We start from the raw sequence: 224,115 nt of genomic DNA, 5'->3' as shown, positions 1-224,115 counted from the left end.
AGAGCAGGTGCGACGCGGCTTTCAGCTCACCGTCGCGAGGTGGCGTATATTACGCTTTCCTCTTTCAGAGTCAACCCCGAATTTCAGGATTTTTCTCTTCAACCGACCGGCTGTTTGTGTGAAGTGATTCACATCCGCCGTGTCGATGGAGGCGCATTATAGGGAGTCGGTTCAGGAAGACAAGCGGAAAAATGCATTTTTGTTTTAACCGCTCATCTTTTATCCATAACGCTTATTTTTGCTGCTTTTTTATCGCCGATGGCAGATCGGCAAGGCTGTTTAACACCCAGTCCGCCGCGTTTTCTGCTTCTGCCGTGACCGGTTTGCCCGTACGCACCAGCACTTTTGTCCCGACATTTGCCGCCGCTGCCGCCTGCATATCTTCCAGCTTGTCTCCCACCATATAAGAAGCCGCCATATCGATATGCAGGAAATCACGCGCCGAGATAAGCATTCCTGGATGCGGCTTGCGACAATCACATACCTGACGGAACTCTTCTATACTGCCCTGCGGATGGTGAGGACAATAATAGATGCCGTCCAAATCAACATCGCGATCCGCCAACGACCAGTCCATCCATTCGGTTAACGTTTCAAACTGCGCCTCAGTGAATTTGCCGCGCGCGATTCCGGACTGGTTTGTCACCACCACCAACGCATAGCCCATTTTTTTTAGCTCGCGCATCGCGTCAATAACACCGTCTATAAACTCGAATGCATCGATTTCATGTACGTAGCCGTGATCCACATTAATGGTGCCGTCACGGTCGAGAAAAATTGCGGGTACAGACTTTGCCACCTTTTATAGCTCCTGAGTAAAGCAAGTGGCGCTAGTATCGCATGTTTCAGCAGGCAAGAAAGTGCTCATCGTATAAAGCCTGATTGATTTAGACGTCTGGATGCCTTAACATCCATTCTGTTGACGGCGTTGACCGTATTAGGCAGACGAAAATGCCTCCGCTCATTTCATTACGATAATAAAGAATCAATGATTAAACTTTCGAATATTACCAAAGTGTTCCAGCAGGGGGCGCGCACCATTCAGGCGCTGAACAATGTCAGCCTGCATGTCCCTGCCGGACAAATTTACGGCGTCATTGGCGCCTCCGGCGCCGGTAAAAGTACGCTTATCCGCTGCGTTAACTTACTTGAACGCCCAACCGAAGGTAGCGTTCAGGTCGGCGGTCAGGAGCTAACAACGCTTTCAGAGTCTGAGTTGACCAAAGCTCGCCGTCAAATCGGCATGATTTTCCAACATTTTAACCTGCTCTCTTCCCGTACCGTGTTTGGCAACGTCGCGTTGCCGCTGGAACTGGATAACACACCAAAGGAAGAGATCAAACGCCGTGTCACAGAGCTGCTGGATTTAGTCGGTCTTGGCGACAAGCACGACAGCTATCCGGCAAATCTTTCCGGCGGTCAGAAACAGCGTGTCGCGATTGCCCGCGCGTTAGCCAGTAATCCAAAAGTGTTGCTGTGCGATGAAGCCACCAGCGCGCTTGATCCCGCGACGACCCGTTCGATTCTGGAATTGCTGAAAGATATCAACCGTCGTCTGGGGTTGACGATTCTGCTTATCACTCATGAAATGGATGTCGTAAAACGTATCTGCGACTGCGTTGCCGTCATCAGTAATGGCGAGCTTATTGAGCAGGATACGGTCAGCGAAGTCTTCTCGCATCCTAAAACGCCGCTGGCGCAGAAGTTTATTCAGTCCACTCTGCATCTGGACATTCCGGAAGATTACCAGGCGCGTTTGAAAGCGTCGCCGGAAACTGACAGCGTGCCGATGCTGCGCATGGAATTCACCGGGCAGTCTGTGGATGCCCCGCTGCTTTCTGAAACCGCGCGTCGTTTCAACGTGAACAATAATATTATCAGCGCGCAGATGGATTACGCGGGCGGTGTGAAGTTCGGCATTATGCTAACGGAAATGCACGGCACACAAGAAGAGACGCAAGCCGCAATTGCCTGGCTGCAGGATCACCATGTGAAAGTAGAGGTACTGGGTTATGTCTGAGGCAATGATGTGGTTACTGGTTCGTGGCGTTTGGGAAACGCTGGCGATGACCTTTGTCTCCGGTTTCTTCGGTTTCGTGATTGGCCTGCCGGTCGGCGTATTGCTGTATGTTACGCGCCCGGGGCAGATTATGGAGAACGCCAGGCTGTATCGCTCCCTCTCTGCGGTGGTCAATATTTTCCGCTCAATTCCCTTTATCATCCTGCTGGTGTGGATGATTCCTTTTACCCGAATAATTGTCGGCACCTCCATTGGTTTGCAGGCCGCAATTGTACCGCTGACCGTCGGCGCCGCGCCTTTTATCGCCCGTATGGTGGAAAATGCGTTGTTAGAGATCCCTGCCGGGCTGATTGAAGCCTCGCGAGCGATGGGCGCCACGCCGCTGCAAATTGTACGTAAAATCCTTTTACCGGAAGCGCTGCCTGGTCTGGTGAATGCGGCAACCATTACACTGATCACCCTGGTCGGTTACTCCGCAATGGGCGGCGCCGTCGGCGCAGGCGGCCTCGGTCAAATCGGCTATCAGTACGGTTATATTGGATACAATGCTACCGTGATGAATACGGTGCTGGTATTACTCGTCGTTCTGGTTTATTTAATTCAGTTATCCGGCGATCGCATCGTCAGGGCTGTCACGCATAAGTAACGTTAAACACAACACAAATACTCATTAAGGAAATAAGCATGGCGTTCAAATTCAAAACCTTTGCGGCAGTGGGTGCTCTGATTGGTTCTCTGGCACTTGCGGGTTGCGGTCAGGATGAAAAAGATCCGAATCATATTAAAGTCGGCGTAATCGTTGGCGCAGAGCAGCAAGTTGCCGAAGTCGCGCAGAAAGTCGCGAAAGAAAAATACGGCCTGGACGTGGAATTGGTGACCTTTAATGATTATGTTCTGCCTAATGAAGCGCTGAGCAAAGGCGATATCGATGCCAATGCCTTCCAGCACAAACCGTATCTGGATCAGCAAATCAAAGATCGCGGCTACAAACTGGTTTCCGTTGGTAAGACTTTTGTCTATCCCATTGCAGGATATTCCAAAAAAATCAAATCTCTGGATGAGCTCAAGGACGGTTCCCAGGTCGCTGTGCCTAACGACCCGACCAACCTTGGTCGTTCCCTGTTGCTGCTGCAAAAAGTAGGGCTGATTAAACTGAAAGACGGCGTCGGTCTGCTTCCTACCTCGCTGGATATCGTGGAAAACCCGAAAAATCTGAAAATTGTTGAGCTGGAAGCGCCGCAGTTGCCGCGTTCGCTGGATGACGCGCAGATCGCGTTAGCGGTCATCAATACGACTTACGCCAGCCAGATTGGCCTGACGCCAGCGAAAGACGGTATCTTCGTTGAAGATAAAGATTCTCCGTACGTTAACCTGATCGTGACGCGTGAAGATAACAAAGACGCCGAGAATGTGAAAAAATTCGTTCAGGCTTACCAGTCTGATGAAGTGTACGAAGCCGCAAATAAAGTTTTTAATGGCGGCGCGGTGAAAGGCTGGTAAGTTTTAGGCTGATTCCACAATCTGTAATATTATTCAGGACGGGCTATTGCCCGTCTTGTCATTTATGCAAGCTCCTGATTCAATATCTGGCAATTAGAACATTCATTGAGGAAATATTATGCGTGCTTTACCGATCTGTTTATTGGCACTCATGCTGGGCGGTTGTTCCATGCTAAGCAGATCCCCTGTTGAACCCGTTCAAAGCACCGCAACCCCGCCAAAAGCGGAGCCGGAGAAACCTAAAGCGCCGCGTGCCGCTCCCGTCAGGATTTACACCAATGCTGAAGACTTAGTCGGCAAACCTTTCCGCGATCTTGGCGAGGTTAGCGGCGAATCCTGCCAGGCGACAAATCAAGACTCTCCGCCTAACATTCCAACTGCGCGCAAGCGTATGCAGATTAATGCATCTAAAATGAAAGCCAACGCCGTCCTGCTGCACAGCTGTGAAATTACCAGCGGCACGCCAGGCTGCTACCGTCAGGCGGTTTGTATCGGGTCCGCCCTGAATATTTCGGCGAAATGAGCAGCTTTCAGTTTGAACAAATCGGCGTTATTCGCTCCCCCTATAAAGAAAAATTCGCCGTTCCGCGCCAGCCTGGTCTGGTCAAAAGCGCCTGCGGCGAACTGCATCTGATAGCGCCTTACAACCAGGCCGATGCCGTTCGCGGCCTGGAAGCGTTCAGCCATTTGTGGGTACTTTTCGTTTTTCATCAGACGATGGACGGCGGCTGGCGGCCAACAGTTCGTCCGCCCCGTCTTGGCGGTAACTCCAGAATGGGCGTTTTTGCCACGCGCTCCACGTTCCGCCCCAATCCGATTGGCATGTCGCTCGTTGCGCTAAAAAGTATCGAGTGCCGGAAAGAGAGCGTAATTCTGAAATTAGGCAGTCTGGATCTGGTGGATGGCACGCCGGTGGTGGATATCAAACCGTATTTACCGTTTGCCGAGGCCTTACCGGACGCCGCCGCCAGCTATGCGCAACAGGCGCCGATAGCTGAAATGCCCGTGAGTTTTACCGCTGAAGTGGCTCAACAGCTTACGACGCTGGAAAGGCGTTATCCGCAGCTACGGACATTTATTTGCGATGTGCTGGCGCAAGATCCTCGCCCGGCTTATCGTAAGGGTGAAGAGACGGGCAAAACCTATGCCGTCTGGCTGCATGATTTTAACGTGCGCTGGCGTGTGGTTAACACCGGATTTGAAGTGTTTGCGCTGGAACCACGGTAATTTCACGCCCTTCTCTTTTGACATCTCTTGCACGCTGGTAAACTAAATCACTTTTTTTGTATCAGGCTCACATTGAGCCTGTTCGATCGTTCAACTGGAACCGTGACAACATGCGTACTAGCCAATACCTGCTCTCCACTCTGAAGGAGACACCTGCCGACGCCGAGGTTATCAGCCACCAGCTGATGCTGCGCGCCGGGATGATCCGCAAGCTCGCCTCCGGGTTATATACCTGGCTGCCGACCGGCCTGCGCGTCCTGAAAAAAGTCGAAAACATCGTGCGTGAAGAGATGAACAACGCCGGTGCTATCGAGGTGTCGATGCCAGTCGTTCAGCCAGCCGACCTGTGGCAAGAGAGTGGTCGTTGGGAACAGTACGGTCCGGAACTGCTGCGTTTTGTCGACCGTGGCGAGCGTCCGTTCGTACTCGGCCCGACCCACGAAGAAGTTATCACCGATCTGGTGCGTAATGAACTCAGCTCTTATAAGCAGTTGCCGCTGAACTTCTTCCAAATCCAGACCAAATTCCGTGATGAAGTGCGTCCGCGCTTTGGCGTGATGCGTTCGCGCGAATTCCTGATGAAAGATGCTTACTCTTTCCACACCTCTCAGGAGTCGTTGCAGGAAACCTATGACGCCATGTACGCCGCGTATAGCCGTATCTTCAGCCGTATGGGGCTGGATTTCCGCGCGGTACAGGCCGATACCGGTTCTATCGGCGGCAACGCCTCGCATGAATTCCAGGTGCTGGCGCAAAGCGGCGAAGACGATATCGTTTTCTCTGATGTTTCTGATTACGCGGCTAATATTGAACTGGCAGAAGCTATCGCGCCGCAAACGCCGCGCGCAGCGGCGACGCAGGAAATGACTCTGGTCGATACGCCAAATGCCAAAACCATCGCGGAGCTGGTGGAACAATTCAACCTGCCAATTGAAAAAACGGTAAAAACGCTGCTGGTGAAAGCGGCGAAAGACAGCAAGTCTACGCTGGTGGCTCTGCTGGTTCGCGGCGATCATGAACTGAATGAAGTTAAAGCGGAAAAACTGCCGCACGTTGCCAGCCCGCTGACCTTCGCTACCGAAGAAGAGATTCGCGCCGTAATTAATGCCGGCCCTGGCTCCCTCGGCCCGGTCAATATGCCGATTCCGGTCATCATCGATCGCACCGTTGCCGCCATGAGCGATTTTGCCGCTGGCGCCAACATCGACGGTAAACACTACTTTGGTATTAACTGGGATCGCGATGTGGCGACGCCTGTTGTTGCCGACATCCGTAACGTAGTCGCCGGCGATCCGAGTCCGGATGGTCAGGGAACGTTGCTTATCAAACGCGGTATCGAAGTGGGTCACATCTTCCAGTTAGGTACCAAGTACTCAGAAGCGCTGAAAGCCTCCGTTCAGGGTGAAGATGGCCGTAACCAGATCCTGACAATGGGCTGCTACGGTATCGGCGTAACACGTGTCGTTGCCGCGGCTATCGAGCAGAACTTTGACGAGCGCGGCATTGTATGGCCTGACGCCATTGCGCCTTTCCAGGTCGCTATTCTGCCGATGAATATGCACAAATCCTTCCGTGTGCAGGAGCTGGCGGAAAAGTTGTACAGCGAATTGCGCGCGCAGGGCATTGAAGTGCTGATGGACGACCGTAAAGAGCGCCCGGGCGTGATGTTTGCCGATATGGAGCTGATTGGTATTCCACATACTATCGTGATTGGCGATCGCAACCTGGATAACGACGATATTGAGTATAAATACCGTCGTAGCGGTAAAAAATCGCTGATTAAAACCGGCGATATCGTTGATTATCTGGTCAAGGCGATTAAAGGCTAAACGACATTTTGTTGGGGTTGCCCGGCGCCATCCGGCAGATATGTAAAGGCCTCGCACCCTGCGAGGCCTTTTATTAGTGAGTGCAATCTTTACCCGGCGCAAACTTCACATTTTTATCAGCTATTAGCGTTTTTACCGGCTCGCCCGTGTCCGGATTCGCGGCTAACACAAAATGCCCTTCTACCGTCAGCAGCACCGGTTTTTCCGCTTCACCTTTCGCCGCCAGATAGCCGCGCTCAAGCTGGGCGTTACTGGCGACCGGCAGCCGTTTTCCGGTCGCGCAATCGGTAAAGGTCGCCGCATCGGCCCTGTATACATACCACGCAACGGCATTGGCGTTACCGGCAGGCTGGCGGTAACAGGCACCAGCGTATAATTAAGCTGCGAAGCCACCGGATTGCCTTCTCTGTCGAGCATCTCCAGCGCATTGCCTTTCGCGCGATAATACGATTTCTCGCCATTGCTGTCGGTTAACACCAGTTTATCCGCCGTCCGCGCCCAGGTACCGTATGACGCAAAAGAGGAAGGTTCTTCGCGCACGCCCTGATAGCGCTCGTTCATCACCCATGTGCCGTCTTTTTCCAGAAACAGTGACGTTTCAATACCTTCACAATCCGCACAGGGCAGCACGCCGCGCCAGCTTTGCTGCATGGGTTTTAATTCCGCCGCCTGCGCAGGTTGCAGGGCGTCAACTTCCGCACGGTTATTACACCCTATCAATGCAAATAGCGTACAGGCTGCCGCTACTGACAATATTGCTGTTCTCACCATAAAATCCTTATGAAATTGCTATTCCTGCCCGTCAATCCAGTGGACGACGAACTTTGCCGCGAAGCGCCTTTACAGAAGATTTTTGCGCCTTTGAGGACAAGCGGCGCTCTTTCGAGGCACGCGTCGGACGGGTTGCGCGACGGCTTTTCTGCTCCGCGGTTAATTCTTTTATGACGGCAACCAGCCTGGCGATAGCCGCTTCCCGGTTGAGCTCCTGGCTCCGGAACTCCTGCGCCTTAATGATAATGACGCCATCATCGCTTATCAGATGATGGCTGGCCGTCAGCAAACGCTGTTTATAATACTCTGGCAGGCCAGAGGCCCGAATGTCAAAGCGCAAATGAATCGCGCTAGAGGTCTTATTTACGTGCTGACCACCCGCGCCCTGCGCGCGAATGGCCGTAATTTCCAGCTCATTATCGGCTATGGAGACCGTCCGGGAGATGGCAATCATGAGGGCTGTTGCCAGGCGGTTAGCTGTATTTCCAGATTATTCCGAGCATCAGAAAGCCAGATTGCGCCGTCCTGAATCGTCGCCTGTAACGTCATGGTACGATCGGCAAATTCACTGAGCTGCGCCAGCTGCCCGTCATCCAGATACCAGACGGACAGGTTAGCGAACTGCGCGCACTTGCTTTGATGCTGCTGCCACCAGATTTGCGCCGCCCGGGAGTTATAAGCAAAGAGCGCGACATCGCTCGCCTGAGTACAGGCTTTCTTAATACGGCGCTCATCCGGCAGCCCCAGCTCTATCCAGAGATCGATGCCCAGATGATCGTTGCGCAGCCAGGCCTCCGGCTCATCTTCCGCGCTGAGCCCACGTGTAAACTGCAACCGTTCATCAGCATATTTTATCCATGCCAACAGGCGCAGCATCATGCGCTCCTGCGTTTCAGAAGGGTGACGCGCCAGCGTCAATGCCGCATCCAGAAACCGGTTGCGATCAAGGTCAGCCACATTGACGACGGCTTTATAAATTGTCGCTTTAAGCGCCATGAGAAAACTCCTTTCGAATCAGGCGCCCATTGTAGCGAAAACCGCGCTAAAAGGCTGTTAACGAATCTTTTACCCACTCGCGTCAGGCGCTGATATTGCGCAAATGAGTATGGTATAGTCACCTTGCTAAACAAGATTTAACTTCGTAGGCTTAGACTTGCATCCACGGTTAAGTCAGAATGCTGACAGGAGGGCATGTGGAAAAATATTGTGAGTTAGTACGCAAGCGGTATGCGGAAATCGCCAGCGGAGACTTAGGGTATGTCCCGGATGCGCTGGGTTGTGTATTGAAAGTGCTTAATGAAGTGGCGGCAGATAGCGCCCTTTCAGAGTCGGTCAGGGAAAAGGCAGCTTATGCTGCCGCGAACTTACTGGTGAGCGATTATGTCAATGAATGAAACGTATCAACCCATTAATTGCGATGACTACGATAGTCTTGAGCTTGCCTGCATGCATCATTTAATACTGATGCTAACGTTAAAAGATGGCGAGGTTTTGCAGGCAAAAGCGAACGATTTGATCTTACGTAAAAACGTAGAATATCTGCTTGCCGAGGTTTCCGGCGAGTCTTGTGAGCTTCGTCTCGACAAAATCGCCAGTTTCAGCCACCCGGAAATTGGTACCGTGGTAGTTAGCGAATCCTGAGTATTTTGTTGCCGGATGGTGGTGCAAGCACCTTATCAGGCCTACGTTCCATTCGATACGCAGGCCTGATAAGCGCAGCGCCATCAGGCATGCCAAACCAGACTCACCCCTTCTTTATCTTCTGCTGCTCCCTCACGCGTCACAAAAACACCCGCAGCCGCAATCAGCGTTTCGCCGTAAAACAACAGCGGCGTGGTGTCTCGTCGCCAGGGCGGGATCCCCTGCTCCTGCCAGATTTTCTTTAATTTACGTCCACCGTTACGCCCGACAATATGTAACACGCCTGGCGCTTTAAAACGAATGCTGACGGATTCTTCCTCTCGCGGTCGGCGCAGTTCGCCGCCAGGAACGAGCTGTACCGTCCCTAAGCCGGCAGGCAGCGCCAGCGGCGTTTGCCAGGCGGGCCAGGCGACCGTCGTTTCGTGTTGTCCGGCCACGGATTTAATCCACCACAGTTGCGACTGATAACGGCGAATCTCGTGATCGCCAAAGCGTAAACAGGGAGAGGCATCGTCGCGCGCCAGCGCCACCTCCTGCCAGATACGTTCCAGCGCGTCGCGAGAGGGCATCGGCGCATTACGCATCGCCAGCCAGCGACGCAAAATCGCCGCCCGCCGTACATCGCTCATCGACATTAATGGAGAGAGCCGCAATGTTCCCTCCGTCGTGATACAGTCCGTAAGATCGCTGGCCAGAAGCTCGTCCAGCAGCCTTTCTTGCGCGGCGCAGAGCGTCGCGCTACGGGCTACCGCCGCAGGAAAATGCGGCCAGCGCTGCTGTAAGAGCGGAAGCGCGCGCAGGCGTAAAAAATTGCGATCGTAGGCGTCATCCTGATTGCTTTCATCTTCAATCCAGCATAAGCCATGACGCACAGCCCACTGTTCCAGCGTCTTCCGCGTTTCTCTCAACAGCGGGCGAAGAAGCAGAGTTCCGGCAAAAGGCGAGCGTTCTCCCATCGCGGAAAGTCCGGCCGGACCGCTGCCGCGCTTTAACGCCAGCAGAAACGTTTCACACTGATCGTCAAGGTGCTGCGCGGTTGCCAGCACTTCGCCAGGCAATAGCGTCTGTGCGAACGCCCGGTAGCGCGCTTCACGCGCATGGGCCTCGATACCCAGGCCATTATCCGCCAGCGTCACCCGCTCCACTACCAGCGGAACCTGCCAGCGTTCGCATACGGTTTCGCAATGCCGCACCCAGCTATCAGCATGAGGGCTTAAACCGTGATGAATATGGATAGCACGCAGCGTGACGTCAGGATGGCGTTCTCGCCACAACACCAGTTGATGCAACAGCACCGTAGAATCCAGGCCGCCGCTAAAGGCAGCCAGAATACGGCGAGAAGAGAGTAACGAGGTATTCAACGTGAGAGTGGTCATGATCCATGCTTATAGTGACTTAGCCCGGCAACGTTACCTGGCGAGCGTCTTAATGACAAGCCTTACTGCTCATACAGCTCAAGCGGTAAACCGTCCGGATCGTTGAAAAAAGTAAAGCGCTTCCCGGTATACGGATCGATGCGTATCGGTTCGCACTTAACCTGATGCTTTTCCAGATGCGCAACGGCGTTTTCCACATTTTCCACGCTGAAAGCCAGATGGCGCAGGCCGCAGGCTTCAGGTCGGCTTGGACGCGCCGGAGGGAAGGGAAAAGAGAAAAGCTCAATCACATACTGCCCGTTTAGCGCCAAATCGCCCTTCCATGAGTCACGCTCTTCCCGCCAGGCTTCGCTTAGCAGATCGAACCCCAGAATATCGCAATAAAACGCCTTGCTCACCGCATAGTCTGTCGCAATGATCGCGATGTGATGAACCTGTTTTAATCCCAGCATAGCGTCTCCTTTATTGATTATCAGTACGTTACTCGTCACATTCCCGTCAGGCAAGCTAACAGGCGTGTTTTAAGACTCGTACCTGGTACACCCCGTCTTCATTCCGTTTCGCGCCGTGAATATCCGTTTCAAAACCGGGATAATGCTGGCCAATCGAACAGAGCATCAGCAGAAAATCGAGCACGGCCCGACTCTGTTGCGTGATCCTCTCGCCGGGCATCAACAGCGGAACGCCTGGCGGATAAGGCAGGATCATATTCGCGGAAACGCGCCCTGGCAGTTGATCGAGCGCCACGGTTTCCACCTCACCTTTGATCTGACGCTGCCAGGCCTGGTGCGGGGTCATGATCATCTCCGGTAAAACCTCGAACGCCCGCAGCATCAGCCCCGGAAGATCGTGCTGGCGGATCAGTTTATGGATCCCCTGCGCCAGATCCTGAATGCGCATATTGCGATAAAAATCCGGATCTTCCGCATACAGATCCGGCAACATATTTTTGACGCGCAGGTTAAGATCATAGGCCCGTTTAAATTCCGTCAGTCCGCGCAGCAGCCCCATCGCACGGGTCTTATCAATCCCTATGCTGAACAAAAACAGCAGATTATACGGCCCGGTTTTTTCCACCACCACGCCTCGCTCATCGAGGAGCTTCGCCACCAGCGCGGCGGGTATCCCCTCTTCGCTCATGTTGCCCTGTTCATCCATCCCCGGCGTCAGGATTGTCACCTTAACCGGATCGAGGAACATATGATCGTCATCGGCATCGGCGAAGCCATGCCAGGTTTCTCCCGGCGTGACCGGCCAGCATTCGGCCTCATCAACCTCTTCCGGCTGCCAGATATCAAAGAACCAGCTATCGGACTCTTCACGTAGCCGCTGTACCTCTTTACGAAAATGGAGCGCCCGCTCCACCGAACGATTAATCAATCTTTTCCCTAGATTGCCGCGCAGCATCGCCGCCGCGGTCTCGATAGAGGCGACAATGGGATAGCTCGGCGATGTGGAAGTGTGCATCATAAACGCTTCGTTAAACGTCTCTTCGTCATATTCCCCTTTGATATGAATAAGCGACGCCTGCGAAAAAGCCGCCAGCATTTTATGGGTGGATTGCGTTTCGAAAATCACTTTTCCGGGCACCCGATCGCCGCTCATCCCGCTTTTCCCCTGGTAGATCGGATGGAAATGGGTATAGGGTACCCAGGCGGAATCAAAATGGATCGAGGGAACGTCCAGCATCTGCTTGATCCAGTTAGTGTTATACAGCAGACCATCGTAAGTCGAATTGGTGATAACCGCATGAACCGGCCATTGCGCCTGCGCGGTTTCCGCCACCTTACGCGCAATGCTGTCGCGGGTAAATTCACGCTTAGGAATACCGCCGAGAATACCGAGCGCATTGCGCGTCGGCTTCAACCAGAGAGGCACCACATCGCTCATCATCAGCAAATGCGCCAGCGATTTATGGCAATTACGATCAATAAGTAGCGTACTTCCCGCAGGCGCGGCATACATACCGACAATTTTATTTGAGGTCGACGTACCGTTCGTCACCATATAACTCTGCTCGGCGCCAAAAGTACGGGCGATATACTCTTCCGCTTCCAGATGCGGCCCGGTGTGATCCAGCAACGATCCTAGTTCAGTCACCGAAATCGACACATCGGCCTTTAAGGTATTGCCGCCAAAAAAGTCATAAAACAGACAGCCTGGCGGGCTTTTCTGATACGCCGTTCCCGCCATATGACCCGGCGTACAAAAGGTATATTTTCCTTCTTTGGCGTAGGTAAAAAGCGCTTTGGTAAACGGCGGCGTAATATTATCGAGATATTCGTTTGTATATTGATGAATGCGCGTCGCGATATCTTCAGCCAGCCCCAATGCATACTCAAAAAACCACAGCGCCATGCGCATATCGTGAACGCTAACGTCCAGCGTGGAGTTGGTATTGATAAAGGCGTAGAGAGGAAGGTATTCATTTAGCTGGTTGATTTCGCTACAAAGGTCGAGACTGTATTCATCCCAGTCAAAAATAACGCCGCAGATGCGCGGGTTATGTTCAATAAACTTCAACAAGTCAACGCTATTTTGCGGCCAGATAATTTGAAATCCCAGGGATTGTAATGCACGCTCAAGCTCCTTGATGGGTTCATCTTTATAGTAAACCCCGTGCGGCCCCATAATGGCGATGATGTTCATGCTTTCTCCTGAAAAAACCTGAGATAAGCATAGTAACAATCCTGCCGATGCAAAGCACCGACAGGATTTATCTTATTACAATGCGTTCCATGCATCGGCCCAGGCAACCCCTACACCGGGCTCATAGTAGGCAGGCGCAACATTACACCATGAGCCTTCCGGGAACGGTTTGCACTGGTACAATGCGCCATTACTGTTAACGATGTCGCCCGGATTCCATTTCTGGCTGCTGCTCCAGGCAGGATAGCTGGTGGTCTTATCTTCGTCATCCGCAGCGGCAGCCTTCGCTTTCACATTCAGCGTATAAACCGCTGTACTGGAGAGCGTACCGTCGCTAACGGTCAGATTCACCACATACTGGGTGTTCTGAGTGACATCCGGCGCGTTGAAAATCACAACGGCTTTATCCTGGCCGCTCAGCGTTTTGCCATCCTGCGACATCCAGGTATAGGTGAGCTTGTCGCCATTCGCGTCGGTCGATCCTTCCGCGCTGAGTGAAACCTGGCTACCGGCTTCCACCGCCCCGACCGGCCCGGCAATGCGCGCGACTGGTGCCACGTTTTCATCCGTCACTGGCGCCGGAGTTGGCGTGACATCCGGTTCAGTGGTTCCGTTATCATCGACGACATTAACGTTGAAATAATGCTGTACACATTTCGTGTAGTCGCCCTCTTTAAAGGCGGTATACGGCGTCTGATATCCCACTAACTGGCAGGAATAGGTTTTACCGTCCGCAGTATCGGCGCTCCAGCCCCAGTCTTGTTCCCAATAGATCGGTAATGCGCCAGCGCCGCCTTCATCGAACTGCTTCATCTTTTTACAGCCCAACACTTCGTCAGCCGGCACCGGCACTTTCAGGTAGTTGGCAAACTCTTTGTAGTAGGCGATACGGTTAAGCGACTGCGCATTCTCATCTGCGCCGCCGCACTCCACGCCGCCATTGATGATCTGAATGGTGACGCCGAAACCTGATACCAGGCCGTTTGCTTTATCGCGATCGTTTGGCTGCCAGGTACCGTCAATCACATGTAGCATAGACGGCTTCGGCGGCTGCGGGTACACAAAGAAGAAGACGGCGCTCGCCAGGTTCATCCAGGTATCCGCCACCAGCTCGGGTTTATCCAGCAGAGGGCGAACGTCGCCATACATCGCGTCAGAGAAAGGCCCATAGTTGTAGTTATAAGAAAGCTGTTTTGCCCCGCGACCAAAATAGCTGAGGAAATCGCCGTCCTTATCTTTACCGCACGGCCAGGTCTGGCCCTGCCATACATCCGGGTTACATTCGCCGTTGTAGCCGCCTTTCTGCCCTTCAGTCCAGCCGACTTCGCGCAGATAGACCAGCGCCTGACGCCATTCCGGAATGTCACGCCAGCTTTCGTGACCGCCCGTCTCCTGGGCAAAATGCGCAAACATAGTAGCCAGGGTTTTACGGCAGATAGCGTCGCTATCGCGTCCATCGGTGTAGGTACCACAAACCGCCGGGAATTTACCTATCGCTTTCAGGAAGTTAGAGTAAGTATATTCCGGCGCGCGCATCGGGAACAGATAATCCCAGTCGGCCTCTTTCAGAATACTTTCAACGCGTTTTACGTTTGCCGGGTTAGCGGCGCGCCCCGGTTCGATTTGTTCGACCGCGCTGTTATCCAACGTCTGAATAGAGGATTTCACGGCCTCCATTAACGGAAAATCCGTTAGCGCTTTCTCTTTCGCCGCCAGATCGCTGGCGTTAATGGTCATTGGCTCACTACTGCTAAGCAGCGGCGCGGCCTGCGCACCGGATAAGCTCAACATGATCCCTGCTGCTACGGCGCTGAGCGCCAGTGTTTTTTGCAATCCCATAATTTTCTCCTTGAAGGGTAGTTCACTGCCTGCCCTGGCCACACGCCTGGCAGTTGATACAGTGTCAGGGAGAACATGCCGTTGCGTTTAATCACATCAACTCATCGGCGTCTCATTTTTCCTCGACCAAAAAAAAGAGGCCGGATTATCCGGCCTCTTGGGGAAAAATGAGGTAAATGATTAGGCGTAACCGTAGCTCATCAAACGCTGGTAACGACGGTTTTTTAAATCATCGGTGCTTAACACATCGAGATCGGCTAAATCTTCCAGCAGCTGCGCTTTTAGCGATGCCGCCATCGCTTCCGGATTACGGTGCGCGCCGCCCAGCGGCTCCGGAATGATGGAATCGATTAGCTTCAGCTCTTTCAGACGCGGCGCGATGATGCCCATCGCTTCAGCAGCCAATGGCGCTTTGTCGGCGCTCTTCCACAAAATAGAGGCGCAACCTTCCGGGGAGATAACGGAATAGGTGCTGTATTGCAGCATATTCACTTTATCCCCCACGCCAATCGCCAATGCGCCGCCGGAGCCGCCTTCGCCAATCACGGTGCAGATGACCGGTACGTTCAGACGAGACATCTCACGCAGGTTGCGGGCGATAGCTTCAGACTGACCACGCTCTTCCGCGCCCACGCCAGGGTAAGCGCCCGGAGTGTCGATGAAGGTGATAATCGGCATGTTGAAGCGTTCAGCCATTTCCATCAGGCGCAGCGCTTTGCGGTAGCCTTCCGGCGCTGGCATGCCAAAGTTACGACGAATTTTTTCTTTGGTTTCACGACCTTTCTGATGACCAATGATCATCACCGGTCGCCCTTCCAGACGCGCGATACCGCCGACGATGGCTTTGTCATCAGCATAGGCGCGATCGCCCGCCAGCTCATCAAACTCATCAAACGCCAGACGGACATAATCCAGGGTGTACGGACGCTGCGGATGGCGCGCCAGTTGGGCTACCTGCCATGCGCCGAGATCGGCGAAGATTTTGCGCGTCAGTTCTACGCTTTTTTCGCGCAGGCGATGGACTTCTTCATCGATATTAATATCCAGTTTCTCATCCTGGCGGCTTACCGCAGTCAGAGAATCGATTTTCGCTTCCAGCTCTGCTATCGGCTGTTCAAAATCAAGGAAATTCAGACTCATAGTATTCCTGTATTAGTCAAACTCCAGTTCCACCTGCTCCGAACCAATGAGGCCACGCAGATCGTTAAGTAAACGATCGCTCGGAGAGACACGCCACGTTGCGCCAAAACGCAGCCGCGCACGCGCATCCGCCCTCTGATAGTAGAGATGTACTGGAATGGTCCCCGAGCGGTGGGGTTCCAGAGACTGACGGAGTCGGTTTAAAAGCTGGTCATCAATTTGCCTGTCCGTCAGCGAGATAGCAAGCCCGCGAGCGTATTTTTCGCGAGCTTCGTCAATATCCATCACTTCGCGGGCGGTCATTTTAAGCCCCCCGCTGAAGTCATCAAAGCTGACCTGTCCGCTGACGATAAGTATGCGGTCTTTTTCCAGCAACTGCTGGTATTTATCCAGCGCGTCGGTAAATAACATCACTTCCAGACGCCCGGAACGGTCATCCAGCGTACAGATGCCGATACGATTGCCGCGCTTGGTGACCATAACCCTTGCGGCAATCACGAGCCCCGCAGCCGTGGTGACTTTACCACGTTCTGTCGGATGCATGTCTTTGAGCCTTACCCCGCCGACATAGCGCTCAATTTCTTTTAAATACTGATTGATGGGGTGGCCCGTCAGGTACAGCCCCAACGTTTCACGTTCCCCATCTAACACCACCTGCTCCGGCCACGGCTGGCAGCTGGCATAGGATTGCTCGATTTGCTCCGGCTCTTCCGCCAGTACGCCGAACATATCCGCCTGACCGATAGCTTCCGCTTTGGCGTGCTGGTCGGCGGCTTTCAGCGCATCGCCCAATGAGTTCATCAGCGCGGCGCGGTGCGGCCCCAGGCGGTCGAACGCCCCGGACATGATCAGCTTTTCCAGCACCCGGCGGTTGAGCTTTTTGGTGTCGGTCCGCGCGCACAGATCAAACAGCTCGCGGAAATAGCCGCCCTGATTACGCGCGTCGATGATCGCTTCGATCGGCCCTTCGCCGACGCCTTTGATCGCGCCGATGCCGTAGACGATCTCGCCCTCATCATTAACGTGGAAATGGTACAACCCGGAGTTAATATCCGGCGGCAGAATTTTCAGTCCCATCCGCCAGCACTCGTCCACCAGGCCGACGACCTTCTCGGTGTTGTCCATATCGGCAGTCATCACCGCCGCCATAAACTCTGCCGGATAGTGCGCCTTTAGCCATAGCGTCTGGTAAGAAACCAGCGCATAAGCGGCGGAGTGCGATTTGTTAAACCCGTAACCGGCGAATTTCTCCACTAGGTCAAAGATTTTCATCGCCAGTTCGCCGTCGATACCGTTCTTTTTCGCGCCTTCTTCAAAAACGGAACGCTGTTTGGCCATCTCCTCCGGCTTTTTCTTACCCATCGCACGACGCAGCATATCCGCGCCGCCGAGAGTATACCCGGAAAGTACCTGGGCAATCTGCATCACCTGTTCCTGATACAGAATGATGCCGTAGGTCGGCTCCAGTACCGGCTTCAGGCTTTCATGCTGCCACTGAACGTCCGGGTAAGAGAGTTCTTCACGACCGTGCTTACGGTCGATAAAGTTATCTACCATCCCTGACTGCAACGGACCGGGACGGAACAGGGCCACCAGTGCGATCATATCTTCAAAGCAGTCCGGCTGCAGACGTTTGATCAGATCTTTCATGCCGCGCGATTCAAGCTGGAAGACCGCCGTGGTTTCCGAGCGCTGCAGCATGTCGAAGCTTTTCTTGTCGTCCAGCGGAATGGCGGCGATATCCAGCGGCGGCTCACCGTTTTTCTCGCGCCGCTTGTTGATCATCTCCAGCGCCCAGTTGATGATGGTCAGCGTACGCAAACCGAGGAAGTCGAACTTCACCAGCCCGGCATATTCCACGTCGCTTTTATCAAACTGGGTAACCGGATGCTTGCCCTCTTCATCGCAGTACAGCGGCGCAAAGTCGGTAATTTTGGTCGGCGCGATGACCACGCCGCCAGCGTGCTTACCGGCGTTACGCGTGACGCCTTCGAGCTTACGCGCCATATCGATCAGCGCTCTGACCTCTTCATCCGCCTCGTAAATTTCCGGCAGTTGCGGTTCCGCTTCAAAGGCTTTTGCCAGCGTCATGCCCGGATCGGGCGGCACCAGCTTCGAGATACGATCGACAAAACCGTACGGATGCCCCAGCACGCGGCCCACATCGCGGATAACGGCTTTCGCCGCCATCGTACCGAAGGTGATAATTTGCGATACCGCATCACGCCCGTACATATCTGCGACGTGTTCAATCACCTGGTCGCGTTTCTCCATACAGAAGTCAACGTCGAAGTCAGGCATCGAGACACGTTCCGGGTTCAGGAAACGTTCGAACAGCAGGTCAAATTCCAGCGGATCAAGGTCCGTAATTTTCAGCGCGTAGGCCACCAGCGAACCAGCCCCGGAACCACGTCCCGGCCCTACCGGCACGCCGTTATCTTTTGACCACTGGATAAACTCCATCACGATGAGGAAGTAGCCAGGGAACCCCATCTGGTTGATAACCTGTAGTTCAATATCCAGACGCTCGTCATATTCCGGGCGACGCTTTTTGCGCTCTTCTTCGTCCGGAAACAGGAAAGCCAGACGCTCTTCCAGCCCCTCTTTCGATTTTTTGACCAGATAATCTTCGGTGGTCATATCGCCGGTCGGGAACTGCGGCAGGAAATATTCACCCAGACGCACCGTTACGTTGCAGCGTTTGGCAATCTCCACCGTATTTTCCAGCGCCTCCGGAATATCGGAGAACAGCTCGCACATTTCTTCTTCACTGCGCATATACTGCTGCGGTGAATAATTGCGTGGACGTTTAGGATCGTCGAGCGTGAAACCGTCGTGAATCGCGACACGAATCTCATGGGCGTCAAAATCATCGCTTTCAAGGAAACGGACATCGTTTGTCGCGACAACCGGCAAACCACGTGCCTCAGCCAGTTCAACCGCAGCATGGAGATAGGTCTCTTCGTCCTGTCTGCCGGTACGGATCAGTTCCAGAAAGTAGCGATCGGGAAAATGCGTTTCATAGAAAGCAACGCACTCCTCCACCAGCGCCTGGTTGCCGCGTAGCAGACAGCGGCCTACGTCGCCCATGCGCCCGCCGGAAAGCAGGATCAAACCTTCTTTAAGCTCTACCAGCCAGTCGCGCTCGATAATCGGGCCTGCCGCGCCGTAGCCGCGCTGATACGCTTTCGAGATCAGCAACGTCAGGTTCTGGTATCCCGTATTATTCGCCGCCAGCACCGTCAGATGAGTCAGCTCATCTCCCAGCAGTTCGTTGTGAACGTTAAAGTCCGCCCCGACGATGGGTTTAATGCCCGCGCCATGACCCGCTCCGTAGAACTTCACCAGACCGCAGAGGTTGGTAAAATCGGTGATCGCCAGCGCAGGCATACCTAATGAGGCCGCCTTTTTCACCAGCGGCCCGGTCTTCGCCAGCCCATCGATCATAGAGTAGTCGCTGTGCACCCGCAGGTGAACGAAACGTGGTTCAGACATCTTCAGATTTCTCGATACAAGAATCAGGACACAAGTCCCAGAGCGCGTTTAACAGGCGCAAAACTGCGTCGGTGGTGCGCCGTCGCGCCATACTGGGCCAACTTTTCCAGATGAAAAGCGGTTGGATAGCCTTTGTGCTGCGCAAAGCCATACTGAGGAAAAACGATATCCAGCGCCGCCATTTCTGCATCGCGGGTGACTTTCGCCAGAATAGACGCCGCGCTAATCTCCGCCACGCGGCTGTCGCCTTTCACCACGGCCATTGACGGCACAGGCAGCGCCGGACAGCGATTGCCGTCGATCAGCACATATTCTGGCGCAATATGAAGACCAGCGACAGCGCGCTGCATGGCGAGCATGGTGGCGTGCAAAATATTCAGCTCATCAATTTCATGCGCTTCCGCGCGTCCCAGACTCCAGCTTAACGCCTTTTCTTTAATCTCGTCATACAATGACAGACGACGCTTTTCAGACAATTTTTTGGAATCATTCAGACCGACGATCGGGCGAGCCGGATCGAGGATCACGGCGGCGGTCACTACGGCGCCCACCAGCGGGCCACGGCCCACTTCATCCACACCCGCCACTAAATGGGTGTGTGGATAAACAAATTCGATCATTGTGCTAACTCCAGGACGGCATCTGCCGCCTGCTCATCGGCATTACAGCGGATCTGCTGATGCAGTTCACGGAAGGTGTCGTGCATCGCATGGCTGGTTTTACCGTTCGCCAGTAGCGGCAACAGCGCTTCGGCGAGTTTTTGCGGTTCGCACTCTTCCTGCAACAGCTCTTTGACTAATTCTCTTCCCGCCAGCAGGTTAGGCAAAGACACATACTCCGTTTTCACCAGACGTTTCGCCAGCCAGAAAGTGAAGGGCTTCATACGATATCCCACTACCATCGGGCATTTTGCCAGCATACACTCCAGTGCCGCCGTACCCGAGGCCAGCAGAGCCGCGTCGCTGGCGATCATCGCCTCGCGCGCCATGCCGTCCAGCAAATGAACGGCGAGATCCGGCGCAACCTCCGCTTTAATTTTTTCAAACTGCTCGCGGCGTTTCGCGTTCACCAGCGGCACTACCACTTCCAGATCGGGATAGCGCTGTCGCAGCAATTGTGCGGTTTTCAGGAAATCGGCGCTGAGCATTTCCACTTCCGCGCCACGGCTGCCTGGCAGTAGCGCCAGACAATGGGCGTCATGCGGGATACCCAGCACGTCGCGCGCCGCATTTTTATCCGGGTCCAGCGGCATGGCATCCGCCATGGTGTGACCGATAAAGCGGCACGGGACGTTAAATTTATCGTAAAACGCTTTTTCGAAAGGCAGAAAAGCCAACACCATATGGGTGGATCTGCCTATTTTGAAAACGCGTTTCTGTCGCCAGGCCCAAACGGACGGGCTGACATAATGAATGGTCTTAATCCCTTGTTTTTTCAGATTACCTTCGAGGGTAATATTGAAATCAGGGGCATCAATCCCGACAAAGACATCGGGCTTGAGTTCGGTAAAACGGCGGGTCAGATCGGCGCGGATATGCAACAAACGGCGTAAACGTCCGAGCACTTCAACAATGCCCATGACCGCCAGCTCTTCCATTTCGTACCAGGCTTCACACCCTTCGGCCTGCATACGCGGCCCCGCAACGCCCACAAAGCGGGCGTTGGGTACGCGCGCTTTCAGCGCACGAATTAAGCCTGCGCCAAGAATATCGCCGGACGTTTCACCGGCGACCAGGGCAATCGTTAAAGGACGCTGTGCCGCCATTAACGAATCGGACCGCGCGTTGAACGCTCAAAGAACTCGGTAAACGCCTTCACTTCCGGATGCTTTTCAGCAAGTTCAGCGATTTCCAGCTTCGCTTCGTCGAGCGTTTTACCACTGCGGTACAACAGTTTGTAGGCATTACGAATCGCCACCAGCCCTTCACGGCTAAAGCCGCGACGCTTCAGCCCTTCGATATTTACCCCGAACGGCGTCGCATGGTTACCCTGCGCAATCACATACGGAGGGACATCCTGCGCCACGCCGGAGCAGCCGCCGACCATCACATGCGCACCGATAATGCAGAATTGATGAACTGCCGTCATACCGCCGATAATCGCAAAATCATCGACTGATACGTGCCCCGCCAGCGTGGCGTTGTTGGCGAGGATACAGCGATTCCCTACCGTACAATCATGTGCGACATGCGCATTGATCATCAGCAGGTTATCGCTACCCACCTTCGTCAACCCACCGCCCTGCACTGTACCACGATGAATGGTGACGCTTTCGCGGATGCGGTTACGATCGCCAATTTCCACACGGGTCGGCTCACCCGCATATTTCAGATCCTGGTTCACTTCACCGATGGAGGCAAACTGATAAATCTCGTTGTCGCGGCCGATTTTGGTTTGACCATTCACGACCACATGAGACTTCAGTACGGTTCCCTCACCAATTTCGACCTGCGGCCCAACAATACAAAAGGGACCAATGTGGGCATTAGCGCCAATTACAGCGCCGTCTTCCACAATGGCGGTAGGATGAATAAAGGCGGATTTATCAATCACGAATCAGGCCTCCCGGCTACGAGCACACATCATGGTTGCTTCGCACACGACTTTACCGTCGACCAGCGCAACCCCTTTAAAGCGGGTCAGGCCACGGCGCGTTTTCTCGAAAGTGACTTCCATGATCATCTGATCGCCTGGCACCACCGGACGCTTAAAGCGCGCTTCATCAATACCCGCGAAATAATACAGTTCTCCAGGTTCCAGTTTACCAACGCTTTTAAACGCCAGAATACCGGTTGCCTGCGCCATCGCTTCCAGAATCAGCACGCCTGGCAAAATCGGTTTGCCCGGGAAGTGTCCCTGGAAAAACGGCTCGTTGACGGAGACATTTTTCACCGCACGCAGAAAACGACCTTCTTCAAAGTCCAGCACGCGATCGACCAGTAAAAACGGAAAACGGTGCGGCAGAAGCTCTAAAATCTCTTCAATCTGCAGAGTATGAGTGTTAGTAGTCAAAATACTCTTCCTGTCCAAATATACAAAAAGGCAATAATAACACGGCCTGCCGCAATCGTATGAATGTGACAGGCCGGAAAAGAATGGCAACTACAAGGCGGAACGTTAGTCTTGTTGATTAACCGTGCGCTCAATCGCTTTGAGACGCTTGCTCATATCATCAATGTTCATCACCAGTGCAGCAGTTTTACGCCATACTTTGTTGGGTTGCAGCGGAATGCCTGAGGAGTAGACGCCCGGTTCCGTGATGGGACGCATCACCATACCCATGCCAGTTACCGTGACTTTGTCGCATATTTCCATATGCCCATTGATCACGCTAGCGCCGCCAATCATGCAGTAACGGCCAATCTTCAGGCTACCCGCCATAATGACGCCACCGGCAACTGCCGTATTGTCGCCAATCACGACGTTATGTGCAATCTGGCACTGATTATCAATAATCACGCCATTGCCAATAACAGTATCATCCAACGCGCCACGGTCAATGGTGGTACAAGCGCCGATCTCGACACGATCGCCAATAATGACCCGGCCCAGTTGTGGGATCTTCACCCAGTTGCCACGATCGTTAGCGTAGCCAAAACCGTCCGCGCCGATCACCGTACTGGACTGGATCAGGCAATTCTCACCGATCTGAATGTCGTGGTAAATCGTTACGTTCGCCCACAAGCGTGAGCCCGCCCCGATTTTGCTATTTTTTCCGACGAAACAGCCTGCGCCGATAACCACGTTATCGCCCAGTTGTACGCCAGATTCAATCACCGCATTCGCGCCGACTGAAACATTGCTACCCAGCGTTGCCGTCGCATCAATCACGGCGCTTGGCGCGATATTCTGCGCGGGCTGCGGCGTAGTATCTAAAATTTGCGCCATGCGCGCGTAGGTCAGGTAGGGATTTTTAACTACCAGCGCCGCGCTCTTAGCAAAAGGAAGATCGTCCTGCGTCATGACAACCGCAGAAGCCTGGCATAAACCTAAGTGTTCACGGTACTTAGGATTCACCATAAACGTAATGTGGCCTGTTGTTGCAGATTGCATGGACGCAACGCCGGTGATGACGATATCGCCATCACCGTGTAATTCTGCATCCAACTGTTCTGCTAAGTCAGCCAGTCGAATTGAAGGCATTACTTATTTAACCTGTTTCAGTACGTCAGCGGTGATGTCTTTCACATCGCTGCTGTTGTAAGCAACGGTGTTTGCGTCTACCACCAGATCGATACTCTGGTCGTTAGCCACTTTTTTCACCGCAGTCTGGATACGAGTCACCAGTTTGTTGCGTTCTTCGTTGGAACGACGAGCGCGATCTTTCTCAAAAGCCTGCGCTTTTTGCGCGAAAGTCTGGCGCTGAGACATCACGTCTTTTTCCAGCTTAGTACGATCGCTACCTGCTTTCATGGATTGCAGACGCTGCATTTTAGATTGCAGATCGGTTTCCATTTTTTGCAGTTCAGCCGCACGGCCTTTAAATTCGTTTTCCAGTGTATTGGATACACCCGTCTTCTGCGCAACCTGTTGGAACAGATTACCCATGTTGACGATTGCAATTTTGTCAGCAGCCTGTGCGGACGTTACCATCGCCAAACCAAGACCTGCAGCTAATAACCACTTTTTCACAATAAACTCCTTACCATCCCATTTGCACCCGAAGGTACAGCTCTTTGCGTGGCCTGGCGATCCCTGGGGGCATCGCCAAAAGTCATCGCTACACTACCAATGCATTCCTTTGCAGTGAACAATTACCAGGTTTTACCAATGTTAAACTGGAACTGCTCGGCTTTGTCTCCATCGTACTTTTTAAACGGCTGGGCGTAGGAGAAGACCAACGGCCCCAATGGGGACATCCATTGTAATGCGATACCCGCGGACATACGGATGTTGCCTGGATCGCTGTAATCCGGTACATCTGACGGCGCAGATGACGGATCCCAGTTCGTATCCCAAACGGTACCCATATCCCAGAAGAAGGAGGTACGAACCGAGTTGGCATACTTTTCGCTGATGAACGGCGTCGGGGTAATAAATTCCAGGCTGGCGACAGCCATGGCATTACCACCTACCGCATCATCTGATTTACAGCCTGAAGACTGAGTACAGGCTTCGTAATCATCATTGTTATCATTAGGATCGGTGTGAGCACCATAGCCATAAACCGCTTTCGGGCCGATAGTATTCGACTGGAAACCACGCACGGTACTGGAACCACCGGCATAGAAGTTCTCATAGAACGGCATTTCCTTGCCGCCTAAACCATCGCCGTAACCCCAGCGAGTACGCCCCAGAACCACCCACTTGTGATCGTTATCGATAGGCACATAGGTCGCGGTATCCAGCGACACTTTGTAGTATTCGTTGTCGGAACCTGGAATCGTCACTTTCCCCGTCAGATTGACGCGCGAACCGTCCGTCGGGAAATAACCACGGTCAAGCTTGTTATAGGTCCAGCCGTAGTTAAAGGTGAAGTCATCAGCGGCAAAACTGCTGGTATCAGCAGATTGTCCCATCGACTCAAGATAACGATCCATCGCGATCTGCGGCTGCATGTTGGACAGTTTGTTATGGACATAACCCAGACCAGCACGCAACGTGTTGTACTCGTTGATGGGGAAGCCAAGCGTCACATCCGTACCGTAACTCTTGTTGGTATAGTCGGATAGATCCGCGTCGTCCGCCTGGAAGTCGTTATAGAAGATACGACCACCGAGGCTCACGCCGTCAACGGTAAAGTATGGGTTAGTAACGGACAGTTCGCTGTAGGTCTGGTAGTCGTTTTTGGTGCCGTTAATCCCCACGGAATAACCGGTACCTAACCAGTTGTCCTGCTGAACGCCGGCCTGGAAGCTCACGCCGCTTTCTGTACCGTAACCGATACCGAAGTTGAAGCTACCAGTGTTACGCTCTTTCACCTTGTACACCACATCAACCTGATCCGGGCTCCCCGGAACGCGCTGCGTGTCGGTGTCGACGGTTTCAAAGAAGCCGAGACGGTTCAGACGCTCTTTCCCCTGGTCAACCAGGTCGCTGCCCAGCCACGCCCCTTCCATCTGGCGCATTTCACGGCGCAGAACGGAATCTTTTGAGGTATCGTTGCCTTCAAAGCGGATCTTACGCACGTAGAAACGGTTGCCCGCATCGACGTTCACGCGCAGTTTTACGGTTTTGTCAGCATCGTTAATTTCAGGCTGTGACTGCACGCGCGGATAGGCGTAACCATAGCGACCCAGAAGCTTTTTGATGTCATCTTCCATTTTGGTCACTTTGGTGCCGTTATAGAGCTCGCCCGGTTCAATTTTCGTCAGTTTCTCAATTTCAGCGGAATGTCCGGCCAAGTTACCGCTCACCTGAACCCCGGAAAGCTTGTACTGATCGCCTTCGGTGATATTGACGGTGATGTAGATCCCTTTCTTATCCGGCGTCAGACTCACTTGCGTGGAGTCAATATTGAAACGCGCGTAGCCGCGATCCAGATAGTAGCTGCGCAAGGTTTCAAGGTCGCCCGCCAGCTTCTGTTTCTGGTATTTACGATCGCCGACGACGTTCCACCACGGCACTTCGTCACGCAACTGGAAATGAGAAATGAGTTCTTCGGTGCTAAAGGCATGGTTACCGACGATGTTGATCTGTTGGATCTTCGCCGATACGCCCTCCTGGAACACCAGTTTAAGATCAACACGGTTGCGCGGTAGCGGCGTGACGACCGCCTTAACGCTGGCGCTGTATTTACCTACGCTATAGTAAAAGTCTTCCAGACCTTTTTCTATATCAGACAACGTGGTGCGATCCAGAGACTCGCCAACACGTACGCCAGACGCTTCGAGGTTTTGCTTGAGCATGTCATCTTTCACCGACTTGTTCCCGGAGAAAGTGATGCTGGCAATGGTCGGACGTTCTTTTACCTGAACCAGAAGGGTATTACCATCGCGCAGGACGCGGACGTCCTCAAAGTTGCCGGTGGCGAACAGAGCGCGAATGGTGTTACTGATATCTTCATCATTAACCGTGTCGCCTGTGCGCACCGGCATACTGAGGAGAGCCGCACCAACGGCGACTCGCTGCAGGCCTTCGAAATGAATGTCCTTCACTACGAACCCTTCAGCACCGTATACGGTGGCGCTGCTGAACAGCAGCGACGCTATGAGCAACTTTTTCATCGCCATCGTTATTATGCGTTCTTCCTAACTAACTCTCTTACAACCGAGAGAAATCATTGAAAAGTGCAAGCCCCATTAACAACACCAGCAAAATCGAGCCAATGCGATAACTAAAGTCTTGAACCCGCTCGGATACCGGCCCGCCCTTAAGCTTTTCAATCGCCAGGAACAGCAGATGACCCCCGTCAAGAACGGGCAGCGGAAACAGGTTAATTATCCCTAAGTTCACGCTGATTAGCGCAAGGAACATCAGGTAATAAATCACCCCGAACTCCGCTGACATCCCAGCCCCCTGAGCGATAGAAATCGGCCCACTGAGGTTGTTCAGTTTCACATCACCGGTTATCAATTTACCCAGCATACTGACCGTCAGCTTCATCAACTGCCACGTCTTATCCGTGGCTTCGAGGATGGCGCTAAAAGGCCCATACTGGCGTATAGTCTTGTACTCTTCCGGCAGAGGAATAATTTTAGGCACCACGCCTGCAAACCCTTCCGCCTTTCCGTTAACCGATTTCGTATCCGGGGTTAACGTCAACGACAAGGCGCTCCCCTGCCTTTCAACCTCTAACGCTAACGGCTTACCGGGATTATCGCGTACAAACGTCACGAATTTCATCCACTGCGTTAACGGCTGACCATCGACTTTAACGATCCTGTCGCCCTCTTGCAAACCCGCTTTACTGGCTGCGGAATTCGCCTGCACTTCTGACAGTACCGGTTCAATCTGTGGCCCGCGGGGCCGAATCCCTAAAGAAGATACAGGATCTTGCTTATCAGGCTCAAATGCCCAGTGACGTAAATCAAGCGTTTTATCCTGCCGCTGGTCGCTACCAAACGGCGCGACGCTCACCGTCGTCTGCTGATCGCCAATTTTGGACACCAGTTGTAAACGCACGGCATCCCAATCAGGGGTTTCGATACCATCAACGGCTTTAAGTTCCGTACCAGGCGCAATTTGCGCCTGCGCAGCAATCGAGTTGGGCGTTATTTCGCCAATGACCGGACGAACGCCAGGGACGCCGATGATAAAGACCAGCCAGTAAGCAAAGATAGCAAAAATGAAGTTCGCAACCGGACCTGCGGCAATAATTGCGGCGCGCTGGCCCACCGTTTTGTTATTGAAGGCGTGACGACGCAATTCCGGCGCTACCGGTTCGGCGCGCTCATCCAGCATTTTGACGTAGCCGCCCAGCGGGATCAGGGCGATGACATACTCGGTGCCGTACCGATCGGTACGACGCCAGAGCGCTTTGCCAAAACCGATGGAAAAGCGCTCAACTCGCACACCGCAGCGCCGGGCAACCCAGAAATGACCAAATTCATGCACAGTGATCAGCACGCCCAGTGCGATGATGAATGCAGCCAGATTCCAGAGAATACTCAGCATAAAACCTTCCGTTAGAGCGTCCTGAACACCAGTAACAACAGGCAAGCAAAGACCGGTACGGCAGCCGTCAGGCTGTCAATTCGGTCCAGAATGCCGCCATGGCCTGGAATCAAGTGGCCGCTATCCTTAATTCCTGCTTCGCGCTTAAACATACTCTCGGTGAGGTCGCCCAGTACAGAAGCCAGAGCCGCCACTACAGAGCAAATCAGCAAGATAACAGGCGCAACATTCAGATTCGCCCACATACCGTAACCCCATGAGATCACGGCAGCCGTAGCAAGCCCGCCGATAAACCCTTGCCAGGTTTTACCCGGGGAAACCTTCGGCGCCAGCTTATGTTTGCCAAATAATTTACCAAACATATACGCGCCAGAGTCCGCTCCCCAGACCAGGATCATGACATAGAGTAGCCATATTGCGCCACTGTAATGATTCTCGTCATAGTGCCAGGCGCGCAGCGCCAGCATGCCCCAGAAAAATGGCACAATAGTTAACAAACCGAAAATGAGACGCAATGTTTTTGAGTTGCGCCAGATTGCCGCCGAACCGGGATAAAATAGCACCAGCAGTAGCGCGACAACCCACCATCCTAACGATGCCCAAAGCGACATCTCAACCAGCGGTTGACGAATGTTGTGATGATACTCAGGCAACAAAAATAGCATCAGCGCCAATAACAGACCACACAGCACCGCCAGCCAAACCCGCTGTGAACGCGCGGCGAAACCGCTTAACTGTCCCCATTCCCACGCGGCCAGCATACAGACAACCAGCGTAATAATGGCGAACCCCACCGGCGGCAATAAAAAAAGCGCAGCGATGACCGCGGGTATTAACACAAAAGCAGAAATCAGGCGATACTTCAGCAAAAGCAACCCCCATCAGGCTTTGTCATCACCAGGCTCGGTACCGCCGAAACGACGCTCTCGATTAGCAAAGGCATGCAGCGCACCTTCAAAGTCTTGTTCATCGAAATCGGGCCAAAGAACATCCGTAAAGTAAAGTTCGGCATAGGCAATTTGCCAAAGCAAAAAGTTACTAATGCGATGCTCTCCCCCAGTCCTAATTACTAAATCCACAGGCGCCAGCTCATGCATACAGATTTGCTGGCCTAGTCTCTCTTCATCAATCTGATCGGGGCGCAGCACTCCAGCCTGCACCTGTTCCGCCAGTTGTCGGACTCCCTGGACAATATCCCAACGTCCGCCGTAATTCGCAGCGATATTCAGCGTTAGACCCGTATTATGGGCGGTAAGCGCTTCTGATTTGCGAATACGTTCTTGTAAACGTGAGTTGAATCGACTGATATCGCCGATAATACGCAGGCGAACGTTATGGCGGTGCAGGCTTTTGACTTCGCTATCCAGCGCCCACACAAACAGCTCCATTAACGCGCTCACTTCCTGCGCCGGTCGGTTCCAGTTTTCACTACTAAAGGCATACAGCGTTAACGCATCAATACCGTTATTGGCAGCAAAAGAGACCGCTCGCCGGACGGACTTCGCTCCGGCTTTATGCCCAAAGGCCCGGATCTTCCCTTGCTTTTTCGCCCAGCGACCATTGCCATCCATAATTATTGCAACATGACGGCAGCCATGCGCTGGCAAATTTTCGCTTACTGGTTGAGTTGCAGACAACATAACGCGTTTTTTGTCCCTGAAAGGATTTAGCGGTACTCAGGAATACTGAAGCCTTTATACACATTCTCTTCGGTTCGCTTCGCGGATGACTGCGCGTCATCGCCCCTGTCGTGCGCTGTCTGCGCACGCCGGGAACGTATTCGCCTGCCGTCCCGATGCGTCCTGAATGATTTTGTGTATCCACAAAAAAGCCGTGTAAAACCACGGCTAACCTGACCGAAAAAAGCCAAAAACCTGCGATCAGGTGGCGCAGACTATATCACCGAAGCCCAACGCTAACAAATAGCACGATCTTCTGTCGCGGGATAATCGTCAGCGTGAGAGCCGTATCACTTGTTTTCTGGCTACTTCACGCGCGATGGCGTCAACCTGCAATACGTCCTCAACGCTTGCCGGTTCCTGTAAATCCATCCTCTCCAGCACCGCTAAATTGAGCCCGGCGATATCGGTAAAACGAATCTGTTGCGCCAGAAACGCGGCAACGGTGATTTCGTTTGCCGCATTGAGCGCCGTCGTTGCCGCCTGACCTTGCTCAAACGCCTCCATCGCCAGCTTCAGGCACGGATAACGCTGATAATCTGGCGCGCTAAACGTCAGCGCGCTGAGTTTGCAAAAATCAAGCGGCTGCGCGCCGGACGTGACGCGATTCGGCCATGCCATCGTATGCGCAATAGGCGTACGCATGTCAGGTTCTCCAAGCTGCGCCAGGACGCTGCCGTCCTGATAACGCACCATCGAATGAATGACCGATTGCGGATGGATCAACACTTCCATCTGACGTGCGCTGGCATTAAATAACCAACGCGCTTCAATGTATTCCAGACCTTTATTCATCATGGTGGCGGAGTCGACGGAGACTTTTCGCCCCATCGACCAGTTCGGATGACGACATGCCTGATCCGGCGTCATCGCTGCCAGATCGCACATTGGCGTTTCACGAAACGGGCCACCAGACCCGGTAAGCAAAATCGACGTTACGCCATTTTGCTCAAGGTCAGCGTATCCCAGATTATGCTGAATAGATTGCGGCAAACTCTGAAAAATCGCGTTATGTTCGCTATCGACGGGTAAAAGCCGGGCGTTGCTGCGTTTTACTTCGTCCATAAACAGCCGCCCGCAGGTCACCAGCGATTCTTTATTCGCCAGCAGAATCGTCTTCCCTGCGCGAATCGCCGCCAGGGTCGGCAGTAAACCAGCCGCGCCCACAATGGCCGCCATCACATGCCCGACCTCATCAAGCGCCGCCATCTCACAGGCAGCCTGCTGACCGCTCAGAACCTCGGTGCGGCTGCCATGCTGCTGAAGCATTATTTTGAGCTGTTCTGCGCTCGACGTATCGTCCATCACGGCATAACGCGGCGAGAACTCCAGGCACTGCTCCGCCATGCGGGCGACATTTTTACCCGCCACCAGCGCGATAACGCGGAAGCTATCAGGATTATGGCGCACCACGTCCAGTGTGCTGCAACCAATAGAGCCGGTCGAGCCCAGAATGGTTAATTGCTTCATGAAACGTCCAGAAGTGTTGAAACGGAATAAAAAGCAAAACGCCGCACAGGAGACCTGATAATGTCTTCTGCGCGGCGCTTTGTACACCACTCATCCGCCAGGTTTAGCGGTGGAATGAGTTTATATCTGCGTACAGATCAATCAGAACTGCATCAGTTCTGCTTCTTTATCTGCCAACGCCGCATCAACTTTCTTAATTGCCGCGTCGGTCATTTTCTGTACTTCTTCCTGAGAGCGACGATCGTCATCTTCACTGATCGCTTTATCTTTCAGCAGAGCTTTTACTTTATCGTTCGCATCACGGCGGACGTTACGAACGGCGACACGCGCCTGCTCCGCTTCGCCACGGACAATTTTCGTCAGATCTTTACGACGTTCTTCGGTCAGCGGCGGCAGCGGAACGCGAATATCGGTGCCCGCAGAGCTTGGATTCAAACCGAGGTCTGACGCCATGATCGCTTTTTCAACGGCTGGCCCCATAGAACGGTCAAACACGTTAATTTTTAAGGTACGGGAGTCTTCTACCGTTACGCTTGCCAACTGGCGCAGCGGGGTCGGAGTGCCATAGTATTCTACGACAATACCATCCAGCAGGCTGGGAGAAGCACGACCCGTGCGCACTTTGCTGATTTGGGTTTTGAACGCTTCAACGCATTTTTCCATGCGTACTTCAGCATCTTTTCTGATATCGCTAATCACGTTACGAATCCTTGAAAACTAGTCTCAGTCAGACCAGACGGTCACACAATATAAAGATGTGCTAAGTATAGTCTCGTTTAATTTCTGCCAGGTAATAAGACCCGTCAATAGAACAGAATCTTACCCGTATTTGGCGCTCACGGGAATTATTCCGTGATTAACGTCCCTTCTTTTTCGCCCATCACCACACGACGCAGCGCGCCCGGTTTGTTCATGTTGAAAACACGAATCGGCAGTTTGTGGTCACGAGCCAGCGTGAACGCCGCCAGATCCATCACTTTCAGCTCTTTATCCAGCACTTCGCTGTAGGTCAGCTGATCGTACATGGTCGCGGAAGGATCTTTTGCCGGATCGGCAGTGAATACACCATCCACTTTGGTCGCTTTCAGTACGACATCCGCTTCAATTTCGATCCCGCGCAGACAGGCCGCAGAGTCGGTAGTGAAGAACGGGTTACCCGTACCTGCAGACAGAATCACAACACGGTTATTACGCAGCAGGCTAATAGCCTCGGCCCAACTGTAGTTGTCGCACACGCCGTTTAAAGGAATTGCCGACATCAGGCGGGCGTTCACATAGGCGCGGTGAAGCGCATCACGCATTGCCAGGCCGTTCATGACGGTGGCCAACATGCCCATGTGGTCGCCCACAACGCGGTTCATCCCCGCGTTTGCCAGACCCGCGCCACGGAACAGGTTACCACCGCCAATCACCACACCAACCTGAATACCCAGTTCAACCAGTTCTTTGATCTCCTGAGCCATACGATCCAGTATGCTTGCATCAATACCGAAGCCTTCCGTACCCTGCAGAGCTTCGCCGCTTAATTTAAGCAGAATGCGTTTATAGACGGGTTTTGCATTGGTAGCCATGTTTCTTTCCTGAGACTGTCAACGATTGATATGAGTTAATTCCGGCGACATTGTACGTCGCATTTCAGCGCAGACGCCAGGCGTCGGCTGATTTTACAAGAGAGGCGCAAAAAGAAGCCGCCCTCAGGCGGCTCCTCAGGAAAATCAGGACTGCTTAGACATCGCAGCAACTTCTGCTGCAAAGTCAGTCTCGACTTTCTCAATGCCTTCGCCCACTTCAAAGCGGATGAAGCCAGTCACGTCAGCGTTGTGCTCTTTCAGCAGTTGGCCAACAGATTTGCTCGGTTCCATGACGAAAGGCTGACCAGTCAGAGAAACTTCGCCGGTGAATTTCTTCATGCGGCCTTCAACCATTTTCTCTGCGATTTCTTTCGGCTTACCGGACTGCATCGCGATGTCCAGCTGTACCTGGTACTCTTTCTCTACCACGTCAGCAGACACGTCTTCCGGCTTAACGAATTCCGGCTTGCTTGCCGCAACGTGCATCGCCAGCTGTTTAACCAGCTCTTCGTCAGCGCCTTTAGCGGCAACCAGAACGCCGATGCGCGCACCGTGCTGGTAAGAACCCAGAACGTCGCCTTCCAGGGAAGCGACGCGACGAATGTTGATGTTCTCGCCAATTTTCGCTACCAGAGCAACGCGCTCTTCTTCGAACTGTGCTTTCAGAACTTCTACGTCAGTGATTTTGCCAGCAACAGCGGCATCCAGCACTTTGTCAGCAAATGCCTGGAAGCCAGCATCTTTAGCCACGAAGTCAGTCTGGCAGTTAACTTCCAGAATGAAAGCGACGTTGCCGTCGATTTTGGTTTTGATTACGCCGTCAGCAGCCACGTTGCCTGCTTTTTTCGCCGCTTTGATAGCGCCGGACTTACGCATGTTTTCGATTGCCAGCTCAATGTCGCCATTCGCTTCAGTCAGCGCTTTTTTGCAATCCATCATGCCTGCGCCGGTACGCTCACGCAGCTCTTTTACCAGGGATGCGGTAATTTCAGCCATTCTAAAATCCTCGAAAGATTTGATCTGCCCGGCATCAAACCGCACAGATATAAAAGTGAAAAAGGGGGCCATATACAGGCCCCCTAACCAAACGTGATACTACCTGGTCTATAAGGGCTCTCCCCTTCATATTTCGATCCGCAGGCGCGTTGCCTTCACTCGCTCATCCCGGTCACTTACTGATGTAAGCTCCCGGGAATTCTCGAGCTTGCCGCCTTCCTGCAACTCGAACTATTTTAGGGAGTTATCAAGCCTTATTACTCGGCTTCTACGAAGCTTTCTTCCGCCTGGGAAGCCAGATCCTGAGAACGGCCTTCACGAACGGTTGCAGCGACAGCGCCCAGGTACAGGCTAACAGCACGGATTGCGTCATCGTTACCCGGGATAACGAAGTCAACGCCGTCCGGATCAGAGTTGGTATCAACGATAGCAAATACCGGGATACCCAGGTTGTTCGCTTCTTTGATAGCAATGTGCTCGTGGTCAGCATCGATAACGAACAGAGCGTCCGGCAGACCGCCCATGTCTTTGATACCGCCCAGGCTGTTTTCCAGTTTCTCAAGCTCACGAGTACGCATCAGCGCTTCTTTCTTGGTCAGCTTTTCGAAAGTACCGTCCTGAGACTGAGTTTCCAGGTCTTTCAGACGTTTGATGGACTGACGAACTGTTTTCCAGTTAGTCAGCATACCGCCCAGCCAGCGATGGTTCACGAAGAACTGGTCGCAGCTGTTAGCAGCTTCTCTCACCGCTTCGCTTGCAGCGCGTTTAGTACCAACGAAAAGGATTTTACCTTTACGAGCAGAGATCTTGTTCAGTTCAGCCAGAGCTTCGTTGAACATCGGTACAGTTTTCTCAAGGTTGATGATGTGAACTTTGTTACGCGCGCCGAAGATGAAAGGCTTCATTTTCGGGTTCCAGTAACGGGTCTGGTGACCAAAGTGAACACCAGCCTTGAGCATGTCGCGCATGGAAACAGTTGCCATGATTTAAAACCTCTATAGATTAAGTTGGGGTTATGCCTCCACGTATCCCATATTACCGACCCCAAAGGGCACCCCGGAATATGTGCCGATACGTGTGTGTTGTTACACAAAGTGAGATTTGTCGCTCCCGTCCATCGTGTGTAGTCTTCGAATGGATCGGAAGTCCGGCGCGCTTTATACCACAAATACGCCACCGACACCAATAATTGTTGGCACTCAGTGCTGAATTGAACGATGAATTTCGTGTTACAGGCAGGCGGCAAATTTTTGCATCCCCGAGAGCTTACGGCCAGTCAGTGACTGGGGTGAAAAAATGTCGCCAACGCACCTGTGGCACGAAAGGCGAAGTTCAGAATGATTCTCAATTTGGCAGGGCACACCCCTGACTGATACCATTGTCAGCACTTACACAATTATTGCCGAAATCATCGGCACTGATGGACAGAATTCATGGCTATCTCTATCAAGACATCTGAAGACATCGAAAAAATGCGCGTCGCGGGCCGTCTGGCAGCCGAAGTGCTGGAAATGATCGAACCGTATATCAAACCGGGCGTCACCACCGGCGAACTGGACCGTATCTGTAACGATTACATCGTTAACGAACAACACGCGATCTCCGCCTGCCTCGGCTACCACGGCTATCCGAAATCCGTCTGTATCTCTATTAATGAAGTGGTGTGCCACGGCATTCCGGATGACGCTAAACATCTGAAAGATGGTGATATCGTCAACATCGACGTGACCGTGATTAAAGATGAATTCCACGGCGATACCTCGAAGATGTTTATCGTCGGCAAACCGACCATTCTGGGCGAGCGTCTGTGCCGCGTCACGCAAGAGAGCCTGTATCTGGGCATCAAAATGGTGAAACCGGGCATCCGCCTGCGCACCATTGGCGCCGCCATCCAGAAATATGCCGAAGGCGAAGGTTTCTCCGTGGTACGTGAATACTGCGGACACGGTATTGGTCGCGGCTTCCATGAAGAACCGCAGGTGCTGCATTATGATGCAGACGATGGCGGCGTCGTGTTGCAGCCTGGCATGACCTTTACCATTGAACCGATGCTGAACGCCGGGGATTACCGTATCCGCACCATGAAAGACGGCTGGACGGTAAAAACCAAAGACCGCAGCTTGTCTGCTCAGTACGAGCATACTATTGTGGTAACGGAAAACGGCTGTGAAATTCTGACGCTGCGTAAAGATGACACCATCCCGGCGATCATCACACACGACGAATAATGTTTTGCCTGATGGCGATGCCTTCGCATCTTATCAGGCCTACAAATTGTACTACTTCGTAGGCCGGATAAGGCGTTCACGCCACCATCCGGCTTTTTAATGGGTGGCGCATATGAATACTCATCCTGAACAGCACGCGAATACCGCACTCCCCACCCTCCCTGACCAGCCGCAAAACCCTGGCGTCTGGCCACGCGCTGAACTGACCGTCGCCGGTATCAAAGCCCGCATCGACATCTTTCAACACTGGCTGGGAGAGGCATTTGACAGCGGCATTTGTGCTGAACAGCTTATTGAAGCCCGAACCGAATTTATCGACCAGTTGTTGCAACGCCTGTGGATTGAGGCCGGTTTCGGTCAGATTGCCGATCTGGCGCTGGTCGCTGTCGGCGGCTATGGACGCGGCGAACTGCATCCGCTTTCCGATATTGATCTGCTCATTTTAAGCCGCAAAAAGCTGCCTGATGAACAGGCGCAAAAGGTCGGCGAGCTGCTGACTTTACTTTGGGACGTCAAGCTGGATGTCGGGCATAGCGTACGTACGCTGGAAGAGTGTCTGCTGGAAGGTCTGTCTGATTTAACCGTTGCGACAAACCTCATCGAAACGCGCCTGCTGATCGGTGATGTCGCTCTGTTTCTGGCACTGCAAAAACATATTTTCAGCGAAGGTTTTTGGCCGTCCGACAAATTTTACGCCGCCAAAGTAGAAGAGCAGAACCAGCGCCACCAGCGCTATCACGGTACCAGCTATAATCTGGAGCCGGATATTAAAAGCAGCCCCGGCGGCCTGCGCGATATCCATACGTTACAGTGGGTCGCCCGACGTCACTTCGGCGCTACCTCGCTCGATGAGATGGTGGGATTCGGCTTTTTAACCCCGGCTGAGCGCGCGGAGCTCAACGAATGCCTGCATATCCTGTGGCGCATTCGCTTTGCGCTACATCTGGTGGTCAGCCGCTACGATAACCGCCTGCTGTTCGACCGCCAGTTAAGCGTCGCTCAACGCCTTAACTACAGCGGCGAGGGCAATGATCCGGTTGAGCGGATGATGAAAGACTACTTCCGGGTTACGCGCCGGGTGAGCGAACTTAATCAGATGCTGCTTCAGCTATTTGACGAGGCGATTCTGGCGCTACCTGCGGATGAAAAACCACGTCCTGTTGACGATGAGTTTCAACTGCGCGGCACGCTTATTGATCTGCGTGACGACACGCTGTTTATCCGCGAACCGCAAGCGATCCTGCGCATGTTTTATATGATGGTGCGCAATAGCGCGATCACCGGCATCTACTCTACGACGTTACGCCATTTGCGCCACGCCCGCCGCCACCTGAGCCAACCGCTGTGTTACATCCCGGAGGCGCGCACTCTGTTTCTTAGTATGCTGCGCCATCCCGGCGCGGTCAGCCGCGGCCTGCTGCCCATGCATCGCCACAGCGTACTGTGGGCTTATATGCCGCAGTGGTCACACATCGTCGGACAAATGCAGTTTGACCTGTTCCACGCATACACGGTGGATGAACACACCATCCGCGTAATGCTCAAACTGGAGAGCTTTGCGAAAGAAGAGACGCGCCAGCGCCATCCGCTATGCGTCGATCTCTGGCCGCGGCTTCCCCATCCGGAACTGATCCTGATCGCCGCGCTGTTCCACGATATTGCGAAAGGACGCGGCGGCGACCATTCGGTACTGGGCGCGCAGGATGTACTCACCTTCGCCGAACTGCACGGTTTGAACTCACGCGAAACGCAACTGGTCGCCTGGCTGGTGCGCCAACACCTGCTAATGTCAGTCACCGCCCAGCGCCGCGACATCCAGGATCCGGAAGTCATCAAGCAGTTTGCCGAAGAGGTGCAAACCGAAACACGGCTGCGTTTTCTGGTCTGCCTGACCGTCGCGGACATCTGCGCGACCAACGAAACCTTGTGGAATAGCTGGAAACAGAGCCTGCTGCGCGAGCTGTACTTCGCCACTGAAAAACAGCTCAGGCGTGGAATGCAAAATACGCCGGATATGCGTGAGCGCGTGCGTCACCATCAGCTTCAGGCGCTGGCGCTGCTGCGAATGGACAATATTGATGAAGCCGCGCTGCACAAAATCTGGACCCGCTGTCGCGCTAACTATTTTGTTCGTCATAGTCCAAATCAGCTCGCCTGGCACGCACGCCATTTATTGCAGCACGATCTGCGCCAACCGTTAGTGTTGCTCAGTCCGCAGGCCACGCGCGGTGGAACCGAAATTTTTATCTGGAGTCCGGACAGACCCTATCTGTTTGCCGCCGTCTGCGCCGAGCTGGACAGGCGTAATTTAAGCGTCCATGACGCGCAGATCTTTACCACTCGCGACGGCATGGCAATGGATACGTTTATTGTTCTGGAACCAGACGGCAGCCCGCTGGCGGCGGATCGCCATGACGTTATTCGCACCGGTCTTGAACAAACCATTACGCAGCGTAGCTGGCAGCCGCCGCAGCCGCGTCGGCAACCGGCAAAGTTACGGCACTTTACGGTCGAAACGGAAGTCAATTTTTTGCCCACCCATACCGACAGAAAATCATTCATGGAATTGATCGCGCTCGATCAGCCTGGTCTGCTGGCCAGGGTCGGACAAATTTTTGCCGATCTGGGAATTTCGCTTCATGGCGCCCGAATTACAACCATTGGTGAACGAGTAGAAGATTTATTCATAATCGCCACAGCGGATCGGCGCGCACTTAATAATGTGCTGCAACTTGAGGTGCAACAACGGTTGACAGCGGCCTTCAATCCAAACGATAAAGGGTAGTGTGTTTATTTATATGAAAGAGTTTAACAATGCAGCAGTTACAGAACGTTATTGAGACCGCTTTTGAGCGCCGCGCCGATATTACGCCGGCTAATGTAGATACCGTGACCCGAGAGGCGGTAAAACAGGTCATTTCTCTACTTGATTCCGGCGCGCTGCGTGTCGCAGAAAAAATCGACGGTCAGTGGGTCACTCACCAGTGGTTGAAGAAAGCGGTTCTGCTCTCTTTCCGTATTAACGATAACCAGGTTATCGACGGTGCGGAAAGCCGCTACTTCGATAAAGTCCCGATGAAATTCGCTGATTACGACGAAGCGCGTTTTCAGAAAGAAGGCTTCCGCGTCGTTCCGCCTGCGGCCGTTCGTCAGGGCGCATTTATCGCCCGCAACACCGTGCTGATGCCGTCTTACGTTAACATCGGCGCCTACGTTGACGAAGGCACCATGGTTGACACCTGGGCGACGGTGGGTTCCTGCGCGCAGATTGGTAAAAATGTTCACCTTTCCGGCGGCGTGGGTATCGGCGGCGTACTGGAGCCGCTGCAGGCTAACCCAACCATCATTGAAGACAACTGCTTTATTGGCGCGCGTTCTGAGGTCGTGGAAGGCGTCATTGTCGAAGAAGGTTCCGTCATTTCCATGGGCGTATACCTCGGCCAGAGCACCAAAATCTACGATCGCGAAACCGGTGAAGTTCACTATGGCCGCGTACCGGCGGGCTCCGTGGTCGTTTCCGGCAACCTGCCGTCAAAAGACGGTAAGTACAGTTTGTACTGCGCGGTGATCGTGAAAAAAGTCGACGCCAAAACGCGTGGTAAAGTGGGCATTAACGAATTATTGCGCACTATTGATTAAGCGAGTGAAAAGCGGGGGCGACAGCCCCCCTTTGCATTACGGCGAATGCGGTAACACGGTTTCCGGCGCAATCTTTGCCGCAAACGCCGAAGCCAGCGCAGTCAAAACGACATAACCGGCAACCAAAGTCCAACTGTTATCATAGACTGCGCTTAACGCTTTAGCGATAAACGGCGTGAATCCCCCTGCCACAACCGCCCCCAACTGAGCGCCAATTGATGAACCGCTGTAGCGTACAGGCGGATGAAACAGTCCGGCGAAAAAAGAAGGTTGCACGGCATTCAGTGAATTATGACCAATGTTAATAAGCAGAACGTAGCCCATTGTCATCAGTATGAGCGAACGGCTTTCCAGCAGCCAGAAAAAGGGAAAAGCCATTGCCGCGACAAAAAGCGCGCCGAAAATATACACCTGACGGCAGCCACGCCGATCCGACATGATGCCAAATAGCACGTGCATGGGATACGCCAGCAGACAGGTGAACATTACAATGTACAGAATAGTCAGGCTGGCAATCCCAAGCTGCGTCGTCGCCCAGGAAACCGCGAAGACGGTGGCAAGAAAAAAGGGAACGCTTTCCGCAAAACGCAGAATTATAATCAGCAAAATGCTGCGCCATTGTTCTCGTACTACTTTGACCACCGGCCTTTCTTCTCTTTGCTGCCTATGATTAATGGCCTGCTGCTTTTTAAACGCACGGAAGACAGGCGTCTCATCCAGACGATGACGCATATATAATCCAGGCAACACCAAAAGCGCACTGAGCAGAAAAGGAATACGCCATCCCCACGATAACAACGCCTCCTTCGGTAATTGGGTCACGACTATAAATACGCCTGTCGCCAATAATTGTCCCGTGAGTCCTCCTGTTTGCGATAGCGCGCTTAACCGCCCCCGGTGCTTTCCAGCAGCATATTCCACGACCATCAACATGGCGCCTCCCCATTCGCCTCCAACCATAAATCCCTGTAGAAAACGCAGAATAACCAGTAAAGCAGGCGCCAGCGCGCCGATACTGGCGTAAGAAGGCAGGCAACCGATGAGAAACGTGACCGCGCCCATCCCGCCTAACGTGATTAATAACGTGTTTTTACGCCCAAGCGTATCCCCCCTGTTGCCAAAAAATAGCGCGCCCAGCGGTCGGGAAATAAATCCCACGCCGAAACTGGCAAAAGAAGATAACGTTGCAGTCAATGGGCTGGCGCCAGGGAAAAAAAGCGGGCCAAATACCAGCGCGCTTGCCAGGCCATATAATAGAAAATCATAATATTCAATGGAGTTTCCTATCCAAGCGGAAATCACCACCCGGCGAATAGTGGCATTATACGTTCCGGACATAGATTCCGCCTCTCAAGGTTATCGACCACTGCCTCCGGTCAATTTCCCACACTGACCTCAAACGCTTTCTCTATAAACGGAATATCGCGTTGAATTACTTAAGCTATCAATAACCGCCGCCCTTTTGCTCATGACGTTGCCGAGACGTCTTCTGCGATCAACTACGCTTTTTTTGTATACATTGGTGGCGAAAAACCAATTTTTCGTTAATTATTCAAAAGTTATAGTGTGATGAAGGATACCGCTATGTATGACAATCTAAAAAGTCTGGGCATTACCAATCCTGAGGAAATCGATCGTTACAGCCTGCGGCAAGAAGCCAATAACGATATCCTGAAAATCTATTTTCACAAGGATAGAGGTGAATTCTTTGCTAAAAGCGTGAAGTTTAAGTATCCACGCCAGCGTAAAACGGTGGTGGCCGATGGCATCGGTCAGGGTTATAAAGAAGTACAGGAGATTAGCCCTAACCTACGCTATGTGATTGACGAGCTGGACCAAATCTGCCAGCGCGACCGCTCAGAACTCGATCTCAAACGTAAGATCCTTGACGACTTGCGCCACCTGGAAAGCGTCGTCGCGAATAAGATCAGTGAAATCGAAGCCGATCTGGACAAGCTTACCCGCAAGTAAGCTGTGTGTTGCCGGATGGCGACGTGTTACGCCTTATCCGGCCTACAGATATATCCCGGTAGGCCTGATAAGCGTAGCGCCGCCGGGCTTAACGCTGTTCATCCAATTGTAGCACCACATACAGCAACAGCCGATCGTCAAAATTTCCCAAATCCAGCCCGGTCAGTTCCGAAATACGATTTAGCCGATATTCCAGCGTGTTACGATGAATAAACAGCGCCTTAGAGGTCGCCAGCGGCTGGACATTATGGCGAAACCACGCCGTCAGCGTCCGACGTAATAACCCGTTGTTATCCATCGCTTTGAGTTTTACCAGCGGGCGCGCCAGCTCATTGGCCTGCCAGCCGCCACGCAGGCTATCTAACAGAACCGGCAGCATCAAATCCTGATAAAAATAGCTGCGGCTTTCTGGCATCCGCTGTTTGCCGACCATCATCGTAGTGCGCGCCGTGCGGTATGAACGTGCAATACTGCCCGGCCCGGTAAAGTAATTGCCCAGCGCCACGCGAAAACGTAGCTGACCATTATCTTTCATTCGCGAGATAAGCTGCTCTACGCGCTTACGATGATCTTCAGCATCCCAGCGACCAAACGAGTTTAAGGCGGGTTTGAGCACCACCATCTCGGTGAGAGAAACAATGGCTATCAGGTTGTTACGCTCCGGCGTGGTAAGCGCATTCTGCAACTGCTGAAGTTCCGCCATTGCGCTATCGACGCCAAGCTGGCCGCTGTCGACTTCCACCACCGCCGCCACACGCGGCTGGTTCAAATCGATCCCCAAACGCTGCGCCCATTCCACCAGCGCCGGCGTATTTTCTTCGGCCTGAATCAGGTTCATCACCAGCTCTTCGCGCAAACGGCTATCCTGCGCCAAAAGGTGCATTAACCGCGACTGCTCCAGCATCATTTCGGCAGTCATACACACCAGTTCGCCATATTTACGCAGATGCTCTGGTTCGCCGGTGAGGCCGATCACGCCGACAATTTCGCCCTCAAGACGTAAGGGAAGATTAATCCCCTGACGCACCCCGTGCAGGTGTCGCGCCACGGCGTTGTCAATATCCACAACCCGGCCCTGCGACAGCACTAACAGCGCGCCTTCATGCAATTCACCAATACGTTCCCGATCGCCGCTGCCGATAATACGCCCGCGGGCATCCATTACGTTGATATTGGTATCGATGATGCGCATAGTGCGCGCCACGATATCCTGCGCCATTTTGGTATCAAGATGCCAGCCAGCCATAAATCCCTCCAGTGAGCAGAGCACAAGCATAAGGAAGATAACAGGTCTCGACATTGTGCAAATGCACAAAACGGTGCAAATAAGTATGGAGTTGTGGGGGGTTTCACAGAAAAGTGTTGCCCCCTTCCATGGCGGAAGGGGGACAAAGGTGATTACTGCATCAGCAAATAAATAGAACTATCACCACGCTGAATATTCAGAGCCAGAACCGACGGCTTGCTGTCGAGAATCTTACGCAGTTCGGCGATATTTTTCACCGGCTGCTGGTTAGCGCCGATAATCACATCACCTTTTTTGAGGCCAATTTGCGCGGCGGGTGAATTCGCTTTCACGCTGCTCACCACAACGCCTTTATCCTGGCCTTTATTGCTCATTTCAGCGCCTTCAATCCCGCTGAAGATGGTGCTGGAATCAACCTGACTCTGGCTGCTCTGCTGCAGTTCCAGATTAACCGTAATCGCTTTACCTTCACGCAGCAGACCGAGGCTGATTTTGCTGCCGACCGGCATAGTGCCGACCTGAGCGCGCAGCGCCGCAAAGCTGCTGATCGGTTTACCGTTCAGCGAGGTAATGACATCCCCGGCTTTGATACCCGCTTTCGCCGCGGACGAATTCGGCATCACCTGGCTGACGAACGCGCCACGCTGGGCATCGACTTTCATCGCTTTCGCCAATTCAGAATTCAGCTCAGTCCCCATGATCCCCAGTTCGCCGCGTTTCACCTGGCCGTATTCCACCATCTGCGACGTCAGGTTTTTCACCATGTTACTGGGGATAGCGAAGCCAATACCGATGTTGCCGCCGTCCGGCGCCAGAATCGCGGTGTTAATACCGATCAGCTCACCGTTCAGGTTCACCAGCGCGCCGCCGGAGTTACCGCGGTTAATCGCGGCGTCGGTCTGAATAAAGTTCTCATAATTTTCTACGTTCAGGCCGCTACGCCCCAGCGCCGAAACGATACCTGACGTCACCGTTTCGCCCAGACCAAACGGGTTACCAATAGCGACGGTATAATCCCCCACGCGCAGCGCGTCGGAGTCCGCCAGCTTAATCGCCGTCAGGTTCTTCGGATTCTGAATTTGAATCAGCGCGATATCAGAACGCGGATCTTTGCCTACCACTTTAGCATCGAATTTACGCCCATCGCTAAGCTGTACTTTAATCACGCTGGCGTTATCAACCACGTGGTTGTTGGTGACGACGTACCCCTTCGCGGCGTCAATAATTACGCCGGAACCCAGCGCCATGAATTTCTGTTGTTGACCGCCGTTGCCGCCGTTACCGCCGCCCTGACAGAAGGGAGAATTCTGGAACGGAGAACCATCCTGGCAGAACGGGGAGTCATCGCCAAAGAACTGCTGGAAATTACGCGGCATACGCGGCGTATTCACCGTGGTGCTACCTTCTACATTAATACTGACCACCGATGGCATCACTTTTTCGAGCATCGGTGCCAGGCTTGGCATCTGCTGGGCAGTCATTGCTGAAGAGGACGTTTCAGCCGCCGTGGCAGACAGAGGCGACAATGTCAAACCTAAACTCAGAGCCAGTGCACTCATTGCTAATGTGGTTTTTTTCATGTGTTTCAATCTCGATTAACAGGTAACGCAAAATTGCTGTGTACGTCAGATTCATTTTATAACGCGAAGTTCCGGAACAAAGTTTCTGGAAAAAGTAAAAATTTATTGTCCATCTTTACAAAAGTCCATTTACTGTTCGACCGCCATTAAACGCCGATATTCATCCCATGCGTAAAGGTCAGTCATCCCGCTGATATAATCCTGAATCAACCGACAGCGATAATAATATTCCAGTACCGGGTACTCCGCCGAATCCGTGGGTAATTTACTGACGACTTCCACGTAGGCCAAACGATGGCGCGTAGAAAGTTTCTGAAATAAGCGCGATTCTATGGGGAAGCGTTTCAACCGTTCTTTTTCCACCAGCTCGCGAAAGTCGTTAAGCGACAGGCTTAATAGCGGCTGATAGATATCTAATAACCCGCTGATCACCCGGTATCCCTGTAGCTCAAGCTGTTCTACATCCGGATGGCTAAACACATGTTCAACCGCCACATTCTTATAGAGTTCAAGCAGGCGGCTAAAACCGCTGGCATCTTCCAGCAACGCCTGATTGAAGGTACCAGCAAAAATCTGCGGCAAATTATCAATAAAACGCTGAGCGGCATAGGGCACCAGTTTATTTAATGTATTTACCCGTAAATACATAAAAAACTGATCTTCGGTACTGCGGCTTAATGTATTGGCGCGTGATTTTTCCCACGCATTTCCTACCACCAGCTCAAACAGCGAATCCTTCTCATGGTGGCCCCACGCGTGATATAAATGGTGATAAAGCTGCTCAACGCTAAAGATTCTTTTCTCTACCGCGTCTTCAAGATCGGCGACACAATAAGAAATATCATCTGCGGCCTCCATAATCCACGTTAATGGAAAGCGACTGTAAGGCGCTAACTGCAGTTCTTTACGTAACCTCGCAATATACTTCTCTTCAGAAAGATAATAGCCCGGTTTCTTCATTAAATAGCGATGGGAATCCGGCACTGGCCCTCGCCACCATGCCGGACGGGTATATTTTAAAATTCCGCCAACCTGCGCCCAGGTAAGATTCATCCGCATGAGCGTATGTACCAGACGAATTCCCTGTGCATTGCCTTCAAAATGGCAGATATCCTGACGTACCTTGCGGCGAATATCGTTCAGATTTTCTTCGCCTTCCTGTAACCGTAGCGAGGAAACCACACAGCGATCATGCGTGAGCGGCTGACTTTCCGCATCTTCCGGATGCAGCCGCTGACGAAACCAGTCATTGATCGCCGCCTCGCCAAAATGACCGAACGGCGGATTACCGATGTCGTGCATCAGGCAGGCCATTTCCACAATACTTTCAAAGGGACCGGTCAGCGCATCCAGACCGTACTCCTCCAGTCGGTTTTGCTCTTTCAGGCGGCTTAAAATCTCTTTCGCGATATAACGCCCCACCTGCTGCACCTCCATCGAATGCGTCAGACGAGTACGCACCGCGGCATTGCGCTCCAGCGGGAAAACCTGCGTTTTTTGCTGCAAACGGCGTATAGCCGGAGAGTTGATAATCCGCCCGCGATCGCTTTCAAAAATCCGCAGGATCTCATGTTCCGTCTTTACGCCCTGCGGTGAACGATAACGACGATGCCAGTTAATTTTATTTCGGAAATCGATCGATGCCATATCCTCTCCCCGCCTGAGAAATGCGCTTCCCCATAAGCGCATGATAAACTATGCCCCCAAAACTGACTTATCGCGAGTAAATCTATGAAAATCGGCATCATTGGCGCAATGGAAGAAGAAGTTACGCTGCTGCGTGACAAAATTGACAACCGTCAGACGATTACGCTGGGCGGCTGCGAAATTTACACTGGCCAGTTGAACGGCACCGAAGTGGCGTTGCTGAAATCCGGTATCGGTAAAGTCGCGGCGGCGCTGGGCGCCACGTTGCTTCTGGAGCACTGCAAGCCGGACGTGATCATCAATACCGGTTCCGCAGGCGGTCTGGCGTCCACGCTGAAGGTCGGCGATATCGTCGTCTCTGACGAAACGCGTTACCACGACGCTGATGTGACCGCTTTCGGCTATGAATACGGGCAATTACCGGGCTGTCCGGCCGGATTTAAGGCCGATGATAAGCTGATCGCCGCCGCGGAATCCTGCATCAGGGAGCTGAATCTGAACGCGGTACGCGGCCTTATTGTTAGCGGCGACGCGTTTATTAACGGTTCCGTCGGGCTGGCGAAAATCCGGCATAACTTCCCCGACGCGGTCGCCGTAGAGATGGAAGCCACCGCTATCGCCCACGTCTGCCATAACTTCAACGTGCCGTTCGTGGTGGTACGCGCTATTTCTGACGTGGCCGATCAGCAATCGCACCTCAGCTTTGACGAATTCCTCGCGGTGGCGGCGAAACAGTCGACTCTGATGGTCGAAACGCTGGTACAGAAACTGGCGCATGGTTAAGCAAATGTTCAGGGCGCTGGTCACCCTGCTGCTTACGCTCCCGGTGTGGCTTTACGCTGCGCCGCGCGTAATTACCCTCTCTCCCGCCAATACGGAGCTCGCTTTTGCCGCCGGGATTACGCCCGTTGGCGTCAGCAGCTATTCCGACTACCCGCCCGAAGCGCAAAAAATAGAACAGGTCTCTACCTGGCAGGGAATGAATCTGGAACGCATTGTGGCGATGAAGCCGGATCTGGTCGTCGCCTGGCGCGGCGGTAATGCGGAACGCCAGGTAAACCAACTGACGTCATTAGGTATTAAGGTCATGTGGGTGGACGCGGTAAGCATCGAACAGATCGCCGACACGCTCCGTCAACTGGCCGCCTGGAGCCCGCAGCCGGAAAAGGCTCAGCAGGCAGCGCAGACATTGCTAAACGAGTACGCCGCGCTCAACGCCGAGTATGCCGGTAAAGCTAAAAAGCGCGTCTTTCTTCAGTTTGGCATGAATCCTCTGTTTACCAGTGGTAAAGGGTCTATTCAACATCAGGTTTTGACGACCTGCGGCGGAGAAAACGTCTTTGCTGACAGCCGCGTGCCGTGGCCGCAAGTCAGCCGTGAACAGGTGCTGGCAAGGCATCCCCAGGCCATTATCGTGGCCGGAAAAGCGGGCGAAATTCTCAAAATTGAACAATACTGGGGAAACCTGTTAAAAATTCCGGTTATTCCGCTTAACAGCGACTGGTTTGAACGCGCAAGCCCGCGTATTATCCTCGCCGCAAAACAACTCTGTAATGCGCTTTCACAGGTGAATTAGAGCCTGTCTTACCAGGCTCCCAGTGGGGATTCGACAATGCTCGTCTATTGGCTGGATATTGTAGGCACGGCTGTATTTGCTATCTCTGGCGTGTTGCTGGCCGGGAAATTACGTATGGACCCGTTCGGCGTCCTGGTGCTCGGCGTCGTTACTGCCGTCGGCGGCGGGACAATCCGCGATATGGCGCTGGATAACGGCCCGGTATTCTGGGTTAAAGATCCTACCGATCTGGTCGTCGCCATGGTCACCAGTATGCTGACCATCCTGCTGGTTCGCCAGCCAAGACGTCTGCCGAAATGGATGTTGCCGGTACTGGATGCGGTCGGGCTGGCGGTGTTTGTCGGCATTGGGGTGAATAAAGCCTTCCTCGCTGAAACGGGGCCATTAGTGGCCGTCTGTATGGGCGTGATTACCGGCGTCGGCGGCGGGATTATTCGCGATGTTCTGGCACGCGAGATCCCCATGATCCTACGCACCGAAATCTATGCCACGGCCTGTATTATCGGCGGGATTGTTCACGCCACCGCGTTTTATACGTTTTCAGTACCGCTGGAAAGCGCCAGCATGATGGGCATGGTCGTCACGCTGTTTATTCGGCTGGCGGCCATTCGCTGGCATTTGAAATTGCCGACGTTTGCCCTGGATGAAAACGGACGTTGATATTGTTTTGCCCGATGGCGCTACGCTTATCGGGCCTGGAACATCTTTCCTGTAGGCCGGATAAGACGCTCGCGTCGCCATCCGGCACAACGAACAGCAATCAAATGCTGAAGGAAGAGCCACACCCGCAGGTACTTTTCGCATTCGGGTTGGTTACAATGAAGCGGGAACCTTCCAGACCTTCGGTATAATCTACCGAACCACCCACCAGATACTGCAAACTCATCGGGTCAACCACCAGGCCAACGCCCTGTTTTTCGATGGTCATATCCCCTTCGTTAACCTGATCGTCAAAGGTAAAACCATACTGGAAGCCGCTGCAACCACCGCCGGTGATATACACGCGCAGTTTCAGATTCGGGTTATCTTCGTCAGCGATAAGACTTTTTACTTTATTCGCTGCTGCGTCGGTAAACTGCAGCGGCAGCGCTACGTCATCACTCATATTTTGCTCCAAACGACATCGGTAATTGGATAAATTTTCACCCAATATTGGCAGTCATTATCTAATACCCTGGTAATTCGTTCAAGTATTCTCGCCCGCAGACGCATTCTGGTTTTTCGCCGCCTGTTCCGCATCCTGCTTCGCCAGAGTGCGCGCCAGGATGGTTGAGTATAACGGTTTCCCGCCCAAAAACTGGGCTAATAGTGTTGCGCCAAGACAGGTGATAATCATTGGCAAAATGAGCTGGTAGTTATCGGTCATCTCCAGCACCAGCACAATCCCCGTCAGCGGGGCGCGCACCGACGCCGCCATCAGCGCCCCCATCCCGGCAATCGCAAAGGTACCGGCCTCCAGGTGATACTGCGGGAAAAGCACTGCCGCCGCCATACCGAAGGCCGTACCAAGCAGCGTTCCCAGGGCCAGCATCGGGGCGAAAATGCCCCCCGGCGCGCCGGAAGAAAAGCAAAGCAGCGTCGTGACAACCCGGGTAATAAAGATGAACAGCAGTAGCCCGACGCTAAAATTACCTGCCGCGGCGATAGGAATAAGGTTAAATCCGCCGCCTGCCGCTTCCGGCTCAATCAACCCCAGAATACCGCACAGGCCGCCGATCGCGCCGCCCATAAGCACCCATTTTTTAATTTCGCCGCCATGAAAGCGCTGAAACATATCCTGGGTACGCAGCACCAACGAATTAAATACCGGCCCGACGCAGCCAAAAATAATGCCGAGGATAAGGTATAACCACAGTGTGTTAACCGGCGCATCAGACAGTTTGCCGACTTCAATAATCGGCGCTTCGCCGTTAAATATGCGGAACACAATGCTCGACATGATGACGCCGGTAAACACCGCTTTAATCGAAATCAGGTTGTAGCGAAACTGCGGGCGCATCTCTTCAATAATAAACAGGATACCCGCCAGCGGCGCGTTAAACGCCGCAGAGAGCCCCGCCGCCGCGCCGGTCGCCAGCAACGTATGCCGCGCTTCGGCGCTGCGCATACGAAAAACATCCAGCACCATGCGCCCCAGGTTGCCCCCGATTTGCACCGTTGGCCCTTCGCGCCCTAATACCATTCCTGCGCCCAACGTTCCCATCCCGCCGATAAACTTCACCGGCAACACGCGCCACCAGCGCACCGGACGTAACTCCTCCAGCGCGCCTTCAATTTCCGGGATACCCGAGCCACCGGCTTCCGGCGCAAATTTTCGCACCAAAAAATAGCCGACCATCGCCAGTAACGCCGAAAGGATAAAGGCCAGCGGCCAAAGCAAAAACGCATGGTCCGCGACCTGAACCAGCGCGCCAATGCGCATGTTTTGTACCCAGGAAACCGCCTTTTCAAAGGCGACGCCAACCAGTCCGGTAAGCGTGCCGACAACGGCCGCCATGAACAGAATGGCCAGCGGCGTTTTATCCCGCTGCATTAACCGGCGAATCTGATCTCTGCGCCGTAAGCGCACAATTTGCTGAGCTAAAAAGGTGGAAGTGTCTGTTTTCATCAGAAGATCATTAATTGGTAATACAAATCTAAAGTCGGCATTCTACTCGCCAACGCCGTGAAAATCCCCTGCAAATCGTATTGTTTCAAATGCGTAAAACTTTCATAACCTTCTCTGAATAACTTAGAATAGCGGGTATTCACTTTTTCTACGAACCAGGAATCTTTCCATGAGTAAGTCTGAAAATCTCTATAGCGCGGCCCGCGAGCTGATCCCCGGCGGCGTGAACTCCCCTGTTCGCGCCTTCACTGGCGTGGGCGGCACCCCGCTGTTTATCGAAAAAGCGGACGGCGCGTATCTTTATGATGTCGATGGCAAAGCATATATCGACTATGTCGGTTCCTGGGGGCCAATGGTACTGGGGCATAACCATCCGGCTATCCGCAATGCGGTGATCGAAGCTGCGGAGCGTGGTTTAAGCTTCGGCGCGCCAACCGAAATGGAAGTAAAAATGGCGGAACTGGTGACCAACCTGGTGCCGACCATGGACATGGTGCGCATGGTGAACTCCGGCACCGAAGCGACGATGAGCGCTATTCGCCTGGCGCGTGGTTTTACTGGCCGCGATAAGATTATCAAATTCGAAGGCTGCTACCACGGCCACGCAGACTGTCTGCTGGTCAAAGCCGGTTCTGGCGCGCTGACGCTCGGTCAGCCGAACTCGCCGGGCGTGCCGGCGGATTTCGCGAAACATACGCTGACCTGCACTTATAACGATCTGACGTCAGTGCGCGCGGCGTTTGAACAATATCCGCAGGAAATCGCCTGTATCATCGTCGAACCCGTGGCAGGTAATATGAACTGCGTCCCGCCGCTGCCGGAATTTCTGCCAGGTCTGCGCGCCTTGTGCGATGAGTTCGGCGCGCTGCTGATTATCGACGAAGTAATGACCGGTTTTCGCGTAGCGCTGGCCGGAGCCCAGGATTACTACGGCGTCGTGCCGGACCTGACCTGTCTGGGTAAAATCATCGGTGGCGGGATGCCGGTAGGCGCGTTTGGCGGTCGTCGCGATGTAATGGATGCGCTGGCGCCGACGGGCCCGGTTTACCAGGCGGGCACCCTTTCCGGCAACCCGATTGCGATGGCGGCCGGTTTCGCCTGCCTGAATGAAGTCGCCCAGCCCGGCATTCATGAAACGCTGGATGAGCTCACCACCCGCCTGGCGGAAGGGCTGTGCGAAGCGGCGCAGGAGGTGGGGATCCCACTGGTCGTCAACCATGTCGGCGGGATGTTCGGGATTTTCTTCACCGATGCAGAAACCGTAACTTGCTATCAGGATGTGATGGCATGTGACGTTGAACGCTTTAAGCGTTTCTTCCACCTGATGCTGGAGGAAGGCGTATATCTGGCGCCGTCCGCGTTCGAAGCAGGCTTTATGTCCGTGGCGCACAGTGAAGAAGATATCAATAACACCATCGACGCCGCGCGTCGGGTGTTTGCGAAACAGTAAAAGAGAACGTCCAGAAACAACGTAGGCCGGGTAAGGCGAAGCCGCCACCCGGCTTTTTTTTGGTTCATACCAGGTTAGCGTGAATCTTCGCCAAACACCCAGCCCCCCTAAAGCTCATCAATAATATACTGGAAGCTACAGGTCGACGTGAACTGCCCGGAGCCAATGTTGCGGGTGTTCACCGCTACATTAATGTCATGAAGCTCAACATCGGTTATCGGATGATCAACGGCGCTGGTCGTGACGCTCGACTGGTCGCAGCCCAGCACATTGAGCGTAATACCCGATGAGACAAAACGGCAATAAGCGCCACGGTTGTCAAATTTGCTGCCATCGCACAGTTTCCCCCCCTCCATCAAATAGGTATGTAACGTGCGATTCACCGTGCCACCGGTGGCATCAAGCATGAGGGTTGTTTTCTGTTTCGAAACGTTCGCATCCCAGGAGATATCAAAAGTATCAACGGGAATTTTCGGGCAAACTGAGCTGCGCGTATCCGGCGCGCTATAGGTTTCCCCAGAAACCAGATCCTCAGCGGTGCTATGAGTGGCGGCCAGCCACGGGCAACCATAATTGTCGCTTTGTACGGTAATATCAACGGTATAATAACCGCAGCCATTCCAACTTGAGGGGAGGTTTTTACAGTTGGATTTCGAAATGCTGTTATCAAAATCCCGCAGAACAATAGTCGGTGCGGGGTCAGGCCCGGTCCAGGAGAGTAAGGTCGCAGTAGCTCCTTTTCTTGCCATTCCTGAGAATTTCCAGGAACCATAGTACACGCCATCAGGCGTGGTTACTGTAGAGTTCAGTATAACCGCTCTATCCGCATAACTAGGGCCAATACCATAATATAGCGTGGTGCTCCCAAACGTCGCTTTCAGCATGGGTCTGGCCGATACCGAACCACCATAAACGGCAATCAGCAGCAAAAATAAAGTCCGTATTATTTTCATTATAAATACTCAAATGTGGCTAGCGCACTTGCAGAGAACCTTCCCGGAATCAGGTCCTCGCCGGGAAGACGTTGTACCCAGGCATTCAGGCTTAGCGTATTTTTCCCCGTCACCAGCGTAAATACCGCACCGCTTTCGTTATTAATGCCCACGGGAACGCCGGATAGCGTTTCAATGCCAATCCCGATCCCGGAAGCGCCTGAATAGCTATCGATGGCCAGGATACCACGCATTCCGGTCGCTTCGGTTCCAGTGAAAATTACCTGCACTCCGTTACTCAGCGCCGAATCGCAATCCGTGAGTTCAAACACCAAAGGTTTGCGGGCAGACTGGCCGCCGGGAATAAAGTCAGAAGCATCAAGCGATGAAAAATCGACTTCAGCAATATCGGCTCCCTGCATTGTTAAGGTACACGGACTGGCGACCAGACTACCGGAAAAATGCAGATTATCTGCCGCTGAGACCGGCAATATCAGCGTCCCCCAGAGGATGAAGACCACGCCGTGTAATAACGTCTGTTTTTTAACCATTACTGATAATCCACCTGTAATGTTGCCGTCGCATCGAAGTCACCTTCTGTCAGCGAGGCTCCGCTCTTTTTAACCGGTATGGCTTTCAGAACAGGTGCCGACTGCTCATTTACAGTAATGGTGGACCCCAACGTAAACGGTTGGTCGTTCTGCCTAAGTTCAATCCCCAGCCCCGCCACACTGGTGTTTATCGCCGCCTGATTAAAATCAGTCACAGAGCCGCTTAGTGTCAGGGTCATTGTCATCGTATCGTCGCGCACCGCTGAATCACAGGTGATCTCATACGGAACATTCTGTGCGTAACGCGTACCATCTATTTTACTAATCAGCATGTTACCGAACTTAACTTCGATCGTCTGATTATGGCTAATCGTGCAATTCGGCGGTGATATTAACGTACCGTGAAACTTAAGATTCTCAGCCGACTGCGCGGCAAAACTGCTGCTTATTAACACCATCAAAGCCATTTTTTTCATTGGTAATCCACCACCAGCGTAGCGCCTGCGTTAAACGCGCCACCTGTTAACGTTACGCCATTATCTTTGACAGGAATCGCCTCGATGGCCGGACCGCTGCCACCGCTGTATTGAAATGACAACCATTGCGTATTGCCGGGTGAAACCAGCGCGCCATCCGTGGCGGTTTGCAGACGGATACCCAATCCATCGACATCGGTTTGCAATACCGACTCGCCATTGATAGTCACCGCATTCCCCTGAATCTGTAACTTCAGGTAATCGCTCACTCTGCCGTTACAGCTCAGGCGATAGCCCACCGCCTGCCGGTAATTCACCCCATCCACTTTCGTCGTCAACACATTGCCAAATTCCACCTCACCGCCGGTCACAGTACAGGGCGGCGCGGCATTAACGACTATCGTCAGCGTCATGTTGACCGTCTTACTTCCCGCTGCCAGCGGCATACTGACCGCACTCAGCATGGCCGCACACGTTACCGTGCCCAGCCGTAACCGACATTGCCTCATCTTGCGTCTCCTTGTCGGTTACGACTTTCTGCTTTTTGCTTCATCTACCGCACAACTGTTGTCAGTACAGTTAAAAATCAGCGGTAACCGCGCGCCATAATCGTTGACGTAAGTCAGCACAGGCGAGTGACCTAATTCACTGGCGTCCCCTCCCAGCGTCACGTTGCTTTTTGGTGCAATCACTAAAGGGCTAAAGCCTCTGGCTGGTGTGCCGTCCATGCGGTTGCTGGCGTTGCTTAACACCACGTAGTAACCGGTCGGATTGCTCACCTGATAGCCATTGCCCTGACGCTGAAGGGTGATCTTGTATTGCCAGGGATGCTGCATATCGATTTTCGATAGCGCCTGCGGGCGGTAAAAAACTTTGATGCGCGTTTGCAGGGCGATTTGCAGCGTATTGGGCTTGTCGCTTTGCGGCGGAATTTCGCGCACGTTGTAATAAAAAAGGGTTTCCCGATCCTTGGGGAGCGACGCCAGCGCCGGCATCCCCTGAATTTTGACCTGTCCGATTGCCGACGGCTCAATGCGCTGGGCCGGTGGGACGACGATTAAAGGCGAGGTGATTTTGACGCCCTTCTCATCTTCCACCCAGGACTGCGCCAGATAGGGCAGTTTGCTGTTGGCGTTTTTCAGATCGACGCTTATCGATTTATCTTCGCCGCGAAACACCAGGCGGGTGCGATCGGGCGCGATGGCGGCCTGGGCGCTACCGTAGCCGCCCAGCAAAAGCAGCAAAACAGCGGCCAGGTTATAACGTTTTAATGGCATCATGAATGCGGTTTCCTGAATCAATGTGTTGGATAACGAGAAGAGAGCGCTTCGGGTTGCGTCGAAGACGTCCGCCGCTGCGTATGAAGCTGGAGTAATGGTTTCTCTTCGGGCTGCGTTGCCTCAGGTGATGAAGCGTCGCCGATGCACGGCAGCAACAGGCCGCTAAACAGATCGCCCGGCAGCGGATCGGGCAACGCCGCTTCACACTGCGTTTTACCTTCCCATGTCACCTGCAACCGCTCGCCGGGGTTAATGCCGATCAGATAAACGCTGCCGTCTTCACCTACGATCCCTAACTGTTGCTGGCGACTGTTGTAAACCTCTGCGCCGAAGGGCGGCGTGCCGCCATCGCGCAGGCGGATACTGGCCATGGCTTTTTTACCGCTGAGCACCTCCATGCGGCGATAACCGATCGCCCCTTCCGTCAGGGTCGCCTGAGCGATGGAGAGAGTTGCTTCCGCGTCTTCCGGCAACTGGGTAATGTCGATTTTCACCAGGTTGCGGTAGTAGTCGTTGACGTCGACAATGACGGCTTTACCAAACGCGTTGGTATATACCGGCGTGCTGTAGCCGGAGATGGGTACGTTCGCTTCATCGCCGACATCCACCATCAGCCGCGAGCCGCCGTTGACGCTGGTGCGGTGCAGCGCCCCGCCTTTAGCAGTCAGCGTCGCGCCCCCCTGGATGTTCAGCCCGCCGGAGGTATAGTCGCCTTCCTGATAGTTCGCACTGACGTCAATGTCGGCATAGCTCGCTTGATGACGGTAGTAGCCGTCGAGAGTCGCACCGTTATCCGCGCGACCAGCGTTGATCTGGTAGTTATTGCGATCGTCAATGCGCTCGTAATAGCCGACCTGATTGCTGTTGTTGTCATCGCTAAAGGAGCCGTTGTAGCTCAGCGTGCGGTTGTTGCCCCACGGAATACTGAGCGAGACGTACACGCCGTCATCACGCTCATTGTCATATTCGTTGCGAAAACCGTTCACCGACAGACTGATCCCGCGCACCTCACCGACATCGAAATAGTGCGACAGCGTCAGGTTATAGCTGTCCTGGTTAGGTTGATTCCAGTAGGTGCGATGGGTGTAGTTGATATAGGCGTTGACGTTTATTGCCGAAAAGTTCTGGCTGTACGTCAGGGTATACATCTCTTTATCGTGGCCGGTGCGCTGACGATCGTTATCGTCATTATGCGTATCGATAAACTCGTCCATCGTCATGTAGTTTTCTTCGGAAAAGCGATAACCAGCAAACGTCAGACGGCTGTCTATATCATCAAAATCTTTAGCGTAGCTGGCACGGAACGAGTTACCCTGAATGGTGCCGTCGCCGTAGGCGCTACCCTCTGGCAACGTCGCACGGGAATGGGTGACATCGACGGAAAACGCGCCCAGCAGCGCCAGATCGCGCCCCAGTCCTAACGCCAGCGCCTGATAATCCTGCTCACCGATGGCACCGCCGTACAGCGACCAGCCGTTAGCGATCCCCCAGGAGGCTTCGGCTGAGGTGAAAAAGCCGCCTTCCATATTGTGATCCCAGTCCTGCGGTCGCCCGGCGGCCAACTTGTAGCGCACCTGGCCGGGACGGGTCAGAAACGGAATGGAGGCGGTGCTGACGTCATATTCCTGCACCTGACCGCTTTGTTCTTCAATTTTGACGTGTAGATCGCCGGATACCGTTTCATTAATATCCTGAATGCGAAACGGCCCTGCCGGGACCTGCGACTCATAAATCACCCGCCCGCGCTGGGTCACGGTGACTTTGGCGTTGGTGCGCGCCACGCCTGATATATCCGGGGCGTAGCCGCGCAGATTAGGCGGTAACATCTGATCGTCGGTGATAAGGCTGCCGCCAACATAGTTAAAGCCGTCGAAAATATCGGATTCCAGCGATCCTTCGCCCAGCGTTAGCTGCGCCCGGAGCTGCGGGATCGCCCGCCAGGCGTAATAGCGGTTCCAGTCCCAGTTCTGTTCGGAACTGGAGCCAAAGTTGTCTTTATCTTCGCTGTCATTTTCGTGACGATAGTTAGCCTGCCAGTCCGCGCGCAAACGCCACGCGCCGAGGTTGGCACCCACCGTGCCGTTGCCGCTGATGTCATATTCATCGCCGTCATCATGTTCAGCATGTCGCCACTGGCTGTTAACGTTGTAGTCAAATAACACGCCGGGAATCCCTTCATCCCAGCGGGAAGGTGGATCCCACTCTTCATCGCTGTATTCCAGATACGCCTGCGGAATAATCACCGTCAGCGTTGACTGGCTTAAATCTGTTTGGGTTTCCATCCCTTCCAGTTGATCTGGTTGCAGACACTGACCGGCATTTATCCAGATCATTTTATCTGCTATTTCAGGTTTTAACCCCAGCAGCGATACCAGCTCAGGCGATAAACAGGGATAGGTGTTATCAGGATCGTTATTATCAACGGAATACGTAATAATATTGTCCTGGGCAATTTGACTCTGATTGACCAGCACCTGGAGATGATAGCTCCCCGGCATAATGTAGCCTTTACGGGAAAAACGGGAGAGATCCAGGCTGGCATCATCTTTAACATCAAGAAATCGGGTATTAAATTGAATGGGCGCTTCCGCGTAGCTATTTTCCGGACCGACAGCCAGAACAATACCCACCACGGCCGCAAGCGTGCTCAGACGAAATTTTTTATAGTGAGCCATCAGACAATCTATCCCTGAAATATATAATCTATTTTTTTACTTTGAGCATTATCCTGCGGCAGACTGCCGCAGGATGATATTTCACTTACAGATAGCTGATCGTGAAGTTTACGGTGCTGCTGAATTCGCCGGTATCGATAGTGCTGGCAGAGGAATCGCCTTTCACCCAGGCTTTGAAGTTAAGAGTCTGTTTCGCTGCCGCAACGCTGCCGTTCATCGTCAGATTTTCGCTGTAAGCGTCGCCCAATTTGATCGCGGAACCCAGGTGGTTGCCGATGACAATGCTGGAACCCGCCATTTCGCCGCCGCCGATGCGCATCAGCGCAACGCTGCCCGGATTAGCGCTGGATTCGTTACCGATGGCAGAGAAAACGGTAGACGCTTCTTTCTCAGTGGTGAATGCGCAGTTTTCCAGACCGATATGGAAATCGACTTTTGAAGATTCTTTACCGCCCATCAGAGAACCAGTACCGATATGGCCCAGGTTAACGGTCTGGTGTTCGTCGCCAACCACGATTGAACACGGTGAATCTTCAATAGTACCGGTAAAAGTAACCGTACCAGTATTACTGCCTGCAGCATTGGCAAAGCTGGAAACACCCATAACCAGTGCGGCAGCAACCGCAGCTTTTACTGCTGTATTCATTTTTCATCCTTATTAAAAGTTGGTGAGTATTTTTACGCTATTCACACGGAGTTATACTCAATACCCCATGTTTATATTAGTAGATATATATTATATGACGAGTTATGAAATTGCCGATGCAACATTCAAAAGAAGCAAACAACACGTTAATAAATAACATCCCTTAGGCGCGGTGAAGTATTTTCCATTAAAAACCCAAAGACAAGTGTTTTTTATTTAAAGGATTATCAGAATTAAATAATAAATATTTTTACCGTTCAAAAAACAAACAAAGCAAGCAAGACGGGAGAGCCAAAAAAACAATAAACATGTCAAAATGAATAAAAAAAGATCAGAATTACAGTACTGAATATATAGCAATGACGCGTAACATTTATTTTTGGTATAAATTTCATTAAAAAAAAACAAAAAATGCTAAATTACATTTTTTTGTTTACTCGTGGCAATTAATTTATTTTAATAGAGTTGTTTTTTATTACTTCGATAAAAAAATAATATTTTATTATCGAAGTTTTATAATGAAAATTTATTATTAAATTAAAATTGATTTACGAGATGCATTAAAGATGCGGCATCCGCATCTTAATATTTAAAAAGGCTTAATACCGAAACCGGTAATTCTTATTATTGGATAGATCATGCCGCAATTTATCATCAACGTTTCGGGCCTGGATATGTTGAAATTAGTCACCCTGTTCAGGAGACAGCGGCGCGCCACTGAAATAGCACATGACTTATCGATACAGAAATAACACCTGCTTCTTGCTGAAAATAAAAGCAGAATTCCCTCGATAAAACGTGACAGGACAGCTCTCGCACCTGATAGCGTTCAGCTATTTTTAGGTCTACAAAATATTGCCACAACATATTGATATTGTGTAATTTGTAGGTCGGGTTGAGCATGGCTGCCACCCGACATAAATGTGGCACAGCCTTTTTTTACTGGCTCTGTTTACGTAGCAAATAGATAAAATACGGCGCGCCAATAAAGCTTGAAAGCAGTCCCGCCGGGATCTGATACGGAAATAGCGCCATCCTGCCGCACCAGTCGGCAAAGACCAGTAAAACGCCCCCTGCCAGCGCCGAGATGACCATATGCGGCATCGTCCGGCGAAAACCGAGCATCCGCGCAATATGCGGCGCCATCAGTCCAACGAAACTCAGCGGCCCAATGGTCATCGTCGCGGTTGCCGTCAAACAAGCCGCCAGCGCCAGCAGCGCGATACGCGACGGCGTAAGCGCCATGCCCACCGCACGCGCGGCATCGCCTCCCAGGGGCAAAATCGTTAACCAGCGGCGACACAACGGCACAAGTGCCAGCAAAATCACCATTACGATCGCGGTTCGCGTAACCTGCCCGTCAGTGGCGTTATAGGTAGATCCTGCGATCCAGGTCAATACTTCCGCCATCCGCGGATCGCCGCTCGCCTGGAGCATCATTAGCAGCATGGTAAACGCGGTGCTAAGCGCCATCCCCGCCAGCAACATCCGTTGCGGTGAGAAACCGCCGCGCCCGGCGGCTATCATAATAATCAGCAGTGTCGCCGCCGCCCCCAGGCTTCCGGCAGGCAGTAGCCAACCGAAAGCATTCCCCGGCACCAAAAACAGCATCAACACCACGCCAAACGCGGCTCCGGAACTGATCCCCAGCACTTCCGGGCTGGCCATTGCATTACCGGTCAGACGCTGAATAATGCAGCCCGCCACCGCTAGCATGACGCCCGCCATTAACGCCGCCAGTATCCGCGGCCAGCGCCACGGCATCAGTTCTTCAAGCAGCGTTCCGCTCGCCCACGTCCAGCCGTGCGCGTCGCGACCAAAAGAGAGCGCGCCCCATGTTGCCAGCAGCAGGAGCGCGCCACCGGCAACGGCAAAAGCAAGAACGTGCCGACGTTCCGCCGCCACACGATCGCTGGCGTTCATATCCGGCGCGCTCATGCTTTTAAGCCGCGGCAGCAGCCACAGGAGCAGCGGCGCGCCGATTAACGCCGTCACTGACCCGGTGGAAACCTCCATCCATACGCGGGTTAGCCAAAGGATAATCTGATCGGATAGCCACAAAATAAGCGCCCCAATGAGCGGCGCCAGCATCAGGCGCGCCAGCAGACGTCTTGCGCCAAGCATTTTCGCCAGCAGCGGCGCAAACAGGCCGATAAAACCGATAATGCCCACCGCGTTGACCAGCAGAGCGCTCAACACAATCGCCAGCGACAGCGCCGCCAGACGCGCTAACGACAGCGCCAGACCCAGATTACGCGCAACGCCGTCATCCAGCCCCATCAGCGTCATCGGGCGTAACAACAATAACGTGAGCATCACACCGCCCAGCAACTGCGGCCACAGACGCTGCACGCCGCTCCAGTCGGTTTGCGTTAGCGTTCCTGTGCTCCATAAAAACATGCTTTGCAACTGATCGTGGTGGAAAATCACCAGTAACTGGTTGATTGCGCCACAGTAAAGGCTGACCACCAGCCCGGCGAGGATCAGGGTCACTGGCGACAGGCGTTTGCCCCACGCCACGCCAAACACCAGCGCGCCGACGATGCAGGCTCCCGTCAGGGCGGCAAACTGCGTGGTCAGCGCGCCGGGAATCGCCCAAAGCGTAGTCACCGTGATCCCCAATTGCGCGCCGGTCGCCACGCCCAGCGTGGTCGGTTCCGCCAGCGGGTTACGTAATACTTGCTGGAACAGGACACCTACCAGCCCAAGCCCCGCGCCCACCAGCAGCGAAATCGCCAGTCTTGGCAGCAGGCTGTAATGAAAAATCATCTGCTCAATGATGTCGATATCTGGTGACCAGATAGCCTGTTGCCACTGACTGCGCGGTAGCGCAACGGAGAAGTTAACCCATGTCAGCCAGCAGGTGGCAACAAACAGCGCCAATAACAGCAACGCCGGATGGCGGCTTCGCCTTATCCGGCCTACAAAGCGCCCAAACCGTAGGTCGGATAAGGCGCTTTTCGCGCCGCCATCCGGCATTTCACGTTTTCTGCTCACGCTTTTCCTCCCAACACGTTATCCAGGATGCGGACAAAATGCATCGTGGAGAGGGTCGCGCCATAGAACCAAACGGCGGGCACCCGATGAAAACGCCCGGCGCGGACAAACGGCATGGCCTGCCACAGCGGCGTTGCCATCAGCGCGTTCATATCGGTGCTATTCCCGTGATCGAAGCAGATTACATCCGCTTCTTTATACATCGCCAGCCGATCGATACTGACCGCCGTACTGCCCCAAAAGTTGGTTTCACCCTGCCAGGCATTGACAATGCCATACTCGTCCAGCACCTCCTGGAACAGGCAATTCGGGCCGAGCACCAGCATATGCCGCGGATCGATAAGCGTCGTCATCAGTAACGGACGCCCCCCGCGGCGGATAAAATGCGGCTTCTGGCTGGCGATGAAGCGATCGTATTGCGCCAGATGTTTTTCTGCCGCAGCTTCCAGATTCAGCGTCTGCGCCAGTTCAACCAGCGAGCGTCGGGCCACCGCCAGCGGCTTTTTGCCGTCGCTAAAATCGAACCCGTGCCCCGGCGCGATCCGCGCCAGTTTCTCCGGCGAGGGTCCGTAGCCTGCCGACCAGACCATAAACGACGGCTTCATCTCCGTCAGCAGTTCGAGATTGGGTTCAGTGCGAAGACCCACATCAATCACCGAATCCGGCAACGGCGGTTCGCTAACCCACAGCTTATAATTTGGCACATCCGCCACGCCATACGGCGTAATACCGAGCGCCAGCAGCAGCTCAACCGGCAGCCACTCCAGCGCCACAATCCGGCGGGGATCGATAGCGGCAGCCTGCGCCGTATTCATTTGCCACAGCAGCGGCGAGAGCGCCATCGCCGTTAATAAACGGCGGCGAGTAAGAGGATATAAATCACGCATTAATACACAAAACTCACAGGTGCCGCGCCCGCCGGATGCGGAAGGATACCCATCGGGATACCGTAAATCTGTTCCAGCGTGTCACTGCGCATCAGTTCCGCAGGCGTTCCTTGCGCAATCATTTCACCGCCGCGTAGCGCGACTAAATAATCACAGTAGCGGGCCGCCATGTTGATATCGTGCAGCACCGCAACCACCGTCAGCCCGCGCTGCTGGCTTAAACGATGCACCAGCGCCAGCACGTCCACCTGATGGGCGATATCCAGCGCTGACGTCGGCTCATCCAGCAGCAGACAACGGCTATCCTGCGCGACCAGCATGGCAATCCACGCGCGCTGGCGTTCACCGCCGGACAGGCTATCGACCAGACGATGCGCCAGCGGTTTTAAGCCGACCAGCGTAATCGCCTCGTCTACTTTTTCCCGGTCCGCGACGCCAAAGCGTCCCAGCGCGCCGTGCCACGGATAGCGGCCAATCGCCACCAGTTCGCGCACAGTCATTCCTTCCGCCTGTGGCAATTGTTGAGGCAGATAGGCAACTTTGCGGGCAAACGCCTTGCTGCTCCAGCTCGCCAGCGGCTGATTGTCGAGCAGAATATCCCCTTCGGAAGGCAGCTGATGGCGGCCCAGCATTTTTAACAGCGTGGATTTACCGGAACCATTATGACCGATAAGTCCGGTGACGCGACCTGCGGGAAACGTTAACGAGAGAGGGTGTAAAAGCGTGCGGCCCGGCACACGAAAGGCGACGCTTCGCAGCGCAAAGGTGGTATCGGAATGAATGTGGTTTTCCTGCATCGCAGCCAACTTGTAAAACGGGCACGGCAAGCCGTGCCCAAAAAGAAATTAGAAACGGAAGGTTGCCGTTGCAACGACCTGACGTTCTGCGCCCCAGAAACAGCCGTAGGTCTGGAAGCAGCTGGCGACGTATTCGCGGTCGAGCAGATTATTAACGTTAACCGCAATGCTGGAGCCCGCCATACCAAAACGCGCCAGATCGTACTTGACGACCGCATCCATCACCGCTGCGCTGCCTACCTTGAAGCTATTGGCCGGATCGCCGTAACTGGAACCAATAAAACGACCGCCTGTTCCCAGGGTTAAACCTGACAACGGACCGTCGTTGAAGGTGTAATCGCCCCACAACGACGCCATGTGTTCAGGCACCTGCTCTGGCATATTCCCTTTCAGATTAGTGTCTTTCGTGTATTCAGCATCAGTATAAGTGTAAGACGCCGTCATATTGATGTTAGCCGTCAATGCTGCTTTGGCTTCCAGCTCTACACCTCGCGCACGAATTTCGCCTGCCGGCACCTGCGCTAATGGGTTGGTTGGATCAGCGGTCAGGTTATTGGTTTTGGTCAGCTGATAAACGACACCCGTAACAACAACCGGCATGTCTTTCGGTACGTATTTCACCCCGGCTTCATATTGCTCGCCTTTTGACGGCTTGTAAGAAACGCGTGGGGTGCTCCACAAATCGAAGGCGCTTGGCTCGAAAGATTGGCTATAGCTGAAGTAAGGTGAAATTCCATTATCGAATACGTAGTTTACGCCACCGCGCCAAGTGAACTGGTGGTCATTACGTTCAATATATCCTTCTGTCGGCGTAGTGGAATTCTGACGCACCGTTGCCGCTTGCTTAGACCAGTCATAGCGGCCGCCGAGAGTAAATACCCACTTATTCCATTCCGCCTGATCCTGAACATAGAGGCCTGTTTGTTTACTTTCGTTCATCTGGTACGGCTCAGCGCCGCCGAAAGCAAAGTATTCAGGATGATAATTGTTATAGAGATCGATTGACGGCGCGCTACCAAACGTCGCGTTAATATCATTACGCATACGCATGAAATCGACACCCGTCAGCAACGTATGATCAATATCGCCGGTCGCGAATTTACTTTCCAGTTGTGTATCTACGCTGAAATTCTGTAAACGCTCGCTGTCAACGATAGTACCGCGGTTAAGCGTATGGCCGTCCGCCGCAATCCCCGTGCCATAGACGCTTTTTTGCGCGGTTTTCATTTCGACAAAACGTAAATTCTGGCGCACGGTAAAAGTGTCGTTGAAGCCATGCTCGAAACTGTATCCCACCATTTTCTCGTTACGAGAATAGGTATTGTTTGACGCCCCTTCATTGAAATCTGTCGGCAAGCGTTTACCATTCGGTAACGGTTCAACCGTTCCCTCTTTCGGCAGCCAGCCGTAGTAGCCGGTCTCTGGTTCGTTCTGGAAATAAGAAAGGAACGTAAAATTCGTTTTCTCATCAGGACGCCAGGTAAAAGAGGGCGCAATCGCATAGCGCTGCGACTCAGCACTCTTTTGCTGCTCATTTGTTGAACGCGCCAGCCCCGTCAGACGATATGAGAACTCACCGTTGTCATCCAGGGAATCACTAAAATCAAAACCGGTCTGGAACAAATTGTCCGTCCCCATTTTGAATTGAATTTCTTTCAGCGGCTCAGTAGTCGGCCGCTTGCTAACCATCGAAATGATACCGCCTGGGTTGCTCTTACCGTAGAGAACGGACGTTGGGCCACGCATCAACTCAACACGCTCAAGCATGTAGGGATCAATAACCGCATCGTTGTAGAAGTTACCCTGCAATTTCAGGCCATCCAGATAGTTATTCTGGCTCAGGCCGACGGAAGAGAAGCCACGGATAATCACGAAGTCATAGGTATTGGAAGCGCCGCGACTGCTTACCGTTACGCCCGGCGTGTAACCCAACGCTTCTTTTACTGACTGGAATTGATGCATCTGCATCTCTTCGTTAGTGACCACCGAAACCGACTGTGGCGTTTTTTCGATAGGTGTATCAGTTTTGGTGGTAGTGGCGGAACGCTTCGCGGCGATGGTCGGAGCCGGTCCCCAGGCACTTTCCTGCGCGGCAGGCGCTGCGGTTACGGTAATGGTTTCTTCTTTCGGTTGAACCGCCGCCTGTGCATAGACAGACATGCCGCTAACCGCTGTGGCTACTACAACTGCGATTTTACGCAGTGAGGAGTTTGGCTGAGCAGTTTTAAGACGCGCCATTGGTATATCTCTGATGAAAGTGAATGATAACGTAAACGATAATTATTATTATAACCGCAGCATGATAGGCGAAATATCGTCGCAATGGCAAGCGATACGCGGCCCTACGAAAACTAAGGGGTTAAGAAATAACCAGATGAAAAGGAAGGGTTAATAAATTAGACTGAAATGTTATTTATCGAGGATTTGCCGAATGGCGACGTAAGCGTCTTATTCGGCCTACGTCGCACATAATGGGGTCGTAACGGCGTAGACCGGGTAAGCACAGCGCCACCCGGTACTATTACCGTGATTAATTGCCGCCGAACATCTCCTTAATCCAGCCGGCAACGCCGTCGCTCTTCTCTTCTTTCGGCGGCTGTTGCTGCGCAGGCTGCTGCGGCTGAGACGACTGATCGAACGGATTGCCTGACGGCTGCTGTTGCTGCTGCATCATCTCGCCCTGCTGGCACAGCGTATTTGGATCGTCCGTCCAGACCGGCAGAGTGCGCATACCGCCGCTACAGACGAAATTACCGTCGTAATCAACGCCCATATCCACCACATCTTCCGGCGGCGTCAGAACTAAAGGCGTCGGCGTCTGGTTCGCCAGATAGCGCTGGTAAATCGCCATCGCGCCGCTGGCGCCGTACAATTTCGTTGGCTGGTTGTTATCACGGCCTACCCAGGTGATAGTCACCTGGCTGCCGTCGATACCGGCAAACCAGGTATCGACATTGTTGTTTGTCGTCCCGGTTTTACCCGCCAGATGCAGACCCGGATATTTCGCGCCAAGCTGACGCCCCGTACCACGCTGGACGACCTGCTGCATTGTCCAGAGCGTCAGGTAAGCCGCCTGTGCCGGTACGGCGCGTTCAGCTTGCGGATAACTTTGGTACAGCACCTTACCATCTTCCTCAATAACCGAACGCAGCGCTGATAACGGCGCGCGATTTCCGCCGCTGGCGATAGTCTGGAACGCCTGCGCCACTTCGATCGGCGTCAGGTTCAGCGCCCCTAACAGCATCGCCGGAACCGGATTGAGCTGATCTTTCGGCACGCCGAGCTTCGTCCAGGTATCGGTTACCGCCGGTAAACCTAACGCCATCCCCAGATTGACCGTCGGTACGTTCATTGAGCGAGTTAACGCATCCACCAGCATCACTTTCCCGCTTTCGCTGTAGCGACGATCGTCGTTCTGCGGCGACCAGACCTGACCATTCGGCTGGCGCAGAGAAATCGGCGCATCGGCAATCCAGGTGTTCAGACGGTATAAGTTCGGCTGACTTAACGCGGTCAGATAGGTCGCCGGTTTCGCCAGCGACCCGATGGAACGGCGCGCCTGCATGGCACGGTTATAGCCGGCATACTGCGGCTCCGCCCCGCCAACCATCGCGCGCACCTCGCCGCTAAAGCGATCCACTACCACCATCGCGGTTTCCAGATCGCTCAATTTACGCTGCTTCTTCAACGCCGGAATACCTTCGACAACGGCTTTTTCTGCGGCATCCTGCGCCACGGAGTCAAAGGTGGTGAAGATCTTCACGCCGGAGAGATCTTTAATTTTATCCCCCAGCTTCGCCTGCAGTTCCTGACGAACCATCTGCATAAACGCTGGCTGCGGTGAAATAACGCCGCCGCGCGGCTGTACGCCAAGCGGACGCGCGCTCAGCATGTCATAGAGTTCCTGATCGATGATTTTCTGCTGCTGTAACAGGCGTAACACCAGGTTACGACGCTCCAACGCCAGTTTCGGGTTACGCCACGGGTTATAAATCGACGCCCCTTTTACCATCCCCACCAGTAACGCCTGCTGATCGAGGCTCAGTTCCTCTACCGGACGACCAAAGTAATACAGGCTCGCCAGCGGAAAACCGCGAATTTCATTGTCCCCGCTTTGACCGAGGTAGACCTCGTTCATGTACAGCTCAAGAATACGATCTTTACTGTAACGGGCATCCATGATCAGCGCCATGTAGGCTTCATTCGCTTTACGCCAGTATGATCTTTCGCTGGAGAGGAACAGGTTCTTCACCAGCTGCTGGGTCAGCGTACTGGCCCCCTGCACCGTGCGTCCCGCCGTCAGGTTGGCCAGCACCGCACGCCCGATAGAGTAAAGACTAATGCCATCATGCTCATAGAAATGACGGTCTTCCGTCGCCAACAGCGTATCGACCAGCAGATCCGGGAAACCGCTGCGCGGGACGAATAAACGCTGCTCGCCATTTGGCGAAGAAAGCATGGTGATAAGCCGCGGATCGAGACGGAAGAAGCCAAACTGGCGGTTGTTATCCAGATTGACGATGGTTTCCAGACGCCCGTCACTGAACGTCAGCCGCGCGCGCACCTGCCCTTCTTTGCTATCCGGGAAGTCAAACGGACGACGGATCATCTCAATGCTATTGGCCTGCACGGTAAATTCGCCGGGACGGGTCATCTTCGTCACCAGACGATACTGCGTCGCTTCCAGCAATTTCACCATCTCGTTTTTGCTGACAGGCATGTCTGGCTCAAGGTTCACCATCCGGCCATATACCGCCGCCGGAAGCTGCCAGACCTTGCCATCGATACGGCTGCGGATTTTTTGATCCAGATAGACGCCGTAAATGGCGAACAGCACCACAAAAACGATAAACAGTTTTAGCAATAGCCACAGCCAGCCACGCTTGCCACGAGGCTTACGCCCTTTGCCCTTACCTTTACGCGGCATCGGTTCTTCATCCTCATAGTCATCATCATAATCGTCGTCATGCTGCCGACGACGGCTCACCTTTTGTTTCACAGGACGTGACGGTTTCCCCTTACGTCCAATCGGCTCGCGGTCATTCCCCGCCATGCTTTTTCTCCGCAACATACAGGCGCAAAGGCCCGATTCTCTATTCTTCCGCCAGACGACAGAAGAAGAAATCTCTCAATTTACCCTTTTGCCGGATGGCGATTAACGCCTTATCTGGCCTGGAGGCAACGTATAACACGTCACGAATACTTCTTCGTGCGCCGCGTTGGGGCCGTATTCGCCGGATCGTCCGGCCAGACATGTTTGGGGTAACGGCCCTTCATCTCTTTTTGCACTTCGCGATACGCCCCCTGCCAGAAAGCGCTTAAATCGCGCGTAATCTGTAGCGGTCGCTGCGCTGGCGAAAGCAGTTCCAGCACCAGCGGCACGCGGCCCTGAGCGATGGTTGGGGTCTTCGCTTCGCCAAACATTTCCTGCATTCTGACCGCCAGCGCGGGCGGGTTATCTTCATGATAACGAATCGTTATTCGGCTTCCCGTCGGCACAGTGTAATGCCCAGGCAGTTCACTATCCAGACGTTGCAGCATGGCATAGTCAAGCAGTCCCCGTAACGCCTGAGTCACATTCAGAGATTTCAGACTCCGTAACGACTGTACGCCTGTCATGTGCGGCAGCAACCAATTTTCCAGAGTCGCCAGCAGCGACGCCTCATCCACGGCAGGCCAGTCATATTCCGGCAGCCATTTCGCCGCACAGTGCAGACGCAGACGGAACTGCTCCGCTTCCGGCGTCCAGTTAAGGACGGACAGACCTTTATCGCGGATGCCGTTCAGCATCGCCTGATGAAGCTCCTCTTCAGACGGCTTCGCCAGTGGCTGAACGCTAACCGTCAACTGTCCAATACGCATTCTGCGCCATGCTTTCAACGTTCCCTGCGCCTCGTCCCATTCAACCGTGTCGGACTGGCGCAGTAAATCAGGACACGCCTGAATCAGCGAGGCAATATCCAGCGGCTGCGCCAACAATATTCGGGCGTCCGGCGAGGAGCTACCTTGCAGTAACAGCGGCGCGATCAGCCATTCATGACGTCCCAACGCGTCATCCGCATCTAACATCGCGCCCATACCATTGGCTAACTGATAGCGCCCTTCCTGACCACGACGCCGCGCGATGCGGTCGCTAAACGCTCTGGCCAACAGCGGCATAATAAGCGCGCTATCCGGCTCGCCATTACGCACCTGCAGCCGTTTTAAAAGCTGCTGGCTACGCTGCTGCCAGCCCGGCTGTCGCCGCGAAAATACTACGCTTAAATCCGTACCGCCGCCGCGCGGCGGGTCCTCAAGGATAGCCGCGAGCATGGCGGCAGTGGCGGCGCTATCGCCCTCGCCGGCGTTGACTAACATCGCCGCCAGGCGCGGATCGTTACCTGTTGCCGCCATTTTCCGGCCCCGCGCGCTTAACCGCTCGCCCTCCAGCGCGCCTAACATCAATAATAAACGGCGGGCGGCCTGAAGATTCACCTCCGGCGGCCTGTCCAGCCAGAAAAGCGAGGCCGGATCGTGACATCCCCACTGCAACACTTCCATCAACAAACCGGAAAGGTCGCTGTGTAAGATTTCCGGATCGCTTTGCGCCCCCGCCCGCTCCGCCTGTTCTTTGGCCAGCAGATGTAAACAGATCCCCGGCGCCAGTCGTCCGGCGCGCCCCGCGCGCTGCGTCATTGACGCCTGACTGATACGCTGCGTAACCAGCCGCGTCAGTCCCGTTCGCGCGTCGAATCGCGCCACGCGCTCCTGAGCGCTATCGACGACCAGACGAATCCCTTCAATCGTCAAACTGGTTTCGGCAATGTTAGTCGCCAATACCACTTTACGCATCCCGGCGGGGGCGGGAACAATCGCTTTGCGTTGCGCCTCCAAAGACAATGCGCCATACAGAGGACAAAGCAGGACATCGCTCCCTACCCGCGACGCCAGATGTTCATGAACGCGCTGTATTTCGCCTACGCCGGGTAAAAATAGCAGCAGCGAACCGTTTTCATTGCGCAACAGTTCCGCTGTCGCCATCGCGACGGCTTCATCAAAACGCAAATGCGCCGCGAGCGGCTGATAACGTCGCTCCACCGGGAACGCGCGCCCCTCCGAGACGAGCGTCGGCGCATCAGGCAGTCGCTGACAAAGCCTGTCGTTATCCAGCGTCGCAGACATGATTAACAGCCTGAGATCGTCACGGAGCCCTTGCTGGATATCCAGCAACAGCGCCAACGCTAAATCCGCCTGTAAACTGCGCTCATGAAATTCATCCAGTATCACCAGCCCCACGCCGCGTAATTCGGGATCGCGCTGAATCATTCTGGTCAATACGCCTTCGGTCACCACTTCCAGCCGGGTACGCGGCCCCACGCAGCTTTGCGCGCGCATCCGGTAACCTACCGTTTCGCCAGGCTTTTCATTCAACGCTTCCGCCAGACGCTGTGCGACATTACGCGCCGCCAGACGACGCGGTTCAAGCAGGAGGATTTTTCCAGCAACCGGCCCCTGTTGCAGGAGTTGCAACGGCAGCCAGGTGGATTTCCCCGCCCCGGTAGGCGCGGACAACAAAACCTGCGGCGCGGTTTTTAGGGCTGTCAACAATTCAGGCAATACGGCGGCAACGGGCAATGACGTCACAAACGGCTCCACGGGGTTAACTTTCTTTGCGCCGCATTGTAGCATCGTGTTAATCCATAACCGAGTATCCCTATGTCTGAGCCAAAACGGCTGTTTTTTGCGATTGACTTACCCGACGACGCGCGCGCGCAAATTATCGCCTGGCGCGCCGCCCATTTTGCGTCTGAAGACGGACGCCCCGTGGCAGCGGCGAACCTGCACCTGACGCTGGCCTTTTTAGGCGACGTCAGTAACGATAAGCAGCGCGCGCTTGCGCAACTGGCCGGACGAATTCGCCAGCCGGGCTTTACGCTACATCTGGATGACGCCGGTCAGTGGCTGCGTTCGCGCGTGGTGTGGCTGGGGATGCGCCAGCCGCCGCGCGGGTTGTTGCAGTTGGCTAATATGCTGCGCGCGCAGGCTGCCCGCAGCGGTTGTTACCAAAGCCCGCAGCCTTTTCACCCGCATATTACGCTGCTGCGCGACGCCAGCCATACGGTGGCTATCCCGCCGCCGGGCTTTTGCTGGTCATTTCCGGTCACGTCGTTTGCGCTTTACGCCTCTTCGTATGGGCAAGGCCGTACCCGCTATGCCGAGCTGCAGCGCTGGACGCTGGGCGAATAATAATGAAGGAATGTCGATGCTATTCTCACCCCCTTTACAACGCGCTACGCTGATTCAGCGCTATAAACGTTTTTTAGCTGATGTCATCACCCCTGACGGTACGACGCTTACGCTGCACTGTCCTAATACCGGCGCGATGACCGGCTGCGCCACGCCTGGCGATACCGTCTGGTATTCGACATCAGAAAATACTAAACGCAAATATCCGCATACCTGGGAATTGACTGAAACGCAATTCGGCGCATTCATTTGCGTGAATACGCTGCGGGCGAACCAGCTAACGAAAGAAGCGATTCAGGAGAATCGCCTGCCGGCGCTGGCGGGGTACAATATTCTGAAAAGTGAAGTCAAATATGGCGCCGAGCGCAGCCGTATAGATTTTATGTTACAGGCAGATTTCCGCCCGGACTGCTATATTGAAGTGAAATCGGTCACGTTAGCGGAAAAAGAAAACGGTTATTTTCCCGACGCCATCACCGAACGAGGGCAAAAACATCTTCGGGAATTGATGGGCGTTGCGGCGGCAGGTCATCGCGCAGTGGTGGTGTTCGCGGTGCTGCACTCCGCCATTACACGTTTTTCACCCGCACGTCATATCGATATAAAATACGCGCAGCTATTGAGCGAGGCTCAGAATAAAGGCGTGGAAGTTTTAGCTTATAAAGCAGAACTTTCAGCCCAAAAAATGGAACTGAACGAACCAGTACCCATAACGTTGTAGTGGAATAACAGCCTGATTATTAAGTATTCTGGCCGCGTGCGTAAATACGCTTTTCCTCACAGGGTTGTCAAGTGTTACGTTTAGATAATTGCTATCCGGAAAAGCATCTGCTATTTATAGCGACCTGATTTTCCCCCGAACATGGGGATCGATAGTGCGTGTTAAGGAGAAGCAACATGCAAGAAGGGCAAAACCGTAAAACATCGTCCCTGAGTATTCTCGCCATCGCTGGGGTGGAGCCGTACCAGGAGAAACCGGGCGAAGAGTATATGAACGAAGCCCAGCTATCGCACTTCAAGCGTATTCTTGAAGCATGGCGTAATCAACTCCGGGATGAAGTCGATCGCACTGTGACGCACATGCAGGACGAAGCCGCCAACTTCCCCGATCCGGTCGATCGCGCCGCGCAGGAAGAGGAGTTTAGCCTGGAGTTACGTAATCGTGACCGTGAGCGCAAACTGATCAAAAAGATCGAGAAGACGCTGAAGAAAGTGGAAGATGAAGACTTCGGTTATTGCGAGTCCTGCGGGGTGGAGATTGGTATCCGCCGCCTGGAAGCGCGTCCAACAGCCGATCTGTGCATCGACTGCAAAACGCTGGCTGAAATTCGCGAAAAACAGATGGCGGGTTAATCCCGTTCGTTTCTACCCTATTTATGACAGGCGGGAGTTTTCCCGCCTTATTCTTTATTGCCCGCAGCATGACTGACTCACACTATATTGGCCGTTTCGCGCCGTCGCCATCCGGCGAACTGCATTTCGGCTCGTTAATCGCCGCCCTCGGCAGCTATCTACAAGCCCGTGCGCAACGCGGAATTTGGCGCGTTCGCATCGAGGATATCGACCCCCCACGTGAAGTTCCCGGTGCCGCAGCGACCATTCTGCGCCAGCTGGAACATTACGGCCTGCACTGGGATGGCGAGGTCTTATGGCAATCACAGCGTCATGAGGCTTATTGCGAGGCGCTGGCCTGGCTTCACGAGCAGGGACTGAGCTACTACTGCACTTGCCCCCGCTCGCGCATTCAGCGTCTGGGCGGTATTTACGACGGCCATTGCCGGACGTTATGCCACGGGCCGGAGAATGCCGCCGTCAGAATTAAACAGCAGCATCCGGTGATGCATTTCCATGATGCCTTGCGCGGCGACATCCAGGCTGACCCACAGCTGGCGAGCGAAGATTTTATTATCCACCGCCGCGACGGACTGTTTGCTTATAATCTGGCCGTGGTGGTCGACGATCATTTTCAGGGGGTGACGGAGATCGTCCGCGGCGCAGATTTAATCGAACCCACTGTCCGACAACTTTCGCTGTATAAACAGTTTGGCTGGCGTGCGCCAGGCTACGTGCACCTTCCGCTGGCGCTCAACGAACAAGGCGCTAAACTTTCCAAGCAAAATCATGCCCCTGCGCTTGCGACAGGCGATCCGCGCCCGGTACTGGTCCAGGCATTGCGCTTTTTAGGCCAACGCGACGTCGTAGCGTGGCAGGAGATGTCTGTTGAGGAGTTGCTGCGCTTTGCAGTGGCGCACTGGAGGCTTACAGCCGTACCCACATCGGCTAATGTAAATCCGGCATTCTCAAATGCGTCTCGCTGAGCTATGATTAGCCGCTATTTTTGCTCATCGTCTTTCGCATTGCTGCGGCGTTAATGATGCTTACAGCCCAGGTCGCGTTGCTCTCTTACGCCCGTCTGCCGTAATGCGAAAGACATAGAGTAAGTTGATCTTATTAATGTATGACACTACCGAGGTGCGCTATTTTTACCCGAGTCGCTAATTTTTGCCGTAAGGTGTTAAGCCGCGAGGAGAGCGAGGCAGAACAAGCCGTCGCCCGTCCACATATGACGATTATCCCGCGTGAACAGCACGCTATCTCCCGCAAAGATATCAGTGAAAATGCCCTCAAGGTACTGTACAGGCTGAACAAAGCGGGCTATGAAGCCTACCTGGTCGGCGGCGGCGTCCGCGATCTCCTGCTCGGCAAAAAGCCGAAGGATTTCGACGTGACTACCAACGCAACACCGGATCAGGTACGGAAATTATTCCGCAATTGCCGTCTGGTGGGACGTCGTTTCCGCCTGGCTCACGTGATGTTTGGCCCGGAAATTATCGAAGTGGCAACGTTTCGTGGTCATCATGAAGGCAGTGAAAGCGACCGTACGACCTCCCAGCGTGGGCAAAACGGTATGCTGCTGCGCGACAACATCTTCGGTTCTATCGAAGAAGATGCCCAGCGCCGCGATTTCACCATCAACAGCCTTTACTACAGCGTAGCGGATTTTACCGTGCGCGATTACGTCGGCGGGATGCAGGATCTGCAAGAAGGCGTGATTCGCCTGATCGGCAATCCGGAAACGCGCTACCGCGAAGATCCGGTTCGAATGCTGCGCGCCGTGCGTTTCGCTGCGAAGCTCAATATGCGTATCAGCCCTGAAACGGCTGAGCCAATCCCGCGTCTGGCAACCTTGCTAAACGACATTCCTCCCGCGCGCCTGTTCGAAGAGTCGCTGAAGCTGTTGCAGGCGGGGAACGGTTATGAAACCTATCAACAACTGCGGGAATACCACCTCTTCCAGCCGTTGTTTCCTACCATTACGCGTTATTTCACCGAAAACGGCGACAGCTCAATGGAACGCATCATTGCGCAGGTGTTGAAGAATACAGATAACCGCATCCGTAACGAGATGCGCGTTAACCCGGCATTTTTGTTTGCCGCCATGTTCTGGTATCCGCTGCTGGAGATGGCGCAAAAAATCGCTCAGGAGAGCGGTCTGGCCTATTACGATGCTTTCGCGCTGGCCATGAATGACGTGCTGGATGAAGCCTGCCGTTCACTGGCGATCCCGAAACGCCTTACCACGCTTACCCGTGATATTTGGCAGCTTCAGTTACGCATGTCCCGTCGTCAGGGCAAACGCGCCTGGAAGCTGATGGAACATCCCAAATTCCGCGCCGCGTTTGATTTGCTGGAGCTGCGCGCCCAAGTGGAAAATAATACTGAACTGCAACGTCTGGCGCAGTGGTGGGCCGAGTTTCAGGCTTCCGCGCCGCCGGAACAAAAAGGGATGCTCAACGAGCTGGACGACGATCCTGCTCCACGCCGCCGCCGTTCACGTCCGCGCAAACGCGCGCCGCGCCGCGAGGGCACCGTATGACGATCGCGTATATCGCGCTTGGCAGTAATCTGGCCTCTCCGCTGGAGCAGGTCAATGCCGCCCTGAAGGCTATCGCCGACATTCCCGATAGCCGTATCGTCACGGTGTCTTCGTTTTACCGCACGCCGCCGCTTGGCCCACAGGATCAGCCCGATTACCTGAACGCTGCGGTGGCGCTGGATACCGCTCTCGCCCCCGAAGAATTGCTTAACCATACCCAGCGCATTGAGCTGCAACAGGGCCGGGTGCGCAAAGCCGAACGCTGGGGGCCGCGCACGCTGGATCTCGACATTATGCTGTTTGGCGATGAAGTCATTAACACCGACCGTCTGACCGTGCCGCACTACGACATGAAAAACCGCGGTTTTATGCTGTGGCCGTTATTCGAAATCGCTCCTGATCTGATCTTTCCGGATGGTATCAGCCTGCATCAGCATCTCACCCATCTTGGTGCTGCAAAACCCGCCCACTGGTAAAACATCGCCTCCCCTTTAGCGTTTACTGCTTTAGCGCCAAACGATTGCTTAAATCAATTGCCCCCCTGAATATGACTGTTAGAATGCCGGGAAATATAACTTTTACCATCAGGAAACGTTATGAAACCCACCACTATTTCACTGCTGCAGAAATGCAAGCAAGAGAAAAAACGCTTCGCGACAATTACCGCCTACGACTACAGCTTCGCTAAGTTATTTGCCGACGAAGGTATCAATGTGATGCTGGTTGGCGACTCACTGGGCATGACGATTCAGGGGCACGACTCCACCCTGCCGGTCACCGTGGAAGATATCGCTTACCACACTCGTGCCGTGCGACGTGGCGCGCCCAACTGTCTATTGCTCTCCGACCTGCCGTTTATGGCTTACGCCACCCCGGAACAGGCATGTGAAAACGCGGCTATCGTGATGCGTGCGGGGGCCAATATGGTCAAAATTGAAGGCGGCGCCTGGCTGGTTGATACGGTGAAAATGCTCACCGAACGTGCCGTGCCGGTTTGTGGTCATCTGGGGTTAACGCCCCAGTCGGTGAATATCTTCGGCGGCTATAAAATTCAGGGCCGTGGAGATGCAGGACAAGTGCTGCTGGATGACGCGCTGGCTTTAGAAGCCGCTGGCGCTCAACTGCTGGTACTGGAGTGCGTGCCAGTTGAGCTGGCGAAGCGCGTCACGGAAGCGCTGTCGATTCCGGTGATCGGCATCGGCGCGGGCAACGTCACCGACGGTCAGATCCTGGTGATGCACGATGCGTTTGGCATCACCGGCGGTCATATTCCAAAATTCGCGAAAAATTTCCTCGCCGAAGCGGGCGACATGCGCGCCGCTGTACGGCAGTATATGGCTGAAGTGGAGTCCGGCGTTTATCCGGGCGAAGAACACAGCTTTCACTAATTTTTCTGACCGTGCCGGATGGCGACGCGACGCGTCTTATCCGGCCTACAGATCCTCAACGGATGTAGGCCTGATAAGCGCAGCGCCATCGGGCAGGATCATCAAGCAACTCAAGGAGTTTTGTTGTGCTAATCATTGAAACCCTGCCGCTGCTGCGCCAGCATATTCGTCGTCTGCGTCAGGAAGGTAAACGCGTCGCACTGGTTCCCACCATGGGCAACCTGCACGACGGCCATATGAAGCTGGTCGATGAGGCAAAAGCCCGGGCTGATGTGGTGATCGTCAGCATTTTCGTCAATCCGATGCAGTTTGATCGGCCGGACGATCTGGTGCGTTATCCGCGCACGCTGCAGGAAGATTGTGAAAAGCTGAACAAACGCAAAGTCGATTATGTCTTTGCGCCAGCCGTTGAGGAAATCTACCCACAGGGGCTGGAAGGCCAGACGTACGTTGATGTTCCCGGCCTCTCCACCATGCTGGAAGGCGCCAGCCGTCCGGGCCACTTCCGCGGCGTCTCGACTATCGTCAGCAAGCTGTTCAACCTGATCCAGCCGGATATCGCCTGCTTTGGCGAGAAGGATTTCCAGCAACTGGCGCTGATCCGTAAAATGGTGGCGGATATGAGTTATGACATTGAGATCGTCGGCGTGCCGATTATTCGCGCTAAAGACGGTCTGGCGCTCAGCTCACGTAACGCTTATCTGACCGCAGAGCAGCGCAAAATTGCGCCGGGTCTATACAACGTGATGAATAGCATCGCTGAAAAACTGATTGCGGGTAATCGTGAGCTGCAAGAGATTATTGCCATTGCCGAACAGGAACTGAATGAAAAAGGCCTCCGTGCCGACGACATTCAAATCCGTGATGCCGACACGCTGCAGGAGCTGACGGAAACCAGCAAACGCGCAGTGATTCTGGCCGCCGCCTGGCTGGGTCAGGCGCGTCTGATCGATAATCAAAGCGTTACATTAGCCCAGTAGACAGGGGTTAAAAATCGGGCAATACTGCCTGAGAATTTCCAAAGCAGGCCACAAGCGCCTGCTTAGCCAAGGTAAACGACAGGGTAAAGAAGTTATGATTCGCACCATGCTGCAAGGCAAGCTCCACCGCGTAAAAGTCACGCAGGCGGACCTGCACTACGAAGGTTCTTGTGCCATTGACCAGGATTTCCTTGATGCCTCCGGTATTCTGGAAAACGAAGCGATTGATATCTGGAACGTGACCAATGGGAAACGTTTCTCAACCTATGCGATTGCGGCTGAACGCGGCTCCAGAATCATCTCGGTGAACGGTGCGGCGGCGCACTGCGCTGAAGTTGGCGACATTGTGATTATCGCCAGCTTCGTCACCATGTCTGATGAAGAAGCGCGTACATGGCGTCCGAAAGTGGCCTATTTTGAAGGCGACAACGAAATGAAGCGCACCGCGAAAGCTATTCCGGTACAGGTTGCCTGATAGTCCTTATCCCTGCGGCTGGTTGCTGATCAGCCGCGACATGGTTTCCAGCGAATCCGTGCGCAGAATATACAGCCTTTTGAGCAACATTGGATTATCCCCCGGCTTCACCTTCCCTCTCACCGTGGTGACCGCCAGATGGAAACCGGCGTCTTTTGCTGCTTTGATCGCGGTCGCGTTATAACCGCCAAAGGGATAAGAAAGATAAAATACGTGCGGAGTAAACTGTGCGAGCGCCCGCCGCGAGCGTTCAAAATCAAACAGAATATTATGGTAGCTGCGGCTATATAAAATCGGGCGACGATGCCCGTCTACCCGGTGTAAAAAATGGGTATGCGACTGAAAATCAAAAACATCGCTTATCTTGCGCAATTCGGACACGCTCATAAATTGCAGCGACCTGGGATTCCATTTTTGCGGATGGCGCTTAATACGCGATGAGATAATAAATGCCGTCGCTTTCATATCGTACTGCTTTAATACCGGATACGCATAGCGACTCACCGATTTAAGGCCATCATCAAAGGTGATAGCCACCGCGCGCGCCGGGAAATTAGCGCGGTTATAGATGTAATCCTCCAGTTGGTACATCGTCAACGTGGCATAGCCGCGATCGCGAAGCCAGGTCATTTGGTTGCTGAATGCCCGAACCGAAATCGTGGTGGACGTATGGCGAAAACGAGTATTCTCTTCATCACGTAAGATGTGATGATAGGTCAAAATCGGAATGCCGTTGTCTTCCTGCGCATCCATGGCGCTGACATAAGCCAGCCTGTCGCCAATACGGATCTGATACCAGGTTTGATGTAGCCGGCCTTTCAGCTTGCTAATAATGGGGTAACGCAAATTATCCACCAATACGCCAAACGGGGCGCTACTGATGTCCGGCGCGTTATACACCGGCGTGTCCTTCCAGGTCACCAGATTCTGATTGCTGAGCGGCTTGTTAAGATCGCCCAGGCCATCTTCCACTTTTTGTTTTCCCTGCACGGATTCCAGATGGCCTTTATCGATAAAGCCCACACCGAAGCCGAATTTAAAGGCATAATAATCAGCCGCAACAGGCGTTACGGAAAGAATTTGTCCGGCGCGGATATTCCCTACGGTCACCATTTTGTCGCCAATCTGTGACCAGATGGCGGCATCTTTCGTCGTTTGCATATAACGAGCGGGCAAGGCAGCCAACACATTACCGGCGAAAAAGAACAGCAAGATAAGAACAACGCGCATAACCATATATCATAACCGAGGCGAAAAAACGCCGTCATTGTAGCAAAAGCGTCGTCAATGGTATTGATCAAAACTCATACGAATCATGCAGCAATACAAAAGGCGGATTTTTCTGCTGCTGATGCCAGAGACTGGTGACATCCGGCGCGCCAAGCGCGACAATCTGGTCGCGAAATGCTGAACTGCTCATTGACTCTCGCCAGGTAATCATTTCCTCCATCAATGAATAGCTAACACCGGAAATAACTTCACATTGAGAATGTTTATGGCTCATCAGCGACGCTACACGATAAGGCGCCGCGCCGGAAATGTCGGTTAAAAATATCACGCCTTCACCGGAGTCGGTGGCATGGAGGGCGTCACACATCATGCGGCTGAGCATATTTACGCTTAACCCACGCCAGAAATTGACCGCCCGACACTGCGCCAACGGCCCATACTTCTTTTCAAGACCTTCGAGCATTTCCTGCGCCCGATCGTCATGACAGGAAATGACCCATCCCAGCATAACTTCTCCTCCATTGAGCTCCAATCCTGCATGATGTCAGCATGTTTTTTTGGCCGACAACACACTATGACCACGATCATTTTTTATTCAAAAAAATTTGCATTATTTTTAAAATTGTTAGCAGCCTTCATAGAATCTGGCCCATTAAAGGGTAATCACGGCGATTCAATTAAACAAACACTCACCAAAATAATTGATTAAATATATATTATAAATATTTCATATTTATGTATTCTGAATTTTTCTTCGCGCCGTAAAAATCATCGGACATTATATTTACTCATTCGGGAATAAAAAGAACAATAACTTTCCACACTATAGATATTGTTACTATGTCAATATTTATAATATCTTAAAGGATCAAAGATAATGAAACTCTCCTTAAAAACACTCACTGTGGCACTGGCCGCCATCACCCTCTCCCCCGCCGCGCTGGCAGACACCGCCAAAGACGGCACCGTACATATCACCGGCCTCATTAAGCAAAACGCCTGTACGGTAAAAACGGATTCAGTAGAGGTGACATTACAGGAAGAATTTGCCTCTCTTTTCACTGCCGCAGGGCAGACGGCAGGGGATACAGACTTCACCATCGAACTCGAAAACTGCGACGCAAACATCTACAGCAGTGTACAGGCGCGCTTTGAAGGCACACTCGACGGAACCGATGCGACCATCCTGAAAAATGAGGATGATGCTGAGAATATTGGCGTGCAAATTCTTGATAAAACTAGCACCCCTATGACCTTTAACGATCTTCAGGCATGGTCTGCCGCAGTCGCGCTCCCTACAGCAGAGGGGGTGACGGAACTCTCAATGCCTTTCACCGCCCGCTATATCACCACCGCGGTTCCCGTTAAGTCGGGAACGGTCGATGCAACCGCAACATTCTATCTGCAATATAACTGATCCTGGTGGCCAGCGTCGGCTGGCCCCTTTGTTTATTGAGGTCATCAATGAATTCATTGGCTAAAGCAGGGTTGCTTTGTTGCCTGTTGTGCGGTTCGCTGGCGCATGCCGCAGGGATAAACATCGGCACAACGCGGGTTATTTTTCACGGCGATGCCAAAGATGCGTCCATATCGATAAGCAATAACGACAACGTTCCCTATTTAATTCAGTCCTGGGCGCAATCGATCAGCGAAACAGGGGCGAGCGGCGATGCGCCGTTTATGGTCACCCCGCCGCTTTTTCGCCTTAATGGCGGGCAAAAAAACGTACTGCGAATTATCCGTACCGGCGGCAATTTGCCGGAAGATCGCGAGTCGCTGTACTGGCTGGATATTAAATCGATTCCCAGCAGCAATCCGGACAATAAACACAACACACTCATGCTGGCCGTTAAAGCGGAATTTAAGCTGATTTACCGGCCAAAAGCGTTAACCCAAAAACCAGAAGAGGTTGCCGATCGGTTAACGTGGTCGCGTCAGGGTCGCACGCTCACCGTGAAGAACCCCACGCCCTATTATATGAACTTCGCCACCCTTTCCGTTGGCAGTCAAAAAGTGAAAGCCCCGCGCTATGTGGCGCCTTTCGGCAACGCGCAGTACACGCTGCCTGCCGCCGCCAGCGGCCCGATCGCCTGGTCTATCATCAACGATTTTGGCGGTACTGGCCCCGAACATAAACAAACGCCTTGAGAAGAGTGACAGGGATGAGAGTGCCGATGCGCAAAAGGCAACACCGGGTATTTTATTTATCGCGCTGCGCTGTGTGTATCGCGCTGGGCAGCACGTTCACACGCGTTGCATGGGCGCGCGACTATTTCAATCCGGCATTTATTGAAAACCATGGGCAGGCGAATCGCACAAGCGTCGATCTGTCGACATTTGATAACGACAAAAGCCAGCTGCCTGGCACCTATTACGTCACTATCAATATCAATAAAACAGAAATCGGCACACGAAACGTTGATTTTCAACTCGCGACGCTCAGTGACGGTCAACAGGCATTACAGGGCTGTTTACGGCTCCAGGAACTAAAAGATAACGGCGTCAAAACCGACCTTTTTCCAACGCTGGAGAGTGAAAAAGGCTGCGTCGATCTCAACGTTATCCTCGGCGCCAGCCAGCGGTTTGATTTTCAGCGACAGGCATTATCAGTAAGCATCCCGCAACTCTACATCGCCAACAACGCGCGCGGCTACGTACCGCCGGAAAAGTGGCAGGAGGGGATTACCGCGCTGATGCTGAACTACAGCTTCAGCGGCTATAAAGAGTACGGTTCCAGCGAGGATTCCGACGATGCGGAATCGAAGTATCTCGCTCTCCAGCCGGGTTTTAACCTCGGGCCGTGGCGTTTTCGCAACTACAGTAACTGGAGTTCAAATAACGGCGAGAGCGGTAGCTGGAACAGCGTTTATAACTATTTACAGCGCGACATTATCGCGCTGAAAAGCCAGTTCACCGCCGGAGACAGCAATACGCCATCCGACGTGTTCGACAGCGTACCTTTTCGCGGCCTCCAGCTCACCTCTGACGATCAAATGCAGCCCAACAGCCAGCGTGGTTACGCCCCGACGATTCGCGGCATTGCCCGCTCAAACGCGCAGGTTATCGTGCGGCAAAACGGCTATATCGCCTATCAGACCGCCGTTTCGCCGGGCGAATTTGAAATCAACGATATGTTTCCCACCGGCAGCAACGGCGACTATGACGTAACGGTAAAAGAAGCCGACGGCAGCGAACAGCATTTTATCGTGCCCTACTCTTCGCTGCCGATTCTGCAGCGCACCGGACGGGCAAAATACAGCGTGACCGTGGGTAAATACCGCGATTATAACAACCACACGCTGGACGACTTCGGCCAGGCGACCCTGCTGTACGGCCTGCCGTGGGGCATCACCCTGTACGGCGGCAGCCAGATTGCCGGCGATAAATACCAGTCCGTCGCCTTCGGCGTCGGGCAAAATATGCAGATGCTGGGGGCCATTTCCCTGGACAGCATCTGGTCGCACGCCAAATTTGACGATGGCCGCAAAGAAATCGGGCAATCCTGGCGCGTCCGCTACAGCAAGGGCGTCGTCAGTACGGGCACCACGTTTTCGCTGGCCGGCTATCGTTACGCCAGCGAAAACTACAATTCGCTGAGCGAGGTGATCAGCCCGGACGATGATTTTTATGATAACTACGGCAAGCGCCATAATCGTTTCGAAGCTTCGGTCAACCAGCAAATTAGCAATACGCTCGGTTCCTTAACGCTAAGTTGGGTCAAAGAAGATTACTGGCACAGCGCGCAGCAGATGGAATCCCTGAGCGCCAGCTACAACAATAGCTGGGGTCCGGTGAGCTATACGCTGAGCTACAGCTATAACAAAAACACCTACCAGTACCGTTCGGACAATGACGATGATGACAACGACGACGATCGTTATAACCAGAACGATCGGCTGTTCACGCTGTCGCTGCACGTTCCGTTTACGGTGTTCGATTCCAGGCTATACGCCAGCTATATGCTGAACACGCGTAAGCACGATGCCACGGTAAACAGCACCACCCTTAGCGGCACCGCGCTGCGTGACAGAAACCTGAACTGGTCGTTACAGCAAAGCCACAGCACACAAGACGGTGATTCCGGCGGGGTAAACGCCAGCTATAAAGGCACTTATGCCAACCTCAACGCCGGTTACAATCAGTCGCCAGATAGCCAACAAGTCAGCTACGGCATCAGCGGCGGCATTCTGGCGCACGAAAACGGTATTACCCTGAGCCAGCCGATTACCGGCGCGGCGATTTTAATTAAAGCGCCCGGCGCCAGCGGCGTTTCGGTTGAAAACCAGACCGGCGTCGCCACCGACTTCCGGGGTTATACGGTGATCCCCAACGTCACGCCGTATTATCGCTACGATATCTCGCTCGACAGCAGCACGTTTGCTGACAACGTGGATATTCCGCTCAACAACCAGACCGTCTACCCGACGCGTAATGCGGTGGTGCGCGCGGCGTATGACACGCATAAGGGCTATCGCGTGTTGTTAACGCTGACGCGCAGCAATGGCGAGCCCGTGCCCTTTGGCGCGACGGCAAGCGTCGATGGGCAGGATGCGAACCTGGCCAGTATCGTCGGCGATAAAGGCCAGGTCTTCCTCAGCGGCCTGCCGGAAGAGGGCCTGCTGCTGGTGAACTGGGGAAGCGCCTCTTGCCGCGCGGATTACCGCCTGGATATCAGCAAAAATATGAACGGCATAGTGATGGCGAACGCCGTCTGCCAGTGAGGAACACAATGAAGAATTTATGGATGCTGCTGGCGCTGTCGCTATTTTCAGGCCATGCGCTGGCAGACGGAACGATGGGCAACGGAAGCGGCTGGTGTCAACCCACCAGCGGCACGCATAATTTCTTTTTTCCCCTTGACCAGACCATTACCGATACGGATGAGAACCAGGCAGGGAAAATAGTCAAAGAGAGTTGGTCGGTCGGCGGCGAATACAGCGCCAGGTGCGACTGCGATAATAAAGATTATCAGGGCGTTAACTATTTCACCGCCACGACCGGCGATTTAACACAAAAAGGAACGTACAGCGAAGCGGGTAGCAATGGGCAACAGATGGATTTTTATGTTCTGGTCGCGGGTAAGCTGGAGATTGGTACGGAAACCTACATCGTCGGTAACCTGAAACAGTATATCCCCGTTCCCTTTTCAGCGATCAGTAATCAGGACCCCACCGCAGGCGGGTGTACGGGCGCGGACATAAACAAAATGTCCGCAGGGAATAAGGGTAACGTGCGTATTTATATTACTCACCCATTGGTAGGTGAAATCACCATTCCTGAGACGACGATTATGAATCTCTATTTGTCAAAAACGCCGGGCAGCAGCGGAGATAATATTCCCCCTTCCGTTCCACCGATGGCGCACGTCACCATGTCCGGGACCATTACCGTGCCACAGTCCTGCTCCATCAACGCCGGGCAGGTTATCGAGGTCAGGCTACCGGATATTGAGGGCAAAGATATTCGTAATCTCGGCGACAGTCCGCAGAACTCGCACGTCACCACTCAGGTAAACTTTACCTGTAGCAACGTGGCGGACGGCACCAACCTGTCAATGTCATTAAATGGCGCAACCGATCCGCACAACCCGGACTACCTGAAAACTGACAATGAGAATTTGGGGATACGGATTTCCGATAAATACGATAAGACCATCGTTCCCGGCGGTAGCGCCGAATTGCCGATTGAAGATTACACAGACGGTAAAGGCAGCACCGAGTTCACCGCCGCGCCGGTCAATACCACCGGACATGTTCCCCACACCGGAGAATACCAGGCTACCGCCACGCTGGAGATTCAGATTCGCTGAGAGAAGCGTTGGGTTTCGACAAGCCTCACCTACCGACCCGTAACCCATTGATATTACGGACCCGTAGATGAAGTGAAGCGAAGCGCAACCCAACGCCCCATCTCCCCAGTCAGCGCTTAACTGCGCAATCCGCGCCCGCGCTGGATCAGCGACCAACACAGCAGATAGAAAGCAGCGATAAAGATCACCAATACGCCAAACGTTGTCACCAGCGGCACATCATGGATACCCAGAAAACCATAACGGAAACCGCTGATCATGTAGACGATCGGGTTCAGGTGCGACAGCCCTTGCCAGAACGGCGGCAGCAGCGTCAGCGAGTAAAATACCCCGCCGAGGTAGGTCAGCGGCGTCAGCACAAAGGTCGGGATCAGACTGATATCGTCAAAGGTTTTCGCAAACACGGCGTTCAGCAGTCCGGCCAGCGAGAACAGAATCGCGGTCAGAATCAGCGTTAGCGCGACAAATACCCAGGAATGCACCTGGAAAGGCACGAAAAAGAGCGAAATCGCCGTCACCAGAATCCCCACGCACAGCCCGCGTGCTACGCCGCCGCCGACAAATCCGGCGATGATCACGTGCGTTGGTACCGGCACGACCAGCAGCTCCTCAATATTGCGCTGAAACTTGGCGCTAAAAAATGACGACGCGACATTCGCGTAGGAGTTAGTAATGACCGCCATCATAATCAGGCCCGGCACAATAAATTGCATATAGCTAAAACCATGCATTTCGCCGATGCGCGAACCAATCAGGTTGCCGAAAATAATAAAATAGAGCGTCATGGTGATGACGGGCGGCACCAGCGTTTGCACCCAGATCCGCATAAAGCGGTGGATCTCTTTCGCCCAGATGCTTTTAAGGGCAACCCAGTAAAGCTGCATCATGCGCGATCTCCTTGTTTTTCATGCACCAGCGACACAAACAGTTCTTCCAGACGGTTGGCTTTATTACGCATACTTAATACCTGAACCCCCTGCTCGCTCAGTTGACTAAAGACGCTGTTAACCCCTTGCTCGCGTAACACTTCCACCTCCAGAGTCGAGGTATCCACCAGACGATATTGATAACCCGTAAGCTTAGGTAGCGGGCTTTTTGGCGCTAAATCCAGAATAAACGTCTCCGATTTCAGCTTTGAAAGCAGATTTTTCATGGAGGTATTTTCCACCAGCTCGCCGTGCTGAATAATACCGATATTGCGGCACAGCATTTCCGCCTCTTCCAGATAGTGGGTGGTGAGAATAATGGTGGTGCCTTTGGCGTTTAAGTCTTTCAGGAATCCCCACATCGAGCGACGCAATTCGATATCGACGCCCGCCGTCGGCTCGTCGAGAATCAATAGTTTAGGTTCATGCATCAATGCGCGGGCGATCATCAGGCGGCGTTTCATCCCACCAGAGAGCATCCGCGCACGTTCATTACGTTTTTCCCACAGATCGAGCTGTTTTAAATACTTTTCGCTACGTAAAACCGCCTCTTTATGCTCCACGCCGTAATAACCGGCCTGATTCACTACGATCTGTTGCACCGTTTCAAACGGGTTAAAGTTAAACTCCTGTGGCACCAGTCCAAGCTGTCGCTTGGCGTTAACCACGTCTTTTTCCAGGTCGTAACCAAAAACGTTAACGCGCCCGGACGTTTTATTAACCAATGAGCTGATAATACCGATGGTGGTCGATTTCCCTGCTCCATTTGGCCCCAGAAGCGCGTAAAAATCCCCCGCTTCGACCTGCAAATCTATGCCGCGCAGCGCCTGAACGCCGCCGGGATAGGTTTTTTTAAGTTGTTGAAGTTCCAGCGCAATGGTCATAAATTCTCACTTACTTTACGTTCTTACACTTTATATATGGTTTAAATAATTACGGAGTTGCCCTATATTAGCCCAACGCACTTATTTGGTTACAGGTCGTTAACTTCCATGAAAGACATAGATACACTCATCAGCAACAATGCACTATGGTCAAAAATGCTGGTGGAAGAGGACCCCGGATTTTTTGAGAAACTGGCGCAAGCGCAAAAACCGCGCTTTCTATGGATTGGATGTTCCGACAGCCGCGTTCCCGCAGAGCGTTTAACCGGGCTTGAACCGGGCGAATTGTTTGTTCACCGTAATGTGGCTAACCTGGTTATTCACACCGATCTGAACTGTCTCTCCGTGGTTCAGTATGCGGTAGATGTTCTGGAAGTTGAGCATATTATCATTTGCGGCCACTCCGGTTGCGGCGGTATCAAGGCTGCGGTAGAAAACCCTGAGCTGGGCTTGATTAATAACTGGCTGCTGCATATCCGCGACATCTGGCTTAAACATAGCTCGCTGTTGGGAAAAATGCCCGAAGAGCAACGTCTGGACGCGCTCTATGAATTGAACGTCATGGAACAGGTCTATAACCTGGGGCATTCCACCATTATGCAGTCAGCGTGGAAACGCGGTCAGAATGTGACCATTCACGGCTGGGCGTACAGTATCAATGATGGCCTGCTGCGCGATCTTGACGTCACCGCCACCAACAGAGAAACGCTGGAGAACGGCTATCATAAGGGTATTTCCGCCCTAAGTCTGAAATACATTCCCCACCAATAAGCCATTAGCTATAGGCCGGATAAGTCGCTTTAGCGACGCCATCCGGCATTTCTGCGCTTACTCGTCCAGCAGCACCACTTTACCGACATACGGTAGATGGCGATAACGCTGGGCGTAGTCGATGCCGTAACCGACTACAAATTCGTCCGGAATCGAAAAGCCAACGAACTCAACCGGCACGTCCACTTCGCGGCGAGACGGTTTATCCAGCAGCGTACAAATCGCCAGCGATTTCGGCTCGCGCAGGCCCAGGATTTCACGGACCTTCGACAGCGTATTACCGGAATCAATAATGTCTTCGACAATCAGCACGTCTTTACCACGAATATCTTCATCCAGATCTTTGAGGATTTTCACGTCGCGTGTGGTGGACATGCCGCTACCATAACTGGAGGCGGTCATAAAATCGACTTCATGAGGAACCTGGACTTCACGGCACAGGTCCGCCATAAACATAAATGAGCCACGCAACAGACCTACCAGCACCATTTCACTGCCGCTGTCTTTATAACGTTCGGTAATCTGACGACCCAGCTCGGCAATACGTGCTTTGATCTCCGCTTCGGGGATCATGACTTCAACAGTATGTTTCATATTTATAACCATATGATTTAAAAACAAATCACTCAATGCCGGTGACTAATAACGCCGCATTGACGCGCAAGGCACGCAGTATAACAGCAAACGTATTCATTCGCGGCATTTGATAAGAAAGCTCATTTTGTGATGACGATCACACATGTTAATTCCTATACTTAATTGCTACTAAAAAATTAACAATTTGGGATGGTGTCTTTTTATGGCAGAAAATAACGCACGATCGCCACGATTACTCGTGACGCTGACGGCCCTCTTTGCAGCACTTTGTGGGCTGTATCTTCTTATCGGAGGTGTCTGGCTGGTTGCTATTGGCGGTTCCTGGTACTACCCCATCGCGGGCCTCGTGATGCTGGTTGTGGCCGGATTGCTATGGCGCAGTAAACGTGCCGCACTGTGGCTGTATGCCGCCCTGCTGCTGGCGACAATGATTTGGGGCGTGTGGGAAGTCGGGTTCGACTTCTGGGCGCTCACGCCGCGTAGCGATATCCTGGTGTTTTTCGGCATCTGGCTAATATTGCCGTTTGTCTGGCATCGGCTGGTGGTTCCTTCCAGCGGCGCAGTGGCGGCGCTGGTCGTGGCGCTGCTGATTAGCGGCGGCATTCTGACCTGGGCTGGCTTCAACGACCCGCAGGAGATCAACGGTACGCTTCGCGCCAACGCCACGCCCGCCGCAACAAGTTCGTCGATCGCCGACGAAGACTGGCCGGCCTATGGACGTAATCAGGAAGGCCAACGCTATTCGCCGCTGAAACAGATCACTGCGGATAACGTTCACCAACTGAAAGAAGCGTGGGTCTTCCGCACCGGCGATCTGAAACAACCCAACGATCCGGGCGAAATCACCAACGAAGTGACCCCGATTAAAGTCGGCGATACGCTTTATCTGTGTACAGCTCACCAGCGTCTGTTCGCGCTGGACGCCGCCAGCGGTAAAGAGAAGTGGCATTTTGATCCTCAGTTGAAGACCGATTCGTCTTTCCAGCATGTGACCTGCCGCGGCGTCTCTTATCATGAGGCCAAAGCGGATACCGCCTCGCCGGAGGTCATCGCCGACTGTCCGCGCCGTATTATCCTCCCGGTCAACGACGGTCGCCTTTTCGCGGTGAATGCCGAAACCGGCAAGCTGTGTGAAACCTTCGCCAACAAAGGCGTCCTGAATCTGCAAACCAATATGCCGGATACCACGCCGGGACTGTATGAACCGACGTCGCCGCCGATTATCACCGATAAAACAATTGTCATTGCCGGTTCGGTCACGGATAACTTCTCTACCCGCGAAACGTCCGGCGTTATCCGTGGTTTTGATGTTAATAGCGGTAAACTCATGTGGGCCTTCGATCCGGGGGCGAAAGATCCGAACGCGATTCCAGCCGATGAGCACGCTTTTACCTTTAACTCGCCGAACTCCTGGGCGCCTGCCGCCTATGATGCGAAACTGGATCTGGTCTATCTGCCGATGGGCGTGACCACGCCGGATATCTGGGGCGGTAACCGCACGCCGGAGCAGGAGCGTTATGCCAGCTCCATCCTGGCGCTGAATGCCACCACCGGGAAACTGGCCTGGAGTTATCAGACCGTCCATCACGATCTGTGGGATATGGACCTGCCGGCACAGCCGACGCTGGCGGATATTACCGTTGACGGTACTACCGTTCCGGTTATCTATGCGCCAGCGAAAACCGGTAATATCTTTGTGCTCGACAGACGTAATGGCGAGCTGGTCGTGCCCGCCCCGGAAAAACCGGTCCCGCAGGGCGCGGCAAAAGGCGATTACGTCGCCAAAACTCAGCCGTTCTCTGATTTAACCTTCCGCCCGAAAAAAGATCTCTCCGGCGCGGATATGTGGGGCGCGACCATGTTCGACCAACTGGTGTGCCGCGTCATGTTCCACCAGTTGCGCTATGAAGGTATCTTCACCCCGCCGTCCGAGCAGGGGACATTGGTATTCCCTGGCAACCTGGGGATGTTTGAATGGGGCGGTATTTCCGTCGATCCAGACCGTCAGGTCGCTATCGCTAACCCGATGGCGCTGCCGTTTGTCTCCAGACTTATTCCCCGCGGGCCTGGCAATCCAATGGAGCCGCCGAAAGACGCGAAAGGTACTGGTACAGAAGCGGGTATTCAGCCACAGTACGGCGTACCATTCGGCGTCACGCTGAATCCGTTCCTTTCGCCGTTTGGCCTGCCGTGTAAACAACCGGCCTGGGGCTATATTTCCGCGTTGGATCTGAAGACCAATGAAATCGTGTGGAAGAAACGTATAGGGACGCCGCGCGACAGTATGCCGTTCCCGATGCCGGTTCCGGTGCCATTCAACATGGGGATGCCCATGCTGGGCGGGCCAATCTCAACCGCCGGTAATGTGCTGTTCATTGCCGCGACCGCCGACAACTACCTGCGCGCTTATAACATGAGCAACGGGGAAAAACTGTGGCAGGGACGTTTACCCGCCGGAGGCCAGGCAACGCCGATGACCTATGAGGTAAACGGTAAGCAGTACGTGGTCGTTTCTGCCGGAGGCCACGGTTCGTTTGGTACGAAGATGGGCGACTATATCGTGGCCTATGCTTTGCCTGACGACGCGAAATAACCATTAATGCCCGGCGTATGCCGGGCATTGTGCCGGGTGGCGGTTTCGCCTTACCCGGCCTGCGTCGCAGACATCGGTCAGACCGTAAATCCTAACATCATTCCCGTATCTTCATGTTCTAACAGATGACAGTGCGCCATATAGGCATGTTCCTTCGGCGCGTCGTGATCGAACTTGACCAGCACTTCGCTGATACCGCCCTCAACGCGTACCGTATCCTTCCAGCCCGTTCTGTGCGCCGCTGGCGCTTTGCCGTTCTCTGACAAAATCGGAACTGCGTGCCGTGAATATGGAAAGGATGCAGCATCATGTCACCCACGCCGGAAATCACCCAACGTTCATGTCGGCCTTTTTGCGCCGCGAACATCGGTTTGTTCATATCGAAGACCTGGCCGTTGATAAAGTTAGCGTTATGGAAGTCGAATTTTCCGCCGTGATTCATATTGCCCATCGCGCCATGATTCATCCCGCTGTGATCCATGTTGCCATGATCCATCTCGCCATGCCCCATATTGCCGCCCTGCATATGCGCGTTCATGCTGTCATGATCCATGCCACTCATCGCCTGAGCGCCATATTTCTTCATCAGCATTTGCATCCCCATCATATCAAGACGCGGGTCCATCGACAGTTTCAGGTTGCGCACCGTCAGCCCTTCCAGCAACGGCAACGCCGGCATCGTCGTCAACGTATCCGGCAGCGTACCGGAGGCGGTAATCCGCAGCGGCTGGATACGCATCACCGGATGCGGTTTATCAAACGGAGCGATCGCCATTCCCATCTGGCTGACCGGCAGGGTCACCAGATCAAAGGCTTTCCCGTCGCTGATATCCACCAGCACTTCAAAACGCTCGCCCATTAATAACGGCAGTTCGGTGACTTTCACCGGCTCCGCCAGCAGGCCGCCGTCGCTGGCGATCACATAAAGCGGGCGATTATCGCTGGCGGCGATATTCAGCGAGCGCGCATTACAGCCATTTAGCAAGCGCAGACGTAGCCAGCCTTTCGGCGCGGAATGCTGCGGATAGATAGCGCCATTGGTCAGCAGCGTATCGCCAAACCAGCCGACGGCGGCGGTCATAATATCCAGTTGATAATCAATCTGGCCATCGGCGGAGAAGCGTTTGTCCTGAATGATCACCGGCACATCGTCGATGCCCCACTGTTTCGGCAGGCGCAATTTGCGAATCTCGTCATCTTCAATCAGCACCAGCCCGGCAAGGCCCATCGCCACCTGGCGCCCGGTTTTGCCGTGTTTGTGCGGATGAATCCAGCAGGTCGCGGCGCGTTGCTCCGGCGTAAACGTCACCGTGCGGGTTCCGCCTGCGGGAATCATCCCCTGCGGGCCGCCGTCGACGATGCCCGGAATCTCCAGACCATGCCAGTGAAGCGTCGTGTCTTCGGCCAGTTGGTTATGGATATCAACGGTCACGCTTTTTCCTTTGTGAAGCTGTACCGCTGGCCCCAGCAAATTACCGTTGTAGCCCCAGGTTGCCGCGTTCTTACCGGCGAATGTGGACTGTCCGGCTTTAACAATTAACTGCATACGGTTGCTCGCATCTGCCGTTAACAGGTCAGGAATAGGCAACGCGGGACGTTCGGCGGCAAAAGCGGCGCGGCTCCACAGCGGCAGCGCTGATGCAACCCCCAGCGCCACTGAATATTTTAAGAAATCACGGCGTAACATAATCATTTCCTTATAATGAACAGGCGGGTGTCTAAGCTTAGACCCTGCCCTAACGGGAAGGTCAAGCCAGCAACACGTCTTTACATTCCTGACAGCAATACAATAAGAATGAAAACGCCGCGACCAATCCTGATAATAAAAGTCGTCGCTACGTTCTCAGTATGCTAACGTTGACTTTCCCTGATGCCGTGGTAGAAGCAATGAAGACGTTTTTCAGACCCGTGTTGTTTGGCAGCCTGATGGCCTTATGCGCAAATAGCTATGCGCTTACTGAATCCGAAGCTGAAGATATGGCCGATTTAACGGCGGTTTTCGTTTTTCTGAAAAATGACTGTGGTTACCCAAATTTACCCAACAGTCAGATTCGGCGTGCGCTGGTCTTTTTTGCCCAGCAAAATCAGTGGGACCTGAGTAACTACGACACCTTCGATATGAAATCGTTGGGCGAAGACAGCTACCGCGATCTTAGCGGCATCGGTATTCCGGTCGCTAAAAAATGCAAAGCTCTGGCCCGCGATTCTCTGAGCCTGTTAGCCTACGTTAAATAATCCTCCGCGATCCTATTGCTGAAATAATGACCGTGCATCCACGGTCATTGTTAGCTATGATGTTGCGCCCTTTTTTTACGGGTGTTAACAATGGAGGTATCAGCCAATGGCCGAAAATACGATGTGGCATGAAACGCTACACGACCAGTTTGGTCAGTACTTTGCCGTAGACAACGTTCTGTATCATGAAAAAACCGATCACCAGGATTTAATCATCTTTGAAAACGCCGCTTTTGGCCGCGTGATGGCGCTGGACGGCGTGGTACAGACCACCGAACGCGACGAGTTTATTTATCATGAAATGATGACCCACGTCCCGCTGCTGGCGCACGGTCATGCGAAACACGTTCTGATTATCGGCGGCGGCGACGGCGCAATGCTACGTGAAGTCACCCGGCATAAAAACGTCGAAACCATCACCATGGTAGAGATAGACGCTGGCGTAGTCTCGTTTTGCCGCCAGTATTTACCCAACCACAATGCCGGCAGCTACGACGATCCGCGCTTTACGCTAGTGATCGACGACGGCGTGAATTTCGTCAATCAGACCCATCAGACCTTTGATGTGATCATTTCCGACTGTACCGATCCGATAGGCCCTGGCGAAAGCCTGTTTACCTCCGCCTTTTATGAAGGCTGTAAGCGTTGCCTGAATCCGGGCGGCATTTTTGTTGCCCAGAACGGCGTGTGCTTCCTGCAACAGGATGAAGCGCTCGACAGCCACCGAAAGCTGAGTCATTACTTCAGCGATGTCGGCTTCTACCAGGCGGCGATTCCGACCTACTACGGCGGCATCATGACCTTCGCCTGGGCGACGGACAACGACGCTCTTCGTCACCTGTCGAGCGAAATTATTCAGGCGCGTTTTCATGCCGCCGGCCTCAAATGTCGCTATTACAACCCGGCTATTCATGCCGCTGCATTTGCGCTACCGCAATATCTACATGACGCACTGTCCGCACAGTGACGTTAAGGAGGTGATAAAAATTGAAAAAGCTGAAACTGCATGGCTTTAACAATCTGACGAAAAGCCTGAGTTTTTGTATTTACGATATCTGCTACGCCAAAACCGCAGAAGAGCGCGATGGCTATATCGCCTATATCGATGAACTCTATAACGCCAACCGACTGACCGAGATCCTGTCGGAGACCTGCTCCATTATCGGCGCGAACATCCTGAACATCGCCCGACAGGATTATGAACCCCAGGGCGCCAGCGTCACGATTCTGGTGAGCGAAGAGCCAGTCGACCCGAAACTTATCGACCAAACCAAACATCCCGGCCCGCTGCCGGAAACCGTGGTGGCGCACCTCGATAAGAGCCATATCTGTGTGCATACCTATCCGGAAAGCCATCCGGAAGGCGGGCTTTGCACCTTTCGCGCCGACATCGAAGTGTCAACCTGCGGGGTGATTTCACCGCTAAAAGCGCTCAATTACCTGATCCACCAGCTAGAGTCCGATATTGTCACCATCGATTACCGCGTGCGCGGCTTTACGCGCGACGTCAACGGTATGAAGCACTTTATCGATCATGAGATTAATTCTATTCAGAATTTTATGTCGGAAGATATGAAGTCGCTGTATGACATGGTGGATGTAAACGTGTATCAGGAAAATATTTTCCATACCAAGATGCTGCTTAAAGAGTTCGATCTTAAGCACTACATGTTTCACACCAAACCGGAAGATCTCACTGAAACCGAACGCCAGGAGATCACCGCCGCGCTGTGGAAAGAGATGCGCGAGATTTACTACGGCCGCAATATTTCTGCGGTCTGATTCATCACTGACAGCGCCTGACGGCGCTGTCACTCCGGCTGCACCAGCGTTAGCGCAAAAGCGCGCCCTTTCAGTTCAACCTGCGCTGACGGCGGCAGATTGACGTCGGTAATCACGTCATTAAAGCGCTCAAGCGGCACCACATTAAAGAGCGAATGCGCGCCATACTTACTGCTGTCCGCCAGCAACACTTTGCGCTGCGCATTAGCAATAATCTCCTGTTTAAGCCCGGCCTTATCTTCCGTTGGGGTCGTCACGCCCGTTTTTACCCCCCATGAATTACAGCTCATAAACGCGATGTTCGGGTAAACGCTGCGCAACAGCTTGCGCCCATGCTCACCGATACAGGACTGACTGCTGTCATCGATACGACCGCCGACAATCGTCACTTCAATTTGCCGGAACTCAGATAAAAACAGCGCAATATGCAGATCGACGGTGATGACCCGCAGCGGAAGATGGGTTAAGCATTTCGCCAGTTCCATCATTGTCGTACCGGCATCCAGCACGACGGCATCGCCAGCATTCACCAGCGATGCGGCAACGCGTGCGATCGCCCGTTTTTCAGCGGGCGATCGCAGTTGTTTTTCATTGGTGGTGGGCTGGGCGGGTTCAAAACGCCGCAGCGCCACGCCGCCATGACTACGGCTGATCACGCCCTGCTCATCCAGCTTGATCAAATCGCGACGGATAGTGGCTGGCGATGCGTCAACCGCCTCAACCAGCTGTTCTACCGTAACCAGCGTATGGTTTTTCAGATACGCCACAATGAGATCCAGACGGTGTTGTCCTTTCATAACAGGGAATTATGCCAGTTGCATTGCCAGTTTGATCGATACGGCCATGCTCTCAGATTTTGCTTTTCCCGTCCAGGCGATATCAAATGCGGTGCCATGATCGGCAGAAGTCCGGATAAACGGCAGCCCTGCGGTGATATTCACGCCATCATAAAAGCCAAGCAATTTCAACGGGATATGCCCCTGATCATGATACATCGCCACCACCATATCATACTGTCCCTCATAAGCCTGGAGAAATACAGTATCCGGCGGGCACGGCCCATAAACGTCCATACCTTTTGCGCGGGCATCGGTAATGGCTGGCGTCAGGATACGCGTCTCTTCATCGCCAAACAGGCCATTCTCGCCCGCATGAGGATTCACGCCTGCCACGGCGATACGCGGTTTAACGTAACCCACACGCTTGAGGAAAGTATCAGCAATGCCAATCACCGTTTCGACACGCGCAGTACTTAACGTATCAAGGAATTTACGCAGCGCGATATGCGTTGAAACGTGAATCACTTTTAGTTTATCGGTGTAAAGTACCATCGCGTAATCGCGGCTATGGGTCAGGGTCGCGAGCAGCTCGGTATGGCCCGGATAGTTGTGCCCCGCCAGGTGCAGCGCCTCTTTATTCAGCGGCGCGGTAGCGATAGCCTGTACGTCGCCCCGTAACGCTAACTCGGTGGCGCGCTTCACGCAGCGATACGCTAAATCCCCCGCCTGCGCCTGAACTTTCCCGGCCTCCAGCGCCTCCGGCTGCGCCAGCGGCTCATCAATCACATGAATGATGCCGGGCGCAAAACGCGCTTCGGCGACCCGTTCAATGGCCCGTAACTCGACGTTCGGCGTGATGCCCTTCGCCTGTAAACGTTTCAACGTTGCGAGGCATCCAATAACCACCAGCGGCGCGCCGTTGAGACCGTCTTCGCTTAGCGCTTTAACAATCATTTCCGGCCCAATGCCCGCTGGATCGCCCATGGTAATGGCAACGGTTTTAGTCTCCACAATACATCTCCTCAATATAATAAAGCGCGTCACACAACGTACTGTCTGAACCGAATCCGCCCGCTTTGGTAATGACCGGCAGATCGTCAATTTCGCTGTTTACAAACGTTCCACAGGGAATACAGGGCGCCACCTCGCTCTGAATGCGATAACCTTCAGCGCCAAGCGCGCCGGCGACGGCGGTAGCGATATCGCCGCCGGTCAGAAACAGCCCGCCAATCCGCGCCTGCTCGATAATGTTTAACGTGACGACGCCAAGCCGCTGGCTCAGTCGCTCGCCCAATTGCTGACGGCTCATCGCGGATTTTTCGCACAACGCGTCGATTAACTGTCGATCTTCTGCGCGACGGCTGGTGCGTAAAATCGTATGTCGATGCTGACTTAACAGCGCGCAGGCCTGCTCTACGACAGACGCGATTTCCTGCTCCGCGCTATCCGACACCATGCGCGCGGCATCAATATCCACGACCTCCGCACGTCCCCGGCACAGCGCATTATCCACCTGACGTCGCGTGGCTTCGCTCATCGAACCGGCCACCACCAGCACCGGCAGCCGCTGCCGGTCTTGCATAAAAAGTTCAACCGGCAACGCATTCGCCAGACCCGCTGCGCCGACGAGCAGCGGCATCGACGGTTGTTCACACGCCGCTTGCGCAATCAACGTCAGGTCCCGCTCTTCCACCGCATCCACGACGATAATCCCTTCGCCCTCAGCCGCATAAGCCGTAAGTAAGGCGCTTAACCCGCCGCGTCGGACATCCTGCAAAAAGACTTCATACACAGGGATCTCACTTTGCAACGCCACTATCTCGGCAATACGGGAAGAGACAATGGGCGTTTTCGGATCGCTGGCAAATTCGGTTTCCAGTAGCGGGACGCCATTAACCAGACATTTTCCTTCAAGCGTCGTGCGTCCGGCCGCAGGGATCGCGGCGGCGATAACGGCCAGTTTTCGCTGACTGGCGCGCATGGCCGCCGTCACTTCGGCGCCGATATTGCCGCGAAATGTAGAGTCGATTTTTGTGTACACCAGCGGCGCTGGCGATGTCTCACACCACGGGGAAAGCGCGGCATAAACGGCAGATGCCGCCTGATCTGCGGGCATCGCCCGGCTTTCGGTGTTAATGACTAACACATCGGCGCGGCGGGACGGTTTTTGCGACGCGCTCAACATGACTTCCGTTCTCGCCCCCTTCTTCGCCAACTGGACGCCGGTATCATTCGATCCGGTAAAATCATCGGCGATAACCATCATTTTCATGCATTTTTCTCCAAAGAAGCCTGACGCGCCTGTTTTTTCGCAACCCAGGAGGTCAACACTGGCGTCAGGATTGCCGTGGTGATCACCGAGGCGGCAATCAGCGGAGCGGCAGCAGCGGCCACCTCGGCGAGCGAAGGGTCGGCCTGCGCAATAGCCAGCGGCGTCGCAACGGCATTACCCGCGGTGCTGGAGGCCGCCGCCCCGGCAATGCCAGTTCCGCCAACCAGACGATCTGCGCGAATATTAAAGAAACCGCCAACGAACGTTGTCAGCACGCCGAGCAGAATTCCGGCAAGTCCGCCTTGCAGTAACATTTCCAGGTTGATGCCCGCCCCCAGCGCAAAAGCAAAGAAAGGAATGAGCAGCGGGCCGCCTTTGGTCAAAAAATCGCGCATATGAGGATCAAGATTGCCGAGGATCATGCCGACAACCAGCGGAACCAGCACCGCCACCAGCGCCATAATGGGAATGTTCGCCATCCCTGCCGCGCCCAGCGCAATCATCGTAAAGAAAGGGCCATCATTAAGAGACAAAATAGAGATAGCGCCGACGTCGCGCTCATTGCCGAATTCGCCTACCAGCGCAGCATAAAGTCCGCCATTCGAATTGCTCATCGCCGCGATAATCGCCACGCCGCTCAGGCCAAAAATACCCTCCGCGCCGAAAAGATGCTCCACGCTCAGGCCAATCCCGATGGCGACAAGCAACTTAGTGAGCGTAATCGTCCCGCCCTGCAATAACGCCTGGGGCGCGGCTTTCACACTGATACCGGCTCCCATACACAGCAGAAAAGCGCCAATCAGCGGTGCCGCGCCGTTTTTAAATAAGGCAGTGGTAAAACCGCCGATCTCAAGCGCCTGCGGGGCGAAGGTGTTAATGACTGCGCCAATAACGAGCGGTACGACCATCATGCCGCCGGGTACGCGCTCTATTGCTTTTTTGATGTTCATGGTCTTACCGCCTGTTGCTTGTTGTGATTAAATAAAATCATAACGATTATATTCAATCAAATTAAGATCACAAACGCGTCAGATCACAGTTTTAAAATGATTAATAAAAATCAAAAAATCATTCTGCTATAAAAAAGCCGGGATACTCCCGGCTGGAATGTTTGGCGACTTCGTTTCCACTACCGCCCCCAACTGTCCGTCGACTGGCGTTGTGGGACAATAACGAAGAGAGGGTCAGGCTTTACTGACGAATTCCCGATACGCGGCGACGACCCGCAGAAAATCCTCCATGCCGCACAGGGATAAACTCTCTTCATCGTAATAACTCATCCCCTCTTCCATCTCATCGCCGGAAAAATCCAGCTGATTGGCGCGAATCATCACTTCTTCGCCGTCCATCCAGATCGTGTATTCATGCCCTGCTCGTTGCCAGGAACGTTCGCTGCCTTTGACCGTACGCGCGGCTTGTTCTACTTCATCCAGTAGCGAGAGGTTGTCTTTAACCTCTTCATTAAACCAGTGACCGACCACCTCGTGGCCCATCGACATTCGTACTTTTACCCCTCCGGTAACGTCGCGCAGAAATTCGTAATCCATAATTGTTTTCCTCTGCCCTGGCAATGCGCCAATACCGCATTGCGCCTTAAGGTAATTATCGCAGCACGGTGAAAGAAAAACAGCGGGGCGCACAAAAGATAAAATAAAAATGCCAAAACAGTTTATTATTCATACAGAAAGTCACTCTAGCGCTTCAATATATCTACACGCGCTCCGACAAAGTGCTACGTGCCGCACCGTGGGGTATTAAGTCTCCACGATTCACACACTCGCCGTTAGCGAAGCGCGATCTGGAAGAGTATTTATTTAATGAATGTGCTTTTCATATGCAGCCGAAATCAATGGCGCAGCCCCACGGCGGAGCAGGTGTTCCGCCGCTATCCCGGCCTTAGCGTCCGTTCCGCCGGCACCAGCCGCAACGCCAAAAAAAGCGTGTCGTGCGGGTTACTTCAGTGGGCTGACGTTATCTGCGTTATGGAGCAGAAACATAAAGACCGGTTGATGGCTGAATATCGTCGTATTATTGAAAATAAGCCCCTGCACGTACTCGATATCCCCGATGACTACCGCTATATGGACCCTGAGCTGGTCAGGCAACTGGAAGAGCTGGTGCCGGAAGTGCTGGGGATATAGGCGTTGCCGCAAGGAAATGTCCATCATCCATCACGCTTACATACACTTAATCTCCGTTAAGCGAAAACTCGACGACAAATTTCACATCAGGCAGCGCGCCGTTTAGATGACCTTTTATTATGCGCCGGAAGAGCGCAGTCGTTAAAAACGGCTGACCCTCATCCAGTTATAGCATTACCAGCCCGGTGTCCCTCTGGCGTTTTTTCAGAAATCATCAATACCCTGCCCACGCCGACGCCTGCTAGTCTTTCAGACGCTTCCTTATCATCCGGGTCGTTGTCATGAAATTGTTGGCTACTTGATAAGCGCTTTTCAACTGAGCTCCAGCAATGGGCGATATCAGCAGAGAAGCCGTAGTGAGTTATATTTTTTGTCAGACGGTTGAAGGAAAATTCAGGAAGGATACATTATGTCTGTATTTCGACGAATAATTTATCATAGCGGTTGGTTTATTCTGTTTGGGCCGTTAATAGGCGCAGCCATCGCGATAGGTATCATAAACTTTTTACCCGCCATTATTGGCGGACCAGACTCATTTTTGTTCTATTTCTGCAGAACAATACCAGAATTAGTGATTATTACCGGCTGGATATACAGTCTCCTCCCCGCATGGTTAACCGGTGTCGCCTGCGCGCTGATACCCCTGAAATTATATCAAAAAATAATTAACAGGATGATCCTTTGCGCCATTGCAGGTGGTCTGATCACGACGCTGTTTAATTTTGCGCGATATGGTTTTGACATAAGCATACTACCATTAATATATGGTGAAGTATTGATTATGCTTATTCCAGCGATTGTAGCCGGGGCAATAATGGGCGGGGTAATTACGTATTTGCCGGGGCTACGGGAAGTGAAGCGTAATAATAAATAAGAAGCGCCATTCGGGCCCGGAAATCCGGGCCCGTCTCTGTTACACCGCAGTCTGGAAAATCACGCCGTCCGCTTTCTCAGTGTACTGAGAGAGCTGGTCGAAGTTCAGGTAACGGTAAGTATCCACCGCCGTCTTATCCACCTGCGCCACGTAGGTCTGGTACTCTTCCGGCGTCGGCAGTTTGCCGATCAGCGCCGCCACCGCCGCCAGCTCCGCAGAAGCCAGGAAGACGTTCGCACCGGTACCTAAACGGTTCGGGAAGTTACGGGTAGAGGTAGAAACCACCGTCGCGCCGTCGGCCACACGCGCCTGGTTACCCATACACAGGGAACAACCTGGAATTTCGATACGCGCGCCGCTCTTACCGAACACGCTATAGTAACCTTCTTCGGTGAGCTGCGCGGCGTCCATACGGGTTGGCGGCGCTACCCACAGGCGGGTTGGCAACTGGCCTTTGTGGCTATCCAGCAGCTTACCAGCCGCGCGGAAGTGGCCGATGTTGGTCATGCAGGAACCGATGAACACTTCGTCGATCTTCTCGCCCTGCACGTCAGACAGCAGACGCGCGTCGTCCGGATCGTTCGGCGCACAGAGGATTGGCTCTTTGATATCCGCCAGATCGATGTCGATCACCGCCGCGTACTCTGCGTCAGCATCGGCTTCCAGCAGTTGCGGATCCGCCAGCCATTTTTCCATGCCCTGGATACGGCGTTCCAGCGTACGACGGTCGCCGTAGCCTTCCGCAATCATCCACTTCAGCAGGACGATGTTGGAGGTCAGGTATTCAATGATCGGCTCTTTGTTCAACTTGATGGTACAACCCGCAGCGGAACGCTCGGCAGAAGCATCGGTCAGCTCAAACGCCTGCTCCACTTTCAGATCCGGCAGACCTTCGATTTCCAGGATGCGGCCAGAGAAGATGTTTTTCTTGCCTTTCTTCTCAACGGTCAGCAGGCCCTGTTTGATGGCGTACAGCGGGATGGCATGGACCAGATCGCGCAGGGTGATGCCCGGCTGCATTTTGCCTTTGAAGCGTACCAGCACGGATTCCGGCATATCCAGCGGCATCACGCCGGTCGCGGCGGCAAACGCCACCAGACCAGAGCCCGCCGGGAAGGAGATACCGATCGGGAAACGGGTATGGGAGTCGCCGCCGGTACCCACGGTATCTGGCAGCAGCATACGGTTCAGCCAGGAGTGAATCACGCCGTCGCCCGGACGCAGAGAGACACCGCCGCGGTTCATAATGAAGTCTGGCAGCGTGTGGTGCGTGGTGACGTCAACCGGCTTCGGATAGGCTGCGGTGTGACAGAACGACTGCATGACCAGATCGGCGGAGAATCCCAGACAGGCCAGGTCTTTCAGCTCGTCGCGGGTCATCGGGCCGGTAGTATCCTGAGAACCGACGGAGGTCATTTTCGGTTCGCAGTACGCGCCCGGACGGATACCTTTCACACCACAGGCGCGACCGACCATTTTCTGCGCCAGAGAGAAGCCACGGCTGCTTTCTGCCACGTCTTTTGCCTGACGGAAAACGTCTGAGTGCGGCAGCCCCAGCGCTTCACGCGCTTTGGTGGTCAGGCCACGGCCGATAATCAGCGGAATACGACCACCGGCACGCACTTCGTCAATCAGCACGTCGGTTTTCAGTTCGAAGGTTGCCAGTAGCTCGCCGGTTTCATGATTGCGTACTTCGCCTTTGTACGGGTAGACGTCAATCACATCGCCCATATTCAGGTTAGAAACGTCAACTTCAATCGGCAACGCGCCCGCATCTTCCATGGTGTTAAAGAAGATAGGCGCAATTTTGCCGCCAAGGCACAAACCGCCGCCGCGCTTATTCGGCACGTTCGGGATGTCATCGCCCATAAACCACAGCACGGAGTTGGTCGCGGATTTACGGGAAGAACCGGTGCCCACCACGTCACCCACGTAAGCCAGCGGGTAGCCTTTTTTCTGCAATGCTTCGATTTGTTTGATGGGGCCGACAACGCCTGGCTGATCCGGCTCAATGCCTTCACGGGCGTTTTTCAGCATCGCCTGCGCATGTAACGGGATATCCGGTCTCGACCACGCATCCGGTGCCGGAGAAAGATCGTCGGTATTCGTTTCGCCGGTCACTTTGAAAACGGTGACGGTGATTTTTTCCGCCAGCGGCGGACGGCTCAGGAACCATTCGGCGTCGGCCCAAGATTGCATCACCTGTTTGGCATATTCATTGCCCGCTTTGGCTTTCTCTTCTACGTCGTAGAAGTTATCGAACATCAGCAGGGTGTGGGACAGCGCTTTGGCCGCAATCGGCGCCAGTTTCGCATCGTCCAGCGCATCAATCAGCGGATGAATGTTGTAACCACCCTGCATAGTGCCCAGCAGTTCAATGGCTTTTTCTGGGGAGACCAGCGGGGAGGTGGTGTCGCCTTTCGCGACAGCAGCGAGAAAACCGGCTTTAACATAAGCGGCTTCATCTACGCCAGGAGGAATGCGGTTGATCAACAGGTCTAACAGGAATTCTTCTTCGCCCACAGGCGGGGTCTTCAGCAGCTCGACAAGCGCAGCCATTTGGGTTGCGTCTAAAGGTTTCGGCACAATCCCCTGGGCAGCACGCTCAGCTACGTGCTTACGGTATTCTTCTAGCACGACGATATCTCCTCGCTCTCATTGTCATAATGCGGCGCTTTTGTTGATGGGCGATTCTCTTCACGCTCCTGTGAGACAGTAGTTAGTAGGGTAAATGCCCGGTACCGCATAAGGCACAATAACAGGATTTTCTTTAAGTGTTAATCTGTTTACAAAAAAGCAACATAAAAAAGTAGCTGAATCGTTAAGGATGGTCTAATGCTCTACTGAGACGGGAGCTGCAGCCATAAATGCTTACCTCATTTCGTGCTTTGATCGTCACGTAACGTTACCGATCCCAACATTAGCTAAAAATTAAACTATCGTCCCTTTATACTCACGCGAAACTGCACCCCGTCGGCGGCAGGCATAATGACCATAGCGATTCTCGGGAATCGGGAGAGATAAAATGACGTTGCCCTTTAAACCCCATCTCATTGCCCTTGTGTGCAGTGCCGGGTTATTTGCCGCTTCGGGCGTACTGTATGTTAAAAGCCGCGCTCCCGAAGCGCCCGCGCAGGCGGCGACTCCCGCCCCTGAGCAAACGCAGACCGCTGTGCCCGCGCCTGTCGCGAAAACGACCTTTACCACTGCGCAAATTGATCAATGGGTCGCGCCTGTCGCGCTTTATCCCGATGCCCTGCTTTCTCAGGTGCTCATGGCCTCCACCTACCCGGCGAACGTGGTTCAGGCCGTCCAGTGGTCGCGAGATAACCCCACACTGCAGGGCGATGCCGCTATTCAGGCGGTGGCCAGCCAACCGTGGGACCCCAGCGTCAAATCGCTGGTCGCCTTTCCTAAGTTGATGGCGCTTATGGGCGAGAATCCGCAATGGGTGCAAAACCTGGGCGATGCGTTCTTAGCCCAGCCACAGGATGTGATGGATGCGGTGCAAAGGCTGCGTCTGCTCGCTCAACAAACCGGTTCGCTAAAATCCACGCCACAGCAAACCGTCACCAGCGTGCCGAAGTCCAGCGCTTCTACCGCCGTCACGACGACAACCACCACATCCGCCAGTACGCCAGCAACACCGTCGACCGTCATCAAAATTGAACCTGCGAATCCGCAGGTGGTGTACGTGCCGAACTATAACCCCGCGACGGTGTACGGCGCCTGGCCCAATACCGCTTATCCGCCGGTGTATTTACCGCCTCCTCCGGGGCAGCAGTTTGCCGACAGTTTTGTTAAAGGTTTTGGTTATAGTCTGGGCGTCGCCACCACCTATGCGTTGTTCAGCAGCATAGACTGGGATGATGACGATCATCACCACCATGACGACGACCATCATGATGATTACCATCATGGTGGTAACGGTTATCAACATAATGGCGATAATATCAACATCAATGTCAATAATTTCAACCGGATATCCGGGCAAAACCTGCCGGGCCAAACGATGGGCTGGCAGCATAATCCCGCCTGGCGCAATGGCGTCCCCTATCCGAATAATACCGTTGCGCAACGGTTCCATCCCACCAATGTTAGCGGCGGGTTAAGCGCAACGCAGCAAGCGCCAGTGTCTCGCGACAGTCAGCGCCAGGCGGCCATGACGCAATTTCAACAGCGCAGCCATACGGCCAACGCTTCTTTGCCAGCGCCAGGCACCCGCGATGCCCAGCGTAAGGCGGCATCGCAGCAGTTAAATCAAATTGCCCAGCGTAATAATTACCGTGGCTATGACGGAACACAAAACAGCAGTCGTCGCGAGGCGGCGCAGCAGACACTGAATAAATCCACCACGCAGCAGCATCGTTCCGAGCTGAAGGCTAAAGCCCAGCAGCACCCTGTTTCACAACAGCAGAGAGACACCGCCCGCCAGCGTATTGAATCCTCTACGCCGCAACAGCGTCAGGCATTTCGCCAGAATATGCACGCCAATGTGTTTAGCGGGAACGACAGTCGATCGCCGTCATGGCAATCGCAACAGCTACGCGGCCTGGAAAGCCGTCGCGGCAGTCACTTAAACACCGAGCAACGCGCCGCCGCGCGGGAACATTTTTCTGAACATCATGAATTTCATCGCCGTTAACCGGAGCAGATAATGAAAAAGGTTATGTTAAGCGCTCTGTTACTGTCGTTACCCTTGCTGGGCTACGCGCAGGAACGGTTCCCCTCCCCGGAAGCGGCCGCCAGCGCCTTCGCCGCGGCGGTAGCCGGAAAAAACGAAACGCAGCTTACCGCGCTACTGGGCGATGACTGGCGGCAATTTCTGCCGCCGGAAGGTGCCGATCCCGAGGCCGTGGCCCGCTTCAATCGTGACTGGCGCGAAGGCCATCGCATTGTACAGAAAGACAATACGGCGCACCTGAATGTCGGACGAGAAGACTGGCAGCTCCCGGTGCCCATGGTGAAAGAGACTGGCGGCTGGCGCTTTGATATGGCGGCAGCCGGGAATGAGATCCTCACCCGTACTATTGGGCGAAATGAACTTTCTACCTTACAGGCCATGCATGCTTACGTTGATGCGCAGCAGGACTATTACTTACAAAACCATCGCTGGGCGCACAGGATAATCAGTAGCGAAGGCCAAAAAGATGGCCTGTACTGGCCAACCAAAGCAGGCGACGTCCCCAGTCCGTTAGGCCCAAACTTTAGTCCCGCAGCGCCAGACGAGGGTTACCACGGCTACCATTTCCGTATTATCAGCGATAACGACGGTCACGGCGCGGCGCTTCTGGCCTGGCCGATGCATTACGGCGAAACCGGGGTGATGAGTTTTATGGTCAACCAGGACGATCGTATTTATCAGGCGGATTTAGGCAAGGAGACGGAGAGTAAAGTTCAGGCTATCACGCGTTTTGCGCCAGACGCGCAGTGGCAGGTCGCCGAATAACCCGTAAGCGCCTGGCGTTATCGCCAGACCGTGATCATTAGCCCTGATGCGGCATCAATTCCGGGTGGCCTTGTACCGGCGGCTTGTTGCTGGTCAGCGCGGCTTCATCAGCCTGAATGCTGCCGGAATTGGCCGCCCATACGCCTTCATGCGTGTGGGTGATCTGCTGATGCTGCGCATTCAAATCCTCGCCCATTGCCGCAATATGCGTGCTTTCCGTACCGCCGCTGTTAGTCGCCCAGGGGATGACGGGATCGCTGGCAAATGCCATGCCGGAAATCAAGGTCGCAGTTAGCGCTGCTGTTGTCAGAAAAAGTTTCATATATCAAACCTCATAATTAGCTCACTATTATTTTATAGCGTTACCAATTTCAGGATGATGACAAAGTAAGGAGAGGTATTTCTTATGAAACAATTAGTTGGTCGAAAATGACAGACAAAGGCACTACCGACGGCATAAGCTTTGAAAAACGTACTGCTGCGGAAACGATAAATTTTGCGGTTTCGTTATCCTTCGCCATCATTTGACACATCTGATTTGCCATGCATAAAAAAAGCGGCTGTAAAGCCGCTTTTTTGTATCGGGTGGCGCATTGCCAGCTACAGAAGATTATTTCTTCTTCGCTTTCGGGTTCGGCAGGTCGGTAATACTACCTTCGAACACTTCAGCAGCCAGACCGACGGACTCGTGCAGAGTCGGGTGCGCATGAATGGTCAGCGCGATGTCTTCCGCGTCACAGCCCATTTCGATCGCCAGACCGATTTCACCCAGCAGCTCGCCGCCGTTGGTGCCGACAATCGCCCCGCCGATCACGCGGTGAGATTCTTTGTCGAAAATCAGTTTGGTCATACCGTCTGCACAGTCAGAAGCGATAGCACGGCCAGAAGCTGCCCACGGGAAGGTGGCGGTTTCATAGCTGATGCCTTTTTCTTTCGCTTCTTTCTCGGTCAGGCCAACCCATGCCACTTCTGGCTCGGTGTACGCGATAGACGGGATAACTTTCGGATCGAAGTAGTGTTTCTTCCCGGCGATAACTTCAGCGGCAACGTGGCCTTCGTGAACGCCTTTATGCGCCAGCATCGGCTGACCGACGATATCGCCGATAGCGAAGATGTGCGGCACGTTGGTGCGCAGCTGTTTGTCCACGCGGATAAAGCCACGGTCGTCAACTTCCACGCCAGCTTTGCCCGCGTCGAGGTTTTTACCGTTCGGCACACGACCGATCGCTACCAGCACGGCGTCGTAACGCTGCGCTTCAGCCGGGGCTTTTTTGCCTTCCATCGAAACGTAGATACCGTCTTCTTTCGCTTCAACGGCAGTCACTTTGGTTTCCAGCATCAGGTTGAATTTCTTGCTGATGCGCTTGGTGAAGACTTTAACGATATCTTTATCAGCCGCCGGGATAACCTGGTCGAACATTTCAACCACGTCGATCTCTGAACCCAGCGCGTGGTATACGGTACCCATTTCCAGACCGATGATACCGCCGCCCATGACCAGCATACGCTTCGGCACTTCTTTCAGTTCCAGAGCGTCGGTAGAATCCCATACGCGCGGGTCTTCATGCGGAATAAACGGTAATTGGATCGGACGAGAACCCGCCGCGATGATCGCGTTGTCGAAGTTGATCACGGTTTTGCCATTTTCGCCTTCAACTTCCAGGGTGTTCGCCCCGGTGAATTTACCCAGACCGTTGACCACTTTCACTTTACGGCCTTTGGCCATACCCGCCAGACCGCCGGTCAACTGCGTGATCACTTTCTCTTTCCAGGTACGAATCTTGTCGATATCGGTTTTCGGCTCACCGAAGACGATACCGTGTTCAGCCAGCGCTTTGGCTTCTTCGATAACTTTTGCTACGTGCAGCAGCGCTTTAGAAGGGATACAGCCGACGTTCAGACAAACACCGCCAAGGGTGTTGTAGCGTTCTACAATTACGGTTTCCAGACCTAAATCAGCGCAACGGAAAGCGGCAGAATAGCCTGCCGGGCCCGCCCCAAGTACCACGACCTGAGTTTTGATTTCAGTACTCATCATGACCTCTTTATTTGTATCCGGCGGTCCGGGGTACTTGATCGCCCATCATCCACCGGGTCGTTCTATCCGCCCGTATCTTACAAAATTGTTAACAATTTTGAAACAACAAACGGATCACGAATTATCGCTTTCGCTAATAACCTCACAAACTCCATGAGATTATCAAAAAAAAGCCGGCCGTTGGGCCGGCTTTTTCGCTTACATCACCAGACGGCGAATGTCAGACAACATATTGTTGATAATGGTAATGAAACGCGCACCATCAGCACCATCGATCACACGGTGGTCGAAAGAAAGAGAGATAGGCATCATCAGACGCGGCACAAACTCTTTCCCCTTCCACACCGGTTCCATCGCCGACTTAGAAACGCCGAGGATAGCCACTTCCGGCGCGTTAACAATCGGCGCGAAGTGAGTAGTTCCCAGACCGCCGATGCTGGAGATAGTGAAGCAACCACCCTGCATTTCGCCAGCGGTCAGCTTACCATCACGCGCTTTTTTGGAGATGGTGGTCAGTTCACGAGACAGCTCGGTCACGCTCTTCTTATTCACGTCTTTAAAGACCGGAACCACCAGGCCATTCGGTGTATCAACCGCCACGCCGATGTTGATGTATTTCTTCAGGGTCAGACGCTGACCGTCTTCAGACAGCGAGCTGTTGAAGCGCGGCATCTGTTCCAGAGCAGCGGCAACCGCTTTCATGATGAAGACCACTGGCGTGTATTTCACATCCAGTTTGCGCTTCTCAGCTTCGGCGTTCTGCTGTTTACGGAACGCTTCCAGATCGGTGATATCGGTTTTGTCGAAGTGCGTAACGTGCGGGATCATCACCCAGTTACGGCTCAGGTTCGCGCCAGAGATTTTCTGGATACGGCCCAGTTCCACTTCTTCAACTTCACCAAACTTGCTGAAGTCCACTTTCGGCCACGGCAGCATACCCGGGATACCACCGCCCGCAGCAGCCGGCGCAGCTTCCGCGCGTTTGATTGCGTCTTTCACGTAAGCCTGAACGTCTTCGCGCAGAATACGGCCTTTACGACCGGTGCCTTTCACTTTCGCCAGGTTTACGCCAAACTCGCGCGCCAGGCGGCGAATCAGCGGGGTAGCGTGAACGTAAGCGTCGTTTTCAGCGAACTCAGATTTGCCTTCCGCTTTGGCAGCCGGGGCAGCAGGCTTCTCAGCTTTCGCCGCCGGAGCCGGCGCCGCCGCTTCCTGTTTAGCCGGAGCGGCCGCAGGCGCTGCGCCTTCTACTTCGAAGACCATAATCAGAGAACCGGTTTTCACTTTATCGCCGGTGCTGATTTTGATTTCTTTCACGGTGCCCGCGAACGGCGCAGGCACTTCCATGGAGGCTTTGTCGCCTTCCACGGTGATCAGCGACTGTTCAGCGGCAACTTTATCGCCGACTTTGACCATCACTTCGGTGACTTCAACTTCGTCGCCGCCGATATCCGGTACGTTAACGTCTTTCACGCCCGTCGCTGCTGCTGGAGCAGCCGCAGCCGGAGCGGCTTCCGCTTTCGCTGGTGCTGCTGCGGCAGGCGCTGCGCCCGCCACTTCGAAGACCATAATCAGAGAGCCGGTAGACACTTTATCACCGGTGTTCACTTTGATCTCTTTCACGGTGCCCGCGAACGGCGCCGGCACTTCCATAGAGGCCTTGTCGCCTTCGACGGTGATCAGCGACTGTTCAGCTTCAACTTTGTCGCCCACTTTGACCAGAATCTCGGTGATTTCAACTTCATCTGTCCCGATGTCCGGTACTTTGATTTCGATAGCCATTATTCTTTTACCTCTTACGCCAGACGCGGGTTAACTTTATCTGCATCGATGTTGAATTTGGTAATCGCATCCGCTACCACTTTCTTGTCGATTTCGCCACGTTTAGCCAGTTCGCCCAGCGCTGCGACAACCACATAAGAAGCATCAACTTCGAAGTGATGACGCAGGTTCTCACGGCTGTCGGAACGACCGAAGCCATCCGTACCCAGTACGCGATAGTCGTCAGCCGGTACGTAAGTACGAACCTGCTCGGCGAACAGTTTCATATAGTCAGTAGATGCCACTGCCGGAGCGTCGTTCATCACCTGAGCGATGTACGGAACGCGCGGGGTTTCCAGCGGGTGCAGCATGTTCCAACGCTCACAATCCTGACCATCACGCGCCAGTTCGGTGAAGGAGGTTACGCTGTACACGTCAGAACCTACGCCGTAGTCTTTCGCCAGGATCTGTGCCGCTTCACGCACGTGACGCAGGATAGAACCGGAGCCCAGCAGCTGAACTTTACCTTTGCTACCTTCAAGGGTTTCGAGTTTGTAGATACCTTTACGGATACCTTCCTCGGCACCTGCTGGCATGGCCGGCATGTGGTAGTTTTCGTTCAGGGTGGTGATGTAGTAGTAAACGTTCTCTTGTTTCTCACCGTACATACGCTCCAGACCATCATGCATGATGACAGCCACTTCGTAAGCGTAAGCCGGGTCGTAAGAGATACAGTTCGGGATAGTCAGCGACTGAATGTGGCTGTGACCATCTTCGTGCTGCAGACCTTCGCCGTTCAGCGTAGTACGACCGGAAGTCCCGCCGATCAGGAAGCCGCGAGCCTGCTGGTCGCCAGCCTGCCAGCACAGGTCGCCAATACGCTGGAACCCGAACATAGAGTAGTAGATGTAGAACGGGATCATCGGCAGATCGTTGGTGCTGTAAGAGGTCGCCGCAGCCAGCCAGGATGCGCCTGCGCCCAGCTCGTTGATACCTTCCTGCAGAATCTGGCCTTTCTCGTCTTCTTTGTAGTAAGCAACCTGCTCACGGTCCTGCGGGGTGTACTGCTGGCCGTTCGGGCTGTAGATACCAATCTGACGGAACAGACCTTCCATACCGAAAGTACGCGCTTCGTCGGCGATGATCGGAACCAGACGATCTTTGATCGACTTGTTCTTCAGCATCACGTTCAGGGCACGCACGAAAGCGATAGTGGTGGAAATCTCTTTGCTTTGCTCTTCCAGCAGCGCGCCGAAATCTGAAAGTTGAGGCAGCTCTAACTTCTCGGTGAAGTTCGGCTGACGGCTTGGCAGGTAGCCGTGCAGCGCCTGACGGCGTTCATGCAGGTATTTGTGTTCTTCAGAACCTTCCGGGAAGGTAATGTACGGCAGTTTTTCGAGATCAGCATCGGCAACCGGCACGTTGAAACGATCGCGGACGTAACGCACGCCGTCCATGTTCATTTTCTTAACCTGGTGAGCGATGTTTTTGCCTTCCGCGGTGTCGCCCATGCCGTAACCTTTAATGGTATGGGCCAGGATTACGGTCGCTTTGCCTTTGGTTTCCTGCGCTTTTTTCAGTGCAGCATAGACTTTCTTCGGATCGTGACCACCGCGGTTCAGCGCCCAAATCTGCTCGTCAGTCCAGTCAGCCACCAGCGCGGCGGTTTCCGGATATTTACCGAAGAAGTGCTCACGTACGTAAGCGCCGTCTTTGGATTTGAAAGTCTGGTAGTCGCCGTCAACGGTTTCGTTCATCAGCTGGATAAGCTTACCGCTGGTGTCTTTACGCAGCAGTTCATCCCAACGACCGCCCCACATGACTTTGATAACGTTCCAGCCAGCACCTGCAAAGATGCCTTCCAGTTCGTTAACAATCTTGCCATTACCGGTGACCGGGCCATCAAGACGCTGCAGGTTACAGTTGATAACAAAGACCAGGTTGTCCAGTTTTTCACGGGTGGCGATGGTGATCGCGCCTTTGGATTCCGGCTCATCCATCTCGCCGTCGCCGAGGAAGGCGTAAACGGTCTGTTTAGAGGTATCTTTCAGGCCACGGTGTTCCAGATATTTCAGGAATTTCGCCTGGTAGATAGCACCGATTGGGCCCAGCCCCATAGAGACGGTCGGGAACTGCCAGAATTCCGGCATCAGTTTCGGGTGCGGATAGGAAGAGAGGCCATTGCCATGCACTTCCTGACGGAAGTTATCCATCTGTTCCTGGGTCAGACGACCTTCCAGGAACGCGCGAGCGTAGATGCCCGGAGAGATGTGGCCCTGGAAGTACACCAGGTCGCCGCCATCCTGTTCGTTGCGCGCACGGAAGAAATGGTTAAAACAGACATCATAGATCGTGGCGGAAGACTGGAAGGACGCCATGTGGCCGCCCAACTCAAGGTCTTTTTTAGACGCGCGCAGCACGGTCATGATGGCGTTCCAGCGGATCGCAGAACGAATGCGACGTTCCAGCTCCAGATTGCCCGGGTATTCCGGTTCGTCTTCAACGGCAATAGTGTTGATGTAATTACTGGCCCCTGCGCCTGCCGCGACTTTCACGCCGCCTTTACGAGCTTCAGAAAGCAGTTGGTCAATCAGATACTGAGCGCGCTCAACACCTTCTTCACGGATGACCGATTCGATCGCCTGTAGCCAGTCGCGAGTTTCGATCGGATCCACGTCATTTTGGAAACGTTCTGACATGGGGGTATTCCTTATCTATCTAATACGTTGAGTTATCTGGAACCTGTCCCATTAAACTTTCGTGAGAAAGCTTAATAAGACAGGTTCTGCGTTTAGTTGCCGCGCACATTTTTGCGCGTTATTCACAACATCTTCTGGTTAACGTTCTGCCAGAAAAAACTAATTCTTGCGCTGTTCCAGGCGGCGTAAAGCGCGTTCACGACGGCTCTCCTCACGGCTTCTGTCCAGCATAATCTCTTCGATAAACGCCAGATGTCGGTGTGACGCTTCACGCGCTTCTTCTGGTTTTCCGGCCATAATGGCTTCAAATATACGGGTGCGATGCGTACTCACCAGCGGCAGCATCTCCCGACGCGCATACAGCAATTCGAAGTTCTGCCGCACGTTTTGCGCCAGCATCGGCTCCATACACCTTAGCAGATGAAGCAATACCACGTTGTGCGCCGCTTCGGTGACGGCGATTTGATACTGGAGCACGGCTTCGGACTCGGCATCCAGATCGCCGGACTCTTGCGCCAGCTCAATAGCATGGTGCAGCTCGCGAATACGGTCTTTATCTTCATCGGTGCTGCGCAGCGCCGCGTAATAAGCCGCAATGCCTTCCAGAGCATGGCGCGTTTCGAGCAGGTCAAACTGGGATTCAGGGTGATCGGAGAGCAGTTCCACCAGCGGGTCGCTAAAGCTCTGCCACAGGCTGCTCTGCACGAAGGTTCCGCCGCCCTGGCGACGAAGCAACAATCCCTTCGCTTCGAGACGTTGAATCGCCTCGCGCAAGGAGGGACGGGAGACGTCGAACTGTTTTGCCAGTTCACGTTCCGGTGGGAGTTTTTCTCCGGGACGCAATGTTCCCTCAAGGATTAAAAACTCCAGCTGCTGCTCGATCACATCGGAGAGTTTTGGTTGGCGGATTTTGCTGTAGGCCATGATTTCCTGTCTTAAGCCATTTGCCCGGAGTCAATTGGTCTTACCAATTTCATGTCTGTGACGCTAAAGTAACAAAGTATTCACCTTCTGTCCATACAGGTTTTGATTGAAATCAGTAAAGGAGGCACATTTTAACAATTTTACAGAAATCATGTTTCAAAACTGTAACTGTGCACAAATGTTAAATTTACCCACCAGGAGGTAGATTTAACGTATTTGAAACGACAAAAAATCTCATCTGAACCGATTCAACAGCAGATTAAATGCATTTATATGCATAAATAATGAATAGAAATAAATTAACCTCTGCAAGGGAAAATAAAAGGAGGTATTTACAAGTGCTTTCTTTTTACGCAACTCGTCATCACCCCTGCACAAAGCAGGTGCATTCGCGGCCACATACCATTATTCTGATCAAGACGAAAGAGTTGAAGTGACATTAAAAAAAACGAATCTGTAAATAAATTAATACAAAAAGCGGAATTGCAAACTTACACACGCACTACTGCATCGTTCAAAATAAGCGCGTTATGAATAAACCGCGCCCGATACACGAGGTTTTATGATGGACAGTCAGCAGCACGGCGAGCAGCTCAAGCGCGGCCTGAAAAACCGCCATATTCAGCTTATCGCATTGGGCGGCGCGATAGGGACAGGCTTGTTCCTGGGAAGCGCCTCCGTTATTCAGTCGGCGGGGCCAGGAATTATCCTGGGCTATGCGGTTGCAGGCTTTATTGCCTTTCTGATTATGCGCCAGCTGGGGGAGATGGTGATTGAAGAACCGGTCGCCGGCTCTTTTAGCCACTTCGCCTATAAATACTGGGGCGGCTTTGCCGGATTCGCTTCCGGCTGGAACTACTGGGTGCTGTACGTATTAGTTGCCATGGCGGAACTGACCGCAGTGGGTAAATATATCCAGTTCTGGTATCCGGAGATCCCCACCTGGGCTTCTGCGGCAGCCTTCTTTGTGATTATCAACGCCATCAACCTGACCAACGTTAAAGTGTTCGGTGAGATGGAGTTTTGGTTCGCCATTATTAAAGTGATCGCCGTCATCGCTATGATTCTGTTCGGCGCGTGGTTACTCTTCAGCGATACCGCTGGTCCGCAGGCCACCGTGCGCAACCTGTGGGAACAGGGCGGCTTTCTGCCGCATGGCTGGACCGGGCTGGTGATGATGATGGCCATTATTATGTTTTCGTTCGGCGGACTGGAGCTGGTAGGGATCACCGCCGCTGAAGCCGATAACCCGGAACAGAGCATCCCCAAAGCCACTAATCAGGTTATCTATCGCATCCTGATTTTTTATATCGGCTCGCTGGCGGTTCTGCTTTCGCTGCTGCCATGGACTCGCGTCACCGCCGATACCAGCCCATTTGTCCTTATCTTCCATGAGCTGGGCGATACGTTTGTCGCCAATGCACTGAATATCGTGGTTCTCACCGCCGCGCTATCGGTTTATAACAGCTGCGTTTACTGCAACAGCCGTATGCTGTTCGGTCTGGCCCAGCAGGGAAATGCGCCGAAAGCGCTGCTGAACGTCGACAAACGCGGCGTGCCGGTGAGCTCCATTTTGGTTTCCGCCGTCGTGACTGCGTTGTGCGTGCTGCTCAACTACCTGGCCCCAGAGTCCGCATTCGGACTGCTGATGGCGCTGGTGGTCTCCGCGCTGGTCATTAACTGGGCGATGATTAGCCTTGCCCATATGATGTTCCGTCGCGCGAAACAGCAGCAGGGCGTGAAAACCCGCTTCCCGGCCCTGTTTTATCCGTTCGGCAACGTTCTCTGCCTGCTGTTTATGGCGGCGGTATTGATCATTATGCTGATGACGCCAGGTATGGCGATCTCCGTGTGGCTGATTCCGGTATGGCTGCTTATCCTGGGCGTCGGCTATCTGTGTAAAGAAAAAACGGCAAAAACGGTGAAAGCCCACTGATCGTGACGTTACTTTTCCGCCCTCCCCGTCCGGGGAGGGTGTTATCTGCCTCACAGTTTCCCACGTATAACCATTTTATCCATATCAGCGGCGTGATCCTGCTACGCAAAAAAAAGCTCGCAGGCGAATAATTACCGCCATCATCTGATGGGGAGAAGTCTCAATGGATAAGGGCAGACTTTCGGTAAGAGAGAAAATCGGGTATGGTATGGGCGACGCCGGATGTAACATTATTTTTGGCGCTATCATGCTGTTTGTTAATTATTTTTATACGGATATTTTTGGTCTTGCCCCGGCGTTAGTCGGTGTTTTACTCCTTTCAGTACGCGTTATCGATGCCGTTACCGATCCGGTGATGGGCGCGCTTGCCGATCGTACCCAAAGTAAATATGGTCGTTTCCGCCCCTGGCTACTGTGGATTGCATTTCCCTACGCGCTGTTCAGCGTTCTGATGTTCACGACGCCGGACTGGGGCTATAACAGCAAAGTTGTCTATGCTTTCGTCACCTATTTTCTGCTTTCCGTGACCTACACCGACATCAATATTCCCTATTGCTCACTGGGCGGCGTGATCACCAACGATCCAAAAGAGCGCGTGGCCTGTCAGGCTTATCGCTTCGTGTTAGTCGGCATCGCGACGCTGTTGCTATCGTTAACGCTATTGCCGATAGTGGATTGGTTTGGCGGCGGCGACAAAGCCAAAGGCTATCAGTTGGCGATGACCGTGCTGGCGATTATCGGCATGGGTATGTTTCTGTTCTGCTTTGCCAGCGTCCGCGAACGCGTTCGCCCTGCCGTTCCGACGCACGATGATATGAAGAATGATTTCAAAGACGTGTGGAAAAACGATCAATGGGTACGCATTCTGCTATTGACCTTATGTAACGTCTGCCCGGGGTTTATCCGTATGGCAGCGACCATGTATTACGTCACCTGGGTGATGGGACAAAGCACCCATTTCGCTACGCTTTTTATTAGCCTTGGCGTGGTCGGTATGATGATCGGCAGTATGCTGGCAAAAGTCTTAACCGATCGCTGGTGTAAATTGAAGGTATTTTTCTGGACCAATATCGCGCTGGCGATTTTCTCCTGCGCGTTCTATTTCTTTGATCCGAAAGCTACCGTGATGATAGTGGCGCTCTACTTTCTGCTCAATATTCTGCATCAGATCCCTTCCCCGTTGCACTGGTCGCTGATGGCGGACGTCGATGATTACGGCGAATGGAAAACCGGCAAACGCATTACCGGTATTAGCTTCTCCGGTAATCTGTTCTTCCTGAAACTGGGCCTGGCGATTGCCGGGGCGATGGTCGGCTTTTTGCTCTCCTGGTACGGTTATGACGCCAGCGCCAAAGCGCAAAGCGCCTCGGCGATGAACGGTATTATGCTGTTGTTTACCGTTATCCCCGGCGTTGGCTATCTGATTACCGCAGGCGTGGTACGTCTGCTGAAAGTTGACCGTGAACTGATGAAAAAAATCCAGGACGATTTGGAAAAACGTCGCACTAATTACCGCGAATTGAGTGAGTTGCAGGAGCTCAACGCCGCTGAAAGCGTAAGGAAAGCCTGATGGCAAACTGGCCAAACCCGTTTATTGAACAACGTGCCGATCCGTTTATTTTACGCGACGGCAGCGATTACTACTTTATTGCCTCCGTACCGGAATATGACAGGCTGGAAATCCGCCGGGCTAATTCGCTGGAAGGGTTGCGCGCCGCCGACCCCGTTGTCGTCTGGCGTAAACCGGAAAGCGGCCCTATGAGCCAGCTCATCTGGGCACCGGAAATGCACCGCATCAACGGCAAGTGGTACATCTATTTTGCCGCTACCCATACTCAAGCGCTTGATAAGCTGGGAATGTTCCAGCACCGCATGTTTGCCCTGGAGTGCGCCGATGCCGACCCACTCACCGGCAAGTGGACGGAGAAAGGTCAAATTAAAACACCGTTTGATACCTTCGCCCTCGATGCCACCACTTTTTATCATCAGGGAAAGCAGTGGTATCTGTGGGCGCAAAAAGCGCCGGATATTGCCGGTAACTCAAATATTTATCTGGCTGAACTGGAAAATCCGTGGACGATTAAAGGCGAGCCGGTAAGGCTCAGTAAGCCAGAGTACGACTGGGAGTGTCGGGGTTTTTGGGTTAACGAAGGTCCGGCCGTCGTGGTGCATGGCAACAAGCTGTTTATCAGCTATCCGGCCAGCGCCACCGATGAAAACTACTGTATGGGGTTACTGTGGATTAACGTAAACGACGATCCGCGCGATCCGGCCAACTGGCATAAATCACCGCGCCCGGTCTTTACCACCAGCTATGAAAATCGCCAGTATGGGCCGGGACATAACAGCTTTACGCAAACGCCGGAAGGTGAAGATATACTGGTGTACCACGCGAGAAATTACACCGAAATTGAAGGCGATCCGTTGTACGATCCCAACCGCCATACGCGTCTGAAACGGGTGCGCTGGGACGAAAACGGGATGCCTGATTTTGGCGTGCCGCCAGCCGATACGATCTAAGCCGTTGCACTGCCCTGTGGCGTTAACGCTTACCGGGCCTACAGATTTTTCCATTGTAGGCAGCATAAGCGTTAGCGCCATCGGCACAACGCTACACTAATGCCCCATAAATGGTGAGCAACGCAATAATCACCACCACCACAAACGAGGCCTTCTTCGCCATCGACACCGCCGCTTTGGGGGTTTCTACTTTGTCAGTATGCGGTTCGCGCGCCAGTGAGAACTGCGCCAGACGTGTGAGCACCTGATATTGCGAAGTATGCAGATCCGCCAGCGAGGCAAACCAGGCCGGCAACGCTTTCTCGCCATGCCCCAGTAATGCATACACTACGCCCGCCAGACGTACCGGAATCCAGTCCAGCACATGAAGAATAGCGTCAATGCCGGATTGCAAACGCTGGTGCGGCGTCTGATAGCGCGCCAGCCAGGTCTGCCAGGCCCGTAAAAACGCATAGCCCACCAGCGTTACCGGCCCCCATGGACCGCCAACGATAAACCAAAATAGCGGTGCGAGGTAAAAACGGAAATTTATCCATAACAACGCATTTTGCAGCTCACGCAAAAATTCACGCTCATTACAATCCGGCGGCACGCCGTGAATCAGCGTAAGCTCGCTGGCCATCGCCTCGCAAGGATGCGGATCGTTACGGGACGCCGCTTTCAGCCAGGCGTGATAATGTACTCGCGCTTTGCCCGCGCCGATACACAGCACGCCCAGGAGAATCCACACCACCAGCGTCGGCACGTTAAATAGCAGCCCTTTTAACGCCTGGAGCAGTAGAAAAGTCACCACCATCGCGATCGCCGTCATTCCCATCGTGCGCAACATCGAAAAATGCGTAATCCGACGGAATAGCGCCTCCAGCCGATGATCGAGCTGCCAGTGCTCGCCCAGCTTAAACAGGCGCTCGACAATCAGCACCAGTAATGTCGTAAACAGCGTCATGTCATCTCCTTGTGCGACGAGAGGGCTACCAAAGCGCGAAAGCGCGGCCAGTCAAAGGCAGGGCCAGGGTCCGTTTTGCGGTCAGGCGCAATGTTGCAGTGTCCGGTCATATTGTCGGCGATCGCCGGATAGCAAGCGATAAGCGTGCGCGTCACGGCGGCTAGCTGCTGATACTGCGCATCGGTATAAGCCAGCGTATCCGTCCCCTCCAGCTCAATACCAATGGAGAAATCATTACAACGTTCCCGCCCCTGATAGTTTGACACGCCCGCATGCCACGCACGCTTATCAAAAGGCACATACTGGACGATTTCACCGTCGCGACGAATCAGACAATGGGCCGAAACACGAAGATGAGCGATTTCTGCAAAAAAAGGATGGGCGTCTGGATCTATCGTTCCGGTGAATAATGCATCGATCCACGGACCGCCAAACTCGCCGGGGGGCAGGCTAATATTATGCACCACCAGCAAGGACGGTTTTTCGTCATCCGGACGGCAATCATAATGCGGAGAAGGGACGCGTCGCGCCTCTACCAACCAACCCTTATCTGGCAACATGTGGAGTCTCCTTTTGAGTGGTGCTTATAGCTGCTTCAGAGTAGCATGTTTCTACCTTATGATTCGTTAGCAATTTGGAGTTTTATCATGCCGCCTCGCCGTTATAACCCAGACGACCGACGTGACGCGCTACTGGAACGCATTAATCTCGATATCCCTGCCGCCGTTGCTCAGGCGCTGCGTGAAGATTTAGGTGGAGAAGTCGATGCTGGCAACGATATCACCGCGCAACTTTTGCCGGCAGATACGCAAGCCCATGCCACGGTGATCACTCGTGAAGACGGCGTTTTCTGCGGCAAGCGCTGGGTTGAAGAGGTCTTCATCCAACTGGCGGGCGATGATGTGCGCCTCACCTGGCATGTCGATGACGGCGACGCCATTCACGCCAACCAAACAGTGTTTGAACTGAACGGCCCCGCTCGCGTATTGCTGACCGGCGAGCGCACGGCGCTAAACTTTGTCCAGACCCTTTCCGGCGTCGCCAGTGAAGTACGCCGCTACGTTGGACTGTTGGCTGGCACCCAAACCCAGTTGCTCGACACGCGTAAAACGCTGCCGGGTCTGCGCACCGCGCTCAAATATGCGGTTTTATGCGGCGGCGGCGCCAATCATCGTCTGGGCCTCACTGACGCGTTCCTGATTAAAGAAAACCATATTATCGCCTCCGGTTCGGTTCGTCAGGCGGTGGAAAAAGCGTTCTGGCTACATCCGGACGTGCCGGTAGAAGTCGAGGTCGAAAATCTGGATGAACTGGACGATGCGCTGAAAGCAGGCGCGGATATTATCATGCTGGATAATTTCAACACCGACCAGATGCGCGAGGCGGTGAAACGCGTCAACGGCCAGGCGCGGCTGGAAGTATCCGGCAACGTCACCGCGGAAACCTTACGCGAATTTGCTGAAACCGGGGTGGATTTCATCTCCGTTGGCGCGCTGACCAAGCATGTGCGCGCGCTCGATCTCTCCATGCGTTTTTGCTGATCCTCTCCACCCGATGGCGCTGCGCCGTCGGGTCTATAAATCACCTGTCCGTAGATCCGCGTCATTATTCGGTAAAATATTCGTAGCGCCTCGCAATAACGTTGCCGTGTCATGTAACGCAGCGAAAATCTTCAGAATCCGCCTTCCCGTTTTACCTTTTGCCGCTCGCCCGCTCTTTCCTCGTTTGCCACAGTAGCGCCAGCTAACTCAAGGAGCGAACAATGGAAAAACAACGCGGTTTCACGCTTATCGAACTGATGGTCGTTATTGGCATCATCGCCATTTTAAGCGCCATTGGCATTCCGGCTTACCAGAACTATCTGCGTAAAGCGGCGCTGACGGATATGTTGCAAACGTTTGTCCCCTACCGTACCGCCGTCGAACTCTGCGCTCTGGAACATGGTGGGACGAGCACATGCGATGCGGGCGTCAACGGTATCCCCTCGCCCGTCATCACCCGTTATGTTTCGGGCATGAGCGTGGAAAAAGGCGTCATCACGCTTACCGGCCAGGAGAGTCTGAGCGGGCTTAGCGTCATCATGACGCCCGCCTGGGACAATGCTAACGGCATTACCAGCTGGACGCGTAACTGCAATATTCAAAGCGACAGCGCGTTACAACAGGCTTGTGAAGATGTCTTCCGTTTTGACGCCAACTAAGGAGACAAGATGAAAGACGCTCAGCTCAACACCTTGTGTCAACGTCATCAGGCTGTACTGATCAATAGCGCCAGCAACAGTATCACTGTTGCGGTGGTCGACGCGCCCTCTCATGCGTTACTGGACGCTCTGCATTTCGCCACGCAAAAACAGATTGATATTGTGTGCTGGACTCGCCAGCAAATGGAAAATCATCGGCATAAGCCGGATCAGGCTCCCTCGACAAACGCCGCGAAAGGTGGAGAAACCGCGGCCCAGCTTCTCAATCAGACATTACGCTCAGCGATGGCGAAACGCGCCTCTGATATCCATCTCGAACCCGGCGCCAGCCGCTACCGAATAAGACTCCGCATCGACGGCGTTCTTCACATTCTGCAGGACATCGCCAAAGAGACGGGGCTTGCGCTGACGGCCAGATTGAAAGTCCTGGGAAATTTGGACATCGCTGAACATCGACTGCCGCAGGACGGGCAATTTACCGTTGACCTGGCGGGCGACAGCATCTCTTTTCGTATCGCCACGCTTCCCTGTAAAGAAGGCGAAAAAGTCGTCTTACGGTTGTTGCATCAGGTTGAACAAACGCTGGATCTGGACACGCTGGGCATGTACGGGGCACAACTTACCGCTTTTAGACAAGCCCTACAGCAACCTCAGGGGCTGGTACTGGTGACTGGCCCCACCGGTAGCGGAAAAACGGTCACGCTATACAGCGCGCTACAAACCCGGAATACGCCGGGTATCAACCTCTGTAGCGTTGAGGATCCGATAGAAATTCCACTGGATGGGATTAACCAGACGCAGATCCATCCCCGCGCCGGGCTCACCTTTCAAAATGTGCTGCGTGCGCTATTACGCCAGGACCCTGACATCATCATGGTAGGTGAAATTCGTGACGGCGACACCGCAGAAATCGCCATTAAGGCGGCACAAACGGGCCATCTGGTACTTTCAACGCTACATACGAACTCCACCAGTGAAACCCTGATACGTTTGCAGCAAATGGGCGTAGCACGCTGGATGATCTCATCGGCGCTTACGCTGGTGGTAGCGCAACGCCTGGTAAGGAAGCTTTGCCCGCACTGCAAACAGCGCCTGAGCGATCCCGTGGTACTATCGCCCAATCTTTGGCCCAGCGCGCTACCGCGCTGGCAGGCAAGCGGCTGTCAGCATTGCTACCACGGCTTTTATGGCCGAACCGCGTTATTCGAAGTGTTAACTGTTACCCCGGCATTACGTCAGTTAATTGCGAGCGGCGCATCGGCGCAAGCACTGGAAGCCCACCTCCAACAGACCGGTACAGGGACGCTTTTTGAAAATGGCTGTCGCGCCGTTGAGCAAGGCATGACGTCCTTTGAAGAGATACTGCGCGTTCTGGGAATGCCCCATGAGCGTTAAACAGCTCTGGCGCTGGCAAGGCGTTAACGATAAAGGTCAACTGGAACAAGACGTTGTATGGGTGGACAATCGTCTGGCGCTGATCATCACCCTGCAACATCAGCGCATTATGCCGCTTCGCATCAAGCGCATAGGCGTTAATGCCGCACTGTGGAAAGAAGAGCAAAGCGCTGAAATTATTCATCAGTTGGCCACGCTCATTCATGCCGGGCTGACGCTTTCTGAAGGGCTGGAACTCCTTGCGAAACAGCATCCCCACCGACAATGGCAAGCGCTGTTGCGCACGCTGGCTCACGAGCTTGAACAGGGCGTCCCTTTTTCCAGCGCATTAGTCTCCTGGCCGCAGGTATTTCCGCCGCTCTACCAGACGATGATCCGCACCGGAGAACTGACCGGCAAACTGGCCGAATGCTGCTTTGAACTGGCTCGTCAGCAAAAAGCGCAACGGCAGATTACGGTTAGCGTAAAAAAGGCGCTACGCTATCCCGTCATTATTCTGGCAATGGCCGCTCTGGTCGTTTTCGCCATGCTGCACTTTGTCCTGCCGGAATTTGCCGCCATCTACCGTAGCTTCAATACCCCGCTTCCTCTTCTGACACGCGGTATTATTGCGATAGCGCAATGGGGGTCGGCATGGGGTTGGCTCATCTTGTTCCTGACGATGCTCGTTGCTATCGCTCACCGCAGGGTAAAACAAAAGCCGTCCTGGCAAGCGCAGCGGCAGCGTCTTCTGCTACGGCTTCCCGTTATGGGTCGCCTGATAAGAGGCCAGAAACTAGCGCAAATATTCACCGTACTGGCATTAACCCAAAGCGCAGGTATTCCTTTTCTTCAGGGACTGGAAAGCGCTATCGATAGTCTCGGCTGCCCTTACTGGTCACAGCGTTTAACGCAGGTACATCAGGAGATCGCCGCGGGCAATCCGGTCTGGTTGGCGCTAAAAAATACCCAGGAATTTAGTCCGCTATGCCTGCAACTGGTCAGAACGGGCGAAGCGTCCGGTTCACTCGATATCATGCTGCATAACCTTGCCCGTCACCACAGTGAAACTACGCTGGCGCTGGCCGATAATCTGGCGTCGCTGTTGGAACCGGCGTTATTGATCATCACCGGCTTAATTATCGGTACGCTGGTGGTGGCGATGTATTTGCCGATTTTTCATCTGGGAGACGCGATGAGCGGGATGGGATAAGGCTGGCGCACATTTACGCCAGCCAGAATATTAGAGGCTATTGAAAATGCGGTTTTCTTGTTCCTGCACCCGAATAAAGGTGGTGCGTTTGGTCAACTCTTTCAGGCGAGACGCGCCGACATAAGTGCAGGCTGAGCGTAGACCGCCTAGGATATCGCGGGCAGTATTGCCCACCGGCCCACGCAGCGGCAATTTAACCGTTTTACCTTCTGCCGCGCGGTATTTCGCAACGCCGCCGACATGACGGTTCATCGCAGATTCCGAACTCATGCCGTAGAACAGCATAAATTTCTCGCCGTTCTCTTCTACCACGCTGCCGCCGCTCTCTTCGTGACCCGCCAGCATGCCGCCCAACATAACGAAATCCGCGCCGCCGCCAAAGGCTTTTGCTACGTCGCCTGGCATGGTGCAGCCGCCATCGCTGACGATCATGCCGCCCAGGCCATGCGCCGCGTCAGCACATTCGATAACCGCCGACAGTTGCGGATAACCAACGCCAGTTTTTACACGCGTCGTGCATACGGAGCCGGGACCAATTCCCACTTTCACGATATCGGCGCCGGAGAGGATAAGCTCTTCGCACATCTCGCCCGTTACCACATTGCCTGCGCAGATTGTTTTTGTCGGCCATGCTTCACGCGCTTTTGCGACGAACTGCACAAAATGTTCTGAATAGCCATTGGCCACATCAATACAGACAAAGTTCAGCGCAGGATTCAGCGCCAGAATCTGCACGGTTTTTTCGAAATCAGCATCAGAGGTCCCGGTGGAAACCATCACATGCTTCAGAACATCAGCCGAAGCCGTGTTGATAAAAGCTGCCCACTCTTCAACGGTATAATGTTTATGTACAGCAGTCAGAATATCAAACCCGGTCAATGCTTGCGCCATTTCAAACGTCCCGACGGTATCCATATTGGCCGCGATAATCGGTACGCCAGACCAGGTCTGACCTGAGTATTTAAAGGTGAATTGACGTTCCAGTTCGACATCGGAACGGCTTTTGAGGGTAGAACGCTTAGGACGGATAAGAACGTCTTTGAAACCTAACTTCAGATCTTCTTCAATACGCATGTGCGGATTCCTGGGGTTAATGGCGAAAAATCGAAACTCACAACTCCAGTGACGCTATCATACGCACTAATCATGGCCGTACAAGACTGCGAAATTCTCTTTTTTTACGTTACAATCCCATAAATTTACCTGGCGAATAGTAGGTTAATGCTCAGAGCGCATCGTCTTTGTATGTTTAAAATTTAACCTTTTGATTATCAAACTAAAATTCCGGAAGCTGGAGATATGAGGTATACCGTAGCCTTAACCGGCGGTATTGGCAGCGGTAAAAGTACCGTCGCTGATGCCTTCGCTGACCTCGGAATAACCGTCATCGACGCGGATATTATCGCGCGCCAGATGGTTGAGCCAGGGCAGCCCACTCTGAACGCAATAGCGGAACATTTTGGTTCTGAACTTATCGCCGCCGACGGCACGTTACGTCGCCGGGCGCTGCGTGAGCGTATTTTTTCGCATCCGGAAGAAAAAGCCTGGCTTAACGCTCTGCTTCATCCCTTAATTCAGCAGGAAACCCAACGACAGTTTCAACAGGCTACGTCGCCCTATGTGTTATGGGTTGTGCCTCTGCTGGTTGAAAACAGGCTGTATCAAAAAGCCAACCGCGTACTGGTGGTTGACGTGACGCCCGAAACGCAGCTCATACGCACAATGCAGCGTGATGATGTTACGCGCGAGCATGTTGAACACATTCTCGCTGCGCAGGCGACGCGTGAAGCGCGCCTTGCCGTGGCGGACGATGTTATTGATAATAACGGCGCACCGGATGCTATCGCATCAGATGTGGCCCGCCTGCACGCCAGTTATCTTAAGCTCGCGTCGCAGTTTGTCTCACAGGAAAAACCGTAATGCACACCCAGGTCCTATTTGAACACCCTCTCAATGAGAAGATGCGTACGTGGCTGCGCATAGAGTTTTTGATCCAACAGCTCTCCATCAACCTGCCAATTGCAGACCATGCTGGCGCACTGCATTTTTTCCGTAATATCAGCGATCTACTGGATGTGTTCGAACGGGGCGAAGTCCGTACCGAACTGCTGAAAGAACTGGAGCGCCAGCAGCGTAAATTACAGGCCTGGGTTGAGGTTCCCGGCGTCGATCAAGACCGTATTGAAGCCCTGCGCCAGCAGTTAAAATCGGCGGGCAGCGTGCTGATCTCCGCCCCGAGGATTGGCCAGCAGCTACGCGAAGATCGCTTGATTGCCCTTGTGCGTCAACGCTTAAGTATTCCTGGCGGCTGTTGCAGTTTCGATTTACCCACTCTGCATATCTGGTTGCACCTACAACAGGCGCAGCGCGACGCCCAGATTGAAACCTGGCTTGCCAGCCTGAATCCCCTCACCCAGGCGCTGACGCTGGTGCTTGATCTGATCCGTAATTCAGCGCCTTTCCGTAAGCAAACCAGCCTGAACGGTTTTTATCAGGATAACGGGGACGACGCCGATTTGCTGCGTCTTATGCTGACGCTCGATTCACAACTTTATCCGCAAATTTCCGGCCATAAGAGCCGTTTTGCCATTCGCTTTATGCCGCTGGATAGTGAAAATGGTCTGGTGCCGGAGCGTCTTGATTTTGAACTGGCCTGTTGCTAAGGAGTAAAAATGTCTGACGTGACCGTCGTAAACTGTCCGACCTGCGGTAAACCGGTCGTCTGGGGGGAAATTAGCCCCTTCCGCCCATTTTGTTCTAAACGCTGTCAGTTAATTGATTTGGGCGAATGGGCCGCCGAAGAGAAACGAATCGCCAGCAGCGGCGACCAGTCTGATAGCGACGACTGGAGCGAAGAGCGCTAACGGTGATGGCTCTGTTGAGACGGCAATATCGCCTTATGACAAAAATAATCAATAAATACGCGTAGTTTTGGCGCCATATGCGCGCGGCCGGGATAATACAAATAAAACCGGTCCGCCGCAGGCAGCCACTCCTCAAGTACGGAACACAACCGCCCATCCTGTAAGTCTTCGTGGACATCCTGTTCAAAAACATAGGTTAGCCCTGCCCCATCACGCGCGGCGGAGAGACGCAACGCTTTATCATTCACCATTAACGCGGCTTCCGGCGTAATTTCCAGCCGTTGCGCTCCGTGAACAAACTCCCACCGATATAGCCCGCTCTCACGCGTAAAACGATGGCAAAGGCAGCGGTGATTGATGAGTTCCTGAGGGTGCAGCGGCGTGCCAAAACGCGCAAGGTATGCAGGGGATGCTACGATCGCCGGGCGTAAAACATCACCGAGCGAAACGACATTCATATCAAGTTGTACCGCATCGCCAAAGCGAATACCGGCATCAAAGCGTTCGTTAATTAAATCCACAAAACCGTCATTCACATCGATATCCAGCCGAATATCGGGATAATCGCGCATGAAACCGGCGAGATTAGGTTGTAACAGAAGCGTAGCCGCCGTGCGCGGTACGGTCAGGCGTAATGTCCCTCCGGGTATATCGCGGCTCTGGCGGGCATGTTCCATCGCCTCATCAATATGGTTTAATGCGGGCCTGATACTGGCAAGAAAGGCATGTCCTGCTTCTGTCAAACCGACACGCCGGGTGGTTCGGTTCAACAATTTCACGCCAAGTTCATCCTCCAGTTGGCGCATATTCTGACTTAACGCCGATGTAGAAATATGTAACTGCGCCGCTGCCCGCGTGAAGCTATGGTTTTCAGCAATCATGCAAAAAGCATGCAATATGGACATCACATCATGACGCATTATTAAGCCAGCCTTCATAAACCATGCTTATTCCCCCTATTTTTCATCTTATACGCCAGGTATAGACTGCCTGCCATGCACAAAATATCCTCATGGAGGTAGTATGCAATATCGTACATTAGGCGCAAACGGACCGCGAGTGTCAGCCATCGGACTGGGATGTATGGGCATGAGCGCATTTTACGGCGCTCATGACGACAGCACCTCAATTAAGACGCTACATTATGCGTTAGATCAGGGGGTAACACTGCTCGATACCGCAGATATGTATGGCCCTTATACCAATGAAAGGTTAGTTGGAAGAGCCATCGCCGATCGTCGCGATCGGGTATTTTTAGCGACGAAATTTGGTATCGTTCTCGACCCTGCTAACCCTATGGCGCGTGGCGTCAATGGCAGACCGGAGTACGTTCGCCGTAGTTGTGAGCAAAGCCTGCAACGCCTGGGGGTCGATCATATCGATCTGTACTATCAACATCGCGTTGATCCATCAGTTCCCATAGAAGAGACTGTCGGTGCAATGGCGGACCTGGTGCGCGAGGGAAAAGTGCGTTATCTCGGGCTATCCGAAGCATCAACGCAAACGCTGGAACGCGCCCATAACGTTCACCCTATTACCGCGCTGCAAAGTGAGTATTCGCTTTGGTCCCGCGAAGCGGAAATTTCAGCACTTTCCACCTGTGAACGGTTGGGTATAGGATTTGTCGCTTACAGCCCGCTGGGACGCGGATTTCTGACCGGTACGATTAAAACGCCAGAAGATTTTGCTGCGAATGACTTCCGTCGCACAAATCCCAGGTTCATGGGTGAGAACTTCTCGCGCAATTTACGTCTGGCTGAAGCAATAAAACAAATGGCACGCGAAAAAGAGTGTACCCCCGCACAATTAGCGCTGGCCTGGCTGCTGGCCCGCAACAGGCACATCGTTCCCATTCCCGGCACCCGCCACTGCGCCAGGGTGGATGAAAACCTCGGCGCGTTATCACTGACCCTAAGCCCGCAGGAGCTGGCGGCAATTGAGACGGTTTTTCCTCACGACGCCGCGGCCGGCCCCCGCTACTGGCCGGAAATTATGTCGACATTAAATCGCTAATAAGATCGATGGGGATCGTGTTGCGATCCCCCACTAAAGCGCAAATTGGCGTAATTTACGAATAATCGGTTCATTGGCCGGCGGAAAATCGTCCGTACTCAACGCGTTCTGCGCGATCCACCGTCCCGGCTGTCCTTCTTTCCCCCACGGTTCGCCATCCCAGCGTTCAACCAGCCAAAACCACAGCGTAATGTGTCTATCCGGGAATTGATATTCCAGAGTGTCGAATAGTGTCACCTGTGTTGGCGTAATCCCCACCTCTTCCTGTAGCTCCCGGATCAACGCCTGCTCTGGTGTTTCGCCGGCTTCAATTTTTCCGCCGGGAAATTCCAGCTTGTTCGCCATATGCGCATCAGCGGCGCGTCGGGTGATAAAAATTTCGTCGTTCGGGTTGCGGATAATCCCAACCGCGATTTGCAGTTTTTTCATCTTGTTGCATCCATAAAAAAGGCGCAGTCGCCTGCGCCTTTTTATCTGTGTTCAATGCCAGGCCGAATAAGCGTAGCGCCCTTCGGCAATAATGCCAGCACCGACCGGATGGCAACACATTATGTCTTATCAGGCCGGTAAGTTTATCGCATTAGCTCAGGCGACCGTGACACTGTTTGTATTTCTTACCGGAACCACAAGGGCAAGGATCGTTACGTCCAATCTTACGTTCGCCGGTTTGGGCGGCCAGATCGGCAGCCACGGCGGCATCGTCATCCTGATGGCTTAGCTGCTGCATCTGCGCCAGGCGCTCCGCCTCTTCGCGACGCTGCATTTCCATCGCTTCGACCTCTTCAGGCATACGTACCTGGACTTTGCTCAGGGTACTGATCACTTCATATTTCAGCGATTCCAGCATCGCGGCGAACATAGCGAAGGATTCGCGCTTGTATTCCTGCTTCGGATCTTTTTGCGCATAGCCGCGCAGATGAATACCCTGACGCAGGTAATCCATCGCCGCCAGGTGCTCTTTCCACAGGGAATCGAGCGTTTGCAGCATCACGCCTTTTTCGAAATGACGCATCATTTCAGCGCCAACCACCTCTTCTTTACGCTGATACACCTCGATGGACTGCGCCAGGATGCGCTCACGCAGCGTCTCCTCATGCAGCTCCGGCTCTTTATCCAGCCATTCGGCAATCGGCATCTCCAGGTCGAAGTCGTTTTTCAGGCGTTCCTGCAAACCCGGGATATCCCACATCTCTTCCAGCGACTGCGGCGGAATGTAGGCGTCGATAGTCGCCTTAAAGACATCTTCGCGAATGCTGTTAATGGTGTCGCTCACGTCAGACACATCCAGCAGTTCGTTACGCTGAGTATAAATTGCACGACGCTGATCGTTCGCCACATCATCATATTCCAGCAGTTGCTTACGAATATCGAAGTTACGGCTTTCTACTTTACGCTGCGCGTTAGCGATAGCTTTCGTCACCCACGGGTGCTCAATCGCTTCGCCCGGCTTCATCCCCAGTTTACGCATCATACCGGAGACACGATCGGAGGCGAAAATACGCATCAGCGCATCTTCCATCGACAGGTAGAAACGGGAAGAACCCGGATCGCCCTGGCGACCGGAACGGCCACGCAGCTGGTTGTCGATACGGCGGGATTCATGGCGCTCGGTGCCAATGATATGCAGGCCGCCGGCAGCCAGAACCGCGTCATGGCGTACCTGCCAGTCCGCTTTAATCTGCGCAATCTGTTCTTCCGTCGGCGCTTCCAGCGCAGCGACTTCCGCCTGCCAGCTACCGCCCAGCATAATATCGGTACCACGACCCGCCATGTTGGTAGCGATAGTGACCGCCGCTGGATAACCAGCCTGCGCAACGATGCCTGCTTCGTTGGCGTGGAATTTTGCGTTCAGTACGTTATGTTTGATGCCCGCTTTGGTCAGCTCTCTGGAGACCACTTCAGATTTCTCGATAGAAATCGTCCCGACCAGCACTGGCTGACCGTTCGCGGTACGCTCTTTAATATCTTCGATAATGGCCTGGATTTTTTCCGCTTCGGTCATGTAGACCAGATCCGGCAAATCTTTACGGATCATCGGACGGTTGGTCGGAACAACGACGGTGTCCAGCTTATAGATAGAGCTAAATTCGAAGGCTTCAGTATCCGCCGTACCGGTCATACCGGCCAGCTTTTCATACAGACGGAAGTAGTTCTGGAAGGTAATAGACGCCAGCGTCTGGTTTTCATTCTGAATTTCAACGCCTTCTTTCGCTTCTACCGCCTGGTGCAGACCGTCAGACCAGCGACGCCCCTGCATGGTACGACCGGTATGTTCATCAACAATGATGACTTCGCCGTCTTTCACAATGTAATCCACGTCACGGGTAAACAGCGCGTGCGCGCGCAGCGCGGCGGTGACGTGATGCATCAGCATAATATTGCCAGGCGAGTAGAGCGACTCGCCCTCATCCATAATGCCTTCTTGCACCAGTAGCTCTTCAATCAGCACCAGACCGCGTTCGGTCAGGTTAACCTGGCGCGCTTTCTCATCAACGGAGAAGTGGCCTTCGCCCTGGAAAGTGTCAGAATCTTCTTTCTCCTGACGAATCAGGTGCGGAATGATTTTGTTCACTTTTTTGTACATTTCCGAGCTATCTTCCGCCGGGCCGGAAATAATCAGCGGCGTACGCGCTTCATCGATCAGGATGGAGTCAACCTCATCCACCAGCGCATAATGCAGTTTACGCTGCACGCGCTCTTCCGGGCTGAACGCCATGTTGTCGCGCAGGTAGTCAAAACCGTATTCGTTGTTAGTGCCGTAAGTGATGTCGGCAGCGTAAGCTTCACGTTTGGCTGGCGCAGGCATACCTGGCAGGTTGATACCAACGGACATACCGAGGAATTCGAATAGCGGACGGTTGTTTTCGGCGTCACGCTGCGCCAGATAGTCGTTCACGGTCACCACATGAACGCCTTTGCCGGACAGCGCGTTCAGGTAGGCTGGCAGCGTTGCGGTCAGCGTTTTACCTTCACCAGTACGCATTTCGGCGATACAGCGATCGTTGAGCACCATACCACCCAATAGCTGAACGTCGAAGTGACGCATCCCAAAGACGCGTTTACTGGCTTCACGCACCACCGCGAACGCTTCCGGAATCAGGCTCTCTACGCTTTCGCCTTTTTCAATACGGGCACGAAATTCGTTGGTTTTCGCTTTCAGTTCGTCATCGGAGAGTTTTTCCATCTCCGGTTCCATCGCATTAATAAGGCTGACGGCCTTACGCATACGACGCAGCGTACGATCGTTACGGCTACCGAATACTTTGGTTAATAATTTGATTAGCATAATAAAGTCTCAAATGCCCCGCGCCGCGGAGCTATAAATAAAGTAAAAGGGTCTTTTTTCGTTAGCTGAGACGTTGCGGACCGGCGCGGATACCCTGCGCCTGACTTATCCAGGCCGGGATGCTAAATGCGGTTTGTGGCGCAAAATACGCCAGGGAGAGGCGACGAACAATCGCCGGCGGCGTGCCCTCCTGCGTGAGCATCGCGCTGAGCGTATTCAGTAAGGCGATATGATGCGCCTGTAATGGCGACGGCGCGTCGGCAACGGGCAGCGTTTGCGGCGCCATTGCAAAAGAAAGGTGGCGAATCACCGTGCGAATAGCGTGCTGATGCCAGTAATCTACGGTGAAATTGGGACGACGGTTAGAGGCTTCTAACAGCGCAAGATGGCTAAAGTTAACTTTAGACGCGGTGCTGGCGGTCGTCCTTGCAGGCGTATTGGTTTCAGCGGCGTTACTGAGCGCGGGCAAACCAAAACTCGCCGCGACCATCCCTAATAAGAGATGCGGCCAGAAGTATCGTCTGCCTAACTGTCGCCAGCGCGTCAGTATTCCACTCACGTCATTGCCACCTGATATGCCCCTCATGGGCTTACGGAATCAAAACAATTTGCGCACAAATCTTATCATTAAAGCGTACGCGCTACAGCAGTAATGACGAGAAGCTAAGGTGAAAATCGGCTAAGAAAACAGCGAACGCGCCGTGTTTCCATTTAACCCTGTCAAAATGGCTGTATTAAGGAAAGCGCAGATAAAGGATAGTAAAAAAAACGACTGGCTCGCCTGGCCGGAGAGAGTGCCAGGTTAACCAGTCGAATTTTATACGACAGCGTATGTCGTTATGCCAGTACCGTCGAAGGCGCTTTGAAAGCCAACGGCAGTTCTGCGTCGTCCTGGAAGGTCACAAACTCCCAGGCTTCCTGTTTTGCCAGGACTGCCTGTAACAATTTGTTATTCAATGCGTGACCGGATTTATACGCGGTAAACGCACCAATAATATTGTGACCACACATGAACAAGTCACCGATCGCGTCGAGCATTTTGTGACGAACGAATTCATCTTCAAAACGCAGGCCGTCTTCGTTCAATACGCGATAATCGTCAACAACGATGGCACAATCGAAGCTGCCGCCCAGGCACAGGCCGCGGGACTGCAGATATTCGATATCACGCATAAAACCGAAGGTACGCGCACGGCTGATCTGGCGCATGAACGCATCCGCAGAGAAGTTCATCGCGTAGCGCTGGCTGCTGGAATCGATCGCCGGATGGTTAAAGTCGATGGTGAAATCCAACGTAAAACCATTGTACGGTCTGAATTCAGCCCATTTATCGCCATCTTCAACCCGAACAGTCTCTTTGATGCGTACGAATTTTTTGGCGCAGTTCAGTTCATCAATACCGGCGTCAAGCAGCAGGTAGACAAACGGAGCGGCACTGCCATCCATGATCGGGATTTCCGGGGCATTAACCTCAATAACGATGTTATCGATACCTAAGCCCGCCAGAGCAGCGTTCAGGTGCTCAACGGTTGAAATCCGTACATCATGCTCATTCACCAGACACGTACAGAGCATGGTATCACGCACAGATTTGGCATCGGCCGGGAAATCTACCGGTGGATTCAAGTCGGTGCGACGATAGATGACCCCGGTATTGGCCGGCGCAGGGCGTAATGTCAGGGTGACTTTTTTGCCGGTGTGTAAACCGACGCCAGTCGCCTGAACGATACGTTTAAGTGTCCTTTGTTTGATCATCGTATAATCTCGCCAAATTACCTATCCAACCGAAGTGTACTATACATTCGGCGGGCCAGTTTAGCACAAAGAGCCCAGAATCCCAAATTCCAGCTAATTCTTAATCAGCTTGCTTACGCAGGAATGCGGGGATATCCAGATAATCCGGCTCTTTCGCCGCCTGTGGTGTATTGTCGTTAACCACTTTCGCGACCGTTTTTTGCTCCTGCGTCAGCGGCGCCATACCGTGCTGCTGATAACGATCCAACACCGGCTGCTGCACCTGTTTATTGGTGACCAGAGTGATTTCAGGACGCTTGTCCATACCAATTCCAGTGGCAACAACGGTCACGCGCAGTTCGTCGTTCATATCCGGGTCCAGAGAGGTACCGATAACCACGGTGGCGTTATCCGACGCAAACGTGCGAATGGTGTTACCGACGGTTTCAAACTCGTCCAGACGCAGGTCGAAGCCCGCCGTAATGTTGACCAACACGCCGCGCGCGCCGGACAGGTCGATATCTTCCAGCAGCGGAGAAGAAATAGCCATTTCAGCCGCTTCTTCCGCACGGTCTTCACCGCTCGCCACGCCGGAGCCCATCATTGCGTAGCCCATTTCAGACATCACGGTACGCACGTCAGCAAAGTCAACGTTCATCAGGCCCGGGCGGGTGATCAGCTCTGCGATACCCTGAACCGCGCCTTTCAGCACGTCGTTAGCCGCGCCGAACGCGTCGAGCAGGGAGATGCCACGGCCCAGCACTTTCAGCAGCTTGTCGTTCGGGATGGTGATCAACGAGTCCACATGCTTGGACAGCTCGGTGATACCCTGCTCCGCAAATGCCATGCGCTTTTTGCCTTCAAAATTGAAAGGCTTAGTCACCACGGCAACGGTCAGAATACCTAAATCTTTTGCCACTTCAGCAACCACTGGCGCCGCGCCGGTTCCGGTACCGCCGCCCATGCCTGCCGCAATAAATACCATGTCTGCGCCTTCAAGCGCCGCACGCAGCGCTTCACGGTCTTCGTCCGCCGCGTTACGACCGACTTCCGGGTTAGCGCCAGCGCCCAGACCTTTGGTAATGCCGCTACCAATTTGAATGGTCTGGCCAACCGCCGTTTTACGCAACGCCTGAGCGTCGGTATTCACCGCGAAGAATTCAACACCTTCGATGCGCTCGCGCACCATGTGTTCAACAGCGTTACCGCCGCCACCACCGACGCCGATGACTTTAATCACCGCGTCGTTGGTTAGTTCCATAGGTTCAAACATAATCTCTCTCCGTCATGTGCCTGTCGCCTGAGGCCGTAATATCTGGCGGCCTCATAAAAATTAAAACTCTTTTCGCAGCCAGCTATTAAGTCGCTTGATCCACGAGCCAACTGATGCCGTAACACGTTTTTCCACTTCTGCTTCACCGTTTAAGTGGGACTCTTTCCCGTAGTGAAGCAATCCCACCGCCGTTGAGTAATACGGCTCCTGGGCATAATCCGTCAAACCGGTGATATTCAGCGGCGCGCCGATACGCACCTGCGTATGAAACACGCGCTGAGCGCAAGCAGCAAGCCCTTCGATTTGCGCCGCGCCGCCGGTTAACACAATCCCCGCCGCCAGGTGATGTTTTACCCCTTGTTGGCGAAGCTGTTCCTGTAATTGCAATATCTCTTCGTTGACCAGATTGAGCAGCTCGGTGTAACGCGGCTCAATCACTTCCGCCAGCGTCTGACGTTGCAGGCTGCGCGGCGGACGCCCGCCTACGCTCGGTACTTCAACGCTTTCGTCTTTACCGACGATGGAACCCAGCGCGCAACCGTGGCGGACTTTAATGGCTTCAGCATCGCTCGGCGGCGTACCAAAGGCATAAGCGATATCGCTGGTCACCACGTTCCCCGCGTAAGGGATCACTTTGGTATGACGCAGCGCGCCGCCAGTATAAACGGCGATATCCATTGTACCACCACCGATATCCACGACACAGACGCCCAGTTCACGTTCATCTTCCGTTAACACGGAATAACTGGCCGCCAGTCCGGCAAATATCAGTTGGTCAACTTTCAGACCACAACGTTCCACAGCTTTGACAATGTTTTTTGCCATATCGTTGTGGCAGGTAATCAAATGTACTTTCGCCTGCATACGCACGCCGGAAAGACCGACCGGATTTTTAATGCCTTCCTGGTAGTCAATGGCATACTCCTGAGGAATCACATGCAGCACGCGATGTTCATCGCGCACGCGCACTGACTTCGCAGTATGCACGACGTTTTCCACATCTTCTTGCGTCACTTCCTCTTCGGAAATGGGCACCATACCAATTTCATTCTGACAGCTAATATGTTTGCCGGAAAGCGCCAGATATACCGAGGAGATCTGGCAATCGGCCATCAATTCCGCCTGGTCAATGGCGCGCTGAACGCATTTCACCACTGACTCAAGGTCATTCACCCCGCCTTTATCCATACCCCGCGATGGGCAACTGCCCACGCCAATGATATTGACCATACCGTCGGGCAGAACTTCCCCTACTAAAGCGGCAACTTTCGCGGTGCCAATCTCCAGTCCTACTACCAGTTTTCTGTCCGTCGCCTTGATCATTGTTGTTCTGCCTGTGCCTGATTCTGTTGCTGATTAGATTCCTCAGGGGGGAGCGGCGCCCAGCCAACTGCCGCACCTGAGTCATAACGCAAATCAACGTAGCTAATCCGTTTGCCATCGGTTTGCGCCTGCTGCTGTAAAACCGGATAGAGTTCTACAAAGCGAGCCAACCTTTTCATCGTATCGCCCCTGCCGAGATTGAGCTTAATGCCGTTATTAAGCGTCAATTGCCAGGAGCGACGTGCGGTCATCGCCGCTTCCTTTAGAGTGAATTTATCCTTAGCCAGCACCTGCCCCATCTCGCGGTATCCCTGCAACACTTCACTCGCGCTGCCTTCCGGGCCATACAACATGGGTAAAACCTGTTTGCCGATGCGGTCTGACGGCACGCTGAAGGTGTTCCCTTCAGCATCGACCATATGTTGATCATTCCAACGCGCAATCGGCACATATTCAACCAGATGAATCTTCAATTCATCAGGCCACTGTTTTCTGACGCTGGCCTGTTTAATCCACGGCAAACGCTCAATCTGGCTCTGGATAATGTTCACATCCTGCGTCATGAAGGTTCCCGGCGCGCCCAGAGCCAGTATCGCCTGACGGATATCATCGTTACGCGTGTAGTGACGCTCGCCGGTTAATACCAGCTTTGATAACGGTAAACGCTGCGCATCTTCCATCCACCCTAACACGACCCACCCGCTAACAAACACGGTGCACAGTACCGTCAGCAGGAATAAAATTCCTGCAAGACGCGTTCCATTATTGCGGCGTGAAGAAGGCGTCTCTTCATCACTGTTTCGCGTGTTCAGCGCAGCCTGCGACATATCAGTCCGCCAACTCCAGAATTCGTACCACTAACTGCGAGAAGCTCATTCCCGCCTGACGCGCCGCCATCGGCACCAGACTATGGCTGGTCATCCCCGGAGAAGTATTGGCTTCCAGCAGATAAAACTGACCATCGCTGTCCAGCATGACGTCAATACGCCCCCATCCCGTGCAGCCTAAAGCTTTCCATGCCTGCAGGACGAGAGACTGTAGCGCGGCTTCCTGGGACGCTTCTAAACCGGCAGGGCAGAAATACTGAGTCTCATCAGAGAGATACTTCGCCTCATAATCATAGAAGGTTCCTGCCGGTTGGATACGAATTGACGGTAAAATTTCTTCGCCAACTATCGCCACCGTAAATTCCGGACCGCACAGCCATTTCTCAATCAGTATTTCGTCATCATGCTGAAAAGCCAATGATAACGCACCCTGTAAAGCATTTTCTTCTACTACTTTCGTCATACCGACGCTGGAGCCTTCACGGCTGGGTTTGACGATCAGCGGTAAACCCAGCGCCGAAATTCGCGCTTTTTGTTCTTCGCTAAGGCCTTTTTCAAACTCAGCGCGCGTCAGCGCGACCCACGGGGCAACCGGTAAGCCTGCGCCCTGCCACAGCAATTTACTGCGCAGTTTATCCATTGAAAGCGCCGAGGCCATCACGCCGCTGCCGGTATAAGGCAGGCCGAGCAGTTCAAGCATTCCCTGTAAGGTGCCATCTTCACCGCCACGGCCATGCAACGCAATAAAGACCTTCTGAAAGCCCATTGCTTTAAGCTGCGCGACATCGACCTCTTGCGGATCGACGGGATGCGCATCAATACCGCCTTCACGTAACCCGGCCAACACTGCCGAGCCGGAATTTAACGAAACGTCCCGCTCCGCAGAGGTTCCGCCCAACAGGACCGCGATTTTATCAGCCATGTTGCTCTTCCTCCTGGATTTGCGGCTTCAGCTTGATTTCAGATAAGTAACGCGCAATTTTGCCAACATTTCCTGCGCCTTGCACTAATATCAAGTCGTTACCCGTCAGCACCGGCGCTAACATTGTCGCAACCTGAGCCGGATCGGAAACCAGAATCGGGTCAATTTTTCCCCGATTACGAATCGTACGACATAAAGAACGGCTATCCGCGCCCGGAATCGGCGCTTCGCCCGCCGGGTAAACGTCCAGCATCAGCAGCGCATCGACCTGGGTCAGCACATTGGCGAAATCGTCATACAGATCGCGCGTGCGCGTGTAACGGTGCGGCTGAAACAGCATCACCAGTTTTTTATCCGGCCACCCTGCTCGCGCAGCTTTAATGGTGGCGTCTACTTCAGTCGGATGATGGCCATAGTCATCCACCAGCATCGCTGTCCCGGCTTTACCATTCACCGGCTCAAGCGGGAACTCGCCGAGGAAGTCAAAACGACGCCCGGTCCCCTGGAAGCTTTCCAGCGCGCGCAGGATAGCGTCATCGTCAATGCCTTCTTCGGTCGCTACCGCCACTGCCGCAGCGGCATTCAGGGCATTGTGGCGACCCGGCGCATTCAACGTGACATGCAGATCCGGCATTCCCTGGCGCAACAGCGTAAAGTGCCCCTGCGGCCCTATCTGCTGATAATCTTCTACGCGGACGTCAGCATCCTCGCTAAAGCCATACGTCGTGGTCTGACGCCCCACCCGCGGCAGCAGCTCGCGGATGACCGGATCATCGACGCACATTACCGCGCGACCGTAGAACGGCAGGTTATGCAGGAAGTTAATAAACGTCTGCTTTAAATTTTCAAAGTCGCCATGATAGGTATCCATATGGTCGGCTTCGATGTTGGTGACGATCGCAACCATCGGCTGCAAATGCAGGAAGGATGCGTCGCTCTCATCTGCCTCGGCAATCAGGTAACGACTATGGCCCAGACGCGCATGAACGCCTGCGGCTTTCACCAATCCGCCATTCACGAAAGTCGGGTCCAGCCCCGCTTCGGCATAAATACTGGACACCATCGCGGTCGTTGTGGTTTTTCCGTGCGTCCCGGCAATGGCGATGCCGTGGCGAAAACGCATCAGTTCCGCCAGCATTTCCGCACGGCGAATAACCGGAATACGCGCTTCATGCGCCGCGACAATTTCCGGGTTATCCGCGGAAATTGCGCTGGAAACGACGACCACGCTGGCATCACGCACATTTTCCGGACGATGGTTAAAGAAAATCGTCGCCCCCAGGCTCGTCAACTGCTGGGTCACCGGATTCGGCGCTAAATCGGAACCACTGATCTGATACCCTTCATTGGCCAGAACTTCGGCAATACCGCCCATACCAGCACCACCGATGCCGACAAAGTGAATGTGCCGAACGCGACGCATTTCGGGCACGATGGAACGCAGTTTTGCCAGTTGTTGTGTATTCATTCTTTACGCCATTAACTCCAATACCCGCCATACTTCAAATTGTAGATGCGTTGGCTTGCCTGCAACCCAAATTATTGAGGGTAGAAAAACCCTGCGATGCAAAAGGCACCGCCACAAATTATGTCCGGGCAACCCGGCTGACTTCACTGGCGACGCGCTCGGTAGCATCCGGAATGGATACCGCGCGGGCACGCTCCGCCATGGTTAACAACGCCTCGCGCGACCACCCCGCCAGGGTGTCGGCGACAGCCTCTACAGTAAACTGCGGCTGCTCAAAAATCTTAGCTGCGCCGGCGTTTTCTAACGGCAGCGCATTCCAGTACTGCTGCCTGTCTTTATGCTGAAACGGCACGAATATCGCCGGTAACCCGGCGGCGGCGATCTCGCTCACCGTTAAAGCGCCGGAACGGCACACCACCACATCCGCCCACGCATAGGCGGCGGCCATGTCATCGATAAATTCCGTTACCTTATGCTGCGGTTGTCCCACCCCGGCATACGCCTGCTCTACCGTGTGCTGCGCGCCTTTTCCGCTTTGATGCCAGATTGTAACCGTATCGCCCAGTCTGGCGGCAACCTGCGGCATCGTCTGGTTCAGGACTCGCGCCCCCTGAGAACCGCCGACCACCAACACGCGAATCGGGCCGTCACGACCGGCCAGACGCTCCTGCGGCAACGGCAACGCCAGTACGTCGGTACGCACCGGGTTACCCACCACTTCCGCGTTCGGAAACGCACCGGGAAACGCCTGCATCACCGTGGTCGCGATTTTGGCCAGCCACTGATTGGTTAGCCCGGCGATACCGTTTTGCTCATGCAAAACGACCGGAATACCCAATGACCAGGCGGCAAGACCGCCGGGGCCGGAAACATAACCGCCCATTCCCAGCACGACATCCGGCTTAAATCGCTTCATGATCGCCCGCGCCTGCCGCCAGGCGTTAAAAATCCGCAGCGGCGCCGCCAGAAGCGCTTTTACGCCTTTACCGCGCAGACCGGAGATCCGAATAAAGTCAATGTCGATGCCATGCTTCGGCACTAAATCCGCTTCCATACGATCGGCGGTGCCCAGCCAGCGAACCTGCCAGCCCTGGGCCATTAAATGATGCGCAACGGCCAGTCCCGGGAACACGTGCCCGCCGGTACCGCCCGCCATCACCATTAACCGCTTCGGTTGACCACTCATCGAGAACCTCGTGTAAACGCCTGCGCTTTTTCCAGACGCGTTTCATAATCAATACGTAATAAAAACATAATGGCCGTCGACATAATCAACAGACTCGACCCGCCATAACTGATCAGCGGCAGCGTAAGACCTTTGGTCGGCAGCATCCCCGCGGCCGCGCCAACGTTTACCAGCGCCTGGAAACTAAACCAGATACCGATAGAACACGCTAAAAATCCGGAAAAACGGTGGTCAATCTCCAATGCCTTACGGCCAATCGACATCGCGCGAAAAGCGACGAAGAATACCATTAAAAGCGCCAATACCACACCGATATAACCCAGTTCTTCCCCAATAATGGCGAAGATGAAATCGGTGTGCGCCTCCGGCAAATACTCCAGTTTCTGCACCGAATTCCCCAGCCCTTGCCCCCATATCTCACCGCGACCAAAAGCCATCAGCGACTGCGTCAGCTGATAACCGCTGCCGAACGGATCTTCCCAGGGGTTCCAGAACGAGGTAACGCGACGAATACGATACGGTTCGGCGAGGATTAACAGAATCACCGCCGAGATGCCCATCCCGATAATGGCGATGAACTGCCATAATTTCGCCCCGGCGAGAAACAGCATCGCCAGCGTGGTGACAAACAGTACGACCACCGTCCCGAGGTCAGGCTGCGCCAGCAGTAACACCGCCAGCACCAGAATCACGCCCATTGGTTTTAAAAAGCCGCGCAGGTTATTTCGCACCTCATCAACCTTACGCACCAGATAGTTCGCGAGGTAGCAGAACAGCGACAGCTTGGTAAACTCCGCAGGCTGAATACGCAGCGGCCCCAGCGCAATCCAGCGCGACGCCCCGTTGACCGAGCTCCCGACGACCAGCACGATAAGCAGCATAATGATCGACGCAATCAGCATCGTCGTGCTGTATTTTTGCCAGAAGGTCATGGGCAAACGTAGCGTGACCATCGCCAGACAAAATGCCAGGAAGATATAGAGCGCATCACGTTTGGCAAACAAAAACGGATCGTTCGCCAGGCGCTGCCCGACTGGCATGGAGGCCGACGTCACCATGACAAAACCAATCGCCGCCAGCCCGAAGGTCAGCCATAGCAGCGTGCGGTCATACATGATCAGACTGTCGGCGTCTTTATCGCGCGAAGCCATCACCCAGCCTTTAAGCGCCGCAAACAGCCAGGCCAGGAGGCCAAAGCCTGGTACGCGCGGCATTCTCAGACGGGGGAGAGATAAACGCATCAACCTAACTCCTTCGCCAGACGGGTAAAGACATCGCCCCGTTGCTCAAAATTTTTAAACTGATCGAGGCTGGCGCAGGCGGGCGACAGCAGCACCATATCACCCGGCTGAACGCGCGGCGCCAGCAAACGCATCGCCTCTTCCATCGTCTCAGTCTGTTGGGCGATTTCCGGACGCAGTGCGGCAAGCTGCGCGCCATCGCGCCCAAAGCAATACAGGCGGATACGATCGCCGGTCAGATAGCGTGTCAGCGGAGAAAAGTCTGCCGACTTACCGTCGCCGCCCAGCAGCAGATGTAGCGTACCGTCCACATGCAAACCGTTTAGCGCCGCTTCGGTACTGCCGACGTTGGTCGCTTTCGAGTCGTTGATCCAACGTACGCCGTTATGCTCCAACGCCAGCTGGAAGCGATGCGCCAGACCGGTAAATGTCGTCAACGCCTTCAAACTGCTGGCGCGCGGCAGACCTACGGCATCCGCCAGCGCCAGCGCCGCTAACGCGTTGGTATAGTTATGCTGACCGGAAAGCTTCATCTCTTTCACGTTCAGCACCTTCTCGCCTTTGACTCGCAGCCAGGTTTCGCCCTGCTGACGATTAAGGTGATAATCACCCATATTGACGCCAAAGCTGACGCATCGTTCATCGGCCCCGCGAACCGGCATCGTCAACGCGTCATCGGCATTCACTACGCACACTTTCGCCTTCTCGTAGACGCGCAGTTTCGCCGCCCGGTACTGTTGCAAACCAAACGGATACCGGTCCATATGATCTTCAGTGACGTTGAGCACCGTTGCCGCCGCCGCTTGCAAACTTGAGGTAGTTTCCAGTTGGAAACTGGATAATTCCAGCACGTACAATTCGCGATCGGCATCCAGCAGCATCAGCGCCGGAAGACCGATATTGCCGCCAACGCCGACATTGACGCCCGCCGCTTTCGCCATCTCGCCCACTAAGGTGGTCACGGTGCTTTTGCCGTTCGAGCCGGTGATGGCCACAATCGGCTCCTGCGCTTCGCGGCAAAACAGTTCGATATCGCCGACAATTTCCACTCCAGCGCTGGCGGCAGCGCTAAGAGAGGGATGTGCCAGAGCAATACCAGGGCTGGCGACGATTAAATCCGCCGCTAAGAGCCACTCGTCGTTCAGGCCGCCAACGTGACGCTCAACCTCTTGCGGCAGCTTATCCAGACCCGGCGGCGTCACGCGAGTATCCATCACCCGCGGCGTCACGCCGCGGGCGAGAAAAAAGTCCACGCAAGAGAGTCCGGTTAAGCCCAGACCAATAATGACGACGTTTTTGTCCTGGTAATCAGCCATGATTAACGTACCTTCAGCGTTGCCAGGCCAATTAGCACCAGCATCAGCGAAATAATCCAGAAGCGCACAATCACGCGCGGTTCCGGCCAGCCTTTCAGTTCATAGTGGTGATGGATAGGCGCCATACGGAAAATACGCTGTCCGCGTAGTTTAAAGGAACCCACCTGCAGGATGACCGACAGAGTTTCCACCACAAAGACGCCGCCCATGATCACCAGCAGGAACTCCTGACGCAGCAGCACGGCGATAATGCCCAACGCGCCGCCCAACGCCAGCGATCCGACATCGCCCATAAAAACCTGCGCCGGATAGGTGTTAAACCACAAGAATCCTAATCCCGCGCCGACAATCGCCGTACAGACAATCACCAGCTCGCCCGCATGGCGTAAATACGGAATATGCAGGTAATTGGCGAAGTTCATGTTCCCGGTCGCCCAGGCCACCAGCGCAAAGCCGGCGGCAACGAAAACAGTCGGCATAATCGCCAGACCATCCAGCCCGTCGGTCAGGTTTACGGCGTTACCCGTACCGACGATGACAAAGTAGGACAGCAGAATGTAAAACAGCCCCAATTGCGGCATAACATCTTTAAAGAACGGCACCACCAGTTGGGTCGCGGGCGTGTCTTTCCCGACGAGATAAAGCGCAAAGGCCACGCCGAGCGCGATAACCGACATCCAGAAATATTTCCAGCGCGCAATCAGCCCTTTGGTATCTTTCCGCACCACTTTGCGGTAGTCATCGACAAAACCGATAATGCCGTAGCCGATCAATACCACCAGCACGCACCAGACGTACGGGTTAGACGGGTAAGCCCATAACAGAACGGAAATCACAATCGCCGTCAGGATCATGATGCCGCCCATCGTCGGCGTACCGCGTTTACTGAAGTGCGATTCCGGGCCATCGTTACGTACCACCTGGCCAAAAGAGAGTTTTTGCAGACGAGCGATCATACGCGGGCCCATCCATAAAGAGATGAACAGCGCGGTCAACAGGCTGACGATGGCGCGAAACGTCAGATAAGAAAAGACGTTAAAGCCGGAATAATATTTGACCAAATGCTCGGCCAGCCAAACTAACATGAACCTTTCTCCTGTAACGCATGAACCACATCTTCCATCGCGGCGCTGCGTGATCCTTTCACTAAAATAGTCATCATTGGTTGCTCCTGAAGCAGAGCGTGTAAACGCGCAATGAGCGCGGCTTTATCGGCAAAATGTTCGCCGACGCCGCTGGCGTGGCTGATAGCCTGACTGAGTTTTCCGGTGCTTAACACGCGATCAATACCCGCCGCTTTTGCGGCCTCGCCAACCTGGATGTGGCACGCTTCGCTTTCTGCGCCCAGCTCGGCCATATCGCCTACCACCAGCACACGGTAGCCGGGCATTTCAGAAAGGACCTGCACTGCGGCGGTCATCGAACCGACGTTGGCGTTATAAGCGTCATCCAGTACCAGTTGGTTTTCACTTAGCTGAATCGGGAACAGACGCCCGGGTACGGCTTTTAACGCCGCCAGCCCTGCTTTAATCGCCGTCAGCGTCGCCCCCACCGCCATTGATAAAGCAGCGGCCGCCAGCGCGTTGGCAATATTGTGCCGCCCCGGCAACGGCAGCAGCACATCAATGCTGCCCATCGGCGTTTGCAGGGTAAATTCAGTACCGTGTGACGTCACGTGAATATTCGCAGCGGTAAAGTCGCTGTTTGCCGCATTCGGCGAAAAGCGCCACACCTGACGATCGCCAATAATGCTTTGCCAGTTCAGCCAGTCATTATTATCGGCATTCATAATCGCGATACCGTTCTCAGGCAAACCGGTATAGATTTCGCCTTTCGCTTTCGCCACGCCGGCCAGCGAGCCGAAACCTTCCAGATGCGCCGCCGCCAGGTTATTGACCAGCGCCGCTTCCGGGCGCGTCAGGCTAACGGTCCAGGCGATTTCTCCCTGGTGATTAGCGCCTAACTCGATTACCGCATAGTCATAATCATGGTTTAAGCGCAGCAGCGTTATCGGCACGCCGATGTCGTTGTTAAAATTGCCTGCGGTATACAGAGTATTTCCGCACTGGCTCAGAATCGCGGCGGTCATCTCTTTGACCGAGGTTTTGCCGGACGAACCGGTTAACGCCACCACCCGCGCCGGTACCTGCATACGTACCCAGGCGGCCAGTTGGCCAAATGCCTGACGCGTGTCTTTTACAATCACCTGCGGGAGATCGATATCCAGAGGACGACTGACCAGCAGGGCGCCAGCGCCGTTCGCTTTTGCTTTATCGGCAAAATCATGCGCATCAAAGCGTTCCCCTTTCAGCGCCACGAACAGGCATCCCGGCGTCACTTTCCGTGTGTCGGTAATGACCGTATCGAGCGTGAGATCCGCCCCGCGGTGTTCGGCGCCAAGGACATCGGCAATTTTGCTGAGCGTTACGCTAATCATGCGATCACCCCCAGCAAACGCGCTGCGGTCACGCGGTCTGAATAATCAAGACGCTGCGTGCCGACAATCTGGTAATCCTCGTGCCCTTTACCTGCAATCAGCACGACGTCATTGTCTTTTGCCTGCATAATGGCATTGGTTACCGCCTCAGTGCGGCCTTCCATTACCCTGACCTGCCCGGCGTCCAGCATTCCGGCCAGAATATCGTTGATAATGGCGCGCGGCTCCTCGGTACGCGGGTTATCGTCAGTCACCACGACGATATCCGCGAATTCTTCGGCAATGGCCCCCATGAGTGGGCGCTTACCTTTGTCACGATCCCCGCCACAGCCAAAGACGCACCACAATTTTCCGGCGCAATGCAGACGCGCCGCCTGCAACGCTTTTTCCAGCGCATCCGGCGTGTGCGCGTAATCCACCACCACCGTCGGTTTGCCTGGCGCAGTGAACACTTCCATACGCCCGCAAACCGGCTGCAAACGCGCGGCGGTTTTCAGCAAATTCGTTAACGGATAGCCCAGCGCCAGTAGCGTCGCCAATGCCAGCAGTAAGTTGCTGACGTTAAACGCGCCCATCAGGCGGCTTTCGATTTCGCCGTCACCCCAGCTTGAAGCAAAACGAATCGTCGCTCCGCGGTCGTGGTACTCCACCGCCTCCGCTTTCAGCCAACGACCGTGACAGTTAGGGTTGATATGCCCTTCCATCGATACTGCGACCGCATCAGGTAGCGACGCCAGCCAGCGGCGTCCAACTTCATCATCGGCGTTGACGATTGCCTGACCGTGATGGTGGGTGGAATAAAGCATCCATTTTGCCGCCTCGTAATGCGCCATATCGCCATGATAGTCGAGATGGTCGCGGCTCAAATTAGTAAACACGGAGGCGGCAAATTTCAACGCCGCCACGCGATGCTGCACCAGGCCGTGAGAAGAGACTTCCATCGCGCCGAAGGTCGCGCCCTGCGCAACCAGACTGGCCAGCACATGCTGAACATCCACAGCGGAACCGGTTGTGTTCTCCGTCGGGATCACTTTACCCAACAGTCCGTTGCCTACCGTTCCCATCACTGCGCTGGTTTCGCCGAGCAACTGGCTCCACTGCGCCAGTAGTTGGGTGGTGGTGGTCTTGCCATTGGTGCCGGTCACCGCCACCAGACGCATGTTTTCAGATGGCTCATGGTAAAAGCGGCCCGCCAGCGCAGATAAACGCTCATTGAGCTGGTTGAGATAGACAACCGGTACGCCGTGCATTTCGCGAATCTCACCGTCGGTCGCCTCGTCTTTCGCCTCTGCAATAATGGCAGCTACGCCTTGCGCTATCGCCTGCGGGATATATCGACGCCCGTCCGCCTGATGACCCACCACTGCCACAAAGAGATCGCCCGCCGCAGCCACACGGCTGTCGAGCGTCATCTCTCGCAGTTCTCGCGCGGGTAGTCCAGCCACCCACGGAGCAAGAAGGTCGCGCAAATTACGATCTGCCACCTGTTCCCTCGCCTTGATTAATTACGAATTCATTTTTTTCGCCCGTTGCCAGCGCGTCCGGTTCGATGTTCATGGTGCGCAGAACGCCGCCCATGATGGCACCAAATACCGGCGCGGAAACGGCGCCGCCGTAGTATTTACCCGCCTGCGGATCGTTGATGACAACCACCAGCGCGAAGCGCGGCTGACTCGCAGGCGCGACGCCTGCGGTGTAAGCAATGTATTTGTTGATGTAGCGACCGTCCGGCCCCACTTTTTTCGCCGTACCGGTTTTAATCGCGATACGGTAGCCTTTAATCGCCGCCTTCACGCCGCCGCCGCCCGGCAGCGCCACACTTTCCATCATATGCACCACGGTGCGTACGGTGGATTCAGGGAAGATGCGTTCGCCGGGTACAGGCGGATCAACTTTGGTAATCGACAGCGGGCGATAAATGCCATAGCTGCCGATCGTTGCATAGACTCGCGCTAATTGTAACGGCGTTACCATTAGCCCGTAGCCGAAAGAGAAGGTGGCCCTCTCTATGTCGGACCACCGTTGTTTTTGAGGATATAAGCCACTGCGTTCTCCGACCAACCCCAAATTGGTCGCCTTTCCTAGCCCAAAACGTGAGTAAGTATCTACTAACGCTGAGGACGGCATCGCTAACGCCAGCTTGGATACACCGACGTTACTCGACTTCTGTAGAACCCCGGTCAGGGTTAATTCGCTGTAGCGCGCCACGTCTTTAATTTCGTGGCCGTTAATTCGGTATGGAACGGTATTCAACACCGTATTTTCGTTGACGATACCGCGCTGAAGCGCAGTCATCACCACCATCGGCTTAACCGTAGAACCTGGTTCAAACACGTCGGTGATGGTACGGTTACGCATCGCGTCTTTCGGCGTACCGGCAAGGTTGTTGGGGTTATAGGAAGGGCTATTCGCCATCGCCAGTACTTCACCGGTATTGACATCGACCAGCACCGCGCTACCGGATTCCGCCTTGTTAAACGCCACCGCGTTGTTCAGTTCGCGGTAAACCAGCGCCTGTAAGCGTTCATCAATGCTTAACGCCAGGTTGTGCGCTGCCTGACTATCAGTGGAGGAGATATCTTCAATCACGCGGCCATAGCGGTCTTTACGCACGATTCGCTCGCCAGGCTGACCGGTAAGCCACTTATCAAAGCTCTTTTCAACGCCTTCAATCCCCTGACTGTCGACGTTGGTAAAACCGATGAGGTGAGCGGTTACTTCTCCTGACGGGTAGTAGCGGCGGGACTCTTCACGCAAATGAATCCCCGGCAGTTTGAGTTTTTTGATGTAGTCCGCCATGTCAGGATTTACCTGGCGCGCCAGATAAATAAAACGCCCTTTCGGGTTGGCGTTGATACGGGCGGAGAGCTGATCGAGCGGAATATTGAGCGCAGTAGAAAGCGCTTTCCAGCGATCGCCGACGCTGATGCCGCCGGCGTCATGAACTTCTTTCGGATCGGCCCAGATCGCCTTAACCGGTACGCTGACCGCCAGTGGACGCCCGGAACGGTCGGTAATCATACCGCGTGAGGTGGAGACTTCCTGAACACGCAGCGAACGCATATCGCCCTGACGCACCAGCATATCCGGGGCGATAATCTGTAGCCACGCCGCGCGTCCAAGTAAAAAAACCAGCGCCAGTAAAATACAGCCGCACAGCAACGCAAAACGCCAACTGATGAAGTTGGTCTGTTCTTCCTGGCGCTTCGATTTTTGCGTTTTTGCCGCTGCTTTCATGCGTCGCGTTTATCCTTATTTTTGCACTACGATATTTTCTTGGGACGGATCAACATGCTGCATTTGCAGCTTTTCCGTTGCGATCCGCTCCACCCGGCTGTGATCGCCGAGCGCATTTTCTTCAAGGATCAGGTTGCGCCATTCAATGTCCAATGCATCGCGCTCCAGAACCAGTTGTTCACGCTGCGCGGTGAGTAAACGAGTATGGTGCGCCGTCGTGACCACCGTCACCGCCGTTAAAATGATGCAAATGAACAAGCAGAGTGGCAGCTTCCCGAACCGCAAAAGATCGTCACCGATCACGCCAAGCAAGGCATGGCGCTCGTTGCTTCCTATCGATCCCTTCACTTTGCTTAGGGCTTCTGTCACTCTGCTGATCATGCGTTCGTCCTCTCTGCGATACGCAGAACTGAACTACGGGCCCGAGGATTTTCAGCTACCTCTTTTTCACCCGGCATCAACTTGCCTAACGCTCGTAACTCACGACCGCCCAGTTTTTTGAGCTGCGCTTCCGTCATCGGTAATCCCGCCGGTACCTGCGGACCGCGGCTTTGCTCACGCATAAAGCGTTTCACAATACGGTCTTCCAGCGAGTGGAAACTGATGATTGAAAGCCGCCCGCCTGGGGCCAGTACGCTGAGCGAGCTTTTTAGCGCCTGCTCTATCTCCTCCAGTTCACTGTTTACCCAGATGCGCACCGCCTGGAAGGTACGGGTCGCGGGATGTTTGAATTTGTCTTTTACCGGGGTCGCCGCCGCAACCACTTCCGCCAGCTCTTTGGTGCGGGTCATCGGCTGTTCGCGATTGCGCTCAACAATGGCGCGAGCAATACGTTTGGCAAAACGCTCCTCGCCGAATGTTTTCAGCACCCAGGCGATATCCGCTTCCTCCGCCGTTTGTAACCACTCGGCGGCAGACTGGCCGCGCGTCGGGTCCATTCGCATATCCAGCGGACCGTCGCGCATAAATGAAAAACCGCGCTCCGCATCGTCAAGCTGCGGAGAAGAGACGCCAAGATCGAGAAGGATCCCGTCAATCTTGCCGGTAAACTCGCGCTCGGCTACATAATCAGCCAGCGCGGAAAAAGGTCCATGAATGATGGAGAAGCGAGGATCATTAATGGTCTGCGCAACGGCGATCGCCTGCGGATCGCGATCGATCGCCAGCAAGCGCCCCTCTTCGCCCAGTTGCGAGAGGATCAGGCGCGAGTGGCCGCCGCGACCAAATGTGCCATCAATATAGATACCATCCGGACGAATATTCAGCCCATTAACGGCTTCATCCAACAGTACCGTAGTGTGTTTAAAATTTTCCATCATCTTATAGAGACAAGTCCTGCAGCCGCTCCGATAACGTTTCGGTAGCTGACTGTTCAGCGTCGATATCTTCCTTGACCTGTTGATACCAGGTCGTTTCATCCCACAGCTCAAATTTGTTGAACTGTCCAACCAGCATCACTTCTTTCGTCAGTCCGGCATGTTGCCGCAGAACTGGCGCGATCAGTAATCGACCTGCACCATCCATCTGACATTCGCTGGCATGGCCCAACAGTAAACGCTGTACGCGACGTTCTACCGGGTTCATGCTCGACAGACGAGATAACTTTTGCTCAATAATTTCCCATTCAGGCAGGGGGTAAAGCAGCAGGCATGGGTGATGGATGTCAATGGTACATACCATTTGACCGGTAGCGCTCTCGATCAGTTGCTCCCGATAACGGGTCGGCACGGTCAGGCGCCCTTTACTGTCGAGATTGACTAACGTTGCCCCCCGGAACATGCCAGTCTCACCCCTTCTTACCACTTTATCCCACAAATTCCCACTCGAAGGAGTTTACGGAGCGGAGGAAAAGCTTGTCAAGCAAGTCACAACGCTTACCTAAGTAAAAAAGCCAATGTTTACGGCGAATATCTGCGTTGATTAATTTCCGCCCAGCGTGCAAGCCAAATTAACGTTATGAATATTTGTAAGAAAAAAACCAAAGGCCCACCGCCGTTTAAAACGGACTCAATATAATCCGAGAAAAATATAAAGTGTCAGTTTGCGACGCGAGCGGCATTTTAGGACATATTGCACCGTGTTAACAGTGCCTGTTTAACGTGTGCGGTGCCTGCTATACCAGCGCCTACGAGCGACTGTCGCGCCAAAGACAAAAAGTGGCTGTTAATTCGACGATTTCTTGCCTGCTTGTAATAAAACAATACAAAGGAAAAGACTCGTTACGTCTTAATTAGTGGAATGTGGACGATTTCGGACAAAAGAAAGGTAATAAAAAAGAATTTTCGGATAATTTTAAGGAATAATCTTAATTATTTAAGGGATATTTTTACTGATACGCATTTGTTTGACGGCGGCAGAAGAGAGAGTCTTTTACCGCCGGTCCTTTAGCTACGGCTCAGAATGCCGCGACGATACAGGTTTCGCCGAATACGCGTTAAGCCGGGTTTCGGTTTACGCGGTTCATCAAGACTTGCCAGCACAATCTCCAGCACGCGTTCCGCGACATCACGATGACGCTGCGCCACCGCCAGTACCGGGCATTGCAGAAAATCCAGCAGCTCATGATCGCCGAAGGTCGCAATCGCTAAATCCGAAGGCAGTTTTCCATCGCGCCGCAGCGTTACGTCCATCACGCCCTGTAATAGCGCGAACGATGTCGTAAAGAGCGCCTGCGGCATAGGATGCGTTTCCAGCCATTTCTCAAACAACTGCGCGGCGGCTTCGCGCTCATAGCTGTTGGCATATAAGAAATTCACCTCCCGCGGATCGTCTTTCCATGCGGTGCGGAACCCCTGCTCGCGCAGGAAACTGACGGACAACTCCGGCAGCGCGCCCAAATAAAGCACCGTTTCCGCCGGGAATTTACGCAGCTCTTCCGCCAACATCTCGGCGTCATCCTGATCGGCGCCGACCACGCTGGTGAAATGTTCGCGATCCAGCGCGCGGTCGAGCGCGACGATGGGGAACGGATCGTTGGCCCAGCGCTGATAGAAGGGATGCTCCGGCGGTAACGAAGTTGAAACAATGATTGCATCCACCTGGCGTTGCAAAAGGTGCTCAATGCAGCGCATTTCGTTATCCGGCTGATCTTCAGAACAGGCGATCAGCAGTTGGTAGCCACGCTGGCGTGCCTGACGCTCAAGATAGTTTGCGATACGGGTGTAGCTCGTGTTTTCAAGGTCCGGGATCACCAGACCAATGGAACGTGTGCGTCCAGCACGCAGCCCGGCAGCCACAGCGTTAGGATGGTAATTGTGCTCACGCACTACCGCCATGACTTTTTCTACGGTTTTGTCGCTCACGCGGTATTGCTTTGCTTTACCGTTTATAACGTAGCTTGCAGTTGTGCGCGAGACACCGGCCAGCCGAGCGATTTCATCCAGTTTCACAATTGCCCCTTGTGTAAATTGTACAAACCATAACCTTTATGTCGGCATGGGTTAAAATCGTTAACATCTAAGCGCAGTTTGATCACTCCGGCAACCGCTTTTATTCCGGGTTACCACGGATTTCGCAAAAAAAAGCCCAACCGGTGATATTGGGTTGGGCGATAATTCCTGTTGGCTGATATCCGGCAAACCTGCCTGATGGCGCTACGCTTATCGGACCTGGGCCAGATATCAGCCTGTAGACCGGATAAAACGCAAGCGCGTCGTCATCCGGCGAATCAGCTCAGCGCATAATCTTATCGCCGCGCGAAAGCCCGACGACGCCTGAACGCGCCACTTCAACAATTTTCGCCACGTCGCGCAGCGAGGCCAGAAAAGCATCCAGTTTATCGCTGGTGCCCGCCAGTTGAACGGTATACAACGTTGGCGTAACGTCAATAATCTGACCACGGAAAATTTCCGTATTACGCTTCACCTCTTCCCGTCCGTAGCCGCTGGCCTGGATTTTCACCAGCATGATTTCCCGCTCAACGTGCGCTCCCTGTCCCAGCTCGCTGACGCGCAGCACATCAACCAGCTTGTGCAGTTGCTTTTCAATTTGCTCAAGCACTTTTTCATCGCCTACCGTCTGGATAGTCATACGCGACAACGTCGGATCGTCTGTCGGCGCGACGGTCAGGCTTTCAATATTATATCCGCGTTGCGAAAAGAGGCCGATAACCCGCGATAACGCCCCAGATTCGTTTTCCAGTAATACCGATAAAATCCGGCGCATCATCAGGTCCTCTCCGTTTTGCTTAACCACATTTCGTCCATCCCGCCCCCGCGAATCTGCATCGGATAGACATGCTCGCTGCCATCAACGGTGACATCGACGAACACCAGTCGGTTATTACGCACATGCTCAAGGGCTTCGCTGAGTTTACTTTCCAGCTCATCCGGGTGGTTAATCTGCAGCCCGACATGGCCATATGCTTCCGCCAGGCGCACAAAATCCGGTAACGACTGCATATAAGACTGAGAATGGCGACCGGAATAGATCATATCCTGCCACTGTTTTACCATCCCCAGATAACGGTTGTTCAGGTTCAGAACCAGTACCGGCAGTTCATACTGTAAGGCTGTCGACAGCTCCTGAATGTTCATCTGTATACTGCCATCGCCGGTCACGCAGACCACCATTTCTTTCGGCAGGGCCATTTTAACGCCCAATGCAGCCGGTAGGCCAAAACCCATCGTGCCGAGCCCGCCGGAATTAATCCAGCGACGTGGCTTATCGAACGGGTAATAGAGGGCGGCAAACATCTGGTGTTGTCCTACATCGGACGTCACGTAAGCGTCGCCCTTCGTCAGACGCCAGAGGGTTTCAATCACCGCCTGGGGTTTAATGCTTTCGCTTTCCGCGTCATATTTCAGGCACTGACGGGCGCGCCAGCTCTCTATCTGCTGCCACCAGTCGCGAATATCATCCTGCGGCTGAGACGGCGCATCCTGCGCCAGTAGCTCCAGCATTTGTTCCAGTACCAGGCGGGCATCGCCCACCACCGGGATATCAGCGTTAACCGTTTTGGATATGGACGTCGGGTCAATGTCGATGTGTAATACCGTCGCGTTCGGACAATATTTAGCGAGATTATTCGTCGTGCGGTCGTCAAATCGTACGCCAACAGCGAAAATCACGTCGGCGTTATGCATGGTCATATTGGCTTCATAAGTGCCATGCATTCCCAGCATTCCTAACGACTGGCGATGAGCAGCAGGAAACGCGCCCAGTCCCATTAATGAAGAGACCACCGGCAGGTTAAAGGTTTCAATGATGTGGCGCAACGGCGCATAGCAGGCCGCGCTTATCGCCCCTCCCCCAACGTAGACCACCGGCTTTTTTGCCGACGCCAGCGTTTGCAAGGCACGCTTAATTTGTCCTTTATGTCCTGATGTTGTGGGATTGTAAGAGCGCATACTGACCGTCTCCGGCCAGGCATACGGCATTTTTTTCGCCGGATTCAAAATATCTTTCGGCAAATCCACGACCACCGGCCCAGGACGTCCGCTTGCCGCCAGCCAGAAGGCCTTTTTAAGCACCAGGGGAATATCTTCCGTCTGTTTGACCAGGAAGCTATGTTTGACCACCGGTCGGGAAATCCCCACCATGTCGCACTCCTGAAAGGCATCATAGCCAATCAATGAGGTGGCGACCTGGCCGGAAAGAATCACCAGCGGAATGGAATCCATATAGGCCGTAGCAATCCCGGTAATCGCATTGGTCGCTCCCGGTCCGGAAGTCACCAGCACCACGCCAACGTCGCCAGTGGCTCGCGCCAGGCCATCCGCCATATGCACCGCGGCCTGCTCATGACGCACCAGCACATGATCGATCCCTCCAACGGTATGTAGCGCATCATAAATATCAAGCACTGCGCCTCCAGGATAGCCGAACACCTGCTTTACGCCTTGATCGATAAGCGATCGGACGACCATCTCGGCTCCAGACAACATCTCCACGGCTTGCCTCCACTTTATACCTGTCATCACGGTTTGACGGACACCTTAACCGCTCGCTATCATGCCTGGCAATTGGGTGGAATGACGTAAAGATGGGAAAGGTTAGAATAATCAGGAGGCAAGAAGAGAAGAAATGGAGAAATACTCCGTCTGAATCACACCAGGTAATAAATAATCGCTTATAAATGCAGACTTACAGCAATTCATCTATTTTTCACAGCGACGAAAAGAATCGCTCACCGTTAATTCAGCATAAAATTTTTGATATACGCTAAAAAGCAGAATAAACCAGAATTTGTTTCTGATTTATTCTGCCCGGTTTTATCGCTTACAAACAGAAACTAATAAATCTTCCATCCATTGATGCCCTTTATCACGCCCAGCCGCTTCATGCCAGGAAAGGTAGCATGTCCGGCTATTCAGTTTTAAAGGCAACGGCAATATTTGCAGATCCAGCGACTCCGCAAACTCTTCCGCCAGCCAGCGCGGGGCAATAGCGACCAAATGCGTCTGCGAAACCACGTTCAGAACGCTGATAAGTGCCATGCCCTGATAAGCCACGCTCGACTGTTTATCCGGCGTGTCATACCACGGCTGACTAAATGACGCATAACGATCGAGAGAAACAACCGCATGTTGTTCATTATAAACATCGCCTTCCAGTAGCGGGCCGCTAATACGCGGGTGTTTTCGGCTGGCGACTAAAACCATTTCATCTTTAAATAGCGGTACGCTGGTAAACTCAGGACGACGGAATTCTTCATAACTAATAACGAACTCGGTTTCCTGATAGCGTAACTGATGCTCAGTATTCTGATTCAACGACGCTTTAAAAACGACATGAATATTTGGCGCAATTTTTTCTACACGATTATAAATCTGTGACGTCAGGATATTATCCAGCGGACTGCACACGCAAAGATTGAATACACGTTCGCTTCTGGTCGGCTCAAACCCCGATCCCGGCAATTCATTTTGCACCAATTGCAACGCCTGACGGACTGAACCAAATAACTGAAATGCACGGGCAGTCGGCTGAATTCATCGTCCATATCGAACAAAAAGTTCGTCATTAAACATAACCTTCAGACGCGCTACGGCGTTACTGACCGCAGGCTGCGACATTCCCAGCGTGTGGGCGGCGCGCGTAATATTCTGCTCTTGCATTACCGCATCGAACACGGTCAATAGGTTCAAATCAACCATGCGAAGCTGTGGTTTGCCCATATCTAAAAGATGCGGCTTTTCGGTTTTGACCTCTGGCATATTTAACTCCACTGTCACGCTTAACTCCCTTTTTCTGGCTGAAGGCAGAAATAATTCCTGAAAATATGATTTACCATGCATATAAAATAAGAAAAAGGGAAAGCGTTAAAATTCGGAAAACATAAAGACGCTGACAGAGACAAATAGAATGCCAGCGCAAGCGTAATGTGTCCTGAGTCACACCATTGCGATTCATAATGTTTAAATTACGCAAGCAATATAACCATAACTATGGCGAATACACAATCATACACCAAGTGAATGATCATTTAAGTTTCAATTAAATGTTTATATTATTAATAGCTAAAAAGTTAACATTAATTTATCAATAACTTTATCCTTATCCATTAAGTAAACAAGGTTATTTGTTAAAATATAAAACAAATCAAAAAGATAAACCAAACCTTTAGCATACCTTTAACAGGCCATTCCCCTAACCAATTTGCAAACAAAAATGCCTAAATATTTCAAACAATGAAAAGTATGAATGTCCACTCGTTCTTTTATCCTTTATTGGACGCGCAGCCCAGCACAATTAGCTAAAGTACGTATCCGGATATCGTCAACAAAATGCAATGGCAACAGAAAATAGAGTTGACATTAAACGGCATATCCAGTACCACTAAAAGCATAACGCATTCGCTGGAGCTGAATTAATGTCACATATCGTTCGTTTCACTGGGCTACTACTACTCAACGCATTTATTGTGCGCGGTAGACCGGTGGGCGGCATTCAACATTAAGTCAGCTCGAAGTCAAACAAAACCCGCGCCGTTGCGCGGGTTTTTTTATGCCTGACGCAAGGCGCCCCTGGAGACAAGGACCACATCATGAGCCAGCAAGCCATTATTTTTGATACGACCTTACGCGACGGCGAACAAGCGTTACAGGCCAGCCTGAGCGCGAAAGAGAAGCTGCAGATTGCCCTGGCCCTTGAGCGCATGGGTGTTGATGTCATGGAAGTAGGCTTCCCGGTCTCTTCTCCGGGTGATTTTGAATCCGTCCAAACCATCGCCCGCACCATTAAAAACAGCCGCGTTTGCGCCCTGGCGCGTTGTGTAGAAAAAGACATCGACGTCGCGGCACAGGCGCTGAAGGTCGCCGACGCGTTTCGCATCCATACTTTTATCGCCACCTCGCCAATGCACATCGCCACCAAGCTGCGCAGCACGCTGGATGAGGTCATCGAACGCGCGGTATACATGATTAAGCGGGCGCGTAATTACACTGATGACGTGGAATTCTCCTGCGAAGATGCTGGCCGGACGCCTGTTGACGATCTGGCGCGCGTGGTGGAAGCCGCTATAAACGCCGGCGCGAGAACCATTAATATTCCCGATACCGTGGGCTATACCATGCCGTTTGAGTTCGCGGGAATCATTTCCGGCCTGTATGAACGTGTCCCCAATATCGACAAAGCCATCATCTCCGTTCATACCCACGACGATTTAGGGATAGCGGTAGGCAACTCGCTGGCGGCAGTACATGCGGGCGCGCGTCAGGTTGAAGGCGCGATGAACGGTATCGGAGAACGTGCCGGTAACTGCGCACTGGAAGAAGTGATCATGGCGATTAAAGTGCGCAAAGACATCATGAACGTACACACCAACATCAATCACCACGAAATCTGGCGCACCAGCCAGACCGTCAGCCAGATCTGTAACATGCCGATCCCGGCCAACAAAGCGATTGTCGGCAGCGGCGCTTTCGCCCACTCTTCCGGCATCCACCAGGATGGCGTCCTCAAGAACCGCGAAAACTATGAAATCATGACGCCAGAGTCCATCGGTCTGAACCAGATACAGCTGAACCTGACCTCCCGCTCTGGCCGTGCCGCCGTGAAACATCGCATGGAAGAGATGGGTTACAAGGACACAGACTACAACATGGACCACCTGTACGACGCGTTCCTGAAGCTGGCGGACAAAAAAGGCCAGGTGTTCGACTATGACCTGGAAGCGCTGGCGTTTATTAATAAACAGCAAGAAGAACCAGAGCATTTCCGTCTGGATTACTTCAGCGTGCAGTCCGGCTCCAGCGATATCGCCACTGCTTCCGTGAAGCTGGCCTGTGGTGAAGAGATCAAGGCCGAAGCGGCGAACGGCAACGGCCCGGTCGACGCCATCTATCAGGCGATTAACCGCATCACTGGCTACGACGTTGAGTTGGTTAAATACGACCTGAACGCCAAAGGCCAGGGCAAAGACGCGCTGGGTCAGGTCGATATCGTCGTGAATCATCATGGTCGCCGCTTCCACGGCGTCGGGCTGGCGACGGATATCGTCGAATCCTCCGCCAAAGCGATGGTACACGTACTGAACAATATCTGGCGCGCCGCCGAAGTTGAAAAAGAATTGCAACGCAAAGCTCAAAATAAAGAGAACAACAAGGAAACCGTGTAATGTCGAAGAACTATCATATTGCCGTATTGCCGGGCGACGGCATCGGCCCGGAAGTCATGGCGCAAGCCCTGAAAGTTATGGATGCGGTACGCAGCCGTTTTGATATGCGTATTACCACCAGCCACTATGACGTCGGCGGTATTGCTATCGACAATCATGGTCATCCACTGCCGAAAGCCACCGTTGAAGGGTGTGAACAGGCGGATGCCATTCTGTTTGGCTCCGTCGGCGGCCCGAAATGGGAAAATTTGCCCCCGGAAAGCCAGCCAGAGCGCGGCGCCCTGCTGCCGCTGCGCAAACATTTCAAATTATTCAGTAATCTGCGCCCGGCGAAACTGTATCAGGGACTGGAAGCATTTTGCCCGTTGCGCGCCGATATCGCCGCTAACGGTTTCGATATCCTGTGCGTGCGCGAGCTGACCGGCGGGATCTATTTCGGACAGCCAAAAGGCCGCGAAGGCAGCGGTCAGTACGAAAAAGCCTTTGATACCGAAGTTTATCACCGCTTTGAGATCGAGCGCATTGCCCGTATCGCCTTTGAATCGGCGCGTAAACGCCGCCGTAAAGTCACCTCTATTGATAAAGCCAACGTACTGCAAAGCTCTATCCTGTGGCGTGAAATCGTCAATGATGTCGCGAAAACGTATCCCGATGTGGAACTCGCGCACATGTATATCGATAACGCCACCATGCAGTTGATTAAAGACCCGTCGCAGTTTGACGTACTGCTGTGCTCTAACCTGTTCGGCGACATTCTGTCCGACGAATGCGCGATGATCACCGGCTCAATGGGGATGTTGCCCTCCGCCAGCCTGAACGAGCAAGGGTTTGGCCTGTATGAACCGGCTGGCGGCTCCGCGCCGGATATCGCCGGGAAAAATATCGCCAACCCAATTGCGCAGATCCTGTCACTGGCGCTGCTGCTGCGCTACAGCCTGGATGCCAACGATGCGGCAACGGCCATTGAACAGGCGATCAATCGCGCATTAGAAGAGGGCGTTCGCACCGGCGATTTAGCCAGGGGCGCTGCCGCAGTCAGTACCGATGAGATGGGCGATATTATCGCCCGCTATGTCGCAGAAGGGGTGTAATCATGGCCAAAACGTTATACGAAAAATTATTTGATGCCCACGTGGTCTTTGAGGCGCCAAACGAAACGCCGCTGCTGTACATCGACCGCCACCTGGTGCATGAAGTCACCTCTCCGCAGGCGTTTGACGGTCTGCGCGCGCACCATCGTCCGGTACGTCAGCCAGGGAAAACCTTCGCTACGATGGATCACAACGTCTCGACGCAGACTAAAGACATTAATGCTTCCGGTGAAATGGCGCGTATCCAGATGCAGGAGCTGATTAAGAACTGTAACGAGTTCGGCGTCGAGCTGTATGACCTGAATCACCCATATCAGGGCATCGTCCATGTGATGGGGCCGGAACAGGGCGTCACCCTGCCGGGCATGACCATCGTCTGCGGCGACTCCCACACCGCCACCCACGGCGCGTTTGGCGCGCTGGCCTTCGGCATCGGCACTTCTGAGGTAGAACATGTACTGGCGACGCAAACCCTGAAACAGGGGCGCGCTAAAACCATGAAGATTGAAGTCACGGGCAACGCCGCGCCGGGCATTACCGCCAAAGACATCGTGCTGGCGATCATCGGTAAAACCGGTAGCGCCGGCGGCACCGGACACGTGGTTGAATTTTGCGGCGACGCGATCCGCGCGCTGAGTATGGAAGGCCGCATGACGCTGTGCAATATGGCGATTGAGATGGGCGCCAAAGCCGGTCTGGTCGCCCCGGATGAAACCACTTTCAACTACGTAAAAGGGCGTTTGCACGCGCCGAAGGGCCGCGATTTTGACGAAGCCGTCGAGTACTGGAAAACGCTGAAAACCGATGACGGCGCGACCTTTGATACTGTCGTCACCCTGCGAGCAGAAGAGATCGCGCCGCAGGTGACCTGGGGCACGAATCCGGGCCAGGTGATTTCCGTCACCGACATCATCCCCGATCCCGCCTCCTTTAGCGATCCGGTTGAACGCGCCAGCGCCGAAAAAGCGCTGGCTTATATGGGCTTACAGCCGGGCGTACCGTTAACGGACGTTGCTATCGATAAAGTCTTTATCGGCTCTTGTACCAATTCGCGCATTGAAGATTTGCGCGCGGCGGCAGAAGTCGCCAAAGGGCGCAAAGTGGCGCCGGGCGTGCAGGCTCTGGTGGTGCCGGGTTCAGGTCCGGTGAAAGCGCAGGCGGAAGCGGAAGGTCTGGACAAGATCTTTATCGAAGCAGGATTTGAATGGCGCTTACCGGGCTGTTCCATGTGCCTGGCCATGAATAATGACCGCCTGAACCCGGGCGAGCGCTGCGCATCCACCAGCAACCGTAACTTTGAAGGTCGTCAGGGCCGCGGGGGTCGCACGCATTTAGTCAGCCCGGCGATGGCCGCCGCTGCCGCCGTTACCGGCCACTTCGCCGATATTCGCAGCATCAAATAAGGAAACTACCATGGCAGAGAAATTTACCCAGCATACCGGCCTGGTTGTCCCACTGGATGCCGCCAACGTCGATACCGATGCAATTATCCCTAAACAGTTTTTGCAGAAGGTTACGCGCACCGGTTTTGGCGCCCATCTGTTTAACGACTGGCGCTTCCTGGACGAAAAGGGCCAACAGCCAAATCCGGAATTCGTGTTGAACTTTCCGGAATATCAAGGCGCGTCGATATTGCTGGCGCGGGAAAACTTTGGCTGCGGCTCGTCACGCGAGCACGCGCCGTGGGCGCTGACCGACTACGGCTTTAAAGTGGTGATCGCGCCAAGCTTCGCCGACATCTTCTACGGCAACAGTTTCAATAACCAACTGCTGCCGGTAACCCTGAGCGACGCACAGGTCGATGAGCTGTTTGCTCTGGTGAAAGCCAATCCGGGGATTCATTTTGAAGTGGATCTGGAAGCACAGGTGGTGAAAGCAGGCGATAAAACCTATAGCTTTAAAATCGACGACTTCCGCCGCCACTGCATGTTGAACGGCCTGGACAGCATTGGGCTGACGCTGCAGCACGAAGACGCGATTGCCGAGTACGAAGACAAGCAGCCTGAGTTTATGCGTTGATACCAAAACGACCAGCAATAAGCGATACTCATCGCTTATTGCTGGTATCTATCTTATTTTAATCCCAGAGCCTGTTTAATCTGAACCATTGACGCCAGAGCCTGCTTACACGCAGCATCCTGGTCAGATGCAGCTACAGTTTCCAACTGTTTTTTTGACGCTTCGAGTTGAGGCTTCATCGCGTCAAATTGCTGTTTTGCCTGTTCACTCGTTGCTGCAGCCTGCTCAACCAGGGCATCAATATCATTAAAATATTGCTGACAACTTTCAGCCATTGCCGCGAAAGAGGAGTTGGACATAGCAAAAAGCGCTGCAAGCAAAAAAACCTTTTTCATTATCATTCCTTTGTACTAAACACGTTAAAGCACCATGCGATAACGCGTATAAGATTAGCGATGATAAAAATAAAAAAAAGTCTGTTTCAGTACCATGCAAAATGGCGCTTGTCACGCAACATTACACGTCTTTTACTCGCCCGGTCATCACCTACGTGACCACAGAAACCGCCGTATAAATCCCGTTGAGACGCCGTCCCATCGTCGTCATCCAGAAACAGCCGAAATAAAAAAAGCCAGCAGATATTATCTGCTGGCGGGTGATTTTAGGCTATCGCCTACACCAATACTCAGTCACACATGATGTCTGCAATTGGCTTCAATCGGTCGCCTCCCACTGCATCAGTTCCGCGAGCATTTTTAAGCGCTGCGGCGCGCTCAGGCAAGCCAGCCAGGACGTTTTTTCCGTCGCGGCAAAATATCTCAACCAGAACTGGCGCATAGTGACCTCTTCCTCTTGCTTCATCGAAAGATATTATTGGCCTAATATAGGGATAATAAAATTGCTGAGTTTTTCATCGGAGTTCCCCTTTTATGCCCTCAGGTCGCCTGCAACAACAATTTATCCGTCTCTGGCAATGTTGTGACGGTAAAACGCAAGACACCACGCTTAATGAGCTGGCGGATCTGCTGAACTGTTCGCGTCGCCATATGCGTACGCTGCTAAATACGATGCAGGCGCGCGGTTGGCTAACATGGGAAGCCGAGGTCGGACGCGGAAAGCGTTCGCGTCTGACGTTCCTGTATACCGGACTGGCGCTGCAACAGCAGCGGGCGGAAGACCTGCTGGAACAAGATCGAATCGATCAACTGGTACAACTGGTCGGCGATAAAAGCGCTGTCAGGCAAATGCTGATTTCCCATCTGGGACGCAGCTTCCGCCAGGGGCGGCATATTCTGCGGGTTCTTTACTATCGTCCGATGCACAATCTCCTGCCGGGAACCGCATTACGTCGCTCGGAAACCCATATTGCCCGGCAAATTTTCAGTTCGCTCACGCGGGTAAATGAGGAAAACGGGGAACTGGAAGCGGACATTGCGCACCACTGGCAGCAAATTTCCCCTTTACTGTGGCGCTTCTACCTGCGCCCCGGCATTCATTTTCATCATGGCCGCGAGCTGGAGATGGAAGATGTCATCGCCTCGCTGACGCGTATCAATACGCTTCCGCTTTACTCGCACATCACAAAGATAGACTCCCCTACCGCGTGGACGCTGGATATTCATCTTTCCCAGCCGGATCGCTGGTTGCCGTGGCTGCTGGGCCAGGTCCCGGCGATGATTTTGCTGCAGGAGTGGGAAACGCTGGCTAATTTCGCCAGCCACCCTATCGGCACCGGGCCTTATGCCGTGCGGCGTAATACGCCAAACCAGCTCAAGATACTCGCCTTTGATGATTACTTCGGCTACCGGGCGTTGATAGACGAAGTGAACGTCTGGGTACTGCCGGATATCAGTGAAGAACCGGCCTGCGGCTTGATGCTGGAAGGGCCGATACAAGGCGGTGAAAAAGCGATAGAAAGCCGACTGGAAAAGGGGTGCTATTACCTGCTATTCGACGCCAGAACGCCGCGCGGCGCGCATCCGCAGGTCAGAGAATGGGTAAGCCACGTCCTCTCCCCCACCAATTTACTCTATCATGCCGATGAACCGCTACAGCAGCTCTGGTTCCCGGCCTATGGGCTTTTACCGCGCTGGCATCACGCCCGTCCAGGCCCGGGCGAAAAACCCGCCGGTCTGGAAACCCTCACGCTGACCTTCTATCGCGAACACATTGAGCACCGGGTTATCGCCCGTATCATGAGCGCGCTTCTGGCTGAGCATCAGGTGCATCTGCATATTCAGGAGATCGACTACGATCAATGGCACGCCGGCGAGATCGAAAGCGATATCTGGCTCAATAGCGCTAACTTTACGCTGCCGCTGGATTTCTCGCTGTTCGCGCACCTGTGCGAAGTACCACTCTTGCAGAACTGCATTCCGCGCGACTGGCAGGACGACGCCGCGCAGTGGCGCGCTGGCGAGATGAACCTGGCGAACTGGTGCCAGCAACTGCTGGCCAACAAAGCGATTGTGCCGTTGATCCACCACTGGCTGATTATCCAGGGACAACGCAGTATGCGCGGGCTGCGCATGAATACCCTCGGCTGGTTTGATTTTAAATCGGCGTGGTTTGCGCCGCCAGATCCTTAACGCCAGCTCTTGATTGCTGCCCGGCAACAAAATCACTACACTAACGCCGAACTCAACGGGGTGCCGCGCTCATGCGCGCGCTGAGAAAATACCCGTCGAACCTGATCCGGATAATGCCGGCGAAGGGATTTGAGGTTACCTCTCAAGTCCTTTGCCACTCTTTAACTGAGGTGCAAAGTGTTAAAAAAATATCTTCCGCTTTTACTCCTGTGCGCGGCGCCTGCTTTCGCCAAACCCGTTCTCACCGTCTATACCTACGACTCGTTCGCCGCCGACTGGGGGCCAGGCCCGGCGGTGAAAAAAGCGTTTGAAGCCGATTGCAACTGCGAGCTGAAACTGGTGGCGCTGGAGGATGGCGTTTCACTGCTCAACCGCCTGCGGATGGAGGGGAAGAACAGCAAAGCCGATGTGGTGTTGGGGCTGGACAATAATCTGCTGGAAGCGGCCACGCAAACTAAACTTTTTGCCAAAAGCGGCGTGGCGAATGAGGCGGTCAAGGTGCCCGGCGGCTGGAAAAACGACACATTTGTGCCGTTCGATTACGGCTATTTCGCCTTTGTCTACGATAAAAGCAAGCTGAGAAATCCGCCGAAAAGCCTGAAAGAACTGGTCGAGAGCGATCAAAAATGGCGGGTGATTTATCAGGACCCGCGTACCAGTACGCCAGGGCTGGGGCTGTTACTGTGGATGCGCAAAGTCTATGGCGATAACGCGCCGCAGGCCTGGCAAAAACTGGCGGCCAAAACGGTGACGGTGACGAAAGGCTGGAGCGAGGCCTACGGTTTATTTCTGAAAGGTGAAAGCGATTTGGTGCTCAGTTACACCACCTCTCCGGCGTATCACATTATTGAAGAGAAGAAGGACAATTACGCCGCCGCGAACTTCAGCGAAGGCCATTACTTACAGGTAGAAGTCGCGGCGCGTACCGTCGCCAGTAAGCAGCCGGAACTGGCGGAGAAATTCCTCAAATTTATGGTTTCTCCGGCGTTTCAGAACGCCATACCCACCGGCAACTGGATGTACCCGGTAGCGGACGTCGCCTTACCCGCAGGGTTTGAATCATTGGCCAAACCCGCCACAACGCTGGAATTCACGCCGCAACAAGTGGCAGCACAACGCCAGGCATGGATTAGCGAATGGCAACGCGCCGTCAGCCGTTAATTCCCGGCTGGCTGATTCCGGGGCTGTGCGCCGCCGCGCTGATGATAACCGTCTCGCTGGCGGCCTTTCTGGCGCTTTGGCTGAACGCGCCGTCGGGCGCGTGGTCGACAATCTGGCGGGATAGCTACCTGTGGCATGTGGTGCGCTTCTCATTCTGGCAGGCGTTTCTGTCCGCAGTGCTGTCTGTGGTCCCGGCGGTTTTTCTCGCCCGCGCGCTTTATCGACGCCGTTTTCCTGGACGTCTGGCGCTGCTGCGTCTGTGCGCCATGACGCTGATTCTGCCGGTACTGGTTGCCGTGTTCGGTATTCTTAGCGTGTATGGCCGTCAGGGCTGGCTGGCCTCGCTGTGGCAGATGCTGGGGCTTCAGTGGACATTCTCCCCCTACGGCTTGCAGGGCATTTTACTGGCGCACGTCTTTTTTAACCTGCCAATGGCGAGCCGTTTGTTGCTGCAATCTTTGGAAAGCATTCCCGGCGAGCAGCGCCAGCTCGCCGCCCAGCTCGGTATGCGCGGCTGGCATTTTTTCCGTTTTGTCGAATGGCCGTGGCTGCGCCGCCAAATTCCGCCCGTCGCGGCGCTGATTTTTATGCTCTGCTTCGCCAGTTTCGCAACGGTTCTGTCGCTCGGCGGCGGCCCGCAGGCCACCACTATCGAGCTGGCTATCTTTCAGGCGCTCAGTTATGACTACGATCCCGCCCGCGCGGCGATGCTGGCATTAATCCAGATGGTCTGCTGCCTGGCGCTGGTACTGCTAAGCCAACGGTTGAGCAAAGCGATTGCGCCGGGGATGACGCTGACGCAGGGTTGGCGCGATCCTGACGATTGTCTCCACAGCCGTCTGACGGACGCCTTATTAATCGTGCTGGCGCTGCTGCTGCTGCTTCCGCCGCTGGTCGCCGTGGTGGTCGATGGCATCAACCGCAGCCTGCCGGAGGTGCTGGCGCAACCCATTCTGTGGCAGGCTGTCTGGACATCGCTACGCATTGCGCTGGCGGCGGGCGTTCTGTGTGTGGTGCTGACCATGATGCTACTGTGGAGTAGCCGCGAGCTACGCCAACGCCAGCAACTATTCGCCGGACAAACGCTGGAACTCAGCGGGATGTTGATCCTCGCGATGCCGGGGATCGTGCTGGCGACAGGCTTCTTTTTACTGCTCAATAACAGCGTTGGCTTACCGGAATCCGCCGACGGCATCGTGATTTTCACCAATGCGCTGATGGCAATCCCCTACGCGCTAAAAGTCCTGGAAAACCCAATGCGCGATATTACCGCCCGTTATGGAATGCTGTGCCAGTCATTAGGAATTGAAGGCTGGTCGCGGTTAAAGGTCGTGGAACTGCGGGCGCTGAAACGTCCGCTGGCGCAGGCGCTGGCGTTTGCCTGCGTACTTTCTATCGGTGATTTTGGCGTCGTCGCGCTTTTCGGCAATGACAATTTCCGCACGCTGCCGTTTTATCTGTATCAGCAGATCGGCTCCTACCGCAGCCAGGACGGCGCGGTGACCGCGCTGATACTGCTGCTGCTCTGCTTTACGTTATTTACCCTCATAGAGAAACTACCGGGCCGACATGCTAAAACTGATTGATATCACCTGGCTTTACCATCATTTGCCGATGCGTTTTACGCTGGCGGTAGAACGCGGCGAGCAGGTGGCGATTCTTGGCCCCAGCGGCGCGGGGAAAAGCACGTTGTTGAATTTAATTGCCGGTTTTCTTGCGCCTGCCAGCGGTACGTTACTGATTGCCGGTGAAGATCATACGCTTACGCCGCCCTCACGCCGTCCGGTCTCAATGCTGTTTCAGGAGAATAATTTATTCAGCCACCTGAATGTGCAGCAAAATATCGGTCTGGGGCTAAACCCCGGGTTAACGCTCAACGCCAGCCAGCGGGAAAAACGGGACGCTATCGCACGTCAGATGGGCATTGAGAGTCTGATGACGCGTTTACCGGGCGAACTGTCCGGCGGCCAGCGTCAGCGGGTAGCGCTGGCGCGCTGCCTGGTACGTGAACAGCCGGTACTGCTGCTGGATGAACCGTTCTCCGCGCTCGATCCCACGCTGCGCCAGGAGATGCTGACGTTGGTCAGCGATATCTGCCGCGAGCGACAGCTCACGCTGTTGATGGTCTCGCACAGCGTGGAAGATGCGGCGCGAATTGCGCCCCGGTCAATCGTCGTCGCCGACGGACGCATTGCGTGGCAAGGCAAAACAGACGAGCTACTAAGCGGTCAAGCCAGCGCCTCAGCGCTATTGGGCATCAAATCCCATATTTTGTAGGCCGGATAAGGCGAAGCCGCCATCCGGCAAAGGAATCGTTAGTAACCCACAACTTTGCGCAGAATATCGATATATACCGGCATCAGCGGGTGGCGAACCAGCACCACCAGCGCGACCACGCCGATCCCGAGCGTCAACGGCGCCAGATACAGCAAACGGCTGCGGGGGAAATACGCGGTTAAACGATCGACTGCCGCTTTGCCGCTGCGCCACAGCCGCCAGCATAGCCAGCCTCCGACCCACAGCAGCAACGCCGTCGCCAGCAGCAGCCATTTGAAATCTCCGCTCTGCATATCGGAAGGAATATCGATTGCCGCTCCCGCCAGAATGCCCGGCAGGAAATAAAACGGCGGCCACAGCAAACAGCCAATCAAGTTCGGCCCAATAAATTTCGCCACGGGAAGATCCAGCATCCCTGCCACCATCGGCACCAGCGGCCTCGTCGGACCGACAAAACGTCCGACCAGGATCGTGAACATACTGTGCTGATGCAGCGCGTGTTCGGTTTTATCCAGCAGCGACTTGTTCTTTTTCATAAAAGACCAGCGGTGTAGCGGCTTTTTAAAACGCCACCCCAGCCAGAACGAAATCCAGTCGCCCATCAGACAGCCGATAATACCCACCAGCCAGGCATGCCAAAAATTGAGCTCGCCGCTGCCGATAAGCGCGCCCAGCCCCGCCATCAGTACCGTGCCGGGTAAAATCAACCCCACCAGCGCCAGCGATTCCAGGAAGGCGACCAGCAACACGGCGATAAGCGAATACAGAGTGGATTGGGTGATAAAGTGTTCCAGCAGTGCTTGCATAGTGTGTCCGTCAGCGTGATGAAGCAGGGATTCTGCTTACCCCGTCCCCCTTCGTCAAGCCGTCAATTATCCGAATAGTTACGGCTTATGACATCTTTGTGGACACATCATTCACTTTTTATTCACATCCGGCCCTGAACTCGCTAGGACTTGCCCCGGTGCATTTTTTAAATACCCGAGAAAAATAGAGCTGATCGTCAAATCCAACATTGCGCCCAACGGTCGCTATCGGCATTCGCGTGGTGCTAAGCAGGAGTTTCGCCTGGCTGATACGCTGATCTTCGCGCCAACTCAATACGCTAATGCCTAACTGCTGGCGGAACAGATGCGATAACCGGGAGGGCGACAGGCAGACATGCTGGGCGACGCTGGCGATATCAAAATGACTGTCCGCGAGATGGTCGCTGATATACTGGCAGGCATCGCGCACACGGCTATCCATCGGCGGATGCAACGACTCATTAATTACCGCCATACGTCTGAGCAACAGCTGCTCCAGCAGATTGATCGCCAGTAGCTCAGAATAGCGGCCTTCCCCTTGCCCGGCGCTGATGATCTGCCCGAACAGTTCGCTGAAATGCGGCTGGCGCGCCTCGTCCGGGCGGAAAAATCCTGTCTGGGCAAAGATTGTCGGCCAGGTCAGCCACTCCTGCCAGTAGGCGCGAGGCCGGAAATAAACCCACTGGTGATACCACTCGCTGGCGTCCGGATGCCGTCCATAGTGATGAATCTCGCCCGGCGGAAACAATAATATATCGCCAGGCCGACAGACAAACTGCTCGCCATTATTATTAATGACGCCCTCTCCGCGGATGGTCAGGTTAAGAATATATCCCTTCATGCCCAACGGACGATCGATAAAAAAATCCAGATATCCATTCGCTTCAATTGGCGTCAGTCCGGCGACCAGATGGGCATTAAATGAATATCCCGGCAATAGCGGATCATTTTGCGTTTCAGCCATGATTTCTCTACCCCCCGATGTTCAGAGAAGAAACAAATTGTCCATATTGACCAGGACGACAGTGCTTACGTCTCCGCAAGACCTCGCGCTTGATGAAAGCACGTATCAACCCCGCTTGTGAAAAGCGCTTTGTAACAAAAGCGTACAGTTCAGGCGATAAAATTAAGTAACAGAAGTGTCTATAACTATGGCTGGAATGTCCACATTGAATATTTGCACAGCGTCACACTTTGCAAAGCATTAGCATTTTTGTCCATAAGATTAGCGGATCCTGCCTGACGGTTTTTGCCGCGACTCTCTACTGTTTCTCCATACCTGTTTTTCTGGATGGAGTAAGACGATGGCAATTGCAATCGGCCTCGATTTTGGCAGTGATTCAGTGCGCGCTCTGGCAGTGGACTGCGCCACCGGCGACGAGATCGCCACCAGCGTAGAGTGGTATCCGCGCTGGCAAGAAGGCCGTTATTGCGACGGCCCGAACAACCAGTTCCGTCATCATCCGCGCGACTACATGGAGTCAATGGAGGCCGCGCTGAAAGCCGTTCTGGCACAATTAAGCGCCGCGCAACGCGCAAATATCGTTGGCATTGGCGTTGACAGCACCGGTTCTACGCCAGCGCCGATTGACGCCGACGGTAACGTCCTGGCGCTGCGTCCGGAGTTCGCCGAGAACCCGAATGCGATGTTTGTGCTGTGGAAAGATCACACCGCCGTGGAAGAGGCCGACGAAATCACTCGTCTGTGCCATAAGCCAGGCAAGGTCGACTACTCCCGCTATATTGGCGGCATTTACTCCAGCGAATGGTTCTGGGCGAAGATTCTGCACGTCACCCGCCAGATAGCGCCGTCGCGCAGGCCGCCGTCTCGTGGATTGAACTGTGTGACTGGGTGCCGGCGCTGCTTTCCGGCACCACTCGCCCGCAGGATATCCGCCGTGGCCGCTGCAGCGCCGGGCACAAAACACTGTGGCATGAAAGCTGGGGCGGTCTGCCGCCCGCGAGCTTCTTTGATGAACTCGATCCGTGCATTAACCGTCATCTGCGCTACCCGTTATTTAGCGAAACCTTCACCGCCGATCTGCCCGTGGGCACCCTGTGCGCCGAATGGGCGCAGCGCCTCGGCTTGCCGGAAAGCGTGGTGATTTCCGGCGGCGCGTTCGACTGCCACATGGGCGCGGTCGGCGCGGGCGCACAGCCCAATACGCTGGTAAAAGTCATCGGCACGTCTACCTGCGACATTCTGATTGCGGATAAACAGAGCGTCGGGGATCGCGCCGTGAAAGGCATTTGCGGTCAGGTTGACGGCAGCGTGGTGCCGAACTTTATCGGTCTGGAAGCGGGGCAATCTGCTTTCGGCGATATCTACGCCTGGTTTAGCCGCGTGTTGAGCTGGCCGCTGGAGCAACTTGCCGCGCAGCACCCGGAACTGAAACCCCAGATTAACGCCAGCCAGAAGCAGCTACTGCCAGCGCTCACCGACGCCTGGGCGAAAAATCCGTCCCTGGATCACCTGCCGGTGGTGCTCGACTGGTTTAACGGTCGCCGCACGCCAAACGCTAATCAGCGTCTGAAAGGCGTCATTACCGATCTCAATCTCGCCACCGACGCGCCAGCGCTGTTTGGCGGTCTGGTCGCTTCGACCGCCTTCGGCGCGCGCCATTCAGGAGTGTTTTACCGATCAGGGTATCGCGGTCAATAACGTGATGGCGCTTGGCGGCATCGCCCGTAAAAATCAGGTCATTATGCAGGTCTGCTGCGACGTACTGAATCGTCCGTTGCAGATCGTCGCTTCCGACCAGTGTTGCGCATTAGGCGCCGCTATCTTTGCCGCCGTCGCTGCGAAAGTCCATGCCGACATTCCAGCCGCCCAGCAAAGCATGGCGAGCGCGGTAGAACGCACTCTGCGCCCCCCCCTGAACAGGCGCAACGCTTCGAACAGCTTTACCGCCGCTACCAGCAGTGGGCGCTAAGCGCAGAACAACATTATCTTCCGACTGCCGCGCCGGCGCCAACGACCCCGGCCAATCAGGCAATCCTGACTCATTAAGGACACGACAATGACGATTTTTGATAATTATGAAGTATGGTTTGTGATTGGCAGCCAGCATTTGTATGGCGCAGAAACCCTGCGTCAGGTCACTCAACATGCCGAGCATGTGGTCAACGCGCTGAATACCGAAGCCAAACTGCCATGTAAACTGGTATTAAAACCGCTGGGCACCTCGCCGGATGAGATTACCGCCATTTGTCGTGACGCCAATTATGACGATCGCTGCGCAGGGCTGGTGGTCTGGCTGCACACCTTCTCCCCGGCCAAAATGTGGATCAACGGGCTGAGTATCCTTAACAAACCACTACTGCAATTCCATACCCAATTTAACGCCGCCCTGCCGTGGGACAGCATTGATATGGACTTTATGAACCTGAACCAGACTGCGCACGGCGGTCGTGAGTTCGGTTTTATCGGCGCGCGGATGCGCCAGCAGCACGCGGTCGTCACCGGTCACTGGCAGGATAAAGAGGCCCATACGCGTATCGGTGCCTGGATGCGCCAGGCGGTCTCTAAACAGGATACCCGCCAGCTAAAAGTCTGCCGCTTCGGCGACAATATGCGTGAAGTCGCAGTGACTGACGGTGATAAAGTGGCCGCGCAAATCAAATTTGGCTTTTCGGTCAATACCTGGGCGGTCGGCGATCTGGTGCAGGTGGTGAATTCTATCGGCGACGGCGATATCAACGCTCTGATTGACGAGTATGAAAGCAGCTATACCCTGACGCCCGCCACCCAAATCCACGGCGATAAACGCCAGAACGTGCGGGAGGCGGCGCGTATTGAACTCGGTATGAAGCGTTTCCTGGAACAGGGCGGCTTCCACGCATTCACTACTACCTTTGAAGATTTACACGGTCTGAAACAGCTTCCGGGTCTGGCCGTACAGCGTCTGATGCAGCAAGGCTACGGCTTTGCGGGCGAAGGCGACTGGAAAACCGCCGCTCTGCTTCGCATTATGAAAGTGATGTCAACCGGTCTGCAGGGCGGCACCTCATTTATGGAGGATTACACCTACCACTTCGAGAAAGGCAACGATCTGGTGCTCGGCTCGCACATGCTGGAGGTGTGTCCGTCCATCGCGGTGGAAGAGAAACTGATCCTCGACGTCCAGCACCTCGGCATTGGCGGCAAGGAAGAGCCGGCGCGTTTGATTTTCAATACCCAAACCGGCCCGGCGATCGTCGCCAGCCTGATCGACCTCGGCGATCGTTATCGCCTGCTGGTCAACTGCATTGACACCGTAAAAACGCCGCACTCCCTGCCGAAACTGCCGGTGGCTAACGCGCTGTGGAAGGCGCAGCCGGATCTGCCGACCGCCTCCGAAGCGTGGATTCTGGCTGGCGGCGCGCACCATACCGTCTTCAGCCACGCGCTGGATCTGAACGATATGCGCCAGTTCGCAGAAATACACGATATCGAAATCGCGGTAATTGATAATGATACCCGTCTGCCGGCCTTTAAGGACGCGCTGCGCTGGAACGAGGTGTATTACGGTTTAAAACGCTAAAAGTGGAGTCTGAATACCCGGTGGTACTGCGTTTACCGGGCCTACGGTCCTGTAGGCCGAATAAGGCATTTATGTCGCCATCCGGCACACCGTCGCTCGTAGGCCGGATAAGCGAAGCGCCATCCGGCAGGGAGAAAACAATGTTAGAAGATCTCAAACGCCAGGTACTGGAAGCCAATCTGGCGCTGCCAAAACACAACCTGGTCACCCTCACCTGGGGTAACGTTAGCGCCGTCGATCGCGAACGCGGCGTACTGGTGATTAAGCCGTCCGGCGTCGATTATAGCGTCATGACCGCTGACGATATGGTGGTGGTCAGCCTGGAGACCGGTGAAGTCGTTGAAGGTCATAAGAAACCGTCGTCCGATACGCCAACCCACCGTCTGTTGTACCAGGCATTTCCGACTATCGGCGGCATCGTACACACCCATTCGCGCCACGCGACTATCTGGGCGCAGGCGGGTCAGCCGATTCCGGCGACGGGAACCACCCATGCCGACTATTTCTACGGTACGATTCCCTGCACTCGCAAAATGACCGAGGCGGAAATTAATGGCGAGTATGAATGGGAAACGGGCAATGTCATTGTTGAAACCTTTGAAAAACAAGGTATTGACGCCGCTCAAATGCCCGGCGTGCTTGTCCATTCGCACGGCCCGTTTGCCTGGGGTAAAATGCCGAGGATGCCGTGCATAACGCCATCGTGCTGGAAGAAGTGGCCTATATGGGGATCTTCTGCCGCCAGCTTGCGCCGCAGTTGCCCGACATGCAGCAATCCCTGCTGGATAAACACTATCTACGCAAACATGGCGCAAAAGCCTATTACGGGCAGTAATGCCTCTAAAAACGCGTCCCATGGGGGGCGCGTTGATGAGTCTGGTCGGTGATATATTCAGCAAATGCGCTTTGATAGACGTAATGATCAGAACTCACATATTCAATAATATTGTCATAATGTCCCTGCCACGCTTTTCCTTCCAGCGCATGGAAGAAAATATAATCTTCGATTGTTGACTGCCAGCGTTGCCCATTTAACAGATAGTTAATAATGGTATCCCGATGTCCGTTTTTTCTGTCGTGTCCTTGCCAGTGAAAAAAAGCATTGCCGTTTTCAATAATCTCGGTACGCCAAATCTGTTCTGTCCATGTTTTATACTCAAAAAATCGACTCACGGTTTTTATGGAAGGGTTAGCGCGTTGAGTATTGACGAAAAGATAATGGTCGTTCCCTACCAGACGCGCCTGCATACTCACATTCATAAAAGATCATTCCCGAATACCACAAATTTTGATAAAAACACCCGCACCCGAAAGTCAAAATAAAATTATATTCTAAAATAAAAATTAAATTATGCAGAGAGCTCCCGACGAATTCGCACTGTAATCCATTTTTATTTAACCATAGCGGCCAATTGAAATATTATATTTCTACCTGACGGTGCGGATGTTCCAAATGAAATTGTTACACTTTTCATTAAGTAAAACAAACAAAAAATATCGCTTTTTTGTTAATCCGAGAAATAAGTAACAGATTCGAACAAGCGCCTTTCTGAAAAATACTTAATGTATGAAAACAGACTTGACACAAAACGGCTAATACATGGGTAAAAACTGTAAATAAACATGATTCAAAATTAGCAGTTATAGGATAATTATATCTGCTGTATATACCGGCATCATTATATTGATAAATATACGTCAGCAAAAATATCTGACGCTAAAAGCCATTTTATCGTTAAAATATCCATTACACCCGTCACGGGGAACGAACTCATTCATGAAATATCGCTACATCATCAGAATCGCGGCAGGCATAATTCTCATTATGGCTACGGTGTTTATCCATAATGCCATCGCTATTTATCAGTTCAGTCAGCAAAACCAGACGCGCATAGCTGACTGCGCGATTGTCGCAGGAGCAGGCGTTAGCGGAAAAACGCCTTCTCCCGTTTTTCAGGCCAGACTGGATCATGCCATCTGGCTTTACCAACAACACATTGTCCGCGCGTTGGTATTAACCGGCGGCTACGGCGCTGGCGCAACGGTTTCCGACGCGGCGATAGCCCGTCAATACGTTCTGGAAAAAGGGATTCCGGCTAAGGCGATTTTTATTGAAGAGCGCTCTACCGTGACGCGCGAAAATATTCGTTACGCAAAACAGATACTGCGACAACAACAATGGCGCACAGCGTTACTGGTCAGCGATCCGCTGCATATGCTGCGTCTGAAAACTATCGCTCAGGATAATGGTATCGATAGCCGCTCATCACCCACGCGATCCACCCGCTATAAATCCTGGTGGGCGCAAACCCGCTTCTTACTGCGAGAAACTTTTTATTACAGCGGATATCGGCTTTTACGTTATATGCCTGTACAAAATAACAGTATTACCCCCTAAAACAGGTTATAATTAGCGTGAATTTTTTAGACAGGTAATCATCGTGGCGCAGGCAGGTTTCATTTTAACCCGGCACTGGCGGGATACGCCGCAAGGGACGGAGGTCTCTTTCTGGCTGGCGACAGACAACGGCCCTGTGCAGGCGACGCTGGCACCGCAAGAGTCCGTGGCGTTTATTCCGACCAGCCAGACCTCCCGCGCCGCCTCGCTGCTACAGGCGGAAAAAGACTATCGCCTGACGCCGCTCCAGCTGCGAGACTTTCATCGTCAGCCGGTATCCGGTCTGTATTGCCGTACTCACCGCCAGCTTATGCGGATGGAGAAACTGCTGCGCGAAAACGGCGTCACCGTTTATGAAGCGGATGTACGCCCGCCGGAACGTTACCTGATGGAGCGTTTTATTACGTCGCCCGTTTGGGTAGACGGCGAGATGCGCAACGGCGTTATCCGCAATGCGCGTCTTAAACCCCACCCCGACTATCGACCGCCGCTAAAATGGGTCTCGCTGGATATCGAAACCACGCGACACGGCGAACTGTATTGCATTGGTCTGGAAGGCTGCGGCCAGCGTACCGTTTATATGCTGGGCCCGGCGAACGGCGATGACCGCCAACTGGACTTCGAGCTTGTGTATGTCGCCAGCCGCCCGCAGTTGCTGGAAAAACTCAACGCCTGGTTTGCCGAGCATGCTCCCGACGTCATCATCGGCTGGAACGTGGTGCAGTTCGACCTGCGTATGCTGCAAAAACATGCCGAACGCTACCGTATCCCTTTACGGCTGGGGCGAGACAATAGCGAACTGGAGTGGCGCGAACATGGCTTCAAAAACGGCGTTTTTTTCGCCCAGGCCAGAGGGCGAGTCATTATCGATGGTATCGACGCGCTTAAATCCGCGTTCTGGAATTTTTCGTCTTTTTCGCTGGAAGCCGTCTCGCAGGAACTGCTCGGCGAAGGAAAATCCATTGATAACCCCTGGGATCGTATGGATGAGATCGATCGCCGCTTTGCCCAGGATAAACCCGCCCTCGCCACCTACAACCTGAAAGACTGCGAGCTGGTCACGCGCATTTTCCATAAAACCGAGATCATGCCGTTTTTGCTGGAACGCGCGACGATCAACGGCCTGCCGGTCGATCGCCACGGCGGTTCGGTCGCCGCATTCGGGCATCTTTACTTTCCGCGAATGCACCGCGCCGGCTATGTCGCGCCCAATCTCGGCGAAGTGCCGCCGCTGGCAAGTCCCGGCGGCTACGTAATGGATTCACAACCCGGATTATACGATTCAGTACTGGTGCTGGATTATAAAAGCCTGTACCCGTCGATTATCCGCACGTTTTTGATTGATCCCGTCGGGCTGGTCGAAGGCATGGCGCAGCCGGATCCGGAACACAGTACCGAAGGTTTCCTTGACGCCTGGTTTTCACGAGAAAAGCACTGCCTGCCGGAAATTGTTAGCCAAATCTGGCACGGGCGCGATGAAGCCAAACGTCAGGGTAATAAACCGCCCTCGCAGGCGCTTAAAATCATTATGAACGCCTTTTATGGCGTACTCGGCACCACGGCCTGTCGCTTTTTCGATCCCCGTCTGGCGTCGTCAATCACCATGCGCGGTCATGCGATTATGCGCCAGACCAAAGCGCTGATTGAGGCGCAGGGTTATGACGTGATTTATGGCGATACCGATTCCACTTTCGTCTGGCTCCGGCGTGCGCATTCAGAAGCCGACGCGGCGGAAATCGGGCACAGGCTGGTGCGTCACGTGAACGAATGGTGGGCGCAGACGTTACAACAGCAAAATTTGACCAGCGCGCTGGAGCTGGAGTTTGAAACCCACTTTTGCCGTTTTCTGATGCCGACCATCCGCGGCGCGGATACTGGCAGTAAAAAACGCTACGCGGGCCTGATTCAGGAAGGCGACAGCCACCGCATGGTATTTAAAGGTCTGGAAACGGTGCGGACCGACTGGACGCCGCTGGCGCAGCGCTTTCAACAGGAGCTGTATCTGCGTGTTTTTCGCAATGAACCTTATCAAGACTATGTGCGCGAGACTATCGATAAACTGATGGCGGGCGAACTGGACGCACAGCTGGTTTATCGTAAGCGTCTGCGTCGCCCTTTACATGAGTACCAACGTAACGTTCCGCCGCACGTTCGCGCCGCCCGGCTGGCGGATGAACAAAACCTGAAGCAGGGTCGTCCGGCGCAGTATCAGAATCGCGGCGCCATAAAATATGTCTGGACTGTTAACGGCCCCGAGCCCGTGGATTACCAGCAGTCGCCGCTGGATTACGAACACTATCTTACCCGCCAGCTACAACCCGTGGCGGAAGGAATTCTTCCCTTCGTTGAAGATAATTTTGCTACACTACTGACCGGGCAACTGGGGTTATTTTGACGCGTGACGAAAGCGCCGCCTTCCAGTACCATAGCGCCCTTTCCATTCCTGGACCTAATTAACGCCACTACCACATTAGCCTGGTAGCGGGGTCGTATACTCGCAATTATCCAGTGCTGTCGCCTGGGAATGGCGAGTAATGCCTGCAATTAAAGATATAGAGCCGAACACATATGCCTTTTACACTTGGTCAACGCTGGATCAGCGATACAGAAAGCGAGCTGGGACTTGGAACCATTGTTGCGATGGATGCGCGAACCGTCACCTTACTTTTCCCGTCCACGGGGGAAAACCGCCTGTATGCGCGCAGTGATTCTCCCGTGACCCGCGTCATGTTCAACCCTGGCGATACGATTACAAGCCATGAAGGCTGGCAGCTACATATCGATGAAGTAAAAGAAGAAAATGGCCTGCTTGTTTATGTCGGCACCCGCCTGGATACCGAAGAGACCAATGTGACGTTGCGCGAGGTTCTGCTCGACAGCAAGTTGGTTTTCAGTAAGCCCCAGGATCGTCTGTTCGCCGGTCAAATCGATCGAATGGATCGGTTCGCGCTGCGCTATCGCGCCCGTAAATTTCAGAGCGAGCAGTACCGGATGCCATACAGCGGCCTGCGCGGTCAGCGGACCAACCTGATCCCGCATCAGCTTAATATCGCTCATGATGTGGGTCGTCGCCACGCGCCGCGCGTACTGCTGGCGGATGAAGTGGGCTTAGGTAAAACCATTGAAGCCGGGATGATTCTGCATCAACAGTTATTATCCGGCGCGGCGGAACGCGTATTGATCATCGTTCCGGAAACCCTGCAACACCAGTGGCTGGTAGAAATGCTGCGCCGTTTCAACCTGCGCTTCGCGCTGTTCGATGACGAACGCTATACCGAAGCGCAGCACGACGCGTATAACCCGTTTGAAACCGAACAACTGGTGATCTGTTCGCTGGATTTCGCCCGCCGTAATAAGCAGCGTCTGGAACATTTGTGCGACGCCGAGTGGGATTTACTGGTGGTCGACGAAGCGCATCATCTGGTGTGGAGTACCGATGCGCCGAGCCGTGAATATATGGCCATCGAACAGTTAGCTGAACGCGTGCCGGGCGTGCTGCTGCTGACCGCCACGCCAGAACAGCTGGGGATGGAAAGCCATTTCGCCCGTCTGCGCCTGCTCGATCCGAACCGTTTCCACGATTTCGAACAGTTTGTCGAAGAACAGAAAAACTACCGTCCTGTCGCCGATGCGGTGGCCATGCTGCTGGCGGGCAATAAACTCAGCAACGACGAACTGAACAGGCTGGGCGATCTGATCGGCGAACAGGATATTGAACCGCTGTTGCAGGCCGCTAATAGCGATCGCGACGATGCGCAGGCCGCCCGTGATGAGCTGGTATCGATGCTGATGGATCGCCACGGCACCAGCCGCGTTCTGTTCCGCAACACCCGTAACGGCGTCAAGGGGTTCCCGAAACGTGAACTGCATACGGTAAAACTGCCGCTGCCGACCCAGTATCAGACCGCCATTAAGGTCTCCGGCATTATGGGCGCGCGTAAAAGCGCGGAAGATCGCGCCCGCGATATGCTCTATCCGGAACAAATTTATCAGGAGTTCGAAGGCGATACCGGCACCTGGTGGAACTTCGACCCACGCGTTGAGTGGCTGATGGGCTATCTGACCAGCCATCGTTCGCAAAAAGTGCTGGTGATCTGCGCTAAGGCGACCACCGCGTTACAGCTGGAGCAGGTGCTGCGCGAACGCGAAGGCATCCGCGCCGCCGTGTTCCATGAGGGCATGTCGATTATCGAACGCGACCGCGCCGCCGCCTGGTTCGCCGAAGAAGATACCGGCGCGCAGGTGCTGTTATGTTCCGAAATCGGCTCCGAAGGACGTAACTTCCAGTTTGCCAGCAATCTGGTGATGTTCGACTTGCCGTTTAACCCGGATCTGCTGGAACAGCGTATTGGTCGTCTGGATCGTATCGGCCAGGCGCATGATATCCAGATCCACGTCCCGTACCTGGAAAAAACCGCCCAGTCGGTGCTGGTTCGCTGGTATCACGAAGGGCTGGACGCCTTTGAGCACACCTGCCCGACCGGTCGCGCGATTTATGATTCAGCCTACGCCAGTCTGATTAACTATCTGGCCGCGCCTGAAGAAACCGACGGGTTTGACGATCTGATCAAATCCTGCCGCGAGCAACATGAAGCGCTAAAAGCCCAGTTAGAACAGGGCCGCGACCGCCTGCTGGAGATCCACTCCAACGGTGGTGAAAAAGCCCAACAGCTTGCACAAAGCATTGAAGAACAGGACGACGACACCAACCTGATCGCGTTCGCCATGAACCTGTTCGATATCGTCGGCATTAACCAGGACGATCGCGGCGACAACCTGATCGTGCTGACGCCGTCCGACCACATGTTGGTGCCGGATTTCCCCGGCCTGCCGGAAGACGGCTGTACTATCACGTTTGAACGTGACGTAGCCCTGTCTCGCGAAGATGCGCAGTTTATTACCTGGGAACATCCGCTCATCCGTAACGGACTGGATCTGATCCTCTCCGGCGACACCGGCAGCAGCACCATTTCGCTGTTGAAAAATAAAGCGCTGCCCGTCGGCACGCTGCTGGTCGAACTGGTTTACGTCGTGGAAGCGCAGGCGCCGAAACAGCTACAACTGAACCGCTTCCTGCCGCCGACGCCGGTACGTATGCTGTTAGATAAAAACGGCAACAATCTGGCCGCCCAGGTCGAGTTTGAAACCTTCAACCGTCAGCTCAGCGCCGTGAATCGCCACACCGGCAGCAAACTGGTTAACGCCGTGCAACAGGACGTCCACGCCATTTTGCAACTGGGCGAGACGCAGATTGAAAAGTCCGCCAGAGCGCTGATTGATAACGCGCGTCGCGAGGCGGATGAAAAACTGTCCGGGGAACTGTCGCGTCTGGAAGCGCTGCGCGCCGTCAACCCGAACATTCGCGACGACGAACTTGCCGCTATCGACAGCAACCGTCAGCAGGTGCTGGAAAGCCTGAATCAGGCAGGCTGGCGTCTGGACGCGCTGCGTCTTATCGTCGTCACGCACCAATAACGGAGCCGTACATGGGGATGGAAAACTACAATCCGCCGCAGGAACCCTGGCTGGTTATCCTGTATCAGGATGAGCACATTATGGTGGTCAATAAGCCCAGCGGCCTGTTGTCCGTGCCGGGGCGTCTGGAAGCGCACAAAGACAGCATTATGACGCGTATCCAGCGCGACTACCCGCAGGCAGAATCGGTGCATCGTCTGGATATGGCCACCAGCGGCGTGATTGTAGTGGCACTGACCAAAGCCGCGGAGCGGGAGCTAAAACGCCAGTTCCGCGAACGTGAGCCGAAAAAGCAGTATGTAGCGCGCGTATGGGGTCATCCCTCCCCGGCGGAAGGGCTGGTTGACTTACCGCTCATCTGCGACTGGCCGAACCGGCCAAAGCAGAAAGTGTGTTATGAAACCGGCAAACCGGCGCAAACGGAATATAACGTGGTGGAGTTTGCGGCGGATAATACCGCCCGCGTGGTGCTCAAGCCGATCACCGGGCGTTCGCATCAGCTTCGTGTGCATATGCTGGCGTTAGGCCACCCGATTTTAGGCGATCGGTTTTACGCCTCGCCGGAAGCGTTGTCGCTGGCGCCGCGTTTGCAGTTACACGCCGAAATGCTGACCATTACCCATCCCGCTTACGGCACCAGCATGACGTTTAAAGTCCCGGCAGATTTTTAAATTCAGAGCCAATTTATGCCGGGGCGCTTCGCTTGCCCGGCCTACATTCATTAACGTAGGCCGGATAAGGCGCTAGCCGCATCCGGCAATTCAATCACTTGAAGCCTTTCTGTTCTTTGATTAGCTCATACGCTTTCTGAATTTCCTGCGCTTTTTGCTTCGCCATTTCCATCATTTCCGGCGGTAAACCTTTCGCGACCAGTTTGTCCGGATGATGCTCGCTCATCAGTTTGCGATAAGCGCGTTTAATGGTGGTTGCATCATCGGTGGTTTTAACCCCCAGCACATTACAGGCATCTTCCAGCGTCGGGCCGCGCTGCGCCTGCTGCCAGCCGCCGCCGGACTGTTGATGATAACCGCCGCCAAACTGCGCGCCGCCCTGCATCATGCGCAGAAACTGATCGAACTGTACGCGGGAAATACCTAACTCTTCCGCAATCACGTACAGCACTTCCCGCTCATTAGGATGCAGAGAGCCATCGGCAAACGCCGCCTGGATCTGAATTTCCAGAAACATCCGGATCAGATCAAAACGCCCGAAGCAGACGCTACGAAACTGCCGCATCTTTTCACGTAATGGGTAATTATCCGCTTTTCCGACCCGAAAGGCGTTCTGCGCGGCAGTACGTGAATCGCCGTGTAAATTCATACGATCCATCAACTGACTGGCGATATGAATATCCGCTTCCGTCACCCGTCCTTTTGATTTGGTTAAGTGGCCCATCACCTCAAAGGTGGTGGCAAAAAACAGCGCCTGCCGTTCCCGCTGGTTGGCAAACCACGCCATTTTTCGGCTGCGGGCTTTGTCGAACATATGGCCCACCAGCAGACCCAGGACCACGCCCCAAAAGCCGCCGCCCGTCATCAGGGCTACGGCGACGCCAATTATCTTTCCCCAGTACTGCATAGACTCCCCAAAACGTTACGCTATCGGTGAGGCTATCTCCCACAAAATAAGGTGCTTTTCTGCGAATGAAGGCTACGGTCAATTGTGGGACATCGCCTATAATTTGCATTATCATACCTGTCATTCAATGCCGTGCCTAACACCACAGACGCTAAACGGCAGGATTAACACTGGCGCAGCGAAGATGAGTAAGTTAGGCTGTGACCGTTTGTCACGCGCAACGCTACCGATGATGGAACAATAAATACAACGTATGAAAAAACGTATTCCCACTCTTCTGGCCACCATGATCGCCAGCGCCCTTTATAGTCATCAGGGGCTGGCAGCCGATCTCGCCTCACAGTGTATGTTGGGCGTGCCGAGCTACGATCGTCCTCTGGTAAAAGGCGATACCAACGATCTGCCGGTTACTATCAATGCCGATAACGCTAAAGGTAACTACCCGGACGATGCCGTTTTTACCGGCAACGTGGACATTATGCAGGGGAATAGCCGCCTGCAAGCGGATGAAGTGCAGCTTCATCAGAAGCAGGCGGAAGGTCAGCCGGAACCTGTACGCACCGTCGATGCGCTGGGTAATGTGCATTATGATGACAATCAGGTCATCCTTAAAGGGCCGAAGGGCTGGGCGAACCTGAACACCAAAGACACGAACGTCTGGGAAGGCGATTACCAGATGGTGGGCCGTCAGGGGCGCGGTAAAGCCGATCTCATGAAGCAGCGCGGCGAAAACCGCTATACCATTCTGGAAAACGGCAGCTTTACCTCCTGTCTGCTTGGCTCCGATACCTGGAGCGTGGTGGGGAGTGAAGTCATCCATGACCGCGAAGAACAGGTTGCGGAGATCTGGAACGCCCGGTTTAAAGTAGGTCCGGTTCCGATCTTTTATAGCCCCTATTTACAGCTACCCGTCGGTGACAAACGTCGCTCAGGTTTCCTGATCCCGAACGCGAAATACACGACCAAGAACTATTTCGAGTTCTACTTACCGTATTACTGGAACATCGCGCCCAATATGGACGCCACCATCACCCCGCACTATATGCACCGCCGCGGCAATATTATGTGGGAGAACGAATTCCGTTATCTCACGCAGGCAGGCGCCGGGTTGATGGAATTAGATTATCTGCCTTCTGATAAAGTCTACGAGGACGATCATCCCAAAGAGGGCGATAAGCACCGCTGGTTATTCTACTGGCAGCACTCAGGCGTGATGGATCAGGTGTGGCGTTTTAACGTCGATTACACCAAAGTCAGCGACTCCAGCTACTTTAACGATTTCGACAGTAAGTACGGTTCCAGTACCGACGGTTACGCAACGCAGAAATTCAGCGTCGGCTACGCCGTACAAAACTTTGACGCTACGGTGTCGACCAAACAATTCCAGGTCTTTAACGATCAAAACACCAGCAGCTACTCTGCGGAGCCGCAGTTAGACGTTAACTACTACCATAACGATCTCGGGCCGTTTGATACCCGGATTTACGGCCAGGCGGTGCACTTTGTTAACACCAAAGACAATATGCCGGAAGCAACCCGCGTCCACCTGGAGCCAACCATCAATTTGCCGCTCTCCAACCGCTGGGGCAGCCTGAACACCGAAGCGAAGCTGATGGCGACGCACTATCAGCAAACGAATCTGGACAGCTATAACAGCGATCCAAACAATAAAAATAAGCTGGAAGATTCGGTTAACCGCGTCATGCCGCAGTTTAAAGTCGACGGTAAGCTCATCTTCGAACGCGATATGGCGATGCTGGCGCCGGGGTATACCCAGACGCTGGAACCACGCGTGCAGTACCTGTATGTGCCGTACCGCGACCAGAGCGGCATCTATAACTACGATTCTTCTTTGCTGCAATCCGACTATAACGGCCTGTTCCGCGACCGCACTTATGGCGGTCTCGACCGTATTGCTTCCGCCAACCAGGTCACGACCGGCGTCACAACACGCATTTATGATGATGCCGCCGTTGAACGTTTTAACGTTTCTGTTGGTCAAATCTACTATTTCACGGAGTCTCGCACCGGCGATGACAACATTAAATGGGAGAATGACGACAAAACCGGTTCGCTGGTTTGGGCAGGCGACACTTACTGGCGTATTTCAGAACGCTGGGGGCTGCGTAGCGGAGTGCAGTACGATACCCGTCTGGATAGCGTCGCTACCAGCAGCAGCAGCCTCGAATACCGTCGGGATCAGGATCGTCTGGTACAGTTGAACTACCGCTATGCCAGCCCGGAATATATTCAGGCTACGTTGCCTTCGTATTATTCCACGGCAGAGCAGTATAAAAACGGCATCAACCAGGTGGGCGCGGTGGCAAGTTGGCTGATTGCCGATCGCTGGTCGATTGTCGGCGCGTACTACTTCGATACCAATTCGAGCAAACCTGCAGACCAGATGCTCGGCTTGCAGTACAACTCTTGCTGCTATGCGATCCGCGTCGGATACGAACGTAAGCTGAACGGTTGGGATAACGATAAACAACACGCGATTTATGATAACGCGATTGGCTTCAACATTGAGCTGCGCGGTTTGAGCTCTAACTACGGCCTCGGCACGCAAGAAATGTTGCGTTCGAACATTCTGCCGTACCAAAGCTCTATGTAATCTGATTGATTTACAACGTAATCCGCATTGCGGTTAATTGAAATGGAAAAAGTATGAAGAACTGGAAAACGCTGCTTCTCGGTATCGCCATGATCGCGAATACCAGTTTCGCTGCCCCCCAGGTAGTCGATAAAGTCGCAGCCGTCGTCAATAATGGCGTCGTGCTGGAAAGCGACGTTGATGGCTTAATGCAATCAGTCAAACTCAACGCGGGTCAGGCAGGTCAGCAGCTTCCGGACGACGCCACGCTGCGTCACCAGATCCTGGAACGTTTGATTATGGATCAAATTATCCTGCAGATGGGTCAGAAGATGGGGGTGAAGATCACGGATGAGCAGTTGGATCAGGCCATCGCCAACATCGCCAAACAAAACAATATGACGATGGATCAGATGCGCAGCCGTCTGGCTTACGATGGGCTGAACTATTCAACCTACCGTAACCAGATTCGTAAAGAGATGATTATCTCTGAAGTGCGCAACAACGAGGTTCGTCGCCGTATCACCGTTTTGCCGCAAGAAGTTGACGCGCTGGCAAAACAGATTGGCACCCAAAACGACGCCAGCACCGAGCTGAACCTGAGACATATCCTGATTGCTCTGCCGGAAAACCCAACCTCCGAGCAGGTTAACGACGCGCAGCGCCAGGCGGAAAGCATTGTTGAAGAAGCGCGTAACGGCGCAGATTTCGGCAAACTGGCGATTACCTACTCTGCCGACCAGCAGGCGCTAAAAGGCGGTCAGATGGGCTGGGGCCGTATCCAGGAGCTGCCGGGGATTTTCGCCCAGGCGCTGAGCACCGCGAAGAAAGGCGACATTGTCGGCCCGATTCGCTCCGGCGTCGGCTTCCACATTCTGAAAGTAAACGACCTGCGCGGTCAGAGCCAGAGTATCTCCGTGACCGAAGTTCACGCTCGTCACATTCTGCTTAAGCCGTCGCCGATCATGAACGATCAGCAGGCGCGCCTGAAGCTGGAAGAAATCGCGGCTGACATTAAGAGTGGTAAAACCACATTTGCCGCTGCGGCGAAAGAGTACTCTCAGGACCCGGGCTCCGCTAACCAGGGCGGTGATTTGGGTTGGGCTACGCCAGATATTTTCGACCCGGCGTTCCGCGACGCGCTAACGAAGCTGCATAAAGGCCAAATAAGCGCGCCGGTACACTCCTCTTTCGGCTGGCATCTGATCGAATTGCTGGATACGCGTAAGGTAGACAAAACCGATGCGGCGCAGAAAGATCGCGCTTATCGTATGCTGATGAACCGTAAATTCTCAGAAGAAGCGGCGACCTGGATGCAAGAACAGCGCGCCAGCGCTTACGTTAAGATTTTGAGTAACTAATGAGCAGTGCGCAACGCGTTGTTATCACTCCCGGCGAACCCGCCGGGATTGGCCCCGATCTTGTTGTCCAACTGGCGCAACGCGCGTGGCCGATTGAACTGGTCGTCTGTGCGGACGGCGCGCTCCTGACGGAGCGGGCCGCCATGCTCGGCCTGCCCCTCTCGCTTCTCCCTTACTCGCCTGATGTCCCCGCTGCGCCGCAGCCCGCGGGAACGTTGACTCTATTGCCGGTCTCGCTGCGCGCGCCTGCCATCCCCGGTCAGTTGACGGTAGAAAATGGCCCCTATGTGGTCGAGACGCTGGCGCGAGCGTGTGATGGCTGTCTGAACGGTGAATTTGCCGCGCTGATCACAGGCCCCGTGCACAAAGGCGTTATTAACGACGCAGGCATTTCGTTTACCGGTCATACCGAGTTTTTCGAAGAGCGTTCGCAGGCGAAAAAAGTCGTGATGATGCTGGCAACCGAAGAACTTCGCGTGGCGCTGGCGACCACGCATCTGCCGCTACGGGCGATTGCAGACGCCATCACCCCTGCGCTTTTGCACGAAGTGATTGCTATTTTGCATCACGATTTGCGGACCAAATTTGGTATTGCCGAACCGCGCATTCTTGTCTGTGGCCTGAATCCGCACGCGGGCGAAGGCGGTCATATGGGCACGGAAGAGATAGACACCATCATTCCGGTGCTCGACGAGCTGCGGGCGCAGGGAATGAACCTCAACGGGCCGCTACCTGCTGATACGCTGTTTCAGCCCAAATATCTCGATAATGCCGACGCGGTGCTGGCAATGTACCACGATCAGGGCCTGCCCGTGCTAAAATACCAGGGATTCGGTCGGGGAGTGAATATTACGCTCGGCCTACCTTTTATTCGAACCTCCGTTGACCACGGCACCGCGCTTGAACTGGCGGGCCGTGGAAAAGCGGATGTCGGCAGTTTTATTACGGCGCTTAATCTCGCCATCAAAATGATTGTTAATACCCAATGAATAATCGAGTCCATCAGGGCCATTTAGCCCGTAAACGCTTCGGGCAAAACTTTCTCAACGATCGGTTTGTGATCGACAGTATTGTTTCTGCTATTAATCCGCAAAAAGGCCAGGCGATGGTTGAAATCGGCCCCGGTCTGGCGGCGCTGACGGAGCCGGTCGGCGAACGACTGGATAAGCTCACGGTCATTGAACTTGACCGCGATCTGGCGGCGCGTTTGCAAACCCATCCGTTTTTAGGGTCGAAGCTGACTATTTATCAGCAGGACGCCATGACCATGAACTTTGGCGAACTGTCTGCGCAGTTGGGCCAACCGCTGCGTGTGTTCGGCAATCTGCCCTATAATATCTCCACCCCGCTGATGTTCCATCTCTTTAGCTATACTGATGCCATTGCCGACATGCACTTTATGTTGCAAAAAGAAGTGGTAAATCGTCTGGTTGCAGGGCCGAACAGCAAAGCGTATGGTCGTTTAAGCGTGATGGCGCAATATTACTGTCAGGTGATCCCGGTGCTTGAAGTGCCGCCATCCGCCTTCACGCCGCCGCCCAAAGTGGACTCCGCCGTGGTGCGTCTGGTTCCACACGCAACGATGCCTTACCCGGTTAAAGATATTCGCGTGTTGAGCCGTATTACCACCGAGGCCTTTAACCAGCGCCGTAAAACGATCCGTAATAGTCTCGGTAATCTTTTTAGCGTTGAGACGTTGACGGAAATGGGTATTGACCCGGCAATGCGCGCGGAAAATATCTCTGTCGCGCAGTACTGCCAGATGGCCAACTATCTGTCGGAAAACGCGCCTTTGAAGGAGAGTTAAACATGATCAATTCGCCCAGAGTGTGTATTCAGGTGCAAAGCGTCTACATTGAGGCGCAATCCTCACCTGACGATGAACGTTACGTTTTTGCCTATACCGTAACCATCCGCAATCTGGGCCGGGCGCCAGTGCAGCTATTGGGCCGCTACTGGCTGATTACCAATGGTCATGGCCGTGAAACCGAAGTCCAGGGCGAAGGTGTGGTTGGCGTCCAGCCGCGCATTGCGCCTGGCGAAGAGTATCAGTACACCAGCGGCGCGGTAATTGAAACGCCGCTGGGCACCATGCAGGGTCATTACGAAATGATCGATGAAAATGGCGACGCCTTTACCATCGACATTCCCGTGTTTCGACTCGCCGTCCCTACACTCATTCACTAAAATTATAACAATGGCAACTTATCTCATCGGCGACGTTCACGGTTGCTACGACGAACTGATCGCCTTATTACAGCAAGTGGAATTTACGCCAGATACAGACACTCTATGGCTGACTGGCGATTTGGTCGCCCGCGGTCCCGGTTCGCTGGACGTGTTACGCTACGTCAAATCACTTGGCAATAGCGTGCGTTTGGTGCTGGGGAATCACGATTTACACCTGTTGGCCGTATTCGCCGGGATTAGCCGCAACAAACCTAAAGACCGGCTGACCCCGCTTCTTGAAGCGCCGGACGCCGATGAGCTGTTGAATTGGTTACGCCGTCAGCCGCTGTTGCAGGTAGATGAAGAGAAAAAGCTGATCATGGCGCATGCGGGTATTACCCCGCAGTGGGATTTGCAGACGGCAAAAGAGTGCGCCCGCGATGTTGAAGCGGTGCTGTCGAGCGACTCGTATCCGTTTTTCCTCGACGCGATGTATGGCGATATGCCGAATAACTGGTCGCCGGAGTTAAGCGGTCTGGCGCGGCTACGCTTTATTACTAATGCCTTTACCCGTATGCGTTACTGCTTTCCTAACGGTCAACTGGATATGTACAGCAAAGCGTCGCCGGAAAATGCCCCTGCGCCGCTGAAGCCGTGGTTCGCCATTCCGGGGCCGGTGAGCGAGGCTTACAGTATTGCGTTCGGGCACTGGGCGTCGCTGGAAGGGAAAGGGACGCCGGAAGGTATTTACGCGCTGGATACCGGTTGCTGCTGGGGCGGGGAGTTGACCTGTTTACGCTGGGAAGATAAACAGTATTTTGTGCAGCCGTCAAACCGCCAGATGGATATGGGCGAAGGCGAAGCGGTCAACGCCTGATAGATTTATGCCTGATGGCGCTACGCTTATCAGGCCTACATCCGGCTACATCTGGCTCAAGAGTAGGCCGGATAAGGCGTTTCGCCGCCATCCGGCACTACAGCGTTAACGACGTTCCAGAATCTCGAAACAATAGCTGTGAGAATTCTGCGCGTCGGCATCGTGAAACTCACTGAATACCGATTCCCAGTCATCCGGTTCATAATCCGGAAAATGGGTATCGCCTTCGACTTCCGCATCAATATGCGTCAGATAAAGCTTCTGCGCCTTTGGCAGGAACTGCTCGTACACGCGCCCGCCGCCAATGACCATAATTTCCGGCGCATCGCCGCAAGCGGCAATCGCCTCATCGACAGACTTCACCCACTGCACGCGATCGTCGGTGCCCGGCTGGCTGCTGATAACAATATTTTTACGTCCCGGTAAGGGGCGTCCGATGGACTCCCAGGTGTGACGTCCCATGACGACAGGTTTATTTAACGTGTTACGTTTAAACCAGGCGAGATCGGCAGGCAGGTTCCACGGCATGGCGTTTTCCATACCGATGACGCGATCCACCGCTAACGCCGCAATCAGACTGATCATTAATTATTTCCTGATACAAAAAAAATTGCCGCCACTATACGTAAAGCGCAATCTTTCGTCGACTGACGAAAAGAGGATGAGCACGAAAATTTTTCGTTCTGCTGGCGACGCCACTCATTTGATGTGGAGCGCCAGCATTACAGTAGTTCAAAAACAGCCAATTAGCAGTAAAGTTTGCAGAACATCACATTTTTTACTTTAGATTGACGGTTTGACCTCGGGTTCATCAGCGGCCTCCCCGGAATGTTTGCCCTCAGCCGTTCCCTGCCAGCCGTGGCGCTGAATCAACGACAGATGCTCCCGGTCCTCGGTAATAATTTCGCTCAACATCGCGCTGGTACGTTTATAGGCGGCGGCGCGAGATAACGGATCGTTTTCCCCTTTCGCCATCTCTTCCACCATCCGGGTATTAAAATGACGGAACAGATCCGCGCGCTCGCGGGCTTCATAACGTCCCAGCCCCAGCGCTTCCAGCGCCTGTCGTCCGCTTTTGAGCGCGCCTTCGAAGGTTTCACGTTCGGGCATCGCCACACCAGCCTGGCGCAGGCGAATATAATGATCGACATCACGGGCACGGGCGATAATCTGCAGATGCGGGAAATGCGACTTCACCAGTTCACTCAGTTGCAAATTGGTTTGCGGATCGTCAATGGCGTTAATCAATACCTCCGCCTTCGCCGCTCCGGCAGATTCCAGTAAATCCATACGCGTCGCGTCGCCATAAAAAACCTTCATGCCGAATTTACGCAGCGTTTCGATATGATCGGGGTCGTGATCGAGCACCACCATCTTCACCCCGCTCGACAGCAGCAAACGCCCGGCTATCTGACCAAATCGTCCAAACCCGGCCACAATAACCCGCGGTTGCTCTTCGTCGATTTCATCCGCCTCGCGCGCTTCACCCGTCGCGGTCTTCTCCATGCGCGTCAGCAGCACCAGAAAAATCGGCGTAGCCGCCATCGACAGCGCGACCGCCAGCGTCAGCGCTTTTGCCCATTCCGGCTCAAGTACATCCGCCATTTGCGCCGCGCCAAAAACCACAAACGCAAACTCACTTCCCTGGCCTAATAAGACGGCAAACCAGCGACGCTGTTTTGCCGGTACGCCCAGCGGCCTCGCGACCAGCCACAGCATGACGATTTTGATTGCCAGAAAACCGGCCAACAACAGCAGAATGCGCAGCGGATTCTCCACCAGCGTGCCGAAATCAATCGACATGCCGACGCCAATAAAGAACAGCCCCAGCAGCAACCCCTTAAAGGGTTCAATATCGCTTTCCAGCGCATGACGGTATTCCGAACTCGCCAGCAGAACGCCCGCCAGGAACGCGCCCATCGCCATTGACAGCCCAACCTCTTCCAGCAACAGGCCGAAACCAAACACCAGAAATAGCGCCACGGCGCTGAACACTTCCCGCAAACCAGAACGCGCGACAAAGCGCAGCGCCGGGCGCGTAACGTAGCGTCCCAGCAACACCACCAGCGCCAACGCGCCTGCGACTTTCAACGCCGATAGCGCAAACGCGCCAAGCGTGGTGGATGCGCCGCTGGCGGCCAGCAGCGGAATCATCGCCACCAGCGGGATCGCCGCGATATCCTGGAACAAGAGCACTGCAAATGCGCTACGCCCTACTTGTGAAACGGTCAGGTTACGCTCATTCATTGCCTGCATGGCGATAGCCGTGGACGAAAGCGCCAGCGTCATACCAATCAGTTCCGCCACCTGCCAACGCAGGCCAAGAAACATGCAGAACAGACCGATCAGTCCGCCGCAGACCACCATCTGTAACGCGCCGCCGCCAAATACCGAGGCGCGCAGCTTCCATAACCGTTGCGGGTCCAGCTCAAGCCCAATAACAAACAACATCAGCACGACGCCGATTTCCGCAAAATGCAGAATAGATTCGGCGTCCGTCACCAGCCGTAGCCCCCAGGGGCCGATAATGCAACCCACAATCAGATACCCCAGCACCGATCCTAAGCCCAAACGTACCGCAATCGGCACAATCAGCGCCGCCGAACCAAGATAGATCAGCGCCTGCAGTAGAGTATGGCTATCCATGATTCACCTCCTGCCATGCCAGTAAACGCTGTTTATACTGACGCGCCTGCGCCTGTAAGGTGTCGTCATCGCAAATGAACGTGCAGTGCATGGCAAACGGCGGCAGCCATTTGAGGCCGCAATAGAGCGCCGTCGCCTGTAGCGGCTGAGAAAGGACGTCAAATCCCGGATGTGAACCGATAGTAAAATGGTTTTCACCACCGCCGGTCGTTACCGCCCACAGCAGATGTTTACCGTGCAATGCCGTACCGCCATGACCGTAAGCCCAGCCGTGGGTGAGGACTTTATCCATCCATAATTTGAGTAAAGGAGGGACGCTATACCACTGCATCGGATGCTGCCAGACGATAAGACTCGCGCGCGACAGCGCCTCCTGTTCGGCAGCAACGTCAATATTGAAATCGGGATAGAGGTGATAAAGCGAACGTATTTCGACGTTTTCCAGCGTCCCTGCCTGTTCAAGCATCCGCTTATTCGCATGAGAATGATGCGGATACGGATGCGCATAAATAATGAGGATCATGATTATCCTGTGATGATCTGTTTTTTATCACAAAGTGTAGTGACAAATTCGCCAGGCTAATAGTGAATATTATTGAGCGGCTAATCAGAAAAAATTGAATTAACGCCAGCAAGGAGTTGACGCCATCCTGCCCCCGGAAGATGCCCTCGAAGGGCCGCAGGCGTTTGTGGAAAAGCGCGATCCGGTGTGGAAAGGTCGGTGATGATAGCAGCCTTAAATCGCTGACAAATCGGTTTAAGGCCTTCTTGTCGGGCGGCGCTGCGCTAAATTTGCCTGTAATGACTGTAATATCAATCCATTACATGATGACACAGGCCCAATAAGCGCAGCGCCAACAGCATCTGAACCTCCAGACACGGTGGATGCCAGATCGCCGACGCATAAATTAACCTAATGGGTCAGGTACTTAGAGCCTGGCCCAGTAGGCGTAATTGTTGAAGCCAGTTTGGGGCCGACCAGCGCGCAGAAACCGGAGCGTACACGTAGTACGTGAGGATTTTGAGCACTGCCCGGTCCCAAAATGGCGAATAAAATAGCCTAATGGGCCAGGCTCTTAATCTTTCGCCATGCGGTTAAACTGCTCAATAGTAAGATCCCACGGCTCACGGGCCGCATCCGGCATAAAACTGCCGTCATCCACGCCAATTTCGTCTTTGATAATTTTATTCAGTTTTTCATTCATCGTAAGAATGAGATCCTGATATTTCTGTTTATCAGCAGCAAGGTTATGGTTCTCATCGGGATCATTTTTAAGATCGTAAAGTTCAAGATCGTTGTACTTAATAAGATCCTCCCAGGTTTCCGGCGTATTATGCTCCCTTAGCGAGAAATAACGCGCAAACTTATAACGACCATCGTTAATCATCCGCGTCCCTGAACGATGGCTGAAATCAGGATGCAAATGGGATATTTCCTGCTTGATTTGCGCCACCGTTTTTTGTTTATCTCTTTGTAGCGCGATAACGCGGTGGAGATAATGGGCATCGGTATACAAGATCATGCCATAGCAATATAAGCTGGCATTTCTCACCGCATTAACCGCAACGCCCTCCGGGTTTTTTAGCAATCCGCTAAAATTAACGCCTTTGCGGTTGCCTAACGCCTGGTGCTGTTTTTCTTCCGGCAAACCGGTCAGCCCAACTAATGTCGGCGCGATATCAAGATGACAGGTCAACGCCTGACATTTCTTATTACCGGGGTACGCCGGGTGGGAAATAATCATCGGTACATGGATCTGTTCTTTATAAACGGAAGCGCCTTTACCGTGCATCTGATGGCTTCCGCCTAATTCGCCATGATCGGCAGTAAATACAACAATCGTTTTATCAGTTAACTTGAGGGCATCAAGTTCATTTAATATCCGGTCAAGGTGAGTATCACAATCGCGGATACAGTTGAAATAGTAGTCAAGCAGTTTACGCCAACGACGATCTTCATCAGGAAACTGCCCTTCCAGCGCAGCGCGCGCCGTCTGGTATTCAAGATGCGCCGGCGGTCTTCCCTGCTCATTGAATGATTGATGCCTGTTTGCCGGCAGCGGATAGTTCGGCCAGCTTGCCTGATAAAGCTCGTTTTCCGGCGGCTGCGTGGGCGCCAGGGTATTATCATCCTGATCCAACTCGCCACGCCACTGTACCTTTTCTCCCTCTTTATCGGTATCAATAAACATGACGTCATGAGGATTAACGAGGTTAACGGCCAGGAACCAGGGCTTGTGTTGGTCATTCAAGGGCTGCCCCTTGCATCTTAACCAATTTATAGTCTGAGCCGTGGTGGTTGAATCATAAAAATAGCCGCCTTTACTATGGCCTATAATATCGCCGATGCCGTGATAGTCAGAAAAACCATATTTTTCCATAATTTTATGTAATTCTGGTTCAGGAATATCTCCGACATCAATATCTTCATCTTTTTCGTCAGGCAAAGGCTTCTCCAGTTTTTCTGTAAGATGCCACTTACCTTTATAGGCCGTATAGTATCCCAGTTCCCGCATCATATGGCCTGTGGTTCCAAGAGCGGGGTCAAGGTCATAAGGCATCCAGGGTAATCCCAGATTATCAAACATCTTTGTCTGGGGCATATGTAAGCCGGTATACAATACGGAGCGGGAAGGCGTACAGACATTACTGGTATTCTGATGATTACAGAATGTCACCCCCGTTTTCATGAGCCGCTCTCTGCCGGGTACCGGGAAAGGAAACGTAGGAAAAAAACGCTCCTGGTCGGTCACGACTAACAGAATATTATATCCTTCTGGCAATTTTTCCGGGATTTCGCCAGTAAACGGTTTATCCCACGCCGGTTTCGCCTTGACGGCGCATTTTTCATCAGCCTTTACCGCGCCGGATAGCATACCGCCGGCGGCAAGAATACCGGCGCTGGTTAACAGTTTCCTACGCGTAAGATCCGTCTCTTCTGCGGACAGATTTTTTTTATTACTCATATTATTATACCTGTAGTCAGTAACTTTATCACATATTCATTTATTACTGTACGAGGAAGCGTGGATATGTATCAATGCCTTCCGGGTAAGAATATGTGTTATAAATTGATTTGTATTTCAAATTAGAAATATATTAATAAATAACCATAATTCACTGAAAAATTATTTAGATGAAAAGTTCATTGTTTTTATTTTAGAGATACAACTGCAGACATTACTTCATAAAAAAATACATTATTAAACATACTCAATAGCGCTGTGTTCGTGCCTTTTCCCTTCAACTACGGTGATTACCCTATGCCGCTACAATAAAATCGCTCCGAAAGAAACACTATCAGTAACAGGCCGCGCAACCATAGACATACAACCGGTAATATCACGCTGGGAAATTAAAACATAACTCAATTCTGTTATGTTGCTTATGAATAAAACTAGCGTATTGCCGCGTGATTCAATAAAAATTACGCCATTAAAAGAAATAATATAAAAACTATTATTTACAGGGGGTTAAGTTTCTTTTTAGCTGGCAGTGCATTATTTTACATTGACAACAACATAAAGAGGTGACTATAACAAGATATAAGACGGTCACACCAAATAAGGCTATTTTCAGATAATCAACCGAGGTTATTACCCAAAATAATTCGAGTTGCTTAAAGGCGGCAAGGGAGTGAGTCCCCAGGAGCATAGATAATTATGTGACTGAGGTGAGCGACAAATTTGCCGGGAGCAGATTTGAACGTCGCGTGCGACGGCCCGTCAGGGCGAGGCCCATAGGTGGGCCGAGTAATCCGTAGCCAACCCATAAGCAACCTGAAGTATGAAGGGGATAAATAATTTCGTTACGGATTACTGATATTGCGCAAACCTTATCATCAATGCAACAGGAACAGAACCATGAAAAAACGCATTATTGTCGCCGCATTACTGGCAACGGTTGCTTCATTCAGCACGCTTGCGGCAGAGCAGGTCTCTAAGCAAGAAATCAGCCACTTCAAACTGGTTAAGGTCGGCACCATAAATGTGTCCCAGAGTGGCGGACAGATTTCCTCACCCTCTGATCTACGCGAAAAACTGTCAGAATTAGCCGATGCGAAAGGCGGAAAATATTATCATATTATCGCTGCACGTGAGCATGGTCCGAATTTTGAAGCCGTTGCCGAAGTTTATAACGATGCGACGAAATAAAGCTCTGATTGCGCCATAACGAGGGCACAGGCATGAAATAATAAGAGAGCGCCAGCAAGGTGCCATGTTACGTCACAATCCACTCAGGGCCGTCTGGAAACAGATGCTGGCCCTCTTTTTTATCAACAGTTCACCGGGGCAGGCAAGCCGTTGGAATGTGCGCGCGCAGGCAGTAAGCCCTGCGTGAATAAGACGGTTTTGCGGGCTGTTTTAAGATGATGTTTAGTGCGCTTTTACCTGCCTGAACCAGTAATTTTCCATTTTCGTTATCCATTTCCCCTTTTTATTTTTCGGTATTACGCCAGCCCAAAGTAATTGCAGCTGTCGGTTATAGGTTCCAATAGCGTGTCCACCATACGCCCCTTCAAATGCTATCACCATGGGTCCCTGCCCTTTTACCCCCTCTTGTCCTTCATGGCAATAAAGCGCGTTGCGGTGAGTCACGTCAAGTTCATACTGCACGTTCAGTTTCACACATTTTTCCCCGCAACTTTCTACTGGCGGCGATATTGTCATGGTATAAGGCGGGTTATCTGCCGTGGTTTTCCATGTTCCGATCAGGTCTTTGCAGACGTTTATCTCCGTAGCCCCGGAGGCGGCAGAAAATAGCGCGAGCAAATAAAAAGGTATTAGTTTCATTACAGACTCCTGTTCCTTATACCTCATCATTTATACCTAATCATAAGGATAAATGCCCTGCGATATGTTTTTTCCGGGAAATGTTGAGCCGCTGTTCAGAGAAATGTCGATGAGTGTAACCTCATGTAAGCGGACAGCGCGGTGGGGAAAGCGGGAACACGGGCGAACGTATTTCGACGTTTTCCGGCGTCCCTGCCAGTTCAGGCATCCGTTTATTCGCATGGGAATAAATGGATGCGCATAAAGAGAAAATATTATTGCGCGGCTAACCAGAAAAGATTGAATTAATTATCCAGCTCGCTCATATTTTTCAGCTGATCGCGGTTAATCTGTTCGGTTTTCCCGGTGGCGGCGTTTTTGTAAGACACCATACCGGTATCGTTATCGACCTCGGGTTTCCCGTCGGTGACAATAGTTTTGCCATCCGTGGTTTCAACCGCCTGGTTAGAAGAGCATCCTGCGACGGTGAATAGTGTTGCTGCGGTAAACAGTGCGGTCATAAGACGTTTTTGCATGGTGTTCTCCCTGCTTTTCAGTTGTTTTAGCATGTGACTGTTAACTGTAGCGTTATTGGCGAAAAGCAGGGAGAAATGCAGAACGCTCTTAACGAGGGTTATCCGATGGCGTTCCGCGCAAAGTCATGTTTCCGGTCTGTGTTAGCGTCAAGCCGCGAGTTTCCGGGGCAAACATCACCGATACGCCAAGCCCGACTAACGAAATCAACGCGCCAATCAGCATGACGTTATTAATACCGTAACGAGTAATAAAAATCGGTAATGCCCAGGTGGAGACAATGGTTCCGATGCGGCTTAATGACATGATGACCCCCACGGCCGAAGCGCGAATATCCGTCGGGAAGAGTTCATTAGGATAAAGCCATTGCAGTATGCCCGGTCCGCCGGAAAAGAAGGCGTATACCGCAAACGCCACCACGACCAGTATGATGCCCAGATTTGACACCAGCCCCAGCAGCGCCAGCGCGATAGTCATCATGGCGAAGCTGCCAATAAGCAGAGGGCGACGGCCAATACTGTTTAGCCAGAACATCGCCGGTATACAGCCCAGCATAAAAAAGAGGCTAATCACCACATTGCCGAGCGCCGCGTTGCGCCCCTGCTCCCAGCCGAGTAACCCGACGATCTGCGGCCCAAAGGTATAGATAGCGAACATCGGGATCACCTGACAGGTCCAGATAGCCGCAACGAACAGTACAAACGGAAAATGACGGCGATTAAACAGCTGCAGGAAGCGGGTCTCCTGCGGCGGCTCATCGTCAAAGCAGACCGGTTCGCCGAACAGTTTGATCATCATTTGTTCGCACTCTTTTACCCGTCCTTTTCGCAATAGCCAGCGTGGCGATTCCGGCAGGTCAAAGCGGCCAATCAAAATGATTAAGCACGGGATAAAGGCGCTGCCAAGCATCCAGCGCCAGCCGCCTTCCATGTCATACAGCCAGTAACCCACCAGGTTGGCGCAGGTCGCGCCTACGTACCACATCGCGGCGATAAAACCGATGGAGAACGCGCGCTGGCGGGTGTTGGAAAACTCCGTAATCATGGAAGTAGCGATAGGGTAATCCGCGCCGATAACAATGCCAATTAAAACGCGCATCACCAGTAATTCAAGCGGCGTGGAAACAAACATGGTCGCCACGGAGATAACGCCGATAGCGATAATATCAAGCAGGAACATTTTACGCCGCCCGACTTTATCGCAAATATAGCCAAACAACGAGGTGCCGATAAACAGTCCGGCAAGCGTAGCCGCGCCGAGCGCGCCAATCCATTCAGCATCAAGGTGCAATAGCGGCGTCAGTTGTTCCAGCGCCACGCCAATGATCACCAGCACGTAGCCATCAAGGAACGGGCCGCCGCTTCCCCACAGCATAATTCTGCGATGAATGGAGGAGAATTTAAGGTCATCAAAGTTCCTGGGCTGCTGCATAGTGATGTCCTGTTTCAACACGGGCAAAGCGCATCTGTAGGCCGGATAAGGCGTTTCCGCCGCCATCCGGCATTGGCGCCACATGATTGCCGGATGGCGACGCTACCGCATCTTATCCGGCCAACGGGGGCACAACTTCGTACTTATTAGCCGTAGCGGAACTCCACGCCAAACGTCCCGCGCGGGTATTCCCATTTTTCCAGCGCCGTATCAAGGCCGAGGATCCGGCACGTTCCGCACTCCAGGCACCCGGCGTAATCAAAACGAACGCTGCCGTCGTCCTGCTTTTTATACAGTCCCGCCGGACAGGCCTTAATCAGCACCTCCAGCGCCTGTTTATCAGGATCGGTTTTGAGAATGATGTGCGGGCTGTCTTCATCCACATTGAACTTATTGACGCCCAGTTTGCCGTCCACATTAACGGGAGATGTCATAATACGGTCACTCCTTTCAGGCCATCTTTCATCAGATTAATGAAGCCCACTTTCTTCGCATGGCGCAGGATTTTTTTACGCATGGGCACCGGAGCGGAGCCATCCACGGTGAACAGGTCGCGCGCGATATTGACCGCCATTTCGGGATAAGCGGTAAACATGCGGGGATTATCAAGAAAAGCCGGTAGTTTCTGATACATGCGCATATCGCGCATCGGACCTTCGTCCAGATGCTGACGGTATTCACCCAGCGACTGCTTGCTAAAATCGTCGCGCTTCATCGCCGAAAGCACCGTCTTCGCCGCCGCTTCGCCTGCGGATATGGCGAGATCCATACCCCGGATGGTAAAGCCGAGGTTCATACACATGCCGGCAGCATCCCCGGCAATCAGTACGCCATCGCCCACCAGTTCAGGCTGCATATTCATTCCCGCCTCGGGTACAACGTGCGCGGCATATTCCACCAGCTTGCCACCGGCGATCAGCGGCGCAACTGCCGGATGCTGTTTGAAATCTTCCAGCATTTGCGGGACCGATTTTTTCGCGTCTTTCAGATGATGAAGACCGCAGACCAGCCCCAGGGAAAGGGTTGTTTCATTCGTATACAGGAAGCCACCGCCCATCAGACCATCGGTCGGCGCTCCGGCAAACAGACAGGCGGCACCTTCGTTGCCCTGTAACTGGAAACGATCTTCAATGACCGACTTCGGCAATTCGATCAGTTCCTTCACGCCGACAGCAACATGCGATGCCTCAACACGCTTGGTCATGCCCAGCTTTTCAGCCAGCAGAGAATTCCCCCCGTCAGCGAGGATCACGACTTTGGCTTCCAGAATATCGCCATCGGCTTCCACGCCCACGACTTTGCCATCACGCTGAACGACGTTATCGACGCGAATACCGGTGATCAGTTGTGCCCCCTCCTCTTCGGCCTGCTCCATCAGCCAGGCGTCAAATTTACTGCGTAAGACGGAATAGGAAACCTGCGACGCTGAAGCATCTTCACCATTGCAGTAGTCGATAGTCATCGCCCCGTTGTCGGTCATAAAGGCGAGTTTTTCGTGGGTGATCATGCGTTCAATGGGGGCCTGATCCGCAAAGCCGGGAATGATGCGTTCCAGGCTATGTGCATACAAACGCCCACCGGTGACATTCTTCGCGCCAGCAGAATTGCCGCGCTCGATAACCAGCACCTGTGCACCTTCGCGAGCAAGCACCAGCGCCGCAACCGAACCGGCCAGACCTGCACCCACGATGATGGCATCAAAGATATCTTCGGACATACGTACTCCTGTCAGCGGCAGGATACCTTCGCATCCTGCCCGAAATGGTTTATCGCGCTAAGGCAGCCGTCAGCGCAGGCAGGATCTTCAGCGCATCGCCAACGATGCCAAAATCCGCATACTGGAAGATTGGCGCGTTTTTATCTTTGTTGATGGCGAAAATCGTCTGCGCGCCGTTGGCGCCGACCATGTGTTGGATCTGCCCGGAGATCCCCACTGCCAGATACAGTTCAGGTTTGAGCATCAGGTTGGAGATACCGACGTAGCGCTCGTGCTCCATCCACTTCTCGTTTTCCGCCACCGGGCGGGAACAGGCCAGCTCGGCGCCAATCGTCTGGCACAGCGCTTCGGCCAGCGAGATATTCTCTTTGCTGCCGATGCCGCGTCCCACGCTGACCACCAGACGCGCTTTGTCGAGGTCAACGCTGTTGCTCTGACGCGCCTGGGTTGCGGTGCGGGTCACGGCAGTGGCCGGAGCCTGCCACTGCACGGTGTGCATCTCGCCGCTGCGAGAAGCATCCGGTTGTTGTGCGTCAAACGTTCCGCTGCTGAGCGTGATCACGGCAAACGGCGAAGCGATGGTTTCTGCCCCTATCGCCAGACCGCCGTAGACCATATGTTTAACCGCCGCTTTTCCATCCTGCAGGGCGACTTCGCTGGCATCGTTGGAAACCGCAGCCGACAAGCGATAGCCCAGCTTTGCCGCCAACAGCTTGCCCCGACGCGTATTCGGCAGCAGCACCGCGCCGCCCTCGCTATGCTGACGAATAGTCTCAGCCATCGCAGCAGCGTAGTCTTCGATCATGCGGTCTTCTGGTTTGCCGCTGAGCAGCCAGACATGATCCGCGCCCAAATGGCATGCTGTCGCGCTGTCCGCTTCGTTCAGTACGAACGCGTTAACTTTTTCACCTACAGCCTGCGCGCCACTCATCAGTTCGGGCAGACGAGAAGGGGTATCGCTGAATACCCAGACACTGGAAAATTTGTTCATAACATCCCCTGATAATTAAATGATTTTGCGCAGATTCTCGACAAACGCGGCGATTTGTTCTTCACCGTCACCTTCAATCACCACACGCTGACGCTCGCGCTGCTTCGGTGCGGCAACCTGTTGTGCGGAATACGTGGGGACGCTGTTCAGCCCGATATCCGCAGGCGACCAGACCTGAACCGGTTTTTTCGCCGCGCCAAGAATGGCTTTCATCGAAGGGATTTGTGGGGTGTTAATGTCGGTGGAAACCGCGATCACCGCCGGGAGCGGGATGCTCAGCGTTTCAACTTCATCTTCCAGTTCGCGTTCTACCGTCAATGTGCTGTCGGTAAGAGAGAGGATTTTACTCACGCCGTTAATCGCCGGAATGTTCAGCGCTTCGCCCACCAGCAAACCAACCTGCTGAGCATAAAGATCGGAAGAACCGTCGCCGCAGATAAGTAGATCGAAACCTGATTTTTGCGCGGCAGCGGCCAGCGCGGTAGCGGTGTGTTGCGGCAGCGCCTGCTCAAATTGATCGTCGATGACCACAATCAGTTCATCAGGGCCACGAGAGAGGACATCTTTGCGCCCTTTTGCATTGGTCAGCGCTTTGCCGCCAACGCTCATGGCGACAACCTGAGCGTCTCCCAACTGCTGTTTTAACTGGCAAGCAGCTTCAATTGCATTCAGATCATATTGGCTGATTTTGCTATCCGCTTTGCTGAAATCGAGTGTTCCGTCAGCATTATTAATCGCAATATCCTGCTCATCAGGTACGCATTTGTAGCAAGTAATTATCTTCATTGCATCTCCAGAAATCATGAAGGAAACGTATTTATATCGGCGGTGTTAAATACAGATATCACGCTCTTTAATTCGGAAATAAAACCTTAATCACCAATATTGAAAATGTCACACATTGATATTCGTAACTTTCAATAGTGTTACGCACCTCACCAATATTGAAAGAAATATGCCAAATATGAAAATTTTCAATATTGTTTGCTGGCTCAACAATATTGAACGTCAGATACTTAAAAAAGTTAAAAAACCACAACCAATCAATTGATAAATAAAGCAAAAATCAAAATTTAAACACAAAATAATCAACGCAAAAAAGTGTGACGAAGATAACAGAATCACCCGAAGTGAATACCCATCATGAGTTACTCATTGAGGCGTCCCAGAGGTTAAAAACTTATCAACAAATCATTAATAATAAATAAACAAACGTTCATGGACTGGCACGCTAAATAAATTTCGTTTTCACACTGGAATTCACTTATGAAAAATGAAAAGAAAAAATCGGGAATTGAACCGAAGGTTTTTTTTCCGCCATTAATAATTGTCGGGATACTTTGCTGGCTAACAGTCAGAGATCTTGATGCCGCTAACGTCGTTATTAATGCGGTATTCAGTTATGTCACCAACGTCTGGGGTTGGGCATTTGAATGGTATATGGTCGTCATGCTCTTCGGCTGGTTCTGGCTGGTTTTTGGCCCCTATGCCAAAAAGAGATTAGGTGACGAAAAACCGGAGTTTAGCACCGCCAGCTGGATTTTCATGATGTTCGCCTCCTGTACATCCGCTGCGGTTCTGTTCTGGGGCTCTATTGAGATCTACTACTATATCTCCACCCCGCCGTTCGGCCTGGAACCAAATTCCACGGGCGCGAAAGAGATAGGCCTGGCGTACAGCCTGTTCCACTGGGGGCCGCTGCCGTGGGCAACCTATAGCTTCCTTTCCGTGGCCTTCGCCTACTTCTTCTTTGTACGCAAGATGGATGTCATCCGCCCCAGCTCCACGCTGGTACCGCTCGTCGGTGAAAAGCATGCGAAAGGGTTGTTCGGTACCATCGTCGATAACTTCTACCTGGTGGCGCTGATCTTCGCGATGGGCACCAGCCTCGGTCTGGCTACCCCGCTGGTCACCGAGTGTATGCAATGGCTGTTCGGTATTCCGCATACGCTGCAATTGGATGCCATCATCATTACCTGCTGGATCATTCTGAACGCGATTTGCGTGGCCTGCGGCCTGCAAAAAGGGGTCAGAATCGCCAGCGATGTGCGTAGTTACCTGAGCTTCCTGATGCTCGGCTGGGTGTTTATCGTCAGCGGCGCCAGCTTCATCATGAACTACTTCACCGACTCCGTCGGGATGCTGTTAATGCACCTGCCACGGATGCTGTTCTATACCGACGCCATCGGTAAAGGCGGCTTCCCGCAGGGCTGGACCGTTTTCTACTGGGCGTGGTGGGTTATTTACGCCATCCAGATGAGTATCTTCCTGGCCCGTATTTCCCGTGGTCGTACCGTACGTGAGCTGTGCTTCGGGATGGTGATGGGTCTGACCGCGTCTACCTGGATCCTGTGGACTGTCCTTGGCAGTAACACGCTGCTGCTGATGGATAAAAACATCCTCAACATTCCGCAACTGATTGAGCAACACGGCGTGGCGCGCGCCATTATCGAAACCTGGGCCGCCTTGCCGCTCAGCACCGCCACCATGTGGGGCTTCTTCATCCTCTGCTTTATTGCCACCGTCACGCTGATTAACGCCTGCTCTTACACCCTGGCGATGTCGACCTGTCGCGAAGTTCGCGATGGTGAAGAGCCGCCTCTGTTAGTGCGTATCGGCTGGTCAGTGCTGGTCGGCATCATCGGTATCGTTCTGCTGGCGCTGGGTGGGTTGAAGCCGATTCAGACCGCGATTATCGCCGGAGGATGTCCGCTGTTCTTCGTCAACATTATGGTGACGCTGTCCTTTATTAAAGACGCCAAAGTGCACTGGAAAGACAAGTAATTCTTATTAACCCAATTGATCAAGAGGCTGAAAGATGGATTTCAACTTAAATGACGAACAGGAGCTGTTTGTCGCCGGTATTCGCGAACTGATGGCCAGTGAGAACTGGGAAGCTTATTTTGCCGAGTGCGATCGTGACAGCGTCTACCCTGAGCGTTTTGTAAAAGCGCTGGCGGATATGGGTATTGATAGCCTGCTGATCCCGGAAGAACACGGCGGTCTGGAAGCGGGTTTTGTTACCGTCGCCGCCGTCTGGATGGAACTGGGACGTCTTGGCGCGCCAACTTACGTGTTGTACCAATTGCCGGGAGGTTTTAACACTTTCCTGCGTGAAGGGACTCAGGAGCAAATTGATAAAATCATGGCGTTCCGGGGCACCGGTAAGCAGATGTGGAACTCTGCTATCACCGAACCAGGAGCGGGATCGGATGTTGGTAGTCTGAAAACCACTTATACGCGCAAAAATGGTAAGGTTTATCTCAATGGCAGTAAGTGCTTTATCACCAGTAGCGCCTATACCCCGTACATCGTGGTCATGGCGAGAGACGGTGCATCGCCGGATAAACCGGTTTACACCGAGTGGTTTGTGGACATGAGCAAAGCAGGTATCAAGGTCAACAAACTGGAGAAACTCGGTCTGCGCATGGACAGCTGCTGTGAAATCACCTTTGACGACGTTGAACTGGACGAGAAAGACATGTTCGGTCGGGAAGGTAACGGCTTCAACCGCGTGAAAGAAGAGTTTGACCATGAACGCTTCCTCGTCGCGCTGACCAACTACGGTACCGCAATGTGCGCTTTTGAAGACGCTGCGCGTTACGCGAATCAGCGCGTGCAGTTTGGTGAAGCTATTGGCCGTTTCCAGCTGATTCAGGAGAAGTTTGCGCATATGGCGATCAAACTGAACTCCATGAAAAATATGCTGCTGGAAGCCGCGTGGAAAGCGGATAACGGCACCATTACCTCCGGCGACGCGGCAATGTGCAAATACTTCTGCGCCAACGCCGCGTTTGAAGTGGTAGACACCGCCATGCAGGTACTGGGAGGTGTTGGTATCGCGGGCAACCACCGCATCACGCGTTTCTGGCGTGACCTGCGCGTTGACCGTGTTTCTGGTGGTTCTGATGAAATGCAGATCCTGACGTTGGGTCGTGCGGTACTTAAGCAATACCGCTAATCGATCCCTTGTAGGCCTGATAAGACGCGGGGCGTCGCCATCAGGCAATCATGCCGGATGGCGCTGTGCTTATCCGGTCTACATACCGCAAAAAATGCCAGGAGAAAAATGATGAATCATTTACCAATGCCAACCTTTGGCCCGCTTGCTGGGGTACGCGTTGTTTTTTCAGGAATCGAAATCGCCGGTCCATTCGCCGGACAGATGTTCGCCGAATGGGGCGCAGAGGTTATCTGGATTGAAAACGTCGCATGGGCCGATACCATCCGCGTACAGCCTAACTACCCGCAGCTCTCACGCCGCAACCTGCACGCCCTGTCGCTGAATATTTTCAAAGATGAAGGTCGGGAAGCGTTTCTGAAACTGATGGAAACCACCGATATTTTCATTGAAGCCAGTAAAGGCCCGGCCTTTGCCCGCCGTGGTATTACTGATGAAGTGCTGTGGGAACATAACCCGAAACTGGTCATTGCCCACCTTTCCGGCTTCGGTCAGTATGGTACCGAGGAGTACACCAATCTTCCGGCGTATAACACCATCGCGCAGGCATTCAGTGGTTATCTGATCCAAAACGGCGACGTTGATCAGCCGATGCCAGCCTTCCCGTATACCGCCGATTACTTCTCCGGGATGACCGCGACGACAGCCGCGCTGGCAGCCCTGCACAAAGTACGCGAAACGGGTAAAGGTGAAAGCATCGATATCGCCATGTACGAAGTGATGCTGCGCATGGGTCAGTACTTCATGATGGACTACTTCAACGGCGGCGAAATCTGTCCACGTATGACGAAAGGGAAAGACCCCTACTACGCCGGTTGCGGCCTGTATAAATGCGCCGATGGTTACATCGTCATGGAGTTGGTCGGCATCACGCAAATCAACGAGTGTTTTAAAGATATTGGCCTGGCCCATATTCTTGGTACGCCGGAAGTTCCGGAAGGCACGCAGCTCATCCATCGCGTGAAATGCCCTTACGGCCCGCTCGTCGAAGAGAAACTGGACGCCTGGCTGGCAACACACACCATCGCCGACGTTCAGGCGCGTTTTGCTGAACTGAATATCGCCTGTGCGAAGGTGCTCACCATTCCGGAACTGGAAGGTAACCCGCAGTACGTTGCCCGCGAATCGATTACTCAGTGGCAAACAATGGACGGTCGCACCTGTAAAGGGCCGAACATCATGCCGAAATTTAAAAACAACCCGGGGAAAATCTGGCGTGGCATGCCATCACACGGCATGGATACCGCCGCCATTCTGAAAAACATTGGTTATAGCGAAGCAGATATTAAGGAACTGGTCGGCAAAGGCCTGGCCAAAGTTGAGGATTAAACGCGATGCGCTAATCGGTTTTTCGGTTAGCGCTCACGCCTGATTTCAGTGGATAAAGCAATATGGATATCGTTGGCGGACAAAACTTACGTCAGATGTGGGACGACCTGGCCGGGGTGTACGGAGATAAAACGGCGTTAATTTTCGAATCCTGTGAGGGAATCGTTCGGCAGTTTAGCTATGCTTCGCTCAATGAAGAGATTAACCGCACGGCGAACCTTTTTTATTCCTTAGGGATCCGCAAGGGTGATAGGGTCGCGCTGCATCTGGATAACTGTCCGGAATTCATCTTTTGCTGGTTTGGACTGGCAAAAATCGGCGCCATTATGGTGCCGATTAATGCCCGCTTACTGGGCGAAGAAAGCGCCTGGATCCTGCAAAACAGCCAGGTGAGTCTGCTGGTTACCAGCGTCCAGTTTTATCCTATGTACCGTGAAATACGCCAGGACAATAGCACTCCGCTTAATCATATCTGTCTGATTGGCGAGCAGCTTCCGGCTGACGATGGCGTGAGCCACTTTTCCCAACTGCAAGCACGTCAATCGGCCACGCTGTGCTATACGCCCGCGTTATCCACTGACGATACGGCGGAAATTCTGTTTACCTCCGGTACCACCTCGCGTCCAAAAGGGGTGGTGATTACCCACTATAACCTGCGCTTTGCAGGCTATTACTCTGCATGGCAAATCGCCCTGCGCGATGATGACGTGTACATGACGGTGATGCCCGCTTTTCATATCGACTGTCAGTGTACCGCCGCAATGCCAGCCTTTTCCGCCGGCAGCACCTTTGTGCTCCTGGAGAAGTACAGCGCCAGGGCCTTCTGGGATCAGGTACGTAGATATCAGGCGACGGTGACCGAGTGCATTCCTATGATGATCCGCACGCTGATGGTCCAGCCCGCCGCACCAACGGACAGGCAGCATCATCTGCGCGAAGTGATGTTCTATCTCAATCTATCCGCGCAAGAAAAAGACGCCTTTACCGAACGCTTTGGCGTCAGGCTGCTGACCTCTTATGGTATGACTGAAACCATTGTCGGAATTATTGGCGACCGTCCCGGAGACAAACGGCGCTGGCCTTCCATTGGTCGCGTGGGTTTTAGCTATGAAGCTGAAATTCGCGACGATCAAAATCGCCCGCTGCCCGCCGGAGAAATTGGCGAAATCTGTATTAAAGGCATCCCCGGCAAGACTATCTTCAAAGAGTATTACATGCAGCCGGAGGCAACCGCCGGGGCGCTGGAACCAGAGGGCTGGTTACATACCGGTGATTCGGGTTACCAGGATGAGGATGGCTATTTCTATTTTGTCGACAGACGCTGCAACATGATTAAACGCGGCGGGGAAAATGTCTCCTGCGTCGAGCTGGAAAATATTATTTCTGCGCATCCGAAAATTCAGGACATTGTGGTGGTCGGTATTAAAGACGCGATCCGTGATGAGGCCATTAAAGCGTTTATCGTCCTTAATGAAGGTGAAACATTAAGCGAAGCCGAGTTTTTCAGCTTCTGCGAAAACAATATGGCGAAATTCAAGGTTCCCTCTTTTATGGAGATCAGAACCGACCTGCCGCGCAACTGTTCAGGAAAAATAATCAAAAAAAATCTGAAATAAACCTTCCGGCAGGAATCCCTCCCGCCGGGAAACTATTTATCTGGAGATGAACTATGAGTGAGTCATTACATCTGACCCGTAACGGCCCGATCCTGGAAATTACCCTCGACCGACCTAAAGCGAATGCCATTGACGCCAAAACCAGCTTTGCAATGGGTGAAGCTTTTCTTAATTTCCGTGACGATCCGGAATTACGCGTAGCAATCATTACCGGCGGCGGGGAGAAATTCTTTTCTGCTGGCTGGGACTTAAAAGCGGCAGCGGAAGGTGAAGCGCCGGATGCTGATTTTGGTCCCGGCGGCTTTGCTGGTTTAACCGAAATATTTGACCTCGATAAGCCGGTTATCGCCGCGGTGAACGGCTACGCGTTTGGCGGCGGTTTTGAGCTGGCGCTGGCGGCGGACTTTATTGTCTGCGCCGAAAACGCCAGTTTTGCGCTGCCGGAAGCAAAGCTCGGCATCGTGCCTGACAGCGGCGGCGTATTGCGTCTGCCTAAGCTGCTGCCACCGGCTATCGTCAACGAAATGGTAATGACCGGCAGACGAATGAGCGCCGAAGAAGCGCTGCGTTGGGGGATCGTGAACCGCGTTGTCAGCCAGAGCGAACTGATGGATAGCGCGCGCGAACTGGCGCAACAACTGGTCAATAGCGCCCCGCTGGCTATCGCGGCGCTGAAAGAGATTTATCGCGCGACCAGCGAAATGCCGGTAGAAGAAGGCTACCGCTACATCCGCAGCGGCGTACTGAAGCATTATCCGTCAGTGCTGCATTCAGAAGATGCGCTCGAAGGACCGCAGGCATTTGCCGAAAAACGCGATCCGGTGTGGAAAGGTCGTTAATGTGACTATGCCGGATGGCGCTTCGCTTATCCGGCCTACAGCACATGCGCAACCGTAGGCCGGATAAGGTGTTTACACCGCCATCCGGCAAAAAAAGCGAGGTACAACTATGAGCTATTACGCCTTTGAAGGACTGATCCCGGTGGTGCATCCGGACGCGTTTGTCCATCCCAGCGCCGTGCTGATTGGCGATGTCATCGTGGGCGCCGGTGTTTATATTGGCCCACTCGCGTCATTGCGTGGGGATTATGGTCGCCAGATCCTGGAGGCAGGCTCTAATCTGCAGGATGGCTGCATTATGCATGGCTACTGCGATACCGATACCATCGTGCATGAAAACGGCCATATCGGCCACGGCGCTATTTTACATGGCTGCGTGGTGGGACGGGACGCCCTGGTCGGCATGAATAGCGTCATTATGGACGGCGCAGTGATTGGCGAAGAGAGCATTGTCGCCGCCATGAGTTTTGTCAAAGCCGGATTTCAGGGTGAGGCAAGGCAACTGCTGGTGGGATCACCGGCGCGCGTACTACGCCAGGTTACGGACCAGGAGCTGCACTGGAAACGCCTCAATACCAAAGAATATCAGGATCTTGCGATCCGTTGTCGAACGGGGTTATCTGAAACGAAGCCGTTAACGCAGGTCGAAGAAAACCGACCGCGCCTGAAAGGCACGACGGACGTGAAGCCAAAATCAGCACAGTAATTGATGCCGGATGCGCTCACGCTTATCCGGCCTACGCGTCAATTACCGTTTACCCCGCCATCAGGTTAAACAGACAATTAGCGACGCATACTCTTGGAGAGCATCATCTGCCATTTCTGCTCACGGTTTAGCTCTGTGGGGGGAACGGCAGACAGCCGCGGCGCTTTCGCCACGCTCACTTTTCTTTCCTGCAAATTATGATTCAATCGGCGATAGAGTTGAGAGTCGATACTCACGACTTTCACCAGACGCTGGCACTGGCAGCCTCGTCCTGCAATTTGGTTAGGGATCATCTTCACTTCACAAACAATTTCCCCCACTTCTGACAGAATATAGGAGAGCGTATTAATTGCTTTGCAATGTTCAATATCAAATTGACGGGAAATCTCCCTGGCAGTGATCCATCGGTTCTCTGCCATCATCCAGTCAGCAATTAACAAATAAAGCGGTCTTTCAACATATTTTTCACACATAAGCACACCATTTCACAAATTAAAAATCTGGCTACGGCCTGTCCAAACTAATAAAAACTAAGCCATATTAAAATTGTGGATATGCAAGATAGTATGCGACTTAAATATTGATTAGTGTGAGCAATATCGTGCTTATTACATTGAAAATGTGGTTACGGAAACGGACTTCTCCAGGAATGACCTTACGCAAGATAAAAAAAGGGTTTCTTTACAGAAACCCTTTCAACATTATATTACAGGTCCGGTTAGAGCAATATCCACCGGACCCTTTGTTTACGACTTTTTGATCTGCGCGTGCATTTCCTGCACCGAGGTTACCTTCTCGGTGGCATCGGCATTGAGCGCCATCGTCGTGGCAAAACCGCCGTTCAGCGTGGTGTCATAATGCACCTTGTACTGCAGCGCGCTGCGGCGAATCACCCTGGAGTCTTCAATCGCGCGGCGACCTGCGGTGGTGTTGATGATGTAGGTATATTCGCCATTCTTGATACGGTCCTGAATGTGCGGACGACCTTCGTGCACCTTGTTCACCAGACGCGGGTTGATACCGGCTTCGCCCAGCACAATCGCCGTACCGTGGGTAGCATCCAGCTCGAAGCCCTGTTTCAGCAGCTTAGCGGCCAGGTCCACCACGCGCTCTTTGTCGCCTTCGCGAACGGAGAGCAGCGCACGGCCCTGTTTCTTCATGGTGGAGTTACTGCCCAGCTGCGCCTTAGCGAACGCTTCCGCGAAGGTACGGCCCACGCCCATCACTTCCCCGGTGGAGCGCATTTCTGGCCCTAACAGCGGGTCAACGCCCGGGAATTTGTTGAACGGCAGCACCACTTCTTTCACCGAGTAGTACGGCGGGATAATTTCTTGGGTCACGCCCTGCTCGGTCAGCGATTTGCCGGCCATTACGCGCGCCGCCACTTTCGCCAGCGGCACGCCGGTGGCTTTGGAGACGAACGGTACGGTACGCGCCGCACGCGGGTTAACTTCAATCAGATAGACTTCGTTGTCTTTCACCGCAAACTGCACGTTCATCAGGCCGCGCACCTGCAACTCGAAGGCCAGCTTCTGCACCTGCTGGCGCATCACGTCCTGAATTTCCTGGCTCAGCGTGTAGGCCGGCAGGGAACAGGCGGAGTCGCCGGAGTGTACGCCCGCCTGCTCGATGTGCTCCATGATACCGCCAATCAGCACCATTTCGCCGTCGCAGATAGCGTCCACGTCCACTTCAACCGCGTCATCAAGGAAGCGGTCCAGCAGCACCGGCGCATCGTTAGAGACGCTGACCGCTGTCTGGAAGTAGCGACACAGATCGGCTTCGTCATAGACAATTTCCATCGCCCGGCCGCCCAGCACGTAAGAAGGACGCACCACCAGCGGGTAGCCGATCTCTTTCGCTTTTTCGACAGCCTGTTCAATGGCGGTGACGGTGGCGTTGGCCGGTTGCTTCAGCTTCAGACGGTCAACCGCGTGCTGGAAGCGCTCGCGGTCTTCCGCGCGGTCGATGGCGTCCGGGCTGGTGCCGATAACCGGCACGCCTGCCGCTTCCAGCGCGCGCGCCAGCTTCAGCGGGGTCTGGCCGCCGTACTGCACGATAACGCCTTTCGGCTTCTCGATACGCACGATTTCCAGCACGTCTTCCAGCGTCACCGGCTCGAAGTACAGGCGGTCGGAAGTGTCGTAGTCGGTGGAGACGGTTTCCGGGTTACAGTTGACCATAATGGTCTCGTAACCGTCTTCGCGCAGCGCCAGCGAGGCGTGTACGCAGCAGTAGTCAAATTCGATACCCTGGCCGATACGGTTCGGGCCGCCGCCGAGGACCATGATTTTATCGCGGTCAACGGACGGGTTCGCTTCGCACTCATCTTCATAAGTGGAGTACATGTAGGCGGTATCGGTGGCGAATTCCGCCGCGCAGGTATCCACGCGTTTGTAAACCGGGTGCAGGTCATACTGATCACGCAGCTTACGGATTTCCGCCTCGCGTACGCCAGCCAGTTTTGCCAGACGCGCATCGGCAAACCCTTTACGCTTGAGCTGACGCAGGAAGTCGGCGTTGAGGCCAGTAATCCCGACTTCAGCCACTTTCTCTTCCAGACGCACCAGCTCTTCAATTTGCACCAGGAACCAGCGGTCGATGTTGGTCAGGTTAAAGACGCCATCCACAGACAAGCCCGCACGGAAAGCATCGGCGATGTACCAGATACGATCTGCGCCCGCGTCTTTCAGCTCGCGGCGGATTTTGGTCAGCGCTTCCGGGTCGTCAAGGCTGACTTTCGGGTCGAAGCCGGTAGCGCCGACTTCCAGGCCGCGCAGCGCTTTTTGCAGGGATTCCTGCTGCGTGCGGCCAATCGCCATCACTTCTCCGACCGATTTCATCTGGGTGGTCAGACGGTCGTTGGCACCGGCGAATTTCTCAAAGTTAAAGCGCGGAATTTTAGTAACCACATAGTCGATGGACGGCTCGAAGGAGGCCGGAGTGCGCCCGCCGGTGATGTCGTTCATCAGTTCGTCAAGGGTGTAACCTACCGCCAGTTTGGCGGCCACTTTGGCAATCGGGAAACCGGTGGCTTTCGACGCCAGCGCCGAGGAGCGGGATACGCGCGGGTTCATTTCGATAACGATCAGACGGCCGTTTTTCGGGTTCACTGCGAACTGGACGTTAGAACCGCCGGTTTCGACGCCGATTTCACGCAGAACCGCCATCGAGGCGTTACGCATGATTTGGTATTCTTTGTCGGTCAGAGTCTGCGCGGGCGCCACGGTGATCGAGTCACCGGTGTGGATACCCATGGCATCGAAGTTTTCGATAGAGCAGACGATGATGCAGTTGTCGTTTTTATCACGCACCACTTCCATCTCGTACTCTTTCCAGCCGATCAGCGATTCATCAATCAGCAGTTCGTTGGTTGGCGAGAGATCCAGACCGCGTTCGCAGATTTCTTCGAACTCTTCACGGTTGTAAGCGATACCGCCGCCGGTGCCGCCCATGGTAAAGGAAGGACGGATGATGCACGGGAAGCCCACGTCAGCGGCAACCGCCAGCGCTTCTTCCATAGTGTGCGCGATACCGGAACGCGCGGTGTCGAGACCAATTTTCTTCATCGCGATATCGAAGCGACGACGGTCTTCGGCTTTATCAATGGCGTCGGCGGTGGCGCCAATCATGGTGACGCCGAACTCTTCCAGCACGCCCTGCCGCTCCAGCTCCAGCGCGCAGTTCAGCGCGGTCTGGCCGCCCATGGTCGGCAGCACCGCATCCGGACGCTCTTTTTCAATGATTTTGCGCACCACTTCCCAGTGAATCGGCTCGATGTAGGTGGCATCGGCCATTTCCGGGTCGGTCATGATGGTGGCCGGGTTGGAGTTCACCAGAATGACGCGATAGCCCTCTTCGCGCAGGGCTTTACACGCCTGAGCGCCGGAGTAGTCAAACTCACACGCCTGACCGATAACAATCGGGCCCGCGCCCAGAATCAGGATGCTTTTTATATCTGTACGTTTTGGCATGGCTCTTATTACTCCTGATTATTTCGCGGACTGACGGTATTGCTCAATAAGCTCGATAAAGTGGTCGAACAGCGGCGCCGCATCGTGCGGGCCGGGGCTCGCTTCTGGGTGTCCCTGGAAGCTGAACGCCGGTTTGTCGGTACGGTGAATGCCCTGCAGGGTGCCGTCGAACAGCGACTTGTGGGTCACGCGCAGGTTGGCGGGCAGCGAGTCTTCATCCACCGCAAAGCCGTGGTTCTGCGCGGTGATCATCACCACGTTTCGGTCCATATCTTTTACCGGATGGTTGCCGCCGTGATGGCCGAACTTCATCTTAACGGTCTTCGCACCGCTCGCCAGCGCCAGCAGCTGATGGCCGAGGCAGATGCCGAACACAGGAATGTCGGTCTGGAGGAATTTCTTAATCGCCTCGATGGCGTAGTCGCACGGGGCCGGGTCGCCAGGGCCGTTCGACAGGAAGATGCCGTCCGGATTCATTTTCAGCACCTCTTCAGCAGAGGTTTGCGCTGGCACCACCGTCAGGCGGCAGCCGCGATCCACCAGCATGCGCAGGATGTTGCGTTTGGCGCCGAAATCATAGGCCACCACATGGAACGGCAGGTCATCCTCAGATTTCGCTTCCGGTAAACCGTCTTTCAGCGTCCAGCTACCCTGCGTCCAGCGGTAAGTTTCCGTCGTGGTCACTTCTTTCGCCAGATCCATACCGTTAAGTCCAGGAAATGCTTTCGCTTTTTCCAGCGCCAGCTTCGCATCCGGGCTATCGCCTGCAATGATGCAGCCGTTCTGTGCGCCTTTCTCACGCAGCAGTCGGGTCAGCTTGCGGGTATCGATATCGGCAATCGCCACGATGTTATGGCGTTTCAGGTAAGAAGAGAGGTCTTCGGTGTTACGGAAGTTGCTGGCAATCAGCGGCAGGTCGCGAATTACCAGACCTTGCGCATGAACCTGAGAAGATTCTTCATCGGCTTCATTGGTGCCGACATTACCAATATGGGGATAAGTAAGAGTGACGATTTGGCGGGAATAGGAAGGATCAGTGAGGATTTCTTGATAACCGGTCATTGAAGTATTGAAAACGACTTCCCCAACCGCCGAACCCGTTGCCCCAATGGCCCGACCGTGAAACTGGGTTCCGTCTTCCAGAACCAATAGCGCTGACTTAATCAAAATACCCTCCAGAGAATATTCACTCACTTTATTTGCATATTAATTCATCCAGTCAGTATGAAGCAATGCAAATTTGCTTACCCGTGGATTTCTGGCAAACGGCGGCATTCTGAAGTTAAGCCGGATAAAAGTCAACTTAAAGCGGGTATTTTTTATGTTATTTTGCACATTATAAGGAAGTTATTCTGTTTAAGAGGCAAAAAGATCAACTAAGTGACGATAGAAAACGCTTGCGCTTCCTTGAGTTAGCAAAAAACTGGCTGGCATGATAAAAAGTGGACCAAATGGTCAAATTTCACATTAAAACAACAAAAAACAACGATAAAAACTCACTTAATAGCCATCAATACCATTAAATGCATAAAGATTCAAAATCAAGAAAGTTAACGACAAAAAAAATTTTAAAAATCAATATATTAAAAACATAAAAAACAAATCAAATGCATCATAAAATCAACAAAAAACAGCAAATTAAGACAATGTAATAAGAATTACAATCGCGATATAAAGATCCAGCTTCTTTTTCTTTAAGACAGGCACATACGATTGGACCACAACCAGCCTCACTACAGCATAAAAAAGCCAACCTATTGAAGCAAAAGAGATAAAACGCCCCCGAGGAACAGCACTCCCCCTCCGATGGATATCAGTCTTATCAGTCTGGTCGAGGTGCCTTTTGCATACGGTAAGCCGCTGCGGCTGAACATGTCGTGGGCGAAGAAACTGTCGAAACATGAATGGCGAAAGGCGTTACTTATCTGACCGAATAACCGGGGGGCAAAAAAAACAAAAGGGCAATAATATATTGCCCTTTGTAATCAATTAATCTTGATTACCACAACCACATCACGAAGGTATTTAGTCGCTATAATACATCCAGCCCCAGCACATCCCGCATGTCAAATAGCCCATTTTTCTTCGTTTTTAGCCATAACGCCGATCGCAACGCGCCATTTGCAAACGTCATGCGGCTGGAAGCTTTATGCGTAATCTCTACGCGCTCGCCAATATCGGCAAACATCGCGGTATGTTCGCCGACGATGTCGCCCGCCCGAACGGTCGCAAAGCCAATCGTGCCCGCTACGCGCTCGCCGGTATAACCTTCACGCGAGTAGACCGCGCAGTCCTTCAGATCTTTATCCAGCGCCCCGGCGATTGCCTCGCCCATTGCCAGCGCCGTACCCGACGGTGCATCCACTTTATGGCGGTGGTGCGCTTCAATAATTTCAATATCGCTATAGTCGCCCATTACCTTCGCGGCTTTCTCCAGCAGCTTGAGCATGACGTTAACACCGACGCTAAAGTTTGCGGCGAAAACGATCGCAATCTCTTGTGACGCCTCGCGAATGGCTTGTTTACCGGCGTCGTCAAAGCCGGTAGTACCAATCACCATCCCTTTACCATGCTGGCGGCAAAACGCCAGATGCGTCAACGTGCCTTCCGGACGGGTAAAATCGATGAAAACGTCAAAATCATCTTTTACCGCCTCAAGGCTGCTTTGAACGGTCACGCCGGACTTTCCCCCCCCTGCCAGTTCGCCAGCATCGCTGCCCAGCAAGGAAGAGCCTTCGCGCTCCAGCGCGGCACCCAGCTGAACACCTTCCATCGCCATGGCGGCCTGGATTAACTGCCGTCCCATGCGGCCACCGGCGCCGGCAATGGCGACGCGGATTTGTGCTTCATGCATAGCTATTCTCTTTTGTAAAAATTGCGTAAACCGTTTTCAGAGTAACCAGCGCGCCCGGAGGCCGCCATCTAAAATCGCCGATAATTAGAAATTAATGATAAACAGGGAGCAATATCAGTAAAAGACATGATTCATCCCGCAGGATGAATCATTGCTGGAGAGAATGAAAGAAGAGAAACTTACTCAGGATAGAGGGAACCGGCAGGAAAATGACTTAAAAACCAGGTCACTGCCAGTAAATCCGCGCTACCGCCAGGGCTTAAGTTACGCAGGATGAGTTCATCATCGAGGGACTGCATCGCTTCAATGCCCCCCTCAACCAATACGCCCCCTTGCCACAACAATTTTTGTGCCTGCTGCTGCACGTAGTAAAGCCCTTCCAGGCCTCCCCGCGACACCAGATTGGTATCATCATTCCACGCCATCAGATGCAACAATGTTTGCAGTAGGGCAAGATGGGTATCGTCATGCTCCTGCACGACCCGGTTAAACACCGGCAAAGCCTGCGTTCTGACGGTTCGAAAACCGCTTTCCGCTTCTCCCCGCGCGCCCGACAGGCCATAACACTGGAAATGGGTTTCACTCTTTGTCAGTTTTCCCGCTTTTTTTGCTGAGAGCTCGTGGGCAACAATATTCCGACTCAGGCGGGCAACCTGGTCGCAGATACGATTTTGCTCCAACGGTTCTCCCCGCGCGAGAAGTCGGCCAATCGCTGCGCTCAGTAGGCCAAAAGCGAAAATCGCCCCGCGATGGGTATTCACACCATTGGTCGCCTGTAGCATATCGTTCTCACAGGCCATCCCCAGCGGACGCAGCATCACTAGGACATTTTCTGCCGCCAGCGCCGCCGTGTTGTTGCCCATGATAAAAAACTTTTCCATCCATGGAGCAATGGCGGTAGTGCTACGTTCAAATGCCGCCAGATCCATATCCCTATGCGCTCCCGAATTACGAATATCGACCAGACCGGGTTTTGGTGTCAGCCTGGCTTCCGTCAGCAGCGCTCTTGCAACCAACCCATTAAGTTCGCCAGCCGCCAGCGATGAGTACGCTGGCGTACGCCGTTCAGTCACAACGCTCACGTTCATAGCATTCAATCCTTCGTGCAATTTCATCCAACAAAAGGTCAAGGGTGTGATGCTTGCCCCGGGCACAGAGATGAGCATCCTGCTGGCATATCAAACATGGCCGGGCAGGATGCCCGAGTTCACGGCGTGATAGCGACTTACCGTCGCTATCAATAATGTCGATGTCCCAAAGCCGCCCTAACGGATGGCTCATCTCTAGTGTCGACATGTGCTGTTTCAACGCCATTGCCGGCGCACAGACCGCTGCCATCCATTCCGGGCCGCTGCGTTCATTTACCTGCATTTCCCAGACGTTGACCCACTCCTTCTGTTCGCAAAGCGTCAGTATTTCGGCAATTGCGTAATCGGCGACACGCCGCCAGACCGCTGAGTTTTTAACGGCGCCCGGTGCAACCAGCGTGAGGGAAATCAACGGTAGCCGATAGCAGTTCAACGCCTGACGCTGCCTGGCGGCACGTTTATCGCGCGCTTGTAGCATCTCCTCCAGCGTAACTGCCTGGCCCTGGTACAGCAGGTCTGTGCCCTTCATCAGCCTTTAACCTGGCGAATCACGTCAATCACTGAACCGTCGCGATAACGCACCACAGCCACCACCCGATCGGTAAACTCAATCGGCTGCGGTTTACCGGTCAGTTGCTCAGCGCGCTGTTGCAGTTGTTCGATGGTCATCAGCGCCACACCCGCAGCACGCAGGTTATCAAGCAGATCCTGACGCGCAGGGTTCACCGCAATACCATGGTCGGTAACCAGCACATCAACACTTGCCCCTGGCGTGACGGTAGTCAGCACTTTTTCCACTACGCATGGGATTCGGCCACGGACCAGCGGTGCGGTAATAATGGTGAGATCGGCCCCTGCTGCCGTATCGCTATGGCCGCCCGATGCGCCACGCAGTACGCCGTTTAAACCGGTCATCACGTTAACGTTGAAATTCACGTCAATTTCCAGCGCGCTCAGCATCACCACGTTCAGGCGTTCGCATGCCGCGCCTTTAGAGGCGGGGTTCGCGTATTGATTGGTTGAGATTTCAATATGATGCGGGTTCTGCGCCAGCGAACGGGCGGCATCGCCATCGAATGATTGCGTATCCAGCAACGCTTTGATCAACCCTTTCTCATGCAGATCCACCATCGTGCCGGTGATCCCGCCCAGGCCAAAACTCGCAGTAATGTTGTGGCGACGCATTTTGTCTTCCAGGAAACGGGTGACCGCCAGAGATGCGCCACCGGTGCCGGTTTGCAGCGAGAAACCGTCACAAAAATAACCTGAGTGTTCGATCACATTGGCCGCCTGCCGGGCGATCAACAGTTCACGCGGGTTGCTGGACAGACGAATCGCGCCCGCGGTGATTTTTTCCGGATCCCCTACCTCATCCACCTGCACGATTAAATCAACCTGATCCTGCGCGATACTGGCCGGATAATTGGGGAATTCGACCCACTCTTCAGTCAGGAGCACCACACATTTAGCGTACTGCGCATCAACCTGCGCATACCCCAAAGAGCCGCAGCGTGACTTGCCGCTAAAGCCGTTCGCATTACCAAATTCGTCGCAGCACGGCACGCCGAGGAAAGCGACATCAATATTCAGCTCACCGCTCTGAATCAGTTTTACGCGGCCGCCGTGAGAGTGGATCTGTACCGGGTTTTCCATCAGGCCAGCGGAGATCTCTTCCCCTAACTTGCCGCGCAGCCCGGAGGTGTAGATCTGCCGCACCACGCCATTTTTAATGTGTTCGATAAGCGGCCAGTGGGCATCAATTAATGAGCTGGAGGCAAGCGTCAGATCGCGGAATCCCATTTCCGCCAGCTTCGCCATCACCATATTGACGACTTTGTCGCCACCACGAAACGCATGGTGGAAGGATATCGTCATGCCATTTTTAAGCCCGGAACGACGGATAGCCTCTTCAAGCGAGTCACAAATTTTACGCCGACGCTTTTCCGTTTCACTGGCAAGCCACGGGCTGTTCGCTGTTACCCCCTGGTAGGGCTGTAATCCTTCCGGTACGACATATTGCTGGTTGAGCATGGTTACAGTCTCTTTCATGGTTCCTTCCTTAATCACGAATACCGGAAGCCGACAGCGCCACCACTTTGCGCGCGTGGTCGATAATCGGGCCGTCAATCATTTTGCCGTTGAGTGAAACGACGCCCAGACCGCGAGACTCAGCCTCTTCAGCGGCGGCAATCACCTCATACGCATGCTCAACTTCTTTACGTGTCGGAGAATAAGCCTGATGTAACAGCTCAATCTGACGTGGGTTCACTAAGGACTTACCGTTAAAACCAAGCCCTTTCGCCAACTGCACTTCCTTCAGGAAGCCTTCTTCATTATTGATATCCGACCAAACGACATCATAGGCGGCAATACCCGCAACGCGCGCCGCATGCAGCACTGCGCAGCGGGCGTAGAACAGCTCGGTGCCATCGCCCCGGCAGGTGCCCATATCCATCACGTAATCAAATGCCGCCAGCGCAATTGCCACCATGCGCGGGCTGGAGGTGGCGATGTCGACGGCATTGACCACGCCTTTCGCTGATTCGATCGCCGCCATTAGCCTGGTACTGCCGACTTCGCGTCCGCATTCACGCTCGATCCGTTCGACCTGCGCTTCCAGCTCCAGCACATCGTTTTTGCTGTCGGTTTTCGGCAGACGCACAATATCCGCGCCACCACGCACGACGGCTTCAAGATCGGCCAGACCGAACGGCGTGTTCAGTGGATTAATGCGCACCACTTTTTCAACATCCTGATAGAACGGATGTTGAAGCGCGTGATGAACTAAAAGACGGGCGGTATCTTTCTCACGTAACGCTACGGCGTCTTCTAAGTCGAACATCACCGCGTCCGCACCGTAGACAAACGAGGTGCTCAACATGGCCGCATTTGCGCCGGGGATAAACAACATACTGCGACGTGGTCTCATAACGCACTCCATTGAATTTCCGTTTGTTCTGCAGCGTGCAGCGCCGCTGCCTGCACTCGGGCGCGTAAAATGCACTCCAGCGCGCCTTTGTCATCGACGCTAACCAGCGCGCGTTCAACGCCGAGTTTCGCCAGCGTTTCCCGAACCACCTGCTCAATCGCCGCGCCAAACTGCTGCTTCACCAGACTCTCTAGCTCCAGCCGAATTCCTGGCTCGCTGGATGGACCAATCCTGATCATCACATCGCTGGATTCCAGCGTGCCTGCCAGGGCATCTTTAATGATTTTCATTAGTTATGTTCCTTGTTAACGGTGTTACGTCATATGGTTTCAGTGTGTCTGGCGGCATGCCGCTGCAGATATGCCAGGGTGCCAGCAGGCACCAGCGCGCTTATTGCCGACCAATTACGTTCGCTATACAGTTTTCTGACGCGAGAGGCGGAAATAGCCGCGCCGTTTTTCTCTACTCGCGCCAGCTCGACGACCTCAATAACCGGGCCGCTGCGCTTCGGATCGTGTAAAATGTCGTGCATTCGCTGGTTATAGGCACAGGTCAGAGGGCAAAACGGTTCACTGCCGACAAAACGATGGGTAATCCCCAGCGCTGGAGCCAGATGTTCACGGAAGAGTTGCAGATCGATCTGGCAATGGCAGTCGTCTACAACCCCTTTTTCTTTGAGGAAATAGCCGGGAAACGTCGCACGCGAGATCATATAAGCGGAGCCGGAATGCAACGTGACGTTGTCAATACCCGCGATTCCTTGTTCGATCAGCGCCCAACGGTCGGTATAGGAAAAAAATGAAGCATCTTCTTTGACCACAAACAGATGCAACCAGTCACAGGCCGCAGCCGCTTGCTCCACCAGATAACGGTGGCCCAAGGTAAACGGATTGGCGTTCATGGCGATGGCGCCGATCGTTTTTCCCGGTTGACGATAAAGCGCCAGTTGGCGACAAAAGCGCGCTAACCGTTCACTGCTGTTCTCCATTATCACCGCCAGCTCACCTGCCTGCGCAATGGGCCAAAACCCCGCGCCAGAAAACAGCAGCCGATTTTGCGGCTTAGTGAACAGGAAAAGCTCGCTGCGGTTTAACTCGTAGGCCAATGTAAGCAGCTCAGTCAGCAGTTTGAGGCTGAGCCCTTCCCCTTGTAAAACCGGGGAAACGGCGATGCATTTCAGTACGTTTCCGGCCAGCGAGCCGCATCCAACTATCTCACCCTGCCAATATGCGCATACCGCGATTTCACAATCATCTTCCAGGGCGAGTCCCACGCCCTCCAGAAACATGGCGACCGACTCGCGACGAAATACATCCTTTTGCAAATAAATGCGTTTAAATATTAGATTCACTCTATTCTGCATCCGTCAGCAAATAACGTCGCATATTTCGCCAGCGTTTGTATTACTCGTCTGGAATAGACATCACACTTTCCCCCTTGCTTTTATAAGCTTTATGGTTTTTATTTTCTTAATTAACCAGAGTTAATAAAAATAATTAAATTAATTAAAAACACAACCATTCAGTGAAGATAGTCACATCTCACGGTTCATTGAATTTATTAGTATGCGCGGGTCTTGTTATCCATCAATACTCAGGAAAATGTTTATGACCAACATGACCCAGGCTTCGGCGACGGAGAAAAAGGGGGCTAGCGATTTACTCAGATTCAAAATCTTTGGTATGCCGCTACCGCTTTATGCTTTTGCATTAATTACTTTATTACTTTCTCATTTTTATAATGCTATACCGACTGACTTAGTTGGTGGTTTTGCCCTTATGTTTGTGATGGGGGCCATTTTTGGTGAAATCGGCAAACGTTTACCGATCTTCAATAAATATATTGGCGGCGCACCGGTTATGATATTTCTGGTTGCGGCTTATTTTGTCTATGCTGGCATATTTACGCAGAAAGAAATTGATGCGATCAGCAACGTAATGGATAAAAGCAACTTCCTTAACCTGTTTATCGCAGTGTTGATCACAGGCGCGATCCTGTCGGTAAACCGTAAGCTGCTATTAAAATCACTGCTGGGCTATATCCCAACCATCCTCGCCGGGATTGTCGGCGCGTCCCTTTTCGGTATCGTCATTGGTCTGTGCTTCGGTATCCCGGTCGACCGTATCATGATGCTGTACGTTCTGCCGATTATGGGCGGTGGTAACGGCGCGGGCGCCGTGCCTCTGTCTGAAATTTATCACTCGGTTACCGGACGTTCTCGCGAAGAGTATTACTCAACGGCTATTGCTATTCTGACCATTGCGAATATCTTCGCCATTATTTTCGCCGCCCTCCTCGATATGATAGGCAAAAAATACACCTGGCTTAGCGGTGAAGGTGAATTGGTTCGTAAGGCTTCCTTCAAAACCGAAGATGATGAAAAGGCCGGTCAGATTACCCATCGTGAAACGGCGGTTGGCATGGTGCTATCCACCACCTGCTTCCTGCTGGCCTATGTCGTTGCCAAAAAAATTCTGCCAAGCATCGGCGGCGTCTCTATTCACTACTTCGCCTGGATGGTCCTGATTGTTGCTGCGCTGAACGCATCAGGTCTTTGCTCACCGGAGATTAAAGCCGGGGCGAAACGTCTTTCTGACTTCTTCTCCAAACAGCTACTGTGGGTGCTGATGGTAGGTGTGGGTGTTTGCTACACCGATCTGCAAGAGATCATCGATGCCCTGACGTTCGCGAACGTCGTTATCGCCGCAATCATTGTGGTCGGCGCTGTCGTTGGCGCAGCTATCGGGGGCTGGTTGATTGGCTTCTACCCGATTGAATCATCCATTACTGCGGGTCTTTGTATGGCCAACCGCGGCGGCTCCGGCGAGCTGGAAGTGCTCTCCGCCTGTAACCGTATGAACCTCATTTCATATGCACAAATTTCCTCTCGTCTGGGCGGCGGTATTGTGCTGGTTATCGCTAGCATCGTGTTCAGCATGATGGTGTAAAAAAACGCACGGCGGTGTCTTTGCCGCAAACGACCTGGAGAAAAGTAGAGGCCAAAGCCAGAGGTGGCCAAGGGAAATCCACTCTACTCCTTAGCCGGATTCACCAGGAAGGTTGTCGTCAAGGCCACCGTCGCGCCTCTCATTATGGAAAATGATTCATGAATGAAGCTGTACTACTGGGTGAAGGTTTCACCCTGATGTTTTTAGGGATGGGGTTCGTACTGAGCTTTCTGTTCCTGCTCATCTTTGCCATTCGCGGCATGTCTGCCGTGATTACTCGCTTCTTCCCGGAACCCGTCGCCGCGCCCGCACCGCGTGCCGTTCCCGTCGTGGACGACTTCACCCGCTTAAAGCCGGTGATTGCCGCCGCCATTCACCATCACCGCCTTAACGC

General features: G+C 53.6%; 191 protein-coding genes, 6 pseudogenes and 1 riboswitch. Of the genes and pseudogenes, 82 read left to right on the top strand and 115 right to left on the bottom strand.

Annotated elements, in window-relative coordinates:
- Positions 1-232: 232 nt before the first annotated feature.
- Positions 233-799, bottom strand: coding sequence for a D-glycero-beta-D-manno-heptose 1,7-bisphosphate 7-phosphatase (gene gmhB / locus ACLJRU_RS10940; RefSeq protein WP_001140158.1), 567 nt, complete (start codon positions 797-799; stop codon positions 233-235).
- Between the two features lie 189 nt (positions 800-988).
- On the opposite strand from gmhB, the gene metN reads away from it, so the two are divergent.
- The 6 genes from metN to proS all read left to right on the top strand — a co-directional run bounded on the left by metN (position 989) and on the right by proS (position 6,576).
- Positions 989-2,020, top strand: coding sequence for a methionine ABC transporter ATP-binding protein MetN (metN, locus tag ACLJRU_RS10935; protein ID WP_000594017.1), 1,032 nt, complete (start codon positions 989-991; stop codon positions 2,018-2,020).
- Positions 2,013-2,666: a methionine ABC transporter permease MetI gene (locus ACLJRU_RS10930; RefSeq protein ID WP_001287486.1), complete on the top strand. Its 654-nt coding sequence runs from the start codon at positions 2,013-2,015 to the stop codon at positions 2,664-2,666. Before metN ends, ACLJRU_RS10930 begins: the two co-directional genes overlap by 8 nt.
- A gap of 38 nt (positions 2,667-2,704) precedes the next feature.
- Complete coding sequence (metQ, locus tag ACLJRU_RS10925) at positions 2,705-3,520, top strand: methionine ABC transporter substrate-binding lipoprotein MetQ (RefSeq protein ID WP_000874215.1); 816 nt, start codon at positions 2,705-2,707, stop codon at positions 3,518-3,520.
- Between the two features lie 118 nt (positions 3,521-3,638).
- Positions 3,639-4,043 carry an Rcs stress response system protein RcsF gene (rcsF, locus tag ACLJRU_RS10920; RefSeq protein WP_001202315.1) on the top strand — a complete coding sequence of 135 codons (405 nt, stop codon included), beginning with the start codon at positions 3,639-3,641 and terminating at the stop codon, positions 4,041-4,043.
- The gene (tsaA, locus tag ACLJRU_RS10915; RefSeq protein ID WP_001539061.1) at positions 4,040-4,747 is read left to right on the top strand and encodes a tRNA (N6-threonylcarbamoyladenosine(37)-N6)-methyltransferase TrmO; all 708 of its coding nucleotides are present in this window, start codon (positions 4,040-4,042) and stop codon (positions 4,745-4,747) included. Before rcsF ends, tsaA begins: the two co-directional genes overlap by 4 nt.
- Positions 4,748-4,857: 110 nt before the next feature.
- Positions 4,858-6,576 (top strand): proline--tRNA ligase, encoded by a 1,719-nt coding sequence (gene proS, locus ACLJRU_RS10910; protein ID WP_001539060.1) that lies wholly within the window; start codon positions 4,858-4,860, stop codon positions 6,574-6,576.
- Between the two features lie 73 nt (positions 6,577-6,649).
- On the opposite strand, the pseudogene nlpE reads toward proS, so the two are convergent.
- The 3 genes and pseudogenes from nlpE to ACLJRU_RS10895 all read right to left on the bottom strand — a co-directional run bounded on the left by nlpE (position 6,650) and on the right by ACLJRU_RS10895 (position 8,343).
- Positions 6,650-7,347, bottom strand: a pseudogene (gene nlpE / locus ACLJRU_RS10905) (envelope stress response activation lipoprotein NlpE).
- Between the two features lie 31 nt (positions 7,348-7,378).
- Positions 7,379-7,801 carry an alternative ribosome rescue aminoacyl-tRNA hydrolase ArfB gene (gene arfB / locus ACLJRU_RS10900; RefSeq protein ID WP_000560527.1) on the bottom strand — a complete coding sequence of 141 codons (423 nt, stop codon included), beginning with the start codon at positions 7,799-7,801 and terminating at the stop codon, positions 7,379-7,381.
- Complete coding sequence (locus ACLJRU_RS10895; protein ID WP_001185319.1) at positions 7,798-8,343, bottom strand: YaeQ family protein; 546 nt, start codon at positions 8,341-8,343, stop codon at positions 7,798-7,800. Before ACLJRU_RS10895 ends, arfB begins: the two co-directional genes overlap by 4 nt.
- A gap of 197 nt (positions 8,344-8,540) precedes the next feature.
- Between ACLJRU_RS10895 and ACLJRU_RS10890 the strand changes: the two genes are divergently transcribed.
- Positions 8,541-8,741 (top strand): YaeP family protein, encoded by a 201-nt coding sequence (locus ACLJRU_RS10890; RefSeq protein WP_001518678.1) that lies wholly within the window; start codon positions 8,541-8,543, stop codon positions 8,739-8,741.
- A complete protein-coding gene (gene rof / locus ACLJRU_RS10885) occupies positions 8,728-8,988 on the top strand; it encodes a Rho-binding antiterminator (protein ID WP_000062325.1) in 261 nt (86 codons plus the stop codon). The genes ACLJRU_RS10890 and rof overlap by 14 nt, the downstream gene beginning before the upstream one ends.
- A gap of 83 nt (positions 8,989-9,071) precedes the next feature.
- On the opposite strand, the gene tilS is transcribed toward rof, so the two are convergent.
- The 21 genes from tilS to rpsB form a co-directional block, all read right to left on the bottom strand.
- Positions 9,072-10,364: a tRNA lysidine(34) synthetase TilS gene (tilS, locus tag ACLJRU_RS10880; RefSeq protein WP_001539059.1), complete on the bottom strand. Its 1,293-nt coding sequence runs from the start codon at positions 10,362-10,364 to the stop codon at positions 9,072-9,074.
- A 62-nt stretch (positions 10,365-10,426) separates the two neighbouring features.
- A complete protein-coding gene (locus ACLJRU_RS10875; protein ID WP_000901086.1) occupies positions 10,427-10,816 on the bottom strand; it encodes a VOC family protein in 390 nt (129 codons plus the stop codon).
- A gap of 55 nt (positions 10,817-10,871) precedes the next feature.
- On the bottom strand, positions 10,872-13,013 hold the full coding sequence (gene ldcC / locus ACLJRU_RS10870; RefSeq protein WP_023234833.1) for a lysine decarboxylase LdcC: 2,142 nt from the start codon (positions 13,011-13,013) through the stop codon (positions 10,872-10,874).
- 75 nt (positions 13,014-13,088) lie between these two features.
- Complete coding sequence (locus ACLJRU_RS10865) at positions 13,089-14,852, bottom strand: chitinase (protein WP_011264195.1); 1,764 nt, start codon at positions 14,850-14,852, stop codon at positions 13,089-13,091.
- A gap of 180 nt (positions 14,853-15,032) precedes the next feature.
- Positions 15,033-15,992 carry an acetyl-CoA carboxylase carboxyl transferase subunit alpha gene (accA, locus tag ACLJRU_RS10860; protein WP_000055753.1) on the bottom strand — a complete coding sequence of 320 codons (960 nt, stop codon included), beginning with the start codon at positions 15,990-15,992 and terminating at the stop codon, positions 15,033-15,035.
- A gap of 12 nt (positions 15,993-16,004) precedes the next feature.
- A complete protein-coding gene (gene dnaE, locus ACLJRU_RS10855) occupies positions 16,005-19,487 on the bottom strand; it encodes a DNA polymerase III subunit alpha (RefSeq protein WP_001294837.1) in 3,483 nt (1,160 codons plus the stop codon).
- Positions 19,488-19,510: 23 nt separating this feature from the next.
- On the bottom strand, positions 19,511-20,107 hold the full coding sequence (gene rnhB / locus ACLJRU_RS10850) for a ribonuclease HII (protein WP_000569411.1): 597 nt from the start codon (positions 20,105-20,107) through the stop codon (positions 19,511-19,513).
- Positions 20,104-21,252, bottom strand: a complete 1,149-nt coding sequence (gene lpxB / locus ACLJRU_RS10845) for a lipid-A-disaccharide synthase (protein ID WP_000741216.1) — start codon at positions 21,250-21,252, stop codon at positions 20,104-20,106. Before lpxB ends, rnhB begins: the two co-directional genes overlap by 4 nt.
- On the bottom strand, positions 21,252-22,040 hold the full coding sequence (gene lpxA, locus ACLJRU_RS10840) for an acyl-ACP--UDP-N-acetylglucosamine O-acyltransferase (RefSeq protein ID WP_000565950.1): 789 nt from the start codon (positions 22,038-22,040) through the stop codon (positions 21,252-21,254). Before lpxA ends, lpxB begins: the two co-directional genes overlap by 1 nt.
- A gap of 3 nt (positions 22,041-22,043) precedes the next feature.
- Entirely contained in the window at positions 22,044-22,499 is a 456-nt protein-coding gene (fabZ, locus tag ACLJRU_RS10835) for a 3-hydroxyacyl-ACP dehydratase FabZ (protein ID WP_000210741.1), read from the bottom strand.
- Positions 22,500-22,604: 105 nt separating this feature from the next.
- A complete protein-coding gene (gene lpxD / locus ACLJRU_RS10830) occupies positions 22,605-23,630 on the bottom strand; it encodes a UDP-3-O-(3-hydroxymyristoyl)glucosamine N-acyltransferase (RefSeq protein WP_001539055.1) in 1,026 nt (341 codons plus the stop codon).
- A gap of 3 nt (positions 23,631-23,633) precedes the next feature.
- On the bottom strand, positions 23,634-24,119 hold the full coding sequence (gene skp, locus ACLJRU_RS10825; protein WP_000758966.1) for a molecular chaperone Skp: 486 nt from the start codon (positions 24,117-24,119) through the stop codon (positions 23,634-23,636).
- A gap of 122 nt (positions 24,120-24,241) precedes the next feature.
- Complete coding sequence (gene bamA / locus ACLJRU_RS10820) at positions 24,242-26,659, bottom strand: outer membrane protein assembly factor BamA (protein ID WP_001240927.1); 2,418 nt, start codon at positions 26,657-26,659, stop codon at positions 24,242-24,244.
- A gap of 31 nt (positions 26,660-26,690) precedes the next feature.
- Entirely contained in the window at positions 26,691-28,043 is a 1,353-nt protein-coding gene (gene rseP, locus ACLJRU_RS10815) for a sigma E protease regulator RseP (RefSeq protein ID WP_000949019.1), read from the bottom strand.
- An 11-nt stretch (positions 28,044-28,054) separates the two neighbouring features.
- Complete coding sequence (gene cdsA, locus ACLJRU_RS10810) at positions 28,055-28,912, bottom strand: phosphatidate cytidylyltransferase (protein WP_000922422.1); 858 nt, start codon at positions 28,910-28,912, stop codon at positions 28,055-28,057.
- Between the two features lie 12 nt (positions 28,913-28,924).
- On the bottom strand, positions 28,925-29,683 hold the full coding sequence (ispU, locus tag ACLJRU_RS10805; RefSeq protein ID WP_000947413.1) for a (2E,6E)-farnesyl-diphosphate-specific ditrans,polycis-undecaprenyl-diphosphate synthase: 759 nt from the start codon (positions 29,681-29,683) through the stop codon (positions 28,925-28,927).
- Between the two features lie 312 nt (positions 29,684-29,995).
- Positions 29,996-31,192 (bottom strand): 1-deoxy-D-xylulose-5-phosphate reductoisomerase, encoded by a 1,197-nt coding sequence (ispC, locus tag ACLJRU_RS10800; protein ID WP_001539054.1) that lies wholly within the window; start codon positions 31,190-31,192, stop codon positions 29,996-29,998.
- Between the two features lie 141 nt (positions 31,193-31,333).
- A complete protein-coding gene (gene frr / locus ACLJRU_RS10795; protein WP_000622423.1) occupies positions 31,334-31,891 on the bottom strand; it encodes a ribosome recycling factor in 558 nt (185 codons plus the stop codon).
- Positions 31,892-32,037: 146 nt separating this feature from the next.
- Positions 32,038-32,763 (bottom strand): UMP kinase, encoded by a 726-nt coding sequence (pyrH, locus tag ACLJRU_RS10790; protein WP_023234830.1) that lies wholly within the window; start codon positions 32,761-32,763, stop codon positions 32,038-32,040.
- Between the two features lie 144 nt (positions 32,764-32,907).
- Positions 32,908-33,759, bottom strand: coding sequence for a translation elongation factor Ts (gene tsf / locus ACLJRU_RS10785; protein WP_000808106.1), 852 nt, complete (start codon positions 33,757-33,759; stop codon positions 32,908-32,910).
- Between the two features lie 257 nt (positions 33,760-34,016).
- Positions 34,017-34,742, bottom strand: a complete 726-nt coding sequence (gene rpsB, locus ACLJRU_RS10780; protein WP_001539052.1) for a 30S ribosomal protein S2 — start codon at positions 34,740-34,742, stop codon at positions 34,017-34,019.
- 450 nt (positions 34,743-35,192) lie between these two features.
- Between rpsB and map the strand changes: the two genes are divergently transcribed.
- The 3 genes from map (at position 35,193) to dapD (ending at position 39,626) form a co-directional block, all read left to right on the top strand.
- The gene (map, locus tag ACLJRU_RS10775; RefSeq protein ID WP_001018214.1) at positions 35,193-35,987 is read left to right on the top strand and encodes a type I methionyl aminopeptidase; all 795 of its coding nucleotides are present in this window, start codon (positions 35,193-35,195) and stop codon (positions 35,985-35,987) included.
- A 112-nt stretch (positions 35,988-36,099) separates the two neighbouring features.
- The gene (gene glnD / locus ACLJRU_RS10770) at positions 36,100-38,772 is read left to right on the top strand and encodes a bifunctional uridylyltransferase/uridylyl-removing protein GlnD (protein WP_001539051.1); all 2,673 of its coding nucleotides are present in this window, start codon (positions 36,100-36,102) and stop codon (positions 38,770-38,772) included.
- A 29-nt stretch (positions 38,773-38,801) separates the two neighbouring features.
- Positions 38,802-39,626 carry a 2,3,4,5-tetrahydropyridine-2,6-dicarboxylate N-succinyltransferase gene (dapD, locus tag ACLJRU_RS10765; protein ID WP_001186670.1) on the top strand — a complete coding sequence of 275 codons (825 nt, stop codon included), beginning with the start codon at positions 38,802-38,804 and terminating at the stop codon, positions 39,624-39,626.
- 36 nt (positions 39,627-39,662) lie between these two features.
- Here the strand turns inward: dapD and ACLJRU_RS10760 are convergent, their stop codons facing one another.
- Entirely contained in the window at positions 39,663-40,964 is a 1,302-nt protein-coding gene (locus ACLJRU_RS10760; RefSeq protein ID WP_000017181.1) for an MFS transporter, read from the bottom strand.
- 246 nt (positions 40,965-41,210) lie between these two features.
- Between ACLJRU_RS10760 and ACLJRU_RS10755 the strand changes: the two genes are divergently transcribed.
- On the top strand, positions 41,211-41,597 hold the full coding sequence (locus ACLJRU_RS10755) for a DUF3461 family protein (protein WP_410957181.1): 387 nt from the start codon (positions 41,211-41,213) through the stop codon (positions 41,595-41,597).
- 88 nt (positions 41,598-41,685) lie between these two features.
- Here the strand turns inward: ACLJRU_RS10755 and cdaR are convergent, their stop codons facing one another.
- The 3 genes from cdaR to dgt all read right to left on the bottom strand — a co-directional run bounded on the left by cdaR (position 41,686) and on the right by dgt (position 46,070).
- On the bottom strand, positions 41,686-42,843 hold the full coding sequence (gene cdaR, locus ACLJRU_RS10750; RefSeq protein WP_001539050.1) for a DNA-binding transcriptional regulator CdaR: 1,158 nt from the start codon (positions 42,841-42,843) through the stop codon (positions 41,686-41,688).
- Positions 42,844-42,995: 152 nt separating this feature from the next.
- Positions 42,996-44,423, bottom strand: coding sequence for a serine endoprotease DegP (gene degP / locus ACLJRU_RS10745; RefSeq protein WP_000753962.1), 1,428 nt, complete (start codon positions 44,421-44,423; stop codon positions 42,996-42,998).
- A 129-nt stretch (positions 44,424-44,552) separates the two neighbouring features.
- Positions 44,553-46,070 carry a dGTPase gene (gene dgt, locus ACLJRU_RS10740; RefSeq protein WP_000146450.1) on the bottom strand — a complete coding sequence of 506 codons (1,518 nt, stop codon included), beginning with the start codon at positions 46,068-46,070 and terminating at the stop codon, positions 44,553-44,555.
- Between the two features lie 84 nt (positions 46,071-46,154).
- On the opposite strand from dgt, the gene mtnN reads away from it, so the two are divergent.
- From mtnN to ACLJRU_RS10725, 3 genes are read left to right on the top strand one after another with little or no spacing between them, the layout of a single operon-like run.
- Positions 46,155-46,853: a 5'-methylthioadenosine/S-adenosylhomocysteine nucleosidase gene (gene mtnN / locus ACLJRU_RS10735; protein ID WP_000689826.1), complete on the top strand. Its 699-nt coding sequence runs from the start codon at positions 46,155-46,157 to the stop codon at positions 46,851-46,853.
- Positions 46,846-47,646: a vitamin B12 ABC transporter substrate-binding protein BtuF gene (btuF, locus tag ACLJRU_RS10730; RefSeq protein ID WP_038393939.1), complete on the top strand. Its 801-nt coding sequence runs from the start codon at positions 46,846-46,848 to the stop codon at positions 47,644-47,646. Before mtnN ends, btuF begins: the two co-directional genes overlap by 8 nt.
- Positions 47,647-47,682: 36 nt before the next feature.
- On the top strand, positions 47,683-48,306 hold the full coding sequence (locus tag ACLJRU_RS10725; RefSeq protein ID WP_000964234.1) for a TRIC cation channel family protein: 624 nt from the start codon (positions 47,683-47,685) through the stop codon (positions 48,304-48,306).
- Positions 48,307-48,406: 100 nt separating this feature from the next.
- Here the strand turns inward: ACLJRU_RS10725 and erpA are convergent, their stop codons facing one another.
- On the bottom strand, positions 48,407-48,751 hold the full coding sequence (erpA, locus tag ACLJRU_RS10720) for an iron-sulfur cluster insertion protein ErpA (RefSeq protein WP_001278668.1): 345 nt from the start codon (positions 48,749-48,751) through the stop codon (positions 48,407-48,409).
- A gap of 81 nt (positions 48,752-48,832) precedes the next feature.
- Positions 48,833-50,254: a H(+)/Cl(-) exchange transporter ClcA gene (clcA, locus tag ACLJRU_RS10715; protein WP_000845431.1), complete on the bottom strand. Its 1,422-nt coding sequence runs from the start codon at positions 50,252-50,254 to the stop codon at positions 48,833-48,835.
- A 169-nt stretch (positions 50,255-50,423) separates the two neighbouring features.
- Between clcA and hemL the strand changes: the two genes are divergently transcribed.
- Positions 50,424-51,704 carry a glutamate-1-semialdehyde 2,1-aminomutase gene (gene hemL / locus ACLJRU_RS10710; RefSeq protein ID WP_000045260.1) on the top strand — a complete coding sequence of 427 codons (1,281 nt, stop codon included), beginning with the start codon at positions 50,424-50,426 and terminating at the stop codon, positions 51,702-51,704.
- Between the two features lie 107 nt (positions 51,705-51,811).
- On the opposite strand, the gene stfH is transcribed toward hemL, so the two are convergent.
- The 13 genes from stfH to hrpB all read right to left on the bottom strand — a co-directional run bounded on the left by stfH (position 51,812) and on the right by hrpB (position 70,568).
- On the bottom strand, positions 51,812-52,657 hold the full coding sequence (gene stfH, locus ACLJRU_RS10705; RefSeq protein WP_000691865.1) for a fimbrial adhesin StfH: 846 nt from the start codon (positions 52,655-52,657) through the stop codon (positions 51,812-51,814).
- Positions 52,657-53,187, bottom strand: coding sequence for a fimbrial protein (locus ACLJRU_RS10700; protein WP_000239536.1), 531 nt, complete (start codon positions 53,185-53,187; stop codon positions 52,657-52,659). Before ACLJRU_RS10700 ends, stfH begins: the two co-directional genes overlap by 1 nt.
- Positions 53,187-53,663 carry a fimbrial minor subunit StfF gene (stfF, locus tag ACLJRU_RS10695; RefSeq protein ID WP_000737997.1) on the bottom strand — a complete coding sequence of 159 codons (477 nt, stop codon included), beginning with the start codon at positions 53,661-53,663 and terminating at the stop codon, positions 53,187-53,189. Before stfF ends, ACLJRU_RS10700 begins: the two co-directional genes overlap by 1 nt.
- Positions 53,660-54,172, bottom strand: coding sequence for a fimbrial protein (locus ACLJRU_RS10690; RefSeq protein ID WP_001539039.1), 513 nt, complete (start codon positions 54,170-54,172; stop codon positions 53,660-53,662). The genes stfF and ACLJRU_RS10690 overlap by 4 nt, the downstream gene beginning before the upstream one ends.
- Before the next feature lie 18 nt (positions 54,173-54,190).
- The gene (stfD, locus tag ACLJRU_RS10685) at positions 54,191-54,943 is read right to left on the bottom strand and encodes a fimbrial chaperone StfD (protein ID WP_011264191.1); all 753 of its coding nucleotides are present in this window, start codon (positions 54,941-54,943) and stop codon (positions 54,191-54,193) included.
- Between the two features lie 17 nt (positions 54,944-54,960).
- A complete protein-coding gene (locus ACLJRU_RS10680; RefSeq protein ID WP_001539036.1) occupies positions 54,961-57,618 on the bottom strand; it encodes a fimbrial biogenesis outer membrane usher protein in 2,658 nt (885 codons plus the stop codon).
- Between the two features lie 85 nt (positions 57,619-57,703).
- Entirely contained in the window at positions 57,704-58,264 is a 561-nt protein-coding gene (stfA, locus tag ACLJRU_RS10675; RefSeq protein ID WP_001090555.1) for a fimbrial major subunit StfA, read from the bottom strand.
- Between the two features lie 939 nt (positions 58,265-59,203).
- On the bottom strand, positions 59,204-61,243 hold the full coding sequence (gene fhuB, locus ACLJRU_RS10670) for a Fe(3+)-hydroxamate ABC transporter permease FhuB (RefSeq protein ID WP_110301488.1): 2,040 nt from the start codon (positions 61,241-61,243) through the stop codon (positions 59,204-59,206).
- A gap of 14 nt (positions 61,244-61,257) precedes the next feature.
- Entirely contained in the window at positions 61,258-62,148 is an 891-nt protein-coding gene (gene fhuD / locus ACLJRU_RS10665; protein ID WP_001205351.1) for a Fe(3+)-hydroxamate ABC transporter substrate-binding protein FhuD, read from the bottom strand.
- Positions 62,148-62,945 (bottom strand): Fe3+-hydroxamate ABC transporter ATP-binding protein FhuC, encoded by a 798-nt coding sequence (gene fhuC / locus ACLJRU_RS10660; protein ID WP_001157197.1) that lies wholly within the window; start codon positions 62,943-62,945, stop codon positions 62,148-62,150. Before fhuC ends, fhuD begins: the two co-directional genes overlap by 1 nt.
- Before the next feature lie 48 nt (positions 62,946-62,993).
- Positions 62,994-65,183 carry a ferrichrome porin FhuA gene (fhuA, locus tag ACLJRU_RS10655; protein ID WP_023234827.1) on the bottom strand — a complete coding sequence of 730 codons (2,190 nt, stop codon included), beginning with the start codon at positions 65,181-65,183 and terminating at the stop codon, positions 62,994-62,996.
- A gap of 292 nt (positions 65,184-65,475) precedes the next feature.
- A complete protein-coding gene (gene mrcB, locus ACLJRU_RS10650) occupies positions 65,476-67,998 on the bottom strand; it encodes a bifunctional glycosyl transferase/transpeptidase (RefSeq protein WP_023234826.1) in 2,523 nt (840 codons plus the stop codon).
- Positions 67,999-68,138: 140 nt separating this feature from the next.
- Positions 68,139-70,568: an ATP-dependent helicase HrpB gene (gene hrpB / locus ACLJRU_RS10645; RefSeq protein WP_024148642.1), complete on the bottom strand. Its 2,430-nt coding sequence runs from the start codon at positions 70,566-70,568 to the stop codon at positions 68,139-68,141.
- 72 nt (positions 70,569-70,640) lie between these two features.
- Between hrpB and thpR the strand changes: the two genes are divergently transcribed.
- The 9 genes from thpR (at position 70,641) to panD (ending at position 77,891) form a co-directional block, all read left to right on the top strand.
- Positions 70,641-71,171 carry an RNA 2',3'-cyclic phosphodiesterase gene (thpR, locus tag ACLJRU_RS10640; protein WP_001294175.1) on the top strand — a complete coding sequence of 177 codons (531 nt, stop codon included), beginning with the start codon at positions 70,641-70,643 and terminating at the stop codon, positions 71,169-71,171.
- 16 nt (positions 71,172-71,187) lie between these two features.
- Positions 71,188-71,892, top strand: coding sequence for a DNA/RNA nuclease SfsA (gene sfsA / locus ACLJRU_RS10635; protein ID WP_000899408.1), 705 nt, complete (start codon positions 71,188-71,190; stop codon positions 71,890-71,892).
- A 176-nt stretch (positions 71,893-72,068) separates the two neighbouring features.
- Complete coding sequence (gene dksA, locus ACLJRU_RS10630; RefSeq protein ID WP_001155232.1) at positions 72,069-72,524, top strand: RNA polymerase-binding protein DksA; 456 nt, start codon at positions 72,069-72,071, stop codon at positions 72,522-72,524.
- A gap of 68 nt (positions 72,525-72,592) precedes the next feature.
- Positions 72,593-73,489, top strand: a complete 897-nt coding sequence (gluQRS, locus tag ACLJRU_RS10625) for a tRNA glutamyl-Q(34) synthetase GluQRS (RefSeq protein WP_001539029.1) — start codon at positions 72,593-72,595, stop codon at positions 73,487-73,489.
- A 161-nt stretch (positions 73,490-73,650) separates the two neighbouring features.
- Entirely contained in the window at positions 73,651-75,048 is a 1,398-nt protein-coding gene (gene pcnB / locus ACLJRU_RS10620; RefSeq protein ID WP_212568162.1) for a polynucleotide adenylyltransferase PcnB, read from the top strand.
- Positions 75,045-75,524 (top strand): 2-amino-4-hydroxy-6-hydroxymethyldihydropteridine diphosphokinase, encoded by a 480-nt coding sequence (gene folK, locus ACLJRU_RS10615; RefSeq protein WP_000150777.1) that lies wholly within the window; start codon positions 75,045-75,047, stop codon positions 75,522-75,524. Before pcnB ends, folK begins: the two co-directional genes overlap by 4 nt.
- Positions 75,525-75,644: 120 nt before the next feature.
- A complete protein-coding gene (gene panB / locus ACLJRU_RS10610; protein ID WP_000805489.1) occupies positions 75,645-76,436 on the top strand; it encodes a 3-methyl-2-oxobutanoate hydroxymethyltransferase in 792 nt (263 codons plus the stop codon).
- A gap of 125 nt (positions 76,437-76,561) precedes the next feature.
- Positions 76,562-77,416, top strand: coding sequence for a pantoate--beta-alanine ligase (gene panC / locus ACLJRU_RS10605; RefSeq protein WP_023234823.1), 855 nt, complete (start codon positions 76,562-76,564; stop codon positions 77,414-77,416).
- Between the two features lie 94 nt (positions 77,417-77,510).
- Entirely contained in the window at positions 77,511-77,891 is a 381-nt protein-coding gene (gene panD, locus ACLJRU_RS10600; RefSeq protein WP_000621526.1) for an aspartate 1-decarboxylase, read from the top strand.
- 6 nt (positions 77,892-77,897) lie between these two features.
- On the opposite strand, the gene ACLJRU_RS10595 is transcribed toward panD, so the two are convergent.
- Together ACLJRU_RS10595 and ACLJRU_RS10590 are read right to left on the bottom strand one after the other, a co-directional pair.
- Positions 77,898-79,127 (bottom strand): polysaccharide deacetylase family protein, encoded by a 1,230-nt coding sequence (locus ACLJRU_RS10595; protein WP_000245305.1) that lies wholly within the window; start codon positions 79,125-79,127, stop codon positions 77,898-77,900.
- A 61-nt stretch (positions 79,128-79,188) separates the two neighbouring features.
- Complete coding sequence (locus ACLJRU_RS10590) at positions 79,189-79,629, bottom strand: PTS sugar transporter subunit IIA (RefSeq protein ID WP_000901960.1); 441 nt, start codon at positions 79,627-79,629, stop codon at positions 79,189-79,191.
- A 369-nt stretch (positions 79,630-79,998) separates the two neighbouring features.
- Here ACLJRU_RS10590 and stiA point away from each other — a divergent pair, with 369 nt between their 5' ends.
- From stiA to ACLJRU_RS10570, 4 genes are read left to right on the top strand one after another with little or no spacing between them, the layout of a single operon-like run.
- The gene (gene stiA / locus ACLJRU_RS10585; protein WP_001539028.1) at positions 79,999-80,538 is read left to right on the top strand and encodes a Sti fimbria major subunit StiA; all 540 of its coding nucleotides are present in this window, start codon (positions 79,999-80,001) and stop codon (positions 80,536-80,538) included.
- 47 nt (positions 80,539-80,585) lie between these two features.
- Positions 80,586-81,269, top strand: coding sequence for a fimbrial biogenesis chaperone StiB (gene stiB, locus ACLJRU_RS10580; protein ID WP_001086401.1), 684 nt, complete (start codon positions 80,586-80,588; stop codon positions 81,267-81,269).
- A gap of 26 nt (positions 81,270-81,295) precedes the next feature.
- Positions 81,296-83,842 carry a fimbrial outer membrane usher protein gene (locus ACLJRU_RS10575; RefSeq protein ID WP_023234822.1) on the top strand — a complete coding sequence of 849 codons (2,547 nt, stop codon included), beginning with the start codon at positions 81,296-81,298 and terminating at the stop codon, positions 83,840-83,842.
- A gap of 8 nt (positions 83,843-83,850) precedes the next feature.
- Positions 83,851-84,930 carry a fimbrial protein gene (locus ACLJRU_RS10570; RefSeq protein ID WP_000794044.1) on the top strand — a complete coding sequence of 360 codons (1,080 nt, stop codon included), beginning with the start codon at positions 83,851-83,853 and terminating at the stop codon, positions 84,928-84,930.
- Positions 84,931-85,046: 116 nt separating this feature from the next.
- Here ACLJRU_RS10570 and ACLJRU_RS10565 read toward each other — a convergent pair whose 3' ends face one another.
- Positions 85,047-85,817 (bottom strand): ABC transporter permease, encoded by a 771-nt coding sequence (locus ACLJRU_RS10565; RefSeq protein WP_001539026.1) that lies wholly within the window; start codon positions 85,815-85,817, stop codon positions 85,047-85,049.
- Complete coding sequence (locus tag ACLJRU_RS10560) at positions 85,814-86,740, bottom strand: ABC transporter ATP-binding protein (RefSeq protein WP_000150625.1); 927 nt, start codon at positions 86,738-86,740, stop codon at positions 85,814-85,816. The genes ACLJRU_RS10565 and ACLJRU_RS10560 overlap by 4 nt, the downstream gene beginning before the upstream one ends.
- 108 nt (positions 86,741-86,848) lie before the next feature.
- Here ACLJRU_RS10560 and can point away from each other — a divergent pair, with 108 nt between their 5' ends.
- Positions 86,849-87,511: a carbonate dehydratase gene (gene can / locus ACLJRU_RS10555; RefSeq protein ID WP_000651591.1), complete on the top strand. Its 663-nt coding sequence runs from the start codon at positions 86,849-86,851 to the stop codon at positions 87,509-87,511.
- Between the two features lie 57 nt (positions 87,512-87,568).
- Here the strand turns inward: can and hpt are convergent, their stop codons facing one another.
- On the bottom strand, positions 87,569-88,105 hold the full coding sequence (hpt, locus tag ACLJRU_RS10550) for a hypoxanthine phosphoribosyltransferase (RefSeq protein WP_000683342.1): 537 nt from the start codon (positions 88,103-88,105) through the stop codon (positions 87,569-87,571).
- A gap of 205 nt (positions 88,106-88,310) precedes the next feature.
- Here hpt and ACLJRU_RS10545 point away from each other — a divergent pair, with 205 nt between their 5' ends.
- On the top strand, positions 88,311-90,701 hold the full coding sequence (locus ACLJRU_RS10545) for a glucose/quinate/shikimate family membrane-bound PQQ-dependent dehydrogenase (protein ID WP_023234821.1): 2,391 nt from the start codon (positions 88,311-88,313) through the stop codon (positions 90,699-90,701).
- 77 nt (positions 90,702-90,778) lie between these two features.
- Here ACLJRU_RS10545 and cueO read toward each other — a convergent pair.
- A pseudogene (cueO, locus tag ACLJRU_RS10540) lies at positions 90,779-92,394 on the bottom strand (multicopper oxidase CueO).
- A gap of 194 nt (positions 92,395-92,588) precedes the next feature.
- Here cueO and ACLJRU_RS10535 point away from each other — a divergent pair.
- From ACLJRU_RS10535 to speD, 3 genes are all read left to right on the top strand, one after another.
- A complete protein-coding gene (locus tag ACLJRU_RS10535) occupies positions 92,589-92,936 on the top strand; it encodes a YacC family pilotin-like protein (protein ID WP_001539018.1) in 348 nt (115 codons plus the stop codon).
- A 106-nt stretch (positions 92,937-93,042) separates the two neighbouring features.
- Entirely contained in the window at positions 93,043-93,903 is an 861-nt protein-coding gene (gene speE, locus ACLJRU_RS10530; RefSeq protein ID WP_000829968.1) for a polyamine aminopropyltransferase, read from the top strand.
- A gap of 20 nt (positions 93,904-93,923) precedes the next feature.
- Positions 93,924-94,718 carry an adenosylmethionine decarboxylase gene (gene speD / locus ACLJRU_RS10525; protein WP_001539015.1) on the top strand — a complete coding sequence of 265 codons (795 nt, stop codon included), beginning with the start codon at positions 93,924-93,926 and terminating at the stop codon, positions 94,716-94,718.
- A 29-nt stretch (positions 94,719-94,747) separates the two neighbouring features.
- Here the strand turns inward: speD and ACLJRU_RS10520 are convergent, their stop codons facing one another.
- From ACLJRU_RS10520 to yacL, 5 genes are all read right to left on the bottom strand, one after another.
- Entirely contained in the window at positions 94,748-95,515 is a 768-nt protein-coding gene (locus ACLJRU_RS10520) for a DeoR/GlpR family DNA-binding transcription regulator (protein WP_000678257.1), read from the bottom strand.
- Between the two features lie 9 nt (positions 95,516-95,524).
- A complete protein-coding gene (locus tag ACLJRU_RS10515) occupies positions 95,525-96,508 on the bottom strand; it encodes a D-threonate 4-phosphate dehydrogenase (protein ID WP_001539012.1) in 984 nt (327 codons plus the stop codon).
- Entirely contained in the window at positions 96,498-97,769 is a 1,272-nt protein-coding gene (gene dtnK / locus ACLJRU_RS10510; RefSeq protein WP_001539010.1) for a D-threonate kinase, read from the bottom strand. Before dtnK ends, ACLJRU_RS10515 begins: the two co-directional genes overlap by 11 nt.
- Positions 97,766-98,719 carry a 2-keto-3-deoxygluconate permease 1 gene (locus ACLJRU_RS10505; protein WP_001022091.1) on the bottom strand — a complete coding sequence of 318 codons (954 nt, stop codon included), beginning with the start codon at positions 98,717-98,719 and terminating at the stop codon, positions 97,766-97,768. The genes dtnK and ACLJRU_RS10505 overlap by 4 nt, the downstream gene beginning before the upstream one ends.
- 234 nt (positions 98,720-98,953) lie before the next feature.
- Complete coding sequence (gene yacL, locus ACLJRU_RS10500) at positions 98,954-99,316, bottom strand: protein YacL (protein WP_000384308.1); 363 nt, start codon at positions 99,314-99,316, stop codon at positions 98,954-98,956.
- 270 nt (positions 99,317-99,586) lie between these two features.
- Between yacL and ACLJRU_RS10495 the strand changes: the two genes are divergently transcribed.
- Complete coding sequence (locus ACLJRU_RS10495; protein ID WP_001101536.1) at positions 99,587-99,910, top strand: low molecular weight protein tyrosine phosphatase family protein; 324 nt, start codon at positions 99,587-99,589, stop codon at positions 99,908-99,910.
- Positions 99,911-100,319: 409 nt separating this feature from the next.
- Entirely contained in the window at positions 100,320-100,784 is a 465-nt protein-coding gene (locus ACLJRU_RS10490) for a membrane protein (protein ID WP_000110435.1), read from the top strand.
- 39 nt (positions 100,785-100,823) lie between these two features.
- On the opposite strand, the gene acnB is transcribed toward ACLJRU_RS10490, so the two are convergent.
- On the bottom strand, positions 100,824-103,421 hold the full coding sequence (gene acnB / locus ACLJRU_RS10485) for a bifunctional aconitate hydratase 2/2-methylisocitrate dehydratase (protein WP_001539008.1): 2,598 nt from the start codon (positions 103,419-103,421) through the stop codon (positions 100,824-100,826).
- A gap of 388 nt (positions 103,422-103,809) precedes the next feature.
- On the opposite strand from acnB, the gene ACLJRU_RS10480 reads away from it, so the two are divergent.
- Together ACLJRU_RS10480 and ACLJRU_RS10475 are read left to right on the top strand one after the other, a co-directional pair.
- A complete protein-coding gene (locus tag ACLJRU_RS10480; protein ID WP_001539007.1) occupies positions 103,810-105,429 on the top strand; it encodes a DUF3300 domain-containing protein in 1,620 nt (539 codons plus the stop codon).
- 12 nt (positions 105,430-105,441) lie between these two features.
- On the top strand, positions 105,442-106,233 hold the full coding sequence (locus ACLJRU_RS10475) for a DUF2950 family protein (protein WP_000757452.1): 792 nt from the start codon (positions 105,442-105,444) through the stop codon (positions 106,231-106,233).
- A 37-nt stretch (positions 106,234-106,270) separates the two neighbouring features.
- Here the strand turns inward: ACLJRU_RS10475 and ACLJRU_RS10470 are convergent, their stop codons facing one another.
- The 5 genes from ACLJRU_RS10470 to pdhR form a co-directional block, all read right to left on the bottom strand.
- On the bottom strand, positions 106,271-106,555 hold the full coding sequence (locus ACLJRU_RS10470) for an outer membrane protein (RefSeq protein WP_000765363.1): 285 nt from the start codon (positions 106,553-106,555) through the stop codon (positions 106,271-106,273).
- A gap of 288 nt (positions 106,556-106,843) precedes the next feature.
- Positions 106,844-108,268 carry a dihydrolipoyl dehydrogenase gene (lpdA, locus tag ACLJRU_RS10465; RefSeq protein WP_001519338.1) on the bottom strand — a complete coding sequence of 475 codons (1,425 nt, stop codon included), beginning with the start codon at positions 108,266-108,268 and terminating at the stop codon, positions 106,844-106,846.
- Between the two features lie 201 nt (positions 108,269-108,469).
- Entirely contained in the window at positions 108,470-110,053 is a 1,584-nt protein-coding gene (gene aceF / locus ACLJRU_RS10460) for a pyruvate dehydrogenase complex dihydrolipoyllysine-residue acetyltransferase (protein ID WP_187790645.1), read from the bottom strand.
- Positions 110,054-110,067: 14 nt separating this feature from the next.
- Positions 110,068-112,731 carry a pyruvate dehydrogenase (acetyl-transferring), homodimeric type gene (gene aceE, locus ACLJRU_RS10455; RefSeq protein ID WP_000003852.1) on the bottom strand — a complete coding sequence of 888 codons (2,664 nt, stop codon included), beginning with the start codon at positions 112,729-112,731 and terminating at the stop codon, positions 110,068-110,070.
- Positions 112,732-112,890: 159 nt separating this feature from the next.
- A complete protein-coding gene (pdhR, locus tag ACLJRU_RS10450; RefSeq protein ID WP_000331771.1) occupies positions 112,891-113,655 on the bottom strand; it encodes a pyruvate dehydrogenase complex transcriptional repressor PdhR in 765 nt (254 codons plus the stop codon).
- Between the two features lie 562 nt (positions 113,656-114,217).
- Between pdhR and aroP the strand changes: the two genes are divergently transcribed.
- The 3 genes from aroP (at position 114,218) to ACLJRU_RS10435 (ending at position 118,111) form a co-directional block, all read left to right on the top strand.
- Positions 114,218-115,591 (top strand): aromatic amino acid transporter AroP, encoded by a 1,374-nt coding sequence (gene aroP / locus ACLJRU_RS10445; protein WP_141122185.1) that lies wholly within the window; start codon positions 114,218-114,220, stop codon positions 115,589-115,591.
- 163 nt (positions 115,592-115,754) lie between these two features.
- Positions 115,755-117,161 (top strand): glycoside-pentoside-hexuronide (GPH):cation symporter, encoded by a 1,407-nt coding sequence (locus tag ACLJRU_RS10440; RefSeq protein ID WP_187790644.1) that lies wholly within the window; start codon positions 115,755-115,757, stop codon positions 117,159-117,161.
- Positions 117,161-118,111: a family 43 glycosylhydrolase gene (locus ACLJRU_RS10435; RefSeq protein WP_023234816.1), complete on the top strand. Its 951-nt coding sequence runs from the start codon at positions 117,161-117,163 to the stop codon at positions 118,109-118,111. The genes ACLJRU_RS10440 and ACLJRU_RS10435 overlap by 1 nt, the downstream gene beginning before the upstream one ends.
- 91 nt (positions 118,112-118,202) lie before the next feature.
- Here ACLJRU_RS10435 and ampE read toward each other — a convergent pair whose 3' ends face one another.
- Together ampE and ampD are read right to left on the bottom strand one after the other, a co-directional pair.
- Positions 118,203-119,057, bottom strand: coding sequence for a beta-lactamase regulator AmpE (gene ampE, locus ACLJRU_RS10430; protein WP_000172035.1), 855 nt, complete (start codon positions 119,055-119,057; stop codon positions 118,203-118,205).
- Complete coding sequence (ampD, locus tag ACLJRU_RS10425) at positions 119,054-119,617, bottom strand: 1,6-anhydro-N-acetylmuramyl-L-alanine amidase AmpD (protein WP_000936326.1); 564 nt, start codon at positions 119,615-119,617, stop codon at positions 119,054-119,056. Before ampD ends, ampE begins: the two co-directional genes overlap by 4 nt.
- 87 nt (positions 119,618-119,704) lie before the next feature.
- On the opposite strand from ampD, the gene nadC reads away from it, so the two are divergent.
- The 4 genes from nadC to hofC all read left to right on the top strand — a co-directional run bounded on the left by nadC (position 119,705) and on the right by hofC (position 123,844).
- Positions 119,705-120,598: a carboxylating nicotinate-nucleotide diphosphorylase gene (gene nadC / locus ACLJRU_RS10420; protein ID WP_001135135.1), complete on the top strand. Its 894-nt coding sequence runs from the start codon at positions 119,705-119,707 to the stop codon at positions 120,596-120,598.
- 221 nt (positions 120,599-120,819) lie between these two features.
- Entirely contained in the window at positions 120,820-121,257 is a 438-nt protein-coding gene (gene ppdD, locus ACLJRU_RS10415) for a prepilin peptidase-dependent pilin (protein WP_023234815.1), read from the top strand.
- A gap of 9 nt (positions 121,258-121,266) precedes the next feature.
- The gene (gene gspE, locus ACLJRU_RS10410) at positions 121,267-122,652 is read left to right on the top strand and encodes a type II secretion system protein GspE (RefSeq protein WP_000650610.1); all 1,386 of its coding nucleotides are present in this window, start codon (positions 121,267-121,269) and stop codon (positions 122,650-122,652) included.
- Positions 122,642-123,844 (top strand): protein transport protein HofC, encoded by a 1,203-nt coding sequence (gene hofC, locus ACLJRU_RS10405; protein WP_000114104.1) that lies wholly within the window; start codon positions 122,642-122,644, stop codon positions 123,842-123,844. Before gspE ends, hofC begins: the two co-directional genes overlap by 11 nt.
- A gap of 30 nt (positions 123,845-123,874) precedes the next feature.
- Here the strand turns inward: hofC and ACLJRU_RS10400 are convergent, their stop codons facing one another.
- On the bottom strand, positions 123,875-124,918 hold the full coding sequence (locus tag ACLJRU_RS10400) for a GMP reductase (protein ID WP_038393936.1): 1,044 nt from the start codon (positions 124,916-124,918) through the stop codon (positions 123,875-123,877).
- 225 nt (positions 124,919-125,143) lie between these two features.
- Here ACLJRU_RS10400 and coaE point away from each other — a divergent pair, with 225 nt between their 5' ends.
- Genes coaE through yacG form a run of 3 tightly spaced genes read left to right on the top strand, consistent with a single transcriptional unit; the run spans position 125,144 to position 126,708 of the window.
- Positions 125,144-125,764 (top strand): dephospho-CoA kinase, encoded by a 621-nt coding sequence (coaE, locus tag ACLJRU_RS10395; RefSeq protein ID WP_001270917.1) that lies wholly within the window; start codon positions 125,144-125,146, stop codon positions 125,762-125,764.
- Entirely contained in the window at positions 125,764-126,507 is a 744-nt protein-coding gene (gene zapD, locus ACLJRU_RS10390; protein WP_000557443.1) for a cell division protein ZapD, read from the top strand. The genes coaE and zapD overlap by 1 nt, the downstream gene beginning before the upstream one ends.
- A gap of 9 nt (positions 126,508-126,516) precedes the next feature.
- Entirely contained in the window at positions 126,517-126,708 is a 192-nt protein-coding gene (gene yacG / locus ACLJRU_RS10385; protein ID WP_001286419.1) for a DNA gyrase inhibitor YacG, read from the top strand.
- Here the strand turns inward: yacG and ACLJRU_RS10380 are convergent.
- Positions 126,705-127,646, bottom strand: a complete 942-nt coding sequence (locus ACLJRU_RS10380) for a LysR family transcriptional regulator (protein WP_023234813.1) — start codon at positions 127,644-127,646, stop codon at positions 126,705-126,707. The genes yacG and ACLJRU_RS10380 overlap by 4 nt on opposite strands.
- A gap of 85 nt (positions 127,647-127,731) precedes the next feature.
- Between ACLJRU_RS10380 and ACLJRU_RS10375 the strand changes: the two genes are divergently transcribed.
- Positions 127,732-128,721: an aldo/keto reductase gene (locus tag ACLJRU_RS10375; RefSeq protein ID WP_001200035.1), complete on the top strand. Its 990-nt coding sequence runs from the start codon at positions 127,732-127,734 to the stop codon at positions 128,719-128,721.
- 33 nt (positions 128,722-128,754) lie between these two features.
- Here the strand turns inward: ACLJRU_RS10375 and mutT are convergent, their stop codons facing one another.
- The 23 genes and pseudogenes from mutT to leuO all read right to left on the bottom strand — a co-directional run bounded on the left by mutT (position 128,755) and on the right by leuO (position 156,128).
- On the bottom strand, positions 128,755-129,150 hold the full coding sequence (gene mutT / locus ACLJRU_RS10370; protein ID WP_000736062.1) for an 8-oxo-dGTP diphosphatase MutT: 396 nt from the start codon (positions 129,148-129,150) through the stop codon (positions 128,755-128,757).
- Positions 129,151-129,301: 151 nt separating this feature from the next.
- Positions 129,302-132,007, bottom strand: a complete 2,706-nt coding sequence (gene secA, locus ACLJRU_RS10365; protein WP_000905756.1) for a preprotein translocase subunit SecA — start codon at positions 132,005-132,007, stop codon at positions 129,302-129,304.
- Positions 132,008-132,068: 61 nt separating this feature from the next.
- Positions 132,069-132,566: a secA translation cis-regulator SecM gene (gene secM / locus ACLJRU_RS10360; protein WP_000014336.1), complete on the bottom strand. Its 498-nt coding sequence runs from the start codon at positions 132,564-132,566 to the stop codon at positions 132,069-132,071.
- Positions 132,567-132,844: 278 nt separating this feature from the next.
- Positions 132,845-133,762 carry a UDP-3-O-acyl-N-acetylglucosamine deacetylase gene (gene lpxC, locus ACLJRU_RS10355; protein WP_000595487.1) on the bottom strand — a complete coding sequence of 306 codons (918 nt, stop codon included), beginning with the start codon at positions 133,760-133,762 and terminating at the stop codon, positions 132,845-132,847.
- 100 nt (positions 133,763-133,862) lie between these two features.
- The gene (gene ftsZ / locus ACLJRU_RS10350) at positions 133,863-135,014 is read right to left on the bottom strand and encodes a cell division protein FtsZ (RefSeq protein WP_023234812.1); all 1,152 of its coding nucleotides are present in this window, start codon (positions 135,012-135,014) and stop codon (positions 133,863-133,865) included.
- Positions 135,015-135,074: 60 nt separating this feature from the next.
- Positions 135,075-136,337 carry a cell division protein FtsA gene (gene ftsA, locus ACLJRU_RS10345; protein ID WP_000588463.1) on the bottom strand — a complete coding sequence of 421 codons (1,263 nt, stop codon included), beginning with the start codon at positions 136,335-136,337 and terminating at the stop codon, positions 135,075-135,077.
- On the bottom strand, positions 136,334-137,164 hold the full coding sequence (gene ftsQ / locus ACLJRU_RS10340; RefSeq protein ID WP_000075728.1) for a cell division protein FtsQ: 831 nt from the start codon (positions 137,162-137,164) through the stop codon (positions 136,334-136,336). The genes ftsA and ftsQ overlap by 4 nt, the downstream gene beginning before the upstream one ends.
- 1 nt (position 137,165) lies before the next feature.
- Positions 137,166-138,086: a D-alanine--D-alanine ligase gene (locus ACLJRU_RS10335; protein ID WP_001538986.1), complete on the bottom strand. Its 921-nt coding sequence runs from the start codon at positions 138,084-138,086 to the stop codon at positions 137,166-137,168.
- A complete protein-coding gene (murC, locus tag ACLJRU_RS10330; protein ID WP_001096071.1) occupies positions 138,079-139,554 on the bottom strand; it encodes a UDP-N-acetylmuramate--L-alanine ligase in 1,476 nt (491 codons plus the stop codon). Before murC ends, ACLJRU_RS10335 begins: the two co-directional genes overlap by 8 nt.
- A 118-nt stretch (positions 139,555-139,672) precedes the next feature.
- Entirely contained in the window at positions 139,673-140,740 is a 1,068-nt protein-coding gene (murG, locus tag ACLJRU_RS10325) for an undecaprenyldiphospho-muramoylpentapeptide beta-N-acetylglucosaminyltransferase (protein WP_000016611.1), read from the bottom strand.
- On the bottom strand, positions 140,737-141,981 hold the full coding sequence (ftsW, locus tag ACLJRU_RS10320) for a cell division protein FtsW (RefSeq protein WP_001239803.1): 1,245 nt from the start codon (positions 141,979-141,981) through the stop codon (positions 140,737-140,739). The genes murG and ftsW overlap by 4 nt, the downstream gene beginning before the upstream one ends.
- A complete protein-coding gene (gene murD / locus ACLJRU_RS10315; protein WP_000796446.1) occupies positions 141,981-143,297 on the bottom strand; it encodes a UDP-N-acetylmuramoyl-L-alanine--D-glutamate ligase in 1,317 nt (438 codons plus the stop codon). Before murD ends, ftsW begins: the two co-directional genes overlap by 1 nt.
- A gap of 2 nt (positions 143,298-143,299) precedes the next feature.
- Positions 143,300-144,382: a phospho-N-acetylmuramoyl-pentapeptide-transferase gene (gene mraY / locus ACLJRU_RS10310; protein WP_000964138.1), complete on the bottom strand. Its 1,083-nt coding sequence runs from the start codon at positions 144,380-144,382 to the stop codon at positions 143,300-143,302.
- Positions 144,376-145,734: a UDP-N-acetylmuramoyl-tripeptide--D-alanyl-D-alanine ligase gene (murF, locus tag ACLJRU_RS10305; protein ID WP_000626636.1), complete on the bottom strand. Its 1,359-nt coding sequence runs from the start codon at positions 145,732-145,734 to the stop codon at positions 144,376-144,378. The genes mraY and murF overlap by 7 nt, the downstream gene beginning before the upstream one ends.
- Positions 145,731-147,218, bottom strand: coding sequence for a UDP-N-acetylmuramoyl-L-alanyl-D-glutamate--2,6-diaminopimelate ligase (gene murE, locus ACLJRU_RS10300; protein WP_001538982.1), 1,488 nt, complete (start codon positions 147,216-147,218; stop codon positions 145,731-145,733). The genes murF and murE overlap by 4 nt, the downstream gene beginning before the upstream one ends.
- Positions 147,205-148,971 (bottom strand): peptidoglycan glycosyltransferase FtsI, encoded by a 1,767-nt coding sequence (gene ftsI, locus ACLJRU_RS10295; RefSeq protein ID WP_000642235.1) that lies wholly within the window; start codon positions 148,969-148,971, stop codon positions 147,205-147,207. The genes murE and ftsI overlap by 14 nt, the downstream gene beginning before the upstream one ends.
- 15 nt (positions 148,972-148,986) lie before the next feature.
- Positions 148,987-149,352 carry a cell division protein FtsL gene (gene ftsL / locus ACLJRU_RS10290; protein WP_001538981.1) on the bottom strand — a complete coding sequence of 122 codons (366 nt, stop codon included), beginning with the start codon at positions 149,350-149,352 and terminating at the stop codon, positions 148,987-148,989.
- The gene (rsmH, locus tag ACLJRU_RS10285) at positions 149,349-150,290 is read right to left on the bottom strand and encodes a 16S rRNA (cytosine(1402)-N(4))-methyltransferase RsmH (protein WP_023234810.1); all 942 of its coding nucleotides are present in this window, start codon (positions 150,288-150,290) and stop codon (positions 149,349-149,351) included. The genes ftsL and rsmH overlap by 4 nt, the downstream gene beginning before the upstream one ends.
- A gap of 1 nt (position 150,291) precedes the next feature.
- Positions 150,292-150,750, bottom strand: a complete 459-nt coding sequence (gene mraZ, locus ACLJRU_RS10280) for a division/cell wall cluster transcriptional repressor MraZ (protein WP_000488294.1) — start codon at positions 150,748-150,750, stop codon at positions 150,292-150,294.
- Between the two features lie 605 nt (positions 150,751-151,355).
- Complete coding sequence (gene cra, locus ACLJRU_RS10275) at positions 151,356-152,360, bottom strand: catabolite repressor/activator (RefSeq protein WP_000762406.1); 1,005 nt, start codon at positions 152,358-152,360, stop codon at positions 151,356-151,358.
- Between the two features lie 283 nt (positions 152,361-152,643).
- Entirely contained in the window at positions 152,644-153,135 is a 492-nt protein-coding gene (gene ilvN, locus ACLJRU_RS10270; RefSeq protein ID WP_001563086.1) for an acetolactate synthase small subunit, read from the bottom strand.
- Between the two features lie 2 nt (positions 153,136-153,137).
- Positions 153,138-154,862 (bottom strand): acetolactate synthase 3 large subunit, encoded by a 1,725-nt coding sequence (gene ilvI, locus ACLJRU_RS10265; RefSeq protein ID WP_000425601.1) that lies wholly within the window; start codon positions 154,860-154,862, stop codon positions 153,138-153,140.
- 321 nt (positions 154,863-155,183) lie between these two features.
- Positions 155,184-156,128 (bottom strand): annotated as a pseudogene (leuO, locus tag ACLJRU_RS10260) (transcriptional regulator LeuO).
- A gap of 656 nt (positions 156,129-156,784) precedes the next feature.
- Here leuO and leuL point away from each other — a divergent pair.
- The 5 genes from leuL to leuD all read left to right on the top strand — a co-directional run bounded on the left by leuL (position 156,785) and on the right by leuD (position 161,640).
- Entirely contained in the window at positions 156,785-156,871 is an 87-nt protein-coding gene (gene leuL / locus ACLJRU_RS10255) for a leu operon leader peptide (protein ID WP_001575587.1), read from the top strand.
- Between the two features lie 87 nt (positions 156,872-156,958).
- On the top strand, positions 156,959-158,530 hold the full coding sequence (gene leuA, locus ACLJRU_RS10250; RefSeq protein WP_410957032.1) for a 2-isopropylmalate synthase: 1,572 nt from the start codon (positions 156,959-156,961) through the stop codon (positions 158,528-158,530).
- Complete coding sequence (gene leuB, locus ACLJRU_RS10245) at positions 158,530-159,621, top strand: 3-isopropylmalate dehydrogenase (RefSeq protein WP_000042325.1); 1,092 nt, start codon at positions 158,530-158,532, stop codon at positions 159,619-159,621. Before leuA ends, leuB begins: the two co-directional genes overlap by 1 nt.
- Before the next feature lie 2 nt (positions 159,622-159,623).
- Entirely contained in the window at positions 159,624-161,024 is a 1,401-nt protein-coding gene (gene leuC / locus ACLJRU_RS10240; protein ID WP_001140632.1) for a 3-isopropylmalate dehydratase large subunit, read from the top strand.
- Between the two features lie 10 nt (positions 161,025-161,034).
- A complete protein-coding gene (gene leuD, locus ACLJRU_RS10235; protein WP_000818265.1) occupies positions 161,035-161,640 on the top strand; it encodes a 3-isopropylmalate dehydratase small subunit in 606 nt (201 codons plus the stop codon).
- A gap of 53 nt (positions 161,641-161,693) precedes the next feature.
- Here the strand turns inward: leuD and ACLJRU_RS10230 are convergent, their stop codons facing one another.
- Both ACLJRU_RS10230 and sgrT read right to left on the bottom strand, forming a co-directional pair.
- Positions 161,694-161,975, bottom strand: a complete 282-nt coding sequence (locus tag ACLJRU_RS10230) for a DUF5339 family protein (protein ID WP_000755258.1) — start codon at positions 161,973-161,975, stop codon at positions 161,694-161,696.
- Positions 161,976-162,294: 319 nt separating this feature from the next.
- The gene (gene sgrT, locus ACLJRU_RS10225) at positions 162,295-162,417 is read right to left on the bottom strand and encodes a glucose uptake inhibitor SgrT (protein WP_001248755.1); all 123 of its coding nucleotides are present in this window, start codon (positions 162,415-162,417) and stop codon (positions 162,295-162,297) included.
- Between the two features lie 92 nt (positions 162,418-162,509).
- On the opposite strand from sgrT, the gene sgrR reads away from it, so the two are divergent.
- The 4 genes from sgrR (at position 162,510) to thiQ (ending at position 167,606) form a co-directional block, all read left to right on the top strand.
- Complete coding sequence (gene sgrR / locus ACLJRU_RS10220; RefSeq protein ID WP_038393935.1) at positions 162,510-164,168, top strand: HTH-type transcriptional regulator SgrR; 1,659 nt, start codon at positions 162,510-162,512, stop codon at positions 164,166-164,168.
- Between the two features lie 46 nt (positions 164,169-164,214).
- Positions 164,215-164,314, top strand: a riboswitch (TPP riboswitch).
- A gap of 31 nt (positions 164,315-164,345) precedes the next feature.
- Positions 164,346-165,329: a thiamine ABC transporter substrate binding subunit gene (thiB, locus tag ACLJRU_RS10215; RefSeq protein WP_000915332.1), complete on the top strand. Its 984-nt coding sequence runs from the start codon at positions 164,346-164,348 to the stop codon at positions 165,327-165,329.
- Positions 165,305-166,915, top strand: a complete 1,611-nt coding sequence (thiP, locus tag ACLJRU_RS10210; RefSeq protein ID WP_001538962.1) for a thiamine/thiamine pyrophosphate ABC transporter permease ThiP — start codon at positions 165,305-165,307, stop codon at positions 166,913-166,915. The genes thiB and thiP overlap by 25 nt, the downstream gene beginning before the upstream one ends.
- The gene (gene thiQ / locus ACLJRU_RS10205) at positions 166,899-167,606 is read left to right on the top strand and encodes a thiamine ABC transporter ATP-binding protein ThiQ (RefSeq protein ID WP_001538961.1); all 708 of its coding nucleotides are present in this window, start codon (positions 166,899-166,901) and stop codon (positions 167,604-167,606) included. The genes thiP and thiQ overlap by 17 nt, the downstream gene beginning before the upstream one ends.
- 38 nt (positions 167,607-167,644) lie before the next feature.
- Here the strand turns inward: thiQ and ACLJRU_RS10200 are convergent, their stop codons facing one another.
- A complete protein-coding gene (locus tag ACLJRU_RS10200; RefSeq protein ID WP_001148369.1) occupies positions 167,645-168,412 on the bottom strand; it encodes a DedA family protein in 768 nt (255 codons plus the stop codon).
- Positions 168,413-168,530: 118 nt separating this feature from the next.
- Positions 168,531-169,376: an arabinose operon transcriptional regulator AraC gene (araC, locus tag ACLJRU_RS10195; protein WP_000852387.1), complete on the bottom strand. Its 846-nt coding sequence runs from the start codon at positions 169,374-169,376 to the stop codon at positions 168,531-168,533.
- Between the two features lie 340 nt (positions 169,377-169,716).
- On the opposite strand from araC, the pseudogene araB reads away from it, so the two are divergent.
- The 3 genes and pseudogenes from araB (at position 169,717) to araD (ending at position 173,770) form a co-directional block, all read left to right on the top strand.
- Positions 169,717-171,422, top strand: a pseudogene (gene araB / locus ACLJRU_RS10190) (ribulokinase).
- A 10-nt stretch (positions 171,423-171,432) separates the two neighbouring features.
- A complete protein-coding gene (gene araA, locus ACLJRU_RS10185; RefSeq protein WP_023234802.1) occupies positions 171,433-172,935 on the top strand; it encodes an L-arabinose isomerase in 1,503 nt (500 codons plus the stop codon).
- A 140-nt stretch (positions 172,936-173,075) separates the two neighbouring features.
- Positions 173,076-173,770: pseudogene (gene araD, locus ACLJRU_RS10180) on the top strand (L-ribulose-5-phosphate 4-epimerase).
- A gap of 5 nt (positions 173,771-173,775) precedes the next feature.
- Here araD and ACLJRU_RS10175 read toward each other — a convergent pair.
- Complete coding sequence (locus ACLJRU_RS10175; RefSeq protein ID WP_023234800.1) at positions 173,776-174,195, bottom strand: DUF4751 family protein; 420 nt, start codon at positions 174,193-174,195, stop codon at positions 173,776-173,778.
- Between the two features lie 517 nt (positions 174,196-174,712).
- On the opposite strand from ACLJRU_RS10175, the gene ACLJRU_RS10170 reads away from it, so the two are divergent.
- The 4 genes from ACLJRU_RS10170 to rluA all read left to right on the top strand — a co-directional run bounded on the left by ACLJRU_RS10170 (position 174,713) and on the right by rluA (position 181,479).
- Positions 174,713-175,333 carry a YdcF family protein gene (locus tag ACLJRU_RS10170; protein ID WP_000877505.1) on the top strand — a complete coding sequence of 207 codons (621 nt, stop codon included), beginning with the start codon at positions 174,713-174,715 and terminating at the stop codon, positions 175,331-175,333.
- A 43-nt stretch (positions 175,334-175,376) separates the two neighbouring features.
- Positions 175,377-177,728 carry a DNA polymerase II gene (gene polB, locus ACLJRU_RS10165; protein WP_011264184.1) on the top strand — a complete coding sequence of 784 codons (2,352 nt, stop codon included), beginning with the start codon at positions 175,377-175,379 and terminating at the stop codon, positions 177,726-177,728.
- A 173-nt stretch (positions 177,729-177,901) separates the two neighbouring features.
- Complete coding sequence (rapA, locus tag ACLJRU_RS10160) at positions 177,902-180,808, top strand: RNA polymerase-associated protein RapA (RefSeq protein WP_001538948.1); 2,907 nt, start codon at positions 177,902-177,904, stop codon at positions 180,806-180,808.
- Between the two features lie 11 nt (positions 180,809-180,819).
- A complete protein-coding gene (gene rluA, locus ACLJRU_RS10155; protein WP_000525198.1) occupies positions 180,820-181,479 on the top strand; it encodes a bifunctional tRNA pseudouridine(32) synthase/23S rRNA pseudouridine(746) synthase RluA in 660 nt (219 codons plus the stop codon).
- A gap of 94 nt (positions 181,480-181,573) precedes the next feature.
- Here the strand turns inward: rluA and djlA are convergent, their stop codons facing one another.
- Positions 181,574-182,386 carry a co-chaperone DjlA gene (gene djlA / locus ACLJRU_RS10150; RefSeq protein ID WP_001538946.1) on the bottom strand — a complete coding sequence of 271 codons (813 nt, stop codon included), beginning with the start codon at positions 182,384-182,386 and terminating at the stop codon, positions 181,574-181,576.
- A 253-nt stretch (positions 182,387-182,639) separates the two neighbouring features.
- Between djlA and lptD the strand changes: the two genes are divergently transcribed.
- Genes lptD through apaH form a run of 6 tightly spaced genes read left to right on the top strand, consistent with a single transcriptional unit; the run spans position 182,640 to position 189,386 of the window.
- Complete coding sequence (gene lptD / locus ACLJRU_RS10145; protein ID WP_023234799.1) at positions 182,640-185,000, top strand: LPS assembly protein LptD; 2,361 nt, start codon at positions 182,640-182,642, stop codon at positions 184,998-185,000.
- Positions 185,001-185,053: 53 nt separating this feature from the next.
- Positions 185,054-186,340 (top strand): peptidylprolyl isomerase SurA, encoded by a 1,287-nt coding sequence (surA, locus tag ACLJRU_RS10140; protein WP_001538944.1) that lies wholly within the window; start codon positions 185,054-185,056, stop codon positions 186,338-186,340.
- Positions 186,340-187,329 (top strand): 4-hydroxythreonine-4-phosphate dehydrogenase PdxA, encoded by a 990-nt coding sequence (pdxA, locus tag ACLJRU_RS10135; protein WP_000093007.1) that lies wholly within the window; start codon positions 186,340-186,342, stop codon positions 187,327-187,329. Before surA ends, pdxA begins: the two co-directional genes overlap by 1 nt.
- Positions 187,326-188,147 carry a 16S rRNA (adenine(1518)-N(6)/adenine(1519)-N(6))-dimethyltransferase RsmA gene (gene rsmA / locus ACLJRU_RS10130; protein WP_001538941.1) on the top strand — a complete coding sequence of 274 codons (822 nt, stop codon included), beginning with the start codon at positions 187,326-187,328 and terminating at the stop codon, positions 188,145-188,147. Before pdxA ends, rsmA begins: the two co-directional genes overlap by 4 nt.
- A gap of 2 nt (positions 188,148-188,149) precedes the next feature.
- Complete coding sequence (gene apaG / locus ACLJRU_RS10125; protein ID WP_000610894.1) at positions 188,150-188,527, top strand: Co2+/Mg2+ efflux protein ApaG; 378 nt, start codon at positions 188,150-188,152, stop codon at positions 188,525-188,527.
- A gap of 10 nt (positions 188,528-188,537) precedes the next feature.
- A complete protein-coding gene (gene apaH / locus ACLJRU_RS10120) occupies positions 188,538-189,386 on the top strand; it encodes a bis(5'-nucleosyl)-tetraphosphatase (symmetrical) ApaH (protein WP_023234798.1) in 849 nt (282 codons plus the stop codon).
- Between the two features lie 105 nt (positions 189,387-189,491).
- Here apaH and folA read toward each other — a convergent pair whose 3' ends face one another.
- The 3 genes from folA to kefF form a co-directional block, all read right to left on the bottom strand.
- Positions 189,492-189,971, bottom strand: a complete 480-nt coding sequence (folA, locus tag ACLJRU_RS10115; protein ID WP_000624379.1) for a type 3 dihydrofolate reductase — start codon at positions 189,969-189,971, stop codon at positions 189,492-189,494.
- A gap of 198 nt (positions 189,972-190,169) precedes the next feature.
- Complete coding sequence (kefC, locus tag ACLJRU_RS10110; RefSeq protein WP_023234797.1) at positions 190,170-192,032, bottom strand: glutathione-regulated potassium-efflux system protein KefC; 1,863 nt, start codon at positions 192,030-192,032, stop codon at positions 190,170-190,172.
- Entirely contained in the window at positions 192,025-192,555 is a 531-nt protein-coding gene (gene kefF / locus ACLJRU_RS10105; RefSeq protein WP_000600710.1) for a glutathione-regulated potassium-efflux system oxidoreductase KefF, read from the bottom strand. Before kefF ends, kefC begins: the two co-directional genes overlap by 8 nt.
- 121 nt (positions 192,556-192,676) lie before the next feature.
- Here kefF and ACLJRU_RS10100 point away from each other — a divergent pair.
- Positions 192,677-192,757 (top strand): annotated as a pseudogene (locus ACLJRU_RS10100) (hypothetical protein); the annotation flags it as partial.
- A gap of 351 nt (positions 192,758-193,108) precedes the next feature.
- Here ACLJRU_RS10100 and ACLJRU_RS10095 read toward each other — a convergent pair.
- On the bottom strand, positions 193,109-194,998 hold the full coding sequence (locus ACLJRU_RS10095) for a sulfatase-like hydrolase/transferase (RefSeq protein ID WP_001538934.1): 1,890 nt from the start codon (positions 194,996-194,998) through the stop codon (positions 193,109-193,111).
- Between the two features lie 897 nt (positions 194,999-195,895).
- Here ACLJRU_RS10095 and srfN point away from each other — a divergent pair.
- Positions 195,896-196,186 (top strand): DUF1471 family virulence protein SrfN, encoded by a 291-nt coding sequence (gene srfN / locus ACLJRU_RS10090; RefSeq protein ID WP_000746019.1) that lies wholly within the window; start codon positions 195,896-195,898, stop codon positions 196,184-196,186.
- 222 nt (positions 196,187-196,408) lie between these two features.
- Here the strand turns inward: srfN and ACLJRU_RS10085 are convergent, their stop codons facing one another.
- The 7 genes from ACLJRU_RS10085 to ACLJRU_RS10055 form a co-directional block, all read right to left on the bottom strand.
- Positions 196,409-196,825 (bottom strand): hypothetical protein, encoded by a 417-nt coding sequence (locus ACLJRU_RS10085; protein WP_000767275.1) that lies wholly within the window; start codon positions 196,823-196,825, stop codon positions 196,409-196,411.
- Positions 196,826-197,109: 284 nt separating this feature from the next.
- Complete coding sequence (locus tag ACLJRU_RS10080) at positions 197,110-197,340, bottom strand: YgdI/YgdR family lipoprotein (RefSeq protein ID WP_001172089.1); 231 nt, start codon at positions 197,338-197,340, stop codon at positions 197,110-197,112.
- 88 nt (positions 197,341-197,428) lie between these two features.
- Positions 197,429-198,769 carry an MFS transporter gene (locus ACLJRU_RS10075; RefSeq protein ID WP_001187057.1) on the bottom strand — a complete coding sequence of 447 codons (1,341 nt, stop codon included), beginning with the start codon at positions 198,767-198,769 and terminating at the stop codon, positions 197,429-197,431.
- Between the two features lie 146 nt (positions 198,770-198,915).
- Entirely contained in the window at positions 198,916-199,203 is a 288-nt protein-coding gene (gene fixX, locus ACLJRU_RS10070; protein WP_000203727.1) for a ferredoxin-like protein FixX, read from the bottom strand.
- Complete coding sequence (locus ACLJRU_RS10065; RefSeq protein ID WP_001538928.1) at positions 199,200-200,486, bottom strand: FAD-dependent oxidoreductase; 1,287 nt, start codon at positions 200,484-200,486, stop codon at positions 199,200-199,202. The genes fixX and ACLJRU_RS10065 overlap by 4 nt, the downstream gene beginning before the upstream one ends.
- 49 nt (positions 200,487-200,535) lie before the next feature.
- Positions 200,536-201,477, bottom strand: coding sequence for an electron transfer flavoprotein subunit alpha/FixB family protein (locus ACLJRU_RS10060; RefSeq protein ID WP_001032198.1), 942 nt, complete (start codon positions 201,475-201,477; stop codon positions 200,536-200,538).
- Positions 201,478-201,492: 15 nt separating this feature from the next.
- Positions 201,493-202,263, bottom strand: coding sequence for an electron transfer flavoprotein FixA (locus ACLJRU_RS10055; protein ID WP_000692190.1), 771 nt, complete (start codon positions 202,261-202,263; stop codon positions 201,493-201,495).
- 480 nt (positions 202,264-202,743) lie between these two features.
- Between ACLJRU_RS10055 and caiT the strand changes: the two genes are divergently transcribed.
- The 6 genes from caiT to caiE all read left to right on the top strand — a co-directional run bounded on the left by caiT (position 202,744) and on the right by caiE (position 209,928).
- Positions 202,744-204,261, top strand: coding sequence for an L-carnitine/gamma-butyrobetaine antiporter (caiT, locus tag ACLJRU_RS10050; protein WP_000787073.1), 1,518 nt, complete (start codon positions 202,744-202,746; stop codon positions 204,259-204,261).
- Between the two features lie 34 nt (positions 204,262-204,295).
- A complete protein-coding gene (caiA, locus tag ACLJRU_RS10045; protein ID WP_000347134.1) occupies positions 204,296-205,438 on the top strand; it encodes a crotonobetainyl-CoA dehydrogenase in 1,143 nt (380 codons plus the stop codon).
- Between the two features lie 111 nt (positions 205,439-205,549).
- Positions 205,550-206,767 carry an L-carnitine CoA-transferase gene (gene caiB / locus ACLJRU_RS10040; RefSeq protein WP_023234796.1) on the top strand — a complete coding sequence of 406 codons (1,218 nt, stop codon included), beginning with the start codon at positions 205,550-205,552 and terminating at the stop codon, positions 206,765-206,767.
- Between the two features lie 62 nt (positions 206,768-206,829).
- On the top strand, positions 206,830-208,383 hold the full coding sequence (gene caiC / locus ACLJRU_RS10035; protein WP_011264179.1) for a crotonobetaine/carnitine-CoA ligase: 1,554 nt from the start codon (positions 206,830-206,832) through the stop codon (positions 208,381-208,383).
- A gap of 53 nt (positions 208,384-208,436) precedes the next feature.
- Positions 208,437-209,222, top strand: coding sequence for a crotonobetainyl-CoA hydratase (caiD, locus tag ACLJRU_RS10030; protein ID WP_000004376.1), 786 nt, complete (start codon positions 208,437-208,439; stop codon positions 209,220-209,222).
- Between the two features lie 109 nt (positions 209,223-209,331).
- A complete protein-coding gene (gene caiE, locus ACLJRU_RS10025; protein WP_001538919.1) occupies positions 209,332-209,928 on the top strand; it encodes a carnitine operon protein CaiE in 597 nt (198 codons plus the stop codon).
- 77 nt (positions 209,929-210,005) lie between these two features.
- Here caiE and caiF read toward each other — a convergent pair whose 3' ends face one another.
- The 3 genes from caiF to carA all read right to left on the bottom strand — a co-directional run bounded on the left by caiF (position 210,006) and on the right by carA (position 215,069).
- Positions 210,006-210,401 (bottom strand): carnitine metabolism transcriptional regulator CaiF, encoded by a 396-nt coding sequence (gene caiF, locus ACLJRU_RS10020; protein WP_000333324.1) that lies wholly within the window; start codon positions 210,399-210,401, stop codon positions 210,006-210,008.
- A 273-nt stretch (positions 210,402-210,674) separates the two neighbouring features.
- Positions 210,675-213,902, bottom strand: coding sequence for a carbamoyl-phosphate synthase large subunit (carB, locus tag ACLJRU_RS10015; RefSeq protein ID WP_001538917.1), 3,228 nt, complete (start codon positions 213,900-213,902; stop codon positions 210,675-210,677).
- An 18-nt stretch (positions 213,903-213,920) separates the two neighbouring features.
- Entirely contained in the window at positions 213,921-215,069 is a 1,149-nt protein-coding gene (gene carA / locus ACLJRU_RS10010; RefSeq protein ID WP_000597284.1) for a glutamine-hydrolyzing carbamoyl-phosphate synthase small subunit, read from the bottom strand.
- A gap of 639 nt (positions 215,070-215,708) precedes the next feature.
- On the opposite strand from carA, the gene ACLJRU_RS10005 reads away from it, so the two are divergent.
- A complete protein-coding gene (locus ACLJRU_RS10005) occupies positions 215,709-215,831 on the top strand; it encodes a hypothetical protein (protein ID WP_000355310.1) in 123 nt (40 codons plus the stop codon).
- 103 nt (positions 215,832-215,934) lie between these two features.
- Here the strand turns inward: ACLJRU_RS10005 and dapB are convergent, their stop codons facing one another.
- The 7 genes from dapB to citC form a co-directional block, all read right to left on the bottom strand.
- On the bottom strand, positions 215,935-216,756 hold the full coding sequence (gene dapB / locus ACLJRU_RS10000) for a 4-hydroxy-tetrahydrodipicolinate reductase (protein WP_023234795.1): 822 nt from the start codon (positions 216,754-216,756) through the stop codon (positions 215,935-215,937).
- A 179-nt stretch (positions 216,757-216,935) separates the two neighbouring features.
- Positions 216,936-217,844 (bottom strand): triphosphoribosyl-dephospho-CoA synthase CitG, encoded by a 909-nt coding sequence (gene citG / locus ACLJRU_RS09995; RefSeq protein WP_001103238.1) that lies wholly within the window; start codon positions 217,842-217,844, stop codon positions 216,936-216,938.
- Positions 217,822-218,373 (bottom strand): citrate lyase holo-[acyl-carrier protein] synthase, encoded by a 552-nt coding sequence (citX, locus tag ACLJRU_RS09990; protein WP_187790643.1) that lies wholly within the window; start codon positions 218,371-218,373, stop codon positions 217,822-217,824. The genes citG and citX overlap by 23 nt, the downstream gene beginning before the upstream one ends.
- A complete protein-coding gene (gene citF, locus ACLJRU_RS09985) occupies positions 218,373-219,893 on the bottom strand; it encodes a citrate lyase subunit alpha (RefSeq protein ID WP_001538914.1) in 1,521 nt (506 codons plus the stop codon). Before citF ends, citX begins: the two co-directional genes overlap by 1 nt.
- Before the next feature lie 10 nt (positions 219,894-219,903).
- Positions 219,904-220,773 (bottom strand): citrate (pro-3S)-lyase subunit beta, encoded by an 870-nt coding sequence (citE, locus tag ACLJRU_RS09980; RefSeq protein ID WP_001247809.1) that lies wholly within the window; start codon positions 220,771-220,773, stop codon positions 219,904-219,906.
- Positions 220,770-221,063: a citrate lyase acyl carrier protein gene (gene citD, locus ACLJRU_RS09975; RefSeq protein WP_038393933.1), complete on the bottom strand. Its 294-nt coding sequence runs from the start codon at positions 221,061-221,063 to the stop codon at positions 220,770-220,772. Before citD ends, citE begins: the two co-directional genes overlap by 4 nt.
- Positions 221,064-221,092: 29 nt before the next feature.
- Positions 221,093-222,136, bottom strand: coding sequence for a [citrate (pro-3S)-lyase] ligase (citC, locus tag ACLJRU_RS09970; protein ID WP_001538913.1), 1,044 nt, complete (start codon positions 222,134-222,136; stop codon positions 221,093-221,095).
- A gap of 244 nt (positions 222,137-222,380) precedes the next feature.
- Here citC and citS point away from each other — a divergent pair, with 244 nt between their 5' ends.
- Both citS and ACLJRU_RS09960 read left to right on the top strand, forming a co-directional pair.
- On the top strand, positions 222,381-223,721 hold the full coding sequence (citS, locus tag ACLJRU_RS09965; RefSeq protein ID WP_187790642.1) for a citrate/sodium symporter CitS: 1,341 nt from the start codon (positions 222,381-222,383) through the stop codon (positions 223,719-223,721).
- A 158-nt stretch (positions 223,722-223,879) separates the two neighbouring features.
- A partial coding sequence (locus tag ACLJRU_RS09960) for an oxaloacetate decarboxylase subunit gamma (RefSeq protein WP_001001155.1) occupies positions 223,880-224,115 on the top strand: 236 nt, incomplete at its 3' end.

Source organism: Salmonella sp. SAL00653 (assembly GCF_046552515.1).
Classification (GTDB): Bacteria; Pseudomonadota; Gammaproteobacteria; order Enterobacterales; family Enterobacteriaceae; genus Salmonella; species Salmonella enterica.
Note: the sequence above shows the minus strand (reverse complement) of the source record. Positions and strands in the feature narration are given on the sequence as shown.

What these genes read in the sequence shown, in the direction of transcription:
- metN (WP_000594017.1), top strand. Translation starts at nt 989, where the DNA reads ATGATTAAACTTTCGAATATTACCAAAGTGTTCCAGCAGGGGGCGCGC.
- ACLJRU_RS10930 (WP_001287486.1), top strand. Translation starts at nt 2,013, where the DNA reads ATGTCTGAGGCAATGATGTGGTTACTGGTTCGTGGCGTTTGGGAAACG.
- metQ (WP_000874215.1), top strand. Translation starts at nt 2,705, where the DNA reads ATGGCGTTCAAATTCAAAACCTTTGCGGCAGTGGGTGCTCTGATTGGT.
- rcsF (WP_001202315.1), top strand. Translation starts at nt 3,639, where the DNA reads ATGCGTGCTTTACCGATCTGTTTATTGGCACTCATGCTGGGCGGTTGT.
- tsaA (WP_001539061.1), top strand. Translation starts at nt 4,040, where the DNA reads ATGAGCAGCTTTCAGTTTGAACAAATCGGCGTTATTCGCTCCCCCTAT.
- proS (WP_001539060.1), top strand. Translation starts at nt 4,858, where the DNA reads ATGCGTACTAGCCAATACCTGCTCTCCACTCTGAAGGAGACACCTGCC.
- arfB (WP_000560527.1), bottom strand. Translation starts at nt 7,801, where the DNA reads ATGATTGCCATCTCCCGGACGGTCTCCATAGCCGATAATGAGCTGGAA.
- ACLJRU_RS10895 (WP_001185319.1), bottom strand. Translation starts at nt 8,343, where the DNA reads ATGGCGCTTAAAGCGACAATTTATAAAGCCGTCGTCAATGTGGCTGAC.
- rof (WP_000062325.1), top strand. Translation starts at nt 8,728, where the DNA reads ATGTCAATGAATGAAACGTATCAACCCATTAATTGCGATGACTACGAT.
- tilS (WP_001539059.1), bottom strand. Translation starts at nt 10,364, where the DNA reads ATGACCACTCTCACGTTGAATACCTCGTTACTCTCTTCTCGCCGTATT.
- ACLJRU_RS10875 (WP_000901086.1), bottom strand. Translation starts at nt 10,816, where the DNA reads ATGCTGGGATTAAAACAGGTTCATCACATCGCGATCATTGCGACAGAC.
- ldcC (WP_023234833.1), bottom strand. Translation starts at nt 13,013, where the DNA reads ATGAACATCATCGCCATTATGGGGCCGCACGGGGTTTACTATAAAGAT.
- ACLJRU_RS10865 (WP_011264195.1), bottom strand. Translation starts at nt 14,852, where the DNA reads ATGGGATTGCAAAAAACACTGGCGCTCAGCGCCGTAGCAGCAGGGATC.
- accA (WP_000055753.1), bottom strand. Translation starts at nt 15,992, where the DNA reads ATGAGTCTGAATTTCCTTGATTTTGAACAGCCGATAGCAGAGCTGGAA.
- dnaE (WP_001294837.1), bottom strand. Translation starts at nt 19,487, where the DNA reads ATGTCTGAACCACGTTTCGTTCACCTGCGGGTGCACAGCGACTACTCT.
- rnhB (WP_000569411.1), bottom strand. Translation starts at nt 20,107, where the DNA reads ATGATCGAATTTGTTTATCCACACACCCATTTAGTGGCGGGTGTGGAT.
- lpxB (WP_000741216.1), bottom strand. Translation starts at nt 21,252, where the DNA reads ATGGCGGCACAGCGTCCTTTAACGATTGCCCTGGTCGCCGGTGAAACG.
- lpxD (WP_001539055.1), bottom strand. Translation starts at nt 23,630, where the DNA reads ATGCCTTCAATTCGACTGGCTGACTTAGCAGAACAGTTGGATGCAGAA.
- bamA (WP_001240927.1), bottom strand. Translation starts at nt 26,659, where the DNA reads ATGGCGATGAAAAAGTTGCTCATAGCGTCGCTGCTGTTCAGCAGCGCC.
- rseP (WP_000949019.1), bottom strand. Translation starts at nt 28,043, where the DNA reads ATGCTGAGTATTCTCTGGAATCTGGCTGCATTCATCATCGCACTGGGC.
- ispU (WP_000947413.1), bottom strand. Translation starts at nt 29,683, where the DNA reads ATGTTGTCTGCAACTCAACCAGTAAGCGAAAATTTGCCAGCGCATGGC.
- ispC (WP_001539054.1), bottom strand. Translation starts at nt 31,192, where the DNA reads ATGAAGCAATTAACCATTCTGGGCTCGACCGGCTCTATTGGTTGCAGC.
- pyrH (WP_023234830.1), bottom strand. Translation starts at nt 32,763, where the DNA reads ATGGCTACCAATGCAAAACCCGTCTATAAACGCATTCTGCTTAAATTA.
- tsf (WP_000808106.1), bottom strand. Translation starts at nt 33,759, where the DNA reads ATGGCTGAAATTACCGCATCCCTGGTAAAAGAGCTGCGTGAGCGTACC.
- rpsB (WP_001539052.1), bottom strand. Translation starts at nt 34,742, where the DNA reads ATGGCAACTGTTTCCATGCGCGACATGCTCAAGGCTGGTGTTCACTTT.
- map (WP_001018214.1), top strand. Translation starts at nt 35,193, where the DNA reads ATGGCTATCTCTATCAAGACATCTGAAGACATCGAAAAAATGCGCGTC.
- glnD (WP_001539051.1), top strand. Translation starts at nt 36,100, where the DNA reads ATGAATACTCATCCTGAACAGCACGCGAATACCGCACTCCCCACCCTC.
- dapD (WP_001186670.1), top strand. Translation starts at nt 38,802, where the DNA reads ATGCAGCAGTTACAGAACGTTATTGAGACCGCTTTTGAGCGCCGCGCC.
- ACLJRU_RS10760 (WP_000017181.1), bottom strand. Translation starts at nt 40,964, where the DNA reads ATGTCCGGAACGTATAATGCCACTATTCGCCGGGTGGTGATTTCCGCT.
- ACLJRU_RS10755 (WP_410957181.1), top strand. Translation starts at nt 41,211, where the DNA reads ATGTATGACAATCTAAAAAGTCTGGGCATTACCAATCCTGAGGAAATC.
- cdaR (WP_001539050.1), bottom strand. Translation starts at nt 42,843, where the DNA reads ATGGCTGGCTGGCATCTTGATACCAAAATGGCGCAGGATATCGTGGCG.
- degP (WP_000753962.1), bottom strand. Translation starts at nt 44,423, where the DNA reads ATGAAAAAAACCACATTAGCAATGAGTGCACTGGCTCTGAGTTTAGGT.
- dgt (WP_000146450.1), bottom strand. Translation starts at nt 46,070, where the DNA reads ATGGCATCGATCGATTTCCGAAATAAAATTAACTGGCATCGTCGTTAT.
- mtnN (WP_000689826.1), top strand. Translation starts at nt 46,155, where the DNA reads ATGAAAATCGGCATCATTGGCGCAATGGAAGAAGAAGTTACGCTGCTG.
- btuF (WP_038393939.1), top strand. Translation starts at nt 46,846, where the DNA reads ATGGTTAAGCAAATGTTCAGGGCGCTGGTCACCCTGCTGCTTACGCTC.
- ACLJRU_RS10725 (WP_000964234.1), top strand. Translation starts at nt 47,683, where the DNA reads ATGCTCGTCTATTGGCTGGATATTGTAGGCACGGCTGTATTTGCTATC.
- erpA (WP_001278668.1), bottom strand. Translation starts at nt 48,751, where the DNA reads ATGAGTGATGACGTAGCGCTGCCGCTGCAGTTTACCGACGCAGCAGCG.
- clcA (WP_000845431.1), bottom strand. Translation starts at nt 50,254, where the DNA reads ATGAAAACAGACACTTCCACCTTTTTAGCTCAGCAAATTGTGCGCTTA.
- hemL (WP_000045260.1), top strand. Translation starts at nt 50,424, where the DNA reads ATGAGTAAGTCTGAAAATCTCTATAGCGCGGCCCGCGAGCTGATCCCC.
- stfH (WP_000691865.1), bottom strand. Translation starts at nt 52,657, where the DNA reads ATGAAAATAATACGGACTTTATTTTTGCTGCTGATTGCCGTTTATGGT.
- ACLJRU_RS10700 (WP_000239536.1), bottom strand. Translation starts at nt 53,187, where the DNA reads ATGGTTAAAAAACAGACGTTATTACACGGCGTGGTCTTCATCCTCTGG.
- stfF (WP_000737997.1), bottom strand. Translation starts at nt 53,663, where the DNA reads ATGAAAAAAATGGCTTTGATGGTGTTAATAAGCAGCAGTTTTGCCGCG.
- ACLJRU_RS10690 (WP_001539039.1), bottom strand. Translation starts at nt 54,172, where the DNA reads ATGAGGCAATGTCGGTTACGGCTGGGCACGGTAACGTGTGCGGCCATG.
- stfD (WP_011264191.1), bottom strand. Translation starts at nt 54,943, where the DNA reads ATGATGCCATTAAAACGTTATAACCTGGCCGCTGTTTTGCTGCTTTTG.
- ACLJRU_RS10680 (WP_001539036.1), bottom strand. Translation starts at nt 57,618, where the DNA reads ATGGCTCACTATAAAAAATTTCGTCTGAGCACGCTTGCGGCCGTGGTG.
- stfA (WP_001090555.1), bottom strand. Translation starts at nt 58,264, where the DNA reads ATGAATACAGCAGTAAAAGCTGCGGTTGCTGCCGCACTGGTTATGGGT.
- fhuB (WP_110301488.1), bottom strand. Translation starts at nt 61,243, where the DNA reads ATGCCGGATGGCGGCGCGAAAAGCGCCTTATCCGACCTACGGTTTGGG.
- fhuD (WP_001205351.1), bottom strand. Translation starts at nt 62,148, where the DNA reads ATGCGTGATTTATATCCTCTTACTCGCCGCCGTTTATTAACGGCGATG.
- fhuC (WP_001157197.1), bottom strand. Translation starts at nt 62,945, where the DNA reads ATGCAGGAAAACCACATTCATTCCGATACCACCTTTGCGCTGCGAAGC.
- fhuA (WP_023234827.1), bottom strand. Translation starts at nt 65,183, where the DNA reads ATGGCGCGTCTTAAAACTGCTCAGCCAAACTCCTCACTGCGTAAAATC.
- mrcB (WP_023234826.1), bottom strand. Translation starts at nt 67,998, where the DNA reads ATGGCGGGGAATGACCGCGAGCCGATTGGACGTAAGGGGAAACCGTCA.
- thpR (WP_001294175.1), top strand. Translation starts at nt 70,641, where the DNA reads ATGTCTGAGCCAAAACGGCTGTTTTTTGCGATTGACTTACCCGACGAC.
- sfsA (WP_000899408.1), top strand. Translation starts at nt 71,188, where the DNA reads ATGCTATTCTCACCCCCTTTACAACGCGCTACGCTGATTCAGCGCTAT.
- dksA (WP_001155232.1), top strand. Translation starts at nt 72,069, where the DNA reads ATGCAAGAAGGGCAAAACCGTAAAACATCGTCCCTGAGTATTCTCGCC.
- gluQRS (WP_001539029.1), top strand. Translation starts at nt 72,593, where the DNA reads ATGACTGACTCACACTATATTGGCCGTTTCGCGCCGTCGCCATCCGGC.
- folK (WP_000150777.1), top strand. Translation starts at nt 75,045, where the DNA reads ATGACGATCGCGTATATCGCGCTTGGCAGTAATCTGGCCTCTCCGCTG.
- panB (WP_000805489.1), top strand. Translation starts at nt 75,645, where the DNA reads ATGAAACCCACCACTATTTCACTGCTGCAGAAATGCAAGCAAGAGAAA.
- panD (WP_000621526.1), top strand. Translation starts at nt 77,511, where the DNA reads ATGATTCGCACCATGCTGCAAGGCAAGCTCCACCGCGTAAAAGTCACG.
- ACLJRU_RS10595 (WP_000245305.1), bottom strand. Translation starts at nt 79,127, where the DNA reads ATGGTTATGCGCGTTGTTCTTATCTTGCTGTTCTTTTTCGCCGGTAAT.
- ACLJRU_RS10590 (WP_000901960.1), bottom strand. Translation starts at nt 79,629, where the DNA reads ATGCTGGGATGGGTCATTTCCTGTCATGACGATCGGGCGCAGGAAATG.
- stiA (WP_001539028.1), top strand. Translation starts at nt 79,999, where the DNA reads ATGAAACTCTCCTTAAAAACACTCACTGTGGCACTGGCCGCCATCACC.
- stiB (WP_001086401.1), top strand. Translation starts at nt 80,586, where the DNA reads ATGAATTCATTGGCTAAAGCAGGGTTGCTTTGTTGCCTGTTGTGCGGT.
- ACLJRU_RS10575 (WP_023234822.1), top strand. Translation starts at nt 81,296, where the DNA reads ATGCGCAAAAGGCAACACCGGGTATTTTATTTATCGCGCTGCGCTGTG.
- ACLJRU_RS10570 (WP_000794044.1), top strand. Translation starts at nt 83,851, where the DNA reads ATGAAGAATTTATGGATGCTGCTGGCGCTGTCGCTATTTTCAGGCCAT.
- ACLJRU_RS10565 (WP_001539026.1), bottom strand. Translation starts at nt 85,817, where the DNA reads ATGATGCAGCTTTACTGGGTTGCCCTTAAAAGCATCTGGGCGAAAGAG.
- ACLJRU_RS10560 (WP_000150625.1), bottom strand. Translation starts at nt 86,740, where the DNA reads ATGACCATTGCGCTGGAACTTCAACAACTTAAAAAAACCTATCCCGGC.
- can (WP_000651591.1), top strand. Translation starts at nt 86,849, where the DNA reads ATGAAAGACATAGATACACTCATCAGCAACAATGCACTATGGTCAAAA.
- hpt (WP_000683342.1), bottom strand. Translation starts at nt 88,105, where the DNA reads ATGAAACATACTGTTGAAGTCATGATCCCCGAAGCGGAGATCAAAGCA.
- ACLJRU_RS10545 (WP_023234821.1), top strand. Translation starts at nt 88,311, where the DNA reads ATGGCAGAAAATAACGCACGATCGCCACGATTACTCGTGACGCTGACG.
- ACLJRU_RS10535 (WP_001539018.1), top strand. Translation starts at nt 92,589, where the DNA reads ATGAAGACGTTTTTCAGACCCGTGTTGTTTGGCAGCCTGATGGCCTTA.
- speE (WP_000829968.1), top strand. Translation starts at nt 93,043, where the DNA reads ATGGCCGAAAATACGATGTGGCATGAAACGCTACACGACCAGTTTGGT.
- ACLJRU_RS10520 (WP_000678257.1), bottom strand. Translation starts at nt 95,515, where the DNA reads ATGAAAGGACAACACCGTCTGGATCTCATTGTGGCGTATCTGAAAAAC.
- dtnK (WP_001539010.1), bottom strand. Translation starts at nt 97,769, where the DNA reads ATGAAAATGATGGTTATCGCCGATGATTTTACCGGATCGAATGATACC.
- ACLJRU_RS10505 (WP_001022091.1), bottom strand. Translation starts at nt 98,719, where the DNA reads ATGAACATCAAAAAAGCAATAGAGCGCGTACCCGGCGGCATGATGGTC.
- yacL (WP_000384308.1), bottom strand. Translation starts at nt 99,316, where the DNA reads ATGGATTACGAATTTCTGCGCGACGTTACCGGAGGGGTAAAAGTACGA.
- ACLJRU_RS10495 (WP_001101536.1), top strand. Translation starts at nt 99,587, where the DNA reads ATGAATGTGCTTTTCATATGCAGCCGAAATCAATGGCGCAGCCCCACG.
- ACLJRU_RS10490 (WP_000110435.1), top strand. Translation starts at nt 100,320, where the DNA reads ATGTCTGTATTTCGACGAATAATTTATCATAGCGGTTGGTTTATTCTG.
- ACLJRU_RS10480 (WP_001539007.1), top strand. Translation starts at nt 103,810, where the DNA reads ATGACGTTGCCCTTTAAACCCCATCTCATTGCCCTTGTGTGCAGTGCC.
- ACLJRU_RS10475 (WP_000757452.1), top strand. Translation starts at nt 105,442, where the DNA reads ATGAAAAAGGTTATGTTAAGCGCTCTGTTACTGTCGTTACCCTTGCTG.
- ACLJRU_RS10470 (WP_000765363.1), bottom strand. Translation starts at nt 106,555, where the DNA reads ATGAAACTTTTTCTGACAACAGCAGCGCTAACTGCGACCTTGATTTCC.
- lpdA (WP_001519338.1), bottom strand. Translation starts at nt 108,268, where the DNA reads ATGAGTACTGAAATCAAAACTCAGGTCGTGGTACTTGGGGCGGGCCCG.
- aceF (WP_187790645.1), bottom strand. Translation starts at nt 110,053, where the DNA reads ATGGCTATCGAAATCAAAGTACCGGACATCGGGACAGATGAAGTTGAA.
- aceE (WP_000003852.1), bottom strand. Translation starts at nt 112,731, where the DNA reads ATGTCAGAACGTTTCCAAAATGACGTGGATCCGATCGAAACTCGCGAC.
- pdhR (WP_000331771.1), bottom strand. Translation starts at nt 113,655, where the DNA reads ATGGCCTACAGCAAAATCCGCCAACCAAAACTCTCCGATGTGATCGAG.
- aroP (WP_141122185.1), top strand. Translation starts at nt 114,218, where the DNA reads ATGATGGACAGTCAGCAGCACGGCGAGCAGCTCAAGCGCGGCCTGAAA.
- ACLJRU_RS10440 (WP_187790644.1), top strand. Translation starts at nt 115,755, where the DNA reads ATGGATAAGGGCAGACTTTCGGTAAGAGAGAAAATCGGGTATGGTATG.
- ACLJRU_RS10435 (WP_023234816.1), top strand. Translation starts at nt 117,161, where the DNA reads ATGGCAAACTGGCCAAACCCGTTTATTGAACAACGTGCCGATCCGTTT.
- ampE (WP_000172035.1), bottom strand. Translation starts at nt 119,057, where the DNA reads ATGACGCTGTTTACGACATTACTGGTGCTGATTGTCGAGCGCCTGTTT.
- ampD (WP_000936326.1), bottom strand. Translation starts at nt 119,617, where the DNA reads ATGTTGCCAGATAAGGGTTGGTTGGTAGAGGCGCGACGCGTCCCTTCT.
- nadC (WP_001135135.1), top strand. Translation starts at nt 119,705, where the DNA reads ATGCCGCCTCGCCGTTATAACCCAGACGACCGACGTGACGCGCTACTG.
- ppdD (WP_023234815.1), top strand. Translation starts at nt 120,820, where the DNA reads ATGGAAAAACAACGCGGTTTCACGCTTATCGAACTGATGGTCGTTATT.
- gspE (WP_000650610.1), top strand. Translation starts at nt 121,267, where the DNA reads ATGAAAGACGCTCAGCTCAACACCTTGTGTCAACGTCATCAGGCTGTA.
- hofC (WP_000114104.1), top strand. Translation starts at nt 122,642, where the DNA reads ATGAGCGTTAAACAGCTCTGGCGCTGGCAAGGCGTTAACGATAAAGGT.
- ACLJRU_RS10400 (WP_038393936.1), bottom strand. Translation starts at nt 124,918, where the DNA reads ATGCGTATTGAAGAAGATCTGAAGTTAGGTTTCAAAGACGTTCTTATC.
- coaE (WP_001270917.1), top strand. Translation starts at nt 125,144, where the DNA reads ATGAGGTATACCGTAGCCTTAACCGGCGGTATTGGCAGCGGTAAAAGT.
- zapD (WP_000557443.1), top strand. Translation starts at nt 125,764, where the DNA reads ATGCACACCCAGGTCCTATTTGAACACCCTCTCAATGAGAAGATGCGT.
- yacG (WP_001286419.1), top strand. Translation starts at nt 126,517, where the DNA reads ATGTCTGACGTGACCGTCGTAAACTGTCCGACCTGCGGTAAACCGGTC.
- ACLJRU_RS10380 (WP_023234813.1), bottom strand. Translation starts at nt 127,646, where the DNA reads ATGAAGGCTGGCTTAATAATGCGTCATGATGTGATGTCCATATTGCAT.
- ACLJRU_RS10375 (WP_001200035.1), top strand. Translation starts at nt 127,732, where the DNA reads ATGCAATATCGTACATTAGGCGCAAACGGACCGCGAGTGTCAGCCATC.
- mutT (WP_000736062.1), bottom strand. Translation starts at nt 129,150, where the DNA reads ATGAAAAAACTGCAAATCGCGGTTGGGATTATCCGCAACCCGAACGAC.
- secA (WP_000905756.1), bottom strand. Translation starts at nt 132,007, where the DNA reads ATGCTAATCAAATTATTAACCAAAGTATTCGGTAGCCGTAACGATCGT.
- lpxC (WP_000595487.1), bottom strand. Translation starts at nt 133,762, where the DNA reads ATGATCAAACAAAGGACACTTAAACGTATCGTTCAGGCGACTGGCGTC.
- ftsZ (WP_023234812.1), bottom strand. Translation starts at nt 135,014, where the DNA reads ATGTTTGAACCTATGGAACTAACCAACGACGCGGTGATTAAAGTCATC.
- ftsA (WP_000588463.1), bottom strand. Translation starts at nt 136,337, where the DNA reads ATGATCAAGGCGACGGACAGAAAACTGGTAGTAGGACTGGAGATTGGC.
- ftsQ (WP_000075728.1), bottom strand. Translation starts at nt 137,164, where the DNA reads ATGTCGCAGGCTGCGCTGAACACGCGAAACAGTGATGAAGAGACGCCT.
- ACLJRU_RS10335 (WP_001538986.1), bottom strand. Translation starts at nt 138,086, where the DNA reads ATGGCTGATAAAATCGCGGTCCTGTTGGGCGGAACCTCTGCGGAGCGG.
- murC (WP_001096071.1), bottom strand. Translation starts at nt 139,554, where the DNA reads ATGAATACACAACAACTGGCAAAACTGCGTTCCATCGTGCCCGAAATG.
- murG (WP_000016611.1), bottom strand. Translation starts at nt 140,740, where the DNA reads ATGAGTGGTCAACCGAAGCGGTTAATGGTGATGGCGGGCGGTACCGGC.
- ftsW (WP_001239803.1), bottom strand. Translation starts at nt 141,981, where the DNA reads ATGCGTTTATCTCTCCCCCGTCTGAGAATGCCGCGCGTACCAGGCTTT.
- murD (WP_000796446.1), bottom strand. Translation starts at nt 143,297, where the DNA reads ATGGCTGATTACCAGGACAAAAACGTCGTCATTATTGGTCTGGGCTTA.
- mraY (WP_000964138.1), bottom strand. Translation starts at nt 144,382, where the DNA reads ATGTTAGTTTGGCTGGCCGAGCATTTGGTCAAATATTATTCCGGCTTT.
- murF (WP_000626636.1), bottom strand. Translation starts at nt 145,734, where the DNA reads ATGATTAGCGTAACGCTCAGCAAAATTGCCGATGTCCTTGGCGCCGAA.
- ftsI (WP_000642235.1), bottom strand. Translation starts at nt 148,971, where the DNA reads ATGAAAGCAGCGGCAAAAACGCAAAAATCGAAGCGCCAGGAAGAACAG.
- ftsL (WP_001538981.1), bottom strand. Translation starts at nt 149,352, where the DNA reads ATGATCAGCAGAGTGACAGAAGCCCTAAGCAAAGTGAAGGGATCGATA.
- rsmH (WP_023234810.1), bottom strand. Translation starts at nt 150,290, where the DNA reads ATGATGGAAAATTTTAAACACACTACGGTACTGTTGGATGAAGCCGTT.
- mraZ (WP_000488294.1), bottom strand. Translation starts at nt 150,750, where the DNA reads ATGTTCCGGGGGGCAACGTTAGTCAATCTCGACAGTAAAGGGCGCCTG.
- ilvN (WP_001563086.1), bottom strand. Translation starts at nt 153,135, where the DNA reads ATGCGCCGGATTTTATCGGTATTACTGGAAAACGAATCTGGGGCGTTA.
- leuL (WP_001575587.1), top strand. Translation starts at nt 156,785, where the DNA reads ATGTCACATATCGTTCGTTTCACTGGGCTACTACTACTCAACGCATTT.
- leuA (WP_410957032.1), top strand. Translation starts at nt 156,959, where the DNA reads ATGAGCCAGCAAGCCATTATTTTTGATACGACCTTACGCGACGGCGAA.
- leuB (WP_000042325.1), top strand. Translation starts at nt 158,530, where the DNA reads ATGTCGAAGAACTATCATATTGCCGTATTGCCGGGCGACGGCATCGGC.
- leuC (WP_001140632.1), top strand. Translation starts at nt 159,624, where the DNA reads ATGGCCAAAACGTTATACGAAAAATTATTTGATGCCCACGTGGTCTTT.
- leuD (WP_000818265.1), top strand. Translation starts at nt 161,035, where the DNA reads ATGGCAGAGAAATTTACCCAGCATACCGGCCTGGTTGTCCCACTGGAT.
- ACLJRU_RS10230 (WP_000755258.1), bottom strand. Translation starts at nt 161,975, where the DNA reads ATGAAAAAGGTTTTTTTGCTTGCAGCGCTTTTTGCTATGTCCAACTCC.
- sgrT (WP_001248755.1), bottom strand. Translation starts at nt 162,417, where the DNA reads ATGCGCCAGTTCTGGTTGAGATATTTTGCCGCGACGGAAAAAACGTCC.
- sgrR (WP_038393935.1), top strand. Translation starts at nt 162,510, where the DNA reads ATGCCCTCAGGTCGCCTGCAACAACAATTTATCCGTCTCTGGCAATGT.
- thiP (WP_001538962.1), top strand. Translation starts at nt 165,305, where the DNA reads ATGGCAACGCGCCGTCAGCCGTTAATTCCCGGCTGGCTGATTCCGGGG.
- thiQ (WP_001538961.1), top strand. Translation starts at nt 166,899, where the DNA reads ATGCTAAAACTGATTGATATCACCTGGCTTTACCATCATTTGCCGATG.
- ACLJRU_RS10200 (WP_001148369.1), bottom strand. Translation starts at nt 168,412, where the DNA reads ATGCAAGCACTGCTGGAACACTTTATCACCCAATCCACTCTGTATTCG.
- araC (WP_000852387.1), bottom strand. Translation starts at nt 169,376, where the DNA reads ATGGCTGAAACGCAAAATGATCCGCTATTGCCGGGATATTCATTTAAT.
- araA (WP_023234802.1), top strand. Translation starts at nt 171,433, where the DNA reads ATGACGATTTTTGATAATTATGAAGTATGGTTTGTGATTGGCAGCCAG.
- ACLJRU_RS10175 (WP_023234800.1), bottom strand. Translation starts at nt 174,195, where the DNA reads ATGAATGTGAGTATGCAGGCGCGTCTGGTAGGGAACGACCATTATCTT.
- ACLJRU_RS10170 (WP_000877505.1), top strand. Translation starts at nt 174,713, where the DNA reads ATGAAATATCGCTACATCATCAGAATCGCGGCAGGCATAATTCTCATT.
- rapA (WP_001538948.1), top strand. Translation starts at nt 177,902, where the DNA reads ATGCCTTTTACACTTGGTCAACGCTGGATCAGCGATACAGAAAGCGAG.
- rluA (WP_000525198.1), top strand. Translation starts at nt 180,820, where the DNA reads ATGGGGATGGAAAACTACAATCCGCCGCAGGAACCCTGGCTGGTTATC.
- djlA (WP_001538946.1), bottom strand. Translation starts at nt 182,386, where the DNA reads ATGCAGTACTGGGGAAAGATAATTGGCGTCGCCGTAGCCCTGATGACG.
- lptD (WP_023234799.1), top strand. Translation starts at nt 182,640, where the DNA reads ATGAAAAAACGTATTCCCACTCTTCTGGCCACCATGATCGCCAGCGCC.
- surA (WP_001538944.1), top strand. Translation starts at nt 185,054, where the DNA reads ATGAAGAACTGGAAAACGCTGCTTCTCGGTATCGCCATGATCGCGAAT.
- pdxA (WP_000093007.1), top strand. Translation starts at nt 186,340, where the DNA reads ATGAGCAGTGCGCAACGCGTTGTTATCACTCCCGGCGAACCCGCCGGG.
- rsmA (WP_001538941.1), top strand. Translation starts at nt 187,326, where the DNA reads ATGAATAATCGAGTCCATCAGGGCCATTTAGCCCGTAAACGCTTCGGG.
- apaG (WP_000610894.1), top strand. Translation starts at nt 188,150, where the DNA reads ATGATCAATTCGCCCAGAGTGTGTATTCAGGTGCAAAGCGTCTACATT.
- apaH (WP_023234798.1), top strand. Translation starts at nt 188,538, where the DNA reads ATGGCAACTTATCTCATCGGCGACGTTCACGGTTGCTACGACGAACTG.
- folA (WP_000624379.1), bottom strand. Translation starts at nt 189,971, where the DNA reads ATGATCAGTCTGATTGCGGCGTTAGCGGTGGATCGCGTCATCGGTATG.
- kefC (WP_023234797.1), bottom strand. Translation starts at nt 192,032, where the DNA reads ATGGATAGCCATACTCTACTGCAGGCGCTGATCTATCTTGGTTCGGCG.
- kefF (WP_000600710.1), bottom strand. Translation starts at nt 192,555, where the DNA reads ATGATCCTCATTATTTATGCGCATCCGTATCCGCATCATTCTCATGCG.
- ACLJRU_RS10095 (WP_001538934.1), bottom strand. Translation starts at nt 194,998, where the DNA reads ATGAGTAATAAAAAAAATCTGTCCGCAGAAGAGACGGATCTTACGCGT.
- srfN (WP_000746019.1), top strand. Translation starts at nt 195,896, where the DNA reads ATGAAAAAACGCATTATTGTCGCCGCATTACTGGCAACGGTTGCTTCA.
- ACLJRU_RS10085 (WP_000767275.1), bottom strand. Translation starts at nt 196,825, where the DNA reads ATGAAACTAATACCTTTTTATTTGCTCGCGCTATTTTCTGCCGCCTCC.
- ACLJRU_RS10080 (WP_001172089.1), bottom strand. Translation starts at nt 197,340, where the DNA reads ATGCAAAAACGTCTTATGACCGCACTGTTTACCGCAGCAACACTATTC.
- ACLJRU_RS10075 (WP_001187057.1), bottom strand. Translation starts at nt 198,769, where the DNA reads ATGCAGCAGCCCAGGAACTTTGATGACCTTAAATTCTCCTCCATTCAT.
- fixX (WP_000203727.1), bottom strand. Translation starts at nt 199,203, where the DNA reads ATGACATCTCCCGTTAATGTGGACGGCAAACTGGGCGTCAATAAGTTC.
- ACLJRU_RS10065 (WP_001538928.1), bottom strand. Translation starts at nt 200,486, where the DNA reads ATGTCCGAAGATATCTTTGATGCCATCATCGTGGGTGCAGGTCTGGCC.
- ACLJRU_RS10060 (WP_001032198.1), bottom strand. Translation starts at nt 201,477, where the DNA reads ATGAACAAATTTTCCAGTGTCTGGGTATTCAGCGATACCCCTTCTCGT.
- ACLJRU_RS10055 (WP_000692190.1), bottom strand. Translation starts at nt 202,263, where the DNA reads ATGAAGATAATTACTTGCTACAAATGCGTACCTGATGAGCAGGATATT.
- caiT (WP_000787073.1), top strand. Translation starts at nt 202,744, where the DNA reads ATGAAAAATGAAAAGAAAAAATCGGGAATTGAACCGAAGGTTTTTTTT.
- caiA (WP_000347134.1), top strand. Translation starts at nt 204,296, where the DNA reads ATGGATTTCAACTTAAATGACGAACAGGAGCTGTTTGTCGCCGGTATT.
- caiB (WP_023234796.1), top strand. Translation starts at nt 205,550, where the DNA reads ATGAATCATTTACCAATGCCAACCTTTGGCCCGCTTGCTGGGGTACGC.
- caiC (WP_011264179.1), top strand. Translation starts at nt 206,830, where the DNA reads ATGGATATCGTTGGCGGACAAAACTTACGTCAGATGTGGGACGACCTG.
- caiD (WP_000004376.1), top strand. Translation starts at nt 208,437, where the DNA reads ATGAGTGAGTCATTACATCTGACCCGTAACGGCCCGATCCTGGAAATT.
- caiE (WP_001538919.1), top strand. Translation starts at nt 209,332, where the DNA reads ATGAGCTATTACGCCTTTGAAGGACTGATCCCGGTGGTGCATCCGGAC.
- caiF (WP_000333324.1), bottom strand. Translation starts at nt 210,401, where the DNA reads ATGTGTGAAAAATATGTTGAAAGACCGCTTTATTTGTTAATTGCTGAC.
- carB (WP_001538917.1), bottom strand. Translation starts at nt 213,902, where the DNA reads ATGCCAAAACGTACAGATATAAAAAGCATCCTGATTCTGGGCGCGGGC.
- ACLJRU_RS10005 (WP_000355310.1), top strand. Translation starts at nt 215,709, where the DNA reads ATGGATATCAGTCTTATCAGTCTGGTCGAGGTGCCTTTTGCATACGGT.
- dapB (WP_023234795.1), bottom strand. Translation starts at nt 216,756, where the DNA reads ATGCATGAAGCACAAATCCGCGTCGCCATTGCCGGCGCCGGTGGCCGC.
- citG (WP_001103238.1), bottom strand. Translation starts at nt 217,844, where the DNA reads ATGAACGTGAGCGTTGTGACTGAACGGCGTACGCCAGCGTACTCATCG.
- citX (WP_187790643.1), bottom strand. Translation starts at nt 218,373, where the DNA reads ATGAAGGGCACAGACCTGCTGTACCAGGGCCAGGCAGTTACGCTGGAG.
- citF (WP_001538914.1), bottom strand. Translation starts at nt 219,893, where the DNA reads ATGAAAGAGACTGTAACCATGCTCAACCAGCAATATGTCGTACCGGAA.
- citE (WP_001247809.1), bottom strand. Translation starts at nt 220,773, where the DNA reads ATGAGACCACGTCGCAGTATGTTGTTTATCCCCGGCGCAAATGCGGCC.
- citD (WP_038393933.1), bottom strand. Translation starts at nt 221,063, where the DNA reads ATGAAAATCATTAAAGATGCCCTGGCAGGCACGCTGGAATCCAGCGAT.
- citC (WP_001538913.1), bottom strand. Translation starts at nt 222,136, where the DNA reads ATGCAGAATAGAGTGAATCTAATATTTAAACGCATTTATTTGCAAAAG.
- citS (WP_187790642.1), top strand. Translation starts at nt 222,381, where the DNA reads ATGACCAACATGACCCAGGCTTCGGCGACGGAGAAAAAGGGGGCTAGC.